This window comes from Microbaculum marinisediminis, from assembly GCF_025397915.1.
Classification (GTDB): Bacteria; Pseudomonadota; Alphaproteobacteria; order Rhizobiales; family Tepidamorphaceae; genus Microbaculum; species Microbaculum marinisediminis.
This window is the reverse complement of record NZ_JALIDZ010000007.1, coordinates 111,289-318,118: the sequence shown is the minus strand read 5'-3', so window position 1 is coordinate 318,118 and position 206,830 is coordinate 111,289. Positions and strand designations below refer to the sequence as shown.

The 206,830-nt window shown below is 66.7% G+C and carries 188 protein-coding genes, 2 tRNA genes and 1 pseudogene (1 of these 191 cut by a window edge); 93 read left to right on the top strand and 98 right to left on the bottom strand.

The window, feature by feature from the left end; all coding sequences use genetic code 11:
- Positions 1 to 25: 25 nt before the first annotated feature.
- The 4 genes from MUB46_RS16960 to MUB46_RS16945 form a co-directional block, all read right to left on the bottom strand.
- Positions 26 to 607 carry a MarR family winged helix-turn-helix transcriptional regulator gene (locus MUB46_RS16960; RefSeq protein ID WP_261617112.1) on the bottom strand — a complete coding sequence of 194 codons (582 nt, stop codon included), beginning with the start codon at positions 605 to 607 and terminating at the stop codon, positions 26 to 28.
- A 287-nt stretch (positions 608 to 894) separates the two neighbouring features.
- Positions 895 to 1,053 carry a hypothetical protein gene (locus tag MUB46_RS16955; RefSeq protein WP_261617111.1) on the bottom strand — a complete coding sequence of 53 codons (159 nt, stop codon included), beginning with the start codon at positions 1,051 to 1,053 and terminating at the stop codon, positions 895 to 897.
- A 69-nt stretch (positions 1,054 to 1,122) separates the two neighbouring features.
- Positions 1,123 to 1,485: a SpoIIAA family protein gene (locus tag MUB46_RS16950; protein WP_261617110.1), complete on the bottom strand. Its 363-nt coding sequence runs from the start codon at positions 1,483 to 1,485 to the stop codon at positions 1,123 to 1,125.
- Between the two features lie 104 nt (positions 1,486 to 1,589).
- Entirely contained in the window at positions 1,590 to 2,015 is a 426-nt protein-coding gene (locus MUB46_RS16945; protein WP_261617109.1) for a L,D-transpeptidase, read from the bottom strand.
- Between the two features lie 159 nt (positions 2,016 to 2,174).
- On the opposite strand from MUB46_RS16945, the gene MUB46_RS16940 reads away from it, so the two are divergent.
- The 3 genes from MUB46_RS16940 to MUB46_RS16930 all read left to right on the top strand — a co-directional run bounded on the left by MUB46_RS16940 (position 2,175) and on the right by MUB46_RS16930 (position 5,386).
- A complete protein-coding gene (locus MUB46_RS16940) occupies positions 2,175 to 3,128 on the top strand; it encodes a cation diffusion facilitator family transporter (protein ID WP_261617108.1) in 954 nt (317 codons plus the stop codon).
- A gap of 93 nt (positions 3,129 to 3,221) precedes the next feature.
- Positions 3,222 to 4,178 (top strand): penicillin-insensitive murein endopeptidase, encoded by a 957-nt coding sequence (mepA, locus tag MUB46_RS16935; protein WP_261617107.1) that lies wholly within the window; start codon positions 3,222 to 3,224, stop codon positions 4,176 to 4,178.
- On the top strand, positions 4,175 to 5,386 hold the full coding sequence (locus MUB46_RS16930) for an adenylate/guanylate cyclase domain-containing protein (protein WP_261617106.1): 1,212 nt from the start codon (positions 4,175 to 4,177) through the stop codon (positions 5,384 to 5,386). The genes mepA and MUB46_RS16930 overlap by 4 nt, the downstream gene beginning before the upstream one ends.
- A 34-nt stretch (positions 5,387 to 5,420) precedes the next feature.
- Here the strand turns inward: MUB46_RS16930 and msrA are convergent, their stop codons facing one another.
- Together msrA and MUB46_RS16920 are read right to left on the bottom strand one after the other, a co-directional pair.
- The gene (gene msrA, locus MUB46_RS16925; protein ID WP_261617105.1) at positions 5,421 to 6,077 is read right to left on the bottom strand and encodes a peptide-methionine (S)-S-oxide reductase MsrA; all 657 of its coding nucleotides are present in this window, start codon (positions 6,075 to 6,077) and stop codon (positions 5,421 to 5,423) included.
- A 57-nt stretch (positions 6,078 to 6,134) separates the two neighbouring features.
- On the bottom strand, positions 6,135 to 6,461 hold the full coding sequence (locus MUB46_RS16920) for a hypothetical protein (RefSeq protein WP_261617104.1): 327 nt from the start codon (positions 6,459 to 6,461) through the stop codon (positions 6,135 to 6,137).
- 135 nt (positions 6,462 to 6,596) lie between these two features.
- Here MUB46_RS16920 and MUB46_RS16915 point away from each other — a divergent pair.
- A tRNA-Ser gene (locus MUB46_RS16915) sits at positions 6,597 to 6,686 on the top strand.
- A 394-nt stretch (positions 6,687 to 7,080) separates the two neighbouring features.
- Here MUB46_RS16915 and MUB46_RS16905 read toward each other — a convergent pair.
- Positions 7,081 to 7,554: a carboxymuconolactone decarboxylase family protein gene (locus tag MUB46_RS16905; protein ID WP_261617102.1), complete on the bottom strand. Its 474-nt coding sequence runs from the start codon at positions 7,552 to 7,554 to the stop codon at positions 7,081 to 7,083.
- 101 nt (positions 7,555 to 7,655) lie between these two features.
- Between MUB46_RS16905 and MUB46_RS16900 the strand changes: the two genes are divergently transcribed.
- Both MUB46_RS16900 and MUB46_RS16895 read left to right on the top strand, forming a co-directional pair.
- Entirely contained in the window at positions 7,656 to 8,150 is a 495-nt protein-coding gene (locus tag MUB46_RS16900) for an Rrf2 family transcriptional regulator (protein WP_261617101.1), read from the top strand.
- 190 nt (positions 8,151 to 8,340) lie between these two features.
- Complete coding sequence (locus MUB46_RS16895) at positions 8,341 to 8,715, top strand: hypothetical protein (RefSeq protein WP_261617100.1); 375 nt, start codon at positions 8,341 to 8,343, stop codon at positions 8,713 to 8,715.
- A gap of 243 nt (positions 8,716 to 8,958) precedes the next feature.
- Here MUB46_RS16895 and MUB46_RS16890 read toward each other — a convergent pair whose 3' ends face one another.
- Entirely contained in the window at positions 8,959 to 11,910 is a 2,952-nt protein-coding gene (locus tag MUB46_RS16890) for an FAD-binding and (Fe-S)-binding domain-containing protein (protein WP_261617099.1), read from the bottom strand.
- Between the two features lie 18 nt (positions 11,911 to 11,928).
- On the opposite strand from MUB46_RS16890, the gene MUB46_RS16885 reads away from it, so the two are divergent.
- Entirely contained in the window at positions 11,929 to 12,852 is a 924-nt protein-coding gene (locus MUB46_RS16885; RefSeq protein WP_315902753.1) for a LysR family transcriptional regulator, read from the top strand.
- Here the strand turns inward: MUB46_RS16885 and MUB46_RS24295 are convergent.
- Positions 12,794 to 13,042, bottom strand: coding sequence for a helix-turn-helix domain-containing protein (locus MUB46_RS24295; RefSeq protein ID WP_315902755.1), 249 nt, complete (start codon positions 13,040 to 13,042; stop codon positions 12,794 to 12,796). The two genes, MUB46_RS16885 and MUB46_RS24295, sit on opposite strands and share 59 nt — an antisense overlap.
- On the opposite strand from MUB46_RS24295, the gene MUB46_RS16875 reads away from it, so the two are divergent.
- A complete protein-coding gene (locus MUB46_RS16875) occupies positions 12,935 to 13,204 on the top strand; it encodes a hypothetical protein (protein ID WP_261617135.1) in 270 nt (89 codons plus the stop codon). The two genes, MUB46_RS24295 and MUB46_RS16875, sit on opposite strands and share 108 nt — an antisense overlap.
- A gap of 169 nt (positions 13,205 to 13,373) precedes the next feature.
- On the opposite strand, the gene MUB46_RS16870 is transcribed toward MUB46_RS16875, so the two are convergent.
- The 4 genes from MUB46_RS16870 to dctP form a co-directional block, all read right to left on the bottom strand.
- Positions 13,374 to 14,909 carry an AMP-binding protein gene (locus MUB46_RS16870; protein WP_261617097.1) on the bottom strand — a complete coding sequence of 512 codons (1,536 nt, stop codon included), beginning with the start codon at positions 14,907 to 14,909 and terminating at the stop codon, positions 13,374 to 13,376.
- A 26-nt stretch (positions 14,910 to 14,935) separates the two neighbouring features.
- On the bottom strand, positions 14,936 to 16,225 hold the full coding sequence (locus MUB46_RS16865) for a TRAP transporter large permease (protein WP_261617096.1): 1,290 nt from the start codon (positions 16,223 to 16,225) through the stop codon (positions 14,936 to 14,938).
- On the bottom strand, positions 16,222 to 16,734 hold the full coding sequence (locus MUB46_RS16860; RefSeq protein WP_261617095.1) for a TRAP transporter small permease: 513 nt from the start codon (positions 16,732 to 16,734) through the stop codon (positions 16,222 to 16,224). The genes MUB46_RS16865 and MUB46_RS16860 overlap by 4 nt, the downstream gene beginning before the upstream one ends.
- A 65-nt stretch (positions 16,735 to 16,799) precedes the next feature.
- Entirely contained in the window at positions 16,800 to 17,744 is a 945-nt protein-coding gene (dctP, locus tag MUB46_RS16855; protein WP_261617094.1) for a TRAP transporter substrate-binding protein DctP, read from the bottom strand.
- 219 nt (positions 17,745 to 17,963) lie between these two features.
- Here dctP and MUB46_RS16850 point away from each other — a divergent pair, with 219 nt between their 5' ends.
- The 7 genes and pseudogenes from MUB46_RS16850 to MUB46_RS24345 all read left to right on the top strand — a co-directional run bounded on the left by MUB46_RS16850 (position 17,964) and on the right by MUB46_RS24345 (position 24,294).
- Positions 17,964 to 18,716: an IclR family transcriptional regulator gene (locus tag MUB46_RS16850; RefSeq protein ID WP_261617093.1), complete on the top strand. Its 753-nt coding sequence runs from the start codon at positions 17,964 to 17,966 to the stop codon at positions 18,714 to 18,716.
- A 38-nt stretch (positions 18,717 to 18,754) separates the two neighbouring features.
- Positions 18,755 to 19,648, top strand: a complete 894-nt coding sequence (locus MUB46_RS16845; RefSeq protein WP_261617092.1) for an MBL fold metallo-hydrolase — start codon at positions 18,755 to 18,757, stop codon at positions 19,646 to 19,648.
- Positions 19,645 to 20,208, top strand: a complete 564-nt coding sequence (locus tag MUB46_RS16840) for an acetyl-CoA carboxylase biotin carboxyl carrier protein (protein ID WP_261617091.1) — start codon at positions 19,645 to 19,647, stop codon at positions 20,206 to 20,208. Before MUB46_RS16845 ends, MUB46_RS16840 begins: the two co-directional genes overlap by 4 nt.
- Positions 20,201 to 21,580 carry an acetyl-CoA carboxylase biotin carboxylase subunit gene (locus tag MUB46_RS16835; protein WP_261617090.1) on the top strand — a complete coding sequence of 460 codons (1,380 nt, stop codon included), beginning with the start codon at positions 20,201 to 20,203 and terminating at the stop codon, positions 21,578 to 21,580. Before MUB46_RS16840 ends, MUB46_RS16835 begins: the two co-directional genes overlap by 8 nt.
- Before the next feature lie 16 nt (positions 21,581 to 21,596).
- Positions 21,597 to 23,057, top strand: a complete 1,461-nt coding sequence (locus MUB46_RS16830; RefSeq protein WP_261617089.1) for a hypothetical protein — start codon at positions 21,597 to 21,599, stop codon at positions 23,055 to 23,057.
- Positions 22,981 to 23,823, top strand: a pseudogene (locus tag MUB46_RS24395) (thiolase family protein); the annotation flags it as partial. The gene MUB46_RS16830 and the pseudogene MUB46_RS24395, both read left to right, overlap by 77 nt.
- Before the next feature lie 105 nt (positions 23,824 to 23,928).
- Positions 23,929 to 24,294, top strand: a complete 366-nt coding sequence (locus MUB46_RS24345; RefSeq protein ID WP_425256281.1) for a hypothetical protein — start codon at positions 23,929 to 23,931, stop codon at positions 24,292 to 24,294.
- 84 nt (positions 24,295 to 24,378) lie between these two features.
- Here MUB46_RS24345 and MUB46_RS16820 read toward each other — a convergent pair whose 3' ends face one another.
- From MUB46_RS16820 to MUB46_RS16775, 10 genes are all read right to left on the bottom strand, one after another.
- Positions 24,379 to 24,726: a cupin domain-containing protein gene (locus MUB46_RS16820; RefSeq protein ID WP_261617087.1), complete on the bottom strand. Its 348-nt coding sequence runs from the start codon at positions 24,724 to 24,726 to the stop codon at positions 24,379 to 24,381.
- Positions 24,723 to 25,649, bottom strand: a complete 927-nt coding sequence (locus MUB46_RS16815; protein ID WP_261617086.1) for an NAD-dependent epimerase/dehydratase family protein — start codon at positions 25,647 to 25,649, stop codon at positions 24,723 to 24,725. The genes MUB46_RS16820 and MUB46_RS16815 overlap by 4 nt, the downstream gene beginning before the upstream one ends.
- Entirely contained in the window at positions 25,646 to 27,340 is a 1,695-nt protein-coding gene (locus MUB46_RS16810; protein WP_261617085.1) for an FAD-dependent oxidoreductase, read from the bottom strand. The genes MUB46_RS16815 and MUB46_RS16810 overlap by 4 nt, the downstream gene beginning before the upstream one ends.
- Positions 27,337 to 28,317, bottom strand: a complete 981-nt coding sequence (locus MUB46_RS16805) for an NAD-dependent epimerase/dehydratase family protein (protein WP_261617084.1) — start codon at positions 28,315 to 28,317, stop codon at positions 27,337 to 27,339. Before MUB46_RS16805 ends, MUB46_RS16810 begins: the two co-directional genes overlap by 4 nt.
- A 16-nt stretch (positions 28,318 to 28,333) precedes the next feature.
- On the bottom strand, positions 28,334 to 29,290 hold the full coding sequence (locus MUB46_RS16800; protein ID WP_261617083.1) for an NAD-dependent epimerase/dehydratase family protein: 957 nt from the start codon (positions 29,288 to 29,290) through the stop codon (positions 28,334 to 28,336).
- Positions 29,291 to 29,306: 16 nt separating this feature from the next.
- Entirely contained in the window at positions 29,307 to 30,722 is a 1,416-nt protein-coding gene (locus MUB46_RS16795) for an aldehyde dehydrogenase family protein (protein WP_261617082.1), read from the bottom strand.
- 26 nt (positions 30,723 to 30,748) lie between these two features.
- Positions 30,749 to 32,530: a thiamine pyrophosphate-binding protein gene (locus MUB46_RS16790; protein WP_261617081.1), complete on the bottom strand. Its 1,782-nt coding sequence runs from the start codon at positions 32,528 to 32,530 to the stop codon at positions 30,749 to 30,751.
- Between the two features lie 33 nt (positions 32,531 to 32,563).
- On the bottom strand, positions 32,564 to 34,084 hold the full coding sequence (locus MUB46_RS16785; RefSeq protein ID WP_261617080.1) for a tripartite tricarboxylate transporter permease: 1,521 nt from the start codon (positions 34,082 to 34,084) through the stop codon (positions 32,564 to 32,566).
- A 3-nt stretch (positions 34,085 to 34,087) separates the two neighbouring features.
- Positions 34,088 to 34,570 (bottom strand): tripartite tricarboxylate transporter TctB family protein, encoded by a 483-nt coding sequence (locus MUB46_RS16780; RefSeq protein ID WP_261617079.1) that lies wholly within the window; start codon positions 34,568 to 34,570, stop codon positions 34,088 to 34,090.
- Positions 34,571 to 34,711: 141 nt separating this feature from the next.
- A complete protein-coding gene (locus MUB46_RS16775) occupies positions 34,712 to 35,695 on the bottom strand; it encodes a Bug family tripartite tricarboxylate transporter substrate binding protein (RefSeq protein WP_261617078.1) in 984 nt (327 codons plus the stop codon).
- On the opposite strand from MUB46_RS16775, the gene MUB46_RS16770 reads away from it, so the two are divergent.
- The 3 genes from MUB46_RS16770 to MUB46_RS16760 are packed head-to-tail and all read left to right on the top strand — an operon-like array spanning position 35,685 to position 37,636.
- Positions 35,685 to 36,017 (top strand): hypothetical protein, encoded by a 333-nt coding sequence (locus tag MUB46_RS16770; RefSeq protein WP_261617077.1) that lies wholly within the window; start codon positions 35,685 to 35,687, stop codon positions 36,015 to 36,017. The two genes, MUB46_RS16775 and MUB46_RS16770, sit on opposite strands and share 11 nt — an antisense overlap.
- Positions 36,010 to 36,864, top strand: a complete 855-nt coding sequence (locus tag MUB46_RS16765; protein ID WP_261617076.1) for an IclR family transcriptional regulator — start codon at positions 36,010 to 36,012, stop codon at positions 36,862 to 36,864. The genes MUB46_RS16770 and MUB46_RS16765 overlap by 8 nt, the downstream gene beginning before the upstream one ends.
- A complete protein-coding gene (locus MUB46_RS16760; protein ID WP_261617075.1) occupies positions 36,851 to 37,636 on the top strand; it encodes an SDR family NAD(P)-dependent oxidoreductase in 786 nt (261 codons plus the stop codon). Before MUB46_RS16765 ends, MUB46_RS16760 begins: the two co-directional genes overlap by 14 nt.
- Positions 37,637 to 37,768: 132 nt before the next feature.
- Here MUB46_RS16760 and MUB46_RS16755 read toward each other — a convergent pair whose 3' ends face one another.
- Positions 37,769 to 38,959 carry an NAD-dependent epimerase/dehydratase family protein gene (locus MUB46_RS16755; protein WP_261617074.1) on the bottom strand — a complete coding sequence of 397 codons (1,191 nt, stop codon included), beginning with the start codon at positions 38,957 to 38,959 and terminating at the stop codon, positions 37,769 to 37,771.
- A 151-nt stretch (positions 38,960 to 39,110) separates the two neighbouring features.
- Here MUB46_RS16755 and MUB46_RS16750 point away from each other — a divergent pair, with 151 nt between their 5' ends.
- A complete protein-coding gene (locus tag MUB46_RS16750) occupies positions 39,111 to 39,842 on the top strand; it encodes a phosphoadenylyl-sulfate reductase (RefSeq protein ID WP_261617073.1) in 732 nt (243 codons plus the stop codon).
- Positions 39,843 to 39,984: 142 nt separating this feature from the next.
- On the opposite strand, the gene MUB46_RS16745 is transcribed toward MUB46_RS16750, so the two are convergent.
- The 5 genes from MUB46_RS16745 to MUB46_RS16725 form a co-directional block, all read right to left on the bottom strand.
- Positions 39,985 to 40,743: a hypothetical protein gene (locus tag MUB46_RS16745; protein WP_261617072.1), complete on the bottom strand. Its 759-nt coding sequence runs from the start codon at positions 40,741 to 40,743 to the stop codon at positions 39,985 to 39,987.
- Positions 40,744 to 40,763: 20 nt separating this feature from the next.
- A complete protein-coding gene (locus tag MUB46_RS16740; RefSeq protein WP_261617134.1) occupies positions 40,764 to 43,070 on the bottom strand; it encodes a VWA domain-containing protein in 2,307 nt (768 codons plus the stop codon).
- 128 nt (positions 43,071 to 43,198) lie between these two features.
- Entirely contained in the window at positions 43,199 to 44,161 is a 963-nt protein-coding gene (locus MUB46_RS16735; RefSeq protein WP_261617071.1) for a helix-turn-helix transcriptional regulator, read from the bottom strand.
- Between the two features lie 283 nt (positions 44,162 to 44,444).
- On the bottom strand, positions 44,445 to 48,764 hold the full coding sequence (locus MUB46_RS16730) for a translocation/assembly module TamB domain-containing protein (RefSeq protein ID WP_261617070.1): 4,320 nt from the start codon (positions 48,762 to 48,764) through the stop codon (positions 44,445 to 44,447).
- 15 nt (positions 48,765 to 48,779) lie between these two features.
- Positions 48,780 to 50,627, bottom strand: a complete 1,848-nt coding sequence (locus tag MUB46_RS16725; RefSeq protein ID WP_261617069.1) for an autotransporter assembly complex protein TamA — start codon at positions 50,625 to 50,627, stop codon at positions 48,780 to 48,782.
- 1,020 nt (positions 50,628 to 51,647) lie between these two features.
- Here MUB46_RS16725 and gdhA point away from each other — a divergent pair.
- The gene (gdhA, locus tag MUB46_RS16720) at positions 51,648 to 52,997 is read left to right on the top strand and encodes an NADP-specific glutamate dehydrogenase (protein WP_261617068.1); all 1,350 of its coding nucleotides are present in this window, start codon (positions 51,648 to 51,650) and stop codon (positions 52,995 to 52,997) included.
- A gap of 193 nt (positions 52,998 to 53,190) precedes the next feature.
- Entirely contained in the window at positions 53,191 to 53,556 is a 366-nt protein-coding gene (locus MUB46_RS16715; protein ID WP_261617067.1) for a DUF488 domain-containing protein, read from the top strand.
- Positions 53,557 to 53,605: 49 nt separating this feature from the next.
- On the opposite strand, the gene MUB46_RS16710 is transcribed toward MUB46_RS16715, so the two are convergent.
- The gene (locus MUB46_RS16710; protein WP_261617066.1) at positions 53,606 to 53,953 is read right to left on the bottom strand and encodes a hypothetical protein; all 348 of its coding nucleotides are present in this window, start codon (positions 53,951 to 53,953) and stop codon (positions 53,606 to 53,608) included.
- Between the two features lie 173 nt (positions 53,954 to 54,126).
- Positions 54,127 to 54,603 (bottom strand): hemerythrin domain-containing protein, encoded by a 477-nt coding sequence (locus tag MUB46_RS16705; RefSeq protein WP_261617065.1) that lies wholly within the window; start codon positions 54,601 to 54,603, stop codon positions 54,127 to 54,129.
- Positions 54,604 to 54,732: 129 nt separating this feature from the next.
- Here MUB46_RS16705 and MUB46_RS16700 point away from each other — a divergent pair, with 129 nt between their 5' ends.
- From MUB46_RS16700 to MUB46_RS16665, 8 genes are all read left to right on the top strand, one after another.
- Entirely contained in the window at positions 54,733 to 55,152 is a 420-nt protein-coding gene (locus tag MUB46_RS16700; protein ID WP_261617064.1) for an Rrf2 family transcriptional regulator, read from the top strand.
- Entirely contained in the window at positions 55,152 to 56,792 is a 1,641-nt protein-coding gene (ccoN, locus tag MUB46_RS16695; RefSeq protein ID WP_425256280.1) for a cytochrome-c oxidase, cbb3-type subunit I, read from the top strand. The genes MUB46_RS16700 and ccoN overlap by 1 nt, the downstream gene beginning before the upstream one ends.
- Positions 56,793 to 56,796: 4 nt before the next feature.
- Positions 56,797 to 57,543, top strand: a complete 747-nt coding sequence (gene ccoO / locus MUB46_RS16690; RefSeq protein ID WP_425256278.1) for a cytochrome-c oxidase, cbb3-type subunit II — start codon at positions 56,797 to 56,799, stop codon at positions 57,541 to 57,543.
- Positions 57,540 to 57,734 carry a cbb3-type cytochrome c oxidase subunit 3 gene (locus MUB46_RS16685; RefSeq protein ID WP_261617062.1) on the top strand — a complete coding sequence of 65 codons (195 nt, stop codon included), beginning with the start codon at positions 57,540 to 57,542 and terminating at the stop codon, positions 57,732 to 57,734. Before ccoO ends, MUB46_RS16685 begins: the two co-directional genes overlap by 4 nt.
- Positions 57,731 to 58,624 carry a cytochrome-c oxidase, cbb3-type subunit III gene (gene ccoP / locus MUB46_RS16680; protein ID WP_261617061.1) on the top strand — a complete coding sequence of 298 codons (894 nt, stop codon included), beginning with the start codon at positions 57,731 to 57,733 and terminating at the stop codon, positions 58,622 to 58,624. Before MUB46_RS16685 ends, ccoP begins: the two co-directional genes overlap by 4 nt.
- Positions 58,621 to 58,788: a hypothetical protein gene (locus MUB46_RS16675; protein ID WP_261617060.1), complete on the top strand. Its 168-nt coding sequence runs from the start codon at positions 58,621 to 58,623 to the stop codon at positions 58,786 to 58,788. Before ccoP ends, MUB46_RS16675 begins: the two co-directional genes overlap by 4 nt.
- A 10-nt stretch (positions 58,789 to 58,798) precedes the next feature.
- The gene (locus tag MUB46_RS16670) at positions 58,799 to 59,602 is read left to right on the top strand and encodes a DUF2189 domain-containing protein (RefSeq protein ID WP_261617059.1); all 804 of its coding nucleotides are present in this window, start codon (positions 58,799 to 58,801) and stop codon (positions 59,600 to 59,602) included.
- A 71-nt stretch (positions 59,603 to 59,673) separates the two neighbouring features.
- A complete protein-coding gene (locus MUB46_RS16665; RefSeq protein WP_261617058.1) occupies positions 59,674 to 59,907 on the top strand; it encodes a hexameric tyrosine-coordinated heme protein in 234 nt (77 codons plus the stop codon).
- A gap of 213 nt (positions 59,908 to 60,120) precedes the next feature.
- On the opposite strand, the gene MUB46_RS16660 is transcribed toward MUB46_RS16665, so the two are convergent.
- The 5 genes from MUB46_RS16660 to MUB46_RS16640 form a co-directional block, all read right to left on the bottom strand.
- Positions 60,121 to 60,564, bottom strand: a complete 444-nt coding sequence (locus tag MUB46_RS16660) for a cupin domain-containing protein (protein ID WP_261617057.1) — start codon at positions 60,562 to 60,564, stop codon at positions 60,121 to 60,123.
- Positions 60,565 to 60,603: 39 nt separating this feature from the next.
- On the bottom strand, positions 60,604 to 61,425 hold the full coding sequence (locus MUB46_RS16655; RefSeq protein ID WP_261617056.1) for an alpha/beta fold hydrolase: 822 nt from the start codon (positions 61,423 to 61,425) through the stop codon (positions 60,604 to 60,606).
- A gap of 95 nt (positions 61,426 to 61,520) precedes the next feature.
- The gene (locus MUB46_RS16650; protein ID WP_261617055.1) at positions 61,521 to 62,567 is read right to left on the bottom strand and encodes a TRAP transporter substrate-binding protein; all 1,047 of its coding nucleotides are present in this window, start codon (positions 62,565 to 62,567) and stop codon (positions 61,521 to 61,523) included.
- Positions 62,568 to 62,614: 47 nt separating this feature from the next.
- Complete coding sequence (locus tag MUB46_RS16645; protein WP_261617054.1) at positions 62,615 to 63,907, bottom strand: TRAP transporter large permease; 1,293 nt, start codon at positions 63,905 to 63,907, stop codon at positions 62,615 to 62,617.
- Positions 63,904 to 64,392, bottom strand: a complete 489-nt coding sequence (locus tag MUB46_RS16640) for a TRAP transporter small permease (RefSeq protein ID WP_261617053.1) — start codon at positions 64,390 to 64,392, stop codon at positions 63,904 to 63,906. Before MUB46_RS16640 ends, MUB46_RS16645 begins: the two co-directional genes overlap by 4 nt.
- Before the next feature lie 291 nt (positions 64,393 to 64,683).
- On the opposite strand from MUB46_RS16640, the gene MUB46_RS16635 reads away from it, so the two are divergent.
- From MUB46_RS16635 to MUB46_RS16595, 9 genes are all read left to right on the top strand, one after another.
- On the top strand, positions 64,684 to 65,871 hold the full coding sequence (locus MUB46_RS16635; RefSeq protein WP_261617052.1) for an LLM class flavin-dependent oxidoreductase: 1,188 nt from the start codon (positions 64,684 to 64,686) through the stop codon (positions 65,869 to 65,871).
- 77 nt (positions 65,872 to 65,948) lie between these two features.
- Entirely contained in the window at positions 65,949 to 68,633 is a 2,685-nt protein-coding gene (locus tag MUB46_RS16630) for a winged helix-turn-helix domain-containing protein (RefSeq protein WP_341850244.1), read from the top strand.
- A gap of 109 nt (positions 68,634 to 68,742) precedes the next feature.
- Positions 68,743 to 69,285, top strand: coding sequence for a flavin reductase family protein (locus MUB46_RS16625; RefSeq protein ID WP_261617050.1), 543 nt, complete (start codon positions 68,743 to 68,745; stop codon positions 69,283 to 69,285).
- A 132-nt stretch (positions 69,286 to 69,417) separates the two neighbouring features.
- Entirely contained in the window at positions 69,418 to 70,524 is a 1,107-nt protein-coding gene (locus MUB46_RS16620; RefSeq protein ID WP_261617049.1) for a 4Fe-4S dicluster domain-containing protein, read from the top strand.
- A 2-nt stretch (positions 70,525 to 70,526) separates the two neighbouring features.
- A complete protein-coding gene (locus MUB46_RS16615; RefSeq protein ID WP_261617048.1) occupies positions 70,527 to 70,988 on the top strand; it encodes a cyclic nucleotide-binding domain-containing protein in 462 nt (153 codons plus the stop codon).
- A complete protein-coding gene (locus MUB46_RS16610; protein WP_261617047.1) occupies positions 70,988 to 71,866 on the top strand; it encodes an FAD/NAD(P)-binding protein in 879 nt (292 codons plus the stop codon). Before MUB46_RS16615 ends, MUB46_RS16610 begins: the two co-directional genes overlap by 1 nt.
- Positions 71,867 to 71,868: 2 nt before the next feature.
- Positions 71,869 to 72,660: an NADH-quinone oxidoreductase subunit B family protein gene (locus tag MUB46_RS16605; RefSeq protein ID WP_261617046.1), complete on the top strand. Its 792-nt coding sequence runs from the start codon at positions 71,869 to 71,871 to the stop codon at positions 72,658 to 72,660.
- On the top strand, positions 72,635 to 73,936 hold the full coding sequence (locus tag MUB46_RS16600) for a Ni/Fe hydrogenase subunit alpha (protein WP_261617045.1): 1,302 nt from the start codon (positions 72,635 to 72,637) through the stop codon (positions 73,934 to 73,936). Before MUB46_RS16605 ends, MUB46_RS16600 begins: the two co-directional genes overlap by 26 nt.
- On the top strand, positions 73,933 to 74,403 hold the full coding sequence (locus MUB46_RS16595) for a hydrogenase maturation protease (protein ID WP_261617044.1): 471 nt from the start codon (positions 73,933 to 73,935) through the stop codon (positions 74,401 to 74,403). The genes MUB46_RS16600 and MUB46_RS16595 overlap by 4 nt, the downstream gene beginning before the upstream one ends.
- A gap of 8 nt (positions 74,404 to 74,411) precedes the next feature.
- Here the strand turns inward: MUB46_RS16595 and hypE are convergent, their stop codons facing one another.
- The 6 genes from hypE to MUB46_RS16565 are packed head-to-tail and all read right to left on the bottom strand — an operon-like array spanning position 74,412 to position 80,375.
- Positions 74,412 to 75,446, bottom strand: a complete 1,035-nt coding sequence (gene hypE / locus MUB46_RS16590) for a hydrogenase expression/formation protein HypE (RefSeq protein WP_261617043.1) — start codon at positions 75,444 to 75,446, stop codon at positions 74,412 to 74,414.
- Positions 75,443 to 77,794: a carbamoyltransferase HypF gene (gene hypF, locus MUB46_RS16585; RefSeq protein ID WP_261617042.1), complete on the bottom strand. Its 2,352-nt coding sequence runs from the start codon at positions 77,792 to 77,794 to the stop codon at positions 75,443 to 75,445. Before hypF ends, hypE begins: the two co-directional genes overlap by 4 nt.
- Entirely contained in the window at positions 77,772 to 78,908 is a 1,137-nt protein-coding gene (gene hypD / locus MUB46_RS16580; protein WP_261617041.1) for a hydrogenase formation protein HypD, read from the bottom strand. Before hypD ends, hypF begins: the two co-directional genes overlap by 23 nt.
- Entirely contained in the window at positions 78,905 to 79,732 is an 828-nt protein-coding gene (hypB, locus tag MUB46_RS16575) for a hydrogenase nickel incorporation protein HypB (RefSeq protein ID WP_261617040.1), read from the bottom strand. The genes hypD and hypB overlap by 4 nt, the downstream gene beginning before the upstream one ends.
- 36 nt (positions 79,733 to 79,768) lie before the next feature.
- Positions 79,769 to 80,137 (bottom strand): hydrogenase maturation nickel metallochaperone HypA/HybF, encoded by a 369-nt coding sequence (locus MUB46_RS16570; protein WP_261617039.1) that lies wholly within the window; start codon positions 80,135 to 80,137, stop codon positions 79,769 to 79,771.
- Positions 80,130 to 80,375 carry a HypC/HybG/HupF family hydrogenase formation chaperone gene (locus MUB46_RS16565; RefSeq protein WP_261617038.1) on the bottom strand — a complete coding sequence of 82 codons (246 nt, stop codon included), beginning with the start codon at positions 80,373 to 80,375 and terminating at the stop codon, positions 80,130 to 80,132. Before MUB46_RS16565 ends, MUB46_RS16570 begins: the two co-directional genes overlap by 8 nt.
- Positions 80,376 to 80,523: 148 nt before the next feature.
- Between MUB46_RS16565 and MUB46_RS16560 the strand changes: the two genes are divergently transcribed.
- From MUB46_RS16560 to MUB46_RS16535, 6 genes are read left to right on the top strand one after another with little or no spacing between them, the layout of a single operon-like run.
- Positions 80,524 to 81,027 carry a HyaD/HybD family hydrogenase maturation endopeptidase gene (locus tag MUB46_RS16560; protein WP_261617037.1) on the top strand — a complete coding sequence of 168 codons (504 nt, stop codon included), beginning with the start codon at positions 80,524 to 80,526 and terminating at the stop codon, positions 81,025 to 81,027.
- Positions 81,014 to 81,403, top strand: a complete 390-nt coding sequence (locus tag MUB46_RS16555; RefSeq protein WP_261617036.1) for a hydrogenase expression/formation protein — start codon at positions 81,014 to 81,016, stop codon at positions 81,401 to 81,403. Before MUB46_RS16560 ends, MUB46_RS16555 begins: the two co-directional genes overlap by 14 nt.
- A 25-nt stretch (positions 81,404 to 81,428) precedes the next feature.
- On the top strand, positions 81,429 to 82,511 hold the full coding sequence (locus MUB46_RS16550; protein WP_261617035.1) for a hydrogenase small subunit: 1,083 nt from the start codon (positions 81,429 to 81,431) through the stop codon (positions 82,509 to 82,511).
- Entirely contained in the window at positions 82,508 to 83,167 is a 660-nt protein-coding gene (locus MUB46_RS16545; protein ID WP_261617034.1) for a hypothetical protein, read from the top strand. Before MUB46_RS16550 ends, MUB46_RS16545 begins: the two co-directional genes overlap by 4 nt.
- Positions 83,164 to 84,909 (top strand): nickel-dependent hydrogenase large subunit, encoded by a 1,746-nt coding sequence (locus MUB46_RS16540; RefSeq protein WP_261617033.1) that lies wholly within the window; start codon positions 83,164 to 83,166, stop codon positions 84,907 to 84,909. Before MUB46_RS16545 ends, MUB46_RS16540 begins: the two co-directional genes overlap by 4 nt.
- 11 nt (positions 84,910 to 84,920) lie before the next feature.
- Entirely contained in the window at positions 84,921 to 86,207 is a 1,287-nt protein-coding gene (locus MUB46_RS16535; protein ID WP_261617032.1) for a (Fe-S)-binding protein, read from the top strand.
- A gap of 22 nt (positions 86,208 to 86,229) precedes the next feature.
- Here MUB46_RS16535 and MUB46_RS16530 read toward each other — a convergent pair whose 3' ends face one another.
- The 8 genes from MUB46_RS16530 to MUB46_RS16495 form a co-directional block, all read right to left on the bottom strand.
- Positions 86,230 to 88,014 carry an AMP-binding protein gene (locus MUB46_RS16530; RefSeq protein WP_261617031.1) on the bottom strand — a complete coding sequence of 595 codons (1,785 nt, stop codon included), beginning with the start codon at positions 88,012 to 88,014 and terminating at the stop codon, positions 86,230 to 86,232.
- 25 nt (positions 88,015 to 88,039) lie between these two features.
- Positions 88,040 to 90,499: an amidase gene (locus tag MUB46_RS16525; protein WP_261617030.1), complete on the bottom strand. Its 2,460-nt coding sequence runs from the start codon at positions 90,497 to 90,499 to the stop codon at positions 88,040 to 88,042.
- Positions 90,500 to 90,504: 5 nt separating this feature from the next.
- Positions 90,505 to 91,218 carry an ABC transporter ATP-binding protein gene (locus MUB46_RS16520; protein ID WP_261617029.1) on the bottom strand — a complete coding sequence of 238 codons (714 nt, stop codon included), beginning with the start codon at positions 91,216 to 91,218 and terminating at the stop codon, positions 90,505 to 90,507.
- Positions 91,211 to 92,254 carry a branched-chain amino acid ABC transporter permease gene (locus MUB46_RS16515; RefSeq protein ID WP_261617028.1) on the bottom strand — a complete coding sequence of 348 codons (1,044 nt, stop codon included), beginning with the start codon at positions 92,252 to 92,254 and terminating at the stop codon, positions 91,211 to 91,213. The genes MUB46_RS16520 and MUB46_RS16515 overlap by 8 nt, the downstream gene beginning before the upstream one ends.
- A complete protein-coding gene (locus tag MUB46_RS16510) occupies positions 92,254 to 93,120 on the bottom strand; it encodes a branched-chain amino acid ABC transporter permease (protein ID WP_261617027.1) in 867 nt (288 codons plus the stop codon). Before MUB46_RS16510 ends, MUB46_RS16515 begins: the two co-directional genes overlap by 1 nt.
- A gap of 609 nt (positions 93,121 to 93,729) precedes the next feature.
- Positions 93,730 to 94,968, bottom strand: a complete 1,239-nt coding sequence (locus MUB46_RS16505) for an urea ABC transporter substrate-binding protein (protein WP_261617026.1) — start codon at positions 94,966 to 94,968, stop codon at positions 93,730 to 93,732.
- 147 nt (positions 94,969 to 95,115) lie between these two features.
- Positions 95,116 to 96,717 carry a flotillin family protein gene (locus MUB46_RS16500; RefSeq protein WP_261617025.1) on the bottom strand — a complete coding sequence of 534 codons (1,602 nt, stop codon included), beginning with the start codon at positions 96,715 to 96,717 and terminating at the stop codon, positions 95,116 to 95,118.
- A gap of 298 nt (positions 96,718 to 97,015) precedes the next feature.
- Positions 97,016 to 98,107 carry a substrate-binding domain-containing protein gene (locus tag MUB46_RS16495; protein WP_261617024.1) on the bottom strand — a complete coding sequence of 364 codons (1,092 nt, stop codon included), beginning with the start codon at positions 98,105 to 98,107 and terminating at the stop codon, positions 97,016 to 97,018.
- Between the two features lie 118 nt (positions 98,108 to 98,225).
- Here MUB46_RS16495 and MUB46_RS16490 point away from each other — a divergent pair, with 118 nt between their 5' ends.
- Together MUB46_RS16490 and MUB46_RS16485 are read left to right on the top strand one after the other, a co-directional pair.
- Positions 98,226 to 98,705, top strand: coding sequence for a MarR family winged helix-turn-helix transcriptional regulator (locus MUB46_RS16490; RefSeq protein WP_261617023.1), 480 nt, complete (start codon positions 98,226 to 98,228; stop codon positions 98,703 to 98,705).
- A gap of 211 nt (positions 98,706 to 98,916) precedes the next feature.
- Positions 98,917 to 99,363 (top strand): L,D-transpeptidase, encoded by a 447-nt coding sequence (locus MUB46_RS16485; RefSeq protein ID WP_261617022.1) that lies wholly within the window; start codon positions 98,917 to 98,919, stop codon positions 99,361 to 99,363.
- A gap of 152 nt (positions 99,364 to 99,515) precedes the next feature.
- Here the strand turns inward: MUB46_RS16485 and MUB46_RS16480 are convergent, their stop codons facing one another.
- On the bottom strand, positions 99,516 to 100,451 hold the full coding sequence (locus MUB46_RS16480; RefSeq protein WP_261617021.1) for a 3-hydroxyacyl-CoA dehydrogenase family protein: 936 nt from the start codon (positions 100,449 to 100,451) through the stop codon (positions 99,516 to 99,518).
- A 366-nt stretch (positions 100,452 to 100,817) separates the two neighbouring features.
- A complete protein-coding gene (locus MUB46_RS16475) occupies positions 100,818 to 101,321 on the bottom strand; it encodes a MarR family winged helix-turn-helix transcriptional regulator (RefSeq protein WP_261617020.1) in 504 nt (167 codons plus the stop codon).
- A gap of 197 nt (positions 101,322 to 101,518) precedes the next feature.
- Here MUB46_RS16475 and MUB46_RS16470 point away from each other — a divergent pair, with 197 nt between their 5' ends.
- The 3 genes from MUB46_RS16470 to MUB46_RS16460 are packed head-to-tail and all read left to right on the top strand — an operon-like array spanning position 101,519 to position 106,303.
- Complete coding sequence (locus MUB46_RS16470; protein ID WP_261617019.1) at positions 101,519 to 103,294, top strand: N-acetylglutaminylglutamine amidotransferase; 1,776 nt, start codon at positions 101,519 to 101,521, stop codon at positions 103,292 to 103,294.
- Positions 103,295 to 103,303: 9 nt separating this feature from the next.
- Complete coding sequence (gene ngg / locus MUB46_RS16465; protein ID WP_261617018.1) at positions 103,304 to 105,136, top strand: N-acetylglutaminylglutamine synthetase; 1,833 nt, start codon at positions 103,304 to 103,306, stop codon at positions 105,134 to 105,136.
- 3 nt (positions 105,137 to 105,139) lie between these two features.
- Entirely contained in the window at positions 105,140 to 106,303 is a 1,164-nt protein-coding gene (locus tag MUB46_RS16460) for an osmoprotectant NAGGN system M42 family peptidase (RefSeq protein WP_261617017.1), read from the top strand.
- Between the two features lie 30 nt (positions 106,304 to 106,333).
- On the opposite strand, the gene cbbX is transcribed toward MUB46_RS16460, so the two are convergent.
- The 7 genes from cbbX to MUB46_RS16425 all read right to left on the bottom strand — a co-directional run bounded on the left by cbbX (position 106,334) and on the right by MUB46_RS16425 (position 114,303).
- On the bottom strand, positions 106,334 to 107,320 hold the full coding sequence (gene cbbX / locus MUB46_RS16455) for a CbbX protein (RefSeq protein ID WP_261617016.1): 987 nt from the start codon (positions 107,318 to 107,320) through the stop codon (positions 106,334 to 106,336).
- Positions 107,321 to 107,340: 20 nt separating this feature from the next.
- Positions 107,341 to 107,730, bottom strand: a complete 390-nt coding sequence (locus MUB46_RS16450) for a ribulose bisphosphate carboxylase small subunit (RefSeq protein ID WP_261617015.1) — start codon at positions 107,728 to 107,730, stop codon at positions 107,341 to 107,343.
- A 35-nt stretch (positions 107,731 to 107,765) separates the two neighbouring features.
- On the bottom strand, positions 107,766 to 109,223 hold the full coding sequence (locus MUB46_RS16445; RefSeq protein ID WP_261617014.1) for a form I ribulose bisphosphate carboxylase large subunit: 1,458 nt from the start codon (positions 109,221 to 109,223) through the stop codon (positions 107,766 to 107,768).
- Between the two features lie 44 nt (positions 109,224 to 109,267).
- The gene (fba, locus tag MUB46_RS16440) at positions 109,268 to 110,347 is read right to left on the bottom strand and encodes a class II fructose-bisphosphate aldolase (protein ID WP_261617013.1); all 1,080 of its coding nucleotides are present in this window, start codon (positions 110,345 to 110,347) and stop codon (positions 109,268 to 109,270) included.
- A 3-nt stretch (positions 110,348 to 110,350) separates the two neighbouring features.
- On the bottom strand, positions 110,351 to 112,318 hold the full coding sequence (gene tkt, locus MUB46_RS16435) for a transketolase (RefSeq protein WP_261617132.1): 1,968 nt from the start codon (positions 112,316 to 112,318) through the stop codon (positions 110,351 to 110,353).
- A gap of 75 nt (positions 112,319 to 112,393) precedes the next feature.
- Positions 112,394 to 113,269 (bottom strand): phosphoribulokinase, encoded by an 876-nt coding sequence (locus tag MUB46_RS16430; protein WP_261617012.1) that lies wholly within the window; start codon positions 113,267 to 113,269, stop codon positions 112,394 to 112,396.
- A 5-nt stretch (positions 113,270 to 113,274) separates the two neighbouring features.
- On the bottom strand, positions 113,275 to 114,303 hold the full coding sequence (locus MUB46_RS16425; protein ID WP_261617011.1) for a class 1 fructose-bisphosphatase: 1,029 nt from the start codon (positions 114,301 to 114,303) through the stop codon (positions 113,275 to 113,277).
- A gap of 153 nt (positions 114,304 to 114,456) precedes the next feature.
- On the opposite strand from MUB46_RS16425, the gene MUB46_RS16420 reads away from it, so the two are divergent.
- The 6 genes from MUB46_RS16420 (at position 114,457) to MUB46_RS16395 (ending at position 121,459) form a co-directional block, all read left to right on the top strand.
- On the top strand, positions 114,457 to 115,389 hold the full coding sequence (locus MUB46_RS16420; RefSeq protein WP_261617010.1) for a LysR family transcriptional regulator: 933 nt from the start codon (positions 114,457 to 114,459) through the stop codon (positions 115,387 to 115,389).
- Between the two features lie 189 nt (positions 115,390 to 115,578).
- Complete coding sequence (locus MUB46_RS16415; RefSeq protein ID WP_261617009.1) at positions 115,579 to 118,251, top strand: AsmA family protein; 2,673 nt, start codon at positions 115,579 to 115,581, stop codon at positions 118,249 to 118,251.
- A 138-nt stretch (positions 118,252 to 118,389) separates the two neighbouring features.
- Positions 118,390 to 119,172 carry an enoyl-CoA hydratase/isomerase family protein gene (locus tag MUB46_RS16410; protein ID WP_261617008.1) on the top strand — a complete coding sequence of 261 codons (783 nt, stop codon included), beginning with the start codon at positions 118,390 to 118,392 and terminating at the stop codon, positions 119,170 to 119,172.
- Between the two features lie 85 nt (positions 119,173 to 119,257).
- Entirely contained in the window at positions 119,258 to 120,442 is a 1,185-nt protein-coding gene (locus MUB46_RS16405) for a CaiB/BaiF CoA transferase family protein (protein ID WP_261617007.1), read from the top strand.
- Between the two features lie 15 nt (positions 120,443 to 120,457).
- On the top strand, positions 120,458 to 120,889 hold the full coding sequence (locus tag MUB46_RS16400; RefSeq protein ID WP_261617006.1) for a GlcG/HbpS family heme-binding protein: 432 nt from the start codon (positions 120,458 to 120,460) through the stop codon (positions 120,887 to 120,889).
- A 105-nt stretch (positions 120,890 to 120,994) separates the two neighbouring features.
- Positions 120,995 to 121,459 (top strand): c-type cytochrome, encoded by a 465-nt coding sequence (locus tag MUB46_RS16395; RefSeq protein ID WP_261617005.1) that lies wholly within the window; start codon positions 120,995 to 120,997, stop codon positions 121,457 to 121,459.
- On the opposite strand, the gene MUB46_RS16390 is transcribed toward MUB46_RS16395, so the two are convergent.
- The 3 genes from MUB46_RS16390 to MUB46_RS16380 all read right to left on the bottom strand — a co-directional run bounded on the left by MUB46_RS16390 (position 121,456) and on the right by MUB46_RS16380 (position 127,265).
- Positions 121,456 to 124,590: an efflux RND transporter permease subunit gene (locus MUB46_RS16390; protein WP_261617004.1), complete on the bottom strand. Its 3,135-nt coding sequence runs from the start codon at positions 124,588 to 124,590 to the stop codon at positions 121,456 to 121,458. The two genes, MUB46_RS16395 and MUB46_RS16390, sit on opposite strands and share 4 nt — an antisense overlap.
- Entirely contained in the window at positions 124,591 to 125,694 is a 1,104-nt protein-coding gene (locus tag MUB46_RS16385) for an efflux RND transporter periplasmic adaptor subunit (protein WP_261617003.1), read from the bottom strand.
- Between the two features lie 119 nt (positions 125,695 to 125,813).
- Complete coding sequence (locus MUB46_RS16380; RefSeq protein ID WP_261617002.1) at positions 125,814 to 127,265, bottom strand: hypothetical protein; 1,452 nt, start codon at positions 127,263 to 127,265, stop codon at positions 125,814 to 125,816.
- A gap of 187 nt (positions 127,266 to 127,452) precedes the next feature.
- Between MUB46_RS16380 and pncA the strand changes: the two genes are divergently transcribed.
- Positions 127,453 to 128,085, top strand: a complete 633-nt coding sequence (gene pncA, locus MUB46_RS16375) for a bifunctional nicotinamidase/pyrazinamidase (protein WP_261617001.1) — start codon at positions 127,453 to 127,455, stop codon at positions 128,083 to 128,085.
- A 31-nt stretch (positions 128,086 to 128,116) separates the two neighbouring features.
- On the opposite strand, the gene MUB46_RS16370 is transcribed toward pncA, so the two are convergent.
- From MUB46_RS16370 to MUB46_RS16300, 15 genes are all read right to left on the bottom strand, one after another.
- Positions 128,117 to 128,818: an ABC transporter ATP-binding protein gene (locus MUB46_RS16370; RefSeq protein WP_261617000.1), complete on the bottom strand. Its 702-nt coding sequence runs from the start codon at positions 128,816 to 128,818 to the stop codon at positions 128,117 to 128,119.
- Between the two features lie 8 nt (positions 128,819 to 128,826).
- Positions 128,827 to 129,570 (bottom strand): ABC transporter ATP-binding protein, encoded by a 744-nt coding sequence (locus tag MUB46_RS16365; RefSeq protein WP_261616999.1) that lies wholly within the window; start codon positions 129,568 to 129,570, stop codon positions 128,827 to 128,829.
- A complete protein-coding gene (locus tag MUB46_RS16360; protein WP_261617131.1) occupies positions 129,558 to 130,523 on the bottom strand; it encodes a branched-chain amino acid ABC transporter permease in 966 nt (321 codons plus the stop codon). The genes MUB46_RS16365 and MUB46_RS16360 overlap by 13 nt, the downstream gene beginning before the upstream one ends.
- A 23-nt stretch (positions 130,524 to 130,546) precedes the next feature.
- A complete protein-coding gene (locus MUB46_RS16355; RefSeq protein ID WP_261616998.1) occupies positions 130,547 to 131,428 on the bottom strand; it encodes a branched-chain amino acid ABC transporter permease in 882 nt (293 codons plus the stop codon).
- A 204-nt stretch (positions 131,429 to 131,632) separates the two neighbouring features.
- Positions 131,633 to 132,949: an ABC transporter substrate-binding protein gene (locus MUB46_RS16350; protein WP_261616997.1), complete on the bottom strand. Its 1,317-nt coding sequence runs from the start codon at positions 132,947 to 132,949 to the stop codon at positions 131,633 to 131,635.
- Between the two features lie 163 nt (positions 132,950 to 133,112).
- Entirely contained in the window at positions 133,113 to 133,694 is a 582-nt protein-coding gene (locus MUB46_RS16345; protein WP_261616996.1) for an amino acid synthesis family protein, read from the bottom strand.
- Positions 133,691 to 134,578: a UPF0280 family protein gene (locus MUB46_RS16340; protein ID WP_261616995.1), complete on the bottom strand. Its 888-nt coding sequence runs from the start codon at positions 134,576 to 134,578 to the stop codon at positions 133,691 to 133,693. Before MUB46_RS16340 ends, MUB46_RS16345 begins: the two co-directional genes overlap by 4 nt.
- Before the next feature lie 2 nt (positions 134,579 to 134,580).
- On the bottom strand, positions 134,581 to 135,045 hold the full coding sequence (locus tag MUB46_RS16335; protein WP_261616994.1) for a MarR family winged helix-turn-helix transcriptional regulator: 465 nt from the start codon (positions 135,043 to 135,045) through the stop codon (positions 134,581 to 134,583).
- Positions 135,045 to 136,601 carry a 6-hydroxynicotinate reductase gene (locus MUB46_RS16330; protein WP_261617130.1) on the bottom strand — a complete coding sequence of 519 codons (1,557 nt, stop codon included), beginning with the start codon at positions 136,599 to 136,601 and terminating at the stop codon, positions 135,045 to 135,047. Before MUB46_RS16330 ends, MUB46_RS16335 begins: the two co-directional genes overlap by 1 nt.
- A gap of 32 nt (positions 136,602 to 136,633) precedes the next feature.
- Entirely contained in the window at positions 136,634 to 139,405 is a 2,772-nt protein-coding gene (locus MUB46_RS16325) for a molybdopterin-dependent oxidoreductase (protein WP_261616993.1), read from the bottom strand.
- Positions 139,402 to 140,271 (bottom strand): FAD binding domain-containing protein, encoded by an 870-nt coding sequence (locus tag MUB46_RS16320; RefSeq protein WP_261616992.1) that lies wholly within the window; start codon positions 140,269 to 140,271, stop codon positions 139,402 to 139,404. The genes MUB46_RS16325 and MUB46_RS16320 overlap by 4 nt, the downstream gene beginning before the upstream one ends.
- 11 nt (positions 140,272 to 140,282) lie before the next feature.
- Positions 140,283 to 142,082, bottom strand: coding sequence for a hydantoinase B/oxoprolinase family protein (locus tag MUB46_RS16315; RefSeq protein WP_261616991.1), 1,800 nt, complete (start codon positions 142,080 to 142,082; stop codon positions 140,283 to 140,285).
- Positions 142,079 to 144,157 carry a hydantoinase/oxoprolinase family protein gene (locus MUB46_RS16310; protein ID WP_261616990.1) on the bottom strand — a complete coding sequence of 693 codons (2,079 nt, stop codon included), beginning with the start codon at positions 144,155 to 144,157 and terminating at the stop codon, positions 142,079 to 142,081. The genes MUB46_RS16315 and MUB46_RS16310 overlap by 4 nt, the downstream gene beginning before the upstream one ends.
- A 72-nt stretch (positions 144,158 to 144,229) precedes the next feature.
- Positions 144,230 to 145,003 carry a ferredoxin--NADP reductase gene (locus tag MUB46_RS16305; protein WP_261616989.1) on the bottom strand — a complete coding sequence of 258 codons (774 nt, stop codon included), beginning with the start codon at positions 145,001 to 145,003 and terminating at the stop codon, positions 144,230 to 144,232.
- A 113-nt stretch (positions 145,004 to 145,116) separates the two neighbouring features.
- Positions 145,117 to 145,443, bottom strand: a complete 327-nt coding sequence (locus tag MUB46_RS16300; RefSeq protein ID WP_261616988.1) for a cytochrome c — start codon at positions 145,441 to 145,443, stop codon at positions 145,117 to 145,119.
- Positions 145,444 to 145,850: 407 nt separating this feature from the next.
- Here MUB46_RS16300 and MUB46_RS16295 point away from each other — a divergent pair, with 407 nt between their 5' ends.
- A complete protein-coding gene (locus MUB46_RS16295) occupies positions 145,851 to 146,738 on the top strand; it encodes a right-handed parallel beta-helix repeat-containing protein (protein ID WP_261616987.1) in 888 nt (295 codons plus the stop codon).
- 102 nt (positions 146,739 to 146,840) lie between these two features.
- Here the strand turns inward: MUB46_RS16295 and MUB46_RS16290 are convergent, their stop codons facing one another.
- The 7 genes from MUB46_RS16290 to MUB46_RS16260 form a co-directional block, all read right to left on the bottom strand.
- Positions 146,841 to 148,268 carry a gamma-aminobutyraldehyde dehydrogenase gene (locus MUB46_RS16290; RefSeq protein ID WP_261617129.1) on the bottom strand — a complete coding sequence of 476 codons (1,428 nt, stop codon included), beginning with the start codon at positions 148,266 to 148,268 and terminating at the stop codon, positions 146,841 to 146,843.
- 38 nt (positions 148,269 to 148,306) lie between these two features.
- Positions 148,307 to 149,122 (bottom strand): ABC transporter permease, encoded by an 816-nt coding sequence (locus MUB46_RS16285; RefSeq protein ID WP_261616986.1) that lies wholly within the window; start codon positions 149,120 to 149,122, stop codon positions 148,307 to 148,309.
- Positions 149,112 to 150,062, bottom strand: coding sequence for an ABC transporter permease (locus tag MUB46_RS16280; RefSeq protein ID WP_261616985.1), 951 nt, complete (start codon positions 150,060 to 150,062; stop codon positions 149,112 to 149,114). The genes MUB46_RS16285 and MUB46_RS16280 overlap by 11 nt, the downstream gene beginning before the upstream one ends.
- Entirely contained in the window at positions 150,059 to 151,054 is a 996-nt protein-coding gene (locus MUB46_RS16275) for an ABC transporter ATP-binding protein (protein ID WP_261616984.1), read from the bottom strand. The genes MUB46_RS16280 and MUB46_RS16275 overlap by 4 nt, the downstream gene beginning before the upstream one ends.
- Positions 151,055 to 151,275: 221 nt before the next feature.
- The gene (locus tag MUB46_RS16270) at positions 151,276 to 152,433 is read right to left on the bottom strand and encodes an ABC transporter substrate-binding protein (RefSeq protein WP_261616983.1); all 1,158 of its coding nucleotides are present in this window, start codon (positions 152,431 to 152,433) and stop codon (positions 151,276 to 151,278) included.
- A gap of 132 nt (positions 152,434 to 152,565) precedes the next feature.
- On the bottom strand, positions 152,566 to 153,474 hold the full coding sequence (locus tag MUB46_RS16265) for a LysR family transcriptional regulator (protein WP_261616982.1): 909 nt from the start codon (positions 153,472 to 153,474) through the stop codon (positions 152,566 to 152,568).
- Positions 153,475 to 153,536: 62 nt separating this feature from the next.
- On the bottom strand, positions 153,537 to 154,499 hold the full coding sequence (locus tag MUB46_RS16260; RefSeq protein ID WP_261616981.1) for a flavin reductase: 963 nt from the start codon (positions 154,497 to 154,499) through the stop codon (positions 153,537 to 153,539).
- A 168-nt stretch (positions 154,500 to 154,667) separates the two neighbouring features.
- Here MUB46_RS16260 and MUB46_RS16255 point away from each other — a divergent pair, with 168 nt between their 5' ends.
- The 12 genes from MUB46_RS16255 to ahcY all read left to right on the top strand — a co-directional run bounded on the left by MUB46_RS16255 (position 154,668) and on the right by ahcY (position 168,755).
- The gene (locus MUB46_RS16255; RefSeq protein WP_315902754.1) at positions 154,668 to 155,714 is read left to right on the top strand and encodes a 2,5-dihydroxypyridine 5,6-dioxygenase NicX family protein; all 1,047 of its coding nucleotides are present in this window, start codon (positions 154,668 to 154,670) and stop codon (positions 155,712 to 155,714) included.
- Positions 155,711 to 156,451 carry an alpha/beta fold hydrolase gene (locus MUB46_RS16250; protein ID WP_261616979.1) on the top strand — a complete coding sequence of 247 codons (741 nt, stop codon included), beginning with the start codon at positions 155,711 to 155,713 and terminating at the stop codon, positions 156,449 to 156,451. Before MUB46_RS16255 ends, MUB46_RS16250 begins: the two co-directional genes overlap by 4 nt.
- Before the next feature lie 8 nt (positions 156,452 to 156,459).
- Complete coding sequence (locus tag MUB46_RS16245) at positions 156,460 to 157,731, top strand: acyl-CoA dehydrogenase family protein (protein WP_261616978.1); 1,272 nt, start codon at positions 156,460 to 156,462, stop codon at positions 157,729 to 157,731.
- A gap of 10 nt (positions 157,732 to 157,741) precedes the next feature.
- Complete coding sequence (locus MUB46_RS16240; RefSeq protein ID WP_261617128.1) at positions 157,742 to 159,265, top strand: class I adenylate-forming enzyme family protein; 1,524 nt, start codon at positions 157,742 to 157,744, stop codon at positions 159,263 to 159,265.
- Between the two features lie 40 nt (positions 159,266 to 159,305).
- Positions 159,306 to 160,334 carry a TRAP transporter substrate-binding protein gene (locus MUB46_RS16235; RefSeq protein WP_261616977.1) on the top strand — a complete coding sequence of 343 codons (1,029 nt, stop codon included), beginning with the start codon at positions 159,306 to 159,308 and terminating at the stop codon, positions 160,332 to 160,334.
- A 21-nt stretch (positions 160,335 to 160,355) separates the two neighbouring features.
- Complete coding sequence (locus tag MUB46_RS16230; protein ID WP_261616976.1) at positions 160,356 to 160,880, top strand: TRAP transporter small permease; 525 nt, start codon at positions 160,356 to 160,358, stop codon at positions 160,878 to 160,880.
- An 18-nt stretch (positions 160,881 to 160,898) separates the two neighbouring features.
- Complete coding sequence (locus MUB46_RS16225; RefSeq protein ID WP_261616975.1) at positions 160,899 to 162,188, top strand: TRAP transporter large permease; 1,290 nt, start codon at positions 160,899 to 160,901, stop codon at positions 162,186 to 162,188.
- Positions 162,189 to 162,205: 17 nt separating this feature from the next.
- On the top strand, positions 162,206 to 163,291 hold the full coding sequence (locus MUB46_RS16220; RefSeq protein ID WP_261616974.1) for an NAD/NADP-dependent octopine/nopaline dehydrogenase family protein: 1,086 nt from the start codon (positions 162,206 to 162,208) through the stop codon (positions 163,289 to 163,291).
- Complete coding sequence (locus MUB46_RS16215; RefSeq protein ID WP_261616973.1) at positions 163,291 to 164,280, top strand: 3-hydroxybutyryl-CoA dehydrogenase; 990 nt, start codon at positions 163,291 to 163,293, stop codon at positions 164,278 to 164,280. Before MUB46_RS16220 ends, MUB46_RS16215 begins: the two co-directional genes overlap by 1 nt.
- 328 nt (positions 164,281 to 164,608) lie before the next feature.
- Complete coding sequence (locus MUB46_RS16210) at positions 164,609 to 166,051, top strand: hypothetical protein (protein WP_261616972.1); 1,443 nt, start codon at positions 164,609 to 164,611, stop codon at positions 166,049 to 166,051.
- Between the two features lie 31 nt (positions 166,052 to 166,082).
- Complete coding sequence (metK, locus tag MUB46_RS16205; RefSeq protein ID WP_261616971.1) at positions 166,083 to 167,273, top strand: methionine adenosyltransferase; 1,191 nt, start codon at positions 166,083 to 166,085, stop codon at positions 167,271 to 167,273.
- An 87-nt stretch (positions 167,274 to 167,360) separates the two neighbouring features.
- Positions 167,361 to 168,755 (top strand): adenosylhomocysteinase, encoded by a 1,395-nt coding sequence (gene ahcY, locus MUB46_RS16200; protein ID WP_261616970.1) that lies wholly within the window; start codon positions 167,361 to 167,363, stop codon positions 168,753 to 168,755.
- Positions 168,756 to 168,854: 99 nt separating this feature from the next.
- On the opposite strand, the gene MUB46_RS16195 is transcribed toward ahcY, so the two are convergent.
- Positions 168,855 to 170,276 carry a saccharopine dehydrogenase C-terminal domain-containing protein gene (locus MUB46_RS16195; protein WP_261616969.1) on the bottom strand — a complete coding sequence of 474 codons (1,422 nt, stop codon included), beginning with the start codon at positions 170,274 to 170,276 and terminating at the stop codon, positions 168,855 to 168,857.
- 346 nt (positions 170,277 to 170,622) lie between these two features.
- Here MUB46_RS16195 and MUB46_RS16190 point away from each other — a divergent pair, with 346 nt between their 5' ends.
- The 7 genes from MUB46_RS16190 to MUB46_RS16160 are packed head-to-tail and all read left to right on the top strand — an operon-like array spanning position 170,623 to position 176,154.
- On the top strand, positions 170,623 to 171,126 hold the full coding sequence (locus MUB46_RS16190; RefSeq protein ID WP_261616968.1) for a CAP domain-containing protein: 504 nt from the start codon (positions 170,623 to 170,625) through the stop codon (positions 171,124 to 171,126).
- A gap of 55 nt (positions 171,127 to 171,181) precedes the next feature.
- The gene (cdd, locus tag MUB46_RS16185; RefSeq protein ID WP_261617127.1) at positions 171,182 to 171,577 is read left to right on the top strand and encodes a cytidine deaminase; all 396 of its coding nucleotides are present in this window, start codon (positions 171,182 to 171,184) and stop codon (positions 171,575 to 171,577) included.
- Entirely contained in the window at positions 171,574 to 172,371 is a 798-nt protein-coding gene (locus MUB46_RS16180) for a purine-nucleoside phosphorylase (RefSeq protein WP_261616967.1), read from the top strand. The genes cdd and MUB46_RS16180 overlap by 4 nt, the downstream gene beginning before the upstream one ends.
- Positions 172,368 to 173,147: a deoxyribose-phosphate aldolase gene (deoC, locus tag MUB46_RS16175; RefSeq protein WP_261616966.1), complete on the top strand. Its 780-nt coding sequence runs from the start codon at positions 172,368 to 172,370 to the stop codon at positions 173,145 to 173,147. The genes MUB46_RS16180 and deoC overlap by 4 nt, the downstream gene beginning before the upstream one ends.
- Before the next feature lie 6 nt (positions 173,148 to 173,153).
- Entirely contained in the window at positions 173,154 to 174,491 is a 1,338-nt protein-coding gene (deoA, locus tag MUB46_RS16170; RefSeq protein WP_261616965.1) for a thymidine phosphorylase, read from the top strand.
- Positions 174,488 to 175,708: a phosphopentomutase gene (locus tag MUB46_RS16165; protein WP_261616964.1), complete on the top strand. Its 1,221-nt coding sequence runs from the start codon at positions 174,488 to 174,490 to the stop codon at positions 175,706 to 175,708. Before deoA ends, MUB46_RS16165 begins: the two co-directional genes overlap by 4 nt.
- Positions 175,709 to 175,725: 17 nt before the next feature.
- Positions 175,726 to 176,154 carry a GFA family protein gene (locus MUB46_RS16160; RefSeq protein ID WP_261616963.1) on the top strand — a complete coding sequence of 143 codons (429 nt, stop codon included), beginning with the start codon at positions 175,726 to 175,728 and terminating at the stop codon, positions 176,152 to 176,154.
- Positions 176,155 to 176,204: 50 nt separating this feature from the next.
- On the opposite strand, the gene MUB46_RS16155 is transcribed toward MUB46_RS16160, so the two are convergent.
- From MUB46_RS16155 to MUB46_RS16145, 3 genes are all read right to left on the bottom strand, one after another.
- A complete protein-coding gene (locus MUB46_RS16155; protein ID WP_261616962.1) occupies positions 176,205 to 177,827 on the bottom strand; it encodes an alkaline phosphatase family protein in 1,623 nt (540 codons plus the stop codon).
- A 16-nt stretch (positions 177,828 to 177,843) separates the two neighbouring features.
- A complete protein-coding gene (gene polA, locus MUB46_RS16150; RefSeq protein ID WP_261616961.1) occupies positions 177,844 to 180,816 on the bottom strand; it encodes a DNA polymerase I in 2,973 nt (990 codons plus the stop codon).
- 67 nt (positions 180,817 to 180,883) lie between these two features.
- Positions 180,884 to 181,912, bottom strand: coding sequence for an acyltransferase family protein (locus MUB46_RS16145; protein ID WP_261616960.1), 1,029 nt, complete (start codon positions 181,910 to 181,912; stop codon positions 180,884 to 180,886).
- Positions 181,913 to 182,186: 274 nt separating this feature from the next.
- Here MUB46_RS16145 and MUB46_RS16140 point away from each other — a divergent pair, with 274 nt between their 5' ends.
- A complete protein-coding gene (locus MUB46_RS16140; protein WP_261616959.1) occupies positions 182,187 to 183,032 on the top strand; it encodes a pentapeptide repeat-containing protein in 846 nt (281 codons plus the stop codon).
- Between the two features lie 33 nt (positions 183,033 to 183,065).
- On the opposite strand, the gene MUB46_RS16135 is transcribed toward MUB46_RS16140, so the two are convergent.
- Positions 183,066 to 183,980 (bottom strand): hypothetical protein, encoded by a 915-nt coding sequence (locus MUB46_RS16135; RefSeq protein ID WP_261616958.1) that lies wholly within the window; start codon positions 183,978 to 183,980, stop codon positions 183,066 to 183,068.
- Between the two features lie 340 nt (positions 183,981 to 184,320).
- Here MUB46_RS16135 and MUB46_RS16130 point away from each other — a divergent pair, with 340 nt between their 5' ends.
- Positions 184,321 to 184,524 (top strand): hypothetical protein, encoded by a 204-nt coding sequence (locus MUB46_RS16130; RefSeq protein ID WP_261616957.1) that lies wholly within the window; start codon positions 184,321 to 184,323, stop codon positions 184,522 to 184,524.
- Between the two features lie 470 nt (positions 184,525 to 184,994).
- Here the strand turns inward: MUB46_RS16130 and MUB46_RS16125 are convergent, their stop codons facing one another.
- From MUB46_RS16125 to MUB46_RS16090, 8 genes are all read right to left on the bottom strand, one after another.
- Positions 184,995 to 185,762: an SDR family oxidoreductase gene (locus MUB46_RS16125; RefSeq protein ID WP_261616956.1), complete on the bottom strand. Its 768-nt coding sequence runs from the start codon at positions 185,760 to 185,762 to the stop codon at positions 184,995 to 184,997.
- 10 nt (positions 185,763 to 185,772) lie between these two features.
- Positions 185,773 to 187,134, bottom strand: coding sequence for an aminotransferase (locus MUB46_RS16120; RefSeq protein WP_261616955.1), 1,362 nt, complete (start codon positions 187,132 to 187,134; stop codon positions 185,773 to 185,775).
- 161 nt (positions 187,135 to 187,295) lie between these two features.
- Complete coding sequence (locus MUB46_RS16115; RefSeq protein WP_261616954.1) at positions 187,296 to 188,024, bottom strand: amino acid ABC transporter ATP-binding protein; 729 nt, start codon at positions 188,022 to 188,024, stop codon at positions 187,296 to 187,298.
- Complete coding sequence (locus tag MUB46_RS16110; protein WP_261617126.1) at positions 188,011 to 188,667, bottom strand: amino acid ABC transporter permease; 657 nt, start codon at positions 188,665 to 188,667, stop codon at positions 188,011 to 188,013. Before MUB46_RS16110 ends, MUB46_RS16115 begins: the two co-directional genes overlap by 14 nt.
- A 5-nt stretch (positions 188,668 to 188,672) precedes the next feature.
- The gene (locus MUB46_RS16105) at positions 188,673 to 189,368 is read right to left on the bottom strand and encodes an amino acid ABC transporter permease (protein WP_261616953.1); all 696 of its coding nucleotides are present in this window, start codon (positions 189,366 to 189,368) and stop codon (positions 188,673 to 188,675) included.
- A gap of 150 nt (positions 189,369 to 189,518) precedes the next feature.
- A complete protein-coding gene (locus MUB46_RS16100) occupies positions 189,519 to 190,310 on the bottom strand; it encodes a transporter substrate-binding domain-containing protein (RefSeq protein WP_261616952.1) in 792 nt (263 codons plus the stop codon).
- 73 nt (positions 190,311 to 190,383) lie between these two features.
- Positions 190,384 to 191,820, bottom strand: a complete 1,437-nt coding sequence (locus MUB46_RS16095) for an amidase (protein ID WP_261616951.1) — start codon at positions 191,818 to 191,820, stop codon at positions 190,384 to 190,386.
- 109 nt (positions 191,821 to 191,929) lie between these two features.
- Positions 191,930 to 192,652: a GntR family transcriptional regulator gene (locus MUB46_RS16090; protein WP_261616950.1), complete on the bottom strand. Its 723-nt coding sequence runs from the start codon at positions 192,650 to 192,652 to the stop codon at positions 191,930 to 191,932.
- Between the two features lie 154 nt (positions 192,653 to 192,806).
- Here MUB46_RS16090 and MUB46_RS16085 point away from each other — a divergent pair, with 154 nt between their 5' ends.
- From MUB46_RS16085 to MUB46_RS16050, 8 genes are all read left to right on the top strand, one after another.
- Complete coding sequence (locus MUB46_RS16085; protein ID WP_261616949.1) at positions 192,807 to 193,916, top strand: enolase C-terminal domain-like protein; 1,110 nt, start codon at positions 192,807 to 192,809, stop codon at positions 193,914 to 193,916.
- A 53-nt stretch (positions 193,917 to 193,969) separates the two neighbouring features.
- Entirely contained in the window at positions 193,970 to 194,968 is a 999-nt protein-coding gene (gene araD1, locus MUB46_RS16080; RefSeq protein ID WP_261616948.1) for an AraD1 family protein, read from the top strand.
- Between the two features lie 58 nt (positions 194,969 to 195,026).
- Complete coding sequence (locus MUB46_RS16075) at positions 195,027 to 196,559, top strand: UxaA family hydrolase (RefSeq protein ID WP_261616947.1); 1,533 nt, start codon at positions 195,027 to 195,029, stop codon at positions 196,557 to 196,559.
- A 363-nt stretch (positions 196,560 to 196,922) separates the two neighbouring features.
- Entirely contained in the window at positions 196,923 to 198,365 is a 1,443-nt protein-coding gene (locus MUB46_RS16070) for an amidase (protein WP_261616946.1), read from the top strand.
- Between the two features lie 58 nt (positions 198,366 to 198,423).
- The gene (locus MUB46_RS16065) at positions 198,424 to 199,536 is read left to right on the top strand and encodes a tryptophan 2,3-dioxygenase (RefSeq protein WP_261616945.1); all 1,113 of its coding nucleotides are present in this window, start codon (positions 198,424 to 198,426) and stop codon (positions 199,534 to 199,536) included.
- Positions 199,537 to 199,550: 14 nt separating this feature from the next.
- Positions 199,551 to 200,723, top strand: a complete 1,173-nt coding sequence (locus tag MUB46_RS16060; protein ID WP_261616944.1) for an aminotransferase class V-fold PLP-dependent enzyme — start codon at positions 199,551 to 199,553, stop codon at positions 200,721 to 200,723.
- A gap of 86 nt (positions 200,724 to 200,809) precedes the next feature.
- The gene (locus MUB46_RS16055; protein ID WP_261616943.1) at positions 200,810 to 201,079 is read left to right on the top strand and encodes a hypothetical protein; all 270 of its coding nucleotides are present in this window, start codon (positions 200,810 to 200,812) and stop codon (positions 201,077 to 201,079) included.
- An 86-nt stretch (positions 201,080 to 201,165) separates the two neighbouring features.
- A tRNA-Arg gene (locus tag MUB46_RS16050) sits at positions 201,166 to 201,242 on the top strand.
- An 8-nt stretch (positions 201,243 to 201,250) separates the two neighbouring features.
- Here MUB46_RS16050 and MUB46_RS16045 read toward each other — a convergent pair.
- Positions 201,251 to 201,481, bottom strand: coding sequence for a hypothetical protein (locus tag MUB46_RS16045; protein ID WP_261616942.1), 231 nt, complete (start codon positions 201,479 to 201,481; stop codon positions 201,251 to 201,253).
- Between the two features lie 415 nt (positions 201,482 to 201,896).
- Between MUB46_RS16045 and MUB46_RS16040 the strand changes: the two genes are divergently transcribed.
- From MUB46_RS16040 to MUB46_RS16010, 7 genes are all read left to right on the top strand, one after another.
- Positions 201,897 to 202,112 carry a hypothetical protein gene (locus tag MUB46_RS16040; RefSeq protein WP_261616941.1) on the top strand — a complete coding sequence of 72 codons (216 nt, stop codon included), beginning with the start codon at positions 201,897 to 201,899 and terminating at the stop codon, positions 202,110 to 202,112.
- A complete protein-coding gene (locus tag MUB46_RS16035) occupies positions 202,109 to 203,557 on the top strand; it encodes a TolC family protein (RefSeq protein ID WP_261616940.1) in 1,449 nt (482 codons plus the stop codon). The genes MUB46_RS16040 and MUB46_RS16035 overlap by 4 nt, the downstream gene beginning before the upstream one ends.
- Positions 203,558 to 203,578: 21 nt before the next feature.
- Complete coding sequence (locus tag MUB46_RS16030; protein WP_425256277.1) at positions 203,579 to 204,952, top strand: multicopper oxidase family protein; 1,374 nt, start codon at positions 203,579 to 203,581, stop codon at positions 204,950 to 204,952.
- A 6-nt stretch (positions 204,953 to 204,958) separates the two neighbouring features.
- Complete coding sequence (locus MUB46_RS16025; RefSeq protein WP_261616939.1) at positions 204,959 to 205,264, top strand: copper-binding protein; 306 nt, start codon at positions 204,959 to 204,961, stop codon at positions 205,262 to 205,264.
- Between the two features lie 129 nt (positions 205,265 to 205,393).
- Positions 205,394 to 205,774: a hypothetical protein gene (locus tag MUB46_RS16020; RefSeq protein ID WP_261616938.1), complete on the top strand. Its 381-nt coding sequence runs from the start codon at positions 205,394 to 205,396 to the stop codon at positions 205,772 to 205,774.
- Between the two features lie 60 nt (positions 205,775 to 205,834).
- A complete protein-coding gene (locus MUB46_RS16015; RefSeq protein ID WP_261616937.1) occupies positions 205,835 to 206,461 on the top strand; it encodes a c-type cytochrome in 627 nt (208 codons plus the stop codon).
- A 3-nt stretch (positions 206,462 to 206,464) separates the two neighbouring features.
- Positions 206,465 to 206,830, top strand: the beginning of a protein-coding gene (locus MUB46_RS16010; protein ID WP_261616936.1) for a cytochrome c. Its footprint extends 534 nt past the window's final position; only the first 366 of its 900 coding nucleotides appear in the window; it begins with the start codon at positions 206,465 to 206,467; its stop codon lies off the right edge, out of view.

The following is a 206,830-nucleotide window of genomic DNA, read 5'->3' as shown; positions in this document are numbered from 1 at the left end:
CCGCCCGACCGGCGGTTCAAGACAATCAGCGAATGCCGGCCATCTCTTGGGGGGTATGTTCGGCGCAGATCTGATCGGCGCCGTCCGCATCGATGAGCGTCCCCATGAGACTGCAGCGATCCGAGGCCTCTTCGGGAACTCGTTCCATGAAGTAGCGGCAGGTACGGCACTTGCCGAAGGTGCGAACCCCGTAGAGCGCCTGACATTCGGCGAGCAGGTGCTTGAGCTGGCCATCGAGCGTGGCGGCATCGGAGCCGAGTTCCGTCGCGGCCGCCTTGAGGTCGGCGATCGGGTCGCAGTCCAGAACGGCGCGGCCTTTGGTCGTCAGGACGAGCGAGAGCGCACGCCCCTGGCCTGCGCGCGGGGTCTTGATAAGGAGTCCCTTCCGTTCGAGCGACGAAACCGTCTGGGAAACCGTGCCTTTGGTCGCGGACAGGAAACTGGCGAGCGCGGATGGATTGTTCGAAAAGCCGTTGCATCGCCCGAGATAGCGCAGTGCTTCCCACTGCGCCGGATTCAGGCCATGGGCGTAGCCGCTGGAGCGAACGAGGCGCCCCAATCGCTCGACCAGATCGGTGATGCTCGATGCAGTGTCATGCTGCGCCATTGCGATGAGCCGAATATTCCCCCGCTTAATACCCGTGCGGAAGGATACGCTTAATTCGCATATCAAAGAAATAGGAACACGGCTTTGAGATTGATAATTTTCATATCAAATATACAAATTCGCTAACGGAATCGGGTGAATGCGCGCAGAAATTGCAGCCGCGCCCAAGCGATGACGGCAAACTCCCAGTGTCGTCTAAGTGATTCGCTTCCGCGGCATGCACCGCGACCATACCGTTCTATCCTGTAGACCCGACACGTGATCGCCCCGAACCACGCAAGCGCCGCCTAGCTGGGCCTTATGCCGACGAGCACCACCATGGCGAACAGGGCGAAGACGGCTATCTTCCAGGCATCCGACCGTTTCCGAAGGCCGGGCAGCCCGAGCGGACGGATCAGGTGGACGATCATGGCAAGGCCAAGCAAGATCGCGACGGTTTTCCCCATGACGCCCCGGCCGGTCCCATTCTCTCTAGTTCGGGGGCCCGCGGTCTGCGCCGGGCCGATGCTGTCACCCTACTCGGCGACCCAGGCCTTCGCCGCGTCGCGATCGGCCAGCGGAAAGACCTTCACCTCGCACGGCATCATCGGCGCGAACAGCCGGATCGCGCCGGCATAGAGGGAATCGTCGGTGACCACCGCGATCCGCTCGAAATCCTTCATGTGCTTGAGGCCGAAGAAGGTGTCATCCCACATGGCCGTCGGCTCGTAGCCCTCGAACGCTTCGCCAAGAACGAAGAGAAAGCGGATCTTTCCCTTTTCGGCGATCGCCTTCTCGAGCGCGGGGATCATCCGCTCCTTGTAGTCCGCGTTGGTAACGTGCCCGCTCGCCTCATATCCGATGATCGGCTCGGGCAGTCCCCAGATCGGCGTCAGCATATCGGCCTCCTCGCGCAAAGCAGCCCGAAGCAGACAGGATTGCGGCTTTGATGGCAAGGGTGCCCGGTGGCGGCGGCGGCAACCGGAGGGACCGACCGTTTCGATCAGCGGGTGATCACGATCTGCGTGTTGCCGGCGCCGTGCCGCTTGACGAGGCTGAACAGGGCCGCCGCGTTGGAGGGATGCAGGCGCACGCAGCCATGACTCGCCGGGCGGCCGAGCGATTTCACGTAGTTCGTGCCGTGAATCGCATATCCTCCGTGAAAGAAGATCGAGTAAGGCATCGGCGAGCCGTGATACTTCTTCGAGAAATAGGTCCTGTGCATCCTTATCGGCCTATAGTTGCCGGTCGGCGTGCGATAGCCGCTGCGGGCGGTCGAAACCGGCCAGCTGTATCGACGCAGGCCGTTGACGTAGACCTGCATGGTCTGGTTCGACAGCGAAATCTTGGCGACGACGTCTGACGATGCCGACACGGGCTGCGCGATCAGCACACCGAGGAAGAGAAACAGCATTGCGAATCGACGCATGACGCACCTCCCGCCCCTGGCGCCCACCGGACGCCTAGACCGCCTCGCGCCCTTTTTCCGCGGACGCTTTGACTGGTAGAAATCTCAATCCGAAAGCGAGATCAGCCTAGCGGGGAACCCTTGCAATCCGGCTAATCCAATCTTGAAAAACGGAGCGGAATGAGCAACGGCCACGATCAAAGCGAAGGACACGCCGCGGCACGCGATGCCGGGCACCAACACGGTCACTCGCACACGTCCGGCGCCAATCAGCGCCGTATCGGGATCGCCGCGCTCCTGACCGGCGGGTTCATGTTCGCCGAAGCCGCCGGCGGCATCATGACCGGATCGCTGGCGCTGATCGCCGACGCCGCGCACATGATGATCGACGCCGTGTCGCTGGGCTTCGCTTGGTGGGCCTTCCGCGTCGCGGGCGGCGAGCCGACCGAACGGCGGACCTTCGGCAACAGGCGCCTGCCGGTGCTCGTCGCCTTCGCCAACGCGATCGCGATCCTGATGATCACGGCCTTCATCGTCATCGAGGCCGCCGAGCGCTTTGCCGATCCCGTCACGGTGCTTGCCGGGCCGATGATGGTCGTCGCCGTCCTCGGCCTCGTCGTCAACATCGTCGCCTTCCTGGTGCTGATGGGAGGCCAGCGGGAAAGCCTCAACGTGCGCGGCGCACTGATCCATGTTGCCGGCGACATGCTCGGCTCGCTTGGCGCGATCACCGCGGCCGCGGTGATCCTCTGGACCGGCTGGATGCCGATCGATCCGATCCTCTCGGTGTTCGTCGCATTGCTGATCCTCAGGGCCGGCCTCAAGCTCGCCCGCGAGTCCGGCCATATCCTGCTGGAGGGCGCGCCGGTCGGGCTTGAGCCGAGAAGCATCCGCGACGCGCTGATGGGTACCGTCGAGGGCATCGCCGCCGTGCGCCACGTCCATGTCTGGGCTCTCGACGAGAACCGCCCCCTGGTAACGCTCAACGTCGAACTCGCGCCTGGCGCCGACGGCTTCGCCACGATCACCGCTGTCAAGGCGCGGCTCAAGTCGGCGTTCGGCGTCAATCACGCGACCGTCGAGGTCGACCCGCCCGGCGCGATGACCGAGCCGGCGGGTTTGCCTCGGGATTAACAAGCCGTTTACCCTGCGGGCAGACCATAAATGCGGGGAGCATCGGGACCCGGCCGACCTTGAACCGGGCCGTCCCGTGCCGATATGCGAGCCATGACACGCCGTTTGATATCAAGACGCCTTCCGACCGCCATGTTTGCCCGGGCTCTTGCCTTAGCGCTCGCGCTCGGGTTCGTCGGCCTTTCAACGGCGCCCGCGACCGCGCAGGTCGCCGCCAAGGACCTGTTCGGACGCGCCAAGGACCCCGCGCCGCTTGCCGCACGCGCCATCGGCTCCTATGCGCGCGGCTGCCTCGCCGGTGCAATGCCGCTGCCCGTCGACGGCCCCGCCTGGCAGGTGATGCGCCTGTCGCGAAACCGCAACTGGGGCCATCCGGTCTTGATCTCGCTGATCGAGCGGATCGCCGTCGGAGCGAGATCGGAAGGCTGGAACGGCCTTCTGGTCGGCGACCTGGCGCAACCGCGCGGCGGACCGATGACATCGGGTCACGCAAGTCACCAGATCGGGCTCGATGCCGACATTTGGCTGACGCCCATGCCGGGCCGCACCCTGAGCGCCACCGAGCGGGAGGAGATCTCCGCGACCTCGATGCTCAAGGACGGCGTTCGCGAGGTCGATCCGAAGCGGTTCACGCCGGCGCACGCCGCGCTGATCCGTCGCGCCGCCAAGCAACCGGAGACCGAACGGATTTTCGTGCATCCGGCGATCAAGAAGGCGCTGTGCGATTTCGCCGGCAGCGACCGCGGCTGGCTGAGGACTGTCAGGCCCTGGTGGGGGCACTATTATCACTTCCATGTTCGCATCGCCTGTCCCAGCGGCAGCTCTGGCTGCAAGAACCAGGATCCTCCACCGCCCGGCGACGGCTGCGGCAAGGAGCTCGACTGGTGGCTGAGCGACGAGCCATGGACGCCGGCGAAACCCGGGACGAAACCGAAGCCGAAGCCGCCACTGACCATGGCGGATCTGCCGCAGGAATGCCGGATGGTGGTCGACGCCTCGGCCCCGGCCGCGCCGCTGGCCAATACACCCTTGCCGCGTCCGCGTCCGTGACCTCCCCTGTCGTTTCCGACCTTTCGGGCGCCGAAGGCCCGTGCACAACCCTGCTTGGCGACCTGCCGGAACGGCTGGCGCTGCATTTCGCCAGTCTCGGCAAGCCGACCTTCGAGGAACTGCTCGATGCCCTCTCGCGCGGATTGTGCGAGCTCGGCGTGCCGGTGTGGCGCGCGTTCGTCGGCATCGAGACGCTGCATCCCGTTCACAGCGGGCGCACGGTGACCTGGGGGGAAGGCCGCATCGACACCCGCCAGCGCGACCGCGAGGGGGTAACGCGCCAGCCCGACTACCTGAACAGCCCGGTGCGGCTGGTCGACGAGAGCGGTGCGCCGCTGCGCATCCGTCTCACAAAGACCGATTCCGACATGCCGACCCTGGCCGCGCTGAAGCGGGCGGGCGGCACGGATTACGTGATCCACCCCCTGCCCTTCATCGACCGCAACCGCACGGCGGTGATCTCGTTCGCCACCCAGGCGCCGGACGGGTTCGGCCAGCGCGATCTCGACCGGATCGCCGCCGCGGTCGCGGTGATCGGGCCGCAATTCGAGCGCCTGGCGGTGCGCGAGATCGCGGTCAACCTGCTCGATACCTATGTCGGGCCGCGGTCTGGCAGGCGGGTCTTCGAGGGGCTGATTAATCGCGGCGACCTCGTCACCGTGTCGGCGGCGATCCTGTTCGCGGACCTGCGCGACTACACCGCCCTGTCGGAGCGAATGCCCGGCCCCGCCACGGTGCAGCTCCTCGACGCCTGGTTCGACGTGCTCGGCGAACCGATCGAGAAGCAGGGCGGCGAGATCCTGAAGTTCCTGGGCGATGGCGTGCTGGCGGTGTTCCCCGGAGCCGACGCACACGAAGCATGCCGGGCGGCATTGGAGGCGGCGGCCGACACCGACCGGAATTTCTACCGCGTGGCCGACGCGGCGAGCCTGCCGCGGGACGAGATCGGGTATGGCATCGGTCTTCACTACGGCGACGTCGGCTACGGCAACGTGGGCACCCGCACCAGGCTCGACTTCACCGTGATCGGTCCGGCCGTGAACCTGACGAGCCGACTGCAGGACCTGTCAAAGCGGCTGCCGCACACGGTGCTCGCCTCGGCGGCCTTCGCCGCGCACGTGCCCGACGTGATGATCCCGCACGCGAGCCACGACCTTCGCGGCATCGCCGAGCCGGTCGAAGTCTATACGCTGAGTAGCGCTCGATAGCCCGGACCCGCCGATAACCTAGCCTGCTGATACCCTAGCCCGCCGACACGCCCGTTCCCACCGGGCAGGCCACGCCGGTTCCGCCGAGGCCGCAATAGCCGCCGGGGTTCTTCGCCAGGTATTGCTGGTGATAGTCCTCGGCGAAGTAGAACGGCCCCGCGTCGACGATCTCCGTCGTGATCGGTCCGAAGCCCCGCGCCCTCAACTCCGTCTCGTAGGTATCCTTCGACGCCTCGGCGGCGGCCCGCTGGGCCTCGGTTTCGACATAGATGCCGGAGCGATACTGGGTGCCGACGTCATTGCCCTGTCGCATGCCCTGCGTCGGATCGTGGCTTTCCCAGAATCGCTTCAACAGCGCCTCGTAGGAGATCACCGCGGGGTCGAAGACGACGCGGACGACTTCGTTGTGTCCGGTCATGCCGCTGCAGACTTCCTGATAGGTGGGGTTGGGGGTCAGGCCGGCGGCATAGCCGACCGCCGTCACCCAGACGCCGGGCAGGCTCCAGAACGCCTTCTCCGCCCCCCAGAAACAGCCGAGACCGAAGGTCGCGATCTCGAGGCCCTCCGGATTGGGGCCGTTCAGCGCGCGCTCGTTGACGAAATGGGTCGCCGCGGTGGGAATCGCCTCGGGCCTTCCGGGCAGCGCCTCGGTGGGCGTGGGCATCGCGGCCGGCTTCCTGAACAGACTCATGGTGCGCCTCCTGGTCACGGACCGGCGGGAGAAGCGCTCTCCACGCCGTCGCGGGAATCAGCCGATCTCGAGCTCCGAGAGCTTGAGCTCGCGCTTCTTTCGGCCTGCGAGCAACAATAGCGCGCCGAGTATGCCGAACACCACAAATCCCGGCGCGGTCAGGATCGACTGGATGATCGGATCCCATAGGAACGGGCTGACATTGCGCTGGATACCGGCCTGGGCGGCGTTCAGCGTGGCGGGGCTGACCGAATACCACATCTGGCCGACGGCGGTGGTGACGACGGAGCCCGAGGCAATGGTCTTGGCGCCGTCGACAACGAGCGCGACGAGCGCCCCGGCCAGGAGCCACAGGCCAATGAAACGGGACAAAAAGCGCAGCATCGCCCGAACCTCGCGGAAACCAATGACGATTCCTACATAGTCGGTACGCCGTTCGAGGCCAAGCGCCGCACAACGGCGATCACGGCACCTTGCATCGGAGGTGAACTCCGGTGTATCTGGGCCGTTCGTTTTGCAGGAGGGGTGGCCGAGTGGTTGAAGGCGCACGCCTGGAACGCGTGTATACGGGCAACCGTATCGAGGGTTCGAATCCCTCTCCCTCCGCCACTTCGGTATAAAACCGGGAACGCCGATAGCCGCCCTAACCGCCGGATTCCAACTTATGCCTCTGGCCAATTCGATTGTGCAGGCCACGGCAGCACGGCCACCGATACGCAGGCGACCACATTCCCCTGTTGCTGCCCTACTGCGATGTTCACCGCATGGTCGCGTTGATCAACGCTGGCAGCCGCGCGCTCGACGAAGTGACGTCCGGCCTCCGTTGGTCGGACGCCCCCAGCGCGGCGCGCGAGCGGAAGACTACCAAGGTCGGCCTCTAGCGCCTTCACGCGGTCGTTAACGCAGGATTGGGCTATGCCAAGGCTTTGCGGCGGGTGCATCGCTGGCGAATTCTGGCCTCGTCGCCAACGCATTGCAGTCAGCTATCTCGATGACTGACCAATCACTTTGCTTCCCGCACACTTTCCGGCCCCATTTCCAACGGGTGTTGCAAGCGCGAACTCACGGCAATCCTGTTCCAGATGTTGATTGTGCCGATGGCAATGGTCAGTTGTGCGATCTCGGTCTCGGAGAACGCGGCTCTGACCACTTCAAACGCGGCATCTGGAATGCCGGTTTGGGCGGCCAGCGTCACACTTTCAGTCCATTCTAGGGCCGCTCGATCCCTGTCGTCGAAGAAGGGGGATTCACGCCATACAGGCAGGAGGTGCAGCATTTGTGCGCTTAGTCCGTCAGCCAGCGCCTCCTTCACGTGAAGATCGACGCAGTATGCGCAACCGTTGATCTGCGAGGCGCGCAGCTTAACGAGGTGCAGAAGGCGATCGTCGATACCCGAGGTCTTCACCGCACCGTCGAGGGCCGCGACAGCGCGATAGAGGTCAGGCGCAAGATGGGCGATGTTCATTCTCGGTTGCATGGCAAGGCCCTGTCAGATGAGGGTTGGCGTCGAATCGTGGATATAATATATCTACGATATGAGAGTGCCAACCCAACCCCGCGAAAACAGGGGGAAGCCCGGTGCGGCGATTGAGCGATGGAGTCGAGGCGGCGCTGCACTGCGCCCTAGCGCTTGCCTACCTGCCAGATGGCAAGGTTCTCGCGGGCAAGAGCCTTGCCGAGCTTCATGGCGTTTCCGAGTCCTATCTCCTGAAGCATCTGCGCGCGCTCACGGCTGCCGGTGTCATTGACGCACTACCGGGGCCGCGGGGGGGATATCGCTTGGCGCGAGAGCCAGCGAGCATAACGCTGCTCGATATTGTTGAGGCCATTGACGGACGTGAACCAGCGTTCGTCTGCCGCGAGCTTCGCCGCCGTGGGCCGGGCCACTCTAAAGACCCGTGCGTCTACAAAACGGACTGCTTCATCAAGTCTCGTATGCTCGCTGCGGAGGACGCCTGGCGGGACGCTTTGCGTGCTCAAACACTTGCTGATCTGGTGAGCGATGGAGAGACGTTAATCAGCGACGACAACAAGCAAGCAATTGCAGATTTCATGACGAGATCGCAGCGCTGAACGCGGCCCGATACCATACGTCAATCTCTCGTTCCTGCCGGGTTGCCACAACACCGATCCGCCCTGCACGACGTCCGTGACGTCGCGGCCGCGCACCTGCAGGCCGAGGCCGCCGGATCAAGGTCGGCGGTTTCGCTTTGGATCAGGCGCCGGTCCAGCCTCTCTGCCCCGTCCGATTCGGCCTGTTTGCTTGAAAGGCCTGCCCTATGGCCTGCTCGTCACGTTCTCGACATGCGAAGGTGCCGCTTCGGCGCGGATGTCAATGCACAGCGACGAAACGAAACCGCTCTGGGCGACACTCGGACGCTACAAACCGGTTGAGTGGAGTGACGCACTGGTCGGGTTCACGACGTTCTTTCACAACTGGTTCAAGGGCGTCGATGCAGACGAAGCGACTAGGAGAATGCGCGTGGCGTCGGGGCACGACGGGTTCGTTTTCTTCACCGGAGAGAAAGTCAAGGCAGACTACCGGGAATTTCTGCTGAAGGGATCCTTGGATGCGTTTATTGCCGCCAACCGCCAAATCACCAGCGCGATCCCCGAGGGAACGAACCAAGCCTCATAGAATGACAGGCAGGACCATTGGTGGCCCCAAATGTTCTGGCGGAGAAATCTGAGACACTTCCTCGATAGATCGGCTTGCGCAGATTCCCCCCTTACGGGCCGCCGCCGCCCTGGGCCACCCGTCAGCACTTTTCCCCGTGTCCGAAAATCCGACAGCAGGCCAATCGCAATTTCCTTTAGAGGAGATCGTGAATCACAAAATAGCAGGCCCCGAGCCTACGGTTTTTGCGGCCGGCCAGCTTCCTCATTGCGCGAGCGCGTCGGCAATAAGCTTCATGGGATGGACAGCTCGGGTGGAACTGAACCGCTCCACCTGGCAACGGCAGGAAAAGCCGGTCGCCAGGATCTCGTCTTCGCCCGAAGCCGGCCGTGCCCAGCTTGCATCGAAGAGGTTGCGGGACATCTGCTGATTGCGCATTTCGTGTCCGAACAGGCCGGCCATGCCGCAACAGCCGGTATCCACCGGCTGCACGGTCACGCCGATGGCGTCGAATATGTCACGCCAGAGCTTGAGCGTGCCGGGCAGCGCCGCCAGTTCGGTGCAATGCGCCATGAGCTTGCGCGACGGCGCCGCAGCGGCGCGGGCCCAGCTGTCCCCGGCGGCAAGGCGGGTGGCGAGAAATTCCTGAACCAGTGCAATCTGCGGCGTTCCGGCATCAAGATGGCGGTATTCCTGCCGCGTCAGCAAGGCGAAGGCCGGATCGACGGCAAGCATCGGCAGGCCGGTCTTCTGCAGTCGCGCGAGGGCGCCGATCTGCCGGCGGGCGCGCGCTTCGTAGCGTTGCCGCAAGCCTAGGACATGCGACGACTTGGCACCGGGCGGCAGCGTGATGATGACGGGCGCGTAGCCGAGCACAACCAGTCCGTCACATACGGCACCGATGGCCTCGACATCGAACATGATGGTGAAAGGATCGGCCAGAACCAGAACCTCGCCGGACTGGTTCCGAAGCGACCGGTCGTTCCAGTGGTGAACCCGGTGCCCAAGCCCACGGAGGCTGCGGCGAGAAATTGCGGGCGCATCGCACATGTCGAGGAGGGTAGATATCCACTTGCCTCCCATCGCCATGCCCAGCCGCGCCAGAGGCCGCACGGCGTCGACCAGAGTGGCGCCTGCTTCCAGCGTGGTGACCAGATGTTCGCGCAAGGGGCGACGGCGCGTCTGGTAATACTGGTCGAGAAAGGCCGACTTCATGGCGGGAATGCTCACCTGAACCGGACACCGGCTGGCACAGGCATTGCAGCTTAGGCATGTGTTCAGGGCGTCGAAAACATCGTCCTCTCGCTCGGCGAGATGCGGGTCCGCGGCCAGCTGCGCCTTTCGCCACTGCCGAAGCGCATCGGCCCGCCCCTTGGGCGACTGGCGATTATCGCGCGTCGCCTGATAGGAGGGGCACATGGGCGCGGTGCGGGCAAAGCCGAGGCAGGCGGCATTGCCATTGCAATGAAAGCTCTTCTCGTAGATGTCGCCCGCCGCATTTCCCTGCCGGAACGGCAAATCCATGATGCCGAGGCGCGGCCGCTCGACGACGACGAGCTTGCCCGGATTGAACCGTTCACAGGGATCGAAAGCACGCTTGACGCGCTGCAGCGCGGCATAGGCTTCCGGGCCCACGAAATCGGGCAGGTAAGTGCCCCTAATGCCCTTGCCGTGCTCGCCCCAGAAAATGCCACCATGCGCCTTGCACAGCGCATAGACGGCATCGGACACCGCCTGGAAAACCGCTCTATCCCTGTCCTCGTCCAGATCCAGTGCCGGGCGGACATGCAGGCAGCCGACATCGATATGCCCGTATATGCCATAGGCGAGGCCATGCTCACGCATCAGGGCATCGAAGGCGTCCACGAAGGGCACAAGATGCTCGACCGGAACGACACTATCCTCGATGAAGGCGACCGGCCTGCGACGTCCGTAACGTTTGCTCAGCAGGCCCACGGCTGCGGCACGCACGCCCCACAGGCGCTTCTGCTCGTCGGGATCCAAGGTCATATAGGTGCCCACGACGCCGGGCAGGCTGGCGGCGAAGGCGGCGAAACGCTCGGCCTGATCATCCAGTGCCGCGCAGTGCTCGCCCACGAATTCGACGAATATATGGGAGACGGGCTGCTCGGCCTCGCCCCGCACGATCGGCGGCAGCGCGTCGGTCAGGCCGGCGTCGCGGGCGAGCCGGGAGACCCATTCGTCCATCACCTCGATGGCAAGCGGCTCATGGGTGAGGATGCTGGCACTTGCCAGGAGAGCATGTCGGAAGCTGCCGAAAGCGACCACGACGAGCCGCTTGTGCTTCGGTGCGGGGACGAGGCGCACGCGGATGCGCGTCACCATCCCTAGCGTACCCTCCGCCCCGAGAAACAGGCGCCACCACTCGAGCGTGTCCCCGTCGGGCCGGGCGCGCTCGAGGTCGTAACCGGTAAAGCGCCGGTTGATGCGGGGCGTATGGGTGATGAGCGCATCCCGTCCAGCATCGCAAGCGCCGGCCAGTTCAGCCAGCAGGGGGCCGGCCCAGTCCGGTGGCGGCTCCAGGTTGCAGAGATGGCGGCCGCCCTCCAGAACCACGGACAGGCCGACTATATTCTCGCTGGTCTTGCCATAGATGCGCGACCCCTTGCCCGATGCGTCCGTGCCCACCATGCCTCCGATGGTGCAGCGGGTTGCAGTCGAGGTATTGGGCGCGAAGAACAGTCCCTTGTCGGCCAGGGCCGCGTTGAGTTCGTCGAGAACGACTCCGGGTTCGACCTCCGCCCAGCCTTCATCGACATTGACGGCCAGAACTCGCGTCATGAAGCGCTGGAAATTGACGATGACACCGCGATTGAGGCTCTGCCCGTTGGTACCGGTGCCGCCACCACGCCCCGTTATGGGCAGGTCACGAAAACGGGGTTCCGCCATCGTTGCGAGCAGCAGAATGACATCGTCCTCATCGCGCGGGGCGACAACGAGGTCGGGCATCAATTCATAGACACTGTTATCCGTCGACATCGCCGCACGGGCAGCGTGATCGCGCGAGACGTCGCCGCGAAAGCCCTTGTCGAGCAACGCCTCGCTAAGCGTCATGAACGGATCGGCGACGATGGGTTGAAGGCGGTCGATGGGGGCTGAAACGGGCATGGCCGGATTGAAGCACAGCCATATAATTCGTAAAAATTGAATATTATGAAGAGTGATTCGATAAAAACGAACATTAGCATTCGCCATTTGAGAGCAGCCATCGCCGTGGCGGAACTGCGCTCATTCACCCGTGCGGCGGAATTCCTGCATGTGGTGCCCTCGGCCCTGACCGAGACGATCAGGCAGCTGGAAGCCGATAGTGGCGTTTCCCTCTTCGACCGCGCCGTGCGTCCGGTCTCCCTCACCCCCGCGGGCACGGAATTGATCGCGCGCGCGCGTCGGATCGTTGCCGATTTTGATACGGCCATGCTGGAAATGCGCCGGCTGGGGGGGCTGGCCAGCGGCGCGGTGCGGGTCGGCGCAGCGCCGTCCATGGTGCGCTATCCCCTGTTGCCCGCCATTGCCAGCTTTCGGGCACGGCATCCCGCCGTGGAGGTAACGGTATTCGACGACATCGCCGGCCGGCTGGGTGCGATGGTCAGGGACCGGACCATCGATTTCGCCTTGGCCGAACGCTGGCACGAAACCGACGAACTGACCTATCAGCCCCTGCTCAACGATCCATTCGTGCTTGTCTGCCACAGCGACCATCCCCTCGCCCGAGAGCGCGCTGTGGCGCTGTCCGCGATCCCCGAGGACGACATGATCATGCTTGCCACCAGCACCGGCATCGGCAAGCTGCTGGCAGGCGACGGCATTCTGCCGTCCCGCTTTCATGGCAGCACTTTGCGCGCCCACGGCACCATTTCGATGCTGATCATGATTTCCCAGGGTATGGGCCTGGCGCTCATGCCGCGGTTGGCCGCATCGGTTCTGCAATCGCCGCAGATCGTACAGGTGAAGCTGAAGGACCTCGCCCTCGAACGGGAGCTCTGCATCGTCACGAGTACCCGGACCAGCCTGACACCGGCTGCAGCGACCCTGCTGGCTTATCTGAAAGACAGTCTGGAAGCCGGCGAGGCGCCACGCATCACCCCGAGCGGTCGAAGCGGAGCCGGTAGGCGCGCGAAAAATGCGCCGGAGAGGTAAAGCCGCAGGCGAGCGCCACCTCGGTCACGTCCATGGAAGAATGCTTGAGCAGGCGCCTCGCACGATCCAGCCGGAGATCGGCATGACCGCGCCGCGCCCCTTCCGCGACTTCAAGGTCAGTCCAGAGATCTTTCGCCTCGTAGCAACGCTGTACGTGCTTTTCCCTCTTTCGCTTCGCAATGTTGAACATCTGCTCCACGAGCGTGGCATCGACAGGATGCGCGTCTTCTCGAGTTGGCACTGGCACGTCGACGAGATCTTCGTGAAGGTCAACGGCAAGGCGCATTGCCTCCGGCGCCGTCGATCACGTGGGCGCGTGGCTAAAAGCCATCGTCACGAAGCGCCGCGATAGAAAGGCTGCACTGAACTTCCTGAGGTAACTGATGCGACGCTACGGTCGGCCACGGGAGAACGTCACCGACCGGTTTCCGTCCTACGGTACAGCCCTGAAGGAGCCGGGGGACGAGGATCTTCAGTCGTCAGGCCGCGGGTTCAACAATCGGAGCGCCGGCCGAACGGGTTCAGGCGCGGTCGGCCATGGCATGAAGCGCGGGCTTGTCGAGCTTGCCGATCACGGTCCGGGGCAGGCTGGGCAGCTGGACGAACCTGGCCGGCACCTTGTAGCGGGCGAGGTTCTGACGGCAGTACTCTTCCAGCGTGTCGAAATCCCGCTCGGCGCCCGGCCGCATCGCCAGGTAGGCGACGACGATCTCGCCGCGGTAGTCGTCGGGCCGTCCGATCACGGCGGCTTCCGAGACCGAGGGGTGGGAGTGGAGCACCTCCTCCACCTCGCGCGGGTAGACGTTGTACCCCCCGGTGATCACCATGTCCTTCTTGCGGTCGCTGATATAGAGATTGCCGTCCGCGTCCAGCCGGCCGATGTCGCCGGTATAGAGCCAGCCGTCGCGCAGAGCGGCGGCCGTCTCCTGCGGGCGCGCCCGGTAGCCCGCCATGATCTGCGGGCCGCGGGCGCGGATCTCTCCGACCTCGCCGACCGGAAGCACCGTCCGTCCCTCCTCGGGATCGACGATCTGGACCTCCGTCTCGGGCACCGGCCGCCCGACGGAGCCCGGAATCCGGTTCTCGCCTTCGTACTGGTAGGTCAGCACCGGGCCGGCCTCCGACTGGCCATACCCTTCGTAGATCGGGCAGCCGACCCTCTCCTCCCACTGTTGCAGCACGGCTTCGGGAAGGGCCGCGGAGCCCGAATAGACGGCGCGCAGCGACCCGAGGTCCGCCTCCCCGAACCCCTCGAACGACATGAGACCCGAAATGATCGTCGGGCCGGCCGGCAGCCGGGTCACCTTGTGCCGCATCAGGGCCTCGAGGACCAGGTCCGGCCTGTATCGCGGCAGGATGACCAGCAGCCCGCCGCAATTGGCCGCCAGATAGAGGCACATCGACGTGGCGAAGACGTGGAACAGGGGCATGACGCACAGGACGACCTCGTTTGCGCCCGTGGGGAGTGCGGCTTCGCGCTGCGCCACGTTCACGGCGATCTGGCCGTGGGTGATGTTCACGCCCTTCGGCAGGCCGGTTGTTCCGCCCGTGTACTGCAGCGTCGCGAGGTCGTCCGGCCCGGGCAGAGAGGCGGGCAACGGCACACCGGCGTCGTCCTTCCACGCATCGAGTAGGCGCTTGCCGGGACCGATGGCTTCGCCGGGCACGCCCAGTCCTTCCAGAAGCAGCCCGAGTTCGGCTTCGCGGGCGGCGTCGAAGAGCACGAGGGCGGGATCGGCGTCCTCGAGAATCTGCTTCAGCTCGCGTTCGGTGTAGGCGGGGTTGACCGGTACGACCTGTGCGCCTGCGGCATGGACCGCGTAGAGCGCCACCGCGCAGTCGAGGGAGTTCTGAGCGATCAGCGCGACACGTCCGCCGGCGACGCCGCGATCGCGCAGCCAAGCCGCGCAGCCGGCGATGCAGCGAGTAAGGCCGGCATAGTCCAGGCTGCGATCGCCTTCGATCATCGCGGGTGCCATAGGCGTTTTCCCGGCCCGGTCGAAAAGCATGTGCAACACGCTGGGATAGGCGGTCAGGGTGTTCAGGTTGGCGCGCATATTCTTATTCTCCCATACCAATCGACCTACATTAGACCCGGCAGGGTCAATGTAATCGAAGGCCAGTAAATGAGCGTTGCGAGTGCAACCAGACTCGCGACAACGAAGGGGGCGACGCCGACGAAGATCTGTTTGGCCTTCACGTCGGTAACCACCGTTCGAACGATAAAGACGTTCATGCCGATCGGCGGCGTGATCAGGCCGATTTCGATTGCCACGATCGTGACGATGCCGAACCAGATCAGGTCGACGCCGAGTGGCTGCAGTACGGCGGCGAAGACGGGGACGGTCAGAAGCAGCATGGCCATGCTGTCGAACACGCAGCCTAGAACGAGATAGACGACACAGATCATGATGACGACGGTGGTCGCGGACATGCTCTCTCCCTGCAGGTGGGCGACGATAGCCCGGGTGAGCCCTGCAAGGTTGATGAAGTTGGCGAAGACCATGGCGCCGAACACGACGAGGAAGATCATTCCCGTCATTACCGCCGCTTCGACCATCGCGCCGATGAACTCGCTCCAGTTCAGCCGCCTTCGCGCTATGGCGAACAGGAGCGCGCCGGTCGCACCGATGCCCGCCGCTTCCGTCGGGGTGAAGACGCCCAGATAGATCCCGCCGAGCACCAGAACGAACAGGGCCAGCACGGCCCACACGCGCTTCAGCGCCTGAAGCCGCTCAGCCATATCCGCGGATTCAGCCCGCGGGCCCATTGCCGGGCGGAACAGGACGGTCAGCCAGATCGCTGCGAAATACGCCAGGATGAGAAGCAGCCCGGGCAGCACACCGGCGATGAACAGCTTTCCGATGTCCGTTTCGGTCAGGATGCCGTAGATCACCAGCGGAACTGAAGGCGGGATCAGGATGCCCAACGTCCCGCCGGCCGCCACCGACCCGGTCGCAAGACGGTCGTCATAGCCGTAGCGGCGCATCGGCGGGACGGCGACCTTGCTCATGGTCGCGGCCGTCGCCAGGGACGACCCCGAAACGGCGGCAAACGCACCGCACGCCGCGATCGTCGCCATCGCCAGACCGCCGCGCCGCCTGCCGAGAAAGACGTGCGCGGCGTCGTACAGGTCCTCGGAGAGCTGGGCGCGGTGAATGAAGGTTCCCATCAGAATGAAGAGCGGCAGCACCGAGAACCCGTAGTTGGTGCTGAAATCGACGATCTGCTGGCCCGACATCGCGAGCGCCGGGCCGATGCCGCGTAGCGCGGCGAAGCCGATCAACCCGACGAGCAGCAGTGCGAAGCCCAGAGGGACGCCCAGGAAGACGACGACAAAAAGCGCGCCGAATCCGATCAGCGACTCGATCATGCGCCGTTCTCCGTTGCGTGCAGACGGTGCCAGAACAATGAAAGGTGGACGAACAACAGCACGACGGCCAAAGCCGTCAGCCCATAGGCGAGCGCTGCGAGGGGCAATTCGAGATAGCCCGTGACTTTCTCGTAGCGGGCAAAGGTCTGCGCCTGTCGCCACATCAGATAGCCGATCAGGGCGACGCCGCAGATATTGACGATGTCGACCCCGATGCGGCGTACACGGCCGGCACGGCCGCGGATCATGTGCTCGAACAGGTCGACCGTAATGTGTCCGCCCGCGCCGCTGACGAGTGGCAGCGCCGAGAAGATGAGCAGCGCCAGCAGGAATTGCACGATCTCGAACGAGCCGGGAATCGGCGCGTTGAAGAAGTAGCGGAAGAACACGTCGACGAAGGTCAGGCTCATCATGGCGAAGATTATGATCGCCACGGCGCCGGACAGCAGACGCTCGATCCAGAGCGGAATGCCCGGCGCCGTTGTTTTGTCTGAGGCGGATTCTGTCATCACAGAGGTGTCCGGCTTGAACTTGGACTTTCAGCCGGTTGCCGCCGGCCGACGATGCGCCGCGGCTACTGCGAAGCCACAGCCTGGTACTGCTCGAGGTAGTAGTCCCGTGCCGCCCTGCCATCGACGCCGCGGCCGTCGGCCTCAGCGATCCAGTTCGTCTCGAGTTCGACAAGGCCGTCACGAACGGGCGCGAGGAACTCCGAGCCGGCCTCGTTCAGGGTCTTTCCCTGCTCCACCATCTTGTCCCGCAACGCCGGGGTCAGCGCGTCCAGTTCGCTGCCGAGCGTGCGCGCGAACGTTTCGCCCGCGGCATCGAGAACAACCTGCTGGTCCTCGGGCGACAGTTCGGCGAACCGGTCCTCGTTGATCAGAAGAGACAGGACGGAGGCGACGATGCCGTCGGGAAACTCGAGGATATGCTCGACCTCGCCGTCGGCCTTGAACCCGACGACCGCGAGAAATTCGGTCAATGTCCCGTCGATGACGCCACTGTTGAGCAGTTCGTGCGCCTGAACCTGGGGATGCGGTATCGGCGTCGCGCCCAGAACCTTCAGCACCTCGGCGCCGGCACCCGGGACGACCTGCACCTTCAGGCCGGCGATATCGGGAAGCGACGTGACCTCGCGGTCGCTTGTGAACAGGACCTTGGAGCGAAAGCGCATCAGCCCAAGCAGCTTGACCCCGGCAAACTCATTGGCGTCGCGAAAGTACTTGTCATAGGTCCGCCACAGGGCGACCGAACCGGCCTCGGCGCTTACCCCGGAAAACGGCAGCGACGCCACGTTGGGCAGCAGGATCTTGTTGCCGAGGAATGACGGCGAAAAGATCGCCAGATCGGCGATGCCGCTCTGCACCATTTCGAACTGCCCACCGGGCGGCGCGAGCGTGGCCGTCGTGATCTCGATCTTGACCCGGCCTTCGGTCCCCGCCTCGACCGCCTCTTTGAAGGGCAGGATTCCGTGCGTGTAGTAGACGCTGCCGGTTGGAACGAAGTTATTGAATATCAAAGTTGTTTCGGCATTTGCCGTGGCGAGTGAAGCGCCCATCGCGAGCGCAACCCCAATCCCACACAAGACGTGTTTCATCGTAACTCCCTTGGTTCTTTTTTCGCATCAAGGCGGTTTTCGCCGGCGAGTGATTGTTGACGAGTTTTTGTAACACGGTTACGATATTTGGAACAACCCCTTCTGAAAGGGGTCGCTACAGGGAGCCGGATCGAGACCGAAATGAGCACAATCGACAAAGCCATGGCCGTGCTGTCCGCCTTCACCATCGACACGCCGGAGCTTGGCGTGACGGAGATTTCGCGGGCGCTCGATCTCAACAAGGTCGTGGTGCACCGGCTGCTGCGGGAGCTGGAGGCAAACGGGATGATCGAGCAGGATCCCGACAGCAAGCGCTACCGGCTCGGCTACGAAGTGCTCAAGCTGGCGACCCGCAAGTTGTCGAGCGCCAACCTGCTGCGGACCGCGATCCCCCATCTCGACGCGCTGCGTGAGGAAACCGGTGAGTCGGTTCACCTGTCGATCAAGCGAGGCGAGGCGATACTGCGTCTCTACATCGTGCAGACGCGGCATTTCCTGCGCTACTCGGCCGATGTCGGCGACGAGAGCCCGATCCATTGCACCGCGGCCGGCAAGATCCTGCTCGCGTATTCCAATCCCGACACCTGGCGCGAGCTAATCGCGCGCTCGATCGCCCGGTTCGGCGAGCGGGTCCCGACGGATATCGACGCGCTCTGCGACGAGCTCGAATCCCTGCGTTCCGGGAAGGTCGCGGTGGATGACGAGGTCTTCCAGTCCCATTTGCGCGCCTTCGCGTGCCCTGTCTTCGACTCCCATGGGCGGGTCACCGCAGCCGTGTCCTGCGGCGGCATTTCCGAGCGCGTACCGCGCAAGCGGTTCCCGGCGATGATCGCGGCGATAGAGAACTCCTGCGCCACGATCTCCCGGGAACTCGGCCTGTGCAAACCCGACTGACCCGTGTGTCCCAGTCCAGTCCACGAAAGGAATAGTTTGTGAAAGTCACTTTTCTTGGCACCGGTGCCGCATTTCCCGACCCGATACGGGGGCAGTCCGGCATCCTGATGTCGCTCAACAACGGTCGCCATTTCCTGTTCGACTGCGGCGCCGGGACCACGCGGCAACTCGTCTGCGCCGGCGTAAACCCGGCCGACGTGGATCTGGTCTGCCTCACCCACCTTCATCACGACCACATCTGCGACTATCCGGCTTTCATCATCACCGGATGGATGTTCGACCGGCCGGGCAGTTCCGTTCTGCTCGGTCCCAAGGGCGTACGTCACTTTTCGGATCACCTGTTCGAGGGCGGCGCATTCAAGGGGGATTTCGATGCCCGGTCCCACTATGCCAGCCGCAAGGCCAACATCGACGCGATCCGGCCGGACATCCGCGAGATGTCTCCCGGCATCGTCTACGAGGACGATGACATCAGGATCACGGCGGATCTGGTCGACCATATTCCAAACGACATCAACGAGTGCTTCGGGGTTCGCATCGAGGCCGAGGGCAAGACCGTTGCCTTCTCCGGCGACACCGCGCCGTGCGAGAGCATGGTTCGGCTCGCCGAAGACGCCGATCTGCTGATCCACGAATGCACGTTCCCCGAAAGCTTCATCGAGTTCCGGAAGCGCACCGGCGTCGGCATCCACGCCCACACCGGGCCGACGGACCTGGGCAAGATCGCTAAGCGCGCCCGCGTCAAGTCGCTGGTGCCGACCCACTTCGGGCATTTCGATTCGACGAGCCCGGTCCTCAAGCATGCCGCCCGCAACCATTTCCCGATCGACGAGATGGGCCCCCATCTGTTCGACGATATGGCCCGCGACATTCGTGCCGAGTACGACGGGCCGCTCACCTTCGCGCGCGATCTTCTGAGGATCGACCTATGACCGGGGTCAGGGACAACGGGACCGGCGGATCCGACCTCACGAAGAGCGAGGTCGACCAGATCCTGCGGCTGATCGACAACGCGCCGTTCGACGTGATCGAAATCGGATGGAAGGGCCTGACGCTGCATCTGAGCCGCGGCGAAACGGCTGCGAAGCGGCAGAGCATGCCCGCGCCCGCCGGGCAACCGACGAGCGTGGCGCCCGAGCCGGCCGCGCCGGCGGCTCCAGATATTGCCGCGAATGCGGCTGCCGATCCCGCGCCGGTATCCGACACGCGCCAGGACCGGCCGGCGCCCGACAACGCCGTGCCGGCCGATTGCACGGCCATCGCCGCGCCGACGATGGGCACCTTCTACCGCTCCCCCGAGCCCGGCGCCGACCCCTTTGTGGACGTCGGCGGGCATGTCGACGCGGGCGAAACGCTGGCACTCATCGAGGTGATGAAGGTCTTCAGTTCCATCAGCGCCGAATGCTCCGGCGTGGTGCGGGAGATCCGCGCACAGGATGGCGACCTCGTGGAATACGGCCAGACCATTTTCGTGATCGAGGCCGATGCCTGAGTCAAAACGCTTGCGAAGGGTCCTGATCGCCAACCGCGGCGAAATCGCCGTCCGGCTTGTCCGTGGCTGTGCGGAGGTCGGAGCGGAGTCGGTCGCGGTCGTGTCCGAAGCCGACCGCGAGTCCATGGTTGCGCGGCTCGCCACGCGAACGGTCTGCATCGGCCCGAGCCCGGCACGCGACAGCTATCTGCGGCCCGACCTCATCGTCCATGCCGCGCTGGCGACGGGGTGCGATGCGATCCATCCCGGATACGGCTTCCTGTCGGAGCAGCCTTCGCTCGCGGAGCTCTGCGACGAGAACGGGCTCGTCTTCGTGGGCCCCACTGCCGAAACCATTCGCATGCTCGGCAACAAGCTCGAAGCACGCAGGCTGGCGGAGCGCGCGGATGTGCCGCTGCTGCCCGGCTCCGCCCGGGTATCCGACGCGGAGGAGGCCGCGCGCTTTGCCGCGGAAATGGGATACCCGATCCTTGTAAAGGCCGCGGCAGGTGGTGGCGGCCGCGGAATGAAGGTCGTCCATACTCCGTCCGAACTGGCCGGAACCCTGCAAACCACGGCTTCGGAAGCCCGCAGTGCCTTCGGCGACGCGACCCTGTACCTGGAGCGCTTCATTGCCGATGCCCGGCATATCGAGGTGCAGGTGCTGGGTGACGGCAAGGGCCAGGTCGTGCATCTGGGCGACCGCGACTGTTCCCTCCAGCGCCGCCACCAGAAGGTGATCGAAGAGGCGCCGGCCTCCGATATTCCCGAGGACGTGCGCCGCGACATGCACGACGCGGCGGTGCGGATCGCCCGGCAGGTGAACTACGCCAGCGCCGGCACGGTCGAATTCCTGTTCGACCGGTCGGCGAATGCCTTCTACTTCTTGGAAATGAACACCCGTTTGCAGGTCGAGCATCCGGTCACCGAAATGGTCACCGGCATCGACCTGGTCGCCGCGCAACTGAGGATCGCCGGTGGTGAGCCCCTGAGCATTCCGGAAGACATCGGGCCGAACGGTCATTCCATCGAGGCGCGCATCACCGCGGAATCGCCCGAGAACGCGTTTCGGCCGTCGCCGGGCCGGATCCGCCGGTGGCAGGCACCGGACATGGACGGCCTGCGCGTCGATACCTATGCCGAAGCCGGCGCGCTGATCCCCCCGTTCTACGACTCGATGGTCGCCAAGTTCATCGTCCACGGGCCGGATCGCCAGACCGCGATAGACAAGATGCGCCGTGCGCTGGAGGCGTTCGAGGTCGAGGGAATCTCGACAAATCGCGCCTTTCTTCTAAGACTGCTCGGCGAACCCGCGTTCGCCGCCATGCGCCACAACACCCGCAGCATCGACGCGTTCCTCGCCGCCGATGCTGCGGCCGAAAGCAATGCCTGACGGAAGTCCCCAAGACATGAGCCAATCGATACGTCTCGTCGACACCACCCTGCGCGATGGCCACCATAGCCTCTGGGCCATGGGCATGCGGACCGGGATGATGCTGCCCGTGGCCGAAGCCCTCGACGGCGCTGGCTTCAAGGCGATCGAGGTCTTCGGCGCGGGCCATTTCCGCAAATGCGTGAAGGAGCTGCGTGACGACCCGTGGGAGCGGCTGCGCCTCATGTCGGAGCGCATCCGCAAGACACCGATGTCGTTCATGATGCTGCCGAGCGTGTCCGTTTTCGAGGTCACGCCGTACAGCGTCATGCAGGTCTACGTCGACCAGCTGGCACGGCACGGGATTTCCCGAATCCAGATCATCGAGCCGTCCAACGATTTCAACTTCCGCCTGCCCGAAATCGTGAAGATGATCCGCGCTGCCGGCATGCAGGTGGTCATCGGTCTGGTCTATTCGCTATCGCCCAAGCACACCGACGCCTACTACCGCACGAAGGCACGCGAGGCGGTCGCCCTTGCCCCTGATGCGCTGTTCATCAAGGACCCGGCCGGCCTTCTGACACCGGAGCGCACCCGCACCCTCACGGCCGCCGTCCTCGAAGGCGCGGGCGCGACACCGGTCGAGTTCCACGGTCATTGCACGACGGGCCTCATGCCCGCCTGTTACGTCGAGGCGATGCGGCACAAGGTGGATGCGCTTCATACGGCCGTGCCGCCATTGGCCGACGGCCCGTCCCTCCCCTCCGTGTTTGCGGTCGCCAGGAACATGAAATCCCTGGGCATCGACGTGCCCGTGGACCTGGAGGCTCTGAGGCCGGTGGAAGCGCATTTCCGCGAGATCGCCGAGACGGAAGGCTTCGCCCAGGGCGCGCCCGTGCAGTTCGACGTTGCGCAGTACGTGCACCATGTTCCCGGCGGTGTCATCTCGCACCTTCATCACCAGTTGCGCCAGATCGGCATGATCGACCGTCTCGACGACGTTCTGGAAGAGGTCGGAAAGGTCCGGGCCGATCTCGGCTATCCGATAATGGTGACGCCGTTCTCCCAGTTCGTGTGCAGTCAGGCCGCGCTCAACGTCATCTCCGGCGAGCGCTACAAGCAGGTTTCAGACGAGGTCATCCGGCTGGTGCTTGGCCAATGGGGCGCCGAGGCCGCCGCGGGCGTCGATCCGGACATCCGCGATCTGGTCCAGTCGATGCCGCGGTCCCGTGTTCTCGCCGGACAAGCCATCGAGGAAATCGACATCGGCACGGTCCGGGCGCGACTTGGTGGCGCCTCGATCTCCGATACCGATCTTATTCTGCTACACCTCGCTCCCGCCGCCGAGATCGAGGCCATGCGCCGGGCCGAACCGCCACGGCCCTACGAGACCGGGATGGCAGCCATTCCGCATCTGCTGCGTGAACTCATACAGCGCGACCGGTTCGACCGGATCGAGGTCACGGCGGGCGAAGACCACATACATTTGGGCCGATAGGGCCACGGACTCGGAAAGGGGAACAGGTTTGAACTATCTCGCAGAAATTCCCTACGGCACCTACTGGTCCACGCCGTTCGCGAAGTGGCAGGGCAGCCTCGCGCACTTGCACAGCGTCGAGTTTGCCGCGGCCGTCGCGCGCGACGAGCTGGCGCGCCGCGAGATCTCGCCCGAGGTATTCGACTACGGCGTCCTCGGGCTGACCGTTCCGCAGAAGGGCTCGTTCTACGGTCTGCCGTGGTTCGCCGGCCTCATCGGCGCGCCCCAGGTCGGCGGTCCAACCGTGTCGCAGGCCTGTGCGACCGGGGTCCGAAGCCTGTTCACGGGAGCACAGGAAATCGGGGCCGGCCTGGCCACCTGCGCGCTGGTCGCAGCCTGCGACCGGACGTCGAACGGCCCCCACATCTACTACCCGGCGCCCTTCGCGCCCGGCGGAACCGGGGCGGCGGAGAACTGGGTCCTGGACAATTTTGGCTGCGATCCGCTGGGCGGTCACGCGATGGTCGCGACGGCGGAGAACGTGGCGCGCCGCTACGGTCTGACCACCGAGGAACAGCACGAGATCGTATTGCGCCGGCAGGAGCAATACGGCATGGCGCTCGCCGACGATCGGGCCTTCCAGCGCCGCTATATGTCCCTGCCCTTCTCGGTGCCGGATCAGGGCTTCCGCAAGGAGAAGGCCAAACTGGAGGGTGACGAGGGCGTCTACCCGACGACGGCCGAGGGGCTGGCACGGCTCAAGCCTGTCATCGAGAACGGAACCGTCACCTACGGCGGCCAGACCCATCCCGCCGACGGCAATGCCGCCCTGGTTCTGGCGACCTCCGATCGTGCCCGGGAACTGAGCCGGGAGCCCGGTATCGCCGTTCGGTTGCTGGGTTTCGGTCTGGCGCGAACGGACCTCGCGCACATGCCGATGGCGCCGGTTCCCGCCACCCGGGTCGCGCTCGAGAACGCCGGCCTCTCGGTCGACGACATCGATGCGATCAAGACGCACAATCCGTTCGCGGTGAACGACCTCGTTCTGGCGCGGGATCTCGGCGTCGACGCGACCTCCATGAACAACTACGGATGCTCCCTGATCTGGGGCCACCCGCAAGGCCCCACGGGCCTGCGCGGCGTCATCGAGCTGATCGAGGAACTGGCGCTGCGCGGCGGCGGCCGCGGCCTCTTCACCGGCTGCGCCGCGGGCGATACCGCAATGTCCGTCGTGATCGAGGTGACGGACCGCGGCTGAACCGACGGAGCATCGTCCGGACCGAAATCATCGGATCGGGAGCGGGGACTACGGCGTCATGCCGCCCCGGCCCCGACAGGGCCGTTACACGAACTCGTCGCGGATCGGCGTGAAGATCTCGATCACCTCGCCGGCCTCCAGGCATCGCGTCCCGTGTTCGACGCCCGAGGGAACGAGGAAACCGTCGCCGGGGCCTAGCCGTTCGGTGACGGCGCCGATCGTGACCTCGAACTGTCCGCTGACGATGTAGCTCGACTGGACATGCGGGTGACTGTGGAGCGGGCCCTGCACGCCCGTCTCGAAGGCGTTGCGCATCATCAGCATCTGCGGCTCGTAGCCGAGGATCTTGCGCCGCGTGCCGTCGCCCATATCCTGCCAGTCCAGATCCGCGGCGCGGACATGGCCGACTAGGGCCTTTGCGGAATCGGTCATCCGGATCTCCTATCTTCGGTTGGCACCGCTCCCAAAACGTCGGCACGCAGATCGTGCCGGGCGCGCCAGCCGAGACGGCGCCGAGCGGCGCGCGTGTCGAACATCGGCGCATGCGGGTTCGCGGCGTAGACGTCGCTGTCGATCCGTTCGGGCAGCCCCCCGAAGGCCTGCGCAATCCGGTCCAGCGTCGGCAGCGGGTGCAGCGTGGAGGGCGCGGCGAGATAGAACGCCTCGTATCCTCGCCAGTCGACGCGGAGGGCGAGCCGGAACGCCTCGGCCACGTCGCGCGGATCGACATGGTGCCAGCAAGGCCCGCCGCCCGCGGGCGCATGTCCGCCGGCGCACGGCCCCACATAGCCGTCCGGATCGGCGTGGCGCGCCAGCACTTCGCCCATCATCGAGGGGAACAGGATGAAGACCGGCCGCAACGCGATGATCTCGAGCCCGCGGCGGGCAAAGCTCCGCCCGGCCTCCTCGGCGAGAAGTTTCGAGAGCGCGTAGGGATCGGCGGGGCGAACGGGATGGGCTTCGTTCACGGGAAGTGCCTGCGGGCACCAGAAATGGTCCTTCCAGACGGTGTTGCCCATCACGCTGTCGGAGGAGCACAGCACCACGCGCCGGACGTTCGCACGGCGCGCGGCTTCCAGCACGCACCAGCTGCCCTTGACGTTCAGGTCGATGATCTGTCCGGGCGTCCCGCTGCCGATATTGGCGGCCGCCGCGATATGGATGACGGCATCGGCCCCGGCGAAGGCCGCCTCGAGGGCGTCCGGGTCGAGGATCGAGGCGGTGACATGTGCGATGTCGCCCGGCACGGCGGGCGGGCGAGCATCGAGGCCGATCACCTCGGCGTCATCGGAGACGGCACGCGCGACATAGCCGCCAAGCAATCCCGAGGCGCCGGTAACGACGACGCGTCTCACGCCGCGCCCTCCCGCTCCGCCACATGCAGACCGGCGAGATAGCCGAATGTCAGCGCGGGGCCGAGCGTGATGCCCGGACCGGGATAGCGGCCGCGCATGATCGACTGCATGTCGTTGCCCACGGCGTAGAGGCCGGGGATCGGCCGACCATCGCGCGCGAGCACGCGGCAGTCCTCGTCGGTGCGCAGCCCCGCGACGGTGCCCAGATCGCTGAGCGTCAGCTCGATGGCGTAGAAGGGGGGCTTCGCCAGCGGCGCAAGGCACGGGTTCGGCCCGTGATCGGCATCGCCGAGATAGCGGGAGTACACGTCCTCGCCACGGTGGAACTCGGTGTCACGGCCCCGAGCGGCATCGACATTGAACCGCTCCACGGTCGCGCCGAAGCCCGCCTCGTCGATGCCGAGCGTTCGGGCGAGCGCCGGCAGGCTGTCTGCGGTCTTCAGGTAGCCGGCCCGCCGATAGGGCTCGAGGTTGCGGGTGAAGGGGATGATCGCGCCGAGCCCGTATTTCCAGATGAAGGCACTGTCGCAGACGATCCAGGCGGGAAGGTTCCCGGTCGCGACGTTGCCCTGCAACAGCGCCTCGCCGAAACGGTGGTAGGAAACCGCCTCGTTGGTGAAGCGCCGGCCGGCGGAATTGACGACCATCGAGCCGGGCTTGCCCCGATCGGTCACGGTGTGGGGATAGACCACCTTGCGGCCGTCCGCGCGGGTATAGACCGAGGCCGGCGACCAGTAGGCATTGTTGGTGTTGTCGGTGCCGACCTCGCCCCCTGCGGCAACGCCGAGGTCCAGCCCGTCGCCGGTGCTGCCGGGCGCGAAGGGACTATCGGGACTGACCAGATCGGGCAGCCACGCCGTGCGTTTCTCGACGCTCTGGGAAAACCCGCCGGTGGAGAGGATCACGCCCTTGCGCGCGCGGATGGTGACGCTTGCGTCGCCCTCGCGCACGCGCAGACCGGTGGCCCGCCCAGCCTCGACCAGCACCTCCTCGACCGCGCAGTCGGTGCGCGTCTCCACCCCGAGGTCGAGGAGCGACTTCAGGAGCCGCCCGGCCAGCGCATTGCCCAGCACCAGGCGCGAACCGCGATGGTGGCGGGTGCGCTGGAGCGCGTATTCGAGCACCAGCCGCGTCACCCGCGCGAACGAGCGGGGCGAGCCCCACATCTTGCGAAAATGGGGCAGGTCCTCGCGCGCGACCATCATGCCGCCGAGGATGGTGAATTCCGGCAATGGCGGACGCAGCCTGCCGAACCAGTCGCCGAGCGTCGATCCGTCGAAGGCCACGGGTTCGAGCACGCGCATCCCCTCGCCCGCCCCGTCGAGATCCGGGTAATAGTCGGGATAGAACGGCACCGGCTTCAGCCGCACCGCCGTCTTCTCCTCCAGGAACCGGACCGCCTCGGGCCCGCGTCTGACAAAGCGTTCCCGGGCCTCGCGCCCGTCCGCCGTCGGAACGGTCGCGTCCAGATAGGCCATCGCGCGGGCGGGATCGTCTGGCTTGCCGGCTTCGGCCATCTTGTCGTTGTTGGGGATGTAGACCATGCCGCCGGAATAGGAGGTGTTGCCGCCGACGAAGCCGGTCTTCTCGACCACGATCACGTTCAGCCCATGGACGGCGGCCGTGGCGGCGGCGGTCATTCCCGCGGCGCCCGCGCCGACCACAACGACGTCGCACACCTTTTCGGTCATGCGGCGTCTCCCCAGGTATCGGGATTGGCACGCATCCAGTCGGCGAAGGCAGCGACGGCCTCGTCGAGCGAATGCTCTGGACGGAAGCCGAACTCCTCGACCATCCGCGAGCAGTCGAGCGGTCCCCGCATCACGGTCGTGTCGGTCCAGGGGGCGCTGCCGGGTCCGACCTCGATCTCGACACCGGGCACGGCGCGGCGCACCGCCTCGGCGACCTCGTAGGTGGTGTGGTTGCGACCGGACCCCAGGTGATACTCGCGGTGCCGCAGCGCCTCGGCCTGCCAGAGCGTGAGCAGTCCGGCGGCGCAATCCGGCACGAAGGTGAAGCTCGCCGCGAAATCGCCGCCGGAGGGGGCCCGGATCGCCTCGCCCCGCATCGCCCGGCGCAGATACTCGGGGATCGGCCCGCGCGGCCCGTCGAAGGCCCGCGGCACCAGCGGCGGCCCGAAGATCCAGGAAATCCGTACCGTTGCCGCCGACAGCCCGTAGGTATCGGCATAGACCGCGGTCATCAGCTCCGCCGACCGCTTGGTCGCCGCGTAAAGCGAGCGCGGGGTCGGGTTCGTGTCCTCGGCAACCGGCGTCACCGCGTCGGGCAGGGACTGGAAGACCGAGCCGGTGGAGACGAAGAGGAACCGCCGCCAACCGAGCCGCCGGGCGGTCTCGAGCAAGAGCTCGGTGGCCACGACGTTGCTCTGGAAGGTGCGCAAGGGACGCGGATATCCCAGCTTGTCGTTCGGAACGGCGGCGGTGTGGATGCAGCCCGAGATGTCATGCGCCGCCGCCAGAACGGTCAGCTCGTATGGATCCGACAGATCGCACTGCGCCCAGGTGACGTTCGGTCCCGCGGCTTCGGCATCCGCCTCGCGGAAGGTGGTCATGTACTGTGCCACCACCTCGATGCCGGCGGCCGCGGCCTGCCGGACCGTCTCATAGCCCACATGGCCCATCCCCCCGGTGACAAGCAGCTTGCCCATTGTCACCCCTCCCTTCCTATTGGTTTTCGAGTTGCGCACGGTGCGCGTCGAGCGTGGCGGCGAGTCCCGCCCTGATGTCGAATTTCGGCCGGTAGCCGAACGCCGCCTGCGCCCGGCTGCAGTCGAGCGCACCCTTCCTCGGCATCGCGACGTCGCCGCCATGCCGGTACGGTCCCGGCCCCACCGTAATCTCGGCCCCCGGCACGAGTTCGCGCACGACCTCGGCGATCTCGCCCAGCGAGGGCGCGCTGTCGCTGGCGACGTGGTAGGCATCGCAAGGGTGTGCCGGGCAGTCGAGCGCGCCGAGGATGCCGGCCACCGCGTCGTCGATATAGGTGTGGTCGATCCGTTCCTCCGCGCCGCCGGGAACATGCAAGGCACGTCCCTCCGCCGCCGCGCGGATCATGTTTATCGGCACCCGGTCGCGCGGAAAGCCCGGCCCGTAGACCCAGGATGTGCGGATGTTGATGCAGTCGAGCCCGTGGGTGGCGCGGTAGCTGCGGCCCAGATGTTCCACCGCCGACTTGCTGATCCCGTAGGCATGGACCGGTGCCTCGCGGTGGGTCTCGTCGATCCGAGGGGCGAGGAAATCGCCATAGATCTCCTCGGAGCTTATGTGGATCAACCGCTGGCAGCCATGGCGGGCCATCGCCTCGAAGAGGTTTACCGACCCTTCGATATTGACCCGCAGGAGCCGCACCGGCGAGGCGAGCGACGCCAGGACGCCGACAACGGCGGCGCAATGGACAACCGCGCCCGGCCGGTGGCCGGCGAAGACCGTCTCGATGGCGTCGGCCTCGCAGATGTCGGCGGCCACGGGCGTGAAGGCGGGATTGGCTGCGGCCAAAGCATCAAGCGCGGCGGCGTTCGCCCCGCAGTCGAGTCCAACGACCGCCTGGCCGCGCGCGAGCAACGCCCGCGCCACGGCGCCCCCCACGAAGCCGCCTGCCCCGGTGACCAGGATTGTCGACATATCCCCTCGTTCCACTTCAGTAGTTGAACAGGATCAGCCGTTCCTCGGTCATGTCGTGGATCGCGTAGCGCGGCCCCTCGCGACCGATCCCGCTGTCCTTGACGCCGCCGTAGGCAAGCTGATCCGTCCGCCAGGTCGAGGTGCCGTTGATGATGACGCCGCCGGTGCGCAGCCGCCGCGCGAGCCAGAGGGCGCGCTCGGTGCTGTCGGTGAAGACCCCGCATTGCAGGCCGAAGGGGCTCGACGTCACCTGCTCGACCGGCTCGTTCAGGTCGTCATAGGCCAGGATGCTGGCCACCGGGCCGAAGACCTCGTCGCAGACGACCTTCATGTCGGGGCGGACGTCGGTCAGAAGCGTCGGCGCATAGGCCGCCCCCTCGCGTCGCCCGCCGGCCAGGAGCCGGGCGCCCTGGCCGACTGCTTCGTCGACCCAGGCCGCCACGCGCTTTGCCGCGGCCTCGTCGATCAGCGTGCCCACGTCGGTACCCGCCGCCAGCGGGTCGCCGACCGTCAGCGCTTCCATCTCGGCGGCGACTTTCGCGCCCAGCGTCTCGGCCATGGCGCGGGGGACATGGATGTTTTGTACCGAGATGCAGCTCTGTCCGGCCAGGCGCACCGCGTTGCGGGCAAGCATCGGCGCGATGGCGTCGAGATCGGCGTCCTCGCAGACAATGGTCGGCCCGGCACCGCCGAGCTCCAGCGTGACGGGGCGCAGGCCCGCCCGCGCCCGGATCTCGGCGCCCACGCGGGACGAGCCGGTAAAGGTCAGCATGTCGACGCCGCGATGGTCGACCAGTGCCTGCCCCGTCGCCGCGCCGCCGTGGATCACCTGGATGAATGTCCGCGGCAGGCCGGCCTCGAAGAACAACTCCACCAGCCTCTGCACCACCATCGGGCATTGCTGGGGCGGCTTGATGATCGATGCGTTGCCCGCGGCAAAGGCCGGGGCGAGCTTGTGACAGGCGAGATTGAAGGGCGCGTTGAAGGGGGTGATGGCACCCACGACCCCGACCGGAAAGCGCATGAGGAACGCCATCTTGCCATGGCCCATGGCGCTGCCGTCGAGCGGCACATGGGTCCCCTCGATCCGGATCGCCTCCTCGGCCGAGAGGGTGAGCGTGTCCATCGACCGCTTCACCTCGCCCTCGGCGTCGCCGAGCGCCTTGCCGGTCTCGCGCGCCATGATCTCGCCGATCTCGGCGGCGCGTTCGACCACCAGGTCGGCGGTTCTGCGCAGGATCGCCGCGCGCTCGTAGGCGGGCATGCCGGCCACGTCGGGCGCCGCGGCTCGTGCGGAGGCGACGGCGGCGTCGACCTCGGCGGCCGAGGCGGTGGGGGCGGTGCAGACCACGTCGCCGCGATAGGGGTCACGGCTTTCGAACCGGTCGCCGCCCTGTACGGCCTCGCCACCGATGTAATGCGTCAGGTCCATTTCTGCTTCCTGTCCGTTCAGACTGTTCAAGCCGGGCGCCACGGTGCGCCGAAGGCGGGTTCCGGTGCCGTCAGCGGCGGCAGTTTCCAGGAACCCGTGGAGGGCGGCTTCACGCCCGCATCGACCTCGAGGTCGATGAGCCAGGGGCGATTGGCCGCGACCGCCTCGGCCAGCGCGTCGCGGAAATCGTCCGAGCGGCTGACCTTCACCGCGTCGACGCCATGCGCCTTGGCCAGCGCCGCGAAGTCGGGGTTGTAGGGTTCGCCGTTCGGGCCGCGGGTGAAGCTCGTTCCGATTTCACGCCCGCCGAACTGGCCGCGCTGAAGGTCGCGGATCGCCCCCCAGGCGTAGTTGTTCCAGACCACCCAGATCGCCGGAATGTTGTATTCGACCGCCGTGCAGAGGACATGCGGCGTCATCGTGAAGCCGCCGTCGCCAACCACCGCGATGCATGGCCGGTCGGGCGCAGCGAGCTTGGCGCCCAGCACGCCCGAGACGCCGAACCCCATCGCCGAGTAGCCCCAGGTGTTGAGCATGGATCGCGGGCGACGGGATTCCCAGAACTGCATGAACCAGTTGTGATGTGCCCCCGAGTCCGGGACCAGGATGGTGTCGTCGGGCGCCACCTGGCGGATATCGCGAACCGCCCGCTCAGGACGGATCGGCGCGGTATCGATATCGAAATTCGGCGCGATGTAGGCATCCCATTCAGCCTGCCAGCCGGCGATCTCGGCAAGCCACGGCTTCGTGCCCTCGTGCCGGGTCACGCCGCGGCGGTCGAGTTCGGCCAGAAGCTGCCGCACAAACGTCCGCGCGTCCGCCTGGATGCCAATGTAGGGTTCGTAGTTGCGGCCGATTTCGGTCGGGTCGATGTCGACATGGATCAGCTTCGTGGGCGGGATGTTCCACGAATAGCCCTGCAGCCAAGACGAGGCCGAGCGGTCGTCGAACCGCGCCCCGATGGTCAGCAGCACGTCGGCGCGCCGCCCGGCCTGGTTCGCCGGATAGGTGCCGTTGCGCCCGATGAAGCCCAGCGCCAGCGGGTCGGTCATATCGAGCGAGCCCATCCCGTTGGGAGAGGCGACCTGCGGGACCTGCAGGCGGTGCTGCAGCTCGGTCAGCTCGGAGCCCGCGTCGGACAGGGTGATGCCGTGGCCAACGAAGATCAGGGGGGCATGGGCGGCAAGCAGCAGGTCAGCCACCGCCTCCACCGCCTCCGCCGCGGCGCCCGGACGGTTGTCCACCCCGGCGCGATCCATGAAATCCAGGCCAATCTCGGCTTCTTCCTGGAACAGGTTGTAGGGCACATCGAGATTGACGGGCCCGGGCCGACCCGAGGTCATCAGATTGGTCGCCTGCCGGAGCGCGAGCGGCAGCATCTCGACCCGCGTGGGCTGGAACGATCGCTTGACGAAGGGCTTCACCGCGTCGGGGAAGCTCGCCTGCCCGTGCATGTAGGTTTCCTGAAACGGGCCGCGGTTGAACTGCGAGGTCGGGACGTTCGCCGTGATCGCGAGAAAGGCGGAACTGTCGGCCTGGGCGCAGGCAAGCGACATCGGGATATTCGCAGAGCCCGGGCCGCAGGAGGTCAGCGTCGCCACCGGCTGATGGGAGACGCGGAAATAGGCGTCGGCCATGTGCCCGGCGGTCTGCTCGTGCCGGGGCGAGACCAGCGTGATCCGGTCCTTCCGGTCGTAGAGCGCATCCAGCATCCCCACGTTGCCGTGCCCGCAGATGCCGAACACGTATGGCATTCCGGCGCGGATCAGGTGTTCGGCGATGAGATCGCCACCCTTCGTCTTGGTCATTCGACCGCCTCCCGACGACTTTCAGAGTTCGATTTACGCATGCTGGCCCTCGTTGCCCTCCGGCGCGCGCCGCCGCAGCTGCCAGCGCCGGATCGCGGCGACCACGGGGGCAGTCCACATCAGGATCGTCACGATCCCCAGGAATGCGGCGATGGGTCGTTCGAAGAACGCGGTCAGGTCTCCCTGCTGCGCGATCATCGCCTGCATGAAGTTCTTTTCCAGCAGCGGGCCGATCACCATCCCGAGGATCAGCGGCGCGACTGGATAGTCGTTTTCCTGCATCAGGAAGGATGCGATCCCGGCGCCAAGCGCCACCATCACGCCCATCATCGAGTTGTTGATCGCGTAGGCGCCGACCACGGTGAAGATCAGGATGATCGGCATCAGGATCAGGTTCGAGACCTTCAGAAGCTGACTGGCGGCACGGATCGCGATGTATCCCACCGGGATCAGGAACACGTTGGCGATGAAGAAGGAGACGAAGATCGAGTAGACCAGCGGCGCGTTCTCGATGAAGACGTTCGGCCCGGGCTCGAGCCCCTTCAGGAACAACACGCCGATCACGATCGCCGTCACGCTGTCGCCCGGGATGCCGAAGACGAGCGAGGGCACCCAGGTGGCCGAGGTCGCCGCATTGTTCGAGGCCGAGGCGGCGACGATCCCCTCTGGATGGCCGGTCCCGAACTTCTCGGGCGTCTTCGACCGTTTGCGCGCATAGCCGTAGGACACCCACGCCGCGATGTCGGAGCCGGCGCCCGGCAGCGCCCCGATCAGCGTGCCGAAGATCGATCCGCGGGCCAGGTTCGTCCTGTAGCGCCAGATCGTCCGGAAGGTTTCGCCGAAGTCGATCTTCTGCACCCGTGCGTCGCCCGCATCGGCGCGCGGCGGATGGATCAGCGCCCGCAAGACTTCGGCCACCGCGAAGATGCCGATCATCACGGGGATGAAATGGATGCCCTCCATCAGCGCCGGCGTGCCGAAGGTGAAGCGCGGCTGGCCCGAGATCAGGTCAAGGCCGACGGTTGCCAGCATGAGCCCGATCGAGAGCGAGATCACGCCCTTCACCGGATTGGCCGCCGCGACGAGCGCCGCGGTGGACAGTCCGATACAGGCGAGCCAGAAGTACTCGTAGTACTGAAACTCCAGCGCGAACTCGGCGAGCAGCGGCGCCGAGAAGGCCAGCGCCATCGTGCCGACGAGGCCGCCGAGAACCGAGCAGAGCAGCGCCACCATCAGCACCGTGCCGCCCTGCCCCTTCAGCGTCATCTCGTGGGCTTCCTCGGCATAGGCCGCCGAGGCCGGCATGCCGGGGATGCGCAGGAGCGCGCCCGGCAGGTCGCCCGCGAAGATGGCCATGGCGACGGCGGTGGCGATGGCGGCGAGCGCGGCGACCGGTTCCATGAAAAAGGTGATGGGTACGAGCAGCGCCACGGCGACCGTGGCCGAAATGCCCGGCATCGCGCCCGCGAAGATGCCGAAGACGCAGGCGCCGAAGATCACCGCGATGATCTCCCAGCGAAACACGAGATCGAAGGCAGCGAGAAGCGTTTCCATGGCTCAGCCCACCAGCAGCCGTTCGATCACGCCGAAAGGAAGCGGCACCCGCAGCGCCTCGACGAAGATCAGATAGATCAGTCCGGTCACCAGTGCCGCGAGGGCGGCGCTCGACGGGAGCCTGGCGATGCCGCGGGTCACAAGGAAAAGGCCCGTCAGCATGAGAAAACCCGTGAGCAGGAAGCCAAGCGCGTCCGACAGTAAGATGTAGCCCAGCATGCTGCCGATAACGGCCAGGAACAGCTCGTAGCTGCGCCGCCGCCGCGCCCAGTCGACAAGCACGACCCAGGGTACCTGGTTCGCGCCGCGCAGGCCGCTGACGATCAGGATCAGTCCGCCGCCGGCCATCATCACCGCGATGATCCGCGGGAAAAGATCGGGACCGTAGGGCACGCCGGGAAAGTGCTTGAAGCTCCCGGCGTGGATGAAGGCGAACACCCCGATGGCGAGGAAGATCGCCCCTGAAATCGCGTCGTTGAATCTCATGGCCCTGGGAATCTCATGACACTGGGGATCTCATGGTGCGGCTCGGGGCGGGCGAATTGCCGATCGGCCGTGCACGCGGTCCGATCGCGTCGACCAGGCCGGGCACCGTAGCGCCCGGCCCGAAACCTCGGATCAGTGCCCTCAGAGCATCCCGGCCGCTTCCATGACCTCGCAGATGGCGGTGTCCTCGGACTTGTGGAAGGCACGCGCCTCCTCCGGGTCCATCCAGGTCAACGCGAAGCCGCGGCCGTTCATGAACTCCGTGAACGTCCCGCTGTCGAACGCGGTGCGGACGGTGGTGGTCAGCTTGTCGCGGATATCGTCGGGAAGCCCGGCGGGCGCGCCGATCATCCGCCAGGTCTGCGAGGTCCAGTCGACGTCGATCGCCTCCTTGACGGTCGGTACGTCGGGCAGGTCCGCGAAGCGCTCGGCGCCCATGGTGGCCAGCGGCCGGATACGGCCGGCCTCGACAAGCGGCGCCGCGGTCGACAGCGGCGGCGTCACGAAGTCGATCGCGCCCGAAGCCGCGTCCTGCAGCGAGGGGCCGCCGCCCTCGGACGGAACCCAGGTCACCCGGTTGGGATCGATGCCCGCGGCAACCATCAGGCCCGCCCAGGCGAGGTGATAGATGCTGCCCGTGCCCGAGCCCGAAGCGGTGAAGGTCCCGGGCGGGTTGTCGCGGATCGCCTGCAACGCCTCTTCCAGGGACTTGAAATCGGACTTGGCGCTGACGCTGACCGCCGCCGGCTCGGTGTTGATCAGCGCGATATGGGTGAACTTGTCGGCCGTCAGATCGGTCAGCCCGCGACAGACGAGCTGGCTCAGGTCCACGTTGATCGTGCCGATGGTGTAGCCGTCGGGCGCGGCACCGGCCATCGCGGTGTGACCTACGATGCCCGAGCCGCCGGTACGGTTGACCACGTTGACGGGCTGACCGAGCGGCTCCTCCATCGCCGCGGCGAGGGTGCGCGCCACGGTGTCGGTTCCGCCGCCGGCGCCCCAGGGCACGATCAGCGTAACAGGGCGTTCGGGCCAATCCTTCGCGACAGCGGGGCCCGCGAATACGGCACCCGACGCCATCGCCATCACAGCAAGCCCGGTACGAAGTCCTCTCTTGGAAATCATCGTCTTCCTCCTTTGTCCGTACGGGTCCGTTGTTACCGGCCCGCTTGCGGTTCCTCCTGCCGCTAAGGGAAGAGCTAGGGGAAAAAGAAAACTGCTGTCAAGCTGTTTCCCACATAAACTTACCGGCTTTTCTCATTGTGAGAATATTATGCATCTGGAATCCGAAATATCCCCAGAGAAGGCGGCTTTCGGCGCATCTCCGCTGCAAACTGCTAAGGTTGTCGTCCCGGCGGCTGCCGGCCGCACTAGCAATTACGGCATTGATTTTCTCACGATGAGTAATATCCTTCTCGTTATGCAAAAAGGATTCTCCCGTGACTGACGAACACAAGACCCAGGACCGTCGCGACAGCCGTATCCAGTCGCTCGACCGGGCCTTTTCCGTGCTCGAGGAGGTCGCGCGGCACCGGGACGGAATCACGCTTTCTGAACTCAGCCGCGAACTCGGACTGCACACCAGCACGCTCTATCACCTCGCCCGCACGCTGGTGTCCCTCGGCTATCTTCGCACCGGCCCCGACGACAAGCGCTACCGGATGGGGCGCGGGATCTTCCAGCTGGCCTCGGCCTGCCTCGACGAGGCGGAGATCTGCGCGACGGTCGCGCCCTATCTGGAGAGGCTCGCCGAGACGACCGGAGAGGCGACCCACTTCGCCATATGGGAACGCCGCAAGGCGCTGATCCTGGCGCGGCACGCGGGACCGAACGCGCTCCAGATCAACGAACGCGCGGGCACGCTCCGGCCGGTCTACTGCACGGCGATCGGCAAGGCCCTGCTCTCGGGGCTCGGTCCGGAGACCTACGAGGACTACACGCGCGACCTCGTCTTCGAGCCCTACACCGCCAGCACGCTGAAGGACGCGCAGGAGCTGCGGCTGCAGGTGGACAAGGCGCGCCGCGACGGCATCGCCTTCGACGATTGCGAGTTCAATGCCGAGGTCCGCTGCATGGCGGCCACGGTGCGCGACTTCACCGGCAAGGTGATCGGCGCCATCGGCTTCTCCGGACCGGTCTGGCGCATGTCGCTGACCGACATGGCGGACTACACGTCGGTCACCCGCTCGATCGCGGCCGAACTGTCGGAACAGTTCGGCTTCCGCCCCAAGGAGGTCGCCCCAACCCCCGCGCCAACGAAGACGAAACGGAACACATCCCATGGAAATGACTGACCTGACGGGTCGCACGGCCCTCGTCACCGGCGCCAGCAAGGGCATCGGCCGAGCCATCGCCCGGCGCCTTGCCGCAGAAGGCTGCCGCGTCGCGCTCGTCGCGCGCGCGTCCGACGCGCTGACTGCCGCGGCCGAGGAGATCGTCGCCGCGGGCGGCGAGGCACACGCGGTCCCCGCCGATCTTTCCGCCGAGGCGGGATGCCTCGCGGCTGCGGAGGGGGCTCTTAAGGCGCTCGGCGGGCTCGATATTCTCGTGAATTGCGCCGGGGCCACGCGGGCCGGCGCCTTCCCCGCTCAGGCCGACACGGACTGGATCGAAGGCTTCGCGCTGAAGTTCCACGGCGCGGTGCGGCTGACGCGGGCCCTATGGCCGGCGCTCGTCGCGCGCAAGGGTACCGTCGTCAACATCGGCGGCGCAGCGGCCTATACCCCCAGCCCCGGCTTCATGGTCGGCGGCGCCGTCAACTCGGCGCTGGCGAGTTTCACCAAGGCGTTGTCGAAGCAGGGACTGGCCGACGACGTGAACGTGAACATCCTGCATCCCGGCATGACGGAGACCGACCGGATGGAGGCCCTGCTGGTGCAGGAGGCGGAGGCCGAGGGCTGCGACGTCGCGGAGGTTCGCGCCCGCAAGAGCGCGGAAGCCGGACTGCGCCGTCTGGGCCAGCCCGAGGACGTCGCCGAGGCGGTCGTGTTCCTGTGCTCGCCGCGCGCGCGGCATATCCAGGGGGTCGGTCTTACCATCGACGGCGGCGCGACGCCCGGTCTCTAGCGGCGAACCGGGAACGCCGGGGACCGGCCGAAGGCGCCAACGTCAGCGCCGGCGGCCTTCAGGCGAGGGCACAGATCGATCCCGATGAATCCGCCGCCACCGATTGCGGTTGCACGCGTCCGGGGCGCTCCTTCAGGGCGCCTGCAGCTCCCGGGCCCGACTGACATTCCAGGTCGAGCGGCAGGGGATCTTCGAGCGATCACAACGATCGGCATACCGGGCCGCGATCTCGGTGATCTCTTGCAACAGGCCTTCCTTCAACGTGATCGGCTCAAGCCCAAGCTGCAGCAGGCGGTCGTTGCGCACGTGCAGGTCGTTCTCGTCCGCCTCGTTGCGCGGATTGGTCACGAAATCGACGGAGGCGCCGGTGATATCGGCGATCATCTGGGCGAGATCGCGGACGCGATGGGTCTCGGTCATCTGGTTGAGGATGTTGACCCGCTCGCGGCTCTGCGGCGGGTTCTCGATGGCGAGCTGGATGCAGCGCACCGTGTCCTGGATGTTGATGAAGGCGCGGGTCTGCCCACCGGTGCCATGCACGGTCATCGGATAGCCGACGGCGGCCTGCATGAGGAAGCGGTTGAGCACCGTGCCGTAGTCGCCGTCGTAGTCGAAGCGGTTGATCAGACGTTCGTCGAGGCGGGTCTCGGCGGTCTGCGTGCCCCAGACGATGCCCTGGTGCAGATCGGTGACCTTGAGCCCGTCGTTCTTGTTGTAAAAGGCGAAGAAGAGCTGATCCTGGGTCTTCGTCATGTGATAGATCGAGCCCGGATTGGCCGGGTAGAGAATTTCCTGATCGAGGAGATCGCCCGTGTCCGTCTCGACCTTGACCTGCAAGTAGCCCTCCGGGATCTTCATCCCGGCCGAGCCGTAGCCGTAGACGCCCATCGTGCCGAGATGGACGAGGTGGACGTCCAGGCCGGATTCGACGATCGCGGCGCAAAGGTCGTTGGTCGCGCCGAGGTTGTTCCTCACCGTGTAGCGCTTGTGCCACGACGATTTCATCGAATAGGGCGCGGCACGCTGCTCGGCGAAATGGACGATCGCGTCCGGCTTCTCGTCCTTAATCAGCGTGAGCAAGCGGTGATAGTGCTCGCCGACGGTGAAGCGGTGTATCGGGATATCCCGGCCGGAAATTTCCTTCCACGCCGCGACCCGCTCGCCCAGCGGACGGATCGGCGTCAGCGAGTCGACCTCGAGCTCGACGTCGATCATGCGGCGCGACAGATTGTCGACGATCACCACCTCGTGGCCGAGCTTGGAGAGATGCAATGCCGTCGGCCAGCCGCAGAAGCCGTCACCGCCCAGAACCATGATTTTCATGCTTGTTGCCGCTACCGTGGTTGGAACCGAAGGCGAACTGTGGCACCTTTAAACATACTATGCGGCTGACGCGCAATCGGCCCGGCCGATCGGCCAAAGCATTCATTTTCCTGCCAACCGAATCGTTTTGGATGATCTCCGGGAGATCGGCGTGAAAGCCGCGACAGTGCTCGACATATTTCCATCGCTTGAGCAGGACTACGGCGCATCGGGGAGCGAAGACCTCGTTCGCGCCGTCCTGTCCGACAGCCGGTTCGGCCGGGTCGCGCTGGTGTCGTCCTTCGGCACCGAAGCGGCGGTGCTCCTGCATCTCGTCGCCGCGATCGATCCGTCACTGCCGGTTCTGTTCGTCGATACCCGCAAACTGTTTGGCGACACGCTGCAGTACCAGGAAAAGCTCGCCAGGCAGCTCGGCCTTACCGACGTCCGGCGGATCGGCGCCGATCCGGCCTGCCTGCGCCGGGACGATCCGGATGGCATGTTGTGGAGCCGCGATCCGGACGCCTGTTGTGCGCTGCGCAAGACGCAGCCACTCAACGAAGCGCTCGGCGGTTTCGATACGTGGATATCCGGGCGCAAGCGCTACCAAAGCGCAGCCCGCGGCGCGATCCCCGTCCTGGAGCTGGACGGCCAGCTCATCAAGGCAAACCCCCTCGCATCCTGGACACGCGAGGAGATCGACGGCTACTTCACGCGGCACGACCTGCCGCGTCACCCGCTCGAAGCCATGGGATACCCCTCCGTTGGCTGCATGCCCTGCACGGACCGGGTACGACCCGGCGAGGACATGCGCGCGGGGCGATGGCGCGGGCGCGCCAAGACCGAGTGCGGCATCCACAATTCGCCCGCCGGGGTGACTGCGGGTCAGATGCCCGGGCGATAAGCCTCGAACGCAAGGCCCGGCCGGTCTGTTCAATCCGGCCAGGCATCACGACAATCCATTGCACGGCAATCGAGACTGTGACGCGTAGCAGCTCCAGCGTCCCGTCTCCAATCCCGATCCTGGTGGCGGGCGTTGAAACGGCTCAGTCGCCCACGCGCACCCAGGAATTGGCACTATAGAACCGGCAATCCGACGCGCTGCCCATGACGGCCGCGGCCTCGGCGGGTAGCGCGATGTGGACGGTCGATACGTGGTCGATCTCGCTTTCGCTCCTGACCGTCAGCCTCCACGTCATCTTGCTGCCGCGGTCCAGCCCGGCGGGAATCTGGCCGAAGAGTTCCGGGAACACCTCCGTCTGCCAGGCGTCGTCGCCCGCGTTTCGCCAGATGACGAGGCTGCGGCCATCGGCCGACAGGCTGCGGGTCAGCGGGAGCTGATCGGGGTGGAACGGCACCTTGAACTTCAGCCGACGCGGTTGCGTCCATTCGGCCGGAAGCGCGCCGGTGGACCCGGGGAGAAGTTGCTGCATCACCGCCGGACAGCCCTCGAGCCGCGTTTCCCCCAGCCGGGCCTGCCAAAGCCCTGAACGCGGCTGGATACCGTCGAACAATGCGAGGTCGTCGTCGCCGTCACCGCCGCAGTCCCTGTCTATGTCGGCCCGGGAACGCGGATCCCAGTAGGGTGCCTTTCCCTCGCGCAGCACGAGAATCGATCCCGGAGAGGGCGCCGGCCCGAGGTCATAATTGGCCGACATGGCGTCCCGGATCAGGTCCTCACTGAATTCGGACAGGTAGAAGAAGGCGCCGTTTCCGGTGCATCTGGCGATGATCGCGTTATCGGCCAGTGCGGGAGCGGCGGCAATGGTAAAGCCAAGTGCGGCAAAAGATAAAAGTCGTTTCATGATATGGCTCCGGCGCGCGGTCATTCGGCGGGCTGCCGCGAGGGCGCGAGCCGGTCGAGGAGGTTCTCGATATCGTCGGACGTCAGGGGCGGCGCCTGCCGCACCGGCCCGACCGTCAGACTGGACCGGATCAGCTCGAATTCCTCGGTCGAGATATACGGCGTGAACTCGCACAGCAGCTGGCCGGGCGCGGTTTCCAGGCAGGCATCGCCACCTTCCTGATTGAGACCGATCAGCTTGAAATTTCCGCCCCGGTCGCGATCGAAGTACCAGGTCGCGAGCCGCCCGTCGGCCAGAACGCGCCCCGCCTCGACCGACCACAGCGGCGGCATCCTGCCTGCGATCGCCGGATTGGGATGGGCAAAGTCGCATGGCGCATCGCCGCAACGGCGGATCACCCGACCGGTGGTGAGCGTATGCTGCAGGATGCCGACGGCCTTCGCCGCCGCCGCATCGTCCGGTGCGGCGTCATTGCGCATCAGACACAGCGGCCCGGCCCGCGTCACCACGCAGCGGCCATTGGCCTCGATCCATTGATGCGGATTGAGCACCATCGCATTGAGGTCGCCGCCGGCCTGGTAGAACTCGACATTGGGAAGCGGGTTCCGCACGCCGGCGGCGGCCGGCCCCGCGGTCATCGGCGTCACGGAGGGGCTGGTCGCCACCCACCCTTTCGGCAGGAAGAAGGAAAGGCCGGTTGCTTCGTCCTGCACCTCGCAATTGTCGCCCCCGAGGCAATGATAGGGATAGTCCTCCCAGGCGATGCCTTCATCGGATCCGCCGTCCGGCCCGTGGCCCATGTCGGCCTCGGCCTTCCGGCGCAGCGCATCCTCGCCGGTGGCGTCGTCGGTCACGGTGCCGACCTCGATCGACACCCGCGCCTTGTCCACGTCGTTGCCGCCGGAATCGTAGCCACGATAGACCAGATCGTAGATCCCCGGTTCGGCGGGGGCGCGAAGCTGGTTGCCGTTGGCGAAATCGCCAAGGGTCAATCCCCAGTCAAGCCGCGTCTCGCCTTGCCAGATCTCGATCCGGTCGCTGGAGAGCTGGCTGCCGGTGCTTTCGACGGCGATCGGCTGGCCCGGGGCCACGGCCGGCGGCCCGACGAGGGTGACGGCCGGATCGCGCTCTGCGACGATCGTCATCTCCTCCAGCACTTCGCCCCCCCAAGTCTCCAGACGAAGCAGATAGCGCCCGGGCTGGTCGGGCAAGTTTATGCCGGCCCATCTGGTGCCGGCCTCGCCACCAACCGTGCTGTAGGTAATCGCCTCGCCGCCTGCTGCCGGATAGAGCCGAAGCGCCAGCGCCGCGCCCCCGGTTTCCTGCCCGGCCTGCGTGATGACCGCGTCGATCGTCACCGTCTCGCCGCGCGCCGCATAGGGACCGCGATCGCGGATCGCGGTGACAGGCAATGCGCCCTGCAGGGTGACGACGACGTCCTGCCCCTCTCCCGTGGCGGCGAAGTCCGCCTCGCCGCGCCCAGCCTTCGCGGTGACGATGGCCGTGTACCGGCCGGGAGAGAGCTCCACCGCGAAGGGCCGGTACCGGGCCTCGCCCGTCACCACGTCGAGCGCGCGCTCCTCACCGGTATCGCGGTCGCGCAGGCGCCATTCATAGCTCTCCGGCATGGCGCCAGAATAGGAGAAGATCAGCCGCGCCCCCGTCATGGCAGGCGGCGGCGCCTTCGCCGTCGCGCGCGACAACGCCTCGGAAAGCTCGCCCCCCGTCTGCGGCCGCAGCAGCAGCCCGCCGGTACGACCGGGCACGCAGGCGAGCGTCTGCGCTTCGGCGTCCGTCAGGCCGAAGCCGACGACATGGGCGCGGATCCTGATCCCCTGTGCCGCCAGTTCGTCGGCAACCGCGCAGGGATCCAGGCCGCAGGTCTCCAGCCCGTCAGTAACCAGAACGATATCGGCCTCTTCCGCGGTGCGCGGAATCGCGTCCGCCGCCATGCGCAGGCTCTGGCCCAGCGGCGTCTTGCCCTTGGGATTGATGCGCCCCAGGCGCCCTGAAAGCGCCGCCGCGTCCTGCCCACCGACCGGGGCGATCACCTCGATGTCGGTGCAGTCGCCCTTGCGATTGTGCCCGTATGCAAGGACGCCGAGGGGCGCCGACGGGTCGCGGGAGGCCAGGAAGCCCGAGAGAACGTCGCGCGCGACCTCAATCTTCGTCCGTCCGTCCCCGAGCTGCCCCCACATGGAGCCCGAGGCATCGAGAATCAGAACGGTTGCCCTGTCGGCTTCCGGGATCTGGGCGGCGGTGACGCCAAGGCTGGCGGCCAGAAACAGGACGGCATGGACGGTGCGGATCATCGGCCCCTCAAGCATGGTCAACGGGTGTGCGTTCCGGCCGCGGGCCGGTACGACGCGGGGCGATCATAGGCGCGCGCGGCCCGCCGATCTTGGGGTGAGCGGAACGGAAGTATGGCCAGCCGGAACAGCCGGCAACGACGCGCCTAGCGCGCTGCCAGCGCCTCCGCGCGGACCTCGGACGGCGTGGCGCCGAAATGCTGTCGGAAGGCGGTGTTGAACCAGGAAAGATCGCCGAACCCCGCCTGCAAGGCGATGTCGCCGATCTTCTGCGATGCGCGGGCCGGATCGGACAGCATCCGGTGCGCCAGCAGCAACCGGCGCAGCCGGACATAGTCGCTGAAACTGGTTCCTTCGGACGCGAACAGGGCGCGAATGTAGCGGTCCGACACGCCATGGCGGCGTGCCAGCGCGCCGGTCGAGAGAGTGTCAGACGTCAGGTCGCACTCTATATCGGCCTTGATCGCCTTCAACCGCGCGACCCGGACGCCACGCCCTATTGCGGTCACCTCCGCCGCCCGCGCGCCGTCCAGTGCCATCAGCACCAGATCCTGAACATGCGCCGCGCACCGCACTGCCTCCTGCGGCGCCAGACAAGTCAGTTCGTCATGCAGCCCGCGCGCATAGGCGAGGAGAAGTCGCCATTGCGCGGTCATGGGGACGAGACGGCGCAGGGACGTGCCGAGACCGGCGCCGGCCGACACCAGAAAAGGGCGCGGCACTGATACATAGAAGCCTTCGCTCCAGGCCCCGTGGAACTGCACGATGCCAGGCACCTCGCAAGGGTCCAGGTAGATGGTGCCTGGCGTACACTCCACCCTTTCGCCGCCGCGCTGCTGCATCGAATAGCCGCCGACGAGCGGAATGTGGAACATCACGTTGTCGTCCATGTCCGCGGCGAGCGCGACGGTGCGCGTCGCCGTCGAAGCGGAATGCCCGCCCCAGCCGGTTACCACGCCCGGCAAGATGCCGATGCTGGTCTGCGAACAGAACCGCTCCGGCTCCTCCGGCGCGACTTCGAGCTTGGTGATGTGCGAGACGACGTCCTGAAACGCCGCTATGCGTTCATGCGCGGGGAAATCGGCCGAGCGGATGGTCAGGAGCGTCATGCGGCGGCTTCGCCCGCCCTGCCAGAGGGCACCGTGGCGTCGGGCCATGCACGATAGGAAATCCGGGCGCCGGATCCTGACCGCATCGTCAAACCTTCTTATCGGTGCGCGATCCGCGTCGCGACCCACCGTCCAGCCTGTTCCTTCGGGGCTCCTGCCCCAATGGCGCGATCAAGAACCAGCGCGGCCGTCATTGTAGATCATTTTCCTGGAACCGTGGACTCGCGCGAAACGCTTCCGGCAAGAGGCGCACGGCGGCAGGTCCGTCGCCCGCGCTATCCGCCTAGTAGTCCCATTCGACGTTGACGCCGACGCTCGACGAGCCGTCCGCGCCCACCTCGCCGCGCGCCCGGATCCTGTCGGTCACGTCGATATCGACGGTGACGCGGCTCGAATTCGCGGTCGCGCCCTGCGTCACGCCCAGATAGATGTTGTCGTTGATATAGCGGCCGATACCGACCGCCGGGGCGCCGTCGGCGCCCGCGGTGGTGAACTGCAGCACGTCAAGACCAAGCTTCTTGCGGATGTTGTCGATCATGCCCGGACCGCTGCCGCCGACGCCGGCGAACTGCGCCGCGGCCTGGGCAAGCTGGATCGCCTCGCCGGTCGAAAGCTGGCCGGTCGCCTTGTCGAACAGAAGGTGTGACAGCACCTCGTCCTGCGGCAGCTCGGGAGAGGAGGAGAAGTTGATGGCGGGGTTCGACGCCGTGCCCGTGATCGCGACCTGGGCAGTGATGCTGGAGGTCGTCGTCGACGCGACCAGATCGAGTTCCGGGTCGATCTTGTCGGAGCCGGTGAAGGTGACGATCCCGCGCGTGAACTCGATGCGCTGGCCGATGACGTCGACAAAACCGCGCCTGAGCTGGAAGCCGCCGACGATGAGCGGGCGGTCGGACGTCCCGCGCACCTGGATCGATCCGCCGAGCTGGGCGTCGACGCCCATGCCGCGCACGAAGATACGGTTGGTCGTGCTGACCGTCAGATCGAGATCGATGAGGTAGCCGCCACCGCCGCCGCCACCGCCGAAAGCCTGCTCCTCCTGAAGCTGCCTCTGCACGGCGGGCGACGCGTTGACATGCTCGACGGCGATCGGCGTCACGGATGTCGGCAGGTGGTCGGGAAGCTGGATATCCATCCGGTTGATCGTCACAGAGCCCTTCAGCGCGGGACCGGTTGCGGTCGGCCCCGTCAGGGTCAGGTCGGCGCTGATCGTCGCATCGACCAGTTCGTTGGAGATGATCTCGGCATTGTCGGCGGTGATCCGGATCTCCGCCGGAAAGCCGTTGGCGGCGTCGAGCCGCACGCGACCGGACCCGCTCAGCGTGCCGCCGTTCGGCGCCGTCGCGGAGAAGCGGGTGATCTCGATCGCCTGGAGGCCGCCCCTGGCGTCGAGCGCGATATTGTCGAGAGATACGCCGTTGAGCGGGCTCGAATAGCTGCCGCCGGCGAGCCGGATCGTGCCGTTGGCATCCGGCGCGTCGGCCCGGCCGGTCACCTTCATGTCGATGTCGATCGGGCCCGCGACGCGGTCGCCGGAGGCGGCAAGCATGTCGTTGAGCATGGCCAGGTCGATGCGGCCCTTGAGCGCGACATCCAGCGCGCCGTCGGCCGACAGCGGGACGGAGCCGGAGACTTTCAGGGTCGCGGCACTGGCACTCGTGATCCTCGCCTCGATGCTCGAGCGCCCGTTGGCGAGCCTACCGGACGCGTCGATATCGGCGGGCCGGACGCCCGCCTCTCGCATGGCCGGCAGCGACAGGGCACTGACCTTCAGCGTGAAGTCACCGCCCGGCGCGGTGGCCGGGCCGGAGAGGTTCGCCCGGCCGGAAAGCGTGCCGGATATGCCGGTGCCGGGCATGGCGATGTCGGCGAGCGAAAGCGGCAGGGCGTTGATCGCGACGTTCAGATCCAGCGTTTCCCCGGCCGTGCCGTCGACGGTGACGCCGCCGCCGCCGGTCGTCAGGTTGAAGCCCTCGATCGCGACACCGCCATCGGCGACGCGGATCGTCGCCGGCCTGGCGAGCGTTCCGGTCTGGCCGCCGCCGGTCAGTGTCAGACTGTTCAGCGTGACGGTCGCGTTGCCGTCGACAAGCGCGACGGCGCCCCGGGTGTCGAGGCTGGCGCCAAGCGCCCTGGCCGACAGGCTGACGGTATTCTCGTCGGTGCCGCCCTGGGCGGTGAGCTTGAGCTCGTCGATGCGCTGGCCGCCCGCGTCGAGCGCCTTGGCGGCGATATCCGCGTCCAGCGTCAGGGTTCCGGCCGGGTCCCGCACCGTCGCATCGACATCCGCCGACCCGATCCTGACGTCGAAGGCATCGACGCCGTTTGCCACGCCCTTCACGCTGGCGAGCTGGACGCCGTTCTCGACCGCGAGGTCGACCGTCGCGTCGACCTTGCCCGCGAGTTCGGTCAGCAGCAGCGAGGACAGGTCGCCGAGATCGGCCGCCTTCAGGGACAGCCGGCCCTGCGCCAGTCCGGCGCCATCGACGGAGAGGTCTCCGAACACCCGGACCGAGCCGACCGTCAGATCGAGCCCCTGGACGTCGGCGCCGCCATTGTCCAGCGACGACAGGCGCCCGCGGCCGGTCAGCGGATGGCGATCGACCGCGCCTTCGAGCGCCAGCGTCCCCGAGGGGCGACCGGTGACGTCCTGGGCGTCGATCGTGAGTTTCAGTCCGGTTATCGGCTGCCCCATGGCGGTCGCCTCGTCGATCGCGGCGGTCGCCTGAACGGCGAGATCCTCGATCGATCCGGTGAGACGTGCCGTCACCGTGGCGGCTCCGGTGACCTGCGGGTCGAGGCGGGCGAGATCCGGCAGATCGATCTCGGCGGTGACGTCGGCGCTGCTCGTATCCGCGCTGCCGTCGGCCGTCACCCTGAGCGCGGCACCGGAGAGGACGAGGTCGTCGAAGGCGAAGCTGCCGTCCGCCCCGCGCTCGACGCCGCCGGAGATGGTGAAGGTGTCGCCGAGCGCGCCGTCCACCTGTGCGATGCCGGTGCCGAAGCCCGTCGCGCCGCCATCGAGCGTCGCCTGCATCATCGAGCCGTCGAAAAGGCCGGAGACCTGGGCCTTGAGGCTGGCCTCGCCGCGAAGCTCCATGTCCGCGAGCCCGGCGAAGGCCGACAGATCGACGTTGCTGACGGCCAGATCTCCGTCGACCCGGTCCGGCCCGGCGACGCCGACCCATTGGATCTGTCCGGACCCGAGCACGATCCGCGCCGGATCGGCGGTGAAGCGTCCCGCCGGCGTCACGGTTCCGGTCACGTCGAGGGTCACGGTCTCGCCGGCTGCGGAGGAATAGGCGGCGTCCATCGGCGCGAAGCCATCGGCGCGGCCGGAGACCTTGAGCGCGATCTCGGTATCCGGGTCCTCGACAGAGCCCTGCGCCCTGGCGCTGAGGTCGAGCGCCAGCATCTCCACGGCGTTGCCCTCGACGGACAGCCCCTCGCCCGCCAGCCGGGCGGTGATGTCGGGCTGCGAGACCGACCCGCCGGCGCGTCCGACGATCTCGATCCCGCGCCAGGCCGCCTGGACCGGCAGGATGGCGGAGAACCGCTGCGCCTGGCCGGCGATCACTTCGTAGTCGAGCGCCATCGCCTGGCTGTCCGGATCGAAAGTACCCTTCACCGACACCAGGCCGGCGGCGGTGAGCACCTCGGCCCTTTCGATCTCGATCGCTGCTTCGGTGGGAACGAAGACCTGGGCGGTAAGCGTGGACCGGCCTTCGGCGAGCGGGGCGTAGGCGGGCTGCAGCAGGCCGGCCAGCGACCCGGCGAAATCGGCCGTTATGGTCCGTCCGTCATCCCGGCGCGTGATCGTCGCGCGGCCCGCCGCGTTTCCCTGATCGGCCGCGGCGAGCGTCAGGTCGGCGGTCCAGTCGTCGATCGGCCCGGTCCCGGCAAGCTCGGCGCGGAGCGGCGGGAGACCGGGTATGCCGCTCAGGCGCGACACCAGCCCGCCGGCGGGCTCGTCGACGACGAGATCGAGATCGAGGGACTCCGTATCGGGCGCATAGGCGAGCCGCGCCGTGATCCGGCCGTCGGTTCCGTCGATCCGGTCGACATCGAGCCGCACCGACAGGCCGTCGGAGGGGTCTCCGAGCCGGGCCTCGCCTTCGATCGAGACGGCGGCCGGAATGCCGAGCACCGGTTCGCCGAGCGCGACTTCGCCCACGGACAGGCGGTCGAGCACCACCTCGAACGGCAGCACGGGAAAGCCGCCGCCGCTGTCATCCTGCGCGTCTTCAGCCGGGGCCGGCAGGCGGCGCAGATCGACCGTGCCCACGTCGACCATCTGGACGGATAGGACGCCGGCGGCAAGCGAGAACGGCCGCCAGACGAGGCGCGCCTTGTCGACGGCGAGCCAGGTTCCGTCCGCGTCGGCCATCGCGACATCGCTGACCGTCATGTCGAACGGGATCCGTCCCGTTAGCCCGCCGATGCGCAGCTGCTGGTCGTCGCTGCTGACGAGGGTCTCGGCCGCCCAGATGATGAACGCCCGCCCCGGCGCGATCTGCGCGAACAGCAGCAGCCCGCCCACCAGGACGAGCGGAATCAGCAGTAGTCCCGAGAAGATCCCGGCTATGCGGCGTGTGTATCGCAAGTGGACCTCTGCGGCCTAGAACGCCTGCCCGAGGCCGACATAGAAGGCGACGCTCGGATCGTACGGCCCTTTGTCGAGCGGCACCGCGACGTCGAAGCGGATCGGCCCGATAGCCGTGTAATAGCGCAGGCCAATGCCGGCGCCGATCTTGAAGTTCGAATCGAAGTCTGGCGTGCTCGAGACAAAAGCACCACCCATGTCGACGAATGGCACGATGCCGATCGTCTCCGTGATCTTCAGCCGCATCTCGGCAGAGGCGACGAACAGGCTCTTGCCGCCGACGATCTGCCCGTTCGGCAGCCGCGGGCTGACGCCCTGGAAGTCGTAGCCGCGGATCGAGCCGCCGCCGCCGGCATAGAAGCGCCGGTCGGCCGGGATATCGGCGATCGTGTCGGGCCCCTGGATCGTGCCGGCTTCCACGCGGCCGGCCAGAACGAACCGCTGTGCCTCGTCCATCGCGTGATAGGCGGAGACGAAACCCTTGAAGACCGTCATGTTGAGCGAAGAACCGAGGAATTTCGGGAACGGCTCTGCCTGCAGGCTGGCGCGGATGCCCCGTGTGGGGTCGAGTTTGTTGTCGGTGGAATCGTAGGTGCCGCTGATCGGCACGCCGACGAGCGTGTAGGTGTTGGTACCGAACGCGTCGGTGATTTCCGCGTGCTCGATCTCGACGCCGACACGGCCTTCGAACCGGTCGGTGAACCGCCGCCGCCATGTGGCCGTGGCGCCCGCGCCCGTCGAGGTATAGGCGTCCGGCGTCTCGCGAAACGCCCGCGCCTCGGCGAGCAGGTCGTCGATCGGCGTCACGAATCCCGGCTTCTCGAACGTCGCCTTGGCGAGATAGGTCAGGTCGTCGAGCGAATTCTCGAACAGCCGCGACACCTCGCCTTCGATCCGCAGCTTCTCGGCATTGCCGAACAGGTTGCGGTGGCCCCAGTAGCCGTTGAAGGTCGCGCCGTCGGTCGACGAGTAGCTCGCGCCGAGGCCGACGAAGCGGGGCTTGCGCTCCTCCACCTCGATGAAGAGCGGGATCTGCCCGTCGGCCGTGATCTCGTCGCCCTCGACGATCCGCACCGACTGGAAGGCGCCGAGATCGGTGATGTTCTCGCGGATCCTCCGGATCTCTTCCGGCGAATAGCGGGTGCCGGGCTTCACGCCGGCCTGCCTGGCGATGAAGTCCGCGTTGACGCCCTCGGCGCCGCGCACCTGGACCGGACCGATATCCGCCTGCCTGCCCGGCGACAGGAAGAAGGTGACATCGAGGGTATTGCTGGAATGATCGGCGATCGCCTGCCGTCTCGGCACAGCTGCCAACGGATAGCCGAGGTTCTGCATCGCGTCGACGATGCGCGTTTCGGCGTCGATGACCAGGATGCCCTTCGCCGGCGATCCCGGTTCGAGGCCGATCTTCGCGCGGCCGATCGGCACGAGCGGCGGCCCGCCGGTCGCCGCGTCGACAAGCGTGACGGTGCCGATGACGAATTGCGGGCCCGCCTGTACGTCGACCGTGACCGGGGCGGGCTGGCGTGCGGCCGCCGCCGCGGAGGCCTGCTCGTCCGCCTGCTGGTTCGCCACCGGGACGCCGGCGACGCGAATATCGATCAGACCGCCGAAATAGGCCTCGGAGTTGAGGACCTTCTGGATTCGCGGGAAGTCCGACTGGGCGCGCCGCACCAGGCCCAGGGGGCCCGACGGCGGATCGGATTCGAGCGCCTTGAGGTTCGAGGACTGCGCGATCAGGTCCGGGAGCGACGCCTCGCCGCCGTCGACGGTGATCGTGACCGCATAGGCGATACCGCCGGGTTCCTGCGCCGCGGGCTGCGCCTCACCCTCCTGCGCCGCGACGGGCGTCGGGATGAACAACGCGGCGGACGTAACCGTGACGGCACACGCGACCCCTCCGAGGAAGGTCGCGATCTGTCGCCCGCGGGACCATCGTCCGATCCATGTCCGTCGTCTACTCACCATGCCCCGATATAACGCGGATACGCCCACCAGTCAGACCCAAATATTCAATTCTCGCCCTTACTCCGAAACCGGTCCGGTCCGATCGTGCCCCCATCGAACCCCAAGACCTGATATCGTAAGGTAAATGGCGCTACGCCAACCTCTATCAACTCGCGGACCGGCACGCATCGGGAACGGCACGCTGATCAGACCTCCGACCCGCTCCGGAAAAACCGAGTTCCAGTTTATTGGTGCATGGCCATTAAGGATTGGTGCATCGCGAACGACCGTCGAGGGAATCCCGCGCCGGCGCGGGATTCCGTACGGGACGAAAACGGGAACACGGCTCCGGAAAACCGGTTCGGTGCACCGACTTTCGACGCCGGCGGGTGGTTTTTTCCCGTGCCGAACAAGGAATAACCCCCTGAAAATCAGGGGGTTATCCAAAGATCGATTGTAGCCGCTTAGAGATCGAGGACCAGCCGCAACCAGTCCCGCAGGTCGCTGAATAGAATCTGAATTGTAGCCGCTTAGAGATCGAGGACCAGCCGCAACGTGTGCCGCCCGCCCGATCAGCGCGATCGATTGTAGCCGCCTGGAGATCGAGCGTCAGCCGCGATCGGTCGCGGGGCCATGTCTTGGCAAGCCCGATCGCAACCGCTAAGAAATCCCCGTCTTCGTTCCCGCCCCGCGGCACACCGACAACCGCGACGATCTGGATCTTCCGCGACCCGTTCACGCGTCATCTGCCCGACCAGTAGTGCCGGGGCGGACGCTCACGCCTCGTGAAAGAGACATCGCTCGCAGGTCAGCCGGGCAGACCCGGCTACGGGGCGGGTGGAAACAACGGCTGTGCAATGCGCACACCCGGTCAAACGCCCGCGACGGCCTGCTCGAGGCCGTCGGGACTGTCGCCGGTATTCTGAAAGGGGATTCATGAACTCAATCGACGAGAAACTGCGACCGATCCTTAGCACGGTTCTGCACCGCAATGCCGGCGAGCAGGAGTTCCATCAGGCCGTGCACGAGGTGCTGGAAAGCCTCGGGCGCGTGATTTCGAAACATCCCGAATATGCCGACGAGGCGCTGATCGAGCGGATCTGCGAGCCCGAGCGCCAGATCATCTTCCGGGTGCCGTGGATCGACGACAAGGGCGACGTGCGAATCAATCGCGGCTTCCGCGTGCAGTTCAATTCGGCCCTCGGCCCCTACAAGGGCGGGTTGCGGTTCCATCCGTCGGTGAATGTCGGGATCATCAAGTTCCTCGGCTTCGAGCAGACCTTCAAGAACGCCCTGACCGGGCTTCCGATCGGCGGCGGCAAGGGCGGGACCGATTTCGATCCCAAGGGCTGCTCGGATCGCGAGATCATGCGCTTCTGCCAGTCGTTCATGATCGAACTGCACCGCCATATCGGCGAGTACATCGACGTTCCGGCCGGCGACATCGGCGTCGGCGGGCGCGAGATCGGCTACATGTTCGGCATGTACAAGCGCCTGACCAACCGATACGAGGCCGGGGTGCTGACGGGCAAGGGGCTGTCGTACGGCGGCTCGCGCGCCCGCACCGAGGCGACCGGCTACGGCACCATCTATTTCGTGCAGCGGATGCTCGGTACGCGCGGCACCAGCTTCGACGGCAAGCGCTGCGTCGTCTCGGGGACCGGGAATGTCGCCATCTACGCGATGGAGAAGATCCTGTCCTTCGGCGGCCAGGTCGTGGCCTGTTCGGATTCCGACGGCTACATCGTCGACGAGAACGGCATCGACCTCGATCTGGTCAAGGAGATCAAAGAGGTCCGCCGGAGCCGGATTTCGGAGTACGCGCGGCTGAAGGGCGTGGGAAGCCACTACATCAAGGGCGGCTCGATCTGGGATGTTCCCTGCGACGTGGCGATACCGTCGGCAACCCAGAACGAGCTGACCGGCGCCGATGCCAAGTCGCTTGTCGACAATGGCGTGATCGCGGTCGGCGAAGGCGCGAACATGCCCTGCACGCCCGAGGCGGTGCATAGTTTCCGGAAGGCAGGGGTTCTGTTCGCCCCGGGCAAGGCCGCCAATGCGGGCGGTGTCGCCACCTCCGCGCTGGAAATGCAGCAGAATGCCAGCCGTGACAGCTGGTCCTTCGAGAAGACCGAGGAACGTCTGGCGGCGATCATGCGCAATATCCACGACGCCTGCGCCAGCACCGCGGACGAATACGGCGCGCCCGGCGACTATGTGCTGGGCGCGAACGTCACCGGCTTCGTCCGCGTGGCCGAGGCCATGCGGGCCATGGGCGTCATCTGAGGGCGCGCTTTGAACGGCGGCGCGAAACGGTCCCGATCTGGGGGCGCCGGTTCGCGCCGAACACAGGTTTTCGGGCGCCGTCGATCCGATAGGACGGCGCCCGATGCCTGGACACGCGACATTCGGCATTCGAAATACCGATTTGTCGTGCCATACTCGGATCGACCGTGGGCGATGGAGCAAGCCCGACGCCATGACCGAGTATCGGATCAAACGGATCTACGAGGCCCCCGAGCCGTCGGACGGGCTGCGGGTGCTGGTCGACGGATTGTGGCCGCGCGGCGTCTCCAAGGTGGACGCGCACCTGGACCGCTGGGCCCGGGACATCGCGCCGTCGACGGAACTTCGGAAATGGTTCAATCACGACCCGGCGCGATGGGAGGAATTCCGCCGCCGGTACCGGGAGGAACTGCGCGGGCATATGGACGACCTGAAGCCCCTGCGCGCCGACATCGGCCGGCCGGTCACGCTGCTGTTCTCGGCGCGGGACGCCGAACACAATCAGGCGGTGGTGCTGAAGGAGCTTCTGGACGAGCTCCAGGCGACCAACAGGAGCTGAGTTTTCCGCTCGCAGGCGGGCGCATCGCCCCTCCCCGGCAACCGGCGCATCAGTGCCCCAGGTAGCGCGCGGCCAGGTCGAGCTGCAGGAACAGGATGGTCAGAATGGTGTTGCCGGCCCAGGTCACGGTCAACCAGCGCGCCACCGGGCCCCAGAACGGGTGGGCGCCGTCGGCGCAGCGCCACACCGAAACCAGGATCCACACCGTATAGGCCGCGAAGCAGATAAGCATGATCTGCTGTTGCGCGATCTGGTTCCGGTAGACGGCCAACGCGCCGACGGCGATGAGGAAGCTGCTGACGAGAACCCCATAGACCCAGAACACCTTCCACAAGGGCTCCGCACCGTACCAAGCGCGGATCTCCGGGGCGAAGAAGGCCCCGAGGAAGCCGGTCACTTGCGATCTCGATGTCCGCGCCGTCGTCATGTGCCTGTCTTTCGCGCGAGGCCCGGACCGGCCGGCCGAGAAGCCTCGGTTGCTCCGGGGCCGGTTACTCCGGTGCGGGCTGTTCCGCGGATACGGCCTGCCAGTACATAGGCATTCGGGCCCCACGCTTCCATGGCCGCGCCTCAGCGCGCGGTCTCGAACTGCGGAAACAGAATGTCGTTCTCGAGGCGGACATGCGCGTCGAGATCGGCGACGAATTCCGTCAGCCCCTGATACAGCGCCGTCCATTTGCGGCAGGCGCCGTCCGGCAGCTTCAGGTCGTTGGTCAGGGCGCGGATGCGCGAGATCTCGGCGGTATGGTCGTCATGGTCGGCGCGCATGACCGCGATGGTCGTTTCCAGCCCGGGGCTGCCGCGGCGCATCGCCGGAAACAGGATCAGCTCCTCCTTCTTCATGTGCACCTCGAGCTCGCCGATCATCTCATGCAGCAGCGCCGACAGTCCCGCGGGCACGTCCGGGACGCTGGCATGGACCTGCTCGACCTTCGCCGACAACGCGACGAGTTCGGGCAGCTGTTCGCGGTGGCGCGCGTGGTAGCGCGTCTCGATGTGGCGGGTCAGTTCGATCGCGCTGGGGGTCTGCGTGTTGTCTCCGTCCATGGTCGTTTCCTTTCACGGTCTCGTGTCGCGGTACCAGTCGCCGCCGGTTCCTGTGGAACGGGCTTGTATTTCGACTTATTCCTGCTAATAGGTATTGTAAATACCGATTAAAAAGAGGCTCGCGCGACCATGCGTCTCACCTCCTTCACCGATTACGGCCTGCGCATGCTGATGCGCATGGCCAGCACCCCGGACCGGGCGGTCTCGACGGCCGAGCTGGCGCAGGAATTCGGCCTGTCGCGAGACCATCTGACCAAGATCATGCAGCGGCTCGCCCGGGGCGGAATCGTGGTCACGCGGCGCGGCGGCGGCGGCGGCGCGGTGCTGGCGCGCCCCGCCGGCGACATCCGCATCGGCGCGGTGGTACGGCTGCTGGAGGAGGGCCAGGCGCTGGTCGAGTGCTTCGCGCCGGACGGCGGGGATTGCACGATCACCGGCTGCTGCCGCCTGAAGGCGCGACTGCGGTCCGCCGAGGCGGCCTTCCTCGCGGACCTCGATCGCTCGACGCTCGCCGATATCGCGCTGCCGGAGCTCGAGGTCACGCCGTGATCGGAACCCTGAGCGTCCCGGAGCGCCGCTACGGCCTGGCGCTCGCGATCCTGCTGAGTCTGCTGGGGCTCACGATGGCGGCGGCAGCGCGGCAAGGTCCCATGGCCGTGCACGGGGGCATGGCGCTCGTCTTGGGGCTACTGCTGGCGTTCGCGCTGGGCGGCGCGCTCTATGATTCCGAGCCCGCGCCCGACCGGACCGGGCGCTACTACGACGCGCCGACCCGCTTCGGGATCGCGATGGCGCTGGTCTGGGCGATGATCGGCATGGGCGTGGGCGTCTGGGTCTCGGCCCTGCTGTACTGGCCCGAGGCGACGCCGGCGCTGCCGTGGACCAGCTTCGGTCGCCTGCGCCCCGTGCATACCACCGGCGTGATCTTCGGGTTCGGCGGCAACGCGCTGATCGCCACCTCGTTCCACGTGATGCAGCGCACGTCGCGCGCCCGGCTGGCGGATGCCGTCAGCCCCTGGGCCGTGCTGATCGGCTACAACCTGTTCTGCGTCTGGGCCGTCAGCGGCTATCTCATGGGGTCGACCCAGTCGAAGGAATATGCCGAGGCCGAGTGGTACGCCGACCTCTGGCTGGTGGTGGTCTGGGTCGCCTACCTGGTGCTCTACCTGCGCACGCTTGCCCGCCGCAACGAGCCGCACATCTACGTCGCCAACTGGTACTACATGGCCTTCATCCTGGTCGTGGCGATGCTGCACATCGTCAACAACCTCGCGCTGCCGGTCAGCCTGGCCGGGACGAAGAGCTTCACCATCTGGTCGGGCGTGCAGGATGCGATGGTCCAGTGGTGGTACGGCCACAACGCCGTCGCCTTCTTCCTGACGGCCGGCTTCCTGGGCATGCTCTACTACTTCCTCCCGGTGCGCTCGGGCCGGCCGATCTGGTCGTACCGGCTGTCGATCGTCAGCTTCTGGGGCATCGTCTTCTTCTACATCTGGGTCGGCTCGCACCACCTGCACTACACCGCCCTGCCCTACTGGGCGCAGACCCTGGGCATGACCTTCTCGGTGATGCTGCTGGTGCCGTCCTGGGCCTCGGCGGGCAACGCCATCGCGACGCTGAACGGCGCCTGGCACAAGGTGCGCGACGACGCAACTCTGCGGTTCATGTTCGTTGCCGCAGTGTTCTACGGGCTGTCCACCTTCGAAGGATCGTTCCTGGCGATCCGCCCGGTGAACTCGCTGTCGCACTACACCGACTGGACGGTGGGCCACGTCCATTCCGGGACGCTGGGCTGGGTGGCGATGATCATCTTCGGGGCGATCTACACGCTGGTGCCGCAACTGTCCGGCCGCACGGCCATGGCCTGGCCGCGGGCGGTGGAATGGCACTTCTGGCTCGCCGTCGCGGGAACCCTCGTCTACGTGGTGGCCATGTGGAACGCCGGCATCACCCAGGGGCTGATGTGGCGGACCTACGCCGAGAACGGCGCGCTCGCCTACAGCTTCCTGCAATCGGTCATGGCGATGGCGCCGTACTACCTGCTGCGCACCATCGGCGGAGCCCTGTTCCTGACCGGCGCCGTGATCTGCGCGCTGAACACCTGGGCGACGATGCGCGGCCCCGTTGCCAGCGCGGCCACCAGCGCGGCGCAGGCCGACCGTCCGCTCGCCGCGGTTCCGGCGGATTAGGCCGATGCTGAAACTCCACTACAATCTCGAGAAACTCTCCATGGGGCTGGTGGCCGCGATCATCCTCGCCGCCTCGGTCGGCGGCATCGTCGAGATCGCCCCGCTCTTCACCATCGACGAGACGGTGGACGTGCCGGCGGACCTGCGCCCGCAGACGCCGCTGGAACTCGCCGGCCGCGAGATCTATCTGCGCGAAGGCTGCTATGCCTGCCACAGCCAGATGGTGCGCTCGCTGGCCGACGAGATCGACCGCTACGGCCCCTATTCGCTGGCCGCGGAGTCCGCCTACGACCATCCGATGCTCTGGGGCTCCAAGCGCACCGGGCCGGATCTGGCACGGCTGGGCGGGAAATACTCCGACGCCTGGCACGTCGCGCATCTGGTCGATCCGCGTGCGGTCGTGCCGGAGTCGATCATGCCCGCCTATCCATGGCTGATGCGGCCGCTGGAAACCGGGGACATGGCCGCGCAGCTCTCCACCCTGGCCCGGCTGGGCGTCCCCTATACCGACGCGATGATCGCCAATGCCGAGCGCGATGCGCTGGCCCAGTCCCGCCCCGAGGGCGACGACGCCGCCGGCATCCCCGATCGCTACGGCGAGGGGGTCGCCGTCAGCGCGTTCGACGGCGATCCCGCGCGGCTGACCGAGATGGACGCGCTCGTCGCCTACCTGCAGTCGCTGGGGCGGCTCACCGGCGTCGCCTACGGAGAAGGCGCGGGCCGGGAGACCACGGAGGAGGCGGCCCGATGACCCCGAGCCACGACGACCTCGTCTTCCTCGCCAAGACCGCCGGCCTAATCTGGATGATGGGCTTCTTCGTGATCGTGGTGGTGCTGGCCTACCGGCCAAGCCGCCGCGCCGCGCACGAACGCGCCGCACGCTCCATCCTGCCCGGAAACGCGGCATCGAATGCCGCCCGGACACCGGATGAGCGGCCATGAGCGGCCCCGCGCCTCACGAGCCGGACATCGATCCCGTCACCGGTTACGGCACCACGGGGCACGAGTGGAACGGCATCCGCGAACTGAACACGCCGTTCCCGCGCATCGTGGTGGCGGCACTGGTCCTGACCTTCGCCTATTCCGTCGTGACCTGGGTGCTGCTGCCCGCCTGGCCCGTCGGGCGCGACTATACGCGGGGCCTGCTGGGGCTCGATCAGCAGGTTGTCGCCACGGAGCGCTATCGGCGCCTGACCGAGGAGCGGGCCGACTGGACGCGGCCCTTCGCCTCCGGGGATTTCCCGGCGCTGGCCGCCGACAGCGAGCTGATGGCGCACGCCATGCCGGCCGCGGCGCGCCTGTTCGCCGACAACTGCGCGGCCTGCCACGGCAGCGACGGGACGGGCGGGCCCGGTTTCCCGAGCCTGGCGGACGGCACGTGGCTCTGGGACGGCGCGCCCGAGGCCATCGCCGAGACCCTGCGCGTCGGCATCAACAGCCCCCATCCCGACACCCGTTTCGGCCAGATGCCGGCCTTCGGTCGCGACGGGATGCTGCAGCGCGAAGACATCGCGGCGGTGACCGACCATGTGCTGGCGCTGTCTTCCGGGCAGGCCGATCCGGCCAGCGCGGGCGCCGCGATCTTCGCCGACAACTGCGCCTCCTGCCACGGCGACGACGGAGCCGGCGGCCTCGGGATCGGCGCGCCGTCGCTAGCGGACGACCACTGGATCTATGGCGGCAGCCGCGACGCCATCCTGACCACCCTGCGCGACGGCCGCCAGGGCGTGATGCCGTCCTGGGAGGGCCGGCTCGACGACGCCGAGATCAACATGCTCGCCCTCTACGTCGCGGCGTTGAGCGCGGCGGCAAGCACCGGAGGCGGGCAGTGACAGTGACACTGATATCGCAACGGCGCCTCGCGATCCTCGGCGCGGTCGTCCTCGCCGGCGTGTTCCTCGCCGCCAACGCCCATCTCCTGACGGTTGCGCTGCGCTCGCAGCCAGATTGCATCGCGCCGGCGCCGGACAAGCCGCCCGCGCGGCGCGCCTGCTGAGGACAATCCCATGCTCGAGCCGCTTCCCGCCCTTCAGGAACCGCTCCGGCCCGCCTCGCCGTTCGCGCGGGACCTGCCGGCCGGCGCCGCGTTCGACTGGCTGCGGGCCGGATGGAACGATTTCCGGCATACGCCCGGGCCGAGCCTGGTTTACGGACTGCTGATCGTCGCCATCTCCGTCGGCGTTCTGGCGGGGCTCCATGCGACCGGGACGATCTATCTGGCGTTGCCCGCACTCGCCGGGTTCCTGATCGTCGGCCCGTTCTTCGCCCTGGGGCTCTATGAGAAGAGCCGGCGCCTCGCCGCCGGCGAGCCGGTGAGCCTGGGCGCGATGCTGCGCGCCCGGCCGACCTCGACGGGCCAGCTGGCGTTCGCCGGCCTGATGCTGGGCCTGCTCGTCTTCTTCTGGCTGCGGGCCGCCGACCTCCTGTACGCGCTGTTCTTCGGACTGCAGCCGTTTCCCGGCGCCGAGGACGCGCTGACGAACGTGCTGACGACCGCGCGCGGCTGGACGCTGATCGCGGTGGGAACCGCCGTCGGCGGCCTTTTCGCCGCCTTCGCCTTCGCCATCAGCCTATTCTCGATCCCGATGCTGATGAGCGAGCGGCGCGACGCGCTGACGGCGCTCGGCACCAGTTTCGGCATGACCACCAGCAACCTGCCGTCGACGCTCACATGGGGCGCGATTGTCGTCGCCGGGGTCGCCCTGTCGGTGGCCACGGGGCTCGTGGGCCTGATCGTCATCTATCCGGCCCTGGGCCACGGCACGTGGCACGCCTGGCGCGCGATCGCCCGACACGAGACAGGCCCGTGAGCCCCGGACCACGCAACACGCTGCCGACCGGCGAGACCCGCCACCACAAACCAAGGGGATAGGAGAGAAGAATGGACAACTGGCTGCCGACCCTCGTCACCGCGACGCCGAGCGAGGGCTACGACCTGGCCGTGAAACTGGCGCGCATCGCCGTCAAGAAGACCCAGCCGGACGCCGACGAGCGCGAGCGGATGCGGCCGGACTATGCCGGCGATGCCGACGCGCTGATCGCGGTCTCGCAGGTCGTCGCCACCAACTTCGCCACGATCGCGGCGGCCAACGACTACTGGCGGGCCGGCGCCTGACAGGATGCTGGACCGGCACGCGGCCGTGGGGCGCCGCGTGTCGGAAGGCGGTATCTGCGGCGGCGATGGATGACGCGCTGTCGCCGCCGCAGGTCGCATCCCGCACCCATACCGGAGTCTAGTACGCGGTCAGGGGAGCGGCGCCGTCAGGGAGGCGGGGGCGCCGTGTGTGTGTCGTGTTCCGGAGAGCCGACCGGCGCTTTGGTCCGCCCCTCAGTCGGCCGGCGGCAGGAAGTCGACCTCGTGCTCGGCGGCGATCCGGACCACCTCGGCGGGATCCGGCACGTTGTGAATTCGCTCGAACAGGGATTTCAGCGAGCGGGTCGGGGCGACCCAGAAAAGGCTGGTCGCGTCCGCGCCGGACTTGTTGAAGATGCCGTGGGGAATGCCCATCGGCATGCGCACCAGATCGCCGGCCGTGGCGGTGAATTCCTTGCCGTCGAGCCAGAGATCGTAGCGCCCGGAGAGGACGTAAATGAACTCGTCCTGGGTGGGATGCACGTGCGGCGGCACGAAGGTTCCCGACGGAAAGAGAGCGTGCCACGCCATCGAGTGATCAGAGTGCTGCTTCAGGGTGTAGGTCTGGCCGAGGATCGACCAGACGACCCCGTCGAACCCCTCCGTCGAGGGCGTGATGCCGGCAGGCATGACCATCATATGCTTGGCTCCTCGTAGCGGCTGAAGGATGAGCGGGCTTTATCGCAGGAACGCGGCGATCGACTGGATCGCCCCGGGCGCCTCGTCGAGCACGAGATGCCCCGCGTTCGGCAGCACCTCCAGTCGGGCGTCGGACAGGCGGTCGAGCCAGGCATCGCCGTGCTCGACCGGCCGGATGCGGTCCTCCTTGCCCCAGACGAGCAGCACGGGCTGCGAGAGCCGGCCGAGGCGACGGCCCAGCTTGCGGTTCCCCATTGGCCGATCCCAGACGACCCGGGCCGCCGCAACCCGCTCGCGGTAGCCGAGCGTCAGGAAGTCGACGTCATGGGCCTTCGGCAGCTTGTTCTCCAAGATGGAGGTATCGTGCGCGAGATAGCCGGGCAGGTCCGCGGCGGGGATCGTCATCACGTCGGCGGCCGGTGGCTCGGCGACCGGCAGACCGGACGGTGCGACGAGCACGATGCGGGCGAACAGCGAGGGCCGCGACACGCCCAGCTCCGCGGCAATCCAGCCGCCGAACGAGAAGCCGACCAGGTCGATCTCGGCAAGCCCCATCGCATCGAACAGCTCCAGATAGTGGAGCACGTAATCGTTGATGTCGTCGATGTCGGGATCGTCGCCGGATTCGCCGAAGCCGGGGTGGTAGGGAACGATGACGCGACGCTCGGCGGCGAGGTCCGCAAGGAAATCGAACCCGGTGAAGGTGCCCGCGCCGTGCAGGAAGACCAGCGGCCGCGCGTCTTGCGCCCCGCCTTGCCCCGGGGCGCGCCCGCTCTGATAGACAACGGTCCGCACGCCGCTGATATCGTACTCGCTCGGCTGGAAACCTTCGGGTGCCGCCACGTATGGCTTGTTCAACATCGTCATTCTCGTCTCACTCCATTGTCGGACGACATTCGAGGAAGCGGGCGCACCGGTCACCTATCCAAAGATAGGCGACCGGCCGGCGGCCGCGATCAGTTCGCCTTGTTCCGCGCGGCCATTTCCTTCCCGACCTCCGCGCGATAAAATTCGAGCGCGGCTTTCGCATCGAGCCCCTTGGCACTCGCGCGCGCGATCCAGCTGTCCTCCAACGGAGCGAGCGTCTGCTTCAGCTCCTCCAGGAATGCGCCCTCGGCGACGACACGCTGGACACCGGCTTCGTCGATTTCCGCGTTGGCGGCCTCGTCCGAGGCGTCCCAGACGGCGCCAGCGCGCCGTGACAGGTACTCGCCTGAGATGGACAAAATCGCCTCCTTGTCGGCGTCCGACAGGCTGTCCCACTTGGCCTGGTTCATCATGATCACGAAGCTCGTGGTGTAGAACCCGCCGGGCACCGCCAGCTCGTGCTTGACCAGCGGAACGAGATTGAAGCCGCTCATCGATTCCGGAGGAAAAAGCGTGCCATCGACGACTCCGTTGGACATCACCTCGTAGGACTTGGTCGGCGGCGCGGAGACCGGAGAGCCGCCGACCTGTTCGAGAATCTCCGTCTGGATCGCCGCGGACGCGCGGACCTTCAGCCCGGCAAAGTCAGCGATGGCGGTGACCGGCTTGCTGATCGTGTAGAGCTGTCCGGGTCCGTGCACCATCAACGCGAGCACCTTCACGCCCTTGTGCTCGTCGAACTCGGCCAGCATGGCCTCGTGCGTCCGCCACAGAGCGACCGACGAGATCTCGGCGCTGTAGGTCGAAAAGGGAAGCTGCGACAGCCCGCTCAGCACGAAACGGTTCGGCAGGAAGTCGTGGGTGACGAAGCTGACGTCGACGATCCCCTTGCTCACCAGATCGAAATAGGCAGGCGGCGCACCGAGCGGGGCGCCGAGCATCTCGGTCTTCACCCGACCATCGGTGACGCGCTCGACGTCCTGGGCCCATTTACCAAAGATCTCGGTGGTGACCGGATGGGTCGGCGGGGCCCAGCTCGAGACGCGCAGGGTCGTTTGCGCGGCGGCGGATTGAACAGAAGCTGCCAAGCCGATCGCCGCCACCGCGGCGGACAGAAATCGCGTCAGTGTGCTCATGTCGTGTCTCCTCTGCTTTTGCTTTGCTTGTCGTTGTTCTTTGCGCCCTAGTGCATTGAAAGCGGCAGGAACATCACCGTCATCGGGACGAACAGGAAGATCAGGATCCGGATGATGTCGGCGACGTAGAACGGAATGAGTCCGGCGCAGATCGTGCGGAAGCCGACTTCGGGGAGCACGCTGCGGAGAACGAAAATGTTCATTCCCACTGGCGGCGTGATGAGGCTTACCTCGGTCAGCACCACCACGAAGATGCCGAACCAGACGGGGTCTATCCCCGCGGCCTGGACGATCGGGAAGACGATCGGGATCGTCAGGATGATGAGTGACATGCTCTCCAGGAACATCCCGAGCACGACGTAGCCCGCCATCAGAATGAAGATGAGTTCCAGCTGGGTTAGCCCGAGGCCGGTGATCGCTTCGCTCAGCCAGTAGGAGAATCCGGCAAGGTTGAGGAACGCGGTGTAGATCAGCGCGCCGATCAGAACGAAGAACAGCATCGTCGTGATACCGGCGGCGTCTCTCAGAATGTCCAACACCACCGCCGGGCGCAGCCGCGCGCGCACGATGGCGAGAAGGAACGCGCCGAAAGCCCCGATGCCGGCAGACTCCGTCGGCGTGAAGACGCCAAGATAGATGCCGCCGATAACGACAATCAGCAGCAGGGCGAACATCCACACACGGCGCGTCACGGCGAGCTTCTCGAGGAAGGACGTCGCCTCTCCGCGCGGCGCGATACCGGGTTTGAGAACTGCGGTCAGCCAGATCGCGGCCATGTATCCGGCAATCGTGATCAGGCCCGGTACGATACCGGCCACGAACAGCTTGCCGATGTCCGTCTCCGTCAGCAGGCCGTAGACGATCATGACCACGCTCGGCGGAATCAGGATGCCGATCGTGCCGCCGGCGGCGATCGAGCCCGCCGCGATGCTGTCCTGATAGCCGTACCGCTTCATCGGCGGCATGGCGACCTTGGCCATGGTCGCGGCCGTCGCAAGCGAACTTCCCGACATTGCGCTGAATAAGCCACAGGCGACGATGGTCGCCATCGCCAGGCCTCCCCGGAACCGGCCGAGCCAGACATTCGCGGCGACATACAGGTCGTCGGCGATGCCGGCCCTGGCCACGAGGCTTCCCATGAGAATGAACAGGGGAACGACCGAAAGCTCGTAGGCCTGCCCGGCGTCGAGGGTCGTCTGCGCGACAAGCGCGGCCGCCGGCGTCCAGCCAAGAACGTAGACCAGGCCCGCGAAGCCCACGATCAACATGGCGAAGGCGATCGGCAAACCGACGGCCATGAGTGCCAACAGCGCGGCGATGGAAACCAGCGCCGATGTCACGACGGCGACCTATCGGCCGGAACGGCGACGCGACGCAGCTCGCGCAGCATTCTCGCGGTGAACGCGATCGCCGCTAAGCCGCAGGACGCCGAGATGAAATACGCGAAGGGCCCGATCGGGATGTGCAAAAAGGGCGTCACATCCCCGATCGCGACCACCTCTCCCGCCTTTTCCCAGGTCAGGATGGCGAGATAGACGAGCGTTGCCACGATCATGGCCGCGCTTGCCCGCTCAACGAAGCGCCTGACCCCCTTGCTCATCATGTGGAGCAGTACGTCGACGCGAATGTGCGAGCCCGCCGCACAGACCGCGGGCAGGCCAGCGAATATCACAAGGACGAGCAACAGCTGCGTGATCTCGAAGGAGCCGGCCAATGGCCGGTTCAAGACGTAGCGGCCGATAACGTCGACCACCGTAACGCCCATGATGGCGAGAACGACGATGCCGGCGAAGGAGAGCAGGCCCTTTTGCAGTCTGTCGATCAAGTCCCGCCCCACCGTGATCCGAAGTCCGCCGAGTCCGAGGTCACGCCAAAGGCCCGACATCGGGAAAGGGCGTGATCGTTGGGCGTGGTCCCGTCTCCGTCACCTATCGAAAGATAGGTCAGGCAAGTGGAACCGTACGCGACACTATCTTTCGATAGGTGACCGGCCCGGTACGAGGACCTTAGCGTTGGCAACTGCAGAAAAATCGCGAGCACCGTCGAGCGCGGCGGCGTGGGCGCTGTGGCGCAGGCGCCGTCGACCACCGGCCGACACTTACATGGAGATCAAGCATTGGGCATCCTGTCGGGCACCGAATTCTACGCATGGCACTTCATGCCATTCTCGAACCTTCCCGAGGACGTGAAAGACCGGGATTCGCTCTGGGTCGACCTGCCGAACGATCTGTTCGATCCCGAGGTCGGCCACAAGCTGTACACCCGTTACATCTCCGAGCTCGTGCTCGCCGAGAAACTTGGATTCGACGGCCTGTGCGTGAACGAGCATCACGGCACCGCCTACAGCATGATGCCGGTTCCCTCTATCATCGCCGCCGCGCTGATCCCACAGACCTCTCGCGCGAAGATCTGCGTGATGGGTACGCCGCCGGCAATCGAGTATCCGCACCGGCTGGCCGAGACCTACGCGATGCTGGACGTTATGTCCGGCGGCCGGCTCGAGATCGCCGTCCCGCTCGGTACACCGATGGAGTACTGGCTGAACCCGATTAATCCGGTGACGGCGCGTGAGCGTCAGGCCGAGGCGGTCGAGGTCATGCTCAAGGCATGGTCGCCGGGGTCGCCGCATCGCCACACCGGCCGCTTCTACAACTACCGCTACCTGAACGTCTGGCCGCGCCCGTTCCAGAAACCGCATCCGAAGATCTACTTCGTCGGCTCCGGCAGCCCGGAAACCATCGAACTCGCGGCTAAGTACGGCTTCGGCTATTCGTCGACCTTCAGCCCGATCGCAACCCAGCTGGCGGCCCAGCAGAGGCTGCGCGAACTCGCCGCAGAGTACGGTCACGAGATCCGGCCGGACCAGACGCCGATGACGGTGCAGGTGCACATCGCCGAAACCGACGAGCAGGCGGTCGCGGAGATGGAGCCGCACGCCCGCCTCTTCTTCGATGTGTTGCTGCGCGCCGGCCGCTTCACCGACGTTCCGGGCTATCTGACGCTCGCGCAATTCCGCAAACGCAACGGCCAGGTGCTGCCGGCCAGCCACGGCAAGTTCGACTGGGAGGGTGTCCGCAAGACCCACCGCATCATCGCCGGCTCGCCGATGACCGTCGCCCACGCGGTCGAGAAATGGGCCGAGGACGCCAGAACCACGCGCGTCATCTTCCAGGTTCATCTTGGCGACATGCCGCACTGGAAGGTCGTCCGCACCCTCACCTACCTAGGCGAAGAGGTGATCCCGTACCTACGGTCGCGTGCCCAGGTATCGGCGGACGACGGTCCTGCCGCTCTGGCGTCATGACCGGCGGTTGGAGTTGAAGGGGACTTCGCGCCGCGGCTATAAACGGCGATCGGTAACTTGGGACCAGTCGTAGCCAGATGGATCGACAGTCCGCCCCGGCTCCCTTGAGTCAGGCCCGGATTTCGTCATCCCGGCTACCGGCCGGGACAGTGGCGAGGCCCCGGCTCGATGGCGCCTTGGATGCCGCGCGGCGCACCGGGTTCACGCTGGTGCACGCGCCCGCCGGCTACGGGAAGTCGACCCTTCTGGCCGAATGGCGCCGAACCATCGAGAGTGCCGGCGAGGAAACCATTTGGCTCGCCGACCACGTGTGCCACCGATCGGCGGCGCTGTTCCACGACCTCGCAGCGGCATTGCGAACGGACGGTGCCGCTGCGTATCCAGACGCCGAAGATACAGACCCCGCCATCGCCGTACTGTCCGGCCGGCGCGGGCCCGTCACCATTTTTGTGGACGACCTGGATGTCGACGATGCCGCAACCGCGCGGATCCTGTCGGATCTCGTCCATAATCTCCCGGACACCTGTCGCCTGATCGCGGCATCCCGCCGCCGCCCCGACATTCCGCTCGCGCGACTGCGCGCCTCCGGCCGCTATTTAGAGTTCGGCGCCGCCGAGCTGGCCTTCGACGCCGAGGAAATGACCCGGTTACTCCGGTTGCAGCTGCAGGCAGACGTCAACGACGGAGCAGTGGCGAGGTTCAACGCGAGGATCGGCGGATGGGCCGCCGGCGTCCGGCTGGCCATGCTAGGTGCGTCCGAGCCACCTGCGACGCTCGACGATCTGTCGATCAGCGGCGCGCATGGATACATCGCTGATTTCTTCGCCGAAGAGGTGATGCACGAATTCTGTGCAGATACCCGGTCGTTCCTCCGAGGCATATCCGTCTTCAACGTCCTGTCCGCCGAGCTCTGCGACCGGGCGACAAATCGTACGGACGCGGCCGACCAGCTCCGAGCGGTCGAGCGGCTGGGCGGCTTCGTGCAGCGCGTCGACGTCAATCGCGAGCACTATGCGCTTCATCCCCTCTTCCGGGAGTTCCTGCGGGGCGAGCTGGCGAAGAACGACAGCAGCGAGATGGTCGCTATCGCCGGGCGGGGTATCGCCTTCCTCGAGGCATCGGGACATGTCGCCGAGGCGCTGAATGTCGCGGTCGGCGTTCAGGACTGGGCCCGCGCCGTGGACGTCCTCAACGCGTGCTGTCCCGACGCGACCTACAAAGGCAGGGTCCACCATCTCGCCCAGTTCGTGCACGAACTGCCGAAGGACATTCTCAAGCAGTTTCCCAGGGTACTGCTCACCATGGCCTGGGCGATGTCGACCCAGCGCAACTTCGTCGCCGCGCACGAACTCCTGGGTCTGGCCACGGAGTATCTCAAGGAGACGGCTTCAGACCGGGAGTCCGCCGACCGGGACAGGTTGAAATACCTGCTGGACCATGGCGAGATGATGATCGCGCAGTTCACCGACAACCAGCCCGAGGCTGAACGCAGGTGCCTGGAGCTGCTGTCGCGGACGGTCGAGATCGATCCCTACGTGGTCGGCAGCGTCGAGAGCTCCCTACTGTATGCCCAACGCGAGCAATTCAACCTCAGGAATCTGGCGAAGCTGGACGCCTCGGCGTTGGCGCGGTTCCGTCGCGCCGACAGTACCTACGGGTTTGTCTGGAATCAGTCGATCGTTGGCCCGTCGCGATGCATGGCGGGCGACACCGACGGGGCGCTCCGCGCGCTTGGCGAGGGTGTGGAAGCCGCCCGCGCTTACGCGAAAGGCCAGGAATGGTTTCTCGCCGGGCCGGCGTGTCTGCTCGCCGAAGTCCACTATGAGCGCAACGAACTCAAAGAGGCCCGCTCGCTGCTGGAAGCCTATCGCGGGCACATCAAGCACGGTTTCGTTGATCAGATGATCGCCGGCCACGTGACCTGGGCGCGACTTCTCGCCGCCGAGGGCAACGCGGACGACGCACTCGCCATGCTGGCGGAGTACTCGGTCTTCGCCAAGACCCGGGGCATCGCCCGGCTGCACGACATCGCCGCCGCGGAACGGATCAGACTGCTGCTGCTGGCGGGCCGCGCCAACGAGGCGCTGCAACTAGCCCGCAACGAGGGCCTGGCAGTCGACGCGCAACTGCTGCTGCCGGTCGCCGGCGCGACAACCGCCACGGAGGCACGTGCCTTCGCCTGGACGCGCATCGCCAGGGCCGAGGGCCGGATCGCGGACGCGCTGCGGCTGGCCAAGCGCTGGGCCGCGTTCACGCTGGAGAGCGGCGCGAACCGCTCCGCCGTGCGATGGGACATCCTCATAGGCCACCTGAAGCTGCTCGAAGGCGACGAGCTGGCGGCGCGGCGGCAGGTCAGGAAAGCGGCTTCGAGCGGTGCGCCCGGCCGATTCGTGCGGGCGTTCCTCGACGAAGGGGAAACGACGATCCGCCTGCTGGCGGACTCGGTCGACGGCAACCACCAAACGGCGACGGCGACGGATGCGTTCGTCGAAGAGATTCTGCGCGCCTCCGACGCGGGCCGGCGCGTCGGCCCGCTTTCAGCTGAGGACGATGCTGCCGTCATGGTGTCGCAGCTCACGAGCCGGGAGACCGAAATCGCGGCACTCGTCGCCGCGGGACTGCGCAACCGCGAAATCGGCCAGCGTCTCGGTATGACGGAAGGATCGGTCAAATGGCACCTGCAGCAGGTGTACGACAAGGTCGGCATCCGGCGTCGGGCCGGGGCGATCCGGCGCATCCGCGAGTTGGGTCTTATCCCGTAGGTCACGCACCGTTCGCAAAAGCTATCTTTCGATAGGTGCCTCGACCGACCGCCCTGGTGTCTGCTCCGGGAATGGTTGCCAGTAGTGATGATGCCAAGCGGGAGGCGTAATGCGCGCTATTCAAATCGAGCGAGAGCCCGAGCCGTCGATAGGGGAGCTACATCCGGCCGATCCCGATCTGTTTCGTGAAGCCTCAAGCCGGTTCGCCTCCAGCGTCGCCGTAGTCACGACAGCAGGGATGGACGGGGATGGCTGCGGGCTGACAATGACTGCGGTCGTTCCGGTCTCGATCTCGCCGATGCAGTATCTCGCGTGCCTCGGTCACGAGTCCGCGACCCTTGCCGCGATCCGCAAGCACAAGGTTTTCTGCATCAATGTCCTGTCCGCGTCGCAGGCTGAGATCTCGAACCGGTTCGCCGGCAAGGGCCGAGGCAAGTTCGAAACGGTCGAGCACGTCGTGACGAGCCGTGGCGTTCCGGTGATCGCCGGCGCGGTGGCGAACATCCTTTGCGACGTGGCGGAGATCGTGCCCTCCGGCGACCATGACATCGTGATTGGGACCGTTACGCACGCCGCGCACACGCCCGGCGATCCGCTCGTCTATTTCGCCAAGCGCTACGCGAGGCTGGGCGACGACCGCCTGCGGGACTGATCCCCGCGTTTTCCGGTCCGGTCTTGCCCGTGCCCGCGCGGCGAGACCGCCCGCGGCAGGACCGGATCCGTACATTGAATCGCCGCAGTTGCGGTTTTAAATGGGCCCGACGTCGATTGGGGGCCCGGACCGTTGAAGCTGTCGCGCGACGACTTCCCGCTGCTTCTGCAGTTACTGCAGACCGACGGCTATACGGTCGTCGGCCCCCGGCTCGACGCCGGAGCGGTCATCTATGACGAGATATCCGGCGTCGACGACCTGCCCGCCGGCTGGACCGACGCGCAGGAGGCGGGACACTACCGGCTGACGCGCGGCGACGATCCCTCGCTGTTCGGCTATACCGCCGGGGTGCAGTCGTGGAAGCGTTTCCTGTTCAGGCCCCAACGCACGCTCTGGCAGGCCGAGCGCGAGGGCGACGGCTTCGCGATCCGGGCGCACCGGGACGAAACACCCCGCTATGCCTTCGTCGGCATGCGCGCCTGCGAGCTTCACGCGGTCGCGGTTCAGGACAAGGTCTTCCTGCGCGAAGGCGCGACCGAGACCGACTACGCGGCCCGGCGCAAGGACGCGCTGTTCGTCGCCGTCAACTGCGCCACGGCCGGCGGCACCTGCTTCTGCGTATCGATGGAGACCGGGCCCCGGGCGCGCGAGGGCTTCGACCTGGCGCTGACGGAACTCGTCGACGGGGACCGGCACGACTTTCTCGTGGAGACGGGCAGCGAGCGCGGCGCGGCGCTGGCGGCGCGGCTGCCGCTCGTGCCAGCGACGGACGAGGACACCGCCGCCGCCGACGCGCTTCTGGCGCGCACCGCCGCCGCGATGGGGCGGACGATGGATACCGGCGGCCTCAAGTCGCTGCTGCAGGACAATCCCGAGCATCCGCGATGGGATGACGTGGCCGCGCGGTGCCTCTCCTGCGCCAACTGCACCTTCGTGTGCCCGACCTGCTTCTGCCACACCGAGGAGGACGTCACCGATCTCGACGGGCTCAGGGCCGAGCGGCGCCAGCGCTGGGACTCCTGCTTCACCATGGATTTCTCCCATCTGCCCGGCGGACCGGTGCGCCCGGACGTGCGTTCGCGCTATCGTCAGTGGATGACGCACAAGCTCGCCAACTGGATCGACCAGTTCGGCGAAAGCGGCTGCGTCGGCTGCGGGCGCTGCATCACCTGGTGCCCCGCGGGCATCGACATCACGGCGGAGGTCGCGGCGATGCGCGCGTCCGCGGAGGAAACCTGAGCATGCGCACTCTCGAATCCGTCATGATCGAACACCGGTTCTTCCATGGGCTGGAGGACGAGCTGACGCGCGCGATCGCCGGGTGCGGCAAACAGGTTCGTTTCGAGACCGGCCAGTATCTCTATCGCCAGGGCGACCCGGCCGACACCTTCTACATCATCCGGCGCGGCAGCGTCGGGCTGGAAATGCGCGGACCGCAGGGCAACATGATGTTCAATACCGAGCACCCCGGCGGCGTGCTGAACGCCGCCTGGATCGTGCCGCCGTATCGCTGCAGCACCGACGCGCGCGCCCTGGAAACGACGGTCGCCGTGGCACTCAACGGCAAGTGCCTGCGCGACAAGTGCGAGGCCGATCACCATCTGGGCTACGAGCTGATGAAACGCTTCGTTCCGGTGCTGGTCGACAGACTGACGCACGCGCGGTTCCAGACCCTCGACGTCTACGGTGCGGGCATGGCGTGATGCATACCGGCGCAGAGGCCCCGACCGACCCGATGATCCCGCGCCTGTTCGCGGTGCGCGCGCGGCGCGACGAGACCGAGGACACCTTTACCTTCGATCTCGAACCGCGCGATCTCGGGCCGCGCGATCTCGAACTGCTCGGCGGCGCCCGGTCCATGGCCTTCGCGCCCGGCCAGTTCAACATGCTCTACCTGTTCGGCCTGGGCGAGGTGCCGATCAGCATCAGCGGCGACCCGGCCGAGGCCGGCCGGCTGGTCCACACGGTGCGATCGGTCGGCAGCGTCACGCGCGGCTTTTCGGGGCTGCAGCCGGGCCAGACCGTCGGCGTGCGTGGGCCGTTCGGCACCGCCTGGCCGACGCGGGAGGCGGAGGGACGCGACATCCTGATCCTCGCCGGCGGTCTCGGGCTGGCGCCGCTGCGGCCGGCCATCCTGCGGATCCTGGCCGAGCGGCGGCGCTACCGCCGGGTCTATCTGTTCTACGGCACCCGCAACCCGCAGATGCTCCTGTTCAGGGACGACCTGGAACGCTGGCGCAACACGCCCGATCTGGCGTTCGAGATCACGGTGGACCACGCAGACATCACCTGGCACGGGCGCGTGGGCGTCATCACCAAGCTGATCGCCGCAGCCGACTTCGATCCGGACCGGTCGACGGCCTTCCTGTGCGGCCCCGAGATCATGATGCACTTTTCGGCCGAGGCGCTGAAGGCGCGCGGCATGCACGGCGCCGATATCCACGTGTCGCTGGAGCGGAACATGAAATGCGCGATCGGCCATTGCGGCCACTGCCAGCTCGGTCCCGCCTTCGTCTGCCGCGACGGGCCGGTGTTCCCGCACGACCGCGTCGCCGGCCTGCTCGCCGTGCCGGGGCTGTGACGATGGCGGCGCGCAAGCCCAAGCTGGCGGTCTGGAAGTTCGCCTCCTGCGACGGTTGCCAGCTGTCGCTGCTCGACCTGGAGGACGAGCTGCTGGCCCTTGCCGGCGCCGTCGAGATAGCCCAGTTCCTCGAAGCCTCCAGCGCCGTCGTCGCGGGGCCCTACGACCTGTCGCTGGTCGAGGGGTCCATCACCACGGCGCATGATGCCGAGCGGATCCGGCAGGTGCGCGCCCAGTCGAAGGCGCTCGTCACCATCGGCGCCTGCGCGACCGCCGGCGGCATCCAGGCGCTGCGCAACTTCCACGACATCGACGACTTCATCGCCGCCGTCTACGCCCGGCCCGACTACATCGAGACGCTGGCGACCTCCACCGCGATCGCCGATCACGTGCCGGTCGATTTCGAGCTGCGCGGCTGCCCGGTCAACAAGTACCAGCTTCTGGAGGTGGTCAGCGCCTTCGCCTTCGGCCGCCGGCCTGCGGTCTCCGGCCACAGCGTCTGCCTCGAATGCAAGATGCGCGGCACCGTCTGCGTGACGGTCGCGCACGGCACTCCGTGCCTGGGACCGGTGACGCAGGCCGGCTGCGGCGCCATCTGCCCGGCCTTCGACCGCGGCTGCTACGGCTGCTACGGGCCGCAGGACACGCCCGAGATGCCGGCGATCAGCACGGTGCTCGCCCGCCACGGCATGGCCCCGCGCGACATCCAGCGGATCCTGAGCACCTTCAACGCGGCCGCCCCGCCGTTCCGGGAGGAGAGCGAGCGTCATGACGCAGCGCACGATCAAGGTTGAGCAGCTCGCCCGCGTCGAGGGTGAAGGCGCGCTGCACGTGCGCCTGCGCGACGGGGCGATCGAGCATGTCGAGCTGAACATCTACGAGCCGCCGCGCTTCTTCGAGGCGCTGCTGCGCGGACGCGACTTCCGCGAGGCCGCCGACATCACCGCGCGGATCTGCGGCATCTGCCCGGTCGCCTACCAGATGAGCGCCGTCCACGCGATGGAGGCGGCCTGCGGCGTCCGCGTCGGCGGGGCGCTGCGCGACCTGCGCCGGCTGCTGTATTGCGGCGAGTGGATCGAGAGCCACGTGCTGCACATCCACATGCTGCACGCGCCAGACTTCCTCGGCTTCGACAGCGTGGTCGAGATGGCGCGCGACCACCGGGCGGCGGTGCAGCGGGCCCTGCGCATGAAGAAGGCCGGCAACGATATCGTCGCCACGCTCGGCGGCCGCGAGGTGCATCCGATCAACGTGCGCGTAGGCGGGTTCTATCGCGCCCCGCGCAAAAGTGCGCTCGCGGCGCTGCGCGACGAGCTTCTGTGGGCGCGCGACGCCGCCCGCGAGACCGTGCTGTGGACGGCCGCCCTCGACTGTCCCGACTTCGAGCGCGACTATACGTTCGTCGCGCTGCGGCCCCAGGACGAATACCCGCTGGCGGAGGGCCGCATCGCCTCCAGCGGCGGCATCGACATCGCGCCGGACGACTACGAGGATACCTTCGAGGAAGTGCACGTCGCCCATTCCACCGCGCTGCACGCGCAAATCAGGGGCGGCGGGCCTTATCTCACCGGGCCGCTGGCCCGCTACGCGCTGAACTTCGAACGGCTGCCCGAAACGGTGCGCGCGACGGCGCGGGATGCGGGCCTGGGGCCGGTCTGCCGCAACCCGTTCCGGAGCATCGTCGTGCGCGCGGTCGAGGTGCTGTTCGCCTTCGAGGAGGCCTTGCGCCTGATCGATGCCTACGCGCCGCCGGCCGAACCCGCCGTGCCCGTGACGCCGCGCGACGGCCGCGGCGCCTGGGCGACGGAAGCCCCGCGCGGCCTGCTCTTCCACCGCTACGACATCGCCGCCGACGGATCCATCCAGAGCGCCCGGATCGTGCCGCCGACGGCGCAGAACCAGCCGACCATCGAGGACGACCTGCGCGGCGTGCTCGCCGCCAACCTGTCGATGGCGGACGAGGCGTTGAAGCTGCGCTGCGAGCAGACGATCCGCAACTACGATCCCTGCATTTCCTGCGCGACGCATTTCCTGAGGCTCGACATCGACCGCGGCGAGGACGGGTCGTGACGGACCGCCTCGTCATCGGGGTGGGCAACGCGGATCGCGGCGACGACGCGGCCGGATTGATCGCTGCGGGATTTGTCGCGGATGCCGGCCTCGATGGCGTCCGGGTGATCCGGTCGGCGGCCGAGCCGCAGGGCCTGATGGAGGCCTGGCGCGGCGTTCCGGCGGTCTGGCTCGTCGACGCCTGCGTGCCGATGACGCGCGCCGGGGCCGTTCACCGCTTCGAGGCCCATGCGGCGCCGCTGCCGGAACGCCTCGGCGCCCTGTCGTCCCACGGCATCAGCCTGGCGACGACCATCGAGCTTGCCCGCGCGCTCGGCGCGCTGCCGCCCCGCCTGACCGTGTACGCGATCGAGGCGGCGGCCTTCGCGCCCGGCGGCCGGATCACGCCGGCGGTGGCGGAGGCCGCGCGCCGCGTCGCCGACGAGATCTGCGCGGAACTCGCCGCGCCGGCGGAACCGGCTGGCTAGGAACGGCGTCAGCAGATCCGCGGCAGCGGATCGTCCTCCAGTTCCTCCAGCACGCGCTCCCCGCCGATCTCCGTTTCCAGGATCACCTGCGCCGGCCCCTCGATCATGCGGCCGATCATCGCGGCGTCCGCGCCGCCCGGCAGGGCGCGCCACAGCGCGAGGACATCGTCGGCGACCTGCGGCGACACGACCGCCACGACGCGGCCCTCGCAGGCGAGATAATAGGGATCGTAGCCCAGCATCTCGCATACCGAGCGCACGGCGTCGCGTACCGGCACGGACGGCTCGGCGAGCCGGGCGGTCAGCGCCGTCGCCGCGGCGATCTCGTGTGCGACGGTGGCAAGGCCGCCGCGGGTCGGATCGCGCATGAAGCGCACGCCCGGCATCGTCGCGAGCGGCGCCGTGAACGGGGCGACGGAGGCGCAGTCCGAGGCGACGCTGCCCTTCAGGTCGAAGTCCTCGCGCGCCAGCATCACCGCGATGCCATGATCGCCGACGGGGCCGCTGACCAGCAGCGCATCGCCGGCGCGCACCTGCTCCAGGCCGAGCCGGCACCCGGCGGCACGCAGGCCCACCCCCGTGGTGGCGAGATAGAGGCCGCCGCCCTGCCCGCGCGGGACGACCTTGGTGTCGCCGGCGACCACGCAAACGCCGGCGTCGCGGGCGGCGGCGGCGAGGCTCCTGACGATGCGCTCGAGGCAGGCGACTTCGAGCCCCTCTTCGATGATCGCGTTGAGGGTGAGATATTTCGGCGTCGCGCCGGCGACGGCGAGATCGTTGACGGTCCCGTTGACGGCGAGCGAACCGATGTCGCCGCCGGGGAATTCGAGCGGCTGCACCGTGAAGGCATCGGTGGTGATGTAGGGCACGAAACCGGCCTCCAGGCCGATCGGGGCGGCGTCGAGCCCGATGTCGAGACCCGTTTCTAGCCCCGCGTCGAGGCCGGGATTGGCCAGATGCCTGGCGAAAACCGCCTCGATCAGCTCCCGCATGAAACGGCCGCCATTGCCGTGCGCGAGCTCCACGTGCCTGGCGTCTGTCATGCCTGTCCGTTGCCTCGGGTATCGTTGTCGCGGCCATCGCCGCCGCGGGCGCCGCGATACAGTGCCTCGACGAGCTGTCCGAACGCCAGCCCGCCGTCGTTGGCCGGCACTGCCTCGGGCAGCCGGGCTGTAATCCCCTCCGCCGCCAGCAGCGCGCAGACGCGGTCGGCCAGCAGCCGGTTCTGGAAAACGCCGCCCGTCAGCCCGACCGCGCGAAAGTCCTCGGTCCGCGCCAGCGTCGTCACCTGATCGACGAGCGCGCGCGCCATGCTCTCGTGGAAAAGCGCGGCGCGGGCGCCGGCGGACAGGGTCGCATCGGCGATCACCGGCAGCAGCGGCGCCCAGTCGCTGCGCCACAGCCCGTCCGGATCGCGGGCGAGCGGCAGCGGCACCGCCTCGCCGGTCGCATCGGTCGCATCCGCCGCGCTTTCCAGCAGCATCGGCCCCTGCCCCTCGAACGTGGCGACGTCGACGCCCAGGATCAGCGCGGCGGCGGCATCGAACAGGCGGCCCACCGAGGAGGTCCGCGCGGTTCCCACGCCCTTGCACCAGGCCTGGGCGGCAAGGCCGGCACCGTCGACGGCCGGCGCGAAGGCATGGCCCGCCTCCCACATCACGGCGGCGGCCGAACGCCAGGGCTCGCGCCCGGCCCGGTCGCCGCCGGTGAGCCGAAACGGCCGCATGCTGGCGACGCGACGCCAGCAGCCGGGGGCTCCGAGCAACGCCTCGCCGCCCCAAAGCTCGTCCCGATCCCTGCCGTCGGTGCCAAGGCCGATGCCGTCCCAGGCGAACACCAGCCAGCGATCGATCTGCGGCGCCTCCCCGGCGAGCGCCGAGGCATGGGCGGCATGGTGCTGCACGCGCATCAATGGCAAACCGCTGTCGCGCGCCCAGCGCGTGGCGGCGTAACCGGGATGGGCATCGCAGACGACGCGGCGGGCCTCGACCCGGTAGAGCGCCTGCAGGTCGGCGACGACCTGTTCGAAGACGCGCCGGCTGCGCGGGCTGTCCAGTTCGCCGATATGCGGCGACACGACGGCACGGCGGCCCCAGCCGAGCGCGACGGCGCCCTTCATCTGCCCGCCGACGGCCAGTGTCGGCTCGGCGAAGGCACGCGGCAGGTCGATCTCCAGCGGTGCCAGGCCGCGGCCGAGACGGACCGGGCGCGGCTTGCCGGTGATCACGCGCACGACGGAATCGTCGGCGGGCCGGACGATCGGCCGGTCGTGGTGCAGGAACGCCGTCGCGACGCCGCGCAGGCGCGCCTCTGCCTCGGCATCGTCGGTGAGGACCGGCTCGCCACTGACGTTCCCCGAGGTCGCGACCAGCGGCGCGGCGAAATCCGACAGCAACAGGTGGTGCAGCGGGCTGTAGGGAAGGAAGACGCCCAGCTCGGCGAGGCCCGGAGCCAGCGCGGCGCTCAGGCCGCTCCCGGCCCTGCGGCGGGCGAGGACGATCGGGCGGCGCGGATCGGCGCAGGCGCGCGCTTCGGCATCGTCCAGCGCGACATGCGCCCGCGCCGCGTCTAGCCCGTCCGCCCCGACATTCGGGACCATGACGGCCAGTGGCTTGTGTGGGCGGTGCTTGCGCGCGCGCAGCGCTTTGACGGCCTCGTCGCTGGCGGCATCGCACATCAGGTGATAGCCGCCGATGCCCTTCGTCGCCACGATGCCGCCGCCGCGCAGATGCGCGACCGCGGCGGCCAGCGCGTCGCCGCCCGTAAAGGAGGCGTCGCCGTCGCGGCGGAAGGTCAGGCGCGGCCCGCAGTCCGGGCAGCCGAGCGGCTGGGCATGGAAGCGCCGGTCGCGCGGATCCTCGTACTCGCCCCCGCACGCGACACAGAGCACGAAGCCGGCCATCGCGGTGTTCGGCCGGTCGTAAGGCAGCGCCTCGATGATGGTGTAGCGCGGCCCGCACTGGGTGCAGTTGGTGAAGGGATAGCGATGGCGGCGCTCGCGCGGATCGGCGATCTCCACGCGGCACGCCTCGCAGCAGAACATGTCCGGCGGCACGTGGATGTCGGCGTCGTCACCTGTTTCGCTGGCCACGATCGTGAACCGGTCCGCCCCCTCGGCGGCGGTGTCCTCCGCGCGTTCGAGGTGCGGTTCGGCGAAGGGCGGGGCCTCCTCGTTCAACGCGGCCTCGAAGCGGGCAAGCGCCCGCGCCGGCCCCTCGACGTGGATCAGAACCCTTCCGGCGCCGTTGCGGACCCAGCCGGACAGTCCGAGCGCCGTCGCCGTGCGGTAGACGAACGGCCGGAACCCGACCCCCTGCACCCGACCGCCGACGACGATGCGGCGGGCAGATGGTTCGGCGATCCGGTCGCTATCCGGCAGCGGCGCGGTCATGGCTCTCGGCTTGGCGGATGCCCGACGACCACCAGATGCGGCAGGCGCCCTCGTCCGACACCATGCAGGGACCGATCGGTGTGCGCGGCGTGCAGGCCTTGCCGAACAGGACGCACTGGTTGGGATAGATCTTGCCCAGGACGACGCGGGCGCAATCGCATCCCGGCGGCATCTGGCCGGCGCGCTTGCGGGCCTCGGCGAGATCGAGATCGAACCGGCGCACCGCGTCGAACGCGGCGAAGCGCGGCTTCAACGCGAAGCCCGACTTCGGGATCACGCCGATGCCGCGCCAGGTCGCGTCGACTACGTCCAGCGTCTCCGCGATCAGGCGCCGCGCGGTCGGGTTGCCGCCGGGCCTGGCGACGGTCTCGTAGCTGTTGTCTAGGACCGCCCGCCCCTCGAGATGCTGGGTGAGGACGGAATGGAGCGCGGCAAGCAGGCTGTCGGTCTCGAACCCGGCCACGGCGGACGGAATGCCGTGCCTTTCCGGCACGAAGCGCCATTCCTCGGGGCCCATCACCGTGGAGACGTGCCCCGGCGCGATCAGCGCGTCGAAACCGGCCTCCTCGCTGTCGAGCAGCATGGCGACGGCCGGCCAGGTCAACCTTCCCGACAGCAGGATCGACAGGTTGTCGGGAAGCCCCTCGGCGACAAGGGCAGCCACCGGCGCGGTCGTCGTCTCGAAGCCGGCCGCGAAGAACACCACGTCCCTGTCCGGATTGGCGCGGGCGATTTTCGCGGCTTCCTGTGGCGAGGCAATTGGGCGCACGTCGCCGCCGGCGGCGCGCGCCTGTTCCAGCGAGCGGGGCTCGTTCTTCGGCAGGTTCGCCGGTACCCGCAGCATGTCGCCGAAGGCGACCAGGATCACCTCCCTGCGCGCGGCGAGCCGGATCGCGGCATAGACATCCTCCTCGGGACAGACGCAGACGGGACAGCCCGGCCCCGGGATCAGCTCGATCTGCGGCGGCAATACCCCGCGCAGGCCGGCCATGGAGATCGACCGCTCGTGGCCGCCGCACACGTTCATCACCCGGACGCGTTCGTTCAGCGGCAGGGCGCGAATGCGCTCCAGCCACCGCCTGGCGGCGACGGCGGATGCCGGCGCGCCGGTCATTCCGCGGCGCCCGCGTGATGGGGATGGTGATGCGAATGCCGGGAGGCTGGATGCGACCGCGGCCGCGGTGCCATCCCGCCCCGGCAGGCGGCGAGCCTGTCCTCGAGCCAGGCAATCCATGGCACCAGCGTATCGGCCCGGCGCGCGGAGACCGTGAACACGTCGGCGGGGTTCGCCAGGTCGCGGACATGGCCGACGGCCTTCTGCGGCGAGAAGTCGTCGAGCACGTCGAGGAGGTCGGCCTTGGCCAGCAGCACGAGGTCTGAGCCGCGGAACATCACCGGATACTTGGCGGGCTTGTCGTCGCCCTCGGTCACCGCAAGGAGCGTCACATTGGCGTGCTGGCCGAGATCGAAGCTCGCCGGACAGACCAGATTGCCGACATTCTCGATAAACAGGATGTCGATCGCGCCGAGATCGAGCGCATGCAGCGCGTCATGCACCATATGGGCGTCGAGGTGGCAGGTCTGGCCGGTGGTGATCTGAACCGCCGGCACGCCCTTTTCGCGGATGCGGCGCGCGTCGTTCTCGGTCTCGAGGTCGCCTTCGATGACGGCGATGCGGTGCCTGTCGCCGAGCGCATCGATCGTCGCCTCCAGCAGGCTGGTCTTGCCCGAGCCCGGCGACGACATCAGGTTGACCGCGAGGATGCCGTGGCGGTCCAGGTGCTCGCGATTGTGGGCGGCAACGTGGTCGTTCTCGTGCAGCAGCCCCGTCAGGATCTCGACGGACTGGGCGTCGACGGACCGGGTCGTCACGACGCCGGCATGGTCATGGACGTGAACGGTGTCCGGCGTCGTCGCGCATCCGCACTGGTCGCACATGATCGTCTCCCTTCGCCGCCGCGCACGCCGCCGGTATCAGCCGGTCGCCCCGGCGGTTTCGTCGCGGCTCAGTTCCACCTGCTTCAACAGCAGCTCGTTTCCGGACCTCAGATCAACCTTCCAGGTACCGCACCGGCCGCACAGCAGCGCGTTCATCGCCACCTGTGACTCGACGCCGCAGCTTTCGCACCAGACCGTCAGCGGCGCTTCCTCGATCTCGAGCGTCGCGTTCGCCGCGATGGTTCCGCACCGGGCCAGCGTGAAGGCGCGCTCGAGCAGCGGGGCCTCGACACCGGACAGCGGCCCGACCACGACGCCGATCCGGACCACCTCGCTGGCGTCGTTCCGCGCGGCCACGCGCTGCACTTCCCGCAACAGGCTCTGGCAGATCGCTAGCTCATGCACCGCCGTGCGCTTCTTCGTCCGCGGCGAGAATCTCGTCGAAAAGCGCCCACGCGCTCTGCGCTTCCGCCGCCGTCATCTTCTGGATCGCGTAGCCGACATGGACCATGACATGGTCGCCCGGGCCGACGTCCTCGTGCTGAAGCAGGAAGAGGCTCACCGCGCGCTCGATGCCCTTGGCTTCGCACCGTGCCATGAAGCCATCACGCTCCACAACTCGCATCGGCACGGCCAGACACATGACGGCCTCCTTCACGAAACTTATTTATGCGCGTAACTATCTTTACTCGGTCAAGTATACGCACCATAGTTTGTCGTCTTCAATGATGGTGTCTTCGTGACGTGGCTGATCTCCGGCGCGCGGCACGACGATATGCAGGCAGCGGAGCATGCGAACGGACGCCACCAAGACCCGGACCCTGGTACTTGGCATCGGCAACGTTCTGCTGAGCGATGACGGGGCCGGCGTTCACGTCGTCAACGCGCTCGGCCAACGGCAGGATCGCGGCGAGATCGGCAGCGACGTGGCCCTGCGCGACGGTGGCACCATCGGCCTCGCGCTCCTGTCGGAAATCGAGGAATCCGGGGCGCTGATCGCGGTGGACGCGATGGATCTCGACATGCGGCCCGGCACGGTCCGCACGTTTCGCGGCGCCGACATGGACGCCCAGCTGCGAGGCAACAAGAAAACGGCGCACGAGGTGGCGCTCGCCGACTTGATCGCGGCGGCGCGGCTGGCCGGCTGCGCGCCGGAGCGGCGCGCGCTGGTGGCGATACAGCCCGGTGCGACCGGTTGGGGGCTCGCGGCGACCGGGCCGGTTCAGGCCGCCGTGCCGAAGGCGTGCGGGGCGGTGATCGCGCTGATCGGGGAGTGGTCCGATGCACCGGGATGACGGCAACGACGTGCGCACGGGTATCGCGGACAGCCTGCTGCGCGAGATCGCCCGGCACCTGGCCCGTCTAGCCGACACCGGCGAGACGGCGGCGATCGACCTGCGGAGCCTGCCGATGAGCACCGCGGACCGCGACGAGCTGGAGGGCAGGCTGGGACGCGGCGACGTGGAGGCCGACCTCGATGTCGCCGGCCGAAGCAACATCCGGGAGACCGGATATGCCGGCGTCTGGTGGGTGCGCCACTACGGCGGCGACGGCCGCATCGCGGCAGAGCGCATAGAGATAACGACGGTTCCCGAGATCATCGTCACGCACGGCGCCGACGTCGCGGCGGCGGCGACGCGGCTGCGCGACGACCTGTCGGTCGAGGCGTGAGCAAGGCAGAGGGAGGTGACGGGCCATGCCCGCGAACGAAACGGTCGGCGACCTGCTCGCCCGGCGCGGCGTATCGCGCCGTGCGCTGCTGAAATACACCGCCTATCTGGCGAGCGCGATGGCGCTGCCGCCGGCGGCCTCACGCACCATGGCGGAAGCGCTGGCGAACACGCGGCGGCAGTCGGTGATCTGGCTGTCGTTCCAGGAATGCACCGGCTGCACGGAATCGCTGACGCGCTCCTTCAGCCCGACGATCGAGGACATGATCTTCGATCTGATCTCGCTCGACTATCACGAGACGCTGATGGCCGTTTCCGGCGCCGCGGCGGAAGAGGCGCGGCTGGCGGCGATGAAGGAGAACGAGGGCAAGTACGTCATCGTCGTCGACGGCTCGGTGTCGACGCGTGACGGCGGCGTCTATTCGACCAGCGCCGGCAAGACCAATCTCGATGTGCTCAAGGAGTCCGCGGAACATGCGCTGGCGGTGATCTCGGTCGGGACCTGTGCCGCCTTTGGCGGAATCCCGCACGCCAGGCCCAACCCGACGGGCGCGATGGCGGTGTCCGAGATCATCACCGACAAGCCGATCATCAACATCTCCGGGTGCCCGCCGATCGCCGAGGCGATGGCCGGGACCATCGCCTATCTCGTCACCTTCAACCGGCTGCCCGAACTCGACCACCTCAACCGCCCGAAGGCGTTCTTCGGCGACTCGATCCACGATCGCTGCTACCGTCGGCCGTTCTACGACAAGGGCCTGTTCGCCAAGCGCTTCGACGACGAGGGCGCGCGCCAGGGCTGGTGCCTCTACGAGGTCGGGTGCAAGGGGCCGGTCACCTACAACGCCTGCGCCACGCTGAAGTGGAACGGCGGCGTCTCGTTCCCGATCCAGTCAGGGCATGGTTGCCTCGGCTGCTCCGAGCCGGACTTCTGGGACAAGGGCGGCTTCTACCGGCCACTGTCCGCCACCACGCGCAACAACGCCGCGATCGTCGGCGGCGCCGCGGTCGCAGGCGCCGCCGTCGGCGTGGCCAGCGCCCTGCTTGCCCGGCGGCGCCGGGCGCAGGCAGCGAAACGGACGCAGCCGTCCGGGGAGACACCGTCATGACGCTTCTCGATTTCGCGCGCGGCCCCGCGCTGGAGTTCGCCTTCGCCGTGTTCCTGTTCGGCGTGCTGTGGCGGCTGTCGTCGCTGCTGCTGCTGCCATGGGCGCGCGACCGGTCGGTGGCGCGGCCCGGCGTGCCGTCGCGCGCCGTGCTGGCGGCGGGCGGCTTCGTACGGCACCTGTGGCCGGCAAAGCCCTATCTCCGCACCGCGCTGTTCGCGACGATTAACGGCTACGTGTTCCATATCGGGCTCGCTGTCATCGTCTTCGGCCTCGCCCAGCACATCCTGGTGTGGCGCGGCCTGTTCGGGGTGTCCTGGCCGAACCTGCCCAGCGGCGTCGTCTCCGTCGTCTCGGTGATCACGCTCGCCTCGCTGCTCGCCGCGCTGGGGCGGCGGCTGACGAACCCGGTGGTCCGGCTGCTGTCGACCGTCAACGACTACTGGAGCTGGTTCGTGACGACGCTGCCGGTCGTCACCGGCCTCGTCGCCGTCAGCCATCTGTGGGCGCCCTACGAGACGCTGCTCGCGGTCCACATGCTCAGCGTCGCGCTGTTCCTGATCTGGTTTCCGTTCGGAAAGCTCATGCACGCCTTCCTGGTCTTCCTGACCCGCGGCGAGACGGGCGTGCTCTACGGCCGCCGGGGGGTGAAGATATGAACGAACGCATCGTCGTCGACCCGATCACCCGGATCGAGGGGCATCTCAGGATCGAGGCCGAGCTCGGCGCCGGCAACACCATCGCCGGGGCCTACTCGTCGGGCACCATGGTGCGCGGCATCGAGCTGATCCTGAAGGGCCGCGACCCGCGCGACGCCTGGGCCTACGCCCAGCGGATCTGCGGCGTCTGCACGCTGGTGCACGGCATCGCCTCGGTGCGCGCGGTGGAGAACGCGCTGGGCTACACGATCCCGCCGAACGCCCAGCTGATCCGCAACCTGATGATCGCGGCGCAGTACGTGCACGACCACGTCATGCACTTCTATCACCTGCACGCGCTCGACTGGGTCGACGTCGTCTCGGCGCTGAGCGCCGACCCGGCGGCGACGTCGCAGCTGGCGCAGTCGATCTCCAGCTATCCGAAGTCGAGCCCCGGCTACTTCGCCGACACGCAGACGAAGCTGAAGGCGTTCGTCGAGGGCGGACAGCTCGGCATCTTCGCCAACGGCTTCTGGGGCAATCCCGGCTACAAGCTGCCGCCGGAGGCCAACCTGATGGCCGTCGCCCACTATCTCGAGGCGCTCGCCTGGCAGCGCGAGGTGGTGCAGATCCACACGATCTTCGGCGGCAAGAACCCGCACCCGAACTTCCTCGTCGGCGGCGCGCCCTCGCCCATCAGCATCGACACGCTCGATGCCGGCGGGGCCCAGATGACCGCCGTCAACATGGCCGGCCTCGGCACGATCAAGTCGGTGATCCAGCGCATGCGCGACTTCGTCGACCAGGTCTACCTGCCGGACACGCTGGCGATCGCCTCGTTCTACAAGGACTGGTTCGCGCGCGGCGAAGGCGTCGGCAATTTCCTGACCTACGGCGACTTCCCCGAGACAGGCATGGACGATCCGTCGAGCTGGCTGATCCCCGCCGGCGCGATCCTGAACCGCGACCTGTCGACGATCCATCCGGTCGACATGACCGCGCCGGAGGAGATCCAGGAATTCGTGTCCCACTCCTGGTACTACTATTCGGGCGGCAAGGACGCGGGCCTGCACCCCTATGACGGCGAGACCGCGCTGAACTACACCGGGCCGCAACCGCCCTACGAGCAGCTCGAGGTCGAGCAGAGCTATTCGTGGCTGAAGTCGCCGCGCTGGAAGGGCAACGTCATGGAGGTCGGCCCGCTCGCCCGCGTGCTGATGCTGTACGCCAGCGGCCACGAGCCGACGCAGGCGCTGGCCAAACAGGCGCTGGCCAAGCTCGACCTGCCGCTCACCGCTATGTTCTCCACCATGGGGCGCACGGCGGCGCGGACCCTGGAAAGCAAGATCGTCGTCGACCAGATGCAGGTCTGGCTCGACGCTCTCGTCGTCAACATCAAGGCGGGCGATCTCACCGTCCACAATCCGGTCAAATGGGAGCCGTCGACCTGGCCGAAGGAGGCCCGCGGCGTCGGCTTCATGGAGGCCCCGCGCGGCGCGCTCGCCCACTGGATCGTCATCAAGGACACCAAGATCGACAACTATCAGGCCGTCGTGCCGTCGACCTGGAACGCGGGTCCGCGCGACGCCCAGGGCAATCCCGGGCCCTACGAGGCCGCGCTGATGGACCGGCATACGCTGCACGATCCCAAGCAGCCGCTGGAGATCCAGCGCACCATCCACAGTTTCGATCCCTGCATCGCCTGCGCCGTCCACGTCGTCGATCCGGACGGCGAGGAACTGATGCAGATCCGGGTCCGATAGGAGCCACGACCATGGCCGAAGCCATCGACGTCGACGCCGCCACCCGCACCTTCCTCGCCCATACCGAGGAGCACCTGGTCAGCTACCTGGAAGGCTGCGTCCATTGCGGCCAGTGCGCCGACGCCTGTCATTTCCACGAGGCGTCCGGCGACCCGCGGCACACCCCGGCCTACAAGCTGTTTCCGATCGCCAAGGCCTATCGCCGCCAGAAATGGCCGCTGAGCTGGCTCGGTCTGGCGCCGCGGGTCACCGAGCAGGACCTGCGCCAGTGGGAGGAACTGCTGTTCGACACCTGCACCATGTGCGGACGCTGCACGACGGTCTGCCCGATGGGAATCGACATCGCCTCGATCGTCGCCGGCGCCCGGCAGGCCTTCGTCAAGGCCGGGCTCGGACCGGAGGACCTACTGGCGGCCGCCGACAACGCGCGCGACCACGGCAGCCCCCTCGGCGTGACGCCGGAGAAGCTCACCGACCGCATCGACTGGCTCGCCGACGAGCACGAGGTCGATATCGTCGTCGACAAGGACAAGGCCGACATCCTGCTCACCGTCTCGTCGATCGAGGTGATGAAGTACCCCGAGTCGGTGGTGGCGATGGCCAAGATCCTGAATCACGCCGGGGCCGACTGGACGCTCAGCACCAAGGGCTACGAGGCGACCAATTTCGGCTATCTCGCCGGCAAGGCGGACATCGCCAGGACGATGATCCTGCGCATCACCGACGCCGCCGAGAGCATCGGCGCGAAGACCGTCATCATTCCCGAATGCGGCCACGCCTATGGCGTGTTGCGCTGGGGCGCGGCCAACATTCTCGGCCGCGAACTGCCCTACGAGGTGCTGCACATCTCCGAGTTCGTCGCCGAGCTCAAACGCCAGGGCAAGCTGAAGCTGAAGCCGGTCGAGGAACCGATCACCTATCACGACGCCTGCCAGATCTCACGGCGCGGCGGCGCGACCGAGACGGCGCGCTACCTGCTCGACGGCTTCGCGCAGGACTTCCGCGAGATGGCGCCGACCGCCGACTACAACTGGTGCTGCGGCGGCGGTGGCGGCGTGCAGGCGATCGGGCGAGCCGCAGACCTGCGCCACCAGGTATTCAAGATCAAGATGGATCAGGTCGAGCGGACCGGAGCGACGACGATGGTATCGGGCTGCTCCAACTGCCGCCTGACCATGGACGAGAGCAAGGCGCACTGGCGCTGGGACCGCGGGATCGGCGGCCTCGTGGAACTCGTCGCCGAGAACCTGATCGAGGACGGCGCGGGGACGCCCCCGGCGGCCGGGCCGTCGACCTAGCGCCGCTGCCGGCCGTTGGAGACTAGCGGGCGCCGCCCGCCTGCTGCAGCTCCTCGGCCATTTCCTCGCGCATCAGGAACTTCTGCGGCTTGCCGGTGACGGTCATCGGCAGGGCGTCCTTGAAGCGGATGTAGCGGGGCACCTTGTAGTGGGCGATCGCGCCCTTGCAGTAGTCGCGGATCTCGTCCTCGCCGGCGCTCTCGCCCGGCTGCAGCACGATCCAGACTGCCAGCTCCTCGCCGTATTTCTCGTCGGGCACGCCGAAGACCTGCACCTCGGCGATCTTGGGATGGCGGTAGAGGAATTCCTCGATCTCGCGCGGATAGATGTTCTCGCCGCCGCGGATGACCATGTCCTTGACCCGGCCGACAATGCTGCAATAGCCGCGCGCGTCGATCTCGGCGAGGTCGCCTGTATGCATCCAGCCGCCGACATCGATCGCCTCGCGGGTGCGTTCCTCGTCGCTCCAGTAACCGCGCATGACCGAATAGCCGCGGGTGCACAGCTCGCCGCCGACGCCGACGTCGACGATCGCGCCCGTTTCGTCGACGATCTTCACCTCCACATGCGGATGGATGCGGCCGACCGTGGAGACGCGTTCCTCCAGCCCGTCGTCGATGGCGGACTGGAACGAAATCGGGCTCGTCTCGGTCATGCCGTAGCCGATGGTGACCTCGGGCATGTGCATGTCCCGGACGACGCGGCGCATCACCTCGACCGGACACGGCGCGCCGGCCATGATGCCGGTGCGCAGGCTGGAGACGTCGTGCGACCGGAAATCCGGCTGGTCGAGCATGGCGATGAACATGGTCGGCACGCCGTAGACGGCGGTGCAGCGCTCGGCCGAGACCGCCGCCAGCGTCTCGCCGGCGTCGAAGGCTTCGCCGGGAAACACCATGGACGCGCCGGCCGTGACGCAGCCGAGCGTGCCCAGCACCATGCCGAAGCAGTGGTATAGCGGCACCGGGATGCACAGCCGGTCGGATTCGCTGAATCCCATGGTCCGGACCGTGAACCAGGCGTTGTTGACGATGTTGTAGTGCGTCAGCGTCGCCCCCTTGGGCGAGCCGGTGGTGCCCGACGTGAACTGGATGTTGATCGGATCGTCGGGATCGAGCGCGCGGGTCACGGTGTCGAGACGCATCTGCTGCGCCGGCCCGCCGATCTCGCAGACCTCCTCGAAGTTGAACATGCCCGGCGTCTTCTCCGAGCCCAGCCGGACGACGCTGCGCAGCGCCGGCAGCCGCTCGGCCCTGAGCGCGCCGGGCCGGCAGGCGGCGAGTTCCGGCGCCAGGGTGGCGAGCATGCCGAGATAGTCGGATTTCCTGAACCTGTCGGCGGCGATCAGCGCCTTGCAGCCGACCTTGTTCAGCGCGTACTCGACCTCGGACAGCCGATAGGCCGGATTGATGTTGACCATGATCAGGCCGATCCGCGCGGTGGCGAACTGGGTGATCAGCCACTCCGGGCGGTTGGGCGACCAGATGCCGATGCGGTCGCCCTTCTCCAGGCCGAGCGCGAGCAGGCCGCTGGCCAGCCGGTCGATCTCGCGGTCGAGCTCGTAGTAGGTGAAGCGCCGGTTCGACGCGCGGAAGACGGCGGCCTCGCGCGGGCCGAAGCGCGACACCGTCTCGGCGAACATCTGCGGAATCGTCACCCGGCGCAGCGGCACCGACCGGTCGCCGGACACGTAGGACTTGCCGTCGACCGGCGCGACGACCGCCCCGCCCGACGCCTGGGCGGCGTCGTTGCGCTCGAACAGGCTGACGGACAGTTGTCCCGCCATCGATTCCGACAGGATGGTCATGGCATGTCCTCCCTAGACATGGCCCCTACATGGCGCGCCAGTCTCCCAGCGACTCGAAGGCACCGGCGGCGCGGTAGATGGTCGATTCCGCGTAGTGCCTGCCGATGATCATCATGCCCACCGGCAGGCCCTGGCTGAGGCCGACCGGCACGCTCATCGCCGGATGGCCCGAGGCGTCGAACGGGGCGGTGTTGCCGATCATCTCGAAGGCGCGCTGGATGTAGTTCGCCAGCGGATCGTCGGGCGCGGGCAACGGCTGCGCCTTCATCGGCGTGGTCGGCATGATCAGCACGTCGTAGCGCGACAGCGCGTCGTCGTAGGCGGCCCGCAGAACGCGGCTCAGGTTCTGCGCCTTGGCGTAGTAGTGGCCGCGATAGTGCTTCTGCATGTACTCGCCGACGAACATCGAGATCTTCAGGCTCTTCGACAGCTCGTTGGCGCGCGCGCGCCAGTTGGCGTGGTAGTCGAGCAGGCTGGTGACGTAGAGCCCCTCCCAGCCGGTGGCGAAGCCGTTGCCGTGCATCATGATGTCGGTCAGGCCCTCGAGCGCGATCGGCGTCCAGATTGCCGGGCCGGTCAGGTGCATCGGCACCGACACCTCCTCGACCGCCGCACCGAGCGAGCGGAACTTCTCGGCTGCCGCGCGCACCCGGTCGTCGACGTCGGCCTCGGCTTCGGGGCGGCCGAAGCCCTCCCGGACCACGCCGATGCGCATGCCCGAGACGCCCATGCCGACGGCCTGGGTGTAGCGGTCGACCTTCGGGCAGTACTGGCGCGGATCGAGACCGTCCTCGCCGGCAATCACCTCCAGCAGCAACGCGTTGTCGCGCACGTTGGCGGTGATCGGGCCGGCGTGGTCGATGGTCGGCTCGATCGGCATGATGCCGCTATAGGGAACGAGGCCGTGGGTGCCCTTCATGCCGTAGGCGCCGCAGAAGGAGGCGGGCATGCGGATCGAGCCGCCCTGGTCGCCGCCGATCGCCATCTCCACCTCGCCGGCGCCGACGAGCGCGCCCGACCCGGACGAAGAGCCGCCGGCGGAGTAGCCGAGCCGGTAGGGGTTGTGGACCGGGCCGGTGGCGTTGGTGTGGCTGCCGCCGGAGAGGCAGAAATACTCGCAGTGGGCCTTGCCGACGATGGTGCCGCCGGCATCGAGGATGCGGGTGACGACGGTGGCGTCGACGTCCGGCGTGTAGCCCTCCAGCGTCGAGGCACCATTCATCATCGGCACGCCGGCCAGGCACACGTTGTCCTTGAGCACGACCTTCCTGCCCTCGAGCGGGCCGGAGGCGGCGCCCTTCACCTCGGCCTTCACGTACCAGGCGTTCATCGGGTTCTCGGCGGCGGACGGACGATAGCCGGGGGTGCGCGGATACTTCACCTTCGGCAGGTTGTCGGGCATCGCGTCGACGGCGTCGTAGGCCTTGAACGTGTCCTCCATGATCGTGAGGTAGTCGAGGATCTCGCGGTCGCTCATCGACATGTGCAGGCCCGACACGATGTCGCGCATCTGTTCCACGGTCGGTCGTCTGACGCTCATGAACGCCTCCATTGGCCGCGCCGGCGACGCACGGTCGCTCCCGGGCGCGGGGGATTTCTGTTGGCCGGGCCGTTCGGCCGGCATCGATTGGACGGGCGGCGCCCCATGGAGCGGCCCGGCGCGGGCCGGCCCCGGGGGCTGCCCTGCAAGCGCGGGCGCGGGCGCATGTGCGGGCGCGCGGCGGGTCTGGCGCACGGCGCCGAAGCCCAGGAACGCCTCGATCTGGCTGACGTCGCGCACCGCCTCGCGGCCGAACTCGGCGGTGATCGCGCCGCGCTCCATCACCAGGACGCGGTCGGACAGGAGGCTCAGGAACTCGAAGTTCTGCTCCACCAGCAGGACGGTGAGGCCGCGCTGCCTGCGCAGCCTCAGGAGCGTCTCCTCGATCTCGTCGATGATCGAGGGCTGGATGCCCTCGGTCGGCTCGTCGAGGAGCAGGAACCAGGGATCGCCCATCAGCCCGCGGGCGAGCGCCAGCAGCTGCTGCTCGCCGCCCGACAGCGCGCCGCCCTCGCGGCCGAGCAGGGGCTTGAGGCGCGGAAAGTCGGCGAGCATGCGCTCGAGCGCATCCGCCTCGCTGGCATCGCCGTGGTCGTGCCAGGCCAGCCGCAGGTTCTCGGCGACCGACAGCTTCGGGAAGATGCCGCGGCCCTGGGGGATGTAGCCGAGCCCGCGCAGCGCCCGGTCGTGCGGCTTGAGCCGGGTGATGTCCTCGTCGGCGAGCGCGACATGGCCGCCGCGGGCGGGCAGGAAGCCCATGACGGTCTTCAGAAGCGTCGACTTGCCCATGCCGTTGTGGCCGAGGATGCCGACGATCTCGTCGTACCCGACGGCCAGGTCGATGCCGTGCAGGACGGGAATGCGCCCGTAGCCCGCCGCCAGCGACCGAACCTCGAGGGCGGGATGGTCGGCGGGTGCGTGTTCCGGCGGGCTGTGCTGCAGCATGGGCCTCAGACCTTCTTGCCCAGGTAGACGTCGCGCACGCGCGGGTCGGTCATGATGGTGTCGACGTCGTCCTGCGCCAGGATTCGGCCCTGGTTGAAGACGGTGACCGTCTTGGCGATCGAGCGGATGAACTGCATGTCGTGCTCGACCACGACGATCGCGGCCTCCGCGTTCAGCTCGCCGATGAGCTCGGCCATGCGGGCGACCTCCTCGCCTGTCATGCCGGCGGCCGGCTCGTCGAGCAGGATCAGCCACGGCTCCATCGAGATGACGATGCCGAGTTCGACGCGCTGGCGCTCGCCGTGCGACAGGCGGCCGACGGTCGCCGACGCGATGTCGCCGAGCGACAGCCGGTCGATGGCGTCGTCCGCAAAGCGGCGCGCCCGCTCGCGCCCGTGGGTGCGGTAGGCGGCGAGCCAGATGTTCTCGCGCACGCTCAGGCCGTCCATGACGCTGGGCACCTGCGTCTTGATGCCGATGCCGAGCCGGGCGATGGCGTGCGGGTCCCAGCCGGTGGTCTCCTCGTTCTCGATGAAGACGTGGCCGGCGGACGGCTTGAGCTGCCCCGTGAGGCACTTGAAGAACGTGCTCTTGCCCGCCCCGTTCGGCCCGATCAGGCAGCGCAGCTCGTGGCGCTCCAGGCTGAAGTCGACATTGTCGACGGCGGTGACGCCGCCGAACTGCATGGTGAGCCCGCGGGTCTCGAGGATGCTAGCCATTGAGCGCCTCGGCTTCCTCGGCGACCCGGCGCGGGCGGCGATGGCGCCGCCGCCGGCGGCGCTTCGGCATCGCCCGGGATATCGCCAGGCCGATGCTCGGCACGATGCCGCGCGGCAGGAACAGCACCGACAGCGTCAGGATCAGCCCGAGGATCATCATGTTGTCGACGACGTCCTGCTGGCCGAGCAGGAACTTGAGATAGGCGAGCGCCATCGCGCCGATGACCGGTCCGATCAGCGTGCCGAGGCCGCCGACGATGCACCAGATGATGATCTCGGCCGACTGGGCCAGCGAGAACATGCCGGGCGTGACGATCTCGGCCCAGTTGGCGAACAGCGTGCCCGCCAGGCCGGCGATGGCGCCGCCGACCGCGAACAGCACGGTCTTGCGGATGCGCACGTCGTAGCCCATCAGCTCGGCGCGGGACTCGTTTTCGCGGATGGCAACGGCGATGCGGCCGAAGGGGCTGGCCAGCAGCCAGCGCACCAGCGCGTAGACGATCAGGATCGCGACGACGCAGAACCAGTAGTAGTCGACGTCGTAGATGTAGGCGCCGGGATCGCCGGGCACATTCAGCGTCTGGAAGCCGGGTATGCCGTTGAAGCCGCCGAGCCGGGCGGTGCCGATCACGTATTCCGGCCCGGCCGTCGAGTTCATGAACTTGAAGAAGATCAGGGTCACCACAAGGGTGATCACGCCGAGATAGACGTCCGACAGGCGGCCGTAGAACAGCATGGCGCCGAGGACGAAGGCGAAGGCGAAGGGAACGGCGATGCCGAGCAGGAACGGCACCGTGCTCTCGCCGATATTGATGGCGGCGATGGCGTAGGTGTAGGCGCCGAGACCGAAGAAGGCGGCCTGGCCGAAGCAGAGGATGCCGCCGAACCCCCAGATCAGCCCGAGACTGAGCGCAAGCATGCCGTAGATGATCAGCACCGTCAGCGTGTAGGTCTCGATCACCGCCGGGGCGACGACGAACAGGATCCCGGCGACGACGAGGACGGTGATCGCGCTCTTGAACTCCGACGCCACCATCACATGCCACCCTTGAAGAAGCGCCCGGTAATGCCCTGCGGCAGGAGCCTGAGCAGGACGACGGCGGCGACCAGCAGCGCCACCTCGCCGACGACCGGCGTGAACAGGAAGGTGAAGGACTGCGAGATCAGGCCGAACAGGGTGGCAGAGCTCGCAAGCCCGGCGATCACCGACGCGCCGCCGGAGATCACCGTGATGAAGGCCTTGGCGATGTAGGTCGCCCCCGTCGTCGGCACCAGGCCGACCAGCGGCGCGAGGATGCCGCCGGCAAGCCCGCTCAGCGCGGAGCCGGCGAAGAAGGTCAGCATGTAGATGCGGTCGGGATCGTAGCCGAGCGCCGAGGCCATGTCGGGGCGCTGCATGGCGCCGCGCGCGATCAGGCCGAAGCGGGTCAGCGACAGCGCCGCGTACATGGCGATCAGGATCACCGCCGCCACCAGCACGATGAACAGGTTGTAGCCGTTGACCTGGTAGTCGCCGAGCGCGAAGCCGGAAATCGGCGGCGAGATCCCGGTCGTGGTGTTGCCGAAGATCATGGTCGCCGCGCCGATGAAGAACAGGCTGAGTCCCCAGGTCGCCAGCATCGTGTCGATCAGCCGCCCGTAGAGGAAGCGGATCACCAGCCTCTCGACGATCAGGCCGATGACGCCGACGACGAGCGGGGCGACGATCAGCATCGCGACATAGACATTGATTCCGGCCTTGGCGGCGACGATGGTGGCGTAGCCACCCATCATCATGAACTCGCCGTGGGCCAGGTTGATGACCCGCATCATGCCGAAGACGACGGCCAGCCCGGCGCTGATCAGCACCAGCATGGCGATCGAATAGACGATCTCGATGGCTATGACGCCGGCCAGGTCCACCGCTTCACCTCATCTTGCTGCCGGCCGAGGACGGGTCACGCGGCAATCTCGACCTGTCATTGCCGGGCTTGTCCCGGCAATCCATGAACACGAAAGCTGGAGACCGTTGTCATGGATGCCCGGGACAAGTCCGGGCATGACGGTTGTGGTTCGTACGTCGGCCTCGCCCGCGCCGCGCATTACCAGGTCCGTCCTTTTGCCTGCCCGAGGATGAACTCCGCCGGGGCTACAGGGCGACGCGCTGCCGCCTCGCGCAACTCCCATCCTTCGAGACGCGGCGTCGCCGCTCCTCAGGATGAGGACGGAGCTTGTGGCGGACGCCGGAACACGGACACCCTCATGGTGAGGAGCGGGCGACAGACCGCGTCTCGAACCATGGGCGACAAGGAAGCGCCGGGCAGTACGGCGGGCGATGGCGGGTGCGGTTTCCAACGTCTCCATCCAGCGTCGGGTCTCCATCCAAATCGGGCCCGCTTCCGGGCGAACCTCTTCCGTTCCGACGCCCAGCCCAACCGGGCCTGCTCGATCGGGACTGGCCGACCGGCCCCGGGGCGCTGGCGACGGCACCGGTACGGGGCGGGCCAAAAAGCCCCGCCCCGCCGATCGCGATCAGTCGATCTTGATCTCGTACTGGGTGTTGTCGTCCGGATTTGCCTGCAGATCGCACACTGCCTGGGTGTCGATCGGCGGGCGCTGGTCGAAGTTCTCCAGGACCTTCATCTGCTGGTTCTCGAACTCCATCAAATGGACGTCGAGGGTCGCGTGATGGGTCTTGGGATCGATCGTCACCTTGCCGCCGGGCCCGACGATGGAGAGCCCGCCCTCGATCGCCGAGGTGATCGCCTCGGATCCGGTTCCCCCGCCCTGGCGGACCGCCTCGGCCCAGACCTGGATGCCCTGGTAGTTGGAGACGGCGATCTCGTGGATCAGGCTGGTGTCGCCGTACTTATCGGTCCACGCCTTCTGGAAGGCCTGGTTCTCGGGCGTCTCGATCGCCGGGGCGTAGTTGTAGGCGACCAGGATGCCGTTGCCTTCCTCCGGGGTCAGCACCTTGTGCTCGTTGCCGACGCCCAGCGTCGTCGAGGCCAGCGGGATCTTGTCCTTCATGCCGGAGGCCGCCCACTGGCGGTAGAACGACAGATGGTTGCCGCCAACCAGCGCCGACAGGATCACGTCGGGCGCGGCCTGCTGGATCTTGGCGATGGCCGAGCCGAAGTCGGCGACGTCGAGCGGGAAGAAATCGGTCGAGACGGCCTCGCCACCGGCATCCTTGGCGTATTTCTCCATCCAGCGCGCGGTGATCTGGCCGTAATTGTAGTCGGCCGCCAGGATGTAGACCTTCGGGCCCCATTTCTTGATCGCGGCGGGAACCAGCACCTCCACCTGCTGGGCCGGCGTGACGCCCGTCACGACGATGTTGCGGTCGCAGACGCCGCCCTCGTAGAGCACGTTGTAGAAATACGGCATCTTGGCCTTGCGCAGGATCTGGCGGATCGCCTCGCGCGAGGCCGACAGGATGCCGCCGTGGACGACGTCGGTCTTGTCCTTGCGGGTCAGCTGCTGGGCGTACTGGGTGTAGAGCGCCATGTCCGACTGGGTGTCGTAGGACACGACCTCGATCTGCTGCCCGTTGAGGCCGCCGGCCGCGTTGATCTGGTCGACCGCGAGCCGCATGGCCATGTCCATCGGCTTGCCGTAGGCATCGAAGATGCCCGATGTATCGAGGATCGAGCCGAGCTTGATCGTGTCCGCCGCCAGCGCGCGGCCGCCGATCGAGGGTGCCGCCAGCGCACCTACCGTCAGGACGACGCCCCCCTTGAGCACCGAACGCCTGTTGATGCTAGTCATTCCAGTTCTCCCTGCTGGTCCAGATGTTCGTTGGAATAGTCCCCTGCTGCGCTGATGCGCCCGGGCCACCGCTCCGGCACCCGTTCCCGCGCAAGCGGGGACGAGTGGGAGACGGAACGTGTCTGTCCGGTTCGACCCGATGCATCGTCAGTCGTCTTTCTTGGCGACGCGCTGCGCTGCGGTCGCCCGCCCCGCGGCATCGGCGGTGCGGCCGCCGATCTGCGGATCGAACTCGAGGCCGATCTCGTCGCCGATCTTCTTCATCAGCGGCAGCTGCACAGACATGCCGAGGATCGATTCGAGCGCCTGGTTGAACGGCGATGTCGCGCCCTGACCGCCGCCGGAGCCGTTGCCCAGTCCCGCGATCTGGTTGATGCGGATCGAGTCGATCTTCTCGACCGGCTTCATCATCTGCGCGGTGATCTCGGGCAGGCGGTCGAGTTTGTGCATCTCCAGGCGGGCGGCGAGCACGGCTTCGGACTGCTGGTTCTCGGCCTCGATCTGGGCGCGACGGCCGACCGCCTCGGCGACCAGGCGGTCGCGCTCGCCGTCGCCGCGGACGGCGGCCGCCTGGCCCTCGGCCTTGGCCACCGAGAGCAGCGAGGAGACCTGCGACTTGACCCGCCTGTCGTCGACCTCCGCCTCCTGGGCGGCCTTGACGAGGGCGAGCTTGCGGGCACGTTCGGCGGCGGCGATATCCTTTGCGGTCTGCACGGTTTCCTGCGCCTCGATCACCTTACCGCGGGCGGACTCGGTCTTGGCCTGCTGCAGAGTTTCCTCGGCGCGCTTGGCGGCAACGAGGATGGCGTTGTCGAGCTTGCGGGTCTCGACCTCGGTCAACGCCTCCATCTCGCGTTTGCGCAGGTGCAGGTCGCGTTCGATCTCGGCCTGCTTGATCTCGCGTTCGCGCTCGATGCGCGCTTCCTCCGAGACGCGGTTGGAGGCGGCCCGCGCCGTCTCGATCTCGGCATCGGCGTGGAGCTTGCGCTGCTCGACGTCGAGGCGCTTGGCGATCTCTGTCTCCTCCTGCTGGCGCTCGATGGCGAGCCGCTCGCGAACGCCTTCGAGCTGGCGCTTGCGGATGGCGATGTCGGTCTCGGTCTCGATGTCGATGCGCGCCCGGCGGTTCTCGGAGATCACCTCGGCGAGGCGGCGCATGCCGACCGCGTTGAAGGCGTTGGAATCGTCGAGCGCGGAAAACGGCGTCTGATCGAGCCGGACCAGGGAGACCGAATCGACCATCAGGCCGGAACTGTCGAGCTTGCCGGCGAGCCGCTCGGCGACGGCGGCGACGAAGCCGCTGCGGTCCTCGTGCAGCCCGTCCATGGTGCGCACCGCGACCTCGGCCTGCACCGCGTCGACGAGATTGGGGGCGAGCAGCGCCTGCATCTCGTCCTCGCGGAAGGCCTTGGCGCCCAGCGCCTGGGCGGCCCGCGCGATGCCCTCCTCGCTCGGCTGGACGCGGACGTGGAACTCCAGCGCCATGTCGACGCGGAGCCGGTCGGCGGTGATCAGCGCCTGCGCGCCGGCGCGCTCGATGGTGAGACGCATCGCGCGCATGTTCATGCGGTCGACCTTGTGCAGGAACGGCCAGGCCATGGCACCGCCGTCGATGACGATGCGGCGGCCGCCGGCGCCCGTGCGGATCAGCGCGGTATCGCGTGACGACTTCACGTAGAACCGGTTCAGGATCGCTATGACGATCGCGATCACGACGATCAGGACGACGAGCGAAAGGAACCAGACCACCCCAGCCTCCACGTTTCGCGACCCGACCGGGTACGGCATCGGTTCAGGTCGGGCATCCTTCCGGGCGCCCCGTTCGGGAGGGGCCGGGCCCGGTGGATTTATTTGAATTGGAAAACGACTAGCGTGATTTATTTTCCAATTCAAGCATTATTCGTGGGCACGTTGCATACGCCACTGCACACGACGCGGGCAGGGAGAGGCGATGGCGGGGCGGTAAACGGAAGCCGACGGCGGACGACCGGGCGGCGACCGAACCGACGCGAGAGACGACTGTTTCCAGTTCCGGGCGAGACTTCGCTCAGGCGAGCTCGCCGAGGATGGCGAACTGGTGGCCGTCGGCGCGGGAGAGGTAGATCGTCAGGTCCTTGCGGTCGTTGGAGAGGTAGGTGCCTGAGCGGGCGCTACGGTAGCGGATCGGCCCCGGACCGCGGCCGCGGACCTGGTTGGCCCGCATTTCCGCATAGAAATGAACGCCTTCGTAGAGCGACTGGCCGAGGGCGTTGAGAACCGGCGGATGGGTGTTGTGGCTGGCGCAGTAGCGCTCCTTGAAGGCCTCGTTCGGGTCGGTCTTCAGCGCGGAGAAGTAGCCCGACGCCACGAAGAGCCGTTTGGTGTTCTCCTCACCGGTGGCCAGCAGCACGTTCTCGTCGACGGCGGTCGACAGGCGGAACATCCTGCGGTCCAGATCCATGGCCCCGAAGGCCCGGTTGAACTCCACCGCGTCCTGGCCGACCAGCGAAACCAGCACGATGTCCGGTTTTGCCCGGGCGATCCTTTCCGCCAGCCACTCGGCGTTCTTCAGGCCGAACGGGACGTATCCGTCGAAAACCACCGCGCCGCCGCATTCGCCGATGCGCTTTCGCGCAACCGCGTGGGAGGAGCGCGGCCAGACATAATCGTTGCCGATCAGCGCCCAGTTCCGCACCTTCAGCGTCTCGGTCAGGTGACGGATCGCCGGCTCGAGCTGGTCGGCGGGCGTCTCGCCGATGGCGAAGACGTTGGGGGAATGCTCGTTGCCCTCGTAGAGCGGCGTGTAGACATAGGGTATGCGGCCGGCGACGATCTTGTTGAGGCGCTGGCGCACCGAGCTGACATTCATGCCGACAATCGCCGCGATCGCCTTTTCCTGGATCAGGGCGGCGATCTCGGCTTCCAGCGCGCTCACGTTTCCGTCATCGGAATCGAGGAAATAGGGCACCAGCCGCGAGCCGGCGATGCCGCCCTCCTCGTTGACCTCCGCCACCGCGATCTGTGCGCACGAAATGCAGGACGGCCCCCAGATCCCGGCCGATCCGCTCATCGGCGCGAGAACCGCGATCACCTGTTCACCGCGTTCCGCTCTTCCGGAGCGCGCGGTCACCCCCTCGGTTCGAAGGGCTAACTTTTCCATGCAGCCCCTGCTTTTTGTCGCCCCCGAGCCGCCCTGGAAAAGTGCGGCTAGCGGCCTATTTCATTTTCCGATTTAAGCATGTTATGAGCAAACCTATTCGGACGCAATTCGATGGGTCGTGCCGGGTATCCAGCCCGGCGTATCGAGGAAACGGCTAGGGAAAATGCGCGCGGACAATCTGACGTATCTGGTGGCCAGAATTCACCGGTTCCTGCATAACCGCCTTGAGGACAGCATGCAGAAAGCCGGTGTTTCGGTCGAACAGTGGCGCGTTCTCTACGCGCTGCGCGACCGGAAGGGGCGCTCGATGGGCGAACTCGCCACGACCGTTCTGATGAATCACCCTGCGCTGACCAAGATGATCGACCGGATGGTCGCCAACGGACTCGTCCACCGGGCCCCGGACGAAAACGATCAGCGCCGCGTGCTCGTCTACCTTACCGATCGCGGCAGCGCCCAACTCGAAGAGCTGTCGCGCAAGGTCAAAACGCACGAGACCGAAATGCGTGCGCTGATCGGTCCAACCAACGCGAAGGCGATCGAAGCGCTCCTGGAAAACGCCACCGTCGCAGGCGCCGACAAGGCGGAAAGTGTCTAGGGGACGACCGGGGCGGGCTCCAACCCGCTCCACCCGGCAGGAAACGGTGGCTTAGTCTCAGGTCTCAGGCCTCAGGCCTCGGGCGCACCGCGCTCGATCACACGTGACCGACCGGCACCATTCTATCCCTTGTAAATCTCTGGGATTTCATGACAAAATTCTGGTCGAATTGCGTTGTTCGAGGTGCACTTAGCCAGCCGGACCGACCGCGATGTCAGTGGTTCGCAAATGGACGGCCTGTCTCTTCCCGGTCGTCGCTGTCGCACTCACGATCCTTGCGGCAGAGCCCGCAGCCGCAGGCAGCGTGTCGGTGCGCATCGACATTTCCGAACAGCGGATGCATGTGAGCGTCGGCGGCAGGCCGGCCTACACGTGGAAGGTCTCGACGGCGCGACGCGGATACCGGACGCCGACCGGGCACTTTCGCCCGAAACGGCTCGAACGCACCTGGTATTCCACCCGCTACAACGGGTCGCCGATGCCGTACTCGATCTTCTTCTATGGCGGCTACGCCATCCACGGCACATACGAGACCCGTAATCTCGGTCGCCCCGTCTCCCATGGCTGCGTCCGGCTCGATCCCCAGCACGCCCGGACGCTTTTCGACCTCGTCCTGAGGCATGGTCCGGGCAGCACGCTGATCACCGTCGTGCGCTGACCGGTTCGGCCGAGCGTTCGAGGCGCCGAGCAGAACGGTCGACAGATAGCCCCGGAAAGCATCGGTTAGGGCGGCTTCCTTGCCCGGTGGGCGCGGGCAGCCCATGCCGGATTGGCGTGGCGCGCGGTCGGGCCTCGCGTCGGCGATACGGCTCACCCGCCTCCGGATTCCGTCCTCTCTTTCCGGGCCCGCGCGATCGCCACCAGGGTGTCGCGCAGGCGCTTGTGGACCGCCTCCGCGGTTTCCGGCGTCCATTTCCGGAACCCCTCCCCCGTCTTCATGCCGAGTTTTCCTTCCTCGACCTTGCGGACGAGGTAGGGATGGGGGTGCGGCGTGTTGTCGAGGGACGGCATCAGCGTTTCATGGATGTTGCGCGTAAGGTCGAGGCCGACGAGATCGGATTGCTCCATCGGACCGAGCACCCCCATGCGACTGCCGAAGCCGAACTTGACCACATCGTCGATCGTCTCGGCGTCACAAACACCCGCGGCGACCATCGCGATCGCCTCGCGTTTCAACGCATGCTGCAGGCGGTTTCCGATGAAGCCGGGAATATCCTTGCGCACATGCACCGGATGCCGGCCGGCCGCACGCAGGAGGCCGATCACCCATTCGACCGCCGGCAGGTTCTCATCGGCGATCTGCACCACCTCGACCAGCGGCACGAGATGCGGCGGGTTCCAGAAATGGGTCCCGACCACACGAGCTTTGTCCCTGACCGTCTCGGCTATGACGGAGATCGGTATGGCCGAGGTGTTCGATGCGAGGATCGCATCCGCCGGCGTGATACGTTCCAGTTCCGCGAACAAAGCCTGCTTGAGCGGCACGGTCTCGGGCCCAGCCTCGACGACGAGACCGGCATTGCCGACGCAGAAGGCGAGATCCGTTGCCGCCTCGACCCGGCGCGCTACCCCGCGATGGTCGCCGAAGAGGTCGGCGATCGCCTCCAGCCGCGCGGGCAGCGTGCGCAGAACTGCGGGCTCGGGCTCGTAAACGGCAACCGGATGACCGGCACGGGCGAACAGGTAGGCTATGCCGTGCCCCGTCAGGCCGGCGCCAACAACGCTTATCTTCGGTTTCGTCGTCATGGCCTCGCCATTCTTTTCGTTTGGCCGTATAGCCGCCGTCGACACCGACTATCTCTACCCGCCATTCGATCAAGCGTCTCCTCTTGGGTGAGGCCCGGCGAACAGGCGTAGAACGCATCGGAACTGGCAGGCTTCGTGTCATGACAAGGACGCCGTGGCGTTCCTGCTTCCTGCCCGAAACCATAAAATCGTGTCTTGAAGGGGGCAGCCCGCTGTCCGCGTGGAAACCACCGATATCGCCGGCAGTCCGCGAGGGTTGGCGAACGGCCAAGTCGGCATGGGGCGGATCCGGTCCTGTTTGCCAACCCACGGCCGTACCTTGCCGCGGATCACGATCGAGGCCGTATCGCCGAGACCTACCCGATGTCAGCTACGGAGCGGGACCGTCCGTGCTTCCTCGGCCTCGACGTCGACGTCAATCGGGCCGGGATCGAGCAGATCGGCGACGGTATGGAACGCCGCGACCACGGTGTCCTGATCGGCACGGGACAGGGCCGCGAAGCGCCGGCTGAATCCTTCGCTGAACAGCGGCGGTGCATCGGCGAGAATGCGGTCGCCATCGTCGGTCAGTGCCGTGTGAACAATGCGCCGGTCGGTGGCACTGCGCCGACGCGTCACCAGTCCCCGGCTCTCCAGCTTGTCGAGAATGGTCACGGTGGTGGCCGCACTGAGATCGGCATGTTTCGACAACGCCGCCGTTGTCACCTCGCCCAGTTCCCGTACCGCCTGCAGGATGACGATCTGCGGGATGGTGAGCCCCGTTTCCCGCGCGACCCTCTTCGAGCGCATATCGATGGCGCGCACGATGCGCCGGATCGACTTCATCACCTTGGCCGCGCCGTCATGCTCAACCGGGCGTTTCTCGCTCAACCTGCTTCTCCATCCGTGGCAACGAAACCGTTACAGAACGAATAATTTGATTTCAAATGATTTTGCATTACATAGTGTCGCGTCGTCAGCGCGGGAACACCCCGCGCTTTGTTTTTCAGCCGGTTGTTTTCCGCCGGGCGGCACGTGCCGCCGACGGTCGGATACCAACCTGCCAATGACGGAGACAACTGCCTGGGATGTGTGGAATCGCCGGAGAAATTCGCTTTGACGGGACATTCGCCGACGCCAACGCGGTGTCGCGCATGACGGAGGCCCTGGCGCCACGCGGGCCGGACGGCAGCGGCGTCATAGCGCAGGGGCCCGTCGCCTTCGGACACCGGCGGCTGAAGATCATCGACCTGTCCAACAAGGCCGGTCAGCCGATGACCGATCCCGACCTCGGCCTCACCATCGTCTTCAACGGCTGTATCTATAACTACCCGGAACTGCGCGCCGAGCTCGAGGCCAAAGGCTACCGGTTCTTCTCGCACGGCGACACGGAAGTGATCCTCAAGGCCTTCCATGCCTGGGGCGAGGCCTGCGTCGAGCGTTTCCACGGCATGTTCGCCTTCGCCATCGTGGAGCGCGACACCGGCATCGTGACGCTTGCGCGCGACCGGTTCGGCATCAAGCCGCTCTACTACGCCGAGACAGACAAGTCGCTGCGCTTCGCCTCCACGCTGCCGGCCCTGCTCGAAGCAGGGGACGTCGACACCGCGATCGACCTCGCGGCCCTGCACACCTACATGACCTTCCACGCCGTCGTGCCGCCGCCGCGCACGATCCTGAAGGGCGTGCGCAAACTGCCGCCGGCGACGATACGGCGCATCACGCCCGACGGGGAGACGCAGGACCGCATCTACTGGGCACCGCCCTATGACCGCATACCCGGCGAAGGCAACGTCAGCCGGGAGGAATGGCGCGACCGGGTGCTGGAGGCGCTACGCACCGCCGTCCGCCGGCGCATGGTCGCCGACGTGCCCGTCGGAGTACTGCTGTCCGGCGGCGTCGATTCCAGCGTTATCGTCGGACTGCTCGCCGAGGAAGGCCAGACCGGGCTGTCGACGTTCTCGATCGGCTTCGAGGAAGCCAAGGGCGAGAAGGGCGACGAGTTCGTCTATTCCGACCTGATCGCCAAGACCTTCTCGACCGACCACCACAAGATCTTCGTGCCGTCGTCCGACCTGATGGCGGCGCTGCCCGAGACGATCCACGCCATGTCGGAGCCGATGGTGTCCTACGACAATATCGGCTTCTACCTGCTCAGCCGCGAAGTCTCCAAGCACATCAAGGTCGTGCAGTCCGGCCAGGGCGCGGACGAGATATTCGGCGGCTATCACTGGTATCCGCCTCTGGCCAGCTCCAATGATGTCGTCTCCGACTACGCCAGGGTGTTCTTCGACCGCAGCCACGAGACGCTCAGAACCCAGCTCGCCGACGGCTGGATCGCCGATACCGACGTCAGCCGCGAGCTCGTCGCCGAGCACCTGATGCGGCCGGGCGCGGCGACGCCGGTCGACCGGGCGCTGCGGCTCGACAGCCAGGTCATGCTCGTCGACGATCCGGTCAAGCGGGTCGACAACATGACGATGGCCTGGGGCCTGGAAGCGCGCGTGCCGTTCCTCGACCACGAACTGGTGGAGCTCGCCGCGACGATCCCGCCCGATTTCAAGCTTGCGGATAACGGCAAGGGCGTTCTGAAGGACGCCGCACGACTGGTCGTGCCGAGCGAGGTGATCGATCGCAAGAAGGGCTACTTCCCCGTCCCTCAGCTAAAGTACATCGACGGCCCCTATCTCGATCTCGTTCGTGACGCCCTCGGGTCGCAGGCCGCCCGTGAACGCGGTATGTTCCGGGGGGAGTACCTGGAGAGCCTGTTCACGGAGCCGACGGAACACATTACGCCTTTGCAGGGATCGGAACTGTGGCAAGTGGCGTTACTGGAAATGTGGCTTCAGTCTCACGGCATCTGAAGGTGGACCATGTCTGACCGCAAGCAACGCGACGCGTCGCCCCACCGCGGCGGGCGGGAGCACGGCAACCGAGACGCCTACACGCACCGTCTCAGGCGGATGCGGGATCAGAGTCTGAAACCGCCGATAGACCAAGGCGACGACCAGCCCCATGCGAAGCCGGACTACTCGCTGAACTGCGGCTGGGGACGCCTGATCTTCGGCCAGACCTTCGCCGATCCGGAGACGCTGATCACGACGCTGCAGGCCGAGCTTCCCGACCGGCGCGACATCGCGATCTATGTGCGCGACCCGCACGTCCTGCTCTCGAACGCGCCACAGGATGTCTTTCTCGACCCCTCGCACACCTTTCGGCTCACCCTGGCGACCTATCGCGCGTCGCGCCGCTCGCCGAAGGGCTTCTTCGTCCGCCGGCTGACGTCGCAGTCGGACGCCGAGGCAATCAACCGGATCTACGCGTCGCGCGGCATGGTGACCGTGCCCCCGGAATTCTTCTGGACACAGCGCGACGCCCGGTCGATCTCCTATTTCGTCGCCGAGGACGATGTAACGGGCGAAATCCTCGGCACGGTCATGGGGGTCGATCACTACCGCGCCTTCGATGACCCCGAGCGCGGCGCGTCGCTCTGGTGCCTGGCCGTGGATCCCCAGGCACGCCAGCCCGGCGTCGGCGAGGCGCTGGTGCGCCGGCTCGCGGAGTACTTCGCCGCGCGCGGCTCGTCCTTCCTCGACCTGTCGGTCATGCACGACAACGATCAGGCGATCGCGCTCTACGAAAAGCTCGGTTTCGAGCGCGTGCCGTTTTTCACGGTCAAGCGCAAGAACCCGATCAACGAGACGCTCTACGCCGGCCCCGATGTCGACAGCGATCTCAACCCCTATGCCAAGATCATCGTCAAGGAAGCGCGCCGGCGCGGCATTCATGTCGAGGTCACCGATGCCGAGGGCGGCTTCTTCCGGCTGTCGCATGGCGGCCGGTCGATCCATTGCCGCGAGAGCCTGACGGAGCTGACCTCAGCCGTCGCCATGTCGATCTGCGACGACAAGGCCGTCACCCGGCGCTTCGTCGCGGCAGCCGGCGTGCGCGTGCCCGAGCAGATCTCCGCCGACGACGGCGACAACGCGATCGAGACCTTTCTCGACCGGCACGGAAAGGTGGTCGTGAAGCCGGCCCGCGGCGAACAGGGACGCGGCATCGCCGTCGGCCTGTCGACGCCGGAGGACGTGACCGCGGCCATCGAAACAGCCCGCTCCGTGTCGGACGCGGTGCTGCTCGAGGAATATGTCGCCGGAAACGACCTTCGCCTGATCGTCATCAACTACCGGCTTGTCGCCGCCGCCGTGCGGCGCCCGGCCTTCGTGGTGGGAGACGGCCGGCGCGCGATCCGTGATCTGATCGAGGCGCAGAGCCGCCGCCGTGCGGCCGCGACCGGCGGAGAGTCCGCGATCCCGCTCGACGCGGAAACCGAGCGCACCATCCGCGAGGCCGGATACGAGGTCGAGGCCGTGCTTCCGGAGGGCGAAGAGCTCCAGGTCCGCAAGACGGCGAACCTCCATACCGGCGGGACGATCCACGACGTGACCGATTCCGTCCACCCGACCCTGGTGGGCGCCGGGGTCAAGGCGGCCCGCGCCATTAACATCCCGGTTGTCGGCATCGACCTCATGGTCAAGTCGCCGCAGGAGCCGGACTACGCCTTCATCGAGGCGAACGAACGACCGGGTCTCGCCAACCACGAACCGCAGCCGACGGCCGAACGGTTCGTGGATCTTCTCTTTCCGCTGTCGATGCCGGCAAGTGTCCGCCAGGCAGTCGCCGACAGCGCGGACCTCAGAGGCTGATCGATGTCACGGCTAGCGATCGACGCGGACTACATCTCCGAAATCCTGAAGCAACTTCTCGATATCCCCAGCCCGACGGGATACACCGATCCGGTCGTCCGGTTCGTATCCACGGAACTGGAAAAGCTCGGGCTCGACGTCGAGATGACCCGGCGCGGTGCCATCCGCGCGATCCGGCCAGGCCGGAAGCAGCAGGGCGCACGGGCCATCGTCTCCCATCTCGATACGCTCGGCGCCCAGGTGAAAGCGTTGAAGGAGAACGGCCGCCTCGCGGTCGTTCCGATCGGACACTGGTCGGCCCGCTTCGCCGAGGGCGCACGGGCGACCGTGTTCGCCGAGAAGGGCGGCTACCGCGGCACCATTCTGCCGCTCAAGGCTTCGGGCCACACCTACAACGACCAGGTCGACAAGATGCCGGTCGGCTGGGACTACGTGGAGATGCGCGTCGACGCGCTCGCCCGCGACGCGGCCGATCTGGAAAAGCTCCGCATCGACGTCGGCGACATCGTCGCGATCGACCCGCAACCGGAATTCCTCGACAACGGTTTCATCGTCTCGCGCCACCTCGACAACAAGGCCGGCGTGGCGGTGATGCTTGCCGCCCTGAAGGCGCTGCAGGACGAGGATACGGACACGCCTGTAGACATCCACTGGCTGTTCACGATCGCCGAAGAGGTCGGCGTCGGCGCGTCGTCGATCCTCACCTCCGACATCGCCTCCATGGTTACCGTCGACAACGGCACGACGGCACCGGGTCAGAATTCAGCCGAGTTCGGCGTGACCATCGCCATGGCCGATCAGACCGGCCCGTTCGACTATCACCTCACCAAGAAGCTCGTGGAGCTGTGCCGGACCAACGACATCCGCTTCCAGAAGGACGTGTTCCGCTACTACCGGTCGGATTCGGCGAGCGCCATCGAAGCCGGTGCCGATGTCCGCACCGCGCTCATCACCTTCGGCGTCGACGCTTCGCACGGCTACGAGCGCATCCACATGCACGCGTTGCGGTCGCTCGCCGAACTGGTGACCGCCTACGTGTCGAGCCCGGTCGCGATCAAACGCGATTTCGAGGAAACGGCCGATGCGAAAGGCTTCACCAGGCAGCCGACCGAGGACGCCAAGCAGCGGCTGTCGCCGAAAGCGGCGAACAAACTGCTGGATTCATAGCGACACGGGACGCACCGACGCGCACTACCGCTAAGGGTGGTGGTCCGCGTCGCCGGCGCCGATCTGGAACACGCGGCTCACGGAAATGTCCTCGGCGGCGATCGTGCAGAGCTGCTCGGCCGTCACCGGCCCGTCGGCGGCCTCGAAGATCCGGTTGGCCTGGCGCAGGCGCGCGCGGTCGAGCGCGTTGCGGATCGAGCGCGCGTTGGCGAAATGCGGCTGGTGCCGGCGCAGCTCGATGTATCGCGACATCACCTCCTTCGCCGCCGGGGCGAGGTGGTAGTTCTGGTCGGCGAGCAGCGTCTCGGCGATCCGGAACAGCTCCTCGTTGGAGTAGTCGGGGAAGTCGATGTGATGGGCGATGCGTGAGCGGAAGCCGGGATTGCTGGCGAAGAACCTGTCCATCCGGTCGGCATAACCGGCGAGGATGACGACGAGGTCGTCGCGCTGATTCTCCATAACCTGCAGCAGGATCTCGATGGCCTCCTGGCCGTAGTCGCGCTCGTTGTCGGGCCGGTAGAGATAGTAGGCCTCGTCGATGAACAGCACGCCGCCCATCGCCTTCTTAAGGACCTCCTTGGTCTTGGGCGCGGTGTGGCCGATATACTGGCCGACGAGATCGTCGCGGGTCACCGAGACGAGATGGCCCTTGCGGACGTAGCCGAGGCGGTGCAGCAGATCGGCCATCCGCAGCGCCACCGTCGTCTTGCCGGTGCCGGGATTGCCGGTGAAGCTCATGTGCAGGGTCGGCGTCTCGTGGACGAGACCCATGCGCTTGCGCGCGCGCTCGACGAGCAGCAGGGCGGCGATCTCGCGGATGCGCTGCTTGACCGGCTTCAGGCCGACCAGATCCCGGTCGAGTTCCTCCAGGATCTCGCCGACACCGGATTCGCGATAATCGGCGGCGAGATCGACGCTGGTGGCCGGCGCCTGCGCGGGCTCGGCAGCGGGGGCCTGCGCCTCGTTCCCCTCGCCGGCCCTGTGGCCGGCCAGCGCGTCGGCAAGATGGTTCGACATCGCTCGCGCCTCCCGCCGGTTCAGGTGCGCGCCCGCAACGCGTAGTGCATCGTGCGGCCGGCGACGTCGGTACGGGTCATGGCGAAAGTCGGCTCGACCTTGGGCCGGTTGACGATGAAAGACATCCGCACGGTCTCGAAGCCACGCGTCGAATCGAAGGCGTTGAGCCGGATGTAGCTGTCCGGATTGGCCTTGCGGCAGGCCTCCAGCTCCATCATCACGCCGGCGGCGTCGCGCAGATCGAACATCGGGTTGCCCCACATCTCCCAGTAGGTGTTCCGGGGGTGCGGATCGTCGGTGTGCTCGACGCCGATGGCCCAGCCGTTGTTCAGGCAGTACTCGACCTGGGCGACGATCTGCTCGTCGGTCAGGTCGGGCAGGAAGGAAAAGCAGCCTTGGGTTACGCGCATCGTCCTGTCTCCTTGCTCCTGTCCGCGTTCGCGGCTCAGGCCACCGCCGGCGTCGGCACGAAGTCCGAAGTGTCGGTGGAGGTGTAGTTGAAGGTGATGTTGCCCCAGGTCTCGAGCGCGGCCTCGAGCGGCTTGCACCACCTGGCGGCGGCGCGCAGGATCTCCGGCCCTTCGGTGGCGATGTCGCGGCCCTCGTTGCGGGCCAGAACCATGGCTTCCAGCGCCACCCGGTTCGCGGTGGCCCCGGCCTGGATGCCCATCGGGTGACCGATGGTGCCGCCGCCGAACTGCAGCACCACGTCGTCGCCGAACAGGTCCAGCAACTGGTGCATCTGGCCGGCGTGGATGCCGCCGGAGGCGACCGGCATGACCTTGTGCAGATCCGCCCAGTCCTGCTCGAAGAAGATGCCGCGCGGCAGATCCACACGGTTCTTCGTCTCGCGGCAAACGTTGTAGTAGCCCTGCACGGTCAGCGGATCGCCCTCGAGCTTGCCGACCGCCGTTCCGCAATGCAGGTGGTCGACGCCGGCGAGCCGAAGCCACTTGGCGATGACGCGAAACGAAATGCCGTGGTTCTTCTGGCGGGTATAGGTGCCGTGGCCGGCGCGGTGCATGTGCAGGATCATGTCGTTCTGCCGGCACCACTCGGAGATCGACTGGATCGCCGTCCAGCCGATGATGAGATCGACCATGACGATGACCGAGCCCAGCTCCTTCGCCAGCTCGGCGCGCCGGTACATCTCCTCCATCGTTCCCGCGGTGATGTTGAGATAGTGCCCCTTCACCTCGCCGGTCTCGGCGGACGCACGGTTGACGGCCTCCATGCAGTAGAGGAAGCGGTCGCGCCAGTGCATGAAGGGCTGCGAGTTGATGTTCTCGTCGTCCTTCATGAAGTCGAGGCCGCCCTTGAGGCCCTCGTAGACCACGCGGCCGTAGTTCTTGCCCGACAGGCCGAGCTTCGGCTTGGTGGTCGCGCCCAGGAGCGGCTTGCCGAACTTGTCGAGGCGCTCGCGCTCGACGACGATGCCGGTCGGCGGCCCCTTGAAGGTCTTCACGTAGGCGACGGGGAAGCGCATGTCCTCGAGCCTGGCCGCCATCAGCGGCTTGAACGAGAACACGTTGCCGATGATCGAGGCCGTCAGGTTGGCGATCGAGCCTTCCTCGAAGAGGATGAGGTCGTAGGCGACGTAGCAGAAATACTGGCCCGGCGTGCCGGGCACCGGCTCGACCCTGTAGGCCTTGGCGCGGTAGCTGTCGCAGGCGGTCAGGCGGTCGGTCCAGACCACCGTCCAGGTGGCGGTGGAGCTTTCGCCGGCGACGGCCGCGGCCGCCTCGATCGGATCGACCCCTTCCTGCGGGGTGATGCGGAACAGCGCGATGACGTCGGTGTCCTTGGGCTCGTAGTCGCCGTCCCAGTAGCCCATCTGGGCGTATTTCAGCACACCGGCCTTGTAGCGTTCCTTGCCTTTGATTTCCTTGGTCTTCGTGTCCATTGCCGGGCTCCCTTCGTGAAACCGTTGCGATTGCCCCTCGACGGTCAGGCCGCGCGCTGCGCGGCGATGCGCGGGTCGAGGGCGCCGCTCTCGTAGCGCCTGGCCATTTCGGCCATGGGGATCACCTTGATCTTCGAGGCGTTGCCGGCGGTGCCGAACTGCTCGAAGCGCGCGCGGCAGAGGTCGCGCATGGCGTCCATCGCCGGCTTGAGGAACTTGCGCGGGTCGAACTCCGCTTTGTTCTCGCTCGCCACCTTGCGGAACATGCCGGTCATGGCGAGACGACAGTCGGTGTCGATGTTGACCTTGCGCACGCCGAACCGGATGCCGCGCACGATCTCCTCCACCGGCACGCCCCAGGTCTGGGGCATCTCGCCGCCGTATTCGTTGAAGATGTCCTGCAGGTCCTGCGGCACCGAGGAGGAACCGTGCATGACGAGATGGATGTCGGGCAGCTTCTCGTGGATCGCCTCGACCACGTGCATGGCGAGGATCTCGCCGTCCGGCTTGCGGGTAAACTTGTAGGCGCCGTGCGAGGTGCCCATCGCGATCGCCAGGGCGTCGACCTTGGTGCGCGACACGAAGTCGACCGCCTGGTCGGGGTCGGTCAGAAGCTGGTCGTGGCTGAGCGCGCCCTCGGCACCGTGGCCGTCCTCGGCCTCGCCCTGGCCGCTTTCCAGCGAGCCCAGGACGCCCAGCTCGCCCTCGACCGATGCGCCGACCCAGTGGGCCATGTCGGCGACGCGGCGGGTGACGTCGAGGTTGTAGTCGTAGCTCGCCGGCATCTTGCCGTCGGCTTCCAGCGAGCCGTCCATCATCACCGAGGTGAAGCCGTGTCTGATCGCCGACAGGCAGGTGGCTTCGGAATTGCCGTGGTCCTGATGCATGCACAGCGGGATGTGGGGATACATCTCGGCGAGGGCGTCGATCATCTTCGCCAGCATGATGTCGTTGGCGTAGGACCGCGCGCCCCTACTGGCCTGGATGATGACGGGGGCATCGACCGCGTCGGCCGCCTCCATGATGGCGAGACCCTGCTCCATGTTGTTGATGTTGAAGGCCGGGACGCCGTAGCCATGTTCGGCGGCGTGATCGAGCAGCTGGCGCAGTGTGATACGGGCCATGGGTCACTCTCCCTTCGAAGTGCGGATCTCTTTGGCGGCGGCGACGATTGCCGCGACCGTGATGCCGAAATGGGCGTAGAGGTCGCCGGCCGGCGCGGAGGCGCCGAAGCCGGTCATGCCGACAAAGCGGCCGGTCTCGCCGATCCAGCGCTCCCATCCGGTCTCGATGGCGGCTTCCACCGCGATGCGCGGGGCGGTGCCGAGAACCTGGGTGCGATAGGCCTCGGGCTGGACCCTGAAGAGTTCCCAGCACGGCATCGACACAACGGTGGCGGCGATGCCCTCGTCCCCCAGCTTTGCAGCGGCCTCGACGGCCAGCGCGACTTCCGAGCCGGTGGCGAGCAGCGTGACGTCGCGCCTTTCGACATCGCCAGAGACCACATAGGCGCCCCTAGCGACGGGATTGTCGTCGCCCGCCTCGCGGCGCAGCGCCGGCAGGCCCTGGCGGCTCAGGCACAAGACGCTCGGCGTGTCGGTGTCGGCGAGCGCGCAGGCCCAGGCCTCGACCGTCTCCATGGCGTCCGCCGGGCGGAACACGTTGACGTTCGGCATGGCGCGCAGGCCCGCCAGATGCTCGACCGGCTGGTGCGTCGGACCATCCTCGCCGAGGCCGATCGAGTCGTGGGTCATCACGTAGATCACCCGCTGGCCCATCAGCGCGGAAAGCCGGATCGACGGGCGGCAATAGTCGGTGAAGACGAGGAAAGTGCCGCCGTAGGGGATGAACCCGCCGTGCAGGGCGATGCCGTTCATCGCCGCGCCCATGACGTGCTCGCGCACGCCGTAGTGGATGTAGCCGCCGGCGAATTTGTCGGCCGTCACCGTTTCCTGGCTCCTGGCCTTGGTGAGATTGGATCCGGTCAGATCGGCCGAACCGCCGATCAGGGCCGGCAGGACCGGCGCGATCTGGTCGATGACCTTTTGCGAGGCCTGCCGCGTGGCGATTTTCGGCGCCTCGGCGGCGAAGCTGGCCTTCAGGTTGGCCAGGGCCGTGTCCAGGCCGAGGCCCGGCGTGCCGCGCTGGCCGTCGAGGAAGGCCTGGCGGGTATCCGGGTCGGCGGATTGCAGGCGCCGTTCCCAGGACAGATGCGCGTCGGCGCCGCGCGATCCGGCCGAGCGCCAGGCCGCCAGAATTTCGGTGGGGATCTCGAAGGGCGCATGGGACCAGCCGAGCGCCGCGCGGGCGCCTGCGACCTCGTCCGCGCCGAGGGGCGCGCCATGGGTCGCCTCGGTGCCCTGCTTGGTCGGGGCGCCGTAGCCGATCACGGTCCGGCAGGCGATCAGCGAGGGCGTGCCGGTCAGTTTCGCCGCCTGGATCGCCGCGGCGACCGCCTCGGGGTCGTGGCCGTCGACCCGGGTCACGTCCCAGCCGGCGGCGGCGAAACGGGCAAGCTGATCGGTGGAGGTCGCCAGCGACGTATCGCCGTCGATCGAGATGCCGTTGTCGTCGAACAGCACGATCAGGCGATTGAGCCTCAGGTGCCCCGCGAGATCGATCGCCTCGTGGCTCAGGCCTTCCATGAGGCAGCCATCGCCGGCGACGACATAGGTGAAGTGGTTGACGAGCGCGTCGCCGAAGCGGGCGTTGAGCATCCGTTCGGCGAGCGCCATGCCGACCGCGTTGGCGATGCCCTGGCCGAGCGGTCCGGTCGTCGTCTCCACCCCCGGGCAATGACCATATTCGGGGTGGCCGGCGGTCTTCGAGCCGAGCTGGCGGAAAGTCTTCAGCTCGTCGAGCGTCACCCCGTCGTAGCCGGTCAGGTAGAGCAGCGAATAGAGCAGCATCGAGCCGTGGCCGGCCGACAGCACGAAGCGGTCGCGATCGGGCCAGGACGGGTCGGCGGGATCGAACTTCAGAAACCGCGTGAACAGCACGGTGGCGACGTCGGCCATGCCCATCGGCATGCCGGGATGGCCCGACTTCGCCTTTTCGACCGCATCCATCGACAAGGCGCGAATGGCATTGGCCATCAGGCGGTCGTCGACGGCCAAGGGCGCGGTCTCGACGGCAACGGGCTGCAACGCGGTCGGCATACTCTCTTCCCCCTACAGGATGCGTCGGCGGCGCTCGACGAGACGCTGGATCATCGGCGTCAGGATGAGCTGCATGGCGAGATCGAGCTTGTTGCCGGGAATGACGATGGAGTTCGCCCGGCTCATGAAGGAGTCGTGGATCATCGACACCAGGTAGGAGAAATCGATGCCGCGCGGGTCCTTGAAGCGGATGACGACCATCGACTCGTCCGGCGTCGGGATCCAGCGGGCGACGAACGGGTTCGAGGTGTCGACCGTCGGCACGCGCTGGAAGTTGATGTCGGTGTTGGTGAACTGCGGGCAGATGCAGTGCACGTAGTCGTGCATGCGCCTGAGGATCACGTCGGTGACGGCCTCGGTGGTGTAGCCGCGCGAGGCCTTGTCGCGATGGATCTTCTGGATCCACTCGAGATTGATGACCGGCACGACGCCGATCTTGAGGTCGGCATAGTCCGCGATCCTGACGTCGTCGGTCAGGACCGCGCCGTGCAGGCCCTCGTAGAACAGCACGTCGGAGCCGTCCTCGAAGCGGCGCCAGTCGGTGAACGTGCCCGGCTTCGCGCCCCAGACCTCCGCCTCGGCCTCGTCGTGGACATAGGTGCGGGTGCACCCGTTGCCGGTCTCCGCGTATTCGCGGAAGGCGGCTTCGAGCTGCTTCAGCTCGTTGGCGTCGTAGCTGAAGTGGCTGAAGGTGTGGTCGCCCTTGGCCACGCGGGCCTTGAGCTCGGCACGCATCTGATCGCGGTTGAAGCGGTGGAAGGCGTCGCCCTCGATGGAGACCGCATTGACGCCCTCGCGCCGGAAGATCTGGTCGAAGGTGTGCTTGACCGTCGAGGTGCCCGCGCCGGAGGAGCCAGTGACCGAGATGATGGGGTGCTTCTGGGACATGGCGATCAGACCCGGAACAGGCCGCGCCGGCCGAACAGCGGCGACGTCTCGCCGGCGGCCGGCGGCTCGGTATGATAGCGGACGACGTTCTCGACCTTGTCCCTGGCGCCGAACACCAGCGGCGTGCGCTGGTGCACGCTTCTGGGCTGGATGGTCATGATGCGATCGATGCCGTCGGTGGCGCCGCCGCCGGCCTGCTCGATGATGAAGGCGATCGGATTGGCTTCGTAGACGAGGCGGAGCCGGCCTTCCTGATAGCCGGGGCGGGCATCGCGCGGATACAGGAAGATGCCGCCGCGCTGCAGCACGCGATAGGCCTCGGCGACCAGCGAGGCGATCCAGCGCATGTTGAAGTTCTCGCCGCGCGGCCCCTCGGCGCCGGCGATGCAGTCGTCGATATAGGCCTGCACCGCCGGATCCCAGAACCGGTAGTTCGAGGCGTTGATGGCGTATTCGCGCCGGCCCTTGGGGATCTTGATTCTGGTCGCGGTGACGATGAACCGGCCAGTGGCACGGTCGAGGGTAGCGGCATGGGTGCCGCCGCCGACCGTGAACACCATCGCGGTCTGCGGCCCGTAGATCACGAAACAGGCGGCGAGCTGTTCGCGGCCCTGCGGCAGGGTCTTGCCGTCGGCGGGGGCCGGGAAGACCGAGACGATCGTGCCGATCGAGACATTGGTGTCGATGTTGGAGGAGCCGTCGAGCGGGTCGATGGCGACGGCGAGCGGGGCGCCGTCGTTGAGCGCCACGGCCTGGTCGCATTCCTCGGAACAGACGAGGGCGACCGGCGCTGTCCTGAAGGCATCGGCGAACAGCTCGTCGGCGCGCACGTCGAGGAACTTCTGGACATCGCCGCCGGCATTGCCGCCGACCTCGGCCGCCAGGCTGCCGGCCAGCGGGCCGCGGCCGATCAGCTCCGACAGCGCCGTGGCCGCGAACGCCACCGCCTTCAGGGTGTCGGCGATCGCGACGCGCCGCGGGTCGTCCGCCGCCCAGTCGTCCAAGTGGCTTTCGAGGCTTTGTCGGGCCTGCATCCCGGTGTCTCCCTGCCTTGCCCCGTTTTCCGACGTTTCTCGGGTGTTCCTCGGGGTTTTCGGCCGCGCGGTCTTCGCCGCCGGGGACACATTAGAGATATTGAATATGAAGTAAATTTCGAATAACTTTGGATCTCATTGAGAAAATTTGAAATGAGCCTGCATCACGTCACCATCCGGCAACTGCGCGGCTTCGAGGCAACCGCACGGACGGGTAGCGTCACCGCTGCCGGGCAGGAACTCGGCCTGACACCATCCGCCGTTTCGCTTCAGCTGAAGCAGCTGGAGCAACTGGCCGGAATGCCGCTGCTGGAACGGGGGGCGGACGGCTTCCGGCCGACGGACGCCGGCCGCGAACTGCTGCATGCCGCCGCCCTGATCGAGCTTGCCATCGCCGATTGCGACGAACGGCTCGACGCGATGCGCGGCATCGAGCGCGGCACGGTTCGGGTCGGCGTCGTCAGCACCGCGAAGTATTTCGCGCCGCAGGCGCTGGCCGCGTTCCTGAAAAAGCATCCGACCGTCGAGATGCAGCTGATCGTCGGGAACCGCGGCGAGACGATCGAGGCAATGGCCGACCTGCAGGCCGACTTCGCCGTGATGGGGCGCCCACCGCGCGATATCGAGGTGGAGCAGACGATCATCGGCCCACACCCGCACGTGATCATCGCCCCGCCCGATCATCCGCTCGCCGGCAGACGCGCCATCGCCATGGCGGCGCTCGCCGCGGAGACCTTCCTCGTGCGCGAAAGCGGTTCGGGAACGCGGCTCCTGATGGAGCGGCTTCTGGAGACCGCCGGCATCACGCCGCGAAAGGGCGCAGAGATGGGCTCAAACGAGACCATCAAGCAGGCGGTCATCGCCGGGCTCGGGATCGCGCTGATCTCCGCCCATACCGTCTCCACCGAGGTCGCCGATGGCAGGCTCGCGGTCCTCGACGTGGTGGGCCTGCCGATCATCCGGCAATGGTATGTCGTCCGGCTGGCAGAGAAGCGGCTGTCTCCCGCCGCTCAGGCCTTGTGGGATTTCCTCGCCGGGTCCGGCGCCGGCTTCCTGCCGCAACTCGAGAGGCCAGCCACCGAGTAGCGAACCAGCAATGCCGATCGCCGCAACCGCCCTTTCGCAAGGCGCGCGGATAGGCCGTGAGCGCGCCACGATTACGTGGTCCAATGGGCATCCTCGATTCGAAACGGCAAAGTACTGATGCAGGCTTCGCAAAGACATAGATCCGATCGCCGGTCGGGAGCGCGCACGTTCGCACGGATCGTCTCCGGGGTGATCGGCCTCGTCCTGCTGCTGGCCATTGTCGCGTTTCTCTTCGGCACGGTCGGGCTCTTCGCGCCGCTGCGCGCGGCTGCGATCGAAAAGCTGCTGTCGGCAAGCCTCGGCGCGCCTGTCACGATCGAGGGCCCCGTGACCTTCGACTGGGGTTCGACCCTCGTCGTCTCCGGTTCGAAGATCCGCGTCGAACGGCCGGAGGGGGCCCCTGCCGGCGAAGTCGACACGATCGCGAAAGGCGCGATCGGGCTCGGCCTCGATGCGCTGCTGGGCGGCACGCTCAACCTCAGGGCGCTGCGGCTGCACGGCGTTTCGCTCGCTCGCAACAGCACCCTGGTCGGTTTCGATCCGGACGCTCCATCGGACGTCAGCATCTCCGATCGCTGGTTCGGCCTGGTGCCCGGTGCGGTGCGGCTCGCCAAGACGGCCGACATCGCCGTCTCGGATGTCAGCTACCACTACCTAAACCCCGTGTCGGGCTGGGACTTCGACATCGCCCTTGCGACCTTCGCGACCGCCAGGGGCGAACCGGGGACGCCGTCCACCATCACGGCTTCGGGCACGGTCAACGGCGCGCCCGTCAAGGCCGATGTCGAAGTCCGGCCGCTCGTTGCCGGGAACCGGTCGCTGGGCGATGGGTTCACCCTTACCGTGACGGGGCCGGGCGGCAGCATCTCGATCCGCAGCATCGTTCCAGGCAACGTCACCGCATCGCTGCGCAAGACCGCCGTCAGCGCCGACGTCACCTCGATAGGCGACCTGCTCGATACGTTGAAGATCGCCCGGACCGTGGAAGGAACCGCCACGCTTGCCGGCAGTATCGACACCAGCGCCGGCGTGTCGGCCCTGCGTGACCTGAAAGCGACGCTGGCACTTGCCGACGGACCGACCTTCGAAGCACGCGGCACGATCGACAACCTCGAGGAGCGAAAGGGCTTCGACGTGATCGTCGAAGCCGAATGGCCGCAAGACGCCACCGGCGGCGTCGATGAGGCCGGCCTGCTCAGCTTCGAAGTCCACGCCATCACGGGGCGGTTGACGGGCGATCTCTCGGCGCTGGCAATGCAGGACGGGTGGATCACCACCAACCTCTTCGCCGACGCGATTCCACGCCTCGGTCCGATCAGCGCAGGCGCCATCCGCCGCGACAAGGCGGGCCGGCTTTCGGTCGAGGGCCTGCATGTGCTTGCCGGCCCCGCCGACGCACCGACATTCGACCTGTCCGGCCGGATCGGCGACCTGCTGCAGCTCGCCGATTTCAACCTGTCCGGCGACATCGCCATTCCGACCGCCGAGTTGCTCGGCATCGCGGCGGCCGACCCGGCGGCGCTCGGCAAGCTGACCGGCGCCTTCGCGGTATCCGACGCGAGCGGGGCGGCCGGCGTCGACCGGCTGACCGCGAGCCTCGCCGGCTCCAGCCTCGCCACCGCCAGCCTCGAGCTCAGCGCCGACCAGAGCCGGCCGACACAGACGGGACGGTTCGCGCTGACGCTCGACGTGCCGGATTACGTGCCGCTTGCCAAGGCGATCGGCCTGTCGCCGGAGGCCGTCGGCGCGATCGCCTTCAAGGGCCAGATCGCCCTGAGCGATGACAGCGGCGACATCGACGGCAACCTGCACTTCGGCAAGACCGCGCTGACCGGCGACCTTTCCGTCAAACCGGAAGACGGGCGCCCGCTCATCGGCGGCGACATCTCGACACCGACCCTGCATGTCGCCGATGTCTGGCGGCTGGTGGGGATCGGGACGGCGTTCCAGCAGCTGCGCAAGGACAATAAGGCGCACACGGAGCCGGCGGGCGGCCCGGACAATACACCCGCGAATACTCCGGGGAATACCCCGGCGACTGGCGCCACCGGCGCCCGACCGCGCTTCGACGTCGCCGTCAACGCGGGCAAGATCCAGGGTGCCAGCGGCGACGCGGTCAGCAGTGTGTCGGGCCGGCTGCTCTATGACGAGGGTCTGGTGACGGCGAAGTCGTTCGCGCTTCGCTTCGACGACGGCCATTTCGGCTTCGACGGCCATATGAAGGTGCGCGAGCCCAGCCGGCCGTTCAGCGCGACCGGACGGATAGACGGGTGGCCGGTCGGCAAGGCCCTGCAGGAACTCGAGATCGACCTGCCGATCGAGGGCCTCCTGGAGGCGGCGTTCGACGTGTCGTCTTCCGGCTCATCCGTGCAAACGGCAATCCGGGAGGCCAGGGGCGGCGTCACGATCCGGCTCGCCGACGGGACCATCGCCAATCGGCTGATCGACCTGTCGGGGCTGGTGCTGCCGTCCTGGCTGTTCGCGCCCTCGGCAAAGACGGGCATGTCACGCATCGATTGCTTCTCGGCCAAGGTCGACTTCAATCCCGGCCTGGCGACGCTGAAGTCGGGAGTCATCGAAACCGACGACGTCATCGTCACGGCGACCGGCCCGATCGACTTCAAGGACGACACGATCGACATTGAAGCGAAACCCAGGGCCCGCGTCGACAACCTGATCCCGATCGTCTCGCCATTCGCGATCCGCGGTCCGCTGTCGGCACCGAAAGTGGTGATCGAGGGCGGCGGGGTCGCGGGGCGGGCCATCGCCGAGACGCTGGCCCTCCCGCTGAATACGCTCGGCACCCTGCTCGGCGTCGACAGGGCCGACCCGAAATCGCATTCTTCCTCCGGCGCATGCTGAGCGGACGCCTTTCGGTGTCAAACCCACGGCAAAGGTGAATCTACCCGTTGCCAGGGTGCTTTCCAGCACGGTTCTGATATGCACCAATAGTCGGCATGTTCTGGTCACGCAGCGGGTGAATTTCGAAGAATGAGTACAATGGCAACAGACGAGCTTCTCTACGAGGTCCGCGGCACCACGGGCTGGGTCACGCTGAATAGGCCTCAGGCGCGCAACGCCCTGACCTTCGCCATGTACGAGGGGCTGGCGGAGATCTGCTCGTCGATTCCCGACGACGGCTCGGTCAAGTCGATCGTCGTAATCGGCGCCGGCGAGAAGGCGTTTGCGGCGGGCACCGACATGCGCCAGTTCCGCGATTTCTCCAGCGAGCAGGACGCCCTCGACTACGAGCACCGCATGAGCCGGGTCTTCCACCAGATAGAGACCTGCCCGGTCCCGACCGTCGCGGCGATCTCGGGCGCGTGCACCGGCGGCGGCGCCGGCATCGCGGCGGCCTGCGACCTGCGGATCGCCACCGCCGACATGAAGTTCGGCTTTCCGATCGCCCGCACGCTCGGCAACACGCTGTCTATCGACAACCTGTCGCGCATGGCCGCGCTGATCGGCATCGGCCGGGTCAAGGAGGCGATCTTCACCGCCAAGCTGATCGGCGCCGAGGACGCGCTAGCGATCGGCCTCGTCACAGAGGTGGTGTCGGACTACTCCGCCCTGCTCGCGCGCGTCGACGAACTGACCGCGCAACTTGCCGGCCACGCGCCGCTTACGATGCGTACGATCAAGGAGGGGCTGCGGCGCCTGCGCGTCCTCGGCGCCGAGGCGGAAGACAAGGACCTGATCGTCGAGGCCTATATGAGCGAGGACTTCCGCGAAGGCATGGAGGCGTTCCTGGCCAAGCGCAAGCCGGACTGGAAGGGCCGCTGACATGGGCGCCGATACTGCAGGTGGCGCCGCTACTGCAGGGGGCGCGACCGCTGATGGGGATGGATCGAGGGGACCGCTCGAGGGCGTGCGCGTCGTCGAACTCAGCCACATCATGGCGGGGCCGACCTGCGGCCTGATGCTCGCCGACATGGGCGCCGACGTCATCAAGGTCGAGCGGCCCGCCGGCGACGACACCCGCCGCTTCATCCCGCCCGATGTCAACGGCGAGAGCGCCGCCTTCATGATGATGAACCGCAACAAGCGGGGCATCGCGCTCGACCTCAAGCATCCCGGCGCGGCCGACGCGCTGCGCCGCCTCATCAAGGACGCCGACATCCTGATCGAGAACTACCGGCTCGGCACGATGGAGAAGCTGGGCCTGGGATACGAAACCCTGCGCAAGGACAATCCGGGCCTCGTGTACTGCTCGCTGTCGGGGTTCGGTCGCACCGGCCCATACGCGACACGGGGCGGCTTCGACCTGATCGCGCAAGGCATGTCGGGGCTGATGTCGATCACAGGCGAAGGACCGGGCCGGCCGCCGGTCAAGGTCGCGGCCCCGATCACCGACATCACCGCCGGCATCATCGGGGCGATGGGCTGCCTGGCGGCCTATGTCCGCCGGCTCAAGACCGGCGAGGGCCAGGTGGTCGATTCCTCGCTGCTGGAGGCGGGTATCACCCAGACCTACTGGCAGTCGGCGATTGCGCTTGCGACCGGCGTGAGCCCGATGCCAATCGGATCGGCGCACCCGTTGAGCGCGCCCTATCAGGCCTTCGAGACCGCGGACGGCTGGATCAATATCGGCGCGGCCAACCAGGCGAACTGGCAGCGGCTGCTCAAGGTTCTCGACGCCGATGAACTCGGCGAGGACCCGCGCTTCGCCACCAACGGCGACCGCATGATGAACCTGCCGGCGCTGGTGGACGTGCTGACGCCGCATTTCAAGACCCGCACCAGCGCGGACTGGCTCGCCCGCTTCGAGGAGGTCGGGCTGCCGGGCGGCCCTGTGTTGGACATTCTCGAGATGCAGGCCGATCCGCACGTCAACGCCCGCGACATGATCGTCGAACTGGACCACCCGAAGGCCGGCAAGACCAAGGCGATCGGCCTTCCGGTGAAATTCTCCGACACACCCGGCGGCATCCGCCGGCCGGCGCCGCTGTTCGGCCAGCACACGCGCGAGGTGCTCGCCGAGGCGGGCCTGAACGACGATGAAATTGAACGGCTCGTCGCCGACGGCGCGGCGATCGCCGCGGATACCGAGTAGACAGGGGGAGACACCATGCCGAACGTAACGCTTGAGGCTGCCCGCACGATTGTCGCGGCGGCCTTCGACAAGAGCCGCGAACTCGGGCTCAAGCCCCTGACCGTCGCGGTGCTCGATTCCGCCGGCGCGCTGAAGGTGCTGGAGCGGACGGACGGCGCCAGTCTGATGCGTCCGGAGATCGCCATCGGCAAGGCGCACGGCGCGATCGCGCTCGGGATGGGCAGCCGGGCGATCTTCCAGCGTGCACAGGAGCAGCCCTATTTCATCCAGGCCATGAACGCGCTGGCCAAGGGATCGCTCGTGCCGGTGCCCGGCGGCGTGCTGATCCGGGATTCGGGCGGCGCGCTGATGGGTGCGGTCGGGATCACCGGCGACACCTCCGACAACGACGAGGCCTGCGCGGTCGCCGGCATCGAGGCGGCGGGACTGACGGCCGAGACCGGCTGACTTCGCTCCGCGTTTCTGGCGGCCTGTCGCTGCGCTATACTTCCCGCCGGTCCAACGAGACTAATCGGGCTCCAGGCGAGAATGGGCGTGCGACTGATAGCGGCTTTGGCGGTCCTCCTCCTCGGCGGCGGCGCCTACTTCCTGTTCCTGGCGAACCGCGATAACGGATCGACCTCACCGGTGCGTCCCGACGATCCGCAACTGGTCGCGACGGGGCGGATGCTCTACGCCAGGGACTGCGCCGGCTGCCATGGCGCCGGCGGCGAAGGCCAGCCCGGCTGGGAACGCGCCACCCAGGAAAACCCGCTCGCCCCGCCGCACAACGGTACCGGCCATACCTGGGAGCATCCCGACGGGGCGCTGTTCGACCTGACCAAGACGGGGCTGTCGACGGTCGCCTGCCGCACACTCGACAGCGAGGCGATGCCGCAGTTCGGGGAGACCCTGAGCGACGCGCAGATCATCGCGGTGCTCTCCTACATCAAGACACTGTGGCCCGACCACATCCGCGCGCAGAACCGCGCTATCAACGCGATCTATGCCGATCAGGCCCCCCTGTCCGCGAACTAGTCGGCCGCCTCGGGCGCCGGCGGTGCGGACTTGCGGTTGATGCGCTCGCGCGCCGACTGGAAGGCGACGTAGAGCACGGGGATGAAGACGACGCCGAGGATGGTGGCCATCAGCATGCCGCCGAACACGGTCATGCCGACCGATACCCGCGCCGCCGCCCCGGCCCCGCTCGCCAGCACCAACGGCGCCACGCCGAGAATGAAGGAGATCGCGGTCATCAGCACCGCGCGGAAGCGCAGAGAGGCCGCCTCCTCGGCCGCCTCGACGATGGGCCGGCCCTCCTCGCGCCGCTGCTTGGCGAACTCGACGATCAGGATGGCGTTCTTCGCCGCCAGCCCGATCAGCAGCACAAGCCCGACCTGCGCGTAGATGTTGAGCGGGATATCGGTCAGCAGCAGCAGGCCGACCGCGCCGAACAGGGCGAAGCCGACCGACAGCATGACGGGGAAGGGAATCGTCCAGCTCTCGTACTGGGCGACCAGGAACAGATAGGCGAAGATAATCGACAACACGAAGACCACGGAGCCGGCGGCGGCGGCCTTGATCTCCTCGAGCGCCATGCCGGTCCACTCGTAGGTGTAGCCGGGCGGCAGGCCGGTCGCCGCCAGCCGCTCCATCGCCGCGATGGCATCGCCCGAGGCATAGCCCGGCGCGGCGTCGCCGTTGATGACCGCCGAGCGGTAAAGGTTGTAGCGCTGGATGTTCTCCGGCCCGAGGATCGGCTCGACCCGGGCGAGCGCGCGAAGCGGGATCATCGTGCCGTCGTTGGCGCGCACATAGATCTTGCCAACGTCTTCGGGTGTCGTGCGGAACTGACCTTCCGCCTGCACGAAGACCCGGTAAACGCGGCCGAACTTGTTGAAGTCGTTGACGTAGTAGGACCCGAAGGTGGCGCCCAGCACCTGGAAGATGGTCGAGACGTCGACACCCTTCGACTTCGCCTGCTGCCGGTCGATATCGATGTAGAGCTGCGGCACGTTGGCGCGATAGGACGTGAACACCCCGGTCAGCACCGGGTCGGAATTGGCGGCGACGATCATGCCGCCGAGCGCGGTCGACAGCTCGGCCGGCGACCGGCCCTCGGTATCCTGCAGCACGAACTCGAAGCCGCCGGTGGCACCGAGACCCGGGATCGGCGGCGGATTGAAGGGGATAGCCGTCGCCCCGGGAATGGCGAGCAGCTTCGGCCCCAGCGATGCCATGATGTGCCCCAGGCCAAGCTCGGGCTCGGTGCGGTCGTTCCACGGCTCCAGCACCGCGATCACCAGGCCGCCATTGGGCACCACCGCGCCCGACAGCACGGAATAGCCGCCGACCGAAATGACGCTCTGGACGCCCGGCGTCTCCATGATCATCGACTCGATCTCGCGCAGCACGGTTTCGGTGCGCGGCAGGGCGGCACCGTCGGGCAGGCGCACGTCGACGAAGAAGGCGCCGCGATCCTCCGCCGGCAGGAAGCCGGTCGGCAGGCGGTCGAGCAGAAAACCGGCGGCGGCCAGCACCGCGAGGAAGGCGACGAGCGATACCGCCATCAGCCGCAACAGCCGCCGGACGATCGCCATGTAGCCCGCGCGGGTCTTGTCGAGACCGGCCTCGAACCAGCCGAGCGGGCCGCGCCGGGTCTTCGGCGGCGGCCGCAAGAGCAGCGCGCACAGCGCCGGCGACAAGGTGAGCGCGTTGACCGAGGAAATAGCCACCGAGACGGCGATGGTGACGGCGAACTGCTCGAACATGCGGCCCGTCAGGCCCGGCGCGAAGGCGGTCGGCACGAAGACGGCAAGCAGCACCAGCGTGGTGGCGATGACCGGCGCGGTCACTTCCTGCATGGCCACACGCGTGGCCGAACGGGAATCGAGCCCGTCGGCCATGTGGCGCTGGACGTTCTCGACCACGACGATGGCATCGTCCACCACGACGCCGATCGCCAGGATCAGGCCGAACAGGCTGATCGTGTTGATGGTGAAGCCGAGCGCCAGAAGCACGGCGAAGGTGCCGATCAGCGAGACCGGGATGGCGATCGCCGGCACCAATGTCGAGCGCCAGTCCTGCAGGAACAGGAAGACGACGAGAATCACCAGTACCAGCGCCTGGAACAGCGTGATGACGACCTCGCGCATCGACGTCTTGACGTAGAGCGTGGTGTCGTAGGTCACGTCGTAGGCGAGATCCTCGGGGAACCTCTGCGACAGCGTGTCCATCGCCGCGCGGATGCCGTCGGCGACGTCGAGGGCGTTGGCGTCGGGAAGCTGATAGACGGCGAGCAGCGCGGCGGGCTTGGCATCGAGGCGGCCGAACCAGCCGTAGGACGCGGAGCCGAGCTCGACGCGGGCGACGTCGGCGAGCTTGATCGTCGAGCCGTCGGGCCGGGCGCGGATGATCAAGTTGGAAAACTCGGATACGTCGGTGAGGCGGCCCTTGGCCTGTAGCGGATATTGGAACTGCTGGCCGGCCGGCACCGGCTCCTGGCCGATGGCGCCTGCGGAAACCTGGACGTTCTGGTCTCGGATCGCCGCGATCACGTCGGAGGGCGTGAGCTGCAGGCTGGTCAGCCGGTCCGGATTGAGCCAGATGCGCATGCCGTAGTCGCGCGCACCGAGGATGTCGACCTTGGCGACGCCGGGCACGCGAGCGAGCCGGTCGCGGATGTTGATGGAGGTGTAGTTCGACAGGAACAGGTCGTCATAGGTGTCGTTCGGCGAGGTGACGGAAACGACCATCAGCATGTTGGTCGACTGCTTCTTCACCGAGACGCCCTGCCGGTTCACCTCCTCGGGCAGTTTCGGGGTCGCCAGCGACACCCGGTTCTGCACGTTGATCTGGGCGAGATCGCCGTCGGTGCCGACCTCGAAGGTCACGGCCAGCGAATAGGACCCGTCGTTGGCGCTCTTCGACGACATGTAGATCATGCCCTCGACGCCGTTGACCTCGGCCTCGATGACCGCGGCCACCGTCTCCTCCACCACCTGGGCGGTGGCGCCAGGATAGGTGGCGGTCACCTGCACCTGCGGCGGGGTCAGTTCCGGATACTCGGCGACGGGCAGCACGGCCATCGACAGAAGGCCGGCCAGCACGATAACGATGGCGATGACGAAGGCGAACTTCGGCCGGTCGATGAAGAAGGCGCTGAGCATCTACTGGCTCGCCTCGCCTTGCGGGACGGCGGTGACGGTGGCGCCGGGGCGGACCTTCTGGATGCCCTCGACGATGATCTGCTCGCCGACCTCCAGGCCGCTGGCGACCACGGCCTCGGTCTTCAGGCGCTCGCCGAGGGTGACCGGCCGCTGCTCCACCTTGCTGTCGGCGTCGACGACGAGGACGAAATAGCCGGCCTGGTTCTGCTGGATCGCGGCCTGCGGCACGACGATCTCCTGCGTCGGTTCCGAGCTCACCAGGACGACGGTGACGAACTGGCCCGGCAGCAGCACGCCGTCGGGATTGTCGAAGACGGCGCGAAAGGGAATCGTGCCGGTCGCCGCGTCGACCTCGGTTCCGAAGAAGTCGATCTTGCCATCGTGATCGAAGACCGTGCCGTCGACGAGGCGGATCTGCGGCTTGTAGGCCGTGGTGTTGCCCGCCTGATAGGCCTTCAGATACTCGAGATAGTCGCGTTCGGTCACCGAGAAGGTGACGTAGACCGGATCGGTGGCGACCACGGTCGCCAGAACGCCGGAATCGGGGCCGACGAGATTGCCGGTGTCGACACTCGAGCGGCTGATGCGGCCCGATATCGGGGTGGCGATCCGGGTGTATCCGAGATTGAGGTTGGCCTGCTCCAGCTCGGCCTTGGCGGCGGCGAGATCGGCGCGGGCGCGCCCCGCGGCAGCGCGGGCCTCGTCGAGCGATGCCTCGCTGGCCGTGCCGGTGGTCGCCAGCCTCTCGTAGCGGGCAAGCTGAGCCTCGGCCTGCTCGATGGTGGCCTCGACGCCCTTGACCCGCGCCTCGGCCGCGTCGCGCGCCGCATCGTATTCCGACGGGTCGATGACATAGAGCACGTCGCCCTCGGCGACGCGATGGCCTTCCTCGAAGGTCCTTTCGGTAAGGAAGCCGCGGACGCGCGCCCTGAGATCGACCGTATGGAAGGCCCCGGTCTGGCCGATGAACTCGGCGGACGACGACACGGCCTTCGTCGTCACCGGCACCACCACCACCGCGGGCGGAGGCGCGTCGCCTTGCTGTGCGGCGGCCGGCGCGACGAGCCCCAGGACTGAGGCACCCAGCGCCGCCAGGGCGATCAATCCGCGACGCCGAGCACACGCACCCGACCGGCTGCCGATATACAATGGCGCCTCCCACCAAGATTTCGATTTCGGCTAAGTTTCGTCTCTTATGCGAGTCGGGTCCAGCAAAAAGGGCCCTATCCGCCCGTCACGGGCGATGCCAGCAGCCACAGGCCGAACAGCGTGTAGGCGACCATCACGAGCGCCAGCGGGGCCTGGCTGATGACGGCGGCGCGATAGTCCGCGATCGCCCGGCAGGCGAGTTCGTGCGCCAGCAGGATCCCGAGCACATGGCCCACGACGATGCCGGCGGTCTGGGCATTCCAGATGACGCGCACGCCGTCATGGGTGTTCAGAAAGGACGTGGTGACCATGGACTCGTCGTAGCCGAGCAGGTTCATGCCCGCGTCGAACGGATCGGACGCGGCGGCCAGGGCATATTGCAGATCGATCAGCACCGCCGTCAGGTAGTGCGAGAAATGAAAGCCGAGCGCGATCGGCATGATCGAGAAAACCAGCGTGCCGAAGAGCGCGACGAGCGAGCCGGGCCGCCCGGCGAGCAACCAGCCAAGCGCCGTGGCAGTCATATAGACCGAGACGAGAACGACCCAGGACAGCAGCAAGCCGTAGGTGTTGATCCACACCACCGCCGAGCGGCCGGGGAATTCCAGCGGGTTGATGCCGTTGATGCCAAGCCACCAGAAGGTCTCCGACAGACCGTCGAAGGACTCCAGCGTCAGCGTCAGCAGCAGGAAGACGACGCCGCTCAGGGGCAGCGGCTCGCGGCCGAGCAGGGCCGCGCCGGGCATCGCCAGCGACAGCCGCATCCGCCCCTCATCGGCGGGCTCCCCCTCGGCGGGTTCCCAGACGAGCGGCGACAGGCGGGCGATGAAGCGGAAGAACACCGAGAACGGCTCCGCGCGGCCGAACCAGGCCTCGTCCCCGAACAGCAGCGCAGCGAGGAAGTTGACGAACCAGTAGAGCGAGACCGCCGTGGCGAGGCGTTCGGGGTCGGCCGGGGCTATGTTGACCTTCTCGAACCAGGCGAAGGCGAGGAACTGGACGATCGCCAGCGCGTAGCCGAGCCGCGGCGGAAGCGCGAACGGGTGTCCGGCTGTGCGTCCGGCGCCGCGCCCGCCGAACAAGCGCCGCACGAGGTGCAACGGGCCGCTCCACGGGTTGAGGTAGACCCACAGGTTGCCGACGATCGCGGTCAGAATCGTGAAGACGATCCACCAAAGCGTCCAGATCGCCAGCGGCAACGGGTTTTCGAGGGGGTCGCGGGTACCAAAGAACCCGGCGAACACCAGAACGACCAGAAAGACGAAGGCGAGAAGGCTGGTGGCGACCGGGCTCGGCGGCCGGAGTGCCAGCAGCGTGAGCCGCGCATCGGCCAGCCGGTCGGAAATGCCCTTGGGGATGAAAGCGAGCAACAGGAACGTCGCCGCGACCGCGATCGCGCCGGCGGTCATGTAATAGCCGGTCGGCAGCAACAGGACGAAGGCACGCTCGCTGGTATGCGCGAAGGCCGGCGCGGCCGGACCGATCACACCCAGGATGGCCAGGACCGTCCCCGCCGCTCGTCCCATCCGCACGGTCTTCCCCCCGCTCGCTCTATCGTCTTTCAACGCTATCATTCGCACGCGAACCGTCGCAATCGGTTGCGCGTCGATGCGACGATACGGCGGCGCGCGGCATGCGTTTGATATCCACGGGCGCGACTTCTATCGTTCGCGTCGACATACGTAGCGGGCACACGCAAATGCGGAGAGTTCCATGACTGAAGTCACCGACGACCGCGTCCTCATCGTTATCGACGTCCAGAACGATTTCTGCCCCGGCGGAGCGCTGGCCGTGGGCGAAGGTCACGAGGTGGTCCCGGCGATCAACGAGCTGATCCGGCGCTTCGAGCATGTGGTGCTGACCCAGGACTGGCATCCGGAAGGCCACTCCAGCTTCGCCTCCTTCCACGAGGGCAAGGAACCGTTCCACACGGCCGAGATGCACTACGGCGAGCAGACGCTGTGGCCCGACCACTGCGTGCAGGGCACGGCCGGGGCCGACTTCCACCCCGAGCTTGCCTGGGACAAGGCGCAGCTCATCATCCGCAAGGGCTTCCGGCCGGGCGTCGACAGCTACTCGGCGTTCTTCGAGAACGACCGCACGACGCCGACGGGTCTCAACGGCTACCTGCGCGAGCGCGGCCTGACGAAACTCGTCCTCACCGGTCTGGCGACGGACTTCTGCGTCGCCTATTCCGCCCTCGACGCCGCCAGGCTCGGGTTCGACACGACCGTGGTGATGGATGCCTGCCGGGCGATCGACCTGGACGGGTCGCTGGCCGCGGCGGAAGCGCAGATGCGCGAGGCGGGCGTGGTGCTGACAGAGTTCGAGGCGCTGCCGGCTTAAGGCGGCGCGGCCGGCCTGCGACAAGCGGCCCCTAGCGCCCGACACCGACATATTTGTGCACCAGCGACAGATCGCCGTGCAGGGCCTCGACGGCGACGGTGTCGCGGGTGCAGCCGTTCTCGATGAAGGCGACCCGGTCGGCGACCGGCAGAACGGCGTCGACGCGCTGCTCGACCAGGACGATGGCGACGCCCTGTCTGCGCAGCCGGGACACGGAGTCCCGGATCGCGGCGATCATCGAGGGCATCAGCCCCTCGGTCGGCTCGTCGAGCAACAGAACCCTGGGCTCCAGGCACAGCGCGCGGGCCATCGCCAGCATCTGTTGCTCGCCACCGCTCAGGGTTCCCGAGCGCTGCTTCAACCGCTCGCGCAGGACCGGGAACAGGTCGAGCACGCGGTCGCGCGTGTCGCGGCCCTTGTCGCGGGCCATCAGGCCGATCTCCAGGTTCTCGGCGACACTGAGCTCGGCGAACAGGCGGCGGCCCTGCGGCACATAGGCGATGCCCTGCTTCGGCACCCTGTACGCCGGCAGTTCGGTCAACTCGACGCCGTCGAGCGCGATCGATCCGGATCGCGGCTTCACCAGCCCCATGATCGCCTTCAGCGCCGTGGTCTTGCCGGCGCCGTTGCGGCCGAGCATGCAGAGCACCTCGCCGGCGTCGACGCTCAGCGAGAGGTCGCGCAGGATGTGGACGTCGCCGTACCAGGCATTGATGTCCTTCACCTCGAGCATCGCCGGCCTCACGTCCCCAGATAGGCGCGCTGGACGGCTTCGTCGGCGCGGACCTCGTCCGGCGTGCCCTCCGACAGGATGGTGCCGTTGTTCATGACGGTGATGCGGCTCGCCAGGTCCATGACGACGTCCATGTTGTGCTCGATCAGGAGCACGGTCGCGTCCTTCGCAATCTCGCGGACGAGATCGCAGAAGCCGGCGATCTCGGCATCGGACAGGCCTTGCGTCGGCTCGTCGAGGATCAGGAGCTTCGGGCTGAGCGCCAGCCCCATCGCCACTTCGAGCAGCCGCTGGTGGCCGTAGGAGAGCGCCGAGGCCCTGGTGTCGTGGCGTTCGGTCAGGCCGACGCGATCGAGCGCGTCGGCGACGCGCGCGGCCATCTCGCGCTCGTCGAGCCAGAGGCCGGAGCCTCCCGTCCGCTGCATGCTGTTCTGGACGGCGAGCGCGACATTGTCGAAGACGGTCAGGTTGCCGAAGATCGAGGTGATCTGGAACGTGTAGGCGATGCCGAGGCCGACCCGCCTGAACGCCGGCAGGGCGGAGATGTCGCGCCCCTCGAAGGCGATGCGGCCCGCCGTCGGCAGGACGCGGCCGCAGATCAGGCTGACGAAGGTGGTCTTGCCGGCGCCGTTCGGGCCGATGATCGCGCGGATCTCGCCGGCGTCGAGGCTGAAGCTGACGCCGTCGACGGCGCGCAGGCCATCGAAATAGCGGCACAGCCCCTCCGTGCGAAGCAGCGTCACGGCAGCCATGGCAGCCTCTTTTCGCGCAGGGTGCCGAGCAGGCCCTTGGGGAACCAGACGACCAGGCCGAGCAGGGCGACGCCGACCACCAGCATATAGGCGGAGGTGTAGCCGCTGGCGAAATCGACCAGGTAGAACATCAGCAGCGTGCCGACGAGCGGGCCGAGCACGGTGCCGACGCCGCCGAGCAGGACCCATAGAAGCGGCAGGATCGAATACTGGATCGAGGCGAAGGTGGCGCCGACATAGGCGAACATCAGGCCGTAGGCGGCACCGGCCGTCGCGGCGAAGGTGCCGGAGACCACGAGCGCGAACAGCTTGGCGCGGAACGTGTCGTAGCCGAGCATACGGGCGCGCTCCTCGTTCTCGCGGATGGCGACGAGAACGCGGCCCATCGGCGAGCGCACAAGCGCCAGGCTCAGCAGCACGGCGACCGCGAGCAGCCCGAGCGCCAGGTTGTAGCGCACCGTCGCGCTGGTCAGGTCCAGGGTCAGGCCGAACAGGTGAGCGGTGCGGATATCGCCGGTCAGCACGATGCCCTCGTCGCCGCGGGTGAACGCGCCGAAATAGAGCACGATCAGGTAGCCGGCCTGGGCGAACATCATGGTGACGATCATGAAGGCGACACCGGTAGTGCGCAGCGCGATCAGGCCGATCCCGGCCGAGAGGACGAGGCCCGAGACGATGCCGGCGACGAAGGCCGCCGGGACGCCAAAGGACAGGTAGGTCGCCGTCAGCCCGGCGCCGTAGAGGCCGGCGGCGAAGAACATGGCGTGGCCGAGACTCAGCAGGCCGGTGTAGCCGAACAGGATGTTGTAGCCGACCGCGTAGACCGCGAGCACCATGACGCGGGCAAGGCTCAGGTGCTGATAGTCGCCGACCACGAACTGGACGAGGAACAGCGCCGCGATCACGGCGAGGTGCAGCAGCACCGCGCGGTCGCCAACGCGCGACCGCGACATCGTGCGCGCCTCCAGGCCCGCGCTCATCGCGACGTCCTCCCGAACAGTCCCTGCGGCCGAACGACGAGAACGAGGGCGACGAGCAGGGTGGCGAGGATCTTGGCCAGCGTCGGCGAGAAGAACACCGAGATGATGCCGTCGCTGAGGCCGATGATGATCGCGGCGACCACCGTGCCGAGGATCGAGCCCAGCCCGCCGATGATGACGACGATGAACGACAGCAGCAGCGGATCGCCGCCCATCAGGTAGTGCGCCTGCTGGATCGGCACGATCAGCACGGCGGCGGTGGCGGCCAGCATGGCGCCGATGGCGAAGACCACCGCGTAGACCCTGTCGACGGGAATGCCGAAGGCCTGCGCGGTCTCGCGGTCGTACTGGGTGGCGCGCATGACGAGGCCGAGGCGGGTCTTCGTCAGCACGAACCAGGTGGCGATGAGCAGCGCGGCGGAGGCACCGACGACGACGAGCTTGTAGCCGGAATAGCCGAACCAGGGGAACAGGACCCGGAAATGGATAGGCGCCTCGACCGGCCGCGCATCGGCGCCGTAGAAGGTCAGCGCGAGCTGCTGGATGATGTAGAGGATGCCGATGGTGGCGACGATGGTCGCCTCCGGATCGTAGTCGATGCGCCTCAGCACCGTGCGCTCGCACACGAGCGCGACGGCGCCGACGATGAGCGGGCTGAGGACCAGCGCGGCGAGAAAGCCGACCGCCGGGTGACCGGCAACCATGCTGGCGATCCACCAGGCCAGCACCGCGCCGAGCATGAAGAACTCGCCGTGCGCGACGTTGACGATGCGCATGACGCCGAACACCAGCGACAGGCCGAGCGCGGTGAGCGCCAGCACCGCGGCGGTGACGGTTCCCTCCAGAACGGCGAGAAACAGGTAGGGTCCGAAATCCAAGGGCGGTCTCTTTCAGACTGGAAACGCGCGATCATGGCCGTATCGCGACGGACGACTGACGTCTCTCCGCTCATTCCCGCGAAGGCGGGACTCTAGGGCCACTTGCTCCGCGCTTGCCGCTTCCGGATTCCCGCCTTCGCGGGAATGAGTGGGAGACGGAGAGGCCGGAAATTCCGGCCCCTCCGGTGCAAAGAGGATCCCGTCCTACAACGGCATCTTGGTGTAGTCGGTGTCGTTCTCGTACATGCCGTCCTCGATCGAGGTGCGGTGCACGACGTCGAGCCTGGCGTTGGCCACCTGCGAGATGTTCTGGTGCCCGAATACCTGGTGCATCTTGCCGTTGAACACCTTGTCGCCCTGCGGGTGCTGATTGCTCCACGGGATATCGGTGATCGCCTCGGTCGCCTCGACCAGCGCGGCCTTGTCCTTCGGCCCCTTGTAGCCCGATGCCTCAACCGCCTGCTTGATGGTGTAGAGCGTCTCCCAGCAGCCGAACATGTGCGAGTAGGTCGAGATGTCCTTGGGATCGTTGACCGACGCACCATCGTCGTTGACGCCGACCGCCTGGCGATAGTGCTTGTCGTACGGCGTCTGGTCGGGCTGTGCATAGCGCGGGTAGCCTTCCCAGAAGTAGGTGCCTTCCAGGAATTCGAGACCCGGGCTCGCCAGCGGCACGGCCTCGAGCGAGTCGATGAAGCCGAAGAGCTCCGGACGGTTCGAGCCGAAGTGTTCGCCGAGCTCCTTGACGAAGGTGAGCACGCCCGGACCGACCATGACGTGATAGAGCACCTCGGTGGAGGACGGGATCTTCGGGAAGTACTTGGTGTAGGACGTCTCCGTCGGCGGGATCGGGATAAGCTCGACGATCTCGCCGCCCTGCTTCTTCATCGCCTCGGAGAAATAGTCGCGGTGATCGTGGCCGAACGCGTAGTCCGGGTAGATCATCGTCACCTTCTTGCCGAGGTTGCCGGCGACCCACGGGGCCATCGACATCACCTGCGAGCGCACGTCGGTGATACCGGGCTGGAAGGTGTAGCGGTTCAGGGCGCCCGAGGCGACGTGGTAGCCCTCGGAGACGACGTAATAGGGAAGCTTCAGCTCGCCGGCGCGCGGGGCCGAGCCCATGACGACGTGCGAGAACAGGGTGCCGAAGGCGATATCGACGCCGTGCTGGGTCGCGAACTTCTCGACCATCTCGGCGCCGCGCTTGGGATCGGTGCCGTCATCCTCTGCGACGATCTCGATCTGCCGGCCGGCGATGCCGCCATTGGCGTTGATCTCGGCGACGCAGGCGTTGACGACGCGCTCGTACCAGCGCCCGTAGGCGGCGCCGATGCCGGTGCGGTGGACCTGGAATCCGAGCTTCAGGGGTTCGGAGGTCTGCGCCTGGACGTACCGCACGGCGCCCGGCGCGACCTGCGCGGCGGCGGCCGCGGCGCCGGTCGCCGCGAAGCCCTTGAGGGCCGAGCGACGGGTGATGCCGCTGGACGGGGGGGTCGTATTCTTCTTCGAATCACTCATGGTGCCATTCCCTCTGTTTTGGCCGATCCACCGGCTCTTTCCTGTCCGGATCGGATCGGTCCCGTGCGGAACCATTCGAATACGAGCAGATTATCACTTTTTTCGGAAGCCGCTCTCTCCCTGCCTCTCTCGTGGTCCGGTCCGGCCGGCGCATCGCTCCTCCTCAGCGCTGACCGTCCCATTTCGAAATTTCCGATGCCTGGAGGCCGCCGACGCGGGCATGCGGGCGACCGCCGGTCGCCATGACCAGCACGAACATCATCTCGTCGGGACGCGGGGCGTCGGCGACCGTCACGGTGATGGCGTCGAAATGGCTGCGTACGTAGCAGGCGTCCTTGTGGTGGATCGGGATGTCGATCCCCGCGCCCATGGCGCCGAGCTTCGCGGTGGACGGGACGATCGCGAGAGCCTGGCCGAGCAGTTCGCGCATCGCGTAGCCGCCGGGCACGTGCCACAGCGCCCCGTGCTCGATCTCGCCGTCGACACCGACGAGCGCCCCCTTGCCATAGGCCTCGACCCTGCCGACGTCGCCACCGATCGCGGCGACCAATCGCCTGGAACACTCGAGGCCCATCGGCTTCAGGTCATCCATAAAGCGTTCGATGTCGGGTTCGTATCGGCCGGCAAAGGGGTTGGCGATGACGCAGGCAATCCATCCCCTGCGCAGCGGATCGGCGAGCGGCGGGCCTCCGTCGTGCCAGATGTCCTCGACCCCGGTGACGATCTTGCGGACGTCGACGCTCATGCGGCTCTCCCCTGAATTGCTCTTAGATGGCCCTCGTTCAACGCGATTGCCTCGCCGCGCAGCATCAGCGCCGCGTCGACGATCAGGCCTCGGGTCCGATAGTCGCGCGCACGGGCAAGTCCGCTTTCGAGCGCGGCACGGATCGCCGCGCGCGGTAGATCGCCGACCGCGACCGTGACCAGCCGGTCGCCGAGATCGCTGTCGGGATCGAGTTCGCAGGCCGGCAGGCGTTGAACCGCCGGATGATCCAGATCGACGGCATTGGCGATCAGCGTCGCGGCGACATCGGCGCCGGCCGCGTCCCGGGCGAGCACAGTGACGGAATCGGCGATGCCCAGCGAACGCGAACGGCCGTGGGCGCCGGAGGTGGCGATACCGCCGACGCCATCGCCGGCGCCGATCCGCACGACGCCGTTCACGCCCGGCAGGATGCCGCGCCCGAAGTCGCCGGCGACGCCGACGTCGAGCGTCGTGGCGCCATCGGTGCCGGGCGCGCAATGAACGGCGATGTCACCGCCGTCATTGACGAAGGCGCGGGTCAGCGGCGCCGCACCCAGCATCGTCGCCAGCAGCTCGTCGGCGACGGAGCCGGCGACGGCGGCCATCGGCGTGACGAAGGTCCCTGCGTACGGCGCACATGCCACCTGCATGCGCCGGCCGACCGGACTCGCAGGCGTCGGCCCGTCACCGAGCGGCGCGCGCAGAACCGGCAACTCGCCGCAGAGTTCGGGAAGGATCTCGGGAAAGCGCGCCGCCACCGCGCGATAGGCCGCGCCGATGTCGTCCGGCGCGCCCCAGGCCCGCAGGACCACATCGATCGGCCCGTGCGAAAGATGCAACCGACCGCCCGCCAGATTTTGGATTCGAGCGGTGTCGGCCAGCATGGTCAGCTCCCTATCCGGCTCAACAGGTCGAGGAGCTTCCTGGATTCCTCCTCGGTGAGGGGGGCCAGCGTCTCGCGCGAGACCTCGGCGGCCACCGCCTTCATCCGATCGATCGCCTCGCGGCCGGTTTCGGTCAGTTCCAACATGACGAGGCGGGCATCGTTCGGGTCCGTCGACTGGACGACATAGCCCTGCTTGAGCAGGCGACTGACGACGCCCCAGATCGTCGCCGGGTCCATCGCCGTCAGCCGGCCGAGCTCGTTCTGGGAAACGCGGCCGACATCGTCGAGCTTGGCGAGCGCGGCGAACTGGGTCGGCGTCACCTTGAACTCGCCCATGACGGAATTGAAGATCTGGGTGGCGCGCTGGTGCGCGCGGCGCAGTACGTAGCCGATCTGCGGCTCGAGCCTGTAGCCTGCCGGGTCGTGACGGCTACGCTGTGCGGCGGTCTCGTTGGCGGCGGCCATCACCCGGCTCCTCCGGTCCCGGTTCCCCCGGTTTTTTTACCACCCGTTTTTGTGCCCCCCGACTTCGTTCCGGCGCCTTGCTGGAACGGCCACGGGTTGCCGCCGTGCCAGGCCTCGACACGCGCCTCCGGCGCGACGGCGCGCAGGATGTCGTCGATGGAGACGGCATCGGACGCGTGGCCGCCGAGGATCTCGTAGAGCGCGGCGGGCAGCGTGAACTCGATCGGCGCGACGATCGCCGGCGTCGGCACGTAGCCGAACGAGCCCTTCGGCATGTGCGTCACGTCGGCCATGACAGTGATGCCGCCGCCGGGCCACAGATAGACCGGCGCGCCGCCCATGGTGACGCGCGTCTCGCCGGCGGCCACCGAGCGGGTCAGCAGCACCGGGTTCTCGGTCACGCCGGCGCGCAGCGATCCACCGGCACCGGCCATGAACACGACGGAGCACAGCGACGGCTCGCAGTTCTCGCCGATCCGGTCGACGACGGCGCGCACCGCGGACGGCATCTCGGCGGGCACCGGAACGAGGTTTTCGTCGAGCACGCAGTAGAGCGCGTCCTCGCCGGTGGTCGAGGTCATCAGCAGGCGCAGACCGGGCCAGGCCGTTGCCGGATCGATCTTCGCTATGATCTCGAGCGGCTCGGTGATGTCGGTGCCGCCCCAGCCGAGTCCGGGCTGGGCGACCTGGAAATAACGGCCGGGCGTCGAGCGGCGGCCACGCACACGGATACCGGAGGCGGGCATCTGCAGCACCTTGCCGGCCTGATGTTCGGTGAGGACGCCGGTGATGTGGTCGTCGACGACGATCACCTCGTCGACATGGCCGAGCCATTGCCTGGCGAAGATGCCGACGGCGGCGGAGCCGCAGCCGACGCGCATGCGCTCTTCCGGATGACCATCAACGATCGGAGCATGCCCGGCCTGGACTACGACCTCGTGGCCGCCGTCGATCGACAGCGTCACCGGATCGCCGGCGCACAGATCCATCAGCGCGCGGCAGGTGACGTTGCCTTCCTTCTTGGACCCGCCAGTGAGATGGCGGACGCCGCCGATGGACAGCATCTGCGAGCCGTATTCGGCCGTCGTCACGTGGCCGATCTGCTCGCCGTTCGCGCGCACCGGGGCCGTCTCCGGGCCGAGGTGGCGGTCGGTGTCGATCTTCACCTTGACGCCGCAGTAGCTGAAGATGCCCTCGGTGACGACGGTGACCGTGTCGACGCCGTCATGCTCCGCGGCGACGATGAAGGGCGCCGGCTTGTAGTCGGGATAGGTGGTGCCGGAGCCGACACCGGTGACGAAGGTGCGCTCGGGGTCGAGCAGCTTGCCGTCCCAACCGGCGTCGGCGAAGGGCACGAGATTGCCGCCCGCCTCGACGGCCTTCTCCAGCAGCAGCACCGGATCGACGCGGACGAGGTGGCCGTCTTCGTTGGCGTAGCGGTCGCAGGCGCCGGCGCGCCCCGGCTTGATGCGGCACAGCACCGGGCAGGCGTCGCAGCGGATGACGCCGCCCTCCTCCGCGGCACCGAACTGCTTCGAGCGGGCCTCGGCGGACAACCGGTCGGTCGCGGGGCTTTTGTCGATCGTCGTCACGCGGCGCCCTCCTTCTCGCGCAGCGCTTGCCACAGGCGGTGCGGCAGCACCGGCACCCGGCGGATCGTGACACCCGTGGCGTGGCGGATCGCGCCGAGGATCGCCGGCGGCGTGGCGATCAGCGCGGGCTCGCCGACGCCCTTCGCGCCGTAGGGCCCGGTCGGCTCGGCGTCCTCGATCAGGTAGGTCTTGATCGGCGGAATGTCGCCGACCGTCGGGATCAGGTAGTCGTGCAGGTTCTCGGTGCGGCCGGGAATGTATTCCTCCATCAGGGCTAGGCCGAGCCCCTGGGCGATGCCGCCGTGGATCTGCCCCTCGGTCAGCGTCGGGTTGATGGCGCGGCCGACGTCATGGGCGGCGACGATTTCGATCACCGTCACCGTTCCCAGGCGTAGGTCGACCTCGACCTCGGCCATCTGCGCGGCGAAACCGTAGGTGCCGTACGGGCTACCCTGCCCGTTCTCGTCGAGCGGGGTCGCCGGCGGGTCCCAGGTCCCCAGGCCTTCGAGCACGGTGCCCTCGGTATCGGCGTCGAGGGCGGAGAGGTCGATGACGTGCGACGCCTGTCCGTCGGCAATGGTGACCCTGTCGCCACGAAGGCTAAGCACCGCGTCGTCGCCAGCATTGACGAGCTTGAGGATCCTGGCGCGCAGATCCTCGCCGGCAAGGCGCGCGGCATTGCCGGAAACGTAGGTCTGCCGGGACGCCGACGTCTTGCCGGCGTCGTGGGTGAGATCGGTGTCGCCGACCACCATGTCGAAACAGCCGGTCGGAAGGCCGAGCCCGTCGGCGGCCATCTGCAGCAGCACCGTCGAAGAGCCCTGGCCGATGTCGACGGCGCCGTTGAAGAAGGTCAGCCGCCCATCGCGACCCAGCGTGATGCGCATCGTCGACGGGTTCGCGACGGAGGTGTTGCCGCAGCCATACCACATGCAGCCGATGCCGACGCCGCGGCGCCTGCGACCGTCGCCGCCGGCGTTGAACTCGGCGACGCGCGTCAGCGCCGCGTCCCAGTCCGGCTTAAGGGCGTCCAGGCATTCGGGCAGGCCGGCGGACGCATGCAGCGTCTGGCCGGACGGTGTCGTGTCGCCGTTGCCGATGGCATTGATGCGTCGGATCTGCCAGCGGTCGATGCCAAGCGTCTCGGCCAGATCGTCGATCAGGGTCTCGTGGGCGATCGCCGCCTGCGGGATGCCGAAGCCGCGGAAGGCGCCGGAGGGCGTCTCGTTGGTGTAGATCGCGCGGGCGTTGTTCAGGACGTTGGGCACCGTGTAGGGGCCGGTGCCGTGGACCGGCACGCGGCCGGCGACCGTCGGGCCCCAGGACGCGTAGGCGCCGGTGTTGAAGTCGCCTTCGAGTTCGTAGGTCAGCAAGCGGCCGTCGCCGTCGGCGGAGGCGCGCGCCCAAAGGCTGGAGGGATGGCGCTTCGGCGTCGAGGCCATCGACTCGGTGCGGGTATAGACGACGCGAACCGGCCTGCCGGTCACCCGCGCGGCGACCGCCAGCAGCGGCTGCACCGAGACATCGAGCTTGCCGCCGAAACCGCCGCCGCAGGCGGTCGGCCTGATGCGGACCTTCGCGGCGTCGACGCCGAGGACGCGGGCCGTCTCCTCCAGGTCCATGTAGGGGGCCTGCGTGCAGACGGTGACTTCCACGCGGTCGCCGACGGCGACGGCGAAGCCGGCTTCCGGCTCGATATAGGCGTGCTCGACAAAGGCCGTCTCGAAACGGCCCTCGGCGACGGCCGCCGCGGCCGGTCGCGCCGCATCGACATCGCCGCACCTGAGCCTGCCGGCGGCGAGCTCGTTGTCGGGCCTGTCGGCGTGCACCGCGGCGGCGCCGGCGGCGCGCGCCTGCTCGACGCCGACGATCGGCGTTTCCACCGACCACGCGATCGGCAGGTCCGCGTCGCTCAGGGAGTCGACGGCGTCCCTGGTGCCGACCAGCGCCAGGACCGCCTCGCCGCGGAAGCGGACACGGCCCTCGGCGAAGACCGGCTGGTCACGGGTGTGCGGGAAGATGCCGAAGCGGTTATCGCCGGGCACATCCTTGTGGGTCAGGATCGCTTCGAGGCCCGGCGTCGCGGCGACGACCGCATCGAGATCGCCGATCGTGAAGGTCGCCCGTGCGTGCGGCGAGCGGACGACGCGCATCCACAAGGCGTCGGCTGGCGCTTCATCAGCGCCGAACCGGTCGGTGCCGGCAACCTTGGCCCAGCCATCGACGCGGGCGATGCGGGCACCGACGGCGTTTCCGCCCGCGGCCGTCGGCGTCTCGAGAACCCGGCCTTCGGCGACGTCCATGATCGCATCGACGATCTTCAGGTACCCGGTGCAGCGGCAGAGCACGCCGCCGAGCGCGTCCTCGACCTCGGCGCGCGCGGTACCGGGGTTGCGGGCGAGATGATCGGTCGCCGCCATCAGCATGCCCGGGGTGCAGATCCCGCACTGGGCGGCGCCGTGCACCAGGAACGCCTTGCGCAGCTTGTCGGTGAGACCGTCCGGTCCGGGGCCTTCGACCGTCTCGATAACCGCGCCTTCGGCCTGCCCGGTCGCGACGAGGCAGGCGCAGACCTGCTCGCCGTCCAGACGAACGGTGCAGGCACCGCAATCGCCGGCGTCGCAGCCGATCTTCGTGCCCGTCAGACCCAGCCTGTCGCGCAGCGTGCTGGCCAGGCTCGCGAACGGATCGGCGGACACGGTCACGGCGTCGCCGTTGACGCTGAAGCGGATCGCTGTCGTTGCCGTCTGCGCCTTGTCGAGCATCATGCCGCACTCCGCCGGCCGGTGCCGGTCACTTGCCACAGGGCGTCACGAACCGCATCGATGGCGGCGGCCGCGCGAAACGCCGCGGAACCTCGCACATCGTCGATGGGCGCCAGTCCCGTAACCAGGTCCGCCGAAACGAGATCGGGCGCGGCGACGAGCGGCCGGCCGACGAGAGCCGTCTCCAACGCCGCCAGCCGTTGCGCGACCGCCGAGCAGGCGCCGACCGCGACGCGGGCGTGGGTGACGATGCCGTCCTCGTCGGCGGCGAGGACTGCGGCGACCATGACGATCGAGATGACGAGATAGCGCCGGGCGCCGAGCTTGACGAAGGCGCCGCGGGCGCCCGCCGGGGGATGCGGCACGATTATCGCCGTGACGATCTCGTCGGACCCGCAGACCGTGTGCCGGTAGCCGTCGATGAACTCGGCCATCGGCACGGTGCGGCGGCCGCGCGGCGAAGCGATCTCGATCCCGGCGTCGAGGCTGAGCAGGCAGGGGATGCCGTCGCCGGCGGGAGAGGCGGTGCAGATGTTGCCGACCAGCGTGCCGCGGTTCTGCACCTGCGCGCCGCCGACATCGCGGGAAGCCGCCCGATACCCGGCGAAGGCGTCGGGCAGATCGGCGCCACGCAACCGGGACCAGGTCGCAAGCGCGCCGAAACGCAGGCCATCGGCGGTCTGTTCCAATCCCCTCAGCTCTTCGATCGCGGAAATGTCGAGGATATCGTCGCGCCGCATATCGCCCCAGGCGACACGGTTCGCGCGCGCAGGATAGACATCGGTGCCGCCGGCCAGGATCGTCACCGGCCCGTTCGCGCGGATCTCCAGTGCTTCGTCGAGGGTCACAGGTCGGAAATAGGCCGCCATTCCGCTCTCCCTCACGCCGTCATCCGGGACGCAGGTCCGGCCTGGCCGCGCAGGCGTGCCGTCTCCACGTCGTCGACCGTGCCGTCCGCACGGATCGCCACGCCGAACCGCTGGCGGATCTCGTCGGCCGTATAGTAGCCCATCCGGAAATCGTTGCGGACGGCGGCGATATCGCGCAGGAACGGGTCGCCATAGCCGCCGCCGCCGGGCGTCATCACCTCGACCCGGTCTCCGACCTGCATCGGGATGCCCTGGTCCTTGGACAGATGCTCCGGGATCATCACCGTGCCGTTGCGGTGAACCTTGACGACGTTCGGCCCGCCATCGGCACCGCCGAGCACGCCGGGCGGACCGAAACGGCCGTGGTCCATGACGAATGAGGCGCGTGCGTCGCCGCGCAGCACCTCGACCTCGTAGTGGACGCCGAAGCCGCCGCGATGCAGGCCCGCGCCGCCCGAGCCCTCGCGCAGGGCGAAGCGGTGGAACAGCACCGGGAAATACTGCTCCATGACCTCGACCGGCGGGGTGCGCGAAATGCCGATGGTCGAACAGCCGTTGCTGAGGCCGTCATGGTCGGCGTTGCCGCCATAGCCGCCGCCGGAGATCTGGTACATGACGTAGCCCGAGCCCTTGGCCGGATCGAAGCCGCCGAGCGCGAAGTTGCCGGACGAACCGGCCGGCGCCGCCGTCACCTTGTCCGGAATGGCCTGCACCAGCGCCAGGAACACGGATTCGGCGATGCGCTGGGAGACCTCCGCCGCGCAGCCGGAGACGGGCCGGGGATAGCGCGCGTCGAGGAACGTGCCTTCCGGCCGTTCGATCACCAGCGGCTCGAACGCGCCGGAGTTGAGCGGGATGTCCGGAAAGATGTGTCGGACCGCCAGATAGACCGACGAATAAGTGGTGGCGACGACGGAATTCATCGGCCCCTGGCAGGGCGGCGAGCTATTCGAGAAATCAAAGTGCAGCTTGTCGTCGGCCTTGGTGACGATGAGCGCGATCCTCAAAGGCTCATTGACGACGCCGTCGGAGTCGACGAATGCCTCCGAGGTGTAGGTGCCGTCCGGAATCTCGGCTATGTGCGCGCGCATCAGCGTCGCCGCGCGGTCGCGTATCTCGCCGATCGCCCGGGTGATCGTGTCGAGCCCGTAGCGGTCGATCAGATCGCAGAGCCGGCGCTCGCCGACATAGAGGGCCGCGGCCTGGGCCTTGATGTCGCCGATGCGCTGGTCGGAAACGCGCATGTTGGAACACAGGATCGCGTAGATCTCCCGGTCCATCTCGCCGCGCTTGAACAGCTTGACCGGCGGCAGGCGCAGGCCCTCCTGCTCGACCTCGGTGGCGTGGGCGGAGAAGCCGCCCGGCACCATGCCGCCGACGTCGGGCCAATGGCCGGTGTTCTGCAGCCAGCAGAACAGCTCGCCGTTGTAATAGAAAGGCATGGCGAAGCGCACGTCCATCAGGTGCGTGCCGCCGAGATAGGGATCGTTGACGATGTAGATGTCGCCGGGCTCCGGCGCGCCGGCGTTGCCTTCGCCGATCAGGCGGATCAGCTCGGCGGTCGAATACTGCATGGTGCCGACGAAGACGGGCAGGCCGAGTTCGCCCTGGCTGATCAGCGCGCCGGTGTGGCGGTCGTAGATGCCGGATGAGCGGTCGTCTGCCTCGGCAATCACCGGGGAGAAGGCGGAGCGCGAGAAGGCGAGGTCCATCTCGTTGCAGACCTGCTGCAGCGCCGCCTGGATCACGGCCAGGGTGAGTGGATCGACGCTTTCTGGTGTCCGGCTGGTCACTGGTGTCCGGGTGGTCATGCGGCCTCCCCGACCATGATGCGCAGGTTGCCGACCGTGTCGACGCACGCTGTCGCGCCGGGCTCGATCACGGTCGTGGCATCGATCTGCTGGACGACCGCCGGGCCGGCGAACGCGTCGCCGGGCCGCAGCCGGTCGCGGCCGTAGATGGCGGCCTCGTGCCAGTTGCCGTCGGCGTAGAGCGCGCGCGTGCCGATCCTGGCCTCCCCCTCCGCCGTCCCGGCGAGGGAGGACAGTTCGATGCCGCGCCGCTTGCCGATCACCGAGGTGACGAGATTGACGAGCACGGCCCGAATCTCGGGCAGGCGGACGTTGAAGCGGGCGAAATAGGCGTCCTCGAAAAGCGCCTGCAGCGCCTCGCGGCTCACGTCCGGCGACGGGATCGGCACGCGTATCAGGTGGGTCTGACCACGGAACTGCATGTCGGCGCCATGCAGGACGACCGTCTCGGCGATCTCGTCGCGGCTCGCCGCGTTGACCGCCTGCCCCTGGGCGCGCTGGGCCTCGAGCGTCGCTTTCACCGCGGCCATGTCGAGGGTCGCGAGCGGCTCGTTGACCGTGTTGACCAGGTCCTGCCGGAGATCTGCAACGAGGCAGCCCAGCGCGTTGGTGAGACCCGGCCGCGCCGGCACCAGCACCTCGGGAATGCCGAGTTCGCGGGCGATGGCGACGGCGTGCAGCGGTCCGGCGCCGCCGAAGGCGAACAGCACGAAATCGCGCGGATCGTAGCCGCGCGACAGTGACACCAGCCGGATCGCCCCGGCCATGTGCGTGTTGGCGAGCTTCAGGACGGCGGCGGCGGCTTCCTCGCTCGTGTAGCCGAGCGGCCGCGCCAGCGCCGCGTCGATGCGCGCGCGAACGCCATCGACATCGACGGTGCCCTCCACCGCGGTGAGGCCGGCGGGATCGAGGCGGCCGAGCGCCATGTTGGCGTCGGTGATGGTCGGCTCGGTGCCGCCGCGGCCGTAGGAGATCGGACCCGGCGCGGAGCCGGCGGATTCCGGCCCGACCCTGAGGACGCCCGCCGCGTTGATCGAGGCAATCGATCCGCCGCCGGCGCCGACCGTGCGCACGTCGACCATCGGCACGTGGATCGGCAGGCCGTAGTCGATGGAGAGTTCGGAGGACACTTCCGGCACGCCGCCGTGGATCAACGCGACGTCGGTGGAGGTGCCGCCCATGTCGTAGGTTATCGCGTTCTCAAGCCCCGATTGCCGTAGCGTCGCGGCGGCGGCGATGACACCGGACGCGGGACCGGACATCACGGTCTTGGCGGCGTCGCGGGCGACGAGGCGGGCCGAAACGGTGCCGCCGTTGCCGTTCATCACCAGAAGGTCGTGGGCGAAGCCTTGCGCCTCCAGATCGCCCTGCAGGCGATGGACATAGCGGTCGAGGATCGGTTGGACGGCGGCGTTCACCGTCGCCGTGGTGCCGCGCTCGTATTCGCGGAACTCCGACAGCAGCGCGTGGCCGAGCGTGACGTAATCGTTCGGCCATATCTCGCGGACGATCTCGCCGGCGCGCAGCTCGTGCGCCGGGTTGGCATAGGCATGCAGGAAGTGGATGACGACGCTTTCGCACCCCATCGCCAGCAGCGCGCGGGCCGCCGCGGCGACTCCGGCCTCGTCGAGCGGGCGGACGACCTGGCCGTTCACGTCCATGCGCTCGTCGACCTCGAGGCGCCGGTCGCGCGGAACGAGCGGGCTGAACTTCCCGGTCATGCCATAGGGCCTGGGCCGCGTGCGGCGGCCGAGCTCCAGCGTGTCGCGGAAGCCCGCCGTGGTGATCAGGCCGACCCGGGCGATCTTGCGTTCGAGGATCGCGTTGGTGGTCGCCGTGGTGCCGTGGATCAGGAGATCGATGTCGGCGGGGGCGACGCCGGCCAGCGCGATCGCCGACAGGACCCCCTCGGCCTGGTTGGGCAGGGTGGTCGGCACCTTGGCGATGCGGACCGCCGGTCCGTCCGGACCGTTTTCGTGGATGACGAGATCGGTGAAGGTGCCGCCGACGTCGATGCCGCTCACCCGCCGCTGGCGGGCGCCCGAAACAGCCGACTGGACGGCTTCATCGCTCAAAGCCGTTTCCTCCTCCCCCCGATCGATGCCCCAGTCGATCAGCTTCACTACCTCACCGCAAGCGGCACGGCGTCAGCGTTCGACGAAGGCCTTTTCGATCACGTAGTGCCCCGGCCGCGAGGCCGATCCCTCCGAAAATCCCATATCCTTCATCATCTCGACCATGTCGGCGAGCATCGCCGGACCGCCGCAGATCATCACCCGGTCGGCATCCGGATCGAGCGGCGGCAGGCCGAACGACCCCGAAACCGCGCCGGACCGCAACAGGTCGGTGACCCGACCCTTGCGCTCGTACGGCTCGCGCGTGACGGTCGGATAATAGTGCAGCTTGTCGCCGATGATCTCGGCGAGAATTTCGTCCTTGAGAACGTTGTCGACGATCTGCTCGCCATAGGCGAGGTCTTCGACGAAGCGGCAACCGTGGACGAGGACCACCGCCTCGAAGCGGTCGTAGACCTCCGGATCCTTGATGATCGAGACGAACGGGGCGACGCCCGTGCCGGTGGAGATCAGATAGAGGCGCTTGCCCGGCAACAGGCTGTCCTGGACCAGGGTGCCCGTCGGCTTGTGGCCGACCAGGATCTGGTCGCCTTCCTGGATCTGGGCGAGCCGCGACGTCAGCGGACCGTCGGGCACCTTGATGGAGAAGAACTCGAGCGTGTCCTCGTGGTTCGCGCTCGCCATCGAATAGGCGCGCAGCAGCGGGCGGCCGTCGACGGGCAGGCCGATCATCACGAACTGGCCGTTCTCGAAGCGGAAACCCGGGTCACGGGTCGTGCGAAAGGAAAACAGTCGGTCCGTCCAGTGATGGACGTCGAGGACGCGCTGGGTATCGATCGCGGCCATAGCGAGCACTCCGCAGAGATCGTTCGTATACTTATATTATGCGATATCCATTCGTATGCAAATGATCTCTGTCAATCGGCCCCTTCAATCCGGCAATTCACGGATGCGGACCGCTAATTTCTGCTCAAAGAGAGAATAAAGGCGACGACGTCGCGCTTCTCGTCCTCGAACAGACGGAATGTCGTCATCGGGAAGTGGTCCTCGTGCACCATCCGGGACAGATAGGCCCTGTCGCGGCCGTCGCGATTGGCGATCTGCTCGAAGGTCGGGGCGCGGTCGGGATCGGTGTTCACGCCGTTGACCGAGTGGCAAAGCGAACACCATCTCTCGACGACGAGCCGACCGTTGACGGGATCGCCGGCGGCCGCGGTGGCCGACGCTCCAGGCACCAGCACCAAAAGGACAAGGAGGAAAGGAACAATCAGGCGTCGATTCAGCATGCGCGCGAGCCTAGCAGATCGGCGAAGTGATTGCCTCTGGTATGGGGACGCGGAGAACGCGACCAGTCCAGGCCTCGCGGCATCACCTCCCGAATAAATACTTGATTGGTCAAATTTTAGCCGGCGCGCTCAACCACCGGTAACGCCCACGCGTGTATTTCCGGAGGTGTGGGGCGACTGACCAGGCAGGACGGAGGGCAGAGTGGAGGCTGACGACTTTGTCCATGATACCGACCGCGCGCCCACGCGATCTCAAACGCCGGGTTCTGCTTCCTGGCGCTCTTCTGTTCGCTTTTTTTCTTGTCTTCGTTCTTGGTGCCCCCGCACGGGCACAGGCCGAAACGGCGCTCAACTGCGCCGAGGCGCCCAGCAAATGCGGCTATCCCGACGCGACGAACACGGGGATCGTGACCAAACTGAAGGTCAAGAGGGTCATAAGAATCAAGAAGAAGAAATGGGTCATCAAGCGCAAGAAGCTGCGCGGAAAGAAACGGTTCCGGTTCATCACCCGGTATCGTGAAGTCGACGTCGACCTCCAGACCATTCCCGACGACGTCCAGTCCGGCCCCGGCTGGCGCTGGGACCCGCGCGGATGGGTCACGATCGACACCGAAGGCGCGGTGTTCAGGGACTATATCGTCAATGGTCCAGTCGACGTCGTCGCCGACAATGTCACCATCGACAACGTTCGCGTCTACAGCAGCGGATTTTTCGGCATCGCGATCCGGCATGCCGACAACACCACGATCGACCGCTGCACGGTCGGTCCGGCCAAGGGCGAGCGCCGGGTCGAGGCCGCGATCAAGGACGTCTACGGGGACGCGAAGAACACGACGATCCGCCGATGCAACATCTACGGCTGGTCAACGGGCGTCCAAATCTACCAGGGTCTGATTGCGCACAATTTCATTCACAGCCCCGGCTTCGAGCCCGGAGACCACACCAACGGCACGACGTCGACAGGGTCCACCCAGCAACTCGACATCATTCACAACACGGTCTTCAATCCTCTGGGACAGACCGACGCCATTAGCCTGTTCCAGGATTTCGGACTGGAGGCCAACCGGACCATCTCGGACAACCTGATGGCGGGCGGCGGCTACACGCTGTACGCGGGACAGAACAGCGGCGCGCCGGCCACCTACAACATCAAAGTCACGAACAACCGGTTCTCGCGCCTCTATTTCAGCCGCGGCGGCTACTATGGCCCCGTCACCGCCTACAATCCGGACGGTGTCGGGAACGTCTGGTCGGGCAACATCTGGGACGACACGGGCGCATCCGTACATCACTGACGAACCCGTATACCGCTGATGGAATCGGGCCCGGACCGGAACGGGCGACGCGGGGACGGGCGGGCGAAGCCGCCTCTTCCCGCCGCCCCGCGACGTCCGCCCTCAGCCGTGCTTCACCATTACGTGGCGCAGGGCGGTGTAGTCCTCGAGCGCGTAGAGCGACATGTCCTTGCCGTAGCCGGACTGCTTCAGGCCGCCATGCGGCATCTCGTTGACCAGCATGAAGTGGGTGTTGATCCAGGTGCAGCCGTACTGCAGCCGCGCCGCCGTCGCCATCGCCCGCGACACGTCGCCAGTCCACACCGAAGAGGCGAGGCCGTAGTCGGAATCGTTGGCCCAGACGACCGCCTCCTCGACGTCCGAAAACCGCGTGACCGAGACGACGGGCCCGAATACCTCGCGGCGGACGATCTCGTCGGTCTGCAGGGCGCCCGCGACGACGGTGGGCTGATAGAAGAAGCCGTTGCCCTCCGCCGGCTTGCCGCCGGTGGTGATCTCGATGTGGTTCAGTTCCGATGCCCGCTCCACGAAGCTCGACACGCGCTCGCGCTGGCGCTTCGAGATCAGCGGACCGATCTCGTTCACCGAATCGTCTTCCTCATCGTACTTGATGGTCGAAACGGCGGCGGACAGGTCGGCGACGAGCTTTTCGTAGACCTTGTCGCCGGCATAGATGCGGCAGGCGGCGGTGCAATCCTGGCCGGCATTGTAATAGCCGAAGGCACGCAGGCCCTCGACGACCTCGCCGATATCTGCGTCGTCGAAGACGATGACCGGCGCCTTGCCGCCAAGCTCCAGGTGCGTGCGCTTCACCGACCTGGCGGCGGCCTGCAGGATCTTCTTGCCGGTGGCGACGTCACCGGTCAGCGAAATCATATCGACATTCGGGTGATTGATCAGCGCGTTGCCGACGCTCTCGCCGCGGCCCAGAACCACGTTGACGACGCCCTCGGGCAGCACGTCGGCGAGGATCCTGGCCAGTTTCAGCGCGGTCAGCGGCGTCTGCTCGGAGGGCTTGAAGACGACCGTGTTGCCGCCGCCGATCGCCGGCGCGAGCTTCCAGGCCATCATCATCAGGGGATAGTTCCACGGCGCGATGGAGGCGACGACACCGATCGGGTCGCGGCGGACCATCGAAGTGAAGCGGGACATATACTCGCCCGCGGCCGTACCGGGCACGCAGCGAACGGCACCGGCGAAGAAGCGGTAGCAGTCCACGATCGCCGGGATTTCGTCTCCCTTCACCGCATTGATCGGCTTGCCGCAGTTCAGCGCCTCGAGCGCGGCGAACGCATCGGCCTCGGCCTCGATGCGCTCGGCGATCCTGAGCAAATAGCCCGACCGCTCGGCCGGCGTCGTGCGCGACCACGTGGTGAAAGCCTTCGCGGCGGCGGCGACGGCGGCATCGATCTGGGCGCTGGATGCCTCGGGCAGATCGAGGATCGTTTCGCCGGTCTTCGGATTGAGGATAGTCTCGGGCGTTTCCTTGCCGGCCTCGAACCGGGAGCCGATCAGCATTTCGGTATTCACGGGCGCATTCATGGGGCACTCCCTCACTTGAAGTGACTTCACTTGCCGTGGCCGGCGATCTCGGCGCCGCCGCGGGTCAGGTAGTAGGCGGCGACGATGGGCAGGAGCGTCACCAGGACGACCACCATCGCCACCACGTTGGTGACGGGGCGTTGGCGCGGGCGCACCAGCTCCTCCAGCATCCAGATCGGCAGGGTCGCCTGCTGTCCGGCGGTGAAGGTCGTGACGATCACCTCGTCGAAGGACAGCGCGAAGGCGAGCATTCCGCCGGCGACGAGCGCCGTGCCGATATTGGGCAGGATCACGTAGCGCAGGGTCTGGAACCCGTCGGCGCCGAGGTCCATCGAGGCCTCGATCAGCGAGCCGGAGGTGCGCCTGAAGCGGGCGATCGCGTTGTTGTAGACGACGACGACGCAGAAGGTCGCGTGGCCAAGCACGATGGTCCAGACGGAGAAGGGAATATCGGCGATGGAAAACGCCGAACGCAGGGCGATGCCGGTGATGATGCCGGGCAGCGCGATCGGCAGGATGACCAGGAGCGAGATCGTCTCCCGGCCGAAGAAACGCGAGCCGGATACGGCGGCGGCGCAAAGCGTACCGAGTACGAGCGCGATCGCGGTGGATATGCTGGCCACCTTGAGCGACAGGCCGAGCGCCTCCCAGACATCGGGACGGTTCCACGTCACACCGAGCCACTGCAGCGTGAAGCCGGGGGGCGGCCACTGGTAGCTGCGCTCCTCGGTGGTGAAGGCGTAGACGAAGATCAGCAGGATCGGCAGGTGCAGGAACAAGAGCCCGGCGGCGGCGGCGATCTTCAATCCCAGCGGTGCGCGGTGGGTCCGGTCAGAGTGCATCGAACGCCCCCAGCCGTTTGGCGCCCCACAGGTAGAAGCCCATGATGACGATCGGAACGACGGTGAAGGCCGCCGCCAGCGGGATGTTTCCGGCCGTGCCCTGCTGGGCGTAGACCGCCTGGCCGATGAACAGCCGCGACGAGCCGACGATCTGCGGAATGATGTAGTCGCCCAAGGTGAGCGAGAAGGTGAAGATCGAGCCGGCGACGATACCCGGCAGCGCCAGCGGCAGCAGCACGTTTCGGAAGGTCTGTCCCGGCGCCGCGCCGAGATCCGAGGACGCCTCGATCAGACTGACCGGCACCCGCTCCAGGGCCGCCTGCGTCGGCAGGATCATGAACGGCAGCCAGACGTAGAGGAACACCAGGAAGGTGCCGATATAGCTCACCGACAGCGAGTTGCCGCCCAGGACCGGGATCGACAGGACCGCGTCGAGCAGCCACATCAGGTGCAGCTTGGTGAAGACCCAGGTGAGGATGCCCTCCTTGGCCAGGATCAGCTTCCAGGCATAGACCTTGACCAGATAGCTCGACCACAGCGGCAGCATGGCGCCGAGATAGAACAGCGCCTTCCATTTGCCGCGCGCGTATCGGGCCGCGTAGTAGGCGACCGGAAAGGCGACGATCGCCGCGGCCAAGGTGACAGCCGAGGCCATCAGGACCGACCGCAGGATGATGTCCATGTTGGACGGGCGCAAGAGTTCGCCGTAGGTCTTCAGCGTCAGCTCGTAGCGGATCAGGCCGGAGAACTCGTCGATCGAGAAAAAGCTCTGGGCCAGTAGCGCGAACAGCGAACCGAGATAGATGATGCCCAGCCAGAGGACCGGCGGCGCCAGCATCGCCAGCAGCAACAATCCCGGCCGACGCCACAGCAGATCCGACAGGCTTGCTAAGACGCCACCGCGGCCGGGCAGGATGGCGTGGGAGGCCGCCGCGCTCATACCGTGTCGTCCATCAGGTGCAGGGCCGCCGCCGACCAGGCCAGCGCAACCGTATCGCCCTCGACCGGCGCCTCCTGCGAGGCGGGCAGGATCGCGTGCAGGCGCAGGCGCTCGACGTCGACGGCGATCCGCGTCGATGCGCCGAGGAAGTTACAGGCGACCACCGTTCCGGTGATGGTGCCGGCCGCCGCGGGCTCGACCCGGACCGCCTCGGGGCGCAGGCTCGCCCAGCGCCTGGCACCGGTATGTCTTTCCACGAAGTCCGGCGGCAACACGTTGGAGGAGCCGACGAAGTCGGCCACGAAACGCGAGGCCGGGCGCTGGTATATCGCTTCGGGCGAACCGATCTGCATGATGCGGCCTTCGTTGAAGACGGCGATGCGGTCGGCCATCGACAGCGCCTCACCCTGGTCGTGGGTGACGAAGACGAAGGTGATGGCAAGGCGTTTCTGCAGCGCCTTGAGCTCCTCCTGCATCTGCTCGCGCAGCTTCAGGTCGAGGGCGCCGAGCGGTTCGTCCAGCAACAGAACCTTGGGCTTGTTGACGAGGGCGCGGGCAAGCGCGACGCGCTGGCGCTGGCCGCCGGAGAGCTGGCCCGGCTTCCTGTCGCCGTAGCCGGGAAGCTGCACGAGATCCAGCGCCTCCTCGGCGACCTTTCGGCGCTCGGCTTTCGCCACGCCGCGCACCATCAGGCCGTAAGCGACGTTCTCGATCACGTTCAGATGCGGGAACAGCGCGTAGTCCTGGAAGACCGTATTGACGTTGCGGCGGTAGGGCGGCACGCCCTCCGCGGTCTCGCCGAAGATCTCAATATGGCCCGATGTCGGCTGCTCGAAGCCGGCGATCAGGCGCAGGCAAGTGGTCTTGCCGGAGCCCGACGGCCCGAGCATGGCGAAGAACTCACCCGGCGCGATGTCGAGATCGACATCGTCGACCGCGCGCACCACACCGAAATGGCGCGAGACTTTCTGGAAGGAAACTGCCGCTGTCATAAACGCATTCGCCGTCTGGCTTCTGCCGTTCGCCAAGGCGGGACCACGATACCCGCCATATCGCAACGGCCTGTCACTATTCCGCTCATTCCCCCGAAAACGGGAATGCGCGGAGCAAGGTGTCAGCACGGAGCCCTGAACAAACTCCCGAGCCGCGCCTCCCCGTCGACCCGGACGGCCCTGCCATCCGGGCAACGAGAGAGCACCCGCGTCCCGACGGCTCAGCGGCCGCCGATCACGCCGATATAGTCGGAGACCCAGCGATAATAGGGGACGCATTCGCCCTGGCTCTCGCATTTGGAGACCGGCGTGCGCCAGAACTTGATCCTCTCGAAGTCGTTGAAGCCGTTGGTGGCGCAGCCCTCGTCGGTCAGCAGCTCGTTGCCCTTGCAGGCGGCCGGAACCGAGGGAACCGAACCGAACCAGGCGGCGAGATCGCCCTGGACCTTCGGCGACAGCGAGTGCTCCATCCACATGTAGGCGCAGTTCGGATGGGCGGCGTCGGCGTGCATCATCGTCGTATCCGCCCAGCCTGTGGCGCCCTCCTCGGGGATCGTCGAGGCGATCGGCTGGCCCTCGCTCTGCAGGATATTGACCTGGAACGGCCAGGAGCCCGAGGCGACCACGCCCTCGTTCTTGAAGTCGTCCATCTGGATGAAGGCGTCGTGCCAGTAGCGGGAGACGAGCTTGCGCTGCGCCCGCAGCAGATCCAGCGCCGCCTTGTACTGGTCGTCGTTCAGCTCGTAGGGGCTCTTGATGCCGAGATCGGGCTGGTGGAACATCAGGTAGTTGGCGGCGTCGGCGATATGGATCGGGCCGTCATAGGCCTGGACACGGCCGACATTGGACTTGCCGTCGGGAAGATCCATCTCCTCGAATACGACGTTCCAGCTCGCCGGAGCCTCCTTGAACACGTCGGTGTTGTACATCAGCACGTTCGGGCCCCACTGATAGGGCGTGCCGTAGTGTTTGCCGTCCACGGTGTGCCATGGCGCGCTCTGAAGGCGCTCGTCGACGGTATTCCAGCTCGGGATCAGATCGACATTGACCGGCTGGACGCGGTCGCCGGCGATCAGGCGCAGAGACGCGTCGCCGGAGGCGGTGACGAGGTCGAAGCCGCCTTCGTTCATCAGCGCCACCATCTCGTCGGAGGTGTTGGCGGTCTTGACGTTGACCTTGCAGCCTGTCGCCTTCTCGAAGTCTGTCACCCAGTCGAAGGCGGCGTCGGTTTCGCCGCGCTCGATGTAGCCCGGCCAGGCGACGATATCGACCTGCCCCTCGCCTTCGCCGAGCTTCGTCATCATCTCGGCGGACACGGCCTGGCCGGCAAAACTCAGGATCACCGCCATGGCGGTGCAGGATTTCAGGACGGTTTTCATGTGTTCTCTCCCGGTCAACGCGCCGCCACCCTCCCGGCGGCGCACTCCCGGGACCGTATCGTCATGACTTGCGAACGGTTTCGCAATTTCATTTATCAGAAGGTCGATATCGGAATATCCGATATCTATCGGCTATCGCTGCCGAAGCACCCGCTGGGTCTGGGCGATGCCGACGAAATCCCGCGCGGACTCCGGCAAGTGCGAGCCGCGGCGCCAGACCACCCCGACCTGGACGACGGGAAGCGGGTCGGCGATGTCGCGGGACTCGATGCGGTCGCCTTCGAGCGACCATGGCCGGTAGACCAGATCGGGCAGGAGCGCGATGCCCGCCCCGGTGGCGACGAGGCTGCGCACCGCCTCGACCGAGCGGGTGCGAAAGGCAACATGGGGCCGCGCACCGAGCGCCGACAGGAGCTTGCCCGTGTTCTCCTCGATCTCGTCGACAGTGAGCATGATCAGCGGCCCGGCGGCGATGTCGCTGACATTGATGATATCGGCGCTGGCAAGACGGTGGCCCAGCGGCAGCCACAGCCGGTAGGGCGAGACCTCAAGGATCTCGGCCTGCAGCGCCATGCGATCGCGCAGATTGGAGATGACCATCACCGCGACATCGAGCTCCCCGCCGATCAGGAGGTGTTCGAGATATTCGCCGTTGTCCTCGATCGCCGAGACCTCGATCGCGGGAAAGGCACGGCGATAGCGCGCCAGCAGGTCCGACAGCACGTAGCCGGCGACGAGCGAGGTGACGCCGAGCTGCAGCCTGCCGGTCGCGGCGGATTGCTCCTCAGAGAAGGTTCGGCGCGCATCCGAGACATCCGCCAGGATCTTGGTCGCGTGGCGGAGGAACTGGTGCCCCTTGTGGGTGATCGACAGGCCGCGCGGATGGCGCTCGAACAGCTCGACCCCGAGATCGCGTTCCAGCTCCTTGATCGCCTCGGTCACAGCGGACTGCGAGATCGACAGGGTGTGCGCCGCGCCGGAGACGGTGCCCTGCCCGGCGACCGCGATGAAGTACTGGAGCTGGCGGAGGGTGAAGGCCATCCGCGCACTAGACTACGCCGACGACCGGAATGGAAGCATACCGGCCGACAGACCGAATCGGCTCAAACCGCCTCCATCTCCGGCGCCTCAAACAGAAGTCCCGATTGGCGTTCGGCCAGGCGGCGAATGAGCTGCTTCAGCCCCCGCTTGAGGATTTCCGCTTCCGCCGGCGTATGGGTGCCGAGCAGACTGGCTTCATGCGCCTGGGCCCGGACGATCAGTGAAGCCACTAGGTCCTCTCCGGCCGGGGTAATCCGCACCAGAACCTTGCGCCGGTCATCCGGGTCGGCGGTCCGCCGGACGTGTCCCAGCTCTTCCAGCCGGTTGACGATCTTCGTCACGTTCGGCTGCTTGAGAAGGGCCCGGGCGGCGATCTCACCGACGGGATGGCCCTCGCTGCCGCTGAGGATCGCGAGAATCCGCCACATCGGCACCGGCACGCCGAGGCTGGCGAGTTCGGCATGGAACTCGGCGCTGGCCAGACTGGACGCGCGCGCGAGAAGATAAAGCAGGTAATCGTCCTGGAATGGGCCGTTGGTGAATTCGCCGGCATAGTGCGCGGTCGTGGCATAGCGGCCGGCGTGATAGGCCAGCGGCACGCGGTTCTCCTCGTCGAAGCTCTCGACGCGACCGAGGAAGATGACGTGGTCGCCGCCCTCGTAGCACTGCTCCTTGGAACATTCGAAAACCGCGGCACAGCCCTTCAGCACCGGCGCGCCGCCGGTGCCCGGCTCCCATTCGACGCCGGAGAAACGGTCCTCGACGGGCCTGGCGAAACGATCCGAGATCGCCTTCTGGTCGACCGACAGCACGTTGACGGCGAAATGCGAGGCGCTCTCGTAGGCCGACAGGTTCTTCGACCGGCGCGCCAGGCTCCACAGGACGAGCGGTGGATCGAGCGAAACCGAATTGAAGGAATTGGCGGTGAGCCCAACGGGCTCGCCGTTCTCGTCCAGGGCGGTAATGACGGTCACGCCGGTGACGAACCGTCCCAGCGCCATCCGAAAGGAATTCGCGTTGCTCACCGCGGGCCTCCCTCGCGTTATTCTTCGCGCATGCCCCCACAAACTTACTTCAAGTATAAAATTATCACTTTTCATATAAAAAGGCGAGTGCTAGTCTTGATAAAAATACGAGGGTGACAAACCCCGTCGAGATTGCCTCGCATGCAAGACAAAATGGGACGGGAATTGATGCTGAGCGACCGGATCGAAGCCAAGTGGATCGACGCCTTCGTCAGGGTGTTCGAGCTCTGCAAGGTTACGTCGGACGAACAGGTCGCGATCCTTTCGGAAACCCAGTCCCGGACGCTCAACGTCCACCTCGCCGAGCTTGCGCTCGCCCGCTTTGGCGTGACCGCCTTTCATGTCGTCGTTCCCACCCCGCCGCAGGACGCGCCGGTGCCGGTCCGCTCGACAGGGGCATCGCTGGCCCTGACCAACCAGCGGGCCGCGATCGAGGCGCTGAAAGCATCGACGCTCGTCGTCGACTGCACGGTGGAGGGCCTCCTGCATTCGCCGGAAATGCCCGAAATCCTGTCCGGCGGCACCCGCATCCAGATGATTTCCAACGAACACCCCGAGGCGCTCGAGCGGCTGATCCCGCATCCATCCATGGAGACGCGGGTCAAAGCGGCGGTGAAGCAGGCGCGGGCCGCGACGGAAATGCGCGTTATGTCGGCCGCCGGCACCGACCTCACCGTCGATATGCGCGACGCCGCGACCGCCGGCGTGTGGGGCTATACCGACCGGCCGAAGACGGTCGCCCACTGGCCGGGTGGGGTCGTCGTCAGCTTTCCCAAGGCGAATTCCGTGAACGGCACGCTCGTCTTCGATGTCGGCGACGTGAACCTGACGTTCAAGCGCTATTTCGAGCACGCGGTGACCTTCGTCATCGAGAACGACTATGTGACCGACGTCCTGGGAACGGGCACCGACGCGGAACTGATGCGCCGCTATCTGGAAGCGTGGGGCGACCGGGAGGCCTATGCCGTCAGCCATGTCGGCTGGGGGCTCAACGAAGGCGCGCGCTACGAGGCGCTGACCATGTACGACCAGCGTGAGACCAACGGCACGGAACTGCGCGCCTTCGCCGGAAACTTCCTGTTCTCCACCGGCGCCAACGAATTCGCCAACCGCTACACCAAGGGCCATTTCGACCTGCCGACCCGCAACTGCACGATCACGCTCGACGGCGTCGCGGTCGTCGAGCGCGGCCGCCTCGCGGGAGTCGAGGGATGAGCGCGCCCCTCTTCCTGTTCAGCGGTGTCGGCTCGGACTGCCGCATGTTCACCCCGGTCATCGACCGGCTGAAGGACGATTTCGCGATCGTCCCCTGGGACATGCCCGGCTACGGCGGCAAGCCCCTGGACGACGGGTTCACCTTCGCGGGCATGGCCGATGCCGTCGTCGAGGACATGAACAGGGCCGGTATCGCCCGGGCGGTGTTCCTGGGCCATTCGATCGGCGGCATGCTGGCGCAGGAGATCGCCGCGCGCCATCCCGGCCGCGTCGCGGCGCTGATCCTGTCGGGCACGACCCCTGTCTTCGGCAGCCCGGACGGCGAATTCCAGAAGCAGTTCCTGGCGGCCAGGCTCGCACCGCTCGACCAGGGCGTGACGATGCCGGAGCTGGCGCAGAGTTTCGCCAAGGATCTGCTCGGGTCGAACCCCGACCCGGAGGCAGGCCCGACGGCGACGACACTGATGTCGGAGCTTCCGGAGCAGAGCTACCGTGCCGGGCTGACCTGCCTCGTCACCTTCAACCGCCGCGAGGAACTGGCGCGGATCGCGGTGCCGACGCTCCTGATCGCCGGCGAACAGGACACCAATGCCCCGCTGAAGACCATGCAGCGCATGGCCGAGAAGATCAGGGGCGCGCGGATCGAGACCCTGCCGGAGACCGGCCACCTCGCCCCGCTCGAATGCCCAGGCCGTTTCGCCGAGGCGGTAAGGAGATTCCTCAACGACCTTCCGTAGGAGCCCCGATGACAGTGTTGGATCTCGATACGATCGATCTCGACCAGCCGATCTTCGATCCGGAGGCGTTTCGGCTGTCCGACAAGGAAGCCGAGCTTAACGCGCGGGCGCGAAAGATCGGTCAGACCAACTTCGCCCCGCGGGCGGCCATGTACGACCGGGAAGCGATCTTCCCGACAGAGAACTACCGGGACATGCACGAGGTCGGCCTGCTCGGCATCTGCGTGCCTGAGGAGCATGGTGGCGCGGGCGCGCATTTCCGCGGATACGCGACGACGGCCGCCGAGATCGGCCGCTACTGCGGCTCGACGGCGCTGACCTGGAACATGCACGTTTGCTCGTGCCTCTGGACCGGCCCGCTCTCCGACGACCTGGAGATGTCCGCGGACGACCGCGAAGAGCACCTTCGACGGCGCGCGATGCACTACGAGCGGATCATCGACAAGGGCGCGATCTACGCCCAGCCGTTCTCCGAGGGCGGCGCGGCGGCGGCGGGCGTGGTGCCGTTCTCGACGTCGGCCAAGCGCGTCTACGGCGGCTGGCTCATCAACGGCAAGAAGATCTTCGCCTCGCTGTCGGGCTCGGCAAACTACTACGGCGTCCTGTGCGGCGAGATGAAGCCGGGCGAGAGGCCGTCGCGGCGCGATACGATGTACATCGCGGTTCCCGCCGATGCCGAGGGCGTTAAGGTGGTCGGCGACTGGGATCCGCTCGGCATGCGCGGCACCGTTTCGCGCACGCTGATCTTCGAGGACGTCTTCGTCGACGACGACGCCGCCCTGATGCCGCGTGGCGTCTACTACCAGGCCGCCTCGCGCTGGCCGCACATGTTCATGACGCTGTCACCGACCTATCTCGGCATCGCCCAGGCCGCGGTCGACTTCACGGTCAGGTACCTGCGCGGCGAGATCCCGAATACCGGGCCGGAGAAGCGCCGCAAGTTCCCCACCAAGCAGATCGCGTTGGCGCAGATGTTCGTCATGCTGCAGCAGACGAAGGCGCTGTGGTTCCAGGCGGTGACCGAGGCAAAGGCCGATCCGTCGAAAGAACAGGTTCTGCGCGCCTATGCAGCCCAGTATACGGTGATGGAGAACGCCAACGAGCTCTGTCAGCTCGCGATCCGCACCTGCGGGGGCCAGTCGATGCTGAAGACCCTGCCGCTCGAACGGCTCTATCGCGACAGCCGCTGCGGCTCGCTAATGCTGCCTTGGACCGCAGAACTCTGCCTCGACCGGATCGGCCGCGAGGCACTCTACAAACCGGGTGAAACGGACGACTGAGCCCTATTCGATGCGCGACATCTCGCTCTGGATTGAACGGCACGCCAGCTTCCAACCGGACAAGCCGGCGATCCGTTTCGCCGGCGAGACGCTCAGCTATTCCGGCCTCGCCGGGCGCGTCGACAAGATGGCGTGGGTGCTCGCGAGCGCGTTCGGTGCCCGTCGCGGCGACCGCATCGCCTGGCTCGGGTTCAACCATCCCGATCTTCTCGTCCTGATGTTCGCCGCCGCCAGGCTGGGCATGATCGTCGTGCCGCTCAACTGGCGCCTCGCCGCGCCGGAGCACGCCTTCATCCTGCGCAACGCCGGCGCCAAGGCGGCGATCGGTCACAAACAGTTGCTCGCGGCGCTTTCCGAGGATGACTATCCCGACGGCTGCCGTCGCGTCGCGGTGGACGGACCGTTGGACGGCGCCGACACGCTCGACGACCTAATCGCGGCGGCGGGTCCCGCGCCGGACCGGAGCGGCCGCGCCGAGGACCCGCTGCTGCTCGTCTATACCTCGGGCACGACCGGCCGGCCGAAGGGCGCCGTGCTGACCCAGTCCGCCATCGCCTGGAACGCGATCAATGCGATCCACATGCACGACATGACGTCGCACGACCACGTGCTGACCGTGTTGCCGATGTTCCATGTCGGCGGGCTCAACATCCAGACGACACCGGCGCTCCATCTCGGCGCGACCGTGACGCTGCACGAGAAGTTCGATCCGGCAGCGTTCCTTAAAGCGGTCGACGACGACCGCCCAACCCTGTCGGTGCTGGTGCCGGCGACCATTGCAGCGGTGGCGGGCCATGCCGACTGGGCCAAGACCGATCTGTCGTCGCTGCGGGCGCTGGCGACCGGTTCGATGATCGTGCCGGACGAATTGATCGCCGCGTTCCACGCCCGCTCCGTGCCCGTCATTCAGGTCTACGGCTCCTCGGAGACCGCGCCGATCGCGATCTACCAGCGCATCAACAAGGCCTATGCGACCGTCGGCTCGATGGGCCAGGTCGGACTGCATACGGAGGTTCGCATCGTCGATACCGCCGACAACGATCTCGGGCCGGGCGTTGCCGGGGAAATCCTGGTGCGGGGCCCACATGTCGCGAGTGGTTACTGGAACGATCCGGACGCGACCGCGAAAGCCTTTACCGAGGGTTGGTTTCGGACCGGCGATGTGGCCGAATATGATGAGAACGGCGATTACTGGTTCAGAGACCGGATCAAGAACGTGATCATCTCCGGCGGCGAGAACATCTATCCGGCCGAAGCAGAACGGCTGTTGCGCGAGATCGACGGCGTTGCCGAGTGCTGCGTCGTCGGCCGGCCCGATCCGCGCTGGGGAGCCGTGCCCGTCGCCGTCATCGTGGCCGCCGACGCAACGGTGAGCCGGGAGACGATCGCCGCGCATTTCGAGGGGAAGCTGGCTCGCTACAAGCATCCGCGCGACGTGGTGTTCGTCGCGGAACTGCCGAAGAACGCGATGGGCAAGGTGCGCATCGACGAGGTTTCACGCATCGCGGCCGAGGCGACAAACGCCCCGGCATAAGGGGCTTGGCCGAGAACGCGACAACAAGAGGGAACTGACCATGAAAAAGACTGTCGCAGCTTTACTCGTCGCCACGGGCGTGGCGCTTTCGGTCACGCCGGCTTCGGCACAGACCGTTCTGCGCGTCGCCAACTGGCTGCCTCCCAAACATCCGCTGCTCGCGGAAATCATCGTGCCCTGGACCGAGCAGGTCGAGGAAGCGACCCAGGGCCGGGTCAAGATGGAAGTGCTCGAAGCCCCGCTGGGTCCGCCGCCAGCGCATTTCGACTTCGCCGTCAACGGCGTGGCCGACGTCACCTATGGCGTCCACAACTACACGCCGGGCCGCTTCGGCGTGACCACCATCGCCGAGTTGCCGGGCCTGTCCGACAAGTCGGAGTGGCTGTCGGTCGCCTACTGGCGCATCTATGAACAGGACCTGGCCAAGGTCGACGAACACAAAGGCACGCATGTGCTGAGCGTGTTCACCCACGGGCCCGGCCAGCTGTGGACCAAGGGCCGCGATCTCAGCTCTATGGACTCGATCAAGGGGTCGAAGATCCGTATCGGCGGCGGCTTCGCCCAGGAAGCCGCGAAAGCGCTCGGTCTCGTGCCAATCCAGGCGCCTGTGACCAAGGCCTACGAGATCCTGTCCGGCGGCGTCGCCGACGGCATCGAGTTCCCGGCCGAATCCATCACCGCCTTCAAGGTCAACGAAGTGCTCGACCAGGGCCTGATCATGCCCGGCGGCCTCTACAACGTTTCGTTCTTCGTGGTCATCAACCAGGCCAAGTGGGACGCGCTGTCGAAGGAAGATCAGGACGCCATCACGAGCGTGTCGGGCGAAAACCTCGCCCGTCTTGCCGGCCAGGTCTGGGACAAGGCGGACGCCGGCGCCATGGAGACGATGAAGGCAAGCGGCAAGATGACATTCGTCGTCCCCGCCGACGATCAGCTTGCCGCCATCAATGCCGCGCTGAAGCCGTACAGCGACGAGGCTCTGAAGCAGATCTCGGCCAAGGGCGTCGACGGTCCCGCTGTCTACGAGGCGCTGAAAGCGGAAATCGACAAGGTCAAGGCCGGCAACTGACCCCGCGCCGACCGTCGGTCGATGGCAAGGACCCACGATATCACCGCGGGGCGCAGTCGCGCCCTGCGGTTCGCCGAGCTGACGCTCGGCGTGCTGGTCGCCGTCCTGCTGATGGCGATGATGATGGTCACGACCATCGACGTGTTCGGCCGCTACCTGCTTTCGCGGCCTCTGCCCGGCGCCTTCGAGATCACCGAGATCATGCTCGGCATGATAATCTTCATCGCGCTGCCGCTCGTCTGCCTGCACGAAGAGAACATCGCCGTGTCGCTGGTTACCGAGCGCTTCTCCAGCCGCGGCCGCGAGATACACGCGGTGATCGTCTCCATCATCTGTTCGGGCGTCCTGGTGCTGGTCGCCTGGCGCCTGATGATGCACGCTGCACAGCTGGCCTCCTATGGCGACGTCACGATCTTCCTGCGCGTCCCCAAGGGCCCGATCGGCTACACGATGGCAGGCTTCACCACCCTAGCGGCGCTGGCGCAGCTCGTCGTCGCCGCAGAGCACTGGCGCCGGCTTCGCGCCGCCCCCTCGCGTTTGCTCTAACGGCCCGGCAGGTACGAGATGATTGACTGGATCGTCGGCATTGTCGTCCTGCTCGTCCTGATCGCCGGGGGCATTCCAATCGCCTTCTCGATGACGCTGGTGGCCTTCGTCGGCATCGTCGTCAAGATCGGCCTGGCGCCGGCCATGGCCCTGCTCGGGCAGGTCTTCTACGACAACGGCATGAGCTACACCCTGTCGGTGATGCCGCTGTTCGTGCTAATGGGCAACTTCGTGCTCAAGGCCGGGCTCGCCGACGACATGTATGCGGCCGCGAATGCGTGGCTGCGCCACTATCGCGGCGGTCTCGCGATGGCCACCGTGGTCGCGTGCGGCGGCTTTTCCTCGGTGTGCGGCTCATCGCTGGCGACGGCGGCGACGATGGCGCGGGTTTCGATGCCCTCGATGCGCCGCTACGGTTACTCCGACACGCTCGCCACCGGCTCGATCGCCGCCGGCGGCACGCTCGGCATTCTGATCCCGCCGTCTATCGTGCTTGTTCTCTACGGCGTCATCACGCAGCAGGACATAGGCAAGCTGTTCCTCGCGGGCATCCTGCCGGGCCTCGTCGGGGTGCTCGGCTATCTGATCGCGGTGCGCCTGTCGCTTCTCATTCGCGCCGAACACCAGCACGACATCGAGGCCCTGCCGTTCCTGGAACGCGTGCGCGCCACCAAAGGCGTCATCGGCGTACTCGGCCTGTTCGCCTGCGTCATGGGTGGCATCTATCTTGGCATCTTCACCGCGACCGAAGCCGCAGGCATCGGCGCCTTCGGGGCGTTCCTGCTGGCCGCCCTGCGGCGGCGCCTGACCTGGGCGACGCTCTACGAGATCCTGGTCGAGACGGCGCGGATGACGGCGATGCTGTTCCTGGTCCTGTTCGGCGCGCTTCTGTTCTCCAATTTCGTCAACCTCGCCGGCATGCCGAACGACCTTCGCGACTGGATCACGGCGCTCGGCGCGCATCCGACCGCCGTCATCATCGTGATCCTGCTCATCTACCTGGTTCTGGGCGCGGTGCTGGAATCGATCTCGATGATGCTGTTGACGGTGCCGGTGTTCTTTCCGGTCGTCGTCGGACTCGGCATCGATCCGATCTGGTTCGGCATCTTCGTCGTCGTCGCCATCGAGATCAGTCTGATCACGCCGCCGGTTGGCCTGAACGTGTTCGTGCTCAAATCGATCGTGCCCGAGGTGCCGACCGGCACGATATTCAAGGGCGTCGTTCCCTTCATCGCCGTCGACATCGTCCGCGTCGCCCTGCTGATCGCGGTGCCGTCGCTCGCGCTTCTGATCCCCTCGACAATGTAAACCGGAGGCTGACAGCCATGGAAATAGCCGTTCTGGGCGGCGGTAACGGATCGCATGCGGCGGCCGCGGATCTGAGCGAACAGGGTCACCGCGTTCGATTCTGGCGGCGCGACAGGGCCGGCGTCGAGGACCTGAACGCGGCCGGCAACAGGCTGACGCTGAAGGACTTCAAGGGCACGCGCGAGATCGCGACCGCGGTCGTCACCGCCGATATCGGCGAGGCGGTCTCCGGCGCCGACCTGATCGTCTGCCCGGCGCCGGCCTTCGCGCAAACCGATATCGCCCGGGCAATGGCGCCGCACCTTTCGGACGGGCAGGTCGTGTTCCTGCCGCCGGGCACCTTCGGCTGCTACCTGATGGCGAAGGCGATCCGCGATGCAGGCTCCGCGGCGAAGGTAGCCTTCGCGGAGACCGGCACCCTGCCCTACCTGACCCGCAAGCACGGCCCGCGCGACATCGCCATCACCGTGCGGGCGACGCGGCTTCCGACCGGGGTCTTTCCGCTCGAGGACAAGGATCGCGCGCTGGCGCTGATCCGCGAGGCCTATCCGAGCGTCGAGGATTGCGGCGACGGCCTGTCCGGGGCCCTGATGAACGCCGGCCCGGTCATCCATCCGCCGCTGATCGTTATGAATGCCGGACCGCTCGAACATTTCGATCACTGGGACATCCACAACGAGGGCACCCAACCGGCGGTCCGCCGCGTCACCAACCGGCTCGACGCCGAACGGGTGGCCGTCCGCGAGGCGCTCGGCTACGAGGCGCCGCATTTCCCGCTCGCCGACCACTACGCCACCGATGGCGACGAGTGGATGTACGGGCGCAAGGGACACGAGCAACTGGTCGATTCCGGCGACTGGCGCGAACACATCGTGCTGACCGAGCACCGCTACATGCGCGAGGACGTGCAGCAGGGTCTCGCCTTCCTCGTCTCGGTCGCGGACTGGGCCGGCGTCCCGGCGCCGACCGCAACGGGGCTGCTGGCGATTGGCTCGGCCATCTGCGACGACGATTTCCGGGCCAACGGACGGACCCTCGAAGGGCTCGGTCTTGCCGGGCTCGACCGTGCCGGCATGACGAGACTGCTTCGGGAGGGCGTGTGATGGCCGGTTCCGACAGGGAGATGGTTGCAGCCGCCGGCGCAGGCCGCATGGGCCGCGGCATCGCCGTGGTCTTCGCCTATGCCGGCCACCCCGTCACGCTGGTCGACCTGAAGCCGCGCGACGGCGCCGATGCGGTCCGCGTCCGCGACGATGCGCTCGGCGAGATCAGGCAGACGCTGACCATGCTCGCCGGCATCGGCATGATAGGCGCGGAGGCCATCGAACCGATCCTGTCCCGGGTGACCTTCGCCATCGCCGATCAGGCCCCGGCCGCGCTCGCCCGGGCCGACGTGATTTTCGAGGGGGTGCCGGAAACGATCGAGGCCAAACAAGACGCCTTCGCGCTCCTGTCGGCGCATACGCGCGCCGATGCGATCATAGCCTCGACGACCTCGACCATGCTGTCCGACGAGCTGCAGGGCTTCGTCACGCCGCCGGAGCGCTTTCTCAACGCGCACTGGCTCAATCCCGCCTTCCTGGTACCGCTGGTGGAGATTTCGCCCGGGGCGAAGACCGACCACGACGTCACGCAGCGGTTGGTCGACCTGCTGGAGGGCATCGGCAAGGTGCCCGTGGTGTGCAAGGCGAGCCCCGGCTTCATCGTGCCGCGGCTGCAGGCACTGTGCATGAACGAGGCGGCGCGGCTCGTCGAGGAAGGCGTGGCAAGCGCGGAGGAGATCGACAAGGCGACCCGTTTCGGGTTCGGCTTCCGGTTCGCCGTCCTCGGCGTGCTCGAGTTCATCGACTGGGGCGGCGGCGACATCCTCTATCACGCCGATCGCTACATGAGCGAAGCGCTCGGCACCGATCGCTATACGGCGCCGAAGATCGTCGAGGACAACATGCAGGCCGGCCGCATCGGTCTGAAGACCCGCGAGGGCTTCCTCGATTACTCCGATATGGACGTGGCCGCCTATCAGCGCGACCGTCTAGCCGCCTTCGTCGGGCTGCTCAAGCACATGGGCGCGGCTCGCCCCCCGGTCGTCTAGGAACGGATATCGAGTGGGCCACAGCCCACTCGACGCTATATGACACCCGTCCCACAGCGTTTCCGCTTCGTGGGCCGCCAAACGAGCGCGTTGCGCCCGAAGGAAACGCCGACCCTCGCGTTTCGGCGACATATTTCCAAAAAACCGCCGAATTCTCCCGAAAACATCATCGGAAATGCGCCGAATCCCATCCAGCTGGGCGCCGCCCCGCCTTGCATTCCGGAAAATTTCCCATTATCTGCATGGGAAACGTTCACTTTGACAAGAAAGCCCAGCCGCGTTGCAATTGGTGTCAGCCAAACAAGAACTGTGTCGGGAGGAAACGGCCATGTCCGGACACGAAGCGCTGCTCGCCGATATCGGCAAATACTGCCAGCGCCATCGGATGGCGGAATCGACGTTTGGTCGACTGGCGGTCAACGACGGCAAGCTCGTCGCCAGACTGCGCGACGGCAAAAGCGTCACGCTCAATACGCTTGAACGCCTGCAAGACTTCATGAACCGAGACGGCAGCCGCGACAGCGGCAATGCCGACGCCGAGGAAACGGTGCTCGGGCCGAACGGCGCAATGGTGCCGAAAGAGACGCTCGCAGCGCAGGGATCGCTGACAGCGGCCCCCTCGGGCGACACCGAGACGCACGAACCAAGCGAGGGCAAGAACTTCCGCTTCTTCGACAATCGCCAGAAATACCTGATGTTCGTGAACACCTGCTCGGAGAAGTGGGTGGTCGCGAACCGCGTGGCGATGGAGCTTGCCCATATCCACCCGGCGCCGCCGGCGGTGCGCGTGTTCGACGCGGGCCTCGGCGACGGGACGGTGCTGACCCGTCTGATGCGGGCCATGCACGCCCGCTTCCCGACCATGCCGCACTACATCTCAGGCAAGGAGATCAGCCTCGAAGACATCCGGCTGGCGCTGGAGAAGATGCCGGACCGGTTCCACGAACACCCCGCCTCGGTGCTGGTGCTGACCAACATGTACTATTCGGAGGCGCCGTGGCTGCGCGTGCGCTCTCCGGCGGCGGCCAACAGCCTGGTCTGGCACGAGGTGGCGCTGGACGGCTCTTCGTCCTTCGAGTTCGAGGAACAGATCACGGCACTTCAGCCGTTCCTCGCCGAGCACTGGCAGGCCAAGACCAGCGAGAAAACCGGCAATCCGATCTACGAGCGGCCGGTGGTGCTCGTCATTTATCGCCGCGACCATCGTTTCCTGCTAGACTCGGTGATCCCGAAGCCGGGCATGGCGACGGCCGACTTCGACCTGATCATCGCATCGCAGCCCTATCGCCTGCGCGTGCCGGCCGAGTTCAAGGCGAACAAGGTGGTCGCCCCGCTGGCCCGCGCGCTCCGGCCCGGCGGCCGGCTCGTGGGTATCCACAGCCACGGCAACGATCCGGGACTCGAGATCGTGCAGACGGTCTGGCCGGGAGAGCGGCCCTATACGAACGACCGACACGACATTCTCAAGGCGACGAAAGAAATCCTCGGTTCCACGCACCGGGATTTGAAGTACAACGCCTATTCGGACGCGCGGTCGGTGTTCCGCTACGACATGCACACGCTGCCCAACGAACTTGCCGGGGCGATAGGCACCTCGACATTGTTCGCGGCCTGGAACGCGGCGATCTACGTGGCCCAGATCGAGGACGAGCGTTTGAGCGATGTCGTCAAGGACGGCCGCTACATCGATGCGACCGCCGGTGTCCTGCGCAAGCACGGCGGCCTGTGGTTCAACGACGAAACCTATGTGATCTCGCGACGGCAAGCCTAAGTCCGTCTGCCCAGAAAAGGGGGAACACCCAATGCAGAAAGATTATCTCTTCACCTCGGAATCCGTCTCCGAAGGTCATCCGGACAAGGTCTGCGACCGCGTTTCGGACGAGGTGGTCGATACCTTTTTCGGGATCGCCCTCGCCGAAGGCTGGGATCCGAGCCAGGTGCGCGTCGCCTGCGAGACGCTGGCCACGACCAACCGCGTGGTCATCGCCGGCGAGACCCGCGGTCCGAAGACCATCTCCAAGGAGCTCATCGCCCATCGCGCCCGCATGGCGATCCGCGATATCGGCTATGAACAGGACGGCTTCCACTGGGAACACGCCGATATCGAGGTGCTGCTGCATTCGCAGTCGGCGGATATCGCGCAGGGTGTCGACGCCGGCAGCGACAAGGACGAAGGCGCCGGCGACCAGGGCATCATGTTCGGCTATGCCTGCAAGGAAACGCCGGATCTGATGCCGGCGCCGATCTACTATTCGCACAAGATCCTCAAGCTCATGGCGGACGGCCGCAAGTCCGGCGAGTCGGGCATGCTCGGCCCCGACGCCAAGAGCCAGCTGACCATGCGCTATGTCGACGGCAAGCCGGTCGAGGTCACCCAAGTGGTCATCTCCACCCAGCATCTCGACGACCGCCTGACCTCGCACGACATCCGCGGCATCGTCGAGCCCTACGTGCGCGGCGCGCTGCCCGACGGCTTCCTGACCGCCAAGACCGACTGGCACATCAACCCGACGGGCAAGTTCGTGATCGGTGGCCCGGATGGCGACTGCGGGCTGACCGGCCGCAAGATCATCGTCGACACCTACGGCGGCGCGGCCCCGCACGGCGGCGGCGCCTTCTCCGGCAAGGACCCGACCAAGGTCGACCGGTCGGCGGCCTACGCCGCGCGCTACCTCGCCAAGAACGTGGTGGCCGCGGGCCTCGCGGACCGCTGCACGATCCAGCTCTCCTACGCGATCGGCGTGGCCGATCCGCTGGCGATCTACGTGGACATGCACGGGACGGGACAGGTCGCCGAGGACAAGCTCGGGTCGGTGCTGCGCCAGGTCCTGAACCTGCGTCCGCGCGGCATCCGGGAGCACCTCAAGCTCAATCAGCCGATCTACGCGCGCACCGCGGCCTACGGCCATTTCGGCCGGCCGGCCGAAACGGACGGCGGCTTCAGCTGGGAAACGACGGATCTCGCCGACGCCATCCGCTCGGCGGCCGCGTAGGCCATCGGCCTGATCGATCTAAATACGGGGCGGCCGCTTCGGCTGCCCCTTCCGTGTAATGCGAATTCAAATGGAAAAGGACAGGTGATGTCTGGCGATTATGTTGTGAAGGACCTTGGACTGGCCGACTGGGGCCGCAAGGAGATCGAGATTGCGGAGACGGAGATGCCGGGCCTGATGGCGACGCGCGAGGAGTACGGTGCCTCGCAGCCGCTGAAGGGCGCACGGATTTCCGGCGCGCTGCACATGACGATCCAGACCGCGGTGCTGATCGAAACGCTGCAGGCGCTCGGCGCGGAGGTGCGCTGGGCCTCGTGCAACATCTTCTCGACGCAGGACCACGCGGCGGCGGCGATCGCGGCGAAGCGCACGCCGGTATTCGCGGTGAAGGGCGAGAGCCTGACCGAGTACTGGGACTATATCGACCGGATCTTCCATTGGCCGGACGGCGAAGTCGCCAACATGATCCTCGACGACGGCGGCGACGCGACGCTGTACATCCTGCTCGGCGCCAAGGTGGAGGCCGACGCCTCGGCCATGCCGACGCCGACGAGCGAGGAGGAAGAGGCGCTGGTGGCACAGCTCAAGAAGCGGCTTGCCGCGAGCCCGGGCTGGTTCGCCAAGGTGAAGGCCTCGATCAAGGGCGTCAGCGAGGAGACCACCACCGGCGTGCTGCGTCTCTACGAGATGCAGAAGAAGGGCGACCTCCCCTTCCCGGCGATCAACGTCAACGACTCGGTGACCAAGTCGAAGTTCGACAACAAGTACGGCTGCCGCGAGAGCCTGGTCGACGGCATCCGCCGGGCGACCGACGTGATGATGGCGGGCAAGGTGGCGCTGGTCGCCGGCTACGGCGACGTCGGCAAGGGCTCGGCGCAGTCGCTGAGCGGCGCCGGCGCGCGCGTGGTCGTGACCGAGATCGATCCGATCTGCGCGCTGCAGGCGGCAATGGACGGCTTCGCCGTGCAGACCATGGAAGAAGCGGTGCCCCATGCCGACATCTTCGTCACCGCCACCGGCAACAAGGACGTGCTGACGGTGGACCATATGCGGGCGATGAAGGACATGGCCATCGTCTGCAACATCGGTCACTTCGATAACGAGATCCAGGTAGCCGGCCTGAAGAACTACAAGTGGACCAACGTGAAGCCGCAGGTGGACATGATCGAGTTCCCCGACGGCAAGCGGATGATCCTGCTCTCAGAGGGCCGCCTGGTGAATCTCGGCAACGCGACCGGCCACCCGAGCTTCGTGATGAGCGCCTCGTTCACCAACCAGACGCTGGCGCAGATCGAGCTGTGGACCAACGGCGCGGCCTACGAGAACAAGGTCTACGTGCTGCCCAAGCACCTGGACGAGAAGGTCGCCACGCTGCATCTGGCCAAGCTCGGCGTCAATCTCACGACGCTGACCCCCGAGCAGGCCAGCTACATCGGCGTGTCGCAGGAAGGGCCGTACAAGGCCGACCACTACCGGTACTGAGGCCTGGCCTCACACGACTGAACGAGAACGGCGGGCGATCAGCCCGCCGTTTTTGTTTGTGGTGGCGGGCGATGCGCGACCGCCTACCCCGGTTCGCCCTCAGGTGCCGGATCGGAAATTGGCGAACTGCCACGGATCCTTCGGCTCCGGCGGGGCATCGATGAACGGGCGCTGATCGACCGGCGTCCAGTCGGTCCGCTCGCAGACCACGCGGCCGAGATACGGCCGTGCCGCCTCGAGCACGAAATCGTGCGGCAGGTCTTCCGGCTCGCAGAAGCCGGCATTCGGGTTCTCAAGCGCCCATAGCGACGATGCGACCACGCCGGCCGCCACCTGCAACGCCGTCGAGTTGGAATGGGGCACGACGCGCCGCGCCTCGTGGATATCGAGCTGCGACCCGTACCAGAGCCCGTTCAGGCCGTGACCGAGCAGCAGGACGCCGAGTTCGTCCTGCCCCTCGACGACGTCGCGCTTGATGACGCGCTCGGCCTCGGGTTCCTGCCAGCCGCCCATCATCGTCTCGTGCAGGCTGGTGAAGGCGCCGTCGCACGGCAGATAGACGAAGGCGACGGTCGGCCTGTAGGTCGGCTCGCCGTCGGCCTCGACCGTCAGGTAGTCGCTGATCGTCACGTTCTCGCTGTGCGGCAGGGCGAGACCCAGGATCTGTCCCGACGTCGGTACCCAGGAGTACATCTGGAAGCGGGCCGCCGGCTGGTCGATGTAGATCGTGTTGCAGGGACCTTCCGCGTGCTCGAGGGCGTCGTCCGGCAAGGCGCGCTCATGGGTGCCCCAGCCGAGTTCGACCGGCATCATCGCCTCTTCGACGAAGCCGGGGATGCTCCAGGTGTTGACGAACTCTCCCGGCATCTTCGGCGTGGCCGAGACCTGAGTGTCGCGCTCGGAGATATGGATCACCTTGGTGCCGGTCCGCTGGGCGAGCCGGGCCCAGTCGCACCGCGTCGACGGCGCGGCGAAATCGAGCTTCATACCCTTGGCTATCTCGATCAGCGCCGCCTTGGCGAAGTGGCTGACGAGGCCGGGATTGGCACCATGGGTGATGATCGCCGTCGGACCATCGGTCCGCCAGGTCTTCTCCGCGTGCAGCCGGGCACGCTGGTGCAGGGCGTATTCCGTGCGCTCGCCGGCGGGCAGATCGGAGTCCTCGACGAAGCCTTCCCATGGCTCCAGCGCCGTATCGACATAGGAGACGCCATGGTGGTGGCACCAGTCGGCGACGGCGAGGGAATCGACGCCCATGGTGAGATTGAGGAGGAGATCGCCCGGTTCCGTGGCTTCCGCGAGAACTTCCGCGAAATTCTGCGCCGAGACCGCCCGTTTCCGATAGGTGAGGCCGCTTTCGCGAAAGGGCGACAGCATGCCCGGCGGATCGATCCGGTCGATAATCGTGAAATCGGATGCAGGCCGGTTCAAGCGGTCGATCAGCAACGGCAGGACGCACTGGCCGATCGTTCCGTATCCGAGGATTACGATATTTCCATTCGGCGTTGCGGCGCGGATCACGGCCTCCAGGGAAACGGGGTGGCTGGGCCTTCCTGTTAAGCAGGTCGCGACCGCCAAGGCAAATGCGGGCGAAGCCGACCGTCGGGATCGACATCAGCCACATGGCTGGAAAGACGCGGGACAAATCGACCTTCGGCCGTCACAAAGCGGGTGCAACCGCCCCCTGCCCGTGCCAATCTCCCGCCGGCCGGCAAGACGGATGCCCACGATCTGGCCGGACGGTTTTTCGATAGAGAGGTGGACATGGCGAACGAATTTCTCACCACCGCCAAAGACCCGAAGCCCCGCACGTGACCAGCCGGAATCCAGACGCGCAGCGGCGCTGCCGCGCACCGCGGGGCGCCCGGTGAAGGCGATTTCCGCCCGGGCGGCATTTCCCGTTATCCTCTGCCTGACGCTACTCGTGGGAGCGTGCGCCGGGCCCGGCGGTTTCGGCGGCGTCAGCCCCGTTGCGGTCAATACGCGGGCCGCCGCCGCATCCACCACCGCCTTTCGGACGGCACAGGGACGCGGCCCCGTCAACGCCAACAGCCGCCTCAACGCCATCGCCGAGCGGCAGGCAATGGCCATGGCGCGACGCGGACGGCTCGGCCACGACCTGATCGGCCCACTGCACAAGCGGCTCAAGGGGGCGGGTTACGTCTGGCTCGTCGCCGTCGAGAATGTCAGCGCCGGCTACGACGACTTCGACGCGGCGCTGGCGGGCTGGCAGACGTCGACCGGCCACCGGTCGAACCTGCTCGAGCCGCAGGCAACCGAGATCGGCGTCGGCGCGGCGCGGGCGGATGACAAGTACGGGACCTATTGGACACTGATCCTGGCGGCGCCCGACCCGGACCGGGGCAGGTGAAGACGGGATGTTCGGCGCCGGTGAAGGGCGGCGCGGGTTACGCGAAGGAGCGGTGATGAGCGATCCGCACGATTTGTTCGAGGCCGCGAAGGCGGCGATGGCGAAGGCCTACGCGCCGCATTCGAACTTTCCCGTCGGCGCGGCGATCCGGTCGGCCGGCGGCGCGATCTATTCGGGCTGCAATGTCGAGAATGCCTCGTATCCGGAAGGCTGGTGCGCCGAGACCTCGGCGATCGCCCAGATGGTGGGCGCCGGCGAGCGGGCGATCATCGAGGTGGCCATCGTCGCAGGGAAGGTGGCATGCATCCCGCCCTGCGGCGGCTGTCGGCAACGGATCCGGGAATTCGGCACGGCCGATACCCGCATTCATCTGTGCGATGCCACGGGCGTGGTGGAAACGGTAACGCTCGGCGAGTTGCTGCCGCGCGCATTCGGACCGGAGGGACGATGAAGGACACGACGACATCGCTGATCGCTGAAAAGGCGCAGCACCAGCCGACGATCGGAATCGTGCTCGGCTCGGGGCTCGGGGGGCTGGTCGACGCGCTCGCCGATGCCGCCTCGATCCCCTACTCGGAGTTGCCGGGGTTCCCGGAGCCGACGGTTTCGGGCCATTCCGGCGCGCTCGTCATCGGCACGCTCGCCGGCAGGCCCGTCGCCGTCCTGTCCGGCCGCGCCCACTATTACGAGGAGGGCCGCGCCGATGCGATGCGGTTTCCGCTCGAGATGCTGCAGGCGATCGGGGTCGAGACGCTGATCCTCACCAATTCCGCCGGCAGCCTCGATCCGACGGCACCGCCCGGCTCGGTGATGATGATTACCGACCACATCAATCTCGCCGGCGCCAATCCGCTGATCGGCGAGCCGACAGACGACCGTTTCGTCGGCATGACGATGGCCTACGACGCCGACCTTCGCGCCGCCGCCGAACGTGCGGCCGAGGCCGAAGCCATCGGCCTCGCCTCCGGCGTCTATGCCTGGTTCTCCGGTCCGACCTTCGAGACGCCGGCGGAGATCCGCATGGCGCGCGTGCTCGGCGCCGACGCCGTCGGCATGTCGACCGTTCCGGAGGTGATCCTCGCCCGTTTCCTGAGGATGCGGGTGCTCGCCTTCTCGGTCATCACCAACATGGCCGCCGGCATCACCGGGGCCGAACTGTCGCACGAAGAGACGAAGGCGATGGCGCCCGAGGGCGGGGACAAGCTCGCGCGGTTGCTGACGCGCCTCGTCGGGGAGATCGGATGAACATCGTCGACTGCAGGGCGGTGGCGATGCGCGCCCTCGCCTGTCTCGATCTCACCAATCTCGATGCGACCTGCACGCCCGCGGACGTCGCGGCCTTGTGTGCGCGCGCGACGACCGCGCACGGGCCCGTGGCGGCAATCTGCATCTGGCCACGCTTCGTCGCCCAGGCACGGCCCCTGCTCACCGGGACGCCGGTGCGGATCGCGACCGTCGTGAACTTCCCCGATGGGGAGTCCGCTATCGACGCAATCCTCGACGAGACCGACCGGGCGATGGTCGACGGCGCCGACGAGATCGACATGGTGATAGCGTATCGCCGCATCGCGACCGATCCCGCCGAAGCGGAGGCGCAGGTCGCGCGGGTACGCGCGGCGACCCAAGGTGCGACACGGGGCGCGACACTGAAGGTCATCCTCGAAACCGGCGAACTGGAAGATCCGGCGCTGATACGTTCGGCGTCCGGAATCGCTATCCGCGCCGGCGCCGACTTCATCAAGACCTCGACCGGCAAGGTGACGGTCAACGCCACGCCGGAGGCCGCCCGCATCATGCTTTCGGTAATCGCCGAGACAGGCGGAAAGGTCGGCTTCAAGGCGGCCGGCGGCATCCGCACGCTCGACGACGCGGCCACCTATCTCGGCCTCGCCGACGAGATCCTCGGGGCGGACTGGGCAAGGCCGGAGACCTTCCGCTTCGGCGCCTCGGGGCTGCTCGATGCCCTGCTGGCCGAACTCGACGGACGCACGGCTGCCAGAGAGACAGGGACGGGATATTAGCCGGTCATGCTTCTGCCGCAGGAAATCATCCGCAGGAAACGCGACGGCGAGACGCTTTCGGCCCAGGAGATCTCGTTCTTCATCCAGGGCCTGACGGACGGGTCGATCAGCGAGGGCCAGGTGGCGGCGTTGGCGATGGCGATCTTCTTCCGCGATCTCGACACGGCCGAACGCGTGGCGCTGACGCTGTCGATGCGCGATTCCGGCTCCGTGCTCGACTGGCCCCGAACGGGCGGGACGGCCGACGGCGGCCCGGTGCTCGACAAGCATTCGACCGGCGGCGTCGGCGATACCGTCTCGCTGATGCTCGCCCCGATCGTCGCGGCCTGCGGGGCGCGCGTGCCGATGATCTCCGGGCGGGGCCTGGGCCATACCGGTGGCACGCTCGACAAGCTCGATTCGATACCCGGCTACCGGAGCCAGCCCGATCTCGACACGTTTCGCCGGGTGATCGCCGACGTCGGGTGCGCCATCATCGGCCAGACCGCCGATCTGGCACCGGCCGACCGGCGGCTCTACGCGATCCGCGACGTGACCGCGACGGTCGAATCGATCGCGCTGATCACCGCCTCGATCCTGTCGAAGAAGCTCGCCGCCGGGCTCGACGGACTGGTACTCGACGTCAAGCTCGGGTCCGGCGCCTTCATGGAAGACTACGAAGCGGCCCGGGCGCTCGCGGTCAGTCTCGTCTCGGTCGCCAACGGCGCCGGGCTGAGGACGACGGCCCTGTTGACCGACATGCACGAGCCGCTCGCCTCGGCCGCGGGCAACGCGGTCGAGGTGGCCAACGCCGTGCACTTCCTGACCGGCGAGAGACGCGACGGACGGCTGGAGCACGTGACGCTGTCGCTCGCCGGCGAGATGCTGCGCCTGGGCGGCCTGGCGGGATCGACGGAGGCCGGTCTCGAGATGGCGAGGAATGTCCTGGACGGCGGACAGGCGGCGGAGACCTTCGCGCGGATGGTTACAGCCCTCGGCGGCCCCGCCGATCTCGTCGAGCGGCCCTGGGTCCACCTGCCCGAGGCACCGATCCGGCGCGCGGTGTTCGCGCGGGACGCGGGCCATGTCGCGGCGATCGATACGCGCGGCGTCGGTGTCGCCGTGATCTCGCTCGGCGGCGGGCGGCGGCGCACGGACGATGTGATCGATCCCGCGGTCGGGTTCACGCAGCTTGCCGGGCTTGGCGACGAGGTCGGTCCCGACCGTCCGATCGGCATCGTTCACGCCGGTAACGAGGCGGCTGCCGAGCGCGGGGCGGAGGCCCTGCGAGGCGCCTATACGATCGGCGACGCGCCGGAGCCGCGGCCGGTCGTGTGCGCGCGCATCGACGAGACGGCACGATGAAACGGGCGCTGATCCTGGTGATGGATTCCGTCGGCATCGGCGGTGCCGACGATGCCGCCGCCTTCGGCGACGAGGGCGCCGACACGCTCGGCCATATCGCCGTAGCCTGCGCGGCCGGGCGCGCCGACGTGCCCGGCGGCCGGTCCGGGGCGCTGCGCGTCCCCAACATGAACGCGCTCGGCCTCGGCCGCGCGGCGGAGGCCGCGACCGGGCGCCATCCTGACGGCCTGGCACGCGTCGAACGGCCGTCGGCGGTCTGGACCTATGCCTGCGAGGTATCGAAGGGCAAGGACACCCAGTCCGGCCACTGGGAGATCGCCGGACTACCGGTGCCGTTCGCCTGGCACTATTTCCCGACGACCGAGCCGGCGTTTCCGAAGTCTCTTACCGACGCCATGATCACGCAGGCCGATCTGCCGGGCCTGCTCGGCAACAAGCATGCCTCCGGCACCGAGATCATCGCGGAGCTCGGCGCGGAGCACATGCGCACGGGCAAGCCAATCTGCTACACCTCGGCCGATTCCGTGCTGCAGATTGCCGCGCACGAGGAGACCTTCGGCCTCGACCGGCTCTACGACCTCTGCGCAATCACGCGCAGGCTGTGCGATCCGCTGCGCGTCGGTCGCGTGATCGCCCGGCCTTTCCTCGGCGACAGCGCGGCGACCTTCGTGCGCACGCCCCATCGCCGCGACTACGCCCTGCCTCCACCGGCGCCGACGCTGCTCGATGCGGTCGAGGCCTCCGGGCACGACGTCTACGCGGTCGGCAAGATCTCCGACATCTTCGTCGGCCGGGGCGCTACCCAGGTGCTGAAGGCGCCGGACAACGCCAGCCAGTTCGAGCGGACGCTGGAGGCCGCGCGGGCGGCGAAGGACGGCGATCTCGTCTTCACCAACTTCATCGATTTCGACCAGCTCTACGGCCATCGCCGCGACGTCGCCGGCTATGCGGCCTGCCTCGAACAGTTCGACGCGCGGCTGCCCGAGCTGATGGCACTTCTGCGGCCCGGCGATCTCGTCGTCCTGACCGCCGACCACGGCAACGACCCGACCTTCGCCGGCACCGACCATACCCGCGAGCGGATCCCGGTTCTGGCTTTCGGCCCGGGTATCGACGGCCGGCCCGCGCAGCCGCTGACGAGCTTCGCCGATATCGGGCAGACGGTCGCCGCGCATCTGGGGCTGCCGCCCCTCCAGCACGGTACGACCTTCCTCTAATCAGGACGGAGGCGACGATGAGCGACGGACACGAAGGCGGATGCGTCTGCGGCGGATGCGTCTGCGGCGCCGTGCGTTACCGGACGACGGGCACGCCGAAGCGGATCAGCGCGTGCTCCTGCCACTGGTGCCGGAAGCGGACCGGCAGCGTTCTCGGCCTATCCGTCTATTTCGACGCCGCCGACGTCGCGTTCCTCAAGGGCGAGACGCGGCCCTACCGGCTGACATCGGATGCCGGGCGCTGGATCGAGACCCGCTTCTGTCCGACCTGCGGCACGACGCTCGGCTGGACGCTGGAGTTCCTGCCGGGCTTGCAGGGAATCGCCGGCGGAACCTTCGACGACTCCGCGCTGTGGCATCCGCAACGCTATGTCTTCGCCCGCAACCGGCCGGACTGGCTGTGCCTTTCCGACGACATCGCCCCGTACGAGGGCATGCCGGGTTAGCCGACAGGCGGACCGGCGCCAGCGCCTCGCGGCGTCATCACTCGGCGCCGTCACTCGGCATCGCCGCGCGCCTTCCGCGCCGCGTCGACCTCGGCCTCGTCCCAGTAGCCGATCAGGATATTGGCATCGAGTTCGGTGTCGTAGGCCGCGGCGATCTGCTCCTCGGACATTGTGATGCGGTTCGCCGGATTGCGCGCCCAGGCGAACATCAGGCCCAGGAGCCGGGCCCGCTCGGCCTCGCAGGCCGGATCGTCACCGAGATCGACGAACTCCTCGGGATCGCTTTCAAGGTCGTAGAGCATCGGCCGCATGCCCTCGACATGGACGAGCTTCCAGCGTCCGTCGAAGACCATGGTCATGCGGCAATCGGCAACCGGCACGTCGTGATCGACCCGGGCACGGCGCTGCGAATAATCGTACTCGCTGATGACCGCGCGCCGCGTCCAGTCAGGCGACCCGCGCAGCAGCGGCAGCAGCGACCGCCCCTCCAGCACATGCGGCTTCGCCTTGCCGCCGAAGGCGTCGAGAAAGGTCGGCGCCAGATCGATCGCCTCGACCAGAGCGTCGGTCACGGTCCCCCGCGTGGCGTCGGCGTCACGGGAGGGATCGACGACGATCAGCGGGATCTTCACCGAAACCTCGTGGAACAACTCCTTCTCGCCGAGCCAGTGGTCGCCGAGATAGTCGCCGTGGTCCGAGGTGAAGACGATCATGGTGGAGTCGGTCAACCCTTCCTCTTCAAGGAAAGCGGCTAGCCGTCCGACATGATCGTCGATCTGCCTGATGAGGCCCATGTAGGCGGGGATCACCCGCTCGCGCACGCCGGGCCGGGCGAACACCCTGGAGAAGCGTTCCTCCATGTAGCTCGCGTAGAGGGGATGCGGGTTCTCCTTCTCGCGACCGGAGCGGACGACCGGAACCACCTGGTTCGCCCCGTACATGTCGTGATAGGGCGCCGGCACGATGTAGGGCCAGTGCGGCTTGATGTAGGAGAGATGCGCGCACCACGGCCGTCCGTCGGCCTTGGCCTCGCGGATGAAGGCCATCGCGCGATTGGTCATGTAGGCGGTCTCGGAATGCGCCTCGGGCACGCGCGCCGGCTTGTCGGCGTGCGCCAGAAGCCAGCCGGACAGGATGTCGCCGTCCTCGCCCTGTGCCGAATTCGCCCATTGCTCCCACGGGTTGGACCCGCCGAATCCCCGGTCGCGCAGATAGTCGTCATAAGCCGGGTCCGGCGCGTAGGGACCATCGGGATGCAGGCCGTCGTCGCGCTCGTAGGGCTCGAAGCCGCATTGGGCGACTTGCACGCCGATGAGCGACTCCGGATCGATGCCGAGCCGCGCCATGCCCTCGGTGTCGGCACGCATGTGCGTCTTGCCGATCAGCGCGGTGCGCACGCCGATCTCCGAAAGGTGGTCGCCGAGGGTCGGCTCGCCGACCCGCAGCGGCACGCCGTTCCAGGTCGACCCGTGCGAGCGCACGTAGCGGCCGGTGTAGAAGCTCATGCGCGAGGGGCCGCAGATCGGCGACTGCACATAGGCCCGGCTGAACCGCACGCCCCGATTGGCCAGCGCGTCGATGTTCGGCGTCTGAAGGTAGGGATGTCCGGCGCAGCTCAGATAGTCGAACCGGAGCTGGTCGCACATGATCCAGAGGATGTTCTTGGCGCACATCCGGACCGTCGCGGCGTCAATGCGCCTCGTCCCAGTTGTCGGCGGCGCGGGCGTCGACCTGAAGCGGGACCTTCAGCGAAACGGCCGGCAGCGGCGCCTCCTGCATCACCCTGACGATGACCGGGATCGCATCGTCGACCGTGTCCTCGGGCACCTCGAAGATCAGTTCGTCGTGCACCTGCAGCAGCATCTCCGCCTTCACCCTGGCTTTGCGCAGCTCATCCTCCATGCGGATCATGGCGCGGCGGATGATATCGGCGGCGGAGCCCTGAATCGGGGCGTTGATCGCCGCGCGCTCCATGAAGGCGCGTTCGGAGGGATGGCCCTTGGTGATGTTGGGATAGTTGCAGCGCCGCCCGAAAATCGTGGTGACGTAGCCGTGCGCGCGGGCGAACGCTTTGGTGTCCTCCATGTAGTCTCGGATGCCGGGGAAACGCTCGAAGTAGCGCTTGATGTAGTCGGCCGCCTCCTGGCGCGGGATCGACAGCTGGTTGGCGAGCCCGAAGGCGGAGATGCCGTAGATTATGCCGAAGTTGATCGCCTTGGCGCGGCGGCGGATCATCGGATCCATGCCCTTCACCGGCACGCCGAACATCTCCGAGGCGGTCATCGCGTGAATGTCGAGCCCGTCGTCGAACGCCTGCTTGAGCTGCGGCGTATCGGCGATATGGGCCAGCACGCGCAGCTCGATCTGGCTGTAGTCGGCCGAGACAAGCTTCATTCCCTTCTCGGCGACGAAGGCCTTGCGGATGCGACGGCCCTCTTCGGTGCGGACGGGAATGTTCTGCAGGTTCGGTTCGGACGACGACAGCCGACCCGTCGTCGTCGCGGCAAGCGCGTAGGACGTATGGACGCGCCCGGTCTCCGGATTGACGTAGCCGGGCAGCGCATCGGTATAGGTCGAGCGGAGCTTTGAAAGCTGGCGCCAATCGAGGACTTTCCTGGGCAGCTCGTGGCCTTCGGCGGCAAGATCCTCGAGCACGCTCGCCCCGGTGGTCCAGGCCCCGGTCTTCGTCTTCTTGGCGCCGGGCAGCCCCATCTTGCCGAACAGAATGTCGCCGAGCTGCTTCGGCGAACCGACGTTGAAGGACTCGCCGGCAAGATCGTGGATCTCGGCTTCGAGCGCGGCGGCGGCCTGGGCGAAATCGCCCGACAGGCGCGACAGCATCGCCCGGTCGATGGTGATGCCGCGCCGCTCCATGCGGGCGAGCACCGGCACCATCGGCCGCTCCAGCGTCTCGTAGACGGTGGCCAAGTGCTCGGCGGCCAGGCGCGGCTTCAGGACCTGCCATATCCGGTAGGTCACGTCCGCGTCCTCGCCGGCATATTCCGTGGCGCGGTCGATCGGAACGAGGTCAAACGTCACCTTGTTGCGCCCCGTGCCGGCGACATCGGCGTATTTGATCGGCTCGTGGTCGAGCCAGCGCCGCGACAGCTCGTCCATGCCGTTGCCTCCGCGCCCGGCATCGAGGGCGTAGGACAGCAGCATGGTGTCGTCGAAGGGGGCGACGTCGATGCCGTGGCGGATGAAAATCAGCCAATCGTATTTGAGGTTCTGCGCGATCTTCAGCGTGCCGGGGTTCTCCAGCAGCACCTTGAGACGCTTGAGCGCCTCCGACATCTCGATCTGCTCCGGGCGGTCGTCGCCGAAATCGAGGCCTTCCGAGGCACGATGGCCGAGCGGGATGTAGCAGGCCCGCCCCGGGCCGGTGGCAAGCGAGACGCCGACAAGCTCCGCCTGCATGGCATCGAGCGAGGTGGTCTCCGTGTCGACCGCCACGACGCCCGCCGTCATCGCCTCGGCGATCCAGGCGTCGAGCACGTCCAGCGTCGTCACCATCTCATAGGCGGAGGAATCGATCGGAACACACCTGGCGGCCGCCGCGCCGGCCTCGACCGCAGCCGACGGCGATCCCGGACCGCCCGCAGGCTGGACCGCCGCCTGGCGTTGGTCTTCCGTCTTCTCCGCGACCTTCGTCTTCGCCGGCCTGTCGGCCTTAGGCTCGCCGCCCTCTCCGCCTTCGGGCGGCCAGTACTTGAACGGCACCTCGGCAGGCTCGACCTTGGCCGCGTCGACGCCGGTCGCGTCGGCGACGCGCTTGGTGATGGTGGTGAACTCCATCCCCTTGCAGAAGGCGATGAGGCGCTCCGGCTCCGGCGCGCGCACGCTGAGTTCGCCGAGATCCGTCTCCACCGGCACGTCGGACTTCAGTTCAGCGAGCCTGCGCGAGATGCGGGCGTTGTCGGCATGCTCGATCAGGTTCTGGCGCCGTTTCGGCTGCTTGATCTCCTCGGCGCGCTGCAGCAGCGATTCGAGGTCGCCGTATTCGAGGATGAGCTGGGCGGCGGTCTTCACGCCGATGCCGGGCACGCCGGGAATGTTGTCGACCGAATCGCCGGCGAGCGCCTGCACGTCGACGACATGCTCGGGACCGACGCCGAACTTCTCCTCGACCTCGGCGGGCCCGATGCGCCGTTCCTTCATCGGGTCCATCATCTCAATGTGGTCGCCGACGACCTGCATCAAATCCTTGTCGGAGGCGACGATCGTCACGGTGGCGCCCTTGTCGGCGGCCTGCCTCGCGTAGGTCGCGATCAGGTCGTCGGCCTCGTAGCCCTCCAGCTCGATCCCGGGCACGTTGAAGGCTTTCACCGCCTCGCGGATGAGGCCGAACTGCGGGCGCAAATCCTCAGGCGGCTCCGGGCGGTGCGCCTTGTACTGATCGTAGATCTCGTTCCGGAAGGTTTTCGCCGAATAGTCGAAAATCACGGCGAGATGCGTCGGCTTGTCGGCGTCGCCGTTTTCCTCGGCGTCGCGCAACAGCTTCCACAACATCTGACAGAAACCGTGCACCGCGCCGATCGGCAGCCCGTCGGACTTGCGCGTCAGGGGCGGCAGCGCGTGGTAGGCGCGGAAGATGTAGGACGAGCCGTCGACCAGGAACACATGGTCGCCGGATTTGACGGGGTGATTTTCGGTTTTCGGCATGGCCGGGACTATGCCCCGGCCGGTGCCGCTTGGCGACCCTTTTTAGGGGGCGGGCGTCGGTCCCTGCCTATTCGGCGGCATGCGCCAGGCGCCGCGTCGGTTCGTAGCGCGCCCAGGCCGGCCGCTCGAACAGGAAGCCGAACCAGGTGCCGCGCACGATCCAGAACATCACGAGTGGGCCGACGATGGCGGCGCTGGTGACGATCAGAGACATCGTGCCGATATCGGGCACGATGCCGAGTTTCAGCAGCACGATCCGCGTGACGGCCATCGGCAGGAAGAATGCGAGATAGATGACGATGGAGTTCTCGCCGCAATAGCGCAGCGGCACGGCGGCCAGCGACGCGGCGAGCAGCGCCGAAACGGACACGACCGCCATGGCGCCGAGCACGGCGAGCCCGAGACTGACGAAGCGCGCGTCGGCGAGGCCGGCCTCGACCAGGCTGCCGTTCACCAGCGCCCACAGGATCAGCGCGCCGAGCGCCACCTGCCGCATCTCCTGGACCTTCGCTGCAAAGGCGAAGATGGCCGGAGCAAGCGCGTAGCCCGCGTAGAAGAAAACGAAACGGCTGGCGAACTCGTCGACGATGACCGAGCCGGTGTGGACCTGGGCAACCTGAAGCGCGGCGCCGGCGACCAGCACGACCACCGGAGGGACCGGGCGCAACAGCTTGGTGACGACGAAGAACACCGGCAGGAGATAGATGAACCACAGCGTGCCGTAAGGCTGGATCAGGCCGTACAGGAAGTCGCGCGGCATCGCGGCGAACCCGTCACCGGCCAGGCCGGTCTTGAGCACGGTCTGGATACCCATCCACAGGATGTAGAAATAGACGAAGTGCAGCACCTTGCGATCGAGATATTCCCCCCACGGCCGATCGATGCGGCGCGCCAGAAACAGGCCTGCGATCAGGAAGAAGTCGGGCATGCGGAACGGCTTCGCGAACTCCACTAGCGGATGCAGCCAGCCCTCAGCGCCAGCGGCCTTTTCGACGCCCAGCGTCGAGTGCATCATCACGACCATGATGATGCAGAATCCCTTGGCGATATCGACCCAATCGATCCGATCAGGCACGGAGGGGGATGTATTCGGCACGCTAATGCTCCGTTCTGGTACAATCGACGACGGAAGCCGTCTCTTCGCCCCGGTCGCAGCACGATCCGTGCCGCGCCCTCGATGGTGGGTCATGTGGTGGCGCTTAAGGTGTATCTGGTAAAGTTCCGTTACGCTCGAACGTCCAAACCGTCGGCGGCGCTGTAGATCACGGCCGTTCCGGTCCGAAAGGTCGGCAGGGTCTGGTCAATTCCGCCGCGAAACCGCATATTCCGAATATCGAGAACGGGCCCACGCGGGACGAGGCCTTACCGACATGTCGACTCCGAGACTGCTCATTCTGTTTGGTTTGCCGCTCCTGATCGTGATCGCCGGAGCGGTAATTTTCGTCATTCCGCACATGCAGCCGCAGCCGGTGGACCCGACGGGCGCGATCGAACAGCTCATTTCGACCGGAAGCTGCCAGAAATGCGACTTGCGGTCGGCCCATCTGCGCGACATCGACCGCGCCGACATCGACCTGTCGGGCGCGATCTTGCGCAATGCCGACATGAAGTACGCGCGCATGCCCAACGCCAATTTCGCCAACGCCGACATGCAGCGCGCCGAGATGGAGGAATCCGACCTGTCCGGCTCCACCTTCGCCAACGCCAAGCTGCGCAATGCCGACATGGAGAAGGGCAAGGCCCCCGGCGCCAATTTCTCCGGCGCGGATCTGCGCAACGCCGATTTCGACGAAACCGATGTGACGGACGCCAACTTCGCCGGCGCCGACATGCGCGACATAACGATGAAACGCGCCGTCATGGCACGCGCGGTGCTGGAGAAGGTGCAGCTCAACGACGCCAATCTGGAGCGCACCGATATCCAGGGCGCCGACTTTTCAGGGGCCAACCTGAGCGGCTCCGACATCGACCGGGCCCAGGCCATAAACGCGTCCTTCATCGACGCCGACCTGAGCGGCGCCCGTATGTCGCATGGCGATTTCTCCGGCGCTCAGTTCACGGGAGCGAAAATGGACCGGACCACGCTGCAGCGCTCACGCCTGTCCGGTGCCGATTTGACCGGCGCCTCCGGTCTCACCCAGGACATGCTGGCGACGGCGTGCGGCGACGCGGCCACGAAACTGCCCAGCGGATTGACGCTCGCCAACTGTCAGTAGGCGACGGCCCGCCGCGAGGCGGGACCGACCGGCCTACTCGCTGGTCACCATCACCCAGCCCTGGGCGACGTCATTGTCGTCCAGCGGCGCGTCGCCGAGGTTCTGCACGCAAAACCCGATGCGATAAGGCCCTGGCGGGACCTGGACGCTGCCGCCCGCCGAATAGATCTGCCGTTCGGCGGTGAACGTGACCAACAGGAAATCGCTGCCGTTGACGTCCTGCACGGGCCCATCGGGCAGGGACTGGTAGCAGAGCCCGACCCGACCGGCGCTCGTCTTGTCGCCGGTGAGCCCCAGAGCAGCCTGCGCGGCCCCCAGGATCCTCTGCCCGTCCGTGACCGTGAGGTCGACGGTCTCCCCCGCGAAGACCGGCGGTTCGGACGGGCCGCCCGCGATCGGGCCGACCTGGCCGCTGAAGCCGTATGTGCCCGCGATGCCGGAGGCGCCGGCGGGACCGGGCCCGCCGGCTGCCCCCCTGGCGCCAGGCCGGCCCTTTCGTCCGCGCGGCCCGCAGTTCTGCACGACCGCCCTCGCCCGCCGATTGCCGGCCCGCAGTCTTACGATGCAGTCGTCCGGAAGATAGACATGGGCGAACTCGAAATACTGGCGTTCGTCCGAACGCGTCCGGTACCGGCCGTCGAGGCGGACAAGCTGGCCCGGCTCGGAGGCCACGCCCCTGACCATCAGCTTGCCCCCGGCGATCGCCGCATCGAAGACGACGAGCTTGTTCCGGGCCGCGGCCGCGCTGATCCGCTCGCCATCCAGCGGCGGAAGCGAACTGGCGGTTGCCGCCTGGTCCTGCGCGCGATCCTGTGCCCTGTTCTGGGTCTGGGCCTGGGCCTGGCCCTGCGCCCGGCCCGGGTCGACAGCGGCGACGCCCAGCACGACCACCATGGCAGCCGTCGCCAGGACGCACGTCCGGCAGACCGAATTCGCCCCGCTTCGCATTCGACTCCTCTTGCCCGGTTCGCCGGAGCCTACGGATCGAATCCCTGTCAAGTAACGGAGACGCTCCCCGAATGCCCCGATTCTTAGTCCGGTGGGCGCGAAAAGCCAGTGGGCGCCGACACCGCGGCTGCAGACATCGGCACGGGCGCGGCCTTTATAATGCGTTAACCACATTTACAGCCTATTATCGGCCAGAACGCAGTCCCGGCCGCCAAGGTTCCTGCGGATCGCAAGGCCGGGAATGCAGCGGAACCGGGGTACGGGCGCGCCGCAATGTCGGTGACACGGACACCGCTTGTGCTAGGGTTCCGCTCGGCGAATCAGACCCGGGAGATCCAGAATGCAAGTGCGTAGAGTTTTGATTGTTTCGTCGCTTCTGGCATCGCTTCCGGTGCTGGCGGCGTGCAGCACCGCCGGCGGCGGCGATGGCGCCGGTTTGTACTATCCCCCGCCGGTCAACTACAATCCGCGCGCCGGCCTTCTGCCGATGCTCAACGAGCCCTTCGATACGAGCGTTCCGTCCTCACCGCCGTTCCGGCCGTAGGCCCAGCGACGGCCCCATCGAACGCCGATGGACGGGCCGGCTGCGAGAGAATCCCCGCGCGGATAGTCGGTATGACGTGCGACTCATGATCCGGGGCCTGGTGCAGGCCCCGGCTGCCGCACAGGCCAATGCAGATCCGATTAAATAGCGCCACCGGACTACCGAAACGAAAAGCCCTCCTGAACGAGAAATCGTCGACCTGGAGCGTGTCCGCTGAATACCGAATCTGAATCCTGAAGACTTCGCCGAAGCGGTCCCGGAATTGCAGGCGGTTTGGCGGCTTTTCCAAGGTGGCCCCCTTTTCGGGTTTACGCCGCGGTTCCCTGATCTCGACCCTGGTAATTCGTCTCCCTTGGCGTTCTGAGATCAGGAACGCAATCCATTCGATCAGGTTGCGGATGGTTATCCAGGCACCGATGACGCCCTGTGCCCCGAAGCCATCACGGAGGGCCGACGCGGGTCTGATGCGGTCAGAGCGCGATCGAGATTCCGCCGTCGACGAAGAGCGTATGTCCATTAACAAAGTTGGATGCATCGGAGGCCAGGAAAATCGCGGCTCCCGATAACTCATCAACTTCTCCCCAACGCCCCGCCGGGGTGCGCGTCTCGAGCCAAGCCGTGAATTCCGGATCGCTTGCAAGCGCGCTATTGAGTGGTGTCTTGAAGTAGCCCGGTGCCAGTGCGTTGATCTGAAGTCCGTAACGCGCCCACTCCGCGGCCATTGCCCGGGTAAGATTCCGGACTGCCCCCTTGGTCGCGGTGTAGGGTCCGATCGAGGATCGCGCCAGTTCGGACTGAACTGAAGCAACATTGATTATCTTGCCACGCCCTCGCGCCAGCATGTATTTCGCGACAGCGCGGCTCACATGGAAAGTGCCCGAAACATTGACGGCAAGAAGCTGTTCCCACCGATCGACTGGGAACGCTTCCAAGGATTCGCGATACTGAATACCCGCGTTGTTGATGGCTATGTCGATGGGACCGATATCGTTCTCAATACGGGCTATAGCCTCTTCCGTCGCCGAATGATCGGATACGTCGAAGGCGCAGCGATATACATCCAAGCCCGCAGTTTTCAACTGCGCCTGGGCGGCGCTCAGTTTCGTTTCATCGCGGGCATTGAGAACGACTTGAGCGCCCTGCTTCGCAAGGGCCTTCGCCAGAGATAATCCGATACCTTGGCTCGAGCCGGTAACGAGCGCCATGCGCCCCTTGAGGTCGAACAGGGAACAAGACATCGCCGGCCCCCTATAGCGAACTTATCTCACGGAGTATCGCTCCGACCTTGTTCGCCATTTCCTCGACCTGCTCGTCGGTTACTATAAATGGCGGACAGAATGTCACTGTATTCCCTTGCGGCCGAAGCATCAGACCATAGTCCATCCCCATTCGTTCGATCTGCGCGGGGACCGCCTTTTCGACAGCAAAGACTGCCTTGCTGTTCCGGTCCTCCACGATCTCCACGCCAGCCATGAGACCTCGGCCTCGGACATCGCCGACGATGCTGCAATCCGATAGCTCCTCGGAAAGCCGTTCACGCAGAAGCTTGCCCTGTCGCGATACACGTTCGAGCAAGTTCATCTCGTCGTAGATCGCAAGTACTTCCCTGACGATTGCTGCCCCGACCGGGTGCGCCGAATTGGTGAAGCCATGACCAAAATTGGTTCCATGCGCATTTGCCGCATCGATCGCCTCGTAGATCTCCGGGGTCAGCGCCACGGCGGAAATCGGGAAATACGAGGATGACAGCCCCTTGGCCATCGCCATCATATCGGGCTTCATGCCCATAGCCTGGCAGCCGAACCACTCACCTGTGCGCCCGAAGCCGCAAACCACTTCGTCGGCCAGCAACAATATGCCGTACTTGTCCAGAACGGCCCGTACCTTCTCAAAATAGGTATCCGGCGGAACGATGACCCCTGCCCCGGCGTTTATGGGCTCTGCGATAAACGCCGCTATCGTTTCGGGCCCTTCCGCGACGATTGCCTCATCCAGTTCCGCGGCAAGGCGATCGGCGAACTGATCTTCACTTTCACCGGCAATCCTGCCGCGATAGGTATCCGGGCAGGAGACGCGGACTATCCCCCCCAGTGGCAAGCCGAACTCCCGATGCATATGGGGCAGACCTGTCAGCGACGCGGCAAAGATGGTCGAGCCATGAAACGCCCTGTCGCGCGCGATGATCTTTCGTCGTTCCGGCTGGCCCCTTCCTCGAAAATACAACCAGGCCAGCTTGATCATGGTTTCGATCGCTTCCGACCCAGATGTCGCGAAATAGATCCGCGCATTTTCGATGGGAACCCGCTGCGCGATCGATGCGGCGACATCAATCGCATCGGGCGACGCGCGCCCACTGAAGCTGTGATAATAGGCCAGCGACCGATAGGCCCGCGCTGCAACCCCAGCTATTCTCTCGTTTTCAAAGCCGAGCGAAGCACACCAAAGACCGGCCATAACGTCGAGATAGCGCTTTCCGTCTTCACCGATGACATAAGGTCCTTCACCGCGTTCGATGATGATTGGCCCGTCACGTCTCAGCGCTTCAGGATTGGTCTGGGAATGGAGATGAAAGCGGATATCGCGTTCACGCAAGAAATTTGAATGCGTCATTGGCCAGGCTTCCCGGCATTCGCCGATTTTCGATGGTCCGGCTTAAAGGCCCCTCGCTGTCGCCTTGCGGAGCAAGGCTCCACAGAGGCCGCGCTAAAGCCACGGGACAGCCAATTTGCCCTGCGGTCTCCCACGCTTGTCTGCCGCATACGCCCGCGCAATCAATTGGCCCTGGCCAGGAAAGAACGGAACTGCGGCGTCGACGGCGAGGCGAAGATCGTGTCGGGGGAACCTTCCTCGACGATCGTGCCGTCATCCATGAAGATCACGCGATCGGCGACCTTGCTGGCGAACCCCATTTCGTGGGTCACGACGACCATCGCCATGCCCGACTCCGCCAGTGCGGCCATGACCGCAAGCACTTCCTCGGTCAATTCCGGATCGAGTGCCGAGGTCACTTCATCGAACAGCATGAGCTTGGGCTCCATGGCGAGAGATCTCGCTATGGCGGCGCGTTGCTGCTGCCCTCCGGAAAGGCGGTCCGGATACTCATGGAATTTGTCGAGCAGGCCGACTTTCTCCAGCATCTTGCGCGCCTTCTCTTCGGCCTCCGCCTTCGGCACCTGTTTCACCAGATGCGGGGCGAGCATGATGTTCTGCCCGATGGTCATGTGCGGAAACAGATTGTACTGCTGAAAGACGATGCCAACATCCTTGCGCAGGGCCCTCAAGGATTCCCCGTTGTAGGTCATGGGATGCCCAGCAACTTCGATCGACCCCGCCTCGATGGTTTCGAGCCCGTTCAGGCATCGCAGGAGCGTCGATTTTCCCGAGCCGCTACGCCCCAGGAGAACAAGCACTTCCCCCGACTGGACTTCAAGGCTGATGTCCTTCAGAACGACTACGCTCCCAAAGCTCTTGCGAATATTATGGACTTTAACGACCGACATTGACGCGGGCCTCCAACTTGCGGCTCAGCACTGAGAGCGGGAAACAGATCAGAAAATAGATCAGACACACGACCGCATAGATATTCAGCGGCGCCATGGTTGCATTGTTCATGATCGTTGCGGCCCGCATGAGTTCCGTCATGCCGACGATGCTCGTCAACGACGTATTCTTCACGATCTGAACGAAGAACCCCACGGTTGGAGGCGTCGCAATACGGATCGCCTGGGGCAATATAATGTACCGTGTCCTGTGCCAGGGCGACAAAGCGAGCGCATCGGCAGCCTCGAATTGTTGGCGAGGCACGGCCTGGATAGACCCTTTCCAGATCTCGCCCAGGAAAGCAGACGCAAAGAACGTCAACGCCACGCCAGCCGCGATTACGGCCGGCAACCTGAACCCGAGGAGACTGAGCCCGTAATAGACGATGAACAACTGCATAATCAGCGGCGTGTTCTGGAATATCTGAACATAGGCTCCAGAGATGGTGCGCAGGGCGGGGGATCTAGAGGACCTCGCCAGGGCGATGACAAACCCCACGAGACCGCCCATCGCGAAGGTCAGAACCGAAAGATAGATTGTCCACTGTGCGGCCTGGAGCAAGTAGAGCGCTTCATCAAGACCAAAGGTGCGCATACTATACATATCGCTCACCCGACCGTTTTTCTGCGCCATGGCCAAAGCATTGAGGCAATGGCGTAGAATATGGCGCGCAGAAGGAAGGCGAGGCCGAAATATAAAGCGGCAACGACCAGATAGGTCTCAAAGGTCCGGAATGTTTCGGACTGGATCCGGCCGGCCGCAGACGTCAGTTCCTGTACCGCGATCACTGATACGATACTGGATCCCAGCATCTGCAGGATGAACTGCCCGCTGAGCGCCGAATAGACGTTGGCGAGCGCCGGAGGCAGTTTGATCCTGAGGAAAATCTGGTGCGGCTTGAGCGCCAGACTCTGCGCAGCTTCAACCTGTTGCCTGGGAATGGATTCCAGACCCGCTCGGACGATCTCGGTGATGTACGCCCCGAGGTTGATGCTGAGAGCGATGATGGCAAGCGTGTAAGGGGACGGCCGGATCGGCGCACCGAGCATCGCAACGAATTGGGGAAGCCCGAACGTAACCAGGAATAGTTGGGCAAGAAACGGCGTGTTGCGGATCGCTTCAACATAAGTTGCCGCAATGGTTCGGGAAACGGTACCGCCCTCGGCTCGCATCCGGGCGCAAACGGTTCCAATGACAAAACCGGCCGAAATCGCGATGACCGACAATTGTATAGTGGTCAACAGCCCGGCCCATATGAGATCGGACCGCTGAAAGACCGGCCCGAACTGAAGGACATAGGTCATGAAAGGTCCCTGGTTCTGCTTGTAATGGACAAAGGCACCCCCCATCGGGCCGCGCCGGGGCGGCACCGCGTGCGTCATGGCGACGGAAGAAAAGGCGAGACCAAGAGGAAGGGGGCGTCAGGAAAGCCGAAGCCTTCCTGACGGTGTCGATCAATCGAGCGGCGGCAAGTCGATTCCGAGCCACTTCTTGTGCAGTGACGCCAGGTAGCCGTTATGCCGATTGAAGAAGATCCACGTATTGACCCACTGGAGCAGGTCGGCATCGCTCTGCCGCACAGCAATTGCGGCAAACGTGGAATAGGCGTCGAACTTACGCTCCAGTTCGAGATTGGGGAATTTCTGCATGAGGCTGGCAACGACGGTGTTGCCGAAAGCCGTTGCGTCGATCTGGCGCGTGGCCAGAGCCTGAACGACCGTCGCATCATCGTCATACCGACGAATGTCGGCATCGGGCGCATTTCGACTGACGATATCGTCCTGCATGGTGCCCCGCGTCAGACCGATCACCTTGCCGGCGGTGTCGTCATAGCTAGACATTTCCACATCGCTCGGCCCGACGAGCACCATCGAGAAAGCCGTATAGGGATCGGAAAGCGCAACGGCACTGGCCCGCTGAGGTGTAATACCGACGGTTGCGATCACCATGTCGGCCATATTGGAGACGAGCGTGGGAATACGGTTCGCGCCGGTTATGATCACGAGTTCAAGATCAACCTCGAGATCCCGCGCAATGGCTCGGGCGATCTCGATATCCATGCCCTCGACTTCGTTGTCGGCGCCGATCTGGCTGTATGGCGGCACATCGTTCTGCACGCCAATAACGATCTTGCCGGCTGAAAGAATGCGATCAAGCGCGGACTGTGCAGACGCCGGCAGAGCCCCCGTGACGACGGACACGACTGCCACAGCCAACGCGCAACCTAAATTCTTTAAATAGTTCATAGCTGTTCCCTCTAAGAGACCGCTCTGGGAGACGGCGTTTTTCTTGGCGCGCGATTGCGCGCAACCCAGATCTTCACCGGAAGCTGTCGAAGCTCGGACGCTGCCGGTAAATCGGATTGGAGGCTTCATAGGCGGCGGACGCCTGCAGAACGCCTAGATCGTCAAAGCGCCGGCCCACGATTTGCAGGCCGATCGGCAGCCCCGAGCCGTCGAAACCACATGGCACGGAAGCCGCGGGGTTGCCGGAGAGATTGAACGGGTAGAGGAACTCGGCCCATGCCATCCAATCCCATTCGTGCTGAGGCCAGTGATCCGGGCGCATTTGTTGCGGCGGGAAAGCAGTGACGGATGCCGTTGGCGTCAGCAAGAAATCCCAATCTTCAAAGAACGACTGCATCTCCGCGACATAATCGTATTTCTCTTGCCGGCGATTGAGGAATTCGGGTGCGCTGTACTCTGCACCGGCCCGCATGCAGGCAACGTAGTCCGCCCCAAGTTTGCTGCCCCATTCCTCGATGAGGTTGGCCCTGCGCCCCTCCTTCGCAGCCCAGAAGAACCGAGCGAGATCAGCACCTTTTTCGCCCCAGCTCGGCGTAACCTCCTCGACATTGGCACCCAGGCTCGAAAACAGTTTTGCCGCTTCGCGCACGGAGGCCGCGACATCGTCGTCTACGCGCGCATGCCCCAGATCGACACTCAGCGCGATCCGCTTCCCCTTCATGGTGGCGGGAAGACTGGCGAGATAATCAGGCGGCGAACTCTCGCAGCACGTGTGGTCGAGATGATGGGGACCCGCCATGACTTTCAGCATCAGGGCACTGTCGGCCACCGTCTTGCTCATTGGACCGATGTGAGTGGCATAATCGTTGTTCGACATCGGAACATGCGGAACCCGGCCGAATGTCGGCTTGAGGCCGAAGACGCCGCAGAAGTGGCAGGGCATGCGGATCGATCCGCCACCGTCCGATCCAAGATGAAGCGGCCCGAACCCGGCGGCGGCGGCAACCCCGGCCCCCGCGGAGGATGCGCCGGCATTGAGCCCCTTGCCCCAGGGGTTGTGGGTCGTTCCGGTAAGAGGACTCCAGCTCAGTCCCGACCAGGCCATCTCCGAGGTTGTGGTCTTGCCCAGCACCACGGCCCCCGCATCGCGAAGCCGCTTGACGACCACGTTGTCCGCGTCGGCAACCGCGCTGGTTTCGCTCAGCCAGATGGAGCCAGTCTCGGTCTTGACACCTGCCAGGTCGTAGGCGTCCTTGATCGTCACCGGAATGCCGAGCAACGGCGCGTCTCGCCCCTCGGCTCTCTGTGCGTCGGCGTTCGCCGCGTCCTGCATGGCTTGATCGGCCGTCAGGGCCGAGAACGCGTTTAGCTCGGGATTAAGCTCCGCGATCCGGTCTAGGATCTGTTCCGTCACCGTCTTCGCGGAGAGCGCACCCGACGTATAGGCCTGCTTGAGATCGATTGCCGTCAGATAGCCGATTTCGGCGTTCTTATCGAAGTTTACTGACACTCTGCCCCCCTGGCGGGCACCGACACGTCGATGCCTGTTTTTCATATTTTTGTCGGACGAACGCCGTGCAACGCACCGGCGCCTGCCGGAACCCTTGCGCTGCTTGTCGCTATCGTCCTTGTGACTCCCGCAGCTCTGCCAAAGCCATGATGATGTCGTTGGTCGGATAGTCGATATCGTCACTCACCCCCTTGCGGGCAGCAACTTCGTCCCTGTCGCGCAGGGCATCGAGCACAGCCCGATGAAGGGTATCGGAGCGATCGAACCGCGGCGTCCCGGATTGCAGCAACAGATGCTGTAGCGGGCCGTTGCGCAGCCAGAACCCATTTATGATTTCCAAGAGGAACGGCATCCTTGCCGCCGCATAAACGCTGAAATGAAAGACCCGATTGGCTTCCAGCGTAACTACCGCATCACCGGACTTGCGCGCGGCCACGTATCGGTCACAGGCAAGCTCGACCTGCTCAAGCTCATCGACTGAAATGCGACTGGCAGCCTCCGCGGCAGCGAACCCCTCGATCTCCATGCGAATACGGCGCACCTCCCGGACTTCCGCGGCAAGCGGAATCGGCACCGCAATGGTTCGATTGGGCCGCATCTCGAGGACCCTTTCCCCGACGAGCCGATTGAGAGCATCCCGGACCGGGGTGAGGCTGACACCGAATTCAGCCGCCAACTCGCGCAGAACAAGCTTGTCCCCCGGGGCATAGATTCCCTTCTGCAGATCCGCGCATATTTTGTTGTAAATCCCCTCGGCGCGGTGCGGGGCACCCGTACCCCTTGCCGCCTTCTGGACGAAGGAATTTCCACTATGTTCTTGGTTCTCTAACATTTTTTTGTTATATCATTTGTTGACTTTTGTTGCAATAGACATATTTTTTCGCCATCCAGATGCTATTGAGGTTGCCGTGAAAATTGCCCGGGTTGAGGCCATTCGAATCCCCGAACCTACGTGGACCAATCCCGCCTGGTGGAGCACCAGCCCAATGGATGCGCTCTATGAGGCTGGCGACAGGACGCTGGTTGGCGCGATGGGCCTGTTCAACAAGCCGATTTCCGCGTCCGGAGAAGACGTTTTCGCCGTCATCGTCCGCGTAACCGCCGAAAACGGCATGACCGGCCTGGGGATCGTCGGCCTCGGCTCCGAGGCCCTTGCGAGCATCATCGAAACCAGACTGGCTCCCTTGGTATTGGGCCGAAGCGCCTTCGATGTAGAGCTGGTCTGGGAAATGATGTTCCGCAGCACGATCAATATCGGCCGCAAGGGGCTGGTGCTCGAAGCCATCAGCGGCCTGGACATCGCGCTGTGGGACATCATGGGCAAGACCACGCAGCGCCCGGTTTTCGACCTTCTGGGCGGCCGCACGCGCGAGAAAATTCGTGCCTATGCCAGTGCCGGCTACGCGATGGACGACCTCGACCAAGTGGTCGACATGGCCAAGGGGTACCGGGAGGCAGGTTTCACCGCCATGAAGATGCGCTTCGGCTGGGGCCCCCGTGACGGCCGCGCGGGCATGCGCCGGAATGTCGAAATGGTGCGCAGGCTTCGTGAAGCGATCGGCGACGACATGGAGCTGATGACCGATGCTTATATGGGCTGGACGCTCCAGTACGCGCTGGAGATGCTCCCGCTGCTAGAGCCCTATGATATCGCCTGGCTAGAGGAACCGCTGATTCCCGAGGATTATGACGGGTACGCGCGTTTACGCTCGGCCACGAAGATCGCGATCGCCGGCGGCGAGCATGAATTCACCCGTTACGGCTTCAAGCAACTCATCGCCAACGGCTGCGTCGACATAGTGCAGCTCGACGTGAATCGCTGCGGTGGTTTCACCGAAGCCAGGAAAATCGTCGCGCTTGCCCAGGCTTTCAATCTTCCCGTCGTTCCTCATGCCCCGGACATCCATAACGTTCATCTCGTCATGTCCCATATCGGCATACCGTTGATCGAGCATTTTCCGCATCACGGAAGGGACGGTGACACCTTTCTTGGAGAACTGGTGACAGGCGCGCCCGAAGTACGTGACGGATACATGTATGTCGAAGACAAGCCCGGCCTGGGTGTCGAGATCAACACGTCCGTCGTTCCCCTTTGAATTCGCCCGCTTCCGGCGGCACGGCCGCCTTGTCCCCAACAGGAGTTTCGTCAGTGCGCCTTGTTCAGTTTCTCGACGATGAAGGGCAACGTCGCGTGGGCATCGTTTCAAACGACGGCCATACCCTGTCCGCTCTCGCCGCAGCAGCAACCGTCCGCGAACTCGCCGCATCGGCTATCGACAACGGCCACGGTCTCGCCGAGGAAATCGGAGAGAAGGAAAGAGGCGCGCTCTTTGAACTCGATGACCTGCTTGCCCGTGGCCGTGTGCTGCCGCCTCTCGATCACGAAGAACCCAACCGCCTCTGGCTGACGGGAACGGGGCTTACCCATATCGGAAGCGCGCAGGCTCGGGACAGGATGCATGAGCTGGCCCATAGCGACGGAGACGGCGACCTCACCGACTCCATGAAGATCTTCAAGATGGGCCTCGAAGGCGGCAAACCGCGCGACGGTGGCATCGGAGTTCAACCCGAATGGTTCTACAAGGGCACCGGCACCAGCGTAGTTCCGCCGGGAGAGGACATGCCGATGCCGGCTTTCGCCTTGGCGGGAGGCGAGGAAGCCGAGATCGTAGGCCTATACATCATTGGTCGGGACGGCACCCCGTGGCGTATCGGCTACGCGATCTCCAACGAGTTTTCCGATCAGGTGACCGAGGCGCAAAACTACCTCTACCTCGCTCATTCCAAACTGCGCGCGTGTTCCTTCGGCCCCGAACTGTTCGTGGGGGATCTTCCTCAGGACATTCGCGGCACCGTGAGGGTCATCCGAAACGGGAGTGTCTTGTGGGAGGGGGAATTCGCAAGCGGCGAACAGAACATGTCCCACTCGATCGCCAATCTCGAGCACTATCATTTCCGCTATGACATGTTCCGCCGGCCGGGCGATCTGCATGCCTATTTCTTCGGTGCGCCGATATTGAGCTGTGCCCATGGCATAGAAACGCGGGATGGCGACATCTTCGAGATCGACGTTCCCGCATTTGGCAAGCCGCTGCGCAACACTTTGCGCCGTCAGACCACTCCCGCGTTTGCCGTGCGGAGCCTTTAGGAACCCGCACGGCAAACCGCCCTTGCAGCAATCTTCTACAACGCCGGACGGTCGAGCGATGCTTCCCAACGCGCCTTCTATTCTCATCCTCGACGATTGCGACAATGTCGGCGTTGCGCGACGGGATATTTCCGCCGGCGAAACCTTGCTCGAGATCGACGCGAAGGCAGCTGGAGACATACCCTTCGGCCACAAGATTGCGATCGGATCAATCGCCCCCGGTGACAGAGTCCTGAAATACGGGCAGGTAATCGGCGTCGCCAAGACCGGCATAGAGCCCGGCGCTCATGTGCACGTCCACAATCTCGAGATGCTCGAGGTCAATCCCGAGTACGAGTTTTCCTTAGATGCCAGACAGATCGGTCCCGTTGCGTTCGCCGATCGGAAATCGTTCCTGGGATACCAGCGAGCGTCCGGCGCGGTCGGAACACGCAATTATGTGGCCGTCATTTCTTCAGTGAACTGCTCGGCCACCGTGTGCCGGGCCGTCGCCGAACACTTCAAGAATCCCGACATCATGGCACGCTACGACAATGTCGACGGCGTGGTCGCGTTTACACATGGAAGCGGCTGTTCGAGCAACGGCTATGCGGAGGGCTATACCTACCTCACCCGCACGCTCGCCGGATATGCGCGCAATCCCAATGTCGGCGGCGCGATCTTTATCGGCCTGGGCTGTGAAACCAACCAGATCGCCCTGATGATGGATGAGCACGGGCTGCAACCATCCGACCGGCTCCGAATGTTCAATACCCAGGATGTCGGGGGCACCCGAAAGACGATAGAGAAAGCCATAGCTGCGGTTGAGGATATGCTTACGGTCGTCGACCGGGACCGGCGAACGTCGCAGCCCTTGTCGAGCCTGGTGGTCGCCCTCCAATGCGGCGGATCCGATGCCTATTCGGGCATCTCGGCAAACCCCGCCCTGGGGAAAGCATGCGACCTCCTGGTCGCGGATGGCGGCACAGCCATTCTCAGCGAGACGCCGGAAATTTATGGTGCGGAACACCTGCTGACACGCCGCGCCGCGACGCCGAAAATTGGTCAGGCTCTCCTTGCCCGGATTGAATGGTGGCGGAAGTATACCGAACGCAATGGTGCCGTTCTCGACAACAATCCCTCTCATGGCAACAAAGCGGGCGGCCTGACTACAATTCTCGAGAAGTCGCTCGGCGCCGTCGCCAAAGGCGGCAGCTCCCGGGTGAACGCGGTCTACGCGTTCGCCGAACCGGTCACGGAAAAGGGTCTGGTCTTCATGGATACCCCCGGCAACGATCCGGTCGCCGTTACCGGCCAGGTGGCGGGCGGGGCCAATCTGATATGTTTTACGACCGGTCGGGGATCGACATCGGGCTTCAAGCCCGCCCCTTGTATAAAAATCGCCTCGAACACCCCGATGTACGAAATCATGTCGGAGGATATAGACATCAACTGCGGCGGCATCATCGATGGCGAACAGTCTCTTGAGGATGCGGGCCAGACGATCTTCGAAGCGATGATCGCCGTTGCATCCGGCGAAAGAACCAAAAGCGAAATCTTCGGCTACGGCGACAACGAGTTCGTCCCGTGGGTGGTCGGAGCCGTTATGTAGACCCACCCAGGAAGCCTAAAACCGGCTATATATTCAATGGGTTGCCCGGCACGCCGGAGTCTAGGTTTTCCGATCAGAATCATCGGCTTTCGAATAGAGCGCGCCCGTTGAACTCCCGTTCGGGGTCTCGATAATTCGGGTTCAGTTTGTTTATCCATCATTTCCATATCGGGAGGTGACGACGGCGCGCCTACGGGTTCGCTCGCCATGCAACGAGCATTGCCGAGCCGAAGTGCCGTTTGGCCGATGGATGGCCAAGACCTTTACCGGCACACTACGCTTTGAGACTGGTGACGGCGCAGACTACGATGCCAGCGAAGACGGGGACGCCGTGAAGCCGGGCGGGCCAGACAGGGGGTAGCCATGCTTTCGACGTCCGAATGGGAAAGCCTCGACGCCGTCGGCCTGTCAGAGCTGATCGCCGCCGGCCAGGTTCAGCCCCGGGAGGCGGTCGAGACCGCGATCGCCCGCATCGAGGCGCTCAATCCGGCGCTAAACGCCGTCATCTATAAATGCTACGAGGCCGCGCTCGACGACCTGGAGATGCGCGACGGGCGCGCGCCGTTCCACGGCGTACCCTATCTGATCAAGGACCTGCACGCACCCGTGAAAGGCATGCCGCTGACCAATGGCAGCCGCCTGTTCCAGGGCATGGTCTTCGACTTCGATTCGGCGCTTGTCGCGCGCCTGCGCGCCGCCGGTTTCGTCTTTCTCGGCCGCACCAATTCACCGGAATTCGGCCTGAACGTATCGACCGAACCGCGCGCCTACGGTCCGACCCGGAACCCCTGGAACCGCGAACACAGTGCCGGCGGCTCGAGCGGCGGGGCCGGCGCGGCGGTGGCAAGCGGCATGCTGCCGGCGGCACACGCCACGGACTCGGCCGGCTCGATCCGGATCCCCGCGTCAGCCAACGGTCTCGTCGGGCTGAAGCCGACGCGCGGGCTCAATCCCTACGGCCCCCATCGCGGCGACGGCAATCACGGCATCGGCCACGAGCACGCGGTTTCGCGCACGGTGCGCGACTGCGCCGCGATCCTCGACGTCACCGCGGGACCCGATGTCGGCGCCCCGTTCTTCTCGCCGCGCCCGCAGAAGCCGTTCCGAGACCTGATCGACGAGCCGCCGAGGACGCTGCGCATCGGTGTCCTGGCGACCCGGTTCGACGGCACCCCCGTCGACCCAGACTGCGCCAGGGCGGTGGACGACGCGGCCAGGACACTCGCCGATCTGCGCCACAGCGTCGAGGAGGCGAGGCCCGCGTTCGACCACACGGCGCTCATCGACGCGATGATGACCGTACTGATCGGCCAGCTTGCGCCGCTTGCCGATGGTTGGGCGCGGCAGCGCGGACGCCCGATCGGAGAAGACGACCTCGAGCCGATGTCGCATGCCGTCATCGCCCGCAGCCGCGCGACGACGCTGCCCGAGTTCATACAGGCAATGGCCGTCATGAACCGCGAGGTGCGTCGCCTCGCCGCCTTTTTCGAGACTTACGATATTCTGGTGACGCCGACCCTGAGCGCCCCGCCGCCGAAGCTCGGCGTCCACGCGACGGACGAACCCGATGCGGACGGGATCCTCGGTCAGCTGTTCGGCCTCGCCCCGTTTACCGGGCCGTTCAACGCGACGGGACAGCCGGCGATCAGCCTGCCGCTTTCGTGGAGCGAACACGGGCTACCGATCGGCGTGCAGGTCGTCGGCCGCTACGGCGAAGACGGCACGCTGCTGCAACTCGCCGCCCAGCTCGAAGCGGCGCGGCCCTGGTTCGATCTGCGACCGGCCATCGCGGCAGAGCCGGCATGACTATCCGAAGGCCTAGACCCGACAAGCCTTAAGGCCGTCCCTGGTGGGAGACATCCAGATGGTGAACAAGCCCGTTTCCTATGCTGACTACCTGAAGCTCGATGTCCTGTTGAACGCACAGGTGCCCGAAAGCGCGGCGGCCGGGCGCGAAGCGCATGACGAGATGCTGTTCATCATCGTCCACCAGGTATACGAGCTGTGGTTCAAGCAGATCCTGTTCGAGATCGACCGGATCGAGGCGATCTTCGCCGGCGACTGGGTCGACGACCGCGACGTGGCCGCCGCCGCCAACGGCCTTGCCCGCATCGTCGAGGTGCTGCGGCTCGGCGTGCGCCAGATCGACCTCCTGGAGACGATGACGCCGCTCGATTTTCTCGATTTCCGCGATCTGCTCTATCCCGCGTCCGGCTTCCAGAGCGCGCAGTTCCGCGCGGTCGAGGTGCGCCTCGGCCTGCGCCGCGAGGATCGCTACGCCTTCGAGGACCAGCCCTTCGAGAAACGCCTGACGGAACGCGAACAGACGCGCATCCTCGACCAGGAACGGGCGCGCAGCGTATTCGACCTGGTGGAGACGTGGCTGTCGCGCGTCCCCTTCGTCGAGACCGCGGGCTGGCGTTTCCGCGAGGCCTATCGCTCCGCCGTCGCCGATGCGGTGCGCGGCGACATCGCCTATGCGGAGAGGAGCGCGGCGCTGAGCGACAGCCAGCGCGCGGCCCAGGTAAAGGCGCTGGAGCAGGAGCTCGACCGGTTCGACGCGCTGTTCTCCGGAACGCCCGCGGACCTGGCCGAGGCTGCGCCCGGCTGGCGGATGGGACGCGGCGCGGTGCTCGCCGCCCTGTTCATCAATCTCTATCGCGACGAGCCGGCGCTGCAGGTGCCCTTCCGGTTCCTCAGCCTGCTGATGGACGTCGACGAAACGCTGACCACCTGGCGCTTCCGCCATGCGCTGATGGTGGAGCGGATGATCGGCCGCAAGCTCGGCACCGGCGGCTCGTCCGGCCACAGCTACCTGCACAAGACGGTGGAGCGGCACCGGATCTTCTCCGACCTGTTCGCGCTCGCGACCTTCCTGATGCCGAGCCGGGCGCGCCCGCCGCTGCCCGACGAGGTGCGCCGCGCCATGTCCCTCGCCTATGCGCCGGCCGGATCCGGCGCCTCCGAATCCGCTTGAGCGGCGAGCAAGACATGCCCTACGCCGACCATTTCTCGCGGTTCTTCGCGGCCGATCCGGACCGGCTGCATCTCGCCGCCCACAGTCACCATGCCTGGCCGGACGTTACCGAAGCCGCGCAGGCGCAGGCCTGGCGCGACGCAATCGCGCTCGCCGACCGCAAATGGGACCATGTGTTCGGCGAGATCGTGCCGGCCTTCCAGCGCCATGTCGCGCGACACCTCGGCCTGCCCGATCCGGAGACGATCGCGATCGCCCCGAATACGTTCGACTTCGTCCGGCGGCTGCTGTCCTGCCTGCCCGCTGAGCGGCCGGCGCGCATTCTCACGAGCGACGCCGAGTTCCATTCCTTCACCCGCCAGACCGCACGCCTGGAGGAGGATGGGATCGTGGCGGTGACCCGCGTTCCCGCCGAACCGTTCGGCACGTTCGAGGCCCGCTTTCGCCAGGCGGCCTCGGCGGGCGGCTACGACCTCGTATTCCTGAGCCAGGTGTTCTTCGATTCCGGCTTCGTCGTCGAGGACCTGGCCGGGATCATGGGCGCCGTGCCCGACGACGCGGCGCTTGTCGTCATCGACGGCTATCACGGCTTCATGGCACGGCCGACCGACCTGTCCGCCATCGCCGGGCGCGCCTTCTACATGGCCGGCGGCTACAAGTACGCCATGGCCGGCGAGGGCGCCTGTTTCCTGCATTGTCCGCCAGGATACGCCCCGCGCCCGCGCGACACCGGCTGGTACGCCGCCTTCGGCGCGATCGGATCGCGGGCCGATCAGGTCGGCTACGCCCCGGACGGCGGCCGGTTCCTGGGCGCGACGTTCGATCCCACCGGCCTCTATCGTTTCAACGCGGTGATGGACTGGCTGGACGGACTGGGTCTTTCGGTGGCCGATATCGACACCCATGTGCGCGCCGTTCTGGACGCCTTCCTCATCGCCCTCGCCGACCGCCCCGTCGCCGGCCTCGATCCGGCCCTGCTGCTGCGCCGCCCCGGCCGAAACGCGATGGGCCACTTCCTCACGTTTCGCACGCCCGACGCCGCCGCGATCCACGACCGGCTGATGGCGGACAACATCGTCGTCGACTATCGCCGCGATAGGCTGCGCATCGGTTTCGGGATCTACCACGACGCCGAGCGGGCCGGCGACTACGTCGCTCGAATCGCCGCGGCGCTCGGCGCGCCATAGAATTTAGCCGAATACTTTTTTCATCGTTCTGCCGGATACTGCCCCGAGCGAAGGAATGGCCCCGAGCGAAGGAATGGAGTGCCGGCATGAAACACCTGCATCCCCTGTGCTCCCGCTGCGTCTACTGGCAGCTCGACAGCGCTTCTTCTTCCGGTACCGTCGGCCATTGCCATCGGTATCCGCCGGGTATCTACATGAACCCGCAGACGGGCACGGTCGTCCAGAAATTCCCGACCACGGACAAGCACCACTGGTGCGGCGAATGGGACGGCGACGCCTCGCGGCTCATGGACGCCGTACGCCGATCGGCCCTTTCGAGCGCGGAACCGGGCGGCCCCGGGGCGCCTCGGGACTGACCGCGAAAACAATGCGATCAAACCGTCCCGTGGCAATTGCAGCGGCCGCGGCAATACACTATGTTCCGCCGCATTCGGCGCTCGAAGCACCCGTAGCTCAGCTGGATAGAGCGCTGCCCTCCGAAGGCAGAGGTCAGAGGTTCGAATCCTCTCGGGTGCGCCACGTCTTCCCTATCCACCGCCGAAACGCCGAAAATTGCCGCCGATCCCCGCCGGAATCCGGCCTGCTCGCGAGGATGTGTTCGCCGCAGCGGCAATTCGCTTGCGAACGACCAGGTGTTGGTGCATTGAATTAAGCATGGCACGGGTGCTGACATATCTGCTGCTGATCGCCGTCTGGATCGCCTCGAGTGCGGTCCAGGTCTCGGCCGTCGCCAGCGCGATGGCGATGCCCGCCCACATGGCAGGCGGACCGGTTCAGCCGACCGACGCTCACGCAATGCACATGTCGGCAGACAAGAGCGACGCCACCGCGCTCCAGGGCACGGGCGGCTGCGACCGTTCGGAATCACCTGTTGGCGCCGACGAAAACGGGAGTTGCTGCCCGTCCATGTGCCAGACAGTCGGAACGATCGAGCCGGATATTGCCATAAGGCAGGCTGTCGTTCCGCGCGGATACGGGGCGTCTTCGCCGGTGAACTTCGCGCCCGTTCCAGTGCCCGCCTCGGAACGCCCACCCCGCCTTTCCTGACCAATCGCCTGCGCGACAACGGCTCTCGTTCCGGCTCCTAGCCGCGAGAACGGCCGCCCCGCGCAGACCTTTTCCGCCTGCTGAAAGCGGTCCGGCGCGCCTGCCGGATTGGTTGGGAGTTCATCGATGAAAGTCTTGTTGCTGGGTGCGGTCGGCGCGCTGCTGATCGGCTGTTCCGCCGCCCCCGATCTTGGAATACGCGACGCGAGCGATCCGCGTCAGGAAAGCGCGCGCGTGGCCTACCGTCCGGTCCTGGACGGCTACCAGACCCGCCGGCCCGTGGAGCCGCAAGGTTGGCCGCAGCTCAATCGGCGCGTCGCGCCGGGGGGTGGTGACCAATGAAACGGCGCTACCGGGCAATTCTGCCGATCGGGCTCGCGGGCCTTCTATCCGGGTGCGCGACCTATTCCGAAGACGGCGGCCTCGCCTTCGTCGAAACGGCCGTGGTCGGCGAGCTGGACGCGCGCCCGACGGTCATACGCGACGCGGATACCGCGGCCCAATCGCAGGCCCTGGTTCGCGACCTGTTGCAGCAGCCGCTGGACGCCGATCGTTCGGTCCGTATCGCGCTGCTGAACAATCGCGGGCTGCAGGCGGCCTACAACGAGCTCGGGCTCGCGGAAACAGACATGGTCGCCGCAAGCCTGCCGCCCAATCCCACCATATCGATCGGCCGGATCGCGGCCGGCGGCCTGCCCACCGAGATCGAGCGGCAGATCATCGTCAACATCCTGGCGCTTGCGACCTTGCCGCAACGCTCGGAGATCGCCCGGACGCGGTTTCGGCAGGCCCAGTACGTGGCGGCGCTCGAGACCCTGCGGGTCGGCGCGGAGGCCAGGCGTGCCTACTACCGCACCGCCGCCGCGCACCAGAGCGTCCATCTGCTCGAGCAGGCTCGGCTCTCGGCAAACGCAACGTCCGAGCTTCTTGCCGAACTTGGCCGCACGGGCGCCGCGACGAAGATAGACCAGGCCCGCGAACAGGCGTTCTACGCCGAAGTCGCCGCCCAGCTCGCCAAAGCGAAGGTCGCGCACACCCGGGAGGCCGAGACGCTCAACCGGGTCCTCGGCCTCTGGGGCCAGGATCTGGACCGGCTGAAGGAAACCGGACGCTTGCCGCCGTTGCCGGCCAGACCGGCCACGACGGAGGATATCGAGGTCGAGGCCCTGCGGCGGCGCCTCGACGTACAGGTCGCGCGTCTCGAACTGGACGCCCTCGCCAAGTCGCTTGAGCTGGAAGAGGCGACACGGTTCATCGATCTCGCGGAGCTGAGCGCGATCTATGTCACCGAGGACGAGTTCGTTCTGGAGGACGGCGTGGAGTACACGGAGACCACGAACCGCCCGGGCTTCGAGGTCGCGCTGGAGATCCCGATCTTCGACTTCGGCGAAACCAAGGTCCGGCGTGCCAGGGAAACCTATCTGCTGGCTCTCAACAAGCTCGCGGAACGCGGCGTCGAGGCGCGCTCGCAGGCGCGCGAAGCCTATCAGGTCCATCGCGCGACCTACGACATCGCACGGCTCTATCGCGACGAAGTCGTGCCACTGCGCCGCATCGTCTCGGAAGAGTCGCTGCTTCGCTACAACGGCATGATCGAAGACGTCACCGATCTGATCAACGATGCCCGCGCGGCGATCCAGTCGAACGTCGCCGCAAGCGAAGCCTTGCGCGACTACTGGCTGGCCACGGTCGACCTCGATGTCGCCCTGGTCGGCGGCGCACCGGGCGACGCCGCGCCCGGGGACATGGCTTCGGCCGCCGCCGGGGCCGGCGGCGGCGACCACTAGGCACACGCAGGAGGACGCATCATGAACGATACGATCACACGTCGCGGCTTCCTCGGGAGCGCCGTTGGATCGCTGGGCATGACCGCCATCGCGGCACCGGCGCTTTCGCGCGGACTGCCCGAAGCGCCGGTAATGACAGAGGCGACGATGCAGCCGCCGCTGCATCCAACGTCAGGCCCGGACTACAACCCTGTCGTCACGCTGAACGGCTGGACCCTGCCATGGCGGATGAACGGCGACTGGAAGGAGTTCCATCTCGTCGCGGAGCCGGTCGAACGCGAGATGGCCGAAGGCATGACGGCCAACCTCTGGGGCTACAACGGCCAGTCGCCCGGTCCGACGATCGAGGCGGTGGAAGGCGACAAGGTGCGCATCTTCGTCACCAACAAGCTGCCGGAGAAGACGACGATCCACTGGCACGGACAGATCCTGCCGTGCGGCATGGACGGGGTCGGCGGGCTGACGCAACCGCACATCCCCTCGGGCAAGACCTACGTCTATGAATGGCAGCTCGCGAAGTCGGGCACCTTCATGTACCACCCGCATTCCGACGAGATGGTGCAGATGGCGATGGGCATGATGGGCTTCTTCGTGGTCCATCCCAGAGACCCGCAGCAGCACCGCGTCGATCGCGACTTCGTGTTCCTGCTGAACGCCTTCGACATCGACCCCGGTGCGCGCGTGCCGCGCATCATGACGATGACGGATTTCAATCTGTGGTGCTGGAACAGCCGCCTCTTCCCCGGCATCGATCCGCTGGTGGCGGCAAAGGGCGACAGGGTCCGCGTTCGCGTCGGCAACCTCACCATGACAAACCATCCGATTCATATGCACGGCTACGATTTCGCCGTGACGGGAACGGACGGCGGATGGGTTGCGCCGGAAGCGCGATGGTCGGAGGTCTCGATCGACATCCCGGTCGGCGCGATGCGGGCCTACGAGTTCGACGCGGTCCACGAAGGCGACTGGGCGATCCACTGCCACAAGTCGCATCACACCATGAATGCGATGGGCCATGACGTCAAAACGTTCATCGGTGCCGACAAGCGTCTGACGACCGAGCAGATCCGCAAACTGGTTCCGGACTACATGCCCATGGGCGCGACGGGGATGGGCGAGATGGCCGAAATGTCGATGCCACTCCCCGACAACACCCTGCCGATGATGGCCGGCTGGGGGCAGTTCGGACCGATAGAGATGGGCGGGATGTTTTCGGTCATGAAGGTGCGGGAGGGGCTTGCCGCCGGCGACTATTCCGACCCCGGCGACTTCGACCACCCCCCCGGCACGGTCGCCTACGAGTGGACCGGAGACACGCCCGATGCCGCTCAGGCGCCTGGCGCTTCGGAGCCGACACCAAAATCCAGCCACGACGATCACCACAAAAGGAGCTGATCAAAAATGCGTATGCCCGCAACCCTCGCCGCCGCACTGCTGGGCCTGACGGCCCAGTTCGCTGTCGCCCCCGCCCTCGCGCAGGACATCCCGATGGTGAAAGGTGAGATCACCAAGATCGACGATGCCCAGAACAAGCTGACGATCCGCCACGGCGCAATGCCGCATATCGGCATGGACCACCCGATGATGATGGTGTTCAAGGTCGCCGATCCGGCGATGATCGAAACCGTCGCTGTCGGCGATCAGATCCAGTTCCGGGCCGACCGGATCCGGGGCGACCTGACCGTGATCGAGATCGAGAAGGAGTGACGACGCCTCCCGGCGGCGGCGCGCCGCCGCCGGATTAGTCGCCTATCAATTTTTCGCCTCACTTCACGATACAGTGACGTCTCGGGGGTGCACGTTGATAATCGTCCGCCCGTTCGTTATCGAAGGCAGATGGCACGACACACCGCATTTCCGTGGTTCCGCGCCCCGACCCTTGCAGGGCTGCTGACGCTCGCGATCGTCGTCTTTGCCGGCTCAGCGCAGGCGCACGAATGGGCGTCGCATGACCAGGCGACGGACCACGCGGAGGCGGGCACGATCGCTTCCGGGCACTGCCCGGTAGCGGCCGACACATGCGGTTCCGAGCCGGGCGGCGGTTCGTCCATACCTTATTCCGAAGTATCGACAAGCCACTGCGCGCAGGCCGGCGTTTCCGCGATGCCGACCGTCTTTGCCACCCCGGTCGCTTTGTCGGCGAACATCAATTCCATGGCCGACCAGCGCTACACCGGCGTCTTCGCCCCGGTGGACACACCTCCTCCACGCGCCTGATCCCAGGGTAGCGCAGGGCTACCCATCCAGGATCGATAGCGCAAATCAGGAGGAGCGCAGATGAAGCTCTACAAGACCGCAATTTTCGCGGGGGTCATCGTAGCCGGCGCCGCCGTGTCCGCGAGCGTGTTCGCCCATTCCGGAGCGACGGGCATCGTTGGAGAACGCATGGGCCACATGAAGATGCTCAGCGACGCAATGAAGCAGTTGACCCCCATGTTCACCGGCAAGGCACCCTACGACCCGGCCAAAGTCCGGACCCTGGCCAATACCGTCAAGGACCACGGCGGGGCCACCATGACGGCCCTCTTCCCGGAAGGCACCTTCGACCCGCCGTCCGAGGCAAAGCCCGAAATCTGGACCGATTGGCAAACATTCCAGGCCCTGGCCGATCAGCTCGAAACCTTCGGTGCCGGGCTTGCGGCGGCGGCCGACAATCCGCGCGATGCCATGCCCGGAGGCGCGGGCATGATGGGCCAGCAGGGCACGATGATGGGCGGCTCCGGTCAAGACATGATGGGCCAAAGAATGATGGGTCAGGGCATGATGGGTTCCGGGGGGGCGACCGGCGCCATGCCGCAGCACGCCGCGGAAGACCTTGGCCAGATGCCGCCCGGCATGGTTTTCGGGATGATCACCCAGACGTGCTCGTCCTGCCACACGCGCTTCCGGGCCGAGAAGAACTGAACAATGCGCCGCATCATTGTTGCTGTGGGTACGCTTGTCCTGGCCGGTGGCGCCGGGCTCGCGGCCCTTCTCGCCTGGCCATTGGATCGTGGACCGGCGATCGACGGGACCGTCGTCGGCGATCCAACCCGCGGGGCCTATCTGGCCCGCGCGTCGGGATGCATCGGCTGCCACACCGATTTCGCGAACGGCGGCCCGCCGCTGGCCGGCGGGCCGGCGATCAAGACCAGTTTCGGGGCGTTCCGCGCCCCGAACATCACGACCGACAAGGAGCATGGGATCGGTAGCTGGTCGCTCGGCGACTTCGCCACCGCCGTTCGTCGCGGGGTTTCGCCGGACGGCCGTCCGTACTATCCCGCGTTCCCGTAC

What these genes read in the sequence shown, in the direction of transcription:
- fba (WP_261617013.1), bottom strand. Translation starts at nt 110,347, where the DNA reads ATGGCCCGTATCACACTGCGCCAGCTGCTCGATCACGCCGCCGAACAT.
- MUB46_RS16075 (WP_261616947.1), top strand. Translation starts at nt 195,027, where the DNA reads ATGCTTCCCAACGCGCCTTCTATTCTCATCCTCGACGATTGCGACAAT.
- MUB46_RS16180 (WP_261616967.1), top strand. Translation starts at nt 171,574, where the DNA reads ATGAAGGACACGACGACATCGCTGATCGCTGAAAAGGCGCAGCACCAG.
- MUB46_RS16685 (WP_261617062.1), top strand. Translation starts at nt 57,540, where the DNA reads ATGACCCCGAGCCACGACGACCTCGTCTTCCTCGCCAAGACCGCCGGC.
- MUB46_RS16715 (WP_261617067.1), top strand. Translation starts at nt 53,191, where the DNA reads ATGACCGAGTATCGGATCAAACGGATCTACGAGGCCCCCGAGCCGTCG.
- MUB46_RS16665 (WP_261617058.1), top strand. Translation starts at nt 59,674, where the DNA reads ATGGACAACTGGCTGCCGACCCTCGTCACCGCGACGCCGAGCGAGGGC.
- MUB46_RS16040 (WP_261616941.1), top strand. Translation starts at nt 201,897, where the DNA reads ATGAAAGTCTTGTTGCTGGGTGCGGTCGGCGCGCTGCTGATCGGCTGT.
- MUB46_RS16390 (WP_261617004.1), bottom strand. Translation starts at nt 124,590, where the DNA reads ATGCTCAGCGCCTTCTTCATCGACCGGCCGAAGTTCGCCTTCGTCATC.
- MUB46_RS16100 (WP_261616952.1), bottom strand. Translation starts at nt 190,310, where the DNA reads ATGAACTATTTAAAGAATTTAGGTTGCGCGTTGGCTGTGGCAGTCGTG.
- MUB46_RS16160 (WP_261616963.1), top strand. Translation starts at nt 175,726, where the DNA reads ATGAGCGACGGACACGAAGGCGGATGCGTCTGCGGCGGATGCGTCTGC.
- MUB46_RS16340 (WP_261616995.1), bottom strand. Translation starts at nt 134,578, where the DNA reads ATGCTGGCCGACACCGCTCGAATCCAAAATCTGGCGGGCGGTCGGTTG.
- MUB46_RS16525 (WP_261617030.1), bottom strand. Translation starts at nt 90,499, where the DNA reads ATGCTGCAGCACAGCCCGCCGGAACACGCACCCGCCGACCATCCCGCC.
- MUB46_RS16745 (WP_261617072.1), bottom strand. Translation starts at nt 40,743, where the DNA reads ATGAAACGACTTTTATCTTTTGCCGCACTTGGCTTTACCATTGCCGCC.
- MUB46_RS16480 (WP_261617021.1), bottom strand. Translation starts at nt 100,451, where the DNA reads ATGACGACGAAACCGAAGATAAGCGTTGTTGGCGCCGGCCTGACGGGG.
- MUB46_RS16945 (WP_261617109.1), bottom strand. Translation starts at nt 2,015, where the DNA reads ATGCGTCGATTCGCAATGCTGTTTCTCTTCCTCGGTGTGCTGATCGCG.
- MUB46_RS16795 (WP_261617082.1), bottom strand. Translation starts at nt 30,722, where the DNA reads ATGGACCTGACGCATTACATCGGTGGCGAGGCCGTACAGGGCGGCGAC.
- MUB46_RS16265 (WP_261616982.1), bottom strand. Translation starts at nt 153,474, where the DNA reads ATGGCCTTCACCCTCCGCCAGCTCCAGTACTTCATCGCGGTCGCCGGG.
- MUB46_RS16515 (WP_261617028.1), bottom strand. Translation starts at nt 92,254, where the DNA reads ATGGTGGCGTCGGAGTTCAAGAGCGCGATCACCGTCCTCGTCGTCGCC.
- MUB46_RS16740 (WP_261617134.1), bottom strand. Translation starts at nt 43,070, where the DNA reads ATGCTTGAGGGGCCGATGATCCGCACCGTCCATGCCGTCCTGTTTCTG.
- MUB46_RS16070 (WP_261616946.1), top strand. Translation starts at nt 196,923, where the DNA reads ATGCTTTCGACGTCCGAATGGGAAAGCCTCGACGCCGTCGGCCTGTCA.
- MUB46_RS16790 (WP_261617081.1), bottom strand. Translation starts at nt 32,530, where the DNA reads ATGACCAAGACGAAGGGTGGCGATCTCATCGCCGAACACCTGATCCGC.
- MUB46_RS16060 (WP_261616944.1), top strand. Translation starts at nt 199,551, where the DNA reads ATGCCCTACGCCGACCATTTCTCGCGGTTCTTCGCGGCCGATCCGGAC.
- MUB46_RS16065 (WP_261616945.1), top strand. Translation starts at nt 198,424, where the DNA reads ATGGTGAACAAGCCCGTTTCCTATGCTGACTACCTGAAGCTCGATGTC.
- MUB46_RS16325 (WP_261616993.1), bottom strand. Translation starts at nt 139,405, where the DNA reads ATGATGCTCGACAAGGCGCAGACGGCAACGACAGCGATCCGCTTCAGC.
- MUB46_RS16235 (WP_261616977.1), top strand. Translation starts at nt 159,306, where the DNA reads ATGAAAAAGACTGTCGCAGCTTTACTCGTCGCCACGGGCGTGGCGCTT.
- MUB46_RS16890 (WP_261617099.1), bottom strand. Translation starts at nt 11,910, where the DNA reads ATGGCGAATGCTAATGTTCGTTTTTATCGAATCACTCTTCATAATATT.
- hypF (WP_261617042.1), bottom strand. Translation starts at nt 77,794, where the DNA reads ATGACCGCGCCGCTGCCGGATAGCGACCGGATCGCCGAACCATCTGCC.
- MUB46_RS16370 (WP_261617000.1), bottom strand. Translation starts at nt 128,818, where the DNA reads ATGCTCGAGGTGAAGGACATCAATGCCTGGTACGGCGACGTCCACATC.
- MUB46_RS16055 (WP_261616943.1), top strand. Translation starts at nt 200,810, where the DNA reads ATGAAACACCTGCATCCCCTGTGCTCCCGCTGCGTCTACTGGCAGCTC.
- mepA (WP_261617107.1), top strand. Translation starts at nt 3,222, where the DNA reads ATGACACGCCGTTTGATATCAAGACGCCTTCCGACCGCCATGTTTGCC.
- MUB46_RS16760 (WP_261617075.1), top strand. Translation starts at nt 36,851, where the DNA reads ATGGAAATGACTGACCTGACGGGTCGCACGGCCCTCGTCACCGGCGCC.
- MUB46_RS16800 (WP_261617083.1), bottom strand. Translation starts at nt 29,290, where the DNA reads ATGTCGACAATCCTGGTCACCGGGGCAGGCGGCTTCGTGGGGGGCGCC.
- MUB46_RS16275 (WP_261616984.1), bottom strand. Translation starts at nt 151,054, where the DNA reads ATGACAGCGGCAGTTTCCTTCCAGAAAGTCTCGCGCCATTTCGGTGTG.
- MUB46_RS16020 (WP_261616938.1), top strand. Translation starts at nt 205,394, where the DNA reads ATGGCACGACACACCGCATTTCCGTGGTTCCGCGCCCCGACCCTTGCA.
- MUB46_RS16555 (WP_261617036.1), top strand. Translation starts at nt 81,014, where the DNA reads ATGCACCGGGATGACGGCAACGACGTGCGCACGGGTATCGCGGACAGC.
- deoA (WP_261616965.1), top strand. Translation starts at nt 173,154, where the DNA reads ATGCTTCTGCCGCAGGAAATCATCCGCAGGAAACGCGACGGCGAGACG.
- ngg (WP_261617018.1), top strand. Translation starts at nt 103,304, where the DNA reads ATGTCTGACCGCAAGCAACGCGACGCGTCGCCCCACCGCGGCGGGCGG.
- MUB46_RS16105 (WP_261616953.1), bottom strand. Translation starts at nt 189,368, where the DNA reads ATGACCTATGTCCTTCAGTTCGGGCCGGTCTTTCAGCGGTCCGATCTC.
- MUB46_RS16660 (WP_261617057.1), bottom strand. Translation starts at nt 60,564, where the DNA reads ATGATGGTCATGCCTGCCGGCATCACGCCCTCGACGGAGGGGTTCGAC.
- MUB46_RS16025 (WP_261616939.1), top strand. Translation starts at nt 204,959, where the DNA reads ATGCGTATGCCCGCAACCCTCGCCGCCGCACTGCTGGGCCTGACGGCC.
- MUB46_RS16550 (WP_261617035.1), top strand. Translation starts at nt 81,429, where the DNA reads ATGCCCGCGAACGAAACGGTCGGCGACCTGCTCGCCCGGCGCGGCGTA.
- MUB46_RS16245 (WP_261616978.1), top strand. Translation starts at nt 156,460, where the DNA reads ATGACAGTGTTGGATCTCGATACGATCGATCTCGACCAGCCGATCTTC.
- MUB46_RS16780 (WP_261617079.1), bottom strand. Translation starts at nt 34,570, where the DNA reads ATGAGATTCAACGACGCGATTTCAGGGGCGATCTTCCTCGCCATCGGG.
- MUB46_RS16220 (WP_261616974.1), top strand. Translation starts at nt 162,206, where the DNA reads ATGGAAATAGCCGTTCTGGGCGGCGGTAACGGATCGCATGCGGCGGCC.
- MUB46_RS16625 (WP_261617050.1), top strand. Translation starts at nt 68,743, where the DNA reads ATGCGCGCTATTCAAATCGAGCGAGAGCCCGAGCCGTCGATAGGGGAG.
- MUB46_RS16600 (WP_261617045.1), top strand. Translation starts at nt 72,635, where the DNA reads ATGACGCAGCGCACGATCAAGGTTGAGCAGCTCGCCCGCGTCGAGGGT.
- MUB46_RS16015 (WP_261616937.1), top strand. Translation starts at nt 205,835, where the DNA reads ATGAAGCTCTACAAGACCGCAATTTTCGCGGGGGTCATCGTAGCCGGC.
- MUB46_RS16120 (WP_261616955.1), bottom strand. Translation starts at nt 187,134, where the DNA reads ATGACGCATTCAAATTTCTTGCGTGAACGCGATATCCGCTTTCATCTC.
- MUB46_RS16280 (WP_261616985.1), bottom strand. Translation starts at nt 150,062, where the DNA reads ATGAGCGCGGCGGCCTCCCACGCCATCCTGCCCGGCCGCGGTGGCGTC.
- hypB (WP_261617040.1), bottom strand. Translation starts at nt 79,732, where the DNA reads ATGTGCGACCAGTGCGGATGCGCGACGACGCCGGACACCGTTCACGTC.
- MUB46_RS16035 (WP_261616940.1), top strand. Translation starts at nt 202,109, where the DNA reads ATGAAACGGCGCTACCGGGCAATTCTGCCGATCGGGCTCGCGGGCCTT.
- cdd (WP_261617127.1), top strand. Translation starts at nt 171,182, where the DNA reads ATGAGCGATCCGCACGATTTGTTCGAGGCCGCGAAGGCGGCGATGGCG.
- ahcY (WP_261616970.1), top strand. Translation starts at nt 167,361, where the DNA reads ATGTCTGGCGATTATGTTGTGAAGGACCTTGGACTGGCCGACTGGGGC.
- MUB46_RS16670 (WP_261617059.1), top strand. Translation starts at nt 58,799, where the DNA reads ATGCTCGAGCCGCTTCCCGCCCTTCAGGAACCGCTCCGGCCCGCCTCG.
- MUB46_RS16755 (WP_261617074.1), bottom strand. Translation starts at nt 38,959, where the DNA reads ATGAAAATCATGGTTCTGGGCGGTGACGGCTTCTGCGGCTGGCCGACG.
- metK (WP_261616971.1), top strand. Translation starts at nt 166,083, where the DNA reads ATGCAGAAAGATTATCTCTTCACCTCGGAATCCGTCTCCGAAGGTCAT.
- MUB46_RS16485 (WP_261617022.1), top strand. Translation starts at nt 98,917, where the DNA reads ATGTCAGTGGTTCGCAAATGGACGGCCTGTCTCTTCCCGGTCGTCGCT.
- MUB46_RS16250 (WP_261616979.1), top strand. Translation starts at nt 155,711, where the DNA reads ATGAGCGCGCCCCTCTTCCTGTTCAGCGGTGTCGGCTCGGACTGCCGC.
- MUB46_RS16540 (WP_261617033.1), top strand. Translation starts at nt 83,164, where the DNA reads ATGAACGAACGCATCGTCGTCGACCCGATCACCCGGATCGAGGGGCAT.
- MUB46_RS16875 (WP_261617135.1), top strand. Translation starts at nt 12,935, where the DNA reads ATGACCGCGCCGCGCCCCTTCCGCGACTTCAAGGTCAGTCCAGAGATC.
- MUB46_RS16320 (WP_261616992.1), bottom strand. Translation starts at nt 140,271, where the DNA reads ATGGCGGCCTATTTCCGACCTGTGACCCTCGACGAAGCACTGGAGATC.
- MUB46_RS16045 (WP_261616942.1), bottom strand. Translation starts at nt 201,481, where the DNA reads ATGTGGGCGGGCATCGCCATCGCGCTGGCGACGGCCGAGACCTGGACC.
- hypD (WP_261617041.1), bottom strand. Translation starts at nt 78,908, where the DNA reads ATGACCGGCGCGCCGGCATCCGCCGTCGCCGCCAGGCGGTGGCTGGAG.
- MUB46_RS16400 (WP_261617006.1), top strand. Translation starts at nt 120,458, where the DNA reads ATGCCGAACGTAACGCTTGAGGCTGCCCGCACGATTGTCGCGGCGGCC.
- MUB46_RS16840 (WP_261617091.1), top strand. Translation starts at nt 19,645, where the DNA reads ATGACCGGGGTCAGGGACAACGGGACCGGCGGATCCGACCTCACGAAG.
- MUB46_RS16950 (WP_261617110.1), bottom strand. Translation starts at nt 1,485, where the DNA reads ATGCTGACGCCGATCTGGGGACTGCCCGAGCCGATCATCGGATATGAG.
- MUB46_RS16820 (WP_261617087.1), bottom strand. Translation starts at nt 24,726, where the DNA reads ATGACCGATTCCGCAAAGGCCCTAGTCGGCCATGTCCGCGCCGCGGAT.
- MUB46_RS16470 (WP_261617019.1), top strand. Translation starts at nt 101,519, where the DNA reads ATGTGTGGAATCGCCGGAGAAATTCGCTTTGACGGGACATTCGCCGAC.
- MUB46_RS16505 (WP_261617026.1), bottom strand. Translation starts at nt 94,968, where the DNA reads ATGACTAGCATCAACAGGCGTTCGGTGCTCAAGGGGGGCGTCGTCCTG.
- MUB46_RS16225 (WP_261616975.1), top strand. Translation starts at nt 160,899, where the DNA reads ATGATTGACTGGATCGTCGGCATTGTCGTCCTGCTCGTCCTGATCGCC.
- MUB46_RS16130 (WP_261616957.1), top strand. Translation starts at nt 184,321, where the DNA reads ATGCAAGTGCGTAGAGTTTTGATTGTTTCGTCGCTTCTGGCATCGCTT.
- MUB46_RS16085 (WP_261616949.1), top strand. Translation starts at nt 192,807, where the DNA reads ATGGATGCGCTCTATGAGGCTGGCGACAGGACGCTGGTTGGCGCGATG.
- MUB46_RS16350 (WP_261616997.1), bottom strand. Translation starts at nt 132,949, where the DNA reads ATGAGTGATTCGAAGAAGAATACGACCCCCCCGTCCAGCGGCATCACC.
- MUB46_RS16215 (WP_261616973.1), top strand. Translation starts at nt 163,291, where the DNA reads ATGGCCGGTTCCGACAGGGAGATGGTTGCAGCCGCCGGCGCAGGCCGC.
- MUB46_RS16700 (WP_261617064.1), top strand. Translation starts at nt 54,733, where the DNA reads ATGCGTCTCACCTCCTTCACCGATTACGGCCTGCGCATGCTGATGCGC.
- ccoP (WP_261617061.1), top strand. Translation starts at nt 57,731, where the DNA reads ATGAGCGGCCCCGCGCCTCACGAGCCGGACATCGATCCCGTCACCGGT.
- MUB46_RS16835 (WP_261617090.1), top strand. Translation starts at nt 20,201, where the DNA reads ATGCCTGAGTCAAAACGCTTGCGAAGGGTCCTGATCGCCAACCGCGGC.
- MUB46_RS16630 (WP_341850244.1), top strand. Translation starts at nt 65,949, where the DNA reads ATGGATCGACAGTCCGCCCCGGCTCCCTTGAGTCAGGCCCGGATTTCG.
- tkt (WP_261617132.1), bottom strand. Translation starts at nt 112,318, where the DNA reads ATGGCCAATGCCATTCGCGCCTTGTCGATGGATGCGGTCGAAAAGGCG.
- MUB46_RS16565 (WP_261617038.1), bottom strand. Translation starts at nt 80,375, where the DNA reads ATGTGTCTGGCCGTGCCGATGCGAGTTGTGGAGCGTGATGGCTTCATG.
- MUB46_RS16545 (WP_261617034.1), top strand. Translation starts at nt 82,508, where the DNA reads ATGACGCTTCTCGATTTCGCGCGCGGCCCCGCGCTGGAGTTCGCCTTC.
- polA (WP_261616961.1), bottom strand. Translation starts at nt 180,816, where the DNA reads ATGCCGAAAACCGAAAATCACCCCGTCAAATCCGGCGACCATGTGTTC.
- MUB46_RS16785 (WP_261617080.1), bottom strand. Translation starts at nt 34,084, where the DNA reads ATGGAAACGCTTCTCGCTGCCTTCGATCTCGTGTTTCGCTGGGAGATC.
- MUB46_RS16430 (WP_261617012.1), bottom strand. Translation starts at nt 113,269, where the DNA reads ATGTCCCAGAAGCACCCCATCATCTCGGTCACTGGCTCCTCCGGCGCG.
- MUB46_RS16870 (WP_261617097.1), bottom strand. Translation starts at nt 14,909, where the DNA reads ATGCGCGCCAACCTGAACACCCTGACCGCCTATCCCAGCGTGTTGCAC.
- deoC (WP_261616966.1), top strand. Translation starts at nt 172,368, where the DNA reads ATGAACATCGTCGACTGCAGGGCGGTGGCGATGCGCGCCCTCGCCTGT.
- MUB46_RS16115 (WP_261616954.1), bottom strand. Translation starts at nt 188,024, where the DNA reads ATGTCGGTCGTTAAAGTCCATAATATTCGCAAGAGCTTTGGGAGCGTA.
- MUB46_RS16705 (WP_261617065.1), bottom strand. Translation starts at nt 54,603, where the DNA reads ATGGACGGAGACAACACGCAGACCCCCAGCGCGATCGAACTGACCCGC.
- MUB46_RS16650 (WP_261617055.1), bottom strand. Translation starts at nt 62,567, where the DNA reads ATGAGCACACTGACGCGATTTCTGTCCGCCGCGGTGGCGGCGATCGGC.
- MUB46_RS16655 (WP_261617056.1), bottom strand. Translation starts at nt 61,425, where the DNA reads ATGTTGAACAAGCCATACGTGGCGGCACCCGAAGGTTTCCAGCCGAGC.
- MUB46_RS16865 (WP_261617096.1), bottom strand. Translation starts at nt 16,225, where the DNA reads ATGATCGAGTCGCTGATCGGATTCGGCGCGCTTTTTGTCGTCGTCTTC.
- MUB46_RS16850 (WP_261617093.1), top strand. Translation starts at nt 17,964, where the DNA reads ATGAGCACAATCGACAAAGCCATGGCCGTGCTGTCCGCCTTCACCATC.
- ccoO (WP_425256278.1), top strand. Translation starts at nt 56,797, where the DNA reads ATGCTGAAACTCCACTACAATCTCGAGAAACTCTCCATGGGGCTGGTG.
- cbbX (WP_261617016.1), bottom strand. Translation starts at nt 107,320, where the DNA reads ATGTCGAACCATCTTGCCGACGCGCTGGCCGGCCACAGGGCCGGCGAG.
- MUB46_RS16615 (WP_261617048.1), top strand. Translation starts at nt 70,527, where the DNA reads ATGCGCACTCTCGAATCCGTCATGATCGAACACCGGTTCTTCCATGGG.
- MUB46_RS16140 (WP_261616959.1), top strand. Translation starts at nt 182,187, where the DNA reads ATGTCGACTCCGAGACTGCTCATTCTGTTTGGTTTGCCGCTCCTGATC.
- MUB46_RS16110 (WP_261617126.1), bottom strand. Translation starts at nt 188,667, where the DNA reads ATGTATAGTATGCGCACCTTTGGTCTTGATGAAGCGCTCTACTTGCTC.
- pncA (WP_261617001.1), top strand. Translation starts at nt 127,453, where the DNA reads ATGACTGAAGTCACCGACGACCGCGTCCTCATCGTTATCGACGTCCAG.
- MUB46_RS16155 (WP_261616962.1), bottom strand. Translation starts at nt 177,827, where the DNA reads ATGTGCGCCAAGAACATCCTCTGGATCATGTGCGACCAGCTCCGGTTC.
- MUB46_RS16905 (WP_261617102.1), bottom strand. Translation starts at nt 7,554, where the DNA reads ATGCAACCGAGAATGAACATCGCCCATCTTGCGCCTGACCTCTATCGC.
- MUB46_RS16345 (WP_261616996.1), bottom strand. Translation starts at nt 133,694, where the DNA reads ATGAGCGTCGACGTCCGCAAGATCGTCACCGGGGTCGAGGACATCTGG.
- MUB46_RS16460 (WP_261617017.1), top strand. Translation starts at nt 105,140, where the DNA reads ATGTCACGGCTAGCGATCGACGCGGACTACATCTCCGAAATCCTGAAG.
- MUB46_RS16805 (WP_261617084.1), bottom strand. Translation starts at nt 28,317, where the DNA reads ATGGGCAAGCTGCTTGTCACCGGGGGGATGGGCCATGTGGGCTATGAG.
- MUB46_RS16425 (WP_261617011.1), bottom strand. Translation starts at nt 114,303, where the DNA reads ATGCAGGCCCGACAAAGCCTCGAAAGCCACTTGGACGACTGGGCGGCG.
- MUB46_RS16380 (WP_261617002.1), bottom strand. Translation starts at nt 127,265, where the DNA reads ATGGGACGAGCGGCGGGGACGGTCCTGGCCATCCTGGGTGTGATCGGT.
- MUB46_RS16255 (WP_315902754.1), top strand. Translation starts at nt 154,668, where the DNA reads ATGCTGAGCGACCGGATCGAAGCCAAGTGGATCGACGCCTTCGTCAGG.
- MUB46_RS16135 (WP_261616958.1), bottom strand. Translation starts at nt 183,980, where the DNA reads ATGCGAAGCGGGGCGAATTCGGTCTGCCGGACGTGCGTCCTGGCGACG.
- MUB46_RS16775 (WP_261617078.1), bottom strand. Translation starts at nt 35,695, where the DNA reads ATGATTTCCAAGAGAGGACTTCGTACCGGGCTTGCTGTGATGGCGATG.
- MUB46_RS16125 (WP_261616956.1), bottom strand. Translation starts at nt 185,762, where the DNA reads ATGTCTTGTTCCCTGTTCGACCTCAAGGGGCGCATGGCGCTCGTTACC.
- MUB46_RS16450 (WP_261617015.1), bottom strand. Translation starts at nt 107,730, where the DNA reads ATGCGCGTAACCCAAGGCTGCTTTTCCTTCCTGCCCGACCTGACCGAC.
- MUB46_RS16810 (WP_261617085.1), bottom strand. Translation starts at nt 27,340, where the DNA reads ATGACCGAAAAGGTGTGCGACGTCGTTGTGGTCGGCGCGGGCGCCGCG.
- MUB46_RS16495 (WP_261617024.1), bottom strand. Translation starts at nt 98,107, where the DNA reads ATGGAAAAGTTAGCCCTTCGAACCGAGGGGGTGACCGCGCGCTCCGGA.
- gdhA (WP_261617068.1), top strand. Translation starts at nt 51,648, where the DNA reads ATGAACTCAATCGACGAGAAACTGCGACCGATCCTTAGCACGGTTCTG.
- MUB46_RS16315 (WP_261616991.1), bottom strand. Translation starts at nt 142,082, where the DNA reads ATGACCACCCGGACACCAGTGACCAGCCGGACACCAGAAAGCGTCGAT.
- MUB46_RS16210 (WP_261616972.1), top strand. Translation starts at nt 164,609, where the DNA reads ATGTCCGGACACGAAGCGCTGCTCGCCGATATCGGCAAATACTGCCAG.
- MUB46_RS16230 (WP_261616976.1), top strand. Translation starts at nt 160,356, where the DNA reads ATGGCAAGGACCCACGATATCACCGCGGGGCGCAGTCGCGCCCTGCGG.
- MUB46_RS16560 (WP_261617037.1), top strand. Translation starts at nt 80,524, where the DNA reads ATGCGAACGGACGCCACCAAGACCCGGACCCTGGTACTTGGCATCGGC.
- MUB46_RS16920 (WP_261617104.1), bottom strand. Translation starts at nt 6,461, where the DNA reads ATGCTGCGCTTTTTGTCCCGTTTCATTGGCCTGTGGCTCCTGGCCGGG.
- MUB46_RS16165 (WP_261616964.1), top strand. Translation starts at nt 174,488, where the DNA reads ATGAAACGGGCGCTGATCCTGGTGATGGATTCCGTCGGCATCGGCGGT.
- MUB46_RS16955 (WP_261617111.1), bottom strand. Translation starts at nt 1,053, where the DNA reads ATGGGGAAAACCGTCGCGATCTTGCTTGGCCTTGCCATGATCGTCCAC.
- MUB46_RS16300 (WP_261616988.1), bottom strand. Translation starts at nt 145,443, where the DNA reads ATGCTGAATCGACGCCTGATTGTTCCTTTCCTCCTTGTCCTTTTGGTG.
- MUB46_RS16360 (WP_261617131.1), bottom strand. Translation starts at nt 130,523, where the DNA reads ATGTCGCGGTCGCGCGTTGGCGACCGCGCGGTGCTGCTGCACCTCGCC.
- MUB46_RS16735 (WP_261617071.1), bottom strand. Translation starts at nt 44,161, where the DNA reads ATGACGCTCCTGACCATCCGCTCGGCCGATTTCCCCGCGCATGAACGC.
- msrA (WP_261617105.1), bottom strand. Translation starts at nt 6,077, where the DNA reads ATGAGTCTGTTCAGGAAGCCGGCCGCGATGCCCACGCCCACCGAGGCG.
- MUB46_RS16240 (WP_261617128.1), top strand. Translation starts at nt 157,742, where the DNA reads ATGCGCGACATCTCGCTCTGGATTGAACGGCACGCCAGCTTCCAACCG.
- MUB46_RS16520 (WP_261617029.1), bottom strand. Translation starts at nt 91,218, where the DNA reads ATGGCTAGCATCCTCGAGACCCGCGGGCTCACCATGCAGTTCGGCGGC.
- MUB46_RS16610 (WP_261617047.1), top strand. Translation starts at nt 70,988, where the DNA reads ATGCATACCGGCGCAGAGGCCCCGACCGACCCGATGATCCCGCGCCTG.
- MUB46_RS16960 (WP_261617112.1), bottom strand. Translation starts at nt 607, where the DNA reads ATGGCGCAGCATGACACTGCATCGAGCATCACCGATCTGGTCGAGCGA.
- hypE (WP_261617043.1), bottom strand. Translation starts at nt 75,446, where the DNA reads ATGACAGACGCCAGGCACGTGGAGCTCGCGCACGGCAATGGCGGCCGT.
- MUB46_RS16940 (WP_261617108.1), top strand. Translation starts at nt 2,175, where the DNA reads ATGAGCAACGGCCACGATCAAAGCGAAGGACACGCCGCGGCACGCGAT.
- MUB46_RS16285 (WP_261616986.1), bottom strand. Translation starts at nt 149,122, where the DNA reads ATGCACTCTGACCGGACCCACCGCGCACCGCTGGGATTGAAGATCGCC.
- MUB46_RS16535 (WP_261617032.1), top strand. Translation starts at nt 84,921, where the DNA reads ATGGCCGAAGCCATCGACGTCGACGCCGCCACCCGCACCTTCCTCGCC.
- MUB46_RS16410 (WP_261617008.1), top strand. Translation starts at nt 118,390, where the DNA reads ATGGCAACAGACGAGCTTCTCTACGAGGTCCGCGGCACCACGGGCTGG.
- MUB46_RS16270 (WP_261616983.1), bottom strand. Translation starts at nt 152,433, where the DNA reads ATGAAAACCGTCCTGAAATCCTGCACCGCCATGGCGGTGATCCTGAGT.
- MUB46_RS16860 (WP_261617095.1), bottom strand. Translation starts at nt 16,734, where the DNA reads ATGACAGAATCCGCCTCAGACAAAACAACGGCGCCGGGCATTCCGCTC.
- MUB46_RS16830 (WP_261617089.1), top strand. Translation starts at nt 21,597, where the DNA reads ATGAGCCAATCGATACGTCTCGTCGACACCACCCTGCGCGATGGCCAC.
- MUB46_RS16090 (WP_261616950.1), bottom strand. Translation starts at nt 192,652, where the DNA reads ATGTTAGAGAACCAAGAACATAGTGGAAATTCCTTCGTCCAGAAGGCG.
- MUB46_RS24295 (WP_315902755.1), bottom strand. Translation starts at nt 13,042, where the DNA reads ATGTTCAACATTGCGAAGCGAAAGAGGGAAAAGCACGTACAGCGTTGC.
- MUB46_RS16420 (WP_261617010.1), top strand. Translation starts at nt 114,457, where the DNA reads ATGAGCCTGCATCACGTCACCATCCGGCAACTGCGCGGCTTCGAGGCA.
- MUB46_RS16305 (WP_261616989.1), bottom strand. Translation starts at nt 145,003, where the DNA reads ATGGCCGCGATCGATACCCAGCGCGTCCTCGACGTCCATCACTGGACG.
- MUB46_RS16335 (WP_261616994.1), bottom strand. Translation starts at nt 135,045, where the DNA reads ATGGCCGCCGCCAACGAGACCGCCGCACAGCGTAGCCGTCACGACCCG.
- MUB46_RS16030 (WP_425256277.1), top strand. Translation starts at nt 203,579, where the DNA reads ATGAACGATACGATCACACGTCGCGGCTTCCTCGGGAGCGCCGTTGGA.
- MUB46_RS16605 (WP_261617046.1), top strand. Translation starts at nt 71,869, where the DNA reads ATGGCGGCGCGCAAGCCCAAGCTGGCGGTCTGGAAGTTCGCCTCCTGC.
- MUB46_RS16445 (WP_261617014.1), bottom strand. Translation starts at nt 109,223, where the DNA reads ATGGACACGAAGACCAAGGAAATCAAAGGCAAGGAACGCTACAAGGCC.
- MUB46_RS16365 (WP_261616999.1), bottom strand. Translation starts at nt 129,570, where the DNA reads ATGGCTGCCGTGACGCTGCTTCGCACGGAGGGGCTGTGCCGCTATTTC.
- MUB46_RS16530 (WP_261617031.1), bottom strand. Translation starts at nt 88,014, where the DNA reads ATGACCATCCTGTCGGAATCGATGGCGGGACAACTGTCCGTCAGCCTG.